The following is a 227,361-nucleotide window of genomic DNA, read 5'->3' as shown; positions in this document are numbered from 1 at the left end:
CCACGGCGACCTGCCCCGCTGGCAAAGCGCACTGGATCTGTTACCCGAGGTGCCCGGTGTTGCCGCTGACCTGAACTGTTCCGCCATTACCCTGTCGGCTCCCGACCCACTGACCCAGGCGCAGAGTGAAAGTCTAGAACAGGGCCTGCGGGGCCTGATGCCCTGGCGGAAAGGACCGTTTGACTTCTTCGGCACCCATATAGATACCGAATGGCGCTCAGACTGGAAATGGGATCGGGTTGCCCCTCATCTGTCAGACCTCAAGGACAGAACCATCCTCGATGTTGGCTGTGGCTCCGGTTACCACTGCTGGCGCATGGCCGGAGCTGGCGCCGGCCGCGTTGTCGGCATCGACCCCGGTCTGCTGTTCATGTTCCAGTTTCTGGCGGTCAAGGGTTACCTGGGTGAGGTTCCGGTAGACCTGCTACCGGTGCGAATGGAGGACTTACCGGACAACCTGCAGATGTTCGACACCACCTTTTCCATGGGCGTTCTGTACCATCGTCGCTCGCCCCTGGACCATCTCCTTGAGCTCAAGGGTACCCTCCGCCAGGGTGGCGAATTGGTGCTGGAAACCCTCGTGGTGGATGGCCCGGAGGGCTTCAGCCTGATGCCGGAAGACCGTTACGGCCAGATGCGCAATGTCTGGTTCCTGCCCAGTTGCCCCACCCTCTTACGCTGGCTGGACAGGACCGGGTTTCGCAATGCGCGGGTGGCGGATGTCAGCGACACCACCACCGAGGAACAACGGCAGACTGACTGGATGCGTTTCAACTCTCTGGCGGATTTTCTCGACCCGAACGATTCGAGCAAAACCATCGAAGGCTATCCGGGACCCAAGCGCGCAACCATCATCGCCGAGAAGCCCTGACGTAATACCCGAACATAAAAAAACCGCCTGAGGCGTGACAGCCAAAGGCGGTTTTTTTTGTTCTTCGAGCTTACTCTCCGAACGGATGGCGCAGCGTAATGGTTTCCACCCGGTCAGGGCCCGTGGAGATGATATCGATCGGCGCTTCAATCTGCTCCTCCAGGAAGCGGATGTAAGCCTTGGCATTCTCTGGCAGCTGGTCAACGGTGGTCAGACCAACCGTGCTCTCGCTCCAGCCCGGCAGCTCCTCATACACCGGCTCAATATCCTTGTAGCTATCGCACCCAATGGGCGGACGGGTAATCTCGCCATTCGGAGTCTTGTAGCCAACGCACACTTTCACGGTTTCCAGGCCGTCCAGCACGTCCAGTTTGGTCAGGCAAATGCCAGACACGCTGTTGATCTGGATGGCGTGACGCAGGGCCACCGCATCAAACCAGCCACAGCGGCGGGAGCGGCCCGTGGTGGTGCCAACTTCGTTACCTTTTACCGCCAGGTGCTGGCCCATGTCGTCAAACAGTTCGGTCGGGAAAGGACCGGAACCCACACGGGTGGTGTAGGCCTTGGTAATGCCCAGCACGTAGTCCAGGAACATCGGGCCAAAACCGGAGCCCGTGGCGGTGCCGCCAGCGGTGGTGTTGGACGAGGTAACGTACGGGTAGGTACCCAGATCGATATCCAGCAGAGAGCCCTGAGCACCTTCGAACAGGATGTTCTCGCCGCGCTTACGGTAGTCGTGCAGAATATCGGTGACATCTGCAGACATGGGCAGGATTTCCTCACCCATCTGCTTCAATTCGGCCAGGGCCGCATCGATGTCTTCCGCCTCTTCCTTGAAATACTCGGTCAGCACGAAGTTGTGGTAAGACATGATTTCCCGCAGCTTTACTTCAAAGTCTGCCAGATTGCACAGATCGCCCAGACGCACGCCACGGCGTGATACCTTGTCTTCGTATGCGGGACCAATACCACGGCCAGTGGTGCCAATCTTTTCGTTACCCTTGGCGCGCTCGCGGGCCTGATCAATACGCACGTGGGTACGCAGGATGATCGGGCAGGCCAGGCTGATCTTCAGGCGATCGCGCACGGCCACACCGTTGGCTTCCAGTTCACGGACTTCTTTCAGCAGGGCCTCCGGTGACAACACCACGCCATTGCCAATCAGGCACTGGACATTCTTCCTGAGAATACCGGAAGGGATCAGGTGCAGCGCTGTTTTCTTGCCCTCGATCACCAGTGTGTGTCCGGCATTATGGCCACCCTGAAAGCGCACCACCGCAGCTACTTTGTCTGTCAGCAGGTCAACAATCTTGCCCTTGCCTTCATCACCCCATTGGGTGCCCAGCACAACAACGTTTTTACCCATGATTCTCTCTCAATTCAGACGAGCCGGAGGCTCAAGTCCTGCACATTAATCCAGTGAAACCGACACCTGGCGACTCAGGCCAGTGCCTCGACAACCCACTTACCATCCTTTTTGACCAACTGACGATCACAGCCACGCTCGGCTGGATTGGTGTCAGTGTCATCGGGCAAGGCCCGTACCACCGTTTCCGTCATTCTCAGGCCGGAGATCACACCTTCAAGGGCTGAATCCGTCTCCGCAGGTGCCCAGATGGCACCAGACCTTTTGGACGGACGTTCCCCCAGTGACACCAGGGCCCGGATATCGAGACTGAATCCTGTGGCAGGGCGAGCCCGGCCAAAATCACTGCCGATGGCATCGTAACGGCCGCCTTTGCCCACCGCATCACCATGGCCGGGCACATAGGCCGCGAACACCAGCCCGGTGTGGTAGTTGTAGCCACGCAGTTCGCAGAAATCGAAGCCAAGACTGACCTCTGGATAATCCCTGGCCAGCATCTCTGCCACCCGCCCCAACTGATCCAGGGCCGCATCCAGGGCGGTCGAGGCGCCGCTGAGAATCGAGCGAGCCTCGTCAAGTGCTTCCACGCCCCCGCTGACCCGGGCAAGCTCACGCAGGCGTGCACCGCCCGAACCGGCAGGGCAATCGCCCAGGAGCGCATCCAGCTCAGGCACCGATTTGCGTGCCATGGCATCGAAGACGGCCGCTTCGGTGTCCCGATCAAAGCCTGCCTCGGTGATCAGGCTCTCGTAAATCGATACATGGGCCAGATCCATATGCACACGGCGCAGGCCCGCAACCCGGAGCGCTTCCAGCATCAGACTGATCACTTCAAGATCGGCGGCTTCCGAGGCACTGCCAAACAACTCGCAACCGGCCTGGATCGGCGTTCGGCCGGTCAGCATATGGCGCGGACGGGTGTGCAAGACATGGCCGGCATAACAAAGCCGGGTGATGCCTTCGTGCCCCAGGGTATGGGCATCGATGCGCGCCGCCTGTGGCGTCATGTCGGCGCGCACGCCCATCATGCGACCGGTCAACTGGTCGGTGAGCTTGAAGGTTTGAAGCTCCAGGTCGTGGCCCGTACCGGTAAAGAGGGATTCAAGGTATTCAATGAGCGGCGGGATAACCAGCTGGTAACCCCAGCGCTGGCAGGTATCCATTACATCCCGTCGCAGGGATTCGATCTGTCCGGCCAGCGGCGGCAAAATGTCTTCCACCCCGTCAGGCAGTAACCAGCGATCAGATACAGTCATGAGATTCTGTTGTCCGTTTTTCCCGCGCCGGCAAAACACTCCGGGGGAATGACTCAGGATTTAGGATGCCAGGGGCTGAAAACCCAAAGCAAAACCGGCGAAATTCTACACCGTTGGCAGACACAAAAAAACCGGAATACCGAGGTATTCCGGTTTTTTGATCTTCAGAGCCGATCAGTTGGCGCCCATCGGGTCCTTCAGGAAGCGCATGAATGCGCTGTCGGAATCGATCACCATGATGTCATCCTTGCCCGAGAAGGTATTGCGATAGGCCTGCAGGCTGCGATAGAAGCTGTAGAATTCCTCGTTGGAACCGTAAGCATCTGCGTAGATCTGCGCAGCTTCACGATCACCGGCACCGCGGGTCTGCTCGGCTTCAGCAAACGCTGTGGCCAGAATAACCGTCTGCTGGCGATCTGCATCAGCCCGGATACCCTCGGCCAGCTCCTGGCCCCGGGAACGGAATTCCTGGGCCAGCTTCTGGCGCTCAGCAGCCATCCGGCGGAAGACGTTCTCACTGACCTGCCCCGGCAGCTCAATCGCTTTTACCCGGATATCCAGGACTTCGATACCGAACTCTCCAACCACGTTGGAATTCACCCGGTCACGAAGCGTGTTCATAAGCTGATCCCGCTGGCCGGATACCACTTCGTGCATGGTGCGAACACCGAACTCATCCCGCAGGCCATTATCGACCCGAGACAGAATCAGAGACCGAGCCCTGAATTCATCCCCGCCCGTGGAGCGGTAGAACTGATCCACGTTACGGATGCGCCACGCCACGTAGGAGTTTACGTCCAAAGGCTTCTTTTCCACCGTCAGGTACTGGCGAGACGGCAGGTCCATGGTCAATACCCGGATATCGAACTCGCGGATCTGGTCAATCACCGGCACCTTGAAGTGCAGGCCAGCCGGAATGTCGGTCTGGACCAATTCACCGAACCGCAGTTTAACGCCCCGGTGGGTTTCCGGGATGATGTATACACTTGACAGCACAAGCAGGACAACAATCAGAGCGCCTGCAAGGCCCACAACAGCTTTGGGTCCCATAACTTATCTGCTCCTCCGAATGTTGGTGTCCTGACGCGAGCGCAGCTCTTGCAGCACTTGGTCCGTCAGCATGCCGATATCGGCCTGGTTGCTGCCGCCAGATGAGCGGGAGCTGCTTGATGAACCACCAGTGCCTTGCATCAGACGATCCAGAGGCAGGTACATCATGTTGCCGCTGCTCTCGGTATCGATGAAGATCTTGCTGCTGTTCGCCAGCACCTGTTCCACCGCCTGAATGTACATGCGTTCGCGGGTAACCGCCGGCGCAATTTCATACACTTCCAGCAGCTGAGTGAAACGAGAGCTCTCACCTCGGGCACGCTCAACCACTTCTTCCAGATAGGCGTTGGCCTCCTCGATCAGGCGCTGGGCCTGGCCGCGAGCCTCCGGCACGATCCGGTTGCGGTAGGTTTCCGCCTCTTCCTTCAGCCGCTGCTCGTCTTCCCGGGCACGCTGCACTTCACGGAAGGCATCCTGCACCGCAGAGGGTGGCTGGGTGCTTTCAACGTTGACCCGGACAACTTCAAGACCGGCGCCATATTCACGAAGGAAGCTCTGCAGGCGCTGCTCGACACGAATAGCGAGTTCAGCACGCCCTTCAGTCAGCACCTCATCCAGAGTGGAGCTACCCACTTCGTGACGCAGGGCGCTGTCAGTGGCAAACGACAGGGCTTCGTTAGAATCCCTGACGTTGAGAACGTAGTCACGGGCATTGCCTACCCGATACTGAACCTGCAGATCAACCGTTACCAGGTTTTCATCCATGGTCAGCATCTGGCCACTGGACTGGGCGGTACGAACGTTGGTTACCCCAACCTTGTACACCCGATCAATCAACGGCACCTTGAACCTCAAACCCGGGTTCTCAGTGGTGCTGTACTCACCAAACCGGAGAACAACAGCCCGTTCCTGTTCGTCTACGGTATAGAACGACTGAAACACCACATAGCCAAGCGCCAGGATAGCTGCCAGCGCAATGACGGCACCAAACCCGCCAGCACTGCCACCGGAGCTGCTACCGCCGGAATTGCCTGAGTTGCCACCTTTGCCACCCAGCATCCTGTTCAGTTTTTCAAGGCCTTTTTTCAGCGCCTCATCCAGGTCCGGTGGCCCCTGATCATTGCCGCGACGACCACCCCCGGTTCCCCAGGGATCGTTGTCGTTACGGTTTCCACCCGGTTCATTCCAGGCCATAGTTCTCTCCGTTCATGTATTATCGAATGGCTGCAAATACTAGGGATTTATCAACGCCCCGGCAATAGCTTACGGCTTTCGGACTCATCGAATCTCCAGCCTGAGCGCTTCTTCCCTGACACCCGCCCGGCTCAGCAACTGCATCCAGTCCCGGTTTTGCAACCTCACCTCCAGCACTGTATCACCGGTCTCCCGGTGTTCTTCACTCAACACAGACCCAGCCTCGTGCAGAAGGGCACGAAGCTTGCCATCGGCCGGCCCAAGCAACACAAAGTGATGCACAACGTCCTCCGCCAGCCGTTCAACCAGCGCATCGAACAGAAGCTCAAGCCCCTGCCCGGTCACCGCAGACACCCAGGCCCGAACAGGCACACCATCCTCGTTCCGGTCTATCCTGGGCTCAAATCCATCCAACAGGTCAATCTTGTTGAACACCTGAAGGACCGGTATTTCGTCCGCACCGATCTCCGCCAGCACGCTCTCCACCTGTTCCATGTTGTCATCGCGACGCTCGTCGTGACAATCAATCACGTGCAGCAGTAACGTTGCCTGAGTGGTTTCTTCCAGTGTTGCGCGAAAAGCCTCTACCAGCTTGTGGGGCAAATGCCGGATGAAGCCGACCGTATCCGCCACTACGACCGGACCAATATCCGGAAGTTCCAGACGACGCAAGGTTGGGTCCAACGTCGCAAACAACTGATCAGCAGCATATACGCTGGCTGTGGTGATTCGGTTGAATAATGTGGATTTCCCAGCGTTGGTGTAGCCCACCAGGGACAAGGTCGGAATATCGGCCCGTTTGCGGGCACGGCGGCCCTGGTCACGCTGTTTGCGGACTTTCTCAAGCCGCTTGTGAATAGACTTGATGCGTTCCCGCAGCAATCGACGGTCGGTTTCAAGCTGGGTTTCACCGGGCCCCCGCAGACCGATACCGCCTTTCTGGCGCTCAAGGTGGGTCCACCCTCGAACCAGCCTCGTTGACATATGCTCCAGCTGAGCCAGTTCCACCTGGAGCTTGCCCTCGTGGGTACGGGCACGCTGGGCGAAAATGTCCAGGATAACGCCGGTACGGTCCAGCACCCGACACTTGAGCTCCCGCTCGATGTTGCGCTCCTGACTGGGCCTGAGGGCATGGTTGAAAAGCACCACGTCCGCCTCGCTGGCGGCAACGGCATCGCGGATTTCGTCAAGCTTACCTTCGCCAACAAAAAGCCGGGGGTTGGGCTGCTTGCGGGAGCCTGTCACCATCATCACCGGCTCAACGCCGGCGGAGGTCACCAGTTCCCGAAACTCACCGGGGTCTTCAGTATCATCGTGGGCGGTGAATTCTATGTGAACGAGAACCGCCCGTTCTCCAACGTCAGGACGCTCAAACAAGATAGGTTAAACTCCATAAAAACAAACACCCGCGGCCATTCGAGCTCTCGGGCTGTCCTGGAACGCGGGTGTAGAAACCGGAAACTCCGGAAAGATCAGTCTTCAGACTCACCTTCACCTGCCGGGTTCTGCGGCGGAAGGCGCACATTGCGAGCAGGGACCACAGTGGAAATCGCATGCTTGTAGACCATCTGGCTGACGGTGTTCTTCAGCAGAATAACAAACTGGTCAAAGGATTCGATCTGGCCCTGCAGCTTGATGCCGTTGACCAGAAAGATAGAAACCGGAATGCGTTCCTTGCGCAATGCATTGAGGTAAGGGTCTTGTAAAGAATGCCCTTTTGACATGTGAGTTCTCCTGTTTATAAGTAAGTGCAGATCGTCATTTTTCTGATTTAAATGTGGTGCCAAGGCCGCTTTTTTTCAAGGCATTAACCACCACTTGCGGATCACCGGCGTTCAGCCAGTGAACATTCGGCCATTTTCGCAACCAGGTCAGCTGCCGCTTTGCCAGTTGTCGGGTGGCGGCCACGCCCTTGTCGACGAAAGTCTGGTAATCACAGCTACCCGTCAGGTAATCCCACGCCTGCCGATAGCCAACGCAACGCATCGAAGGCATGTCAGGACTGAGATCACCCCGCTTCATCAGTGCACGGACTTCGTCCAGAAACCCTGCATTAAGCATAGCCTGAAAACGAAGCCCTATACGCCGATGAAGCTCAGAACGCTCGGCTGGAGCCAAGGCAAACTGGAAAACAGTATACGGCAGGCTCGGGGTTTCGTCTGCCTGCCAACGGGTAAAATACGTGTAATCCTCAATACCTGACACCGCCTCCTGTTCAGAAGTTCCCGATTGCGCCTGCCAGATTTCAGAAATGGGTCTGCCCGTCAGGCGAATAACTTCCAGTGCCCGCATCAGCCGCTGGCGGTTATTTGGGTGGATTAGCCCGGCGGCAACGGGATCAAGGCTTGTCAGTTCCCGGTGCAGGTGCTCCCAACCGTGCTCTGCCGCCTCCTGCTCGATGCGCGCCCGCAACTCCGGGTTAGCGGAGGGCAAGTCGGACATACCGTGCAACAATGCCTTGAAATACATCATGGTTCCGCCAACCAACAACGGGATGCGGCCGCGGCGGGTGATATCTGCCATCTCGGCAAGCGCATCACGACGAAAATCCGCAGCGGAATAGCTGTCGGCAGAATCACAGATGTCGATCAGGCGATGAGGTGCTCTGGCCAGTTCTTCGGCATCAGGTTTTGCGGTACCAATATCCATACCCCGGTAAATCATCGCGGAATCGACACTGATGATGTCACATGGGAGCATGTCACAGAGGGCGATGGCCATATCGGTTTTGCCGGAAGCCGTCGGCCCCATCAGAAAGATAGCCGGCGGCAGCGCATGCCCCGGTTGGCGCTCAGTGTCCGACATGGAGTGACTAACGCCCCCTCAGGAACAGTTTGTCGAGTTCTGACAGCGTGACCAGAGTCCAGGTGGGGCGGCCGTGATTGCATTGGCCGCTTCGCTCGGTGGCTTCCATGTCACGTAACAGCGAGTTCATTTCCGGAATGGTGAGTTGCCGGTTTGCCCGAACAGAACCATGGCAGGCCATAGTGCCCAGCAATTCGTGAGTGACGGCTTCTACCCGGTCGCTCTGCCCGTGCTCAATCAGATCCGCCAGCACGTCCCGGACCAGTTGTTCGGTGTCGGCGCCCCGCAGCAGCGCAGGGATTTGCCGCACAGCCAGGGTCTCCGGGCCGATTCGTTCAATTTGCAACCCCAGGTGCTGCAACTCCTCACCGTGAGTTTCCGCCAGCGCCGCCTCTTTCTGGCTTACCGCCAGTGACAACGGCACCAGCAGGGGCTGGCTTTTCAGATCTTGCTCGGCCAGGGCGTGCTTCATACGCTCATAGGTGATGCGCTCATGGGCAGCATGCATATCAACAACGATCAGGCCAGCCCGGCTCTGGGCAAGGATGTAGATGCCATGTAGCTGGGCGATGGCATAACCCAGGGGCGGCTCTTCATCGGTGTCTCGTGGAGGCGTGACCGCAACCGGCTGGCTGGCATGGTCAGGCCGGGAAGCAACCCCCCCGCCCTCATTCAGGGATTGATAGAACGCCATCTGGTCACTGGCCTTCCATTCCTGCTGCGGCTGGGAAGCCGACCCAACACCAAAGCCGCCTCCGTTGGCATAACCACCAGCTAAAGGCGGCGCCCGATCGGGGAGCGATGCCCCCATCCCAGCTGGATGACCGGCGGGGTTGGCAACAACTGCCTCTGGCTCGCGCCCGAAAGACTGAGCGACCGCACCGCGCAAATGATCATCCGGGCGAACATCAGCCAGAGCCCGGTGCAGGGTGCGGAAGATAAAATCATGGACCAACCGACCATCCCGGAACCGGACCTCGTGCTTGGTGGGGTGCACGTTGACATCGACGGTGGCGGGATCCACTTCCAGATAGAGCACAAAGGCGGGGTGGCGGTTGTTGTAAAGCACATCCCGGTAGGCCTGTCGCACCGCATGGGCGACCAGCTTATCCCGAATGACCCGGCCATTCACGAAGAAGTACTGCAGGTCCGCCTGGCTGCGCGAGAAGGTGGGCAATGCCACCCAGCCCCAGAGCCGCAGGCCGGTCGCTTCCGCGTCAATAATAACGGCGTTGTCTATAAACTGCTGTCCGCACAGCGAACCAATCCGTCGCTCCTTGTCGACCTCCGACTCTGCTGGCCGCAGGCTCTGCACCACACGCTGGTTGTGGCGCAGGGTAAAGCCAGCATCAAATCGGCTCAGGGCCTGCCGGCGAATACACTCTTCCACATGATTGAATTCGGTTTTTTCCGTTCGCAGGAACTTGCGCCGGGCTGGCGTGTTGAAGAACAGGTCACGGACTTCCACGGTGGTTCCCACCGGGTGCGCGGCCGGAGAAAGACGGGCATCCATATCCCGGCCTTCCACCTCCACTCGGGCAGCGGCTTCCTGGGCTTCGGTGCGGGACGTGAGTGCCAGGCGCGAAACGGAACTGATACTGGCCAGGGCTTCACCACGAAAGCCTAATGTACCGACAGCTTCCAGGTCATCGAGGGTCAGGATTTTACTGGTGGCATGGCGGCTGAGGGCCAGCGGCAGGTCGGCTTCGTCAATACCCGAGCCATCATCACGCACCCGGATCAGCTTGACGCCACCCTGCTCCACTTCAATATCAACCCGGCGTGCACCTGCATCCAGCGCGTTTTCCACTAACTCTTTGACGACGGATGCAGGCCGCTCCACCACCTCGCCCGCAGCAATCTGGTTGGCGAGCCGGGGCGATAGCAACTGAATGTGGGGCATATCCGGGAACTACCTCTTGATCAGGATGAGGGGATGCGAATGGTTTGCCCTACCATAACACGATCATCGGTCATCCCGTTAAAGCGCATTAACTCGCTGACGGTGGTCTGGTTCTGCCGGGCCACACCAGACAAGGTGTCACCCCGCTGGATACGGTACCGGCTAACCTGCCCGCCACCTTTCTGATTTTCCTTCTGCCAGGCCAATAGCGTGCCCGGTGGAGGCGTTCGCTGAAAATACTCGTGAATACCGTCCATGATGGCGTTGGCCAGTCGATTGCGATACCACTCGGTGGCCAGGTTCTGCTCTTCTTTCGGGTTCGAGATAAACCCGGCTTCCACCAGTATTGACGGTATATCCGGAGACTTCAGAACCGCGAAGGCCGCCTGCTCAACACCGGGCTTGTGCAACTTGGCAACACCGCCCAACTGCCCCAGCACAGAGCTCCCCACCCCGAGACTGGCATTGATGCTGGCGGTCATGGAGAGATCCAGCAGAACACCCGCCAGCATATCGTCGCGACCGTCCAAAGACACCCCACCAGCACCGCCAATCAGATCAGAGCGATTCTCGCTTTGGGCCAGCCAGCGCGCGGTTTCACTGGTCGCTCCCCGCTGGGACAGGGCAAATACCGATGCGCCACTGGGTTGAGGTGTTCTGAAGGCATCTGCATGCACCGAGACGAACAGATCCGCGTTGTACTTGCGCGCCAGCAAGGTGCGATTGCGCAACCCGATGTAATAGTCCCCGGTGCGGGTAAGTTTGGCGGTAAAGCCCGGCTGCTTGTTGATCAGATCCGCCAGGGTTTTGGACATTCTGAGCACAACATCTTTTTCCCGGGTACCTCTGGGGCCGATAGCGCCTGGGTCTTCACCGCCGTGGCCCGGGTCGATCACGATGATGATATCCCGCTTGCCGGCTGAATCCTGAGTCACCGTGGGGCTGGCAGCCCGTTCGAGACGGCTGCCCTTCTCGTCAATCAGGTCGACCACCAGCCGGTGCCCGTATTGCTGATTGGGCTCCAACACGAAACTGCGGGGCTTGATGTCGCTTTTCAGATCCAGTACCACCCTGAGGTCGCTGCCATTGCGCGGTGCGCTGCGGATCCGCTCAATCGGACTGCCACTGAGGTCCACTTTGCTGAAATCCGCTTTCAGGGAGGTATTTTTCAAGTCGATTACCAACCTCGAGGGCCCGGATAGCGCAAACACGTTGTGCTCCACACTACCGGCAGTATCAAGGACGAGGCGCGTGTGGTCAGGCGCGGGCCAGAGCCGCACGCCTTCAATCTGGGTAGCAGCCTGAGCGAGGTTAGCCGCCAGAGCCACCATCAAACACAGAAAAAGTCTCATGAATCAGGCCCTATCAGCTCTATTTGATTCAACAGGGAGGCGCCGAACTCCGATCGGGCACGCAGTACTACCGACCGGCCTTCTCCCTGCCGTTCCAGGTGGATTTCAAGATCTGGCTCTGGCAGAACACCCTCTCCCCGCTCCGGCCATTCAATCAGACAGAAACTGCCGCCCGAAAAGTAATCGCGGATTCCCATGTACTCAAGCTCCTCGGGATCGCCCAGACGGTAAAGGTCGAAATGGTATACCGGCGGGTCCAGGTCTTCATAGGGCTCCACAAGGGTATACGTTGGGCTTTTAACCGCTCCCACATGCCCGAGCCCTCTCATTACACCGCGGCTCAGAGTGGTTTTCCCCATGCCCAGATCGCCATCCAGGAACACCATAATGCCCTGATCGGATGCCTTCACCAGCCCGGCAAGCTCACCGCCCAGGCGCTCTGTTTCCGCTTCACTCTCCAGAAACAACCGGCGTTCATTGCCGAAAATGCTCATAACGCCTCCTGGTCGTCACGGCTGTTCACCTTTTCTGCTTCCCACAGCACCTTTGGCAAGGCGCTGATTACATCCGTGGGCGTCAGCCCCATATAGCCATAAGTCTGCACCGCCTGGTCCGCCGCGGCCAGATGCAGAGCCGCAGCCATTGTCGTGGCCTGCTGGGGGTCCTTCAGCTGTGCCAGCAACGCGCCGGCGATGCCGGACAAAACATCGCCCATGCCCCCGGTCGCCAGGCCCGGATTACCACCAGGAACAATCACCGGAAGTGCCGAGCCACTGGCGATAACGGTACCCGCGCCTTTCAGCAACACCACCCCGCCCAGCATGGTTTGCAGCCGGCGGGCTGCAGACACCCGGTCCGCCTCAACGCCTGCGACATCACAACCCAACAACCGCGCCGCCTCGCCGGGGTGTGGCGTCAGTATATGGCTATCAGACACCACGGGCACTCGCCCGGCCATCAGATTGAGCGCGTCGGCATCCAACACCCGCGGCAGCCCGCTTTGTTCAACCTGTTGCAGCATCTGCTGCCCCCAGGCCAGCCTGCCCATGCCAGGACCACACACCACCACATCGGCCCTGGCCAATAATGGCGGCAATTCTGAGCCATGGATCAACCCGTGCACCATCAAGGACGGGCAGCGGGCAAGCGCAGCCGTAACATGTTCCGGGCGGGTAGCCAGGGAAACCAGCCCAGCTCCGGCCCGGGACGCCGCTTCGGCCGCCATGATACCGGCACCACCAAAACCCCGGTCACCGGCAACCACCAACACGTGGCCAAAGCGCCCCTTGTGGGCATCAAGCGGACGGACAAGCAGCTGCTCCTTGCACTGGGCCCAGGACTGCAACCGGGCAAGTGGTCGCTGGCCACTGCCAGAGATATCATGCCCGGTGTCAAGAGCCTCGAACACTACCTCACCACAAACACCAGCGCCGACCCCCGTGTACAAACCCGCCTTGGCGCCAATGAAGGTCACCGTTACCTTGGCCTGAATCACATCACCAGCGGCAGAGCCAGTTGTGGCATTCAGGCCGGACGGCAAATCCAACGCCAATACTGGCAAACCCGATTCATTAACCCGCCGAATCACACCTGCAAAGGGCTCCCGGGGCGTACCCGTCACTCCTGTACCCAGCATCGCATCCACCACCAGGGTTGCAGACGCCAGATGTTTTTCCAATCCGTCTTCGCCCAGTTCGCCGATATCTTCAACACTGACACCTTCCGCACGGGCCCGGTTCAGCGCGTTAAGTGCGTCCCCGGCCAACTTACCCGTCGGTGCTACCGCAATGCACCGGGCGGCGATGCCATGCCTGTGAGCATTCGCAGCCACCAAGTAGCCATCGCCGCCGTTGTTACCAGCACCGCAAAGCACCAGAATCGACCCGGGGACAGGCCAGTGACGCAACAACTGGCGAAAGGCCGCCCGGGCAGCGGCCTGCATCAACTCAAAGCCATCAACGCCTTGCTGATCAATCAGGTAGCGGTCAATTGCTCGCACCGAGTCGGCGGAGTAGAGCGCTTCTGGTAGACTGCTTGCATTGCGTATTGGCATTCGCCAAAGCTCCAGCTAAAGAAACCGGTTTAAGAAAACTGGCCAGATACCTGTAAAGAATAGCAAAACAGGGAAAAAGGTCATAACTTAATCAAATTAAATCTTCGCAGGTTACACAGCCGACTTCTCCCATGACGTCAAACCCAGAGCTCCGCTCCGAGCGGCCCGAACATGAGGCACTGCATGCCCTGCCCGACCAGATCCGGGCCTGGGCCAGCGAGCTCGGCTTTGCCGACGCCGGTATCACCTGCGCTGATACCGGGCCCCACGCCGAACGCCTGCAACAGTGGCTGAAAGCCGGCTACCATGGCGACATGGCGTATATGGCAGACCACGGCGACAAACGCTACACCCCCGACTCACTGGTGCCCGGTACCACCCGCGTTATCTCAGTACGGATGGATTACCTGCCCGCTCCGGACAATCCGAAGCAGGTACTGACTAACCGCGAAACCGCCTACGTGACTCGTTACGCCCTGGGCCGGGATTACCACAAACTGATGCGCAAACGGCTGGCCACCCTGGCGGCAAAGATTGATTCCGCGGTCAGCGGCTACGACTACCGAGCCTTCGTAGACAGCGCACCGGTTCTGGAACGCGGGCTCGCCCAGCGGGCTGGGCTGGGCTGGATTGGCAAGAACAACATGCTGATTCACCCCAAAGCCGGTTCATTCTTCTTTCTGGGTGAAATCTTTACCAGCGCTCCGCTGCCGGTGGACGAAGCCTTTGACAGCCAGCATTGTGGCTCCTGCTCCGCCTGCCTGGAGGTATGCCCTACCGACGCCTTCGTTGGCGCTCACTTACTGGATGCCCGCCGCTGCATCAGCTATCTCACCATTGAACTCAAGGGGCCCATTCCGGAAGAGCTGCGGTCAAAGATGGGCAATCGGGTATTCGGCTGCGACGACTGCCAGCTGGTTTGCCCGTGGAACAAATTCAACAAACCTACCCGGGAAAACGACTTTCAGCCCCGGCATGGCCTCGACAATAGCAGCCTGGCCGAGCTTTTTCTGTGGACGGAGGACGAGTTCCTGAAGCGCACCGAAGGCTCGGCCATCCGCCGAACCGGTTATGAAAACTGGCTACGCAACCTGGCGGTCGGGCTGGGCAATGCCCCGAGCACCATTCCGGTGATCGAGGCACTGAAACAGCGGGCCGACCACCCTTCCGCGCTGGTGCGGGAGCATGTGGCCTGGGCGCTGCAGCAACACGGCATCACAGCTTGAAGAAGGTCTCCCGGTAATGGCGAAGTTCGTCGATGGAATCGCGAATGTCGTCCAGGGCCAGGTGGCTGCCTTTCTTTTTCACGCCATCAAGTACATCCGGGCGCCAGCGGCGGGCGAGTTCCTTGATGGTGGAGACATCCAGGTTACGATAATGGAAGAAGGCTTCCAGCTCGGGCATATACTTCACCAGGAAGCGGCGATCCTGGCCGATGCTGTTACCACACAGCGGTGATTCGCCGGCGGACAGGTACTGTTTCAGGAAGGCCAGGGTTTCTTGCTCCGCTTCGGCTTCGGAGGTTTTGCTATCTTTCACCCGCTGGGTCAGGCCGCTGGCGCCATGGGTGTTGGTGCACCATTCGTCCATGGCATCCAGCAGGCTGTCTGGCTGGTGAATGGCAATGACGGGGCCTTCAGCCACCAGGTTCAATTCTGAATCGGTAATTATCGTGGCCATTTCGATGATCCGCTCTTTCTCCGGATCCAGGCCGGTCATTTCCAGGTCTATCCACACTAAACGGTTGTGGTTGGGCATTGTTTATTCCTATGCGGTTTAGTTTGGGTGCTGGTGGAGGTGCGGTGTGGCTTTTCGGAAACCGCTACGAGCACATCCATGTGCGCTTCTCTCAGGCCATCCATGGCCTTCGAAATTTCCGAAAAGCCACACCACACCTCCACATCCATGCTTATTGCTGGCCGCATGTCGAATTGAAACCCACTTTGTAGATCGGGGTGCTGGCCGGGGACACCTTTCCGGGAGTGTCTGAAGCCATGGATGGCTTCAGTCAAGCGCACAGGGATGTGCTCGTAGCGTCTCCCGGAAAGGTGTCCCCGGCCGGCACCTGCACCCAAGTCGGGATCCAGACGGCCATGTGCAAAAGTTTAGAAACTCTGCCCATTGTCCATGATTCACGTATCATGTGTCACACCACTTCCCCGGAACATTTGAGAGCCGATGGCCAAAAGAAAACTGAACAAACGCCAACAGTGGCGCATCGAGAAAATCCAGAAGGAACGCACCGAACGGCTGAACCGAAAGGAAAAAGCCGTGGAAGCGCAGGCCGAAGCCGGCGAACTGGGGCCTGAACAGGAAGGCCTGGTGATTGCCCACTATGGCCAGCAACTGGATATCGAAGCGCTGGAAGGTGACGACACCGGGCGTGTGTTCCGGTGCTTTGTTCGAGCCAACATCGACAACCTGGTGACCGGTGACCGGGTGGTGTGGCGGCCCGGAAAAAGCGAGACCGGGGTGATCGTAGCGCGCTGTGAGCGCAACAACCTGCTGCAGCGGCCGGATAACTTCGGCGCCTTGAAGCCAGTGGCGGCGAATATCGATCATATTATCCTGGTGATTGCACCGGAACCGGAGCCTCACGACAACCTTATCGACCGCTACCTGGTGGCCTCGGAAAGCTCCGACATTCCGGCGGTTATCCTGCTGAACAAGACCGATCTTATTACCGACCAGAACCGGGCCCAGATTGATGCGCTGCTGGGTCGCTATGAAGCGCTTGGGTACCAGGTGGAGCGTACCTCTGCCACTGCCTGCGCCGGGCAGCCTGCGCCAGAGGTGGAGTCACTGGTCCGGGACAAAACCAGCGTTTTCGTGGGCCAGTCGGGGGTGGGCAAGTCATCCATCATCCAGACCTTGCTGCCGGATGAACTGCTCCGAGTGGGCGCGGTATCCGAAAGTACCGGCAAAGGCGTACACACCACAACCACGGCGAAGCTGTTTCACCTGCCGGGCGGCGGCGACCTGATTGATTCTCCGGGGATTCGGGAGTTCGGTTTGTGGCACATGACCCCACAGGAAGTGGAGTATGGTTTCCGGGAAATTCGGCCGCTGATCGGGCTTTGCAAGTTTCGCAACTGCCGCCACATGGGAGACCCCGGCTGCGCGCTTGATGCGGCAGCAGAGGCCGGAACGGTGTCGAGGGAACGGCTGAAGAGTTTTCACCGGATTCTGCAAGATATGGCAGAACAACAGTCCCGGGGGCTGAGAATCACCTGAGGCAACAGCCCCGCGCACGGCGCCAGCGGAACGTTACCAGTTCAACTCTCCGGGCGCCGGTTCCGGCCGCTCCTCGAACCAGTCTCCCCGCTCCAGTTGCTCTCTCGCTTCCTGCTGCTGTTCTTCCGTCGGCTGGGTGAGGTCAATCAACGGCTGATCTGACCTGCCCGCGCCGGTTTCAATACTGTCAGCGGCTTTTTTGTTGAGCACGATGATCGAGATCCTGCGGTTCACCGGGGCTGTCGGGTTTTCCTTGTCAAACAATACAGAATCACTCAGCCCCACCACCCGGGCAATCTGCTGAAGACGCACGCCGCCGGCAACCAGGGCTCGCCGGGCCGTGTTGGCACGGTCTGCCGACAGCTCCCAGTTAGTATAACCGGGCCGGCCAACAAATGGCGTGGCGTCGGTGTGTCCGGTAATGCTGAGTTTGTTATTGACCGAACCGAGAGTTCGGGCCAGCTCAAACAGAATGTCCTGGGAATAGTATTTGAGTTCAGCACGCCCACTGTCGAACATCGGGCGGCCAGAGCGATCAACAATCTGGATTCTCAGCCCCTCATCGGTGATGTCGATCAGCAATTGATCCTTGAATTCCTGCAAGGTCTCGCTTTGCTCAATCCGCTCCTGGAGCTCCTGGAACAGCTGTTCCATGCGACGCTGTTCGAGCGTGTCAGCCAGTTGGTCAACCACTTCGTCCTGGATCTGGACAGGGCTTGATTCGATGTCCTGGGTCGCTTCGTTGATAACCGATGCACTACCCCCCAGGTCCACCGGGCTGCGAGCACCGCCTTCCATGAAACCGACAGGGTCTTTGAAATACCCCTCAACCGCCAGTTTCTGTTCGGGAGACGCTGTGGCCGTAAGCCAGAGAACCAGAAAGAACGCCATCATGGCGGTGGCAAAGTCTGCAAAGGCCACCTTCCAGGAGCCACCGTGATGGCCCCCGACCACTTTTTTCTTGCGTTTGATGATGATCGGCTGTTCTTCCACAACTCAACTCCGGGCGATTGGGACGCAGCTCGTCACTTCGAACGAACGTGGTCGTTGAGTTCCTGGAAACCAGGTCGTTTATCCGTGGGTAACGACTTGCGGCCGAATTCAATGGCCATCTGGGGCGCCTGACCAGACACCGTCGCAACGATAGCCGATTTCACACATTCATAAGCCTTCAGCTCGTACTTGGCTGAGTGTTCCATGGAAATCGACATGGGGCCGACAAAGCCATAACCCATCCAGATACCCAAGAACGTACCGACCAGAGCCGCTGCCACACTCAGGCCGATTTTCTCGGGCCCCTCGGTGAGAAAGTTCATGGTGATGACAATACCCAGTACCGCCGCCACGATACCAAGGCCCGGCAAGGCGTCGGCAATCTTGTTGACCGCGTGAGCGGGCTCTTCCAGCTCATGCTGACGACTATCGATCTCGTTTTCCATCATGCCTTCCAGCTCATGGGGCGCCATGTTGCCGGAACTGATAATGCGAAGGTAGTCGGTGATGAAATCCAGAAGATCGCGGGATTTCATGATGGCCGGGTAACGGGTGAAGATCTGGCTGTTTTCCGGGTTGTCGATGTCCTCCTCAATGGCCATGACCCCCTGCTTGCGAGATTTGTCGAACACTTCATAAAGCAGGCTGAGCAAATCCATATAGTAGGATTTGTTGAACGGCGAGCCGGTCAGCAACCGCATGAAGCCCTGCCCTACCTCCTTCACCGTGTGCATGGGGTTGGCAATGATGAATGACCCAACCGCCGCGCCGCCGATGATCAAGATCTCGGTCGGCTGCCACAGCACCATCAAATGACCACCGTGCAGCACGTATCCGCCCAGCACACTCGCAACAACTATCACCGCACCAATAATCAGCAGCATGAAAAGATATACGCCTTTTGTTATCTCGTTAACGACCGAGGTCAGTCACGGGTTCTCCACCCCGACCGGGGCGAGCTGTGCCCTGATAATAGCAAGGCTCTGAACGAACAGCGAAGGCGTGAAACAATTTCTATACACGGGGCCGCTTTTGTTACACTGCCGCCTCTGTTCTTACCGAGACTTATTGATGTTTGACAAACTGTTCGTACTGAGCCAATACATTACGCCCCAACGCGCTGTCTCTCGCCTGGCAGGTCGCCTGGCAGACAGCACGAGCGCCCCGGCCCTGAAAAACCGCGTTGTTAACTGGTTTATCGGCCGCTACGGCGTAAACATGAGCGAAGCAGCTGAGTCAGACCCTACCGTCTATCCATCGTTCAATGCGTTTTTTACCCGCGCCCTCAAACCCGGCGTGCGCACTGTGGCGGAAGGCAGCGATGTATTTGTCAGTCCGGTCGACGGTACCATCAGCCAACTCGGACAGATCAGTAACGACAGAGTTTTCCAGGCCAAGGGCCAGTCCTTCGGCCTGACGGAAATCCTCGGCGGTGACGACAGCCGGGCTGAGCCGTTCCGCCACGGGGAGTTCAGTACCATTTACCTGTCGCCCAAAGACTATCACCGCATTCATATGCCCATGGCCGGCACACTGCGGGAGATGGTCTATGTTCCGGGCAAGTTCTTTTCGGTGAACCCGGTTACCGCAGCGCATGTTCCCAACCTGTTCGCCAGAAATGAACGTGTTGTCTGCATTTTCGATACCGAGGCAGGTCCCATGGCCCTGGTTCTGGTGGGTGCGATGATCGTAGGCAGCATGGAAACCACCTGGGCCGGCGTAATTGCGCCGGAACCTGCACAGATAACCCGCTGGGTTTATCGGGGCGAAGATGCGATCAGTTTTGAGAAAGGTGAGGAAATGGGCCGGTTCCGCCTGGGCTCCACGGTTGTCCTGGCAATGCCCAAGGGCGCGGTAACCTGGGATGCCAATCAGGTTCCTGGCAAAAGCGTGCGCATGGGCGAAGCGTTTGGCAGGGTAGGCAGCAACAACACCTGAGACCTGGCTCAGGCCCGCTCGACCGGAAACGCCAGCACGTCTTCTATCCGCTCAGCCCCGGTTTTCAGCATCAGCAAGCGGTCCAACCCCAGGGCCACACCGGAACACTCGGGCAGCCCGGCGTCCAGGGCTGCCAGAAAACTCTGATCAACCGCCATTTCCGGCTTGCCCGCGGCTTTTCTTCGCCGGTTGTCCTGTTCGAACCGGGCTCGCTGCTCAACCGGATCGGTCAGCTCCCAGTAACCGTTGCATAACTCAAGCCCGTCGATGTAGAGCTCGAATCGATGCGCTACCGGGTAGCCATCGTCGTCTGAGACAACCCTGGCCAATGCTGCCTGGCTAGCCGGATACCGGGTAATGAACACCGGCCGGCCCCGCCCCAACAACGGCTCAACCTTGAAGCTCATCACCAGGTCCAGGCAATCATCACGCCCCATGCCGGCCAACTGCTCCGGCTCCAGCCATTGCTGACAGTACTGGTACAGGTCGTGATCCGTGATGGCCATCGGATCGATGCCGGCTAGCGTTTGCTGGGCCTCACGGTAGGTCAGCACATCCGGGCGATCACATCCCAGCCAGCCACACACCAGGTCAGCCACTTCGGCCATCATCGCCGTGTCGTCCAGGCCCACCCGGTACCATTCCAGCAACGAAAATTCGGGGTTATGGCGGCTACCACGCTCGCCATTACGAAACACCCGGGCAATCTGATAGATACATCCCGAGCCCGCCGCCAGCAGGCGTTTCATGTGATATTCAGGGGAGGTCTGCAACCAGCCGCCAGAAACTCCGGCAGCGTTGACGGCCGCCGCGATACCGTCGAGGTTGATATCGGTGACGCCATGCCGTCCGAGCACCGGCGTTTCGACCTCCAAAACACCCCGCTCTGCAAAAAAGCCGCGCACCCAGGCTAGCTGTTGTGCACGGCTTTTCAGATGCTCCCGCGAGGCAGAAGGCTGCCAGACAGGCTGATCGGTCATTGTCGGATCAGCTGCTCTTGACGCGGTTAACGTACTCGCCAGAGCGGGTGTCTACTTTCAACACCTCACCAATGGTGATGAACAAAGGCACGTTCACCACGGCACCGGTCGACAGTGTCGCCGGCTTGGAGCCGCCCTGGGCGGTATCTCCCTTCATGCCCGGGTCGGTATCCACCACTTCCAGCTCAACAAAGTTTGGCGGTGTGACCGTCAGCGGCGCGCCGTTGTACAGGGTCACGGTGTAAACATCCTGCTCTTTCAGCCACTTGACAGTGTCGCCCACGGCCTTGGCATCGGCAGCGTACTGTTCGAACGAGCCGTCGGTCAGCATGAAATGCCAGAACTCACCGTCGGTGTACAGGTATTCCATGTCCTGGTCCATCACGTCCGCGGCTTCCAGGCTCTCGCCGGATTTGAACGTACGCTCCCAGACCCGGTTGGTCATCAGGTTACGCAGTTTAACGCGGTTGAACGCCTGCCCCTTACCGGGCTTGACGAACTCGTTCTCCAGCATGATACAGGGGTCGCCATCCAGCAAAACTTTGAGACCGCTGCGAAATTCGTTGGTAGAATATGAAGCCATGAAATGTCCACCTGACAGACTGTCGTTAAAATTTCAAAGGTCGCTATGATACAGCGAACCCCTGCCCGTATAGAAGCCCGTAACGAAGAGCCATCATTGATCGCTACCGAACCGCGTCGACAGCCCCACAATTGTGCTAAAGGCTGGCAACAGATTCTGGCAGAATCCGTTACCTGCCCGGAGCAGCTGCTTGGGCGTCTGAAGCTGCCGGCAGAGCCCTGGCTCACGGGTGCCAGCGCGGGCCACCACCTGTTTCCCGTGCGGGTGCCCGAGCCGTTCCTACGGCGAATGACTCCGGGTGACCCCAATGATCCCCTGTTGCGACAGGTACTGCCGCTGGCGGAAGAATCGCGACAACAAGCAGGGTATGTGCGCGATCCGCTGCAAGAGAACAACGCCATCCAGACCACAGGGCTGATCCGCAAGTACCAGAGCCGGGCACTGCTGATGGTAACGGGCCAGTGTGCAATCAACTGTCGCTACTGCTTTCGCCGCCACTTCCCCTATGAATCCCAGCGGCTCGGTCCGGACGACCGCCAGCAGGTTCTGGCGACCCTGAATGCCGCCCCCGAAATTAACGAAGTGATCTTCAGCGGTGGTGATCCACTGGCAGTGAATGATCGGCTACTGGCGCAATGGGCCGAAGCCCTGGCAGGCATACCGCATATCAAGCGCCTGCGAATACACAGCCGGCTACCGGTCGTTATTCCGCAACGGGTGTGCGACGCCCTGCTGGGCTGGCTTGGCAATTCGCCACTTCAGAAAATCCTCGTGGTGCATGTGAATCACCCGGCAGAGCTAGACTCAGACACACGAAAAGCCTTTGCGCGCCTTCGCGAAGTGGGGGTGACCCTGCTCAACCAGAGCGTGATCCTGAAAGGGGTCAATGACTCAGCCAGCATCCTGGCCCGGCTGAGTGAAGACCTGTTTGATTCGGGCGTTATGCCCTACTACCTGCACGCGTTTGATCCCGTTGCCGGCGCCCATCACTTTGATGTCAGCGACCAGGCGGCGGCAGCGCTGGTTCGGGCGCTTATGACGCGGCTGCCGGGCTTTCTGGTTCCAAGGCTGGTCAGGGAACTGCCCGGGGAAACCAGTAAAACCCCTATTTTCACAGGCGATAATCAGGCCAACATCAGCGTAACGTGAGACATGTCGCAAAAGCGGTCCCACTTACACTTGTCAAAGATTGTCAACTCATGATCTTCTCGCTTTTTGTTATTGGTTTGCTATCTTAAAGTTCTATAGGTAAAGACAATAAAAGCATGTATTTTCGACACTTTCGGTCGATACATACTCAAAGCGACTCAAACACTGGCGTGAGATCATGGAAGGCAATATTCTGAAACCTGAACTGAAGGTTCCTGAACAGAAAACCGCAAGCCTGTCGTTTTGCGATACGACACCCAAGGCCTTTCGTCTGTGGATTGACCAGCTACCGATGGCCAACATCGGTGAGGCATCCCGCCAGCTTTACCATGCGATTATTGAACTGAACCACCTGTTTCTGGCGCCGCAGCAACGAATGCAGTTCCTTGAGCTGGTTCGCGAGAAAATTCATTTTGTCTGCAACGAGTTGTCACGCCACTTTCTGGGCCTGGCCATCGCCCTGCCCGAGAAGCAGCGCAAGATTGCCAACCTGGCCCAGGCCCTCCAGTTGCACCTGGCCAGCGGCTATAAACTGTGTGTGCTGGAATATCTGGATAACGGCGGTCTGGAAAAAAATCGCCGCCACGTTGCCGCCGCCGCTCACCGCGCCATATCCGAGCTGGGCGCCACGATTGTCCGTTCGCATCAGCTCTACTGCCCAAGCCCGGCCCTGAGCTGGCTGGAGTGCCACCGTCTGTACCGGTTTGCGCATCGGAACAAACTGGCCGCACTGGAAATCGATGACGACACCCTGACCCATCGCCGCGCCAGTACTGTGGCCGACAGCTACAAACGCATTCTCCTGCTGGGCTGCGCCCGCCCCAATCAACTGCGTCAGGCCGAGTTGACTCAGGTTTACGAGCTGTTCGAGTCCTGGACCGAGTTCTGCCAGTGCGGCCCGGACATTGGAACTGACAGCCTGTTCGTGATCAACATGGAGCTGGACAACCCGCCAGTCTACCGGAGCTTGCTGGAAAACAAACCGGGGGACGAAAGCTTCGGTTTTGACACCAAAGATCTTTCCACGCAGCTGGCCGAGGTGCTGCACGCCAGGCGCAGCCACGAGCAAGATGCTACGCGGCTACAGGTATCGCCCAAAATCAGCGACACCCTGCTGACACATCTCAGCCAGGCGCTGGGTATTCTGGCCAAGCGGAATTTCAACCGCATTTCCAGCCAGGGCACGCTGGAGGTCTGCGTCGGCCTGACGGCCACCCACTATTTCGTAGCTGGTGAAAAGACCTTTGCCGAGTTCCTGAACGGTAACGAAACCATTGATCCCGAGCAGGAAAACCGGTTTATCCGCAATGCCAACCGGAACACGGACGCCTGGGCCGGAGCCCACGACGCGGGCCCAAGTGAAGACAGGCTGCACGCGGCCGACGCACCGATCAACTTCAAGTCGGGTACCGGGGCCGCCATACCCACGGGACAGGAGAAGAGCCGCCCCCGCTCCCATCATGCCCTGCTGATCAACACCAGCCCGGGTGGCTACTGTGTTGCCTGGGAAACCAATGTACCATCCTCGCTGCAGGCGGGTGAGATTCTTGGGGTACGTGAACAGAAATCCCACCCCTGGAGCATCGCCGTGGTGCGCTGGCTGCGTCAGGTCCGGAATCAGGGCACCCAGATCGGCATTGAGCTGCTGGCCCCAAGCGCCGCACCGTGCGGGGTAAGGCTGATCCAGAAGGTGGGCAACAGCAGCGAATACCTCCGGGGGCTGCTACTGCCGGAGATCAGTGTGGTTAATCAGGCCGCTACCCTCATAACCCCGAGACTGCCCTTCCAGAGTGGCAGTCGCATCTCATTGCTGCACGATGGCCGGGAAGATCAGGGGCAGTTGCTCAAGAAGGTCTCTGCCACCGGCAGCATCAGCCAGTTTGAACTGAAACTGCAGAATCCGGCGGCCCTGGCCAGTCCGAATGGCGCCCCGCCATCAACGCCCGGCGCCACGGAAGACGAATTCGACTCCCTGTGGCCATCACTGTAACGCCAAAGGTCGGAAAGACTGTGAACCACGGCTACTGCCAGGGTTGTTATTGATCGCCAACCCCTGCATCATTCAGCGGAAGTGACCGTATCCATGAGAAGTCTTACGAATGCAGAAAAAAAACGCGACCGTACACCTGCTGATTCTTGATCCATCTCAAAATGATGCTGAATCCATGGTCAGCCTGCTCCGCAACTCGGGCAAGGCCACCCGGGCACACCGTATAACCTCGGAAGAAGATCTGGAAGAAGCCCTGAAAACCAGTAACTGGGACCTACTGTTGGCCCGGGACCTGGAGCAGGAGTTCGGGCCGGATGACGCCCTGGCCATGGTCAAGCGCATGGACAAGGACATCCCCTTCGTTCTCCTGACCGAGGAAGTCAGCCGGGAAAGAACGGTGAACATTATCCGGGCCGGCGGACAGGATGCTGTGCCGTTCGAGTACAAGGATCTGCTCGTGCTGGTGGTGAAACGCGAATTGGCCGCCCTGGAAGAGCGCCGCCGTCGTCGGGTTCTGGAATCCCACCTGCGTGAGGCCGAACAGCGCTGCCAGCTGCTTCTGGAAAGCTCCAAGGACGCCATCGCCTACATCAACGATGGCATGCACATCTATGCCAACCAGTCCTACATGGAGTTCCTGGGCTACGACGACATTGATGACCTTATCTGCATTCCGGTTCTCGATACCCTGACCCCGGAAAGCCAGGACAAGTACAAAGACTTCATGAAGGCCTTTGCCGATGATGGCAAGGACGGCATGACCCTGAACTGCACCGCACGCCGCAGCGACGATCAGGAATTGAACGTAACCATGTCTGTCTCTGCCGCCACTTATGATGGCGAAGCCTGCACGCAGATCGTATTGCAGCCGGAACACAGCGATGCCGAGCTGGAAGAAAAGCTCAAACAGATCAGCAGCCAGGATCTGCTCACGGGCCTGTATAACCGTCAATACCTGATGGACGCTCTGGCCCAGGCCATTGCCAATGCCGGCAAGAACAACCAGACCGGCGCCCTGGCCTACATCGCCCTGGACAACTTCATAAGTATGAAGGGCCAGGTCGGTATCGCCGGTGCCGATCTGTTGCTTGGTGATCTGGCCTCGCTGCTAAAAGAACAGGCCGGCGAGGAAGTGACGCTGGCCAGGCTGAGCGATGATGCCTTCTGCCTGATGTGCCTGCCCTGCGATGAGAAACATATGGAAGGCATTGCTGAGCGGGTCCGCAAAGCGGTTGAAGATCATCTGTTCGACATCAACGGCAAGACAGTACCGCTGACAGTGTCCATCGGCATAGCCGCGATCACGGAGAATTCGCCCAAGGCAGAGGAACTGATGGGGCGTGCCCATACCGCCTCCGCCGAGGTGAAGAAGCTCGAGGGCCATGAACGTGGTAACGGGATCGTGGTCTATAATCCCGCCCAGTACGAAAGCCTGGATGAAAGCAACTCGGTTGAGGCTATCCTCAAGGCCCTGGACGACAACCGCTTCCGGCTGCTGTTCCAGCCTATCATCAACCTGCGGGGTGAGGGCGAAGAGCATTACGAGGCCTTCGTTCGCATGCTCGACAAAGACAACGAGGAAGTCTCTCCCTACGACTTCCTGCCCCCCATGGGGCCGAGCGATACGGCCATCAAGATTGACCGCTGGGTGATCCTGCAAACCATCAAACAGCTGGCAAGCCACCGGTCACGGGGTCATGACACCAGGCTGTTCCTGAACATCACCGCCGAGACACTGCAGGACAAAACCTTTACGCCCTGGCTCAGCGTTGCCCTCAAGGCGGCTCGCCTGCCGGGAGACTCACTGATTTTCCAGATCCGCGAAGGCGATGCCAACAACTACATGAAGCAGGCCAAGGAGTTCACCAAAGCGGTACACGAACTTCACAGTAAGGTATCCATTGCCCAGTTTGGCTGCGCCCTGAATCCGTTCAACACGCTCAAGCACATTGACGCCGACTACGTGAAGATTGACGGCTCCTTCACGGAAGAAATCCAGAAGAGCGATGAAGCCAAGGAGCAGGTCAAGGAAATGGTCAAGAGCCTGCAGAATGCCGGCAAGCTCACCATCATACCGCTGGTAGAGAACGCCAGTGTACTGGCAACGCTGTGGCAGGCCGGGGTGAACTATATCCAGGGTTATTACCTGCAGGCACCAGTACCGGAGATGAACTACGACTTCGGGGACCACTGACCGGACGCCAATTCCGGATAGAGGAAAAAGGGGCGAGGTGTCAGAACCTCGCCCTTTTTGCATTCACAGGCTGCTGTTCTGGAGGGTCTGATTGGTATCACTTTCGCGAAAACCGATCAGGTACAGAATGGCGTCCAGGCCCAGGGTGGAAATGGAGTGCCGGGCCGATTCCTTGACCAGCGGCTTGGCACGGAAGGCCACGCCCAGGCCCGCCTGGCTCAGCATCGGCAAGTCGTTGGCACCATCACCCACGGCGATGACCTGCTCCCTTGAGATATGCTCTTTTTCGGCAATCTCGAGCAGCAGCTCGGCTTTGCGCTTGCCATCCACAATCTGGCCTTTGACCTGGCCGGTCACCTTGCCGTCGACAATGTCCAGTTCGTTGGCATACACGTAGTCAATGCCCAGTTTCTGCTGCAGGTGGCGGGCAAAGTAGGTAAAGCCGCCAGAGAGAATCGCAGTGCGGTAGCCCAGCGCTTTCAGGCTTCGGATCAGGTGCTCAGCCCCCTCTGTCATACGCAGCCGACCGGCAATACTTTCAAGCACCGACTCATCCAGGCCTTTGAGCAGCGCCAGCCGCTCGGCGAAGCTCTGGCTGAAGTCCAGCTCACCTTGCATGGCCCGCTCGGTTATTTCCGCAACCTGCTCGCCCACGCCGGCCTCATGGGCCAGCTCATCGATCACCTCGGCCTCAATCAGCGTGGAATCCATATCAAACACCACCAACCGGCGGTTTCGCCGGAAAATGGAGTCTTCCTGGAAGGCGATGTCCACGTTCATCTCACCGGCAATATGCAGGAAGTCCGCCCGAAGTTGTTCCAGGTCTGACGGCGTCCCCCGCACCGAAAACTCGACACAGGCAATGCGGTTCTCCCCCTGATTGAGCGACGGGCGTGCAGAAAGGCGGGTAATGTTGTCAATGTTCAGCCCATGCCGGGCCGTAATGGCCGATACCCGGGCAATCTGTTCGGCCTTGATGTCACGGGATAGCAGGGTAACGATGTAGCAGGCCCGGTTACGCCCTTCGGCCCATGCCTGGTATTCCTCCACCGTGATGGGGGCAAAGCGCACCTGAAGGTCCAGGGCATGCAGTCGAAAAAGAACGTCACGGATCACCGGGGACGATTTCGACTCATCCGGGATCTCGATCAGTATGCCCCAGGTCAGGTGGTCGTGAATCACCGCCTGGCCAATATCCAGAATCCGGACATCGTACTGCCCCATGATCCCGGTGATCTCCGAGGTCAATCCGGGCTTATCTCGCCCGGACACATTTACCAGAACCAGCTCACTCACTGTCGGCGCCCTCCACGTCCTGAGCTTCTTCCTGGGCACGGGCCGCAGACGGAATCACATCAATGCCGTCTACCCGCTGGAGCCCTCTGGGCAATTTGTGACCACGCCGGCCACGCTCACCAAGATAATGCTCCAGATCTGCAAAACGCAGACCCAGTTTGCGTTTGCCGGCCTTCACCTCCAGTTGGTCTTCTTCACCGAAGACGGCGGCAGCCACCACATACTCCTCACGATTCTGAACGCGGGCAGAGGGAATGCTGATGATCTTGTTACCCTTACCCTTGGCCAGTTCCGGCAATTCGCTGAGCGGGAACACCAGCATCCGCCCCTCGTTGGATATAGCCGCCAGGTAAAGGGTTGTTGCTGTCTCTGGGATCAGCACAGGGGGCATGATTCGGGCCCCTTTGGGCACAGACACCACCGCCTTGCCAGCTCGATTCTTGCTGATCATGTCGTTCAACGAGGTCACGAAACCATAGCCGCCGTCGGTGACCAGCAGCGCTTTACGCTCCGGATTTCCCATCAGCAGGCCAGAGAAGGTCGCCCCGGACGGTGGGTTGATCCGGCCGGTAAGAGGTTCGCCCTGCCCTCGGGCAGACGGCAGACTGTGAGCCATGAGCGCATAGGCACGCCCAGTGCTGTCGAGGAAGATGGCCTGCTGATTGTTTCTGCCCCTGGCAGCCAGCGCAAAGCGGTCGCCAGACTTGTAACTGAGCCCGGACGGATCAATGTCGTGCCCCTTGGCAGCCCGCACCCAGCCTTTCTCCGACAGCACCACAGTGACCGGGTCGTTGGACACCAGGTCAATCTCACTGAAGGCCTTGGCTTCTTCACGGGCGACGATCGGAGAACGGCGGTCATCACCGTAGGTTTCGGCATCCTGCTGCAGTTCGGTCTTGATCAGCTCGCGCAGGCGGTCTTCCGAGCCCAGAATGGCCTGCAGCTCATCCCTTTCCGCGGCCAGCTCGTCCTGCTCACCACGGATTTTCATTTCCTCGAGTTTTGCCAGGTGGCGCAGTTTCAGCTCAAGAATGGCTTCCGCCTGGTCGGCCGACAGGCCAAACCGGGACATCAGTACGGCCTTGGGCTTGTCTTCGGTACGAATGATCTCAATCACTTCATCGATGTTGAGATAGGCAATCAACAAGCCTTCAAGGAGGTGTAACCGGGCCAGAACCTTGTCCAGGCGATGTTGCAGACGGCGAGTAACCGTGGTTTTACGGAACGCCAGCCACTCGGTCAGAATCTGGCGAAGCCCCTTCACACCCGGGCGGCCGTCATTACCAATAACGTTGATGTTAACCCGGTAGGTTTTCTCCAGATCGGTACTGGCAAACAGGTGCGCCATCAAGCCATCCAGGTCGACCCGGTTAGAGCGGGGCACAATCACCAGGCGGGTAGGGTTCTCATGGTCGGATTCATCACGCAGGTCCGCCACCATGGGCAGTTTCTTGCCCTGCATCTGCTGGGCAATCTGCTCCAGCACCCGGTTACCGGATACCTGATGTGGCAGATCGGTAATCACGATCTCGCCACTTTCACGAACCCAGCGCGCTCTCATACGCAGAGAGCCGCGGCCGGTTTCATAGATCTGCATCAGATCCTTGCGGGGGGTAATAATTTCCGCATAGGTGGGAAAATCCGGCCCCTTGATGTGTTCACAGAGCTGGTCAACGGTGGCTTCCGGGTCATCCAGCAAGCGAATGCAGGCGGCGGTGACCTCTCGCACGTTGTGCGGCGGAATATCGGTGGCCATGCCCACGGCAATGCCGGTGGTGCCGTTCAGCAGGACATGAGGCAACCGGGCTGGCAGAACGGACGGCTCCTCCATGGTGCCATCAAAGTTCGGCGCCCAGTCCACGGTTCCCTGCCCCAACTCACCCAGAAGAACATCGGCAAAGGCAGCCAAGCGGGATTCGGTGTAACGCATGGCGGCGAACGATTTCGGGTCGTCCGGCGAGCCCCAGTTACCTTGACCATCCACCAACGGGTAGCGATAGGAGAACGGCTGCGCCATCAGCACCATGGCTTCATAGCAGGCGCTGTCACCATGGGGGTGGAACTTACCCAGCACATCACCAACGGTACGGGCAGATTTCTTGTACTTGGAGGTGGATTTCAGCCCCAGCTCCGACATGGCATAAACAATCCGACGCTGCACCGGCTTGAGCCCATCCCCTACGTTGGGCAATGCACGGTCCAGGATCACATACATGGAGTAGTCGAGGTAGGCCTTCTCGGTATAATCCCGTAGCGATACCCTTTCGAAACCTTCATCCGTTGTCTGAAACTCTGGCATAGATGCCTCTTTGCCTTAACTGCCTGTTTTGAAATGCGGCTTTGATGCAGCCCCGATAACCCGGCACAAACACCGGGCAATGTGGCGCACATTATATGGACGCAAGCAACGATACACCAATTTCCAATAGCGGAATTCCCGCATGGAGAGTCTGTAAGGTGCACCGTATTCTCGCCACAGTGAATAGAAAGCCGTTTTATCCCCTGACAAGCGGAAACCTATGAAACCCAATCTCAAAGCCTGCGGGCACGCCCTGGTGACAGCCTTGGTGAACGCCACCCTGGCCGTCGCGCTGATGCTGCTGGTGGAATTCGCCATCAGTGGATCATTCCAGATGCCGGAGCCTTACCTTTGGGCCGGTCTGGTCATTGGCGTTGTCATCTTTATCGCCCAGTTCTGGCGCCAACGGCATCTGTGCCGAACCAGTGAACAATCCGGCAACGTGCAACAACCCTGATTCGTCATCAAATCCTGAGCTAAATCAAGATTCCACCCTCATGTTCAGGGTGACAACGCCCCACCCCCTGCTACGCTTAGCCTCTAGAGCAACAACAATAATCTGGAGGCTGAATGAACGTTTTAAACAATCTGGGGTTGCGCACCAAGATCGCCCTGCCCTTTTTCATCACCGCTCTGGCATTGGTTGTCGCCGGTGGATTCGGCATGCTGACAGCCAAAAACCTGGTGGAAAGCACTGAAGATATTGCCGTTACCTTCCTGCCGTCGGTTGCCGAAATCCTCAACGGTGACCGCGACCTGTATCAGGCTTTAGTTGCTCAGATGATGGTGGTCGACCAGACCCTGAATGGTGAAGACACAACAGACGCCATCGCAGATTTCGAGGAGAACGTGGAGCAGGCACGCCGGCGTTTTACCGACAGCGTAGCGCGGCTACGGGGCACAGGGATCAGCTCTGTGACCGGGGGCTTTGACCAGGCCTTTGACCAATGGGAGCGCTCTGCGCGCCAGGTTCTGGCACTGGCAGAGCGGGGGGACGGAACACAAGCCAGAAACCTTGCCGCCACTGAAACCATCGGGCTGTTCCAGCGGCTACGGGCATTCTACGACAGGGCCGAAGGCCATGCGGATGAACAGGCCCAGATTCGCTATGCCGAAGCCCGCGCCGAAGGCACTTCCAGCACCGTAACCATTACCGTTATCACGGTCGCGGCCATCGTTATCAGTATTGCCCTGTTCCTGATTTTCCTCAGACTGATCATCCGATCCATTCAAGCCCTGCGCAGCCAGCTCGATAATATTGCCCAGGGTGAAGGCGACCTGACCCAACGAATACCGGTGGCCGTGGAGGACGATCTGGGGCAACTGGCCAGGAGTTTCAATCAGGTACTGGAGAACCTTCAGGGCATGATCGGCTCAATACAGACCCTGAGCCGGGATCTGGGCCAGGGCGCCACTGAACTGGCGTCTGCTGCGCGGGACAACAACGAGGGCGTTACCCGACAGACCGATTCGATATCCATGGTGGCAACGGCCATCAATGAGATGCAAAGCGCGATCGAAGAAGTTGCCGGGAATGCCTCAAGGGCGGCCGAGATCACCCGGGAAGCAGACCTCAAGGGGCAGAACAGTGCCGAAATCATCCGGAATTCATCCAGGCAGGTGCACCGGCTGGCGGCCCAGATCTCCAAGGCGGTTGGTGTGATCCGCAAGCTGTCTGATGATTCTGACAACATCACCTCGGTTCTGGATGTGATTCGCGGTATCGCCGAACAAACCAACCTGCTGGCCCTGAACGCTGCCATTGAAGCCGCAAGAGCCGGTGAGCAAGGCCGGGGCTTTGCGGTGGTGGCGGATGAGGTGCGAACGCTCGCCCAACGCACACAACAGTCCACCGAGGATATTCAGACCATGATCACAGCACTGCAGACTGGTGTTTCGGATGTGGTCAATGTGATGGAAACCGGCAGTAAAGAAGCAGCTGAGACAGAAAAACTGGCCACCGAAGCGGAGCAGGAACTGCAAGCCATTCTGGAGGCGATCTCCAATATCACCGATGTAAACACCAGCGTGGCATCGGCCACCGAAGAACAAACCCAGGTTGTGGACGAGATCAATCGCAGCATTACCGAAATTAACGACTTGGCCGCGGCCAGCGCTGAGCGCTCTCGTGCCATCGATGGGATCAGCGAGTCACTTAAGGACTATGCTTCAGAACTGGAGCAACAGACAGGCAGGTTCCGGGTTTAACCCCGGAACCTGAGACAGAGGTTTCAATCAGGATTACTGACGAATGCCTTCGATGGAGATCTTGATTTCAACGGTTTCAGAGGCTTCACCCAGATCCATCGGAATACCGAAATCCTTCAGACGAAATTCGGTCTCGGCCTCAAAGCCCATACGGTAGCCGCCCCAGGGGTCTTCACCGTGGCCAAGCATTTCGGCTTCCAGGGTGATCTCACGGGTCACGCCGCGCAGGGTGAAGTCGCCGATGATATCAGCCTCGCCGTCGTCATCCACAACCACCCGCTTGCTTTTGAAGGTGGCCTGCGGGAACTCACTCACGTGCAGAAAGTCCTTGCTGCGCAAATGCTTGTCGCGCTCGGCGTGGTTGGAGTCCACACTGGCCGTGTCGATTGTAACGGTGACCGTGCTGTTCTCCGGGTTCTCGGCGTCGTAGACAAATTCGCCGTCGAAGTCGTTGAACCGGCCATACAGCCAGCTGTAGCCAAGATGGGAAATCTTGAAGGTGATGAACTGGTGGGCGCCCTCTTTATCAAAGGCATAGGTGCCGCTGTGTTCGCTGGCATTGGCAGTGCCAATCAGTGCCACTGAAACGGCGGATGCGAGCAAGAGTTTTTTCATGGTCTTCTCCCTGAGTGAGTCATGGTTATCGTTTCGGTCTTCGGATCTGCGTCAACCGCGGCCAAGCATGCGCCTGAGCGTGGCATCCCGATCAATAAAATGGTGTTTCAAGGCCGCCAGGGCATGCAGCCCGGCCAACCCGACCAGTGCCCAGGTGCTCCAGTAATGGACCGCACCCGCGGTGTCCTCCATCCCCCTGATCCGGCCGGTGACTGAAGGCACCTCAAACCAGCCAAATACGCTGATGGACGAGCCATCGGCCGTGGTAATCAGGTATCCACTGATCATGGCTACGAACAGAAGCAGATAGAGCAACCCATGGGCCCCATGGGCGGCAATCACTTCCCACCGCTGGTGCTCAGGCAGCGGCCTGGGAGGCGGAGTCACAACTCGCCACAACAGCCGGGCCACCACCACTATGAACAACAGGATGCCAATGCTCCGGTGAATGTGTGGGCCCTGTCGGTACCAGGGGTCATAGTAGGACAGTTCCACCATCCACCAGCCGAGCCCGAACAGGCCAATGACCGCCAGCGCCACCAGCCAGTGCAAACTGACAGCGATCAGACCGTAGGCGGTGTTGGTATTTCGTAATTTCATGATTTGGGAAATCCTCCATCCCTGGACTTAGCCACCCTGTGCGACTGATACGTTTAGGTCAGTCTAGGCCCCGAACTGCCGGGTGAAAATCAAAATATTCTGCCGGGATGCATCAAATTATCTGATCAAGTCTCTGGCGGACACCGGGGTTGGCACTGGCCACTTTGGTCGAATACGGGTTCTACGGATTGCGCAAATTCACAGCAACGCTAAACTTCTCACATACTTTAATTCGCCCCGTCGGGGGCCTCAGTGACCGAGAGGAAACGACATGGAACTGGAATTCGACGAATCCGTAGTAGTACCCAGCAACAATTAATATGCTCCATTCTGAACCCCCGGCCTGCCGGGGGTTCTGCTCTCCAAAGCCCCGCCCCGAATTCCCCATACCAACACAAAGTCACAAACTGTTTCGAGTTTTACCGGTTAAACAGTGGTAATGATTCCTGTTTTTTGGCAATCTGCGCTTTAGCTAAACAGTTAACGCCTTGAAATACAGGCAAACGTGCCAGGGATGTGGGCACTCTGGCTAACAGTTCAGTGGTCAGCACCACAACTGCTGCTCCTGATGCGTTCGTTAAACGGTTCAGACTCGCCTATGTCCCACAGCCTTACCGATATCCTGCCAGCGCCAGAACTGGACCTGCTCTCGCCCATGCTCACTCAGCAAGGAGAGACCTGGACAGCCGATTTCAGAGGGCTAAAGCTCAGAACCGCCCTGCAACCGATTTACAGCATCTCCCACAAACGGACCGTTGGTTATGAGGCCCTGATCCGGGCGTTCGACAACGACAACGCGGCTGTACTTCCCAACCACCTGTTTGAACTTCCGGACACCGACGCTGAAAACCTGCTGCTGGACCGGCTGTGTCGGTACCTGCATATCCGTAACTACAGCGGCATAAAAGATCAGCTGAACTGGCTGTTCCTGAACGTATCCCCCCGGGTGGTGACCAGTGGCAGCCAGTCGGATTCGTTCTTTGGGGCGCTTCTGAAGAAAACCGGGCTACCACCCCATCGAATTGTGATGGAGATTGTTGAGCAGCCCACAGACGATGCTGAGAGACTGAAAGATACCGTCGCCTACTACCGGAAACTTGGCTGCCTCACCGCGATCGATGATTTTGGCGCTGGCCACTCGAATTTCGAGCGAATCTGGAACCTGTCGCCCGATATCGTCAAACTGGATCGTACGCTGCTGACCCGCGCCACTGACGATCAGCGGGCACGGCAGATTCTGAATGGCATGGTGTCACTGCTTCACCAGTCGGGATGCCTGGTACTACTGGAAGGCGTGGAAACCCGTGATCAGGCCATGATAGCCATCGATGCTGGCGTGGACTTTGTACAGGGATTCTATTTCCGGCGCCCTTGCCTTGAACTCGGGGAACTGCCCCACACGCCCGCAGACCTCGAAGAATTACTTCAGGAATACAAGAAGCGCAAACAGATCACCCAGGACCCCACACAGCAACTGGTCAACTATTTCAACGGGCCGTTCCGGCGGGCCATTGAACGACTGCAGGACGGCAGCCTGATGTCACAGGCCTGCTTTGAACTGCTGAACCACCCCGCCGTATCCCGCTGCTATCTCGCGGATGACAAGGGCATCCAGATTGAAGACACCCTGGTCTCCGACTCCGCCATTGAGAAGCGGGACCCCCGTTTCCGGCCGCTGGAGAACACCACCAGCGCCGACTGGTTCCGCCAGCAATACCTGCGCCAGGCCCTGGCTCAGCCTGAGAACCTGCACGTTACAACACCCTATCTGTGCGTAACCGGCGCCTATATGTGCGTCACCCTGTCACTGGCCTACCAGCATAAGGGGCGTTTGCAGGTTTTGTGCTGCGATATCCTCGCCAACCCCCATCAAACACCGTAAACCACAGAAATAACTCCAACCGTCACCAGGCCGATAAAGACATTCATCGGCAAACCAACCCGGATAAAATCGCTGAAACGGTAGCCTCCCGGCCCGAACACCATCATGTTGGTCTGATAACCCAGTGGTGTGGCAAAGCTTGCCGAAGCGGCCATCATCACCGCAATGATAAACGGCTCGGAATCCACGCCCATCGCAGAGGTGAGCGACAGCACCACCGGCACAATCAGGACGGCGGCTGCGTTATTGGTGATGACTTCCGTCAGCACTGACACCACCAGGTAAACCAGCAATAACGCCAGCAGGGTATGGCCATCGCTCAGGCTGAACACCGCACCGGCCAGATAACTCGCCGCTCCGGTCTGTTCCAGTGCTCCGCCCATGGCAAAGGAAGCGGCGATCGTGAGAATCACCGGAACGTCTACCGCTTTCTGAGCCTGGCCAACCGTACAACAGCCGGAAAGGATCATCACGAATGCTCCTACCAGGGCAGCGTTGAGCATCGTCATGATGCCGCAGGCGGCAAGCCCGACCAGCACCAACAAAATGCCCCAGGACAACCAGGCCCGGTCGTGGCGCGGCGCTTCTGTCTCAAGGTCGTTGATCAGCAGGAAATCCTTGTTGTATCGCTGCCGGCTGACGAACGCAGGGCGCGCTTCCAGCAACAACACATCACCAGGTTTCAGGCGAATGTTGCCAAGGTTACCCGGCACCCGCTCACCTCCGCGTGCAACCGCCAGTACCACGGCACCGTACCGGTCCCGAAACCGGGCATCCCTGATGGTCTGGCCAAGCACATCTGACTGGGGCGACAACACCGCCTCCACCAAACGTCGTTCGGCGCGGTCCTTGCTGAGAGACGGCTCATCATCATGCACCGAAGGCACGATGCCGTTGATCCGCAACAGATCAGAAATTGCCTGGGTATCGCCGGCAAACACCAGGCGGTCACCGCCCCGAAGACGCTCTTCCGATGGCACCGCCGTCACCACGCTGCCATCCCGCTCAATTTCAACCAGGTAGAGTCGATCCAGCTCCCGCAGCCCGGCCTCACCTACGCTTTTGCCGACCAGCGGCCCCTCGAACGCGACCGCCACTTCCAGCGTAAACTCTTTGACCGAGCCGAACTTCTGCTGGTCTTTACGGTCTGGCAACATCCGCGGCAGTACCAGCAACATCACAGCAACCCCGATGATCGCAACCGGCAGCCCAACCTGGGTAATGGCGAAAATTGAAAAGCCTTCTTCACCGGTCAGCTGCTGGTACTGACCATTGACCACCAGGTTGGTACTGGTACCGATCAGGGTGAGCGTTCCGCCGAAAATGGCGGCATAGCTGAGGGGAATCATCAGCTTGGAAGGGGCAATTCCAATCTTGCGGGACCAGGCATGAACGGCCGGAATCATGGTGGCAACCACCGGCGTATTATTCAGGAAGCCACTGAGCAACGTGACTGGTAAGGCAATGCGGGCCTGGGCCCCGCGAACGGTTTTCGGGCTGCCGAGAATGTAGTGCACCAGGAGGTCAACACCCCCGGAATGGTGAACACCGGAGGCCACCACAAACAGGGCAACCACTGTGATCAGCCCCGGATTACTGAAGCCGGCAAGGGCCTGTTCCGGGCCGATGATACCGCTGGCACTCAGCACCACCAATGCCGCCATCATCACCAGATGCGGCGCAAAGCGGCCAGAGCTCATCAGTAACAGGGCGGCACCCGCCAACCCAAGGGAAAACCATCCGTGCCAGTCCATAACTCGGTTATTCCGGTTAGAAAACTGGCAGGATAGCGGCCCTCATCAATTCTGAGAAAGAATAAGTAATGATTTTTATAGCACTGCAGGGAATATCAAACCGCAATATCCGCCATATTGCCGTAGGCTTCCAGCCAAACCCGGCGGTCTGAAGCCCGCTTCTTGCCCAGCAACATGTCCATTCGCTCATCGGTGTCATCACCCTCTTCCAGGGTGAGCATCACCAGGCGGCGAGTGTCTGGCGCCATGGTGGTTTCGCGCAATTGCAGGGGATTCATCTCACCCAGGCCCTTGAAACGGGTCACCTGAACCTTGCCCTTCCGCTTCTCGGCTGCCAGGCGGTCGATAATACCCTGCTTTTCGTGCTCATCGAGGGCATAGAAGGTTTCCTTGCCCAGATCCACCCGGTACAGCGGCGGCATGGCGACAAATACATGGCCGGCAGAAACCAGTGGACGGAAGTGCTTTACGAACAGCGCGCACAGCAAGGTGGCGATATGCAGGCCGTCAGAGTCGGCATCCGCCAGGATACAGATCTTGTTGTAGCGCAAACCGGTAAAATCCTCTGAGCCAGGATCAACACCGATGGCCACGGCAATATCGTGAACTTCCTGGGAAGCCAGGATTTCACCGGAATCCACTTCCCAGGTATTCAAAATCTTGCCCCGCAGCGGCATCACCGCCTGAAATTCCCGGTCCCGGGCCTGCTTGGCGGAACCGCCAGCCGAATCACCTTCCACCAGGAACAGTTCTGAACGGGTGGTATCGGCACCGGAGCAATCAGCCAGTTTGCCGGGCAACGCCGGGCCGGAGGTCACCTTTTTGCGGGCCACCTTCTTGCTGGCCCGCAGCCGGCGCTGGGCATTGCTGATAAACAGCTCAGCCAGGGCTTCAGCAATATCGGTGTGCTGGTTCAGCCACAGGCTGAAGGCGTCTTTCACCACGCCGGAGACAAACGCCGCCGCCTCACGGGACGACAGCCGCTCTTTAGTCTGGCCGGAGAACTGAGGCTCCTGCATCTTGAACGACAGCACATAGGCCACCCGCTCCCAGATATCCTCGGGCGACAGCTTGACCCCCCGGGGTAGCAGACTACGGAACTCACAGAATTCCCGCATGGCTTCCAGCAAGCCCGTGCGTAAGCCATTCACATGGGTACCGCCCTGGGCGGTGGGAATCAGGTTGACGTAGCTTTCCATGACGGCATCGCCGCCCTCCGGCAGCCACTGGATCGCCCAATCCACCGCTTCCTTATTACCGGAGAAACTGCCGGTGAAGGGCTCAAGCGGCACGGCTTCGATGTCTGCCAGGGCAGTACGCAGGTAGTCCCGCAAGCCGTCCTCATAGAACCACTCGTCTTTCTCGCCGGTTTTTTCCTGCAGGAATGTCACCACCAGGCCCGGGCACAGCACCGCCTTGGCCCGCAGGTTATGCCGCAGACGGCTGACGGAGAAATTGGGACTGTCGAAGTATTTCGGATCGGGGGTGAACTTCAGGCGGGTACCGGTATTGCGCTTGCCAACGGTATCGATCACTTCCAGCTCGGATGCCTTGTCGCCGTTAGCGAAGGTCATCCGGTGAACCTGTCCATCCCTACGGATGGTCACTTCCAGATCGGTAGACAGGGCATTCACCACAGACACACCCACACCGTGCAAGCCGCCGGAGAAGTTGTAGTTGCCCTCGGAAAACTTACCACCGGCGTGCAGGCGGGAGAGGATCAGCTCAACCCCCGGAACGCCCTCTTCCTTGTGGATATCGACGGGCATACCGCGGCCATCGTCTTCCACACTCAGCGAGTTGTCACTGTGCAGGATGACATCAATCCGGCGGGCATGGCCGGCCAGCGCCTCGTCCACACTGTTGTCGATGACTTCCTGAGCCAGGTGGTTCGGCCTTGAGGTGTCCGTGTACATGCCTGGGCGTTTTCGCACCGGGTCAAGACCGCTCAGAACTTCAATGGCATCGGCGTTGTATTGTTGCTGGCTCATAGTAACGGCATGGCTCCGCAAGTGGTCGTTAAAGCTGAGCCATAGCTTAGGGATTCGGGCTGAAAGATCAATGTTTGTTTTGTGGCTACGCCAAGTGGTTTCAGTTTCCGAGCTCTTTCAACAACGGCGTTCCAGACAACCCGGATACTTCCAGGCGCTGCCACTGGCTGTCCGCTACCGCAAGCACCGCGCAGGGCGAGGTAATCACCTGCGCCACCATCATGTCCGGCGCGGGCGAATTTACCTTCATGGCCAGTTTCAGGGTTTTCCTGTCCGCCGTGGCAGACTCAAGCCCAACGCTATAACCGGCGGTTGGCTTCTGGCCCAGGGTGACAATCACCAGTGACTCTTTCTCAAGATTAACCTGGCGAATAATACCGGTTGCCATATTCTGCCCGCCAATATCCAGCAATGCCTCCAGTTCCGAACCGGTCCGCACGTGCGCGACGCCTGGTCCGGTCAGGCCACAATGGGCAGACTGGGTTACCTGGCGCACCTGGGGCTGCATGCCGGCGTTTTCACCGCCGGTGGCACTGCAAGCCGTTATCAGGGCCGCTGCCAGCGGCAAGGCAAACAGCCGGGGAATGCGATCTGTCATTGTGTCGTCCTGGGTCGGTTATCACTGTTATTGCGAGCGCTGTCGCGCTCTGGCGTGATCAAACGGTAACCCTGAAAACCCGGCCTGGGCAGGATGTCCGGGGTTTCCGCAGAAATTGTAGGGCGGGTAAAGCTGGTGGTCATCCGGAGATCGGAAAGGCTTTGGCCTTCCTCAATGGTGATCACCTCCCGCAAACCGGAAATCGGGTATTCCGCGCAGGCCTCACCGGGCTGACAGATGATGCCGTCGCCATCAATATCCGTGCCCGCCACCAGAAAGTAGTCGCCCGGACTGACTTCATTGAGCCGGCGTGGCTCCTCTCCATCCCAGGATTCAAAGCGGAAACCGTAGCTGCCATTTGAGGCCTCCACAGCAACCTGGGCCTCGGCCCAATAGAAACCGTCATCATCCGGAGTGGTATCCACCAGCAGGACGAAGTGGGTGCCGGCGTTGCGGGCCTGTTCGTCGCTGATGAGCTGGGCGATGACAGGAATGCGCAAGCTGCGTTGAGTTCCATCATCGTCATAGGTCACACGGATATCACCCCGGTAAGCCGTATCTGGCTCAATCTCCGACTCCACCAAGGATACGTTGAATACATACCGTCCGTTCTCAAGGGTCGGTTGGTTTGAGCTCAGCCAATCAAGGTTTTCGGTGAGGACAACGTTGGAAATTGAGCCATCACCAATCTGGTTCAGGGTCACCGTGGCACTTGTCACCCCCTCATTGCTGAGCGAGACCTGGGACGGCGATGGCGACAGAATCGTTACGCTGCCTTCCAGATTTGCCTGAAGCGCCCTCGCGGCATCGAGAACGCCATAACCCAACTGGTCGTTTCGGCTTCCCGGATAATCGGTGAGTTCGCCGCTTTCCAGCAGGGCTCGAACCTCGCTGTAGTTGAGGGTGTCTTTCTGGGCTTTCAGCAGTGCCATGACGCCCGACACATGAGGCGTGGCCATAGACGTACCCTGCAAGCCCGCATAACTGGCAACGAATTGACCGGCCTGCCCCACCGCACTGGTACTCCAGATCAGATCGGCGCGGCCATCGTTATTGCCATCCCGGCTGGCATCTCCGCCGGGTGCTGCGAGATCAATCCAGCTTCCGAAGTTTGAGTAGGACGACAGTCGACCTGCGGCATCCACGGCACTGACCGCCAACACGTTGGGCGACGCCGCCGGGAACGATTGCGTTGAGGTTGCTGAGTTTCCGGCTGCACCAACGAAAATCATGCCTCGCCCTACGCCGAAAGCAATGGCGTCTTCCAGCGCCTGAATCCTGGGCAAACCACCCAGACTCAGATTGACGATTTCGGCCCGGGGCAAGTTCTGCCTGGGAGAATCCCCGGTCACCCAGCGAATGGCATCAATGAGATCTGTGGAGGAGCCGGTGCCACCCTCTCCCAAAACCCTGACTGGAACGATCCTGGATCCGAACGCGACCCCTCCGATGCCTTCACCGTTAACCACCGCAGCTACCGTTCCGGCAACGTGAGTACCGTGAAACACACTGGCGCCAACGCTGCTACCAGGATCCTCAGGATAGAAATCGTTATCCACAAAATCCCTGCCACCATCCACATTGGCGTCAAGATCGGGATGCCAGGCAGTCGTTCCGTTGGGGCTAAACAAACCGCTGTCCAGAACAGCGACGCTGGCGCCCTCGCCACCGTCAGGAGCCAACTGCCAGGCTCCGGGCCCGTTGATCAGATCGTAATGCCACTGCAAACCGTACAGAGGCTCATCCACCGGCGAGCTCTGCATGCTCGACATCTGATAGTTCGGCACCGCGTCTTTGACACCCGGCATCTGCCGAAGCTGGGTAACCCAGGACAGGGTCTCCGCCTGCCTCTGAGTCGCACTGACACCACGGGAAGACGCCTGAGCCGGCATCCGCATCAACCAGTCCGAACCACCCAGATGCCGCTCAGCGCTGGCCATGCCGGTCGCCAGCGACGACATGGTTCCAGAGTCGGTTGCATCCAACGTAACAATGGCCTGGCCGGGGAGGAACGGATGGTCCGGCCAATCAAGACTGACGCTATCGAGCTGGCCATCAGCGGCTTTGACCAGAACATAGCGAGTGGGGCCACCTCCGCTGGCCACACTGACCTCAACAGAGTAATTCCTTTCCGGGGCGCCGCTATCCAGAGTCACGCTGACTGAAGGCTTGTCCGCCGCGGTCTCATCTGCCCCGTAGAGAATCCCTCCGGCGGTAACACGCAACTCAAGTTCCGCATCTCCGTCACGGCCGCCAAAATTTCTCAGAATTACCGTTTCACCGGGCCCCATGGGCACGGTGAAGTTATCCACCGGGTCAGCGGCGTAACTGAACAATTGGCCGTTCAGCAACGGATAGGAACCATTTCGCGAACTGACAAACCCGGCAAGAACAAAACTGGCCGGCAGGGTTTGGGCACCCGAAGCAGGGCTGGCATCGGTAAACCGCAACTGATCCATCGTGTCCTGATCAATCCGGCTGCCGGATTCGATACTGATCACACCAGATAAAGGGCCAAGATCAATGGCCGGGGGCTGGGATTCAGAACTTCCGGAACCACCACCGCATCCTGCGAACAACACCACTCCCGAAAGCACAAGATACTGCGGCAATGTTCTTCTCACGGTTACCCTCTTTGCCTGTTTTTTATGAACGTCCTTATCCATACGCAGACTATAGAACAAAAGTTCCAAAATCGTTTAATCCCGGCTCGGGTAAAATGAGCGCGAGGATGGAGGAGCAGGTTGGAGGGGCTTTCTGAAACCCTGCGGAGCCATGGATGGCGGAGCGGAGCGTACATGGACGTATTCACAGCGTGTTTCAGAAAGCCCCTCCAACCTGCTCCGTTTGCCGAAGTTAAGCCCAAAACAAGAAAACCCGTGAAGCAGAACTCCACGGGCTTTCGGTCTTCACGCCAACTACAAGGCGTAGAACAGCATCGGCACAAAGGCCACCAGCAGCAAGCTGGGTATCATCACCGCCAGCGGCAACAGCAGGCGCTGGTAACGGTGCCAGAAAGTACCCGTGCGCTCTGCCGCCAGCACTTCAGTCTCACCAACCACCTGCCGCGTTAACAGATGGTTCAGGGCCACAGGCGGGCTCAAGTAACCCAGCTCGAAGGCTACCAGGCACACAATCCAGAAGTGCAGCGGGTCTACGCCAATCTGTATTGCTGGCTGGGCGATGGTGGCCGATACCAGAATCACCGCACCGAACGGGTCCATCACCATGCCGATCAGCGTCAGCATCACTACGATGACCATCATGGCAATCCAGGGGCTGGTCAGGGTCTCCGGGAAAATCGCATGGACAATGTCGGAGCGCTCCAGAATACCGCCCAGGCAGATGGAGAAGCCAATCAGGGCCAGCAGCGCGCCGATGTGAACGGCTGAATCACTGGCAGCATTGCTGCTGCGTTCAAAGAACGTTTGCATCCGGGAAACAGAAAGTTCCTTACTCTCCTTTCCAGAGTCCAACACCACCAGGGCGAGCATCACCAAAGGCAGAATCATCGGCGCACTGTACTCATTGAACTTCAGGCCCAGGACCACCCAGATTGCAAAGATCACAGCGGCGGCAGTCAGTGCATAAGGTACCAGTGGCAACAGTTGTTTCAGCGCAAGACGCAAAGCACCCGGTGCCGGCCTGGGCTTCCAGTTACCTTCGGTCTTGCACACGATGAACGAGAACAGGCTGGCAGACAGAATGAACACCCAGAAGCCCCAGCCGTACATTTCAGAGGTGGTCACTTCTTTGTTCAGTGCTGCGATTACCACAATCAGCAGGCACGGGTTGAGCACCACCCCGAGACTGCCTGACATCGCGGTGGTCGCCAGGGACAACTGCCGCCCGGCACCCGCTTTTCTCAGTTCGTCATACACCACACCACCCACGGCAAGAATAAAAATACCGGAGGCACCCGTGAACGCCGTCGGGAAGGCGGTGGCAAAGATAATCACTGAGGCCAGCATAGGCGCCGGCAGATTGAACGGCTTGACGATGTTCAGCAGCAATTCCGGCACGCGGGTCTGCTTGAGCATCATGCCCACCAGCACATAAAGGCCGATGTTGATGAACATGGAAGACAGGTTCGCCATCATGCCGAAGTAGATCGCCAGGCCCGAAGTGTAGCCGTCCACAAAGAAGAAGTAGGACATGGCTATCAAACCCATCATGCAATACAACGGGATGACCAGGCTCGATGACAAGCTCAGGCTGCCGGGCTTCATGCGCTCGGGTATGTGGAAGAAGCGAATGGCGTTGATCACCATGAACATTCCGAATACACCGGCCCAGGCGTATTGCAAAATCATAGTGTTTTCCGTGCCCGGCGATGTCGATAATCGCCCGAGATAGGCGTTCAGGGACAGCACCATCAAACCGTTGACGATGAACTGCACGCCCTGGCTCAAGCGCCACTCTGACCGGTTGCGGGACAGCCGCAGGGCAATGTGGTCCGCGTCCAGCGCCGAGATCGCAGCAGCCATGGCAAACATGGCGATGAACAGGTACTTGGTCAGTTCAATGTTGTCCAGCAGAAAGCCAGCCAGTCCCTGTTCAAAACTCTTGTAGGCACCCAGTGCCCATGTGGCGTGCTTCTGGTTCTCGGCATACATCAGGTGGCGCTGCTCACACAGGGCCACGTTGCTCTGCAGAGACTGCCTCAGCGCATCCGCATCTGGTGGGGAGCTGAACAAATCGTCCGGATCAGGCTTGTAAGCCTGAATCCTGCGCTCAACCTCAGCATCCACATCCACGAACATATTACAGGTGGGTTCGGTCGCATCCGGGTTCAGCAGATAATAGTTCGGCCAGACCTGCTCACCAATCCACAACATTCTGGAGTGCAGGGAATTCCCCATGCCCAGCAGCAGAGTTGACAGGAGCAAAAGCAGTAGAATAACCCCATGTATCCTGTGTACGGGGTAGAGCGTCCTTGCACCAGAGGCAGTCATCGCGCGCCAGTTCATGTGTTTTCTCTCCGATTATTCCCGGTTGTCAGCCGTGCACTCAGACGCGCCCGGGTTACTGGCGCAGCGAATTTTGCTCAATAGACTCATCATGCGTGGGTCGTACACACTCGGTGCACCGTTCACGCCATCACGCATTTCCAGACGGTTTTCACGGAACATCTCCTGGTAGCCAGTAATGTCCTGGTCCGGAATTCGAATCCATTGTTTTTCAGGGATCGCTTTCTCCTGGCTCTCGATCAGGTTCATCGCCTGCGGGAACATATCCCAGGCCACTTCACGGGATTTCTGCGCGGTGTCATCATCCAGAACGCCTTCGCGGGCAATGATCTGGATAGTCAACTGGGCCAGTGGGTAGTCAACAATACCGCCTTTATCACCGATACCCTTGTATAACTCGAGGGCTTCATAGGCGAACGCTGGCGCATAGGCGGTATCAACGGAGCCGTTATTGAACTTTCCAGCGAAGTTGGTGATATCCGATGGAACCACCGTTGCCTTAACGTGATTCACCATATGAATGGCATCACGTTGATAATCGAGAGTGGCCATTCGCTTCCCGGCCAGTTTGCTTGCGGTGTTGATGCTTCGGTCGTTGACGAACAAATACCCCGCACCGGCCGGCACAATCGCCAGCACTTCATAGCCGCCGGACTTCATCAGAGATGCCGCCCTGGGCTGGGCCAGTGTCGCCAACAAGGTTTCCAGATCATCATAGGTCGGAATGGCGCCAACCGCACTGACACTGCCCGTAAACTTGTTGAACGGCCGAGTCCGGATATCGGTTGCGGCAACGGCGTCACACTGGCCGGCGTTAAAATCACCAACGGCCACACCTTCGTCGGTATAGGGGCGAAGATTGAAGTCCACTCCATGGGCTTTCATTTCCAGGGCGTAGTCTTTGACCAGATTGTATACGTCGCCGTTGGCGCCAATAACGTCAAACACACACATGGAAACTGTCTGGGCTGATGCCAACGGAGCAGCAACGGCCAACGACAGAGCGGCAAGGGATTTACGGATCATGACGACCTCCGGGTCATTCTTGTGTTTATCGTTGAAACTGGGTCAGGGCCTGGCGGCCTGCTCTCAGAGCAGGTCGTCCAGGTCCATGGTTTCGGTATTGGTTCTGGCGCGTTCCGGGCTCATCTTGCCGAAGAAATTGCGCGGCGTGCGGTGACCATATTCGGCAGTCCAGTGCTTGTCTGAGGAAAACTGAACGATGGTTCGAGCCACTTCATCCACCAATCGGTAATCGTCCCATACGTCGATTCGGTCGTCGGCGTCGGCAAAGTGCGCAATGGCATCAGCGAGCACATCAGGGCGTCCAAAGGTTTCAGCAGCTACGATCTGAACCGCGTGGGATGCCCGAATACCCGCATTCACGCCCATTTCGGAGCTGTTCTCAAGCACCTGCCAAGGGTCAGGCGACAGCTCGGGACGGGTATCGGGCAACAGCAACCAGACCAGCGCGCGAACAGCATTGGGCAAACCGCCCCATTTTTCGTTGTCAACACATTGCGCGGCACGCTCTGCCCTCGGCGCTATATTACGAGGCACGCCTGCAAGCGCACCAGAGTTGGAGTCGTTCACGATGGCCTGCATACCGGTCAGAAGCCCCAACAGAAACGTCAGTTCGTCCTGATCGGTAAACAGGAAAGGGCACTCGATGGGCTCGGCAGCCGGATCAAAATCGTAGGCTGCCATGGCCCGAAGATAGGCATTGTATCGGCGCGAGGCCGTAGTGGCGTACAAACGCTTGGCGCGCTCACGGGCGTCTTTTGCAGCAGGCACATCGCCATTGTACTGGGCACGGAGATAGTCCAGTTCTGCGTTCCAGGCACGGTATTCCATGCAATTGCCGGCCAGCAGCATAAGCAGTGACCCGGTGCTGTCAGGCGCGGAGGTTACGCGAGAAAAGGAGTAGACGAGAGGATCAGTACCCTCACCCAGCGCGCACGCCATTTCAGTGTCCGACATCTGCAGCACATAAGGTGTTGCCTCAGACTCTGCGTAGCTGGAGAGCACCATACCCGTCGTCGTATATATGGGGTTGGCGGAGCAGCCGGCCAGGACCATCGCCAGTCCTGCAAGTGCGAACTGTTTGAGCAGGGCCGAACTACGGCCCACTAGGGAAACCTCTGGGTAGAACATAATTTGCCCTGTCTTGCTTTGTTTTTGTCAGTAAGGGATGACGAGTGTTTTTTATCACATATTCGCGTCGTCAAACCGTGAACCAGAACCTTCACAGCCAACATCCGGGCTGTTCCCCGAGGAACTGGTCTCTACGACGCGAAGAATGCTTTGATTTTTGTCAGACAAGAATGGCTGGAATGCCGAAAATTATATGCCGATCGGGCCAATGGCCTCTAAGGAAAGCACAAAAATTTAAGCTAATTGATATAAAACAATAAGTTCCAAAGGTAACCTGTTGTTACAGTCCGAGCATCGCCATGACTTGATCGGTCAACCCGTCCAGCGTCAGTCCACCGCGCTCGGGCTTGTACCAGGTCACCGTCCAGCTCAGCGCTCCGGTCAACATCCGCCTTACGATAAAGGGATCCGCCTTGAGCTGGCCAAGCTCGTTAAGCTCCTCCAAAACAGATAGCCACAGCCCTTCGTATATCTCCCGCAATTCCAGCACCTGAACCTGAGAACTTTCAGAGAGACTACGCCACTCATAAACCAGCACCGCCATGGCTTCGCCAGTCTGGCCATTAATGGATTCCAGCTCACTTCGCACCAACGCCCGAAGCTTGCCCCGGGGGGACTCCTCGCTGTCGGCTGCCGCCTGCATCAAAGCGGTATTGAGACGGATGGTCTCAACCATAACCGCCTTCAGAATTTCCTCTTTGGTTCGGAAGTGATGGAACAGACTACCGGACTGGATGCCGACGGCTGCGGCCAGATCACGCACAGTGGTGCGCTCATAGCCTTTGTCCCGGAATAACCTGGCGGCTTCCTTTAACAAGCGCCCGCGGGCACTGGCAGGGTCGGAAACGAGCTGTTCGGCAATCAAGGACTGAAGAATCTGGTTCTGGTTCACAAAGGCCATCCGGTTGTCTTGGTGGGACTTTTTATTCTACCCGAGATTTGCCTGTTTACAAACCAAGCGCTTGCTTGGTATTGTCATTATCAACGTTGGATAACTTCCCGCCGACGCGGGCTTCACAACAAGGCCAAGAACATGTCACACGCCAACAAAACCATCCGCATCGGTTGCTCCGCCGCTTTCTGGGGTGATACCGAAACGGCAGCCGCCCAGCTGGTGCACCGGGGCAACATCGATTATCTGGTGGCCGATTATCTGGCCGAGATCACCATGTCCATCATGGCTGGCCAGAAGATGAAGGACCCCACCCAGGGCTATGCCCGGGATTTTGTGGAAACCGTTATGGCGCCTTTGCTGGGCGACATTAAAGAAAAAGGCATCCGGGTGCTGGCCAACGCCGGCGGCGTGAACCCGGTGGCTTGCCGGGATGCGTTGCAGGCGTTGTGCGAAAAAGCGGGGGTCGATCTGAAAATCGCCCTGGTGCTGGGCGACGACCTGCTGATGAAGAAAAAGAAGCTCGCCGATGCCGGCGTCACCGAGATGACCACCGGCCAGCCCTTCCCCGCCATGATGGTGAGCCTGAATGCCTACCTGGGCGCACCAGGCCTGGTGGCTGCCCTGGAACAGGGTGCCGACATCATTATTACCGGCCGGGTAGCGGACAGCGCGCTGGTGCTGGCGCCGCTGGTGCATGAATTCGGCTGGCGCTGGAACGATTACGACAAACTTGCCCAGGGCAGCCTGGCCGGGCACTTGCTGGAATGTGGCGCCCAGTCTACCGGTGGCAACTTTACCGACTGGGAAGATGTGGCCGACGGCTACGCCAATATGGGCTTCCCCATTGCTGAGGTGAGCGCCTCCGGCGACTTTGTAATGACCAAGCCCGAAGGCACCGGCGGTCTGGTCAGCCGGGGCACGGTAAGCGAGCAGTTGGTGTATGAGATTGGTGATCCAAGGGCCTATCTGCTGCCCGACGTTACCTGCGATTTCACCCAGGTTGCACTTGAGGAAATCAGTAAGGATCAGGTTCGCGTTTCCGGTGCCAAAGGTCTGCCACCTACCGACAGTTACAAGGTGTCCGGCACCTGGCCGGATGGTTTCAAGTGCACGGTCACCTTTTTGCTGGCTGGCATAAACGCGCCCGCCAAGGCTCAGAAGGTCGCAGAGGCGATTCTTGGCAAAACCTCGGCGATGTTTGTGGAGCGCGGCCTGCCGGATTATTCCGAAACCAGCATCGAGTTGCTGGGTACCGAGACCACTTACGGCGCCCATGGCAAGGGCGATCAATGCCGGGAAGTGGTGGTGAAGATTGCCACCGCCCACCCGAAGAAAGAGGCACTGGTGCTTTTTTCACGGGAAATCGCCCAGGCTGCCACCGGGATGGCACCGGGTATCACCGGCATTGTCGGCGGCCGGCCAACCGTTTGGCCGAAGATTCGTTTGTTCTCTTGCCTGGTACCAAAATCAGAAGTGGCGGTTTCGGTGGATCTGGCAGGCGAGAAGTCTGAGGTGGTGGTGGCTACCGAGGGTGGTTTCGATCCGGGTGCTCTGGCGGCTGAGCCGGAGTCACGGATGGAGGTGGCGGCGGATACCACGGTGCCGCTGATCAAGCTGGCTTGGGCGCGGTCCGGGGATAAGGGTGATCACAGCAATATTGGGGTGATTGCGCGGGATCCGGAGTATGTTCCTTATATTGAGGCGGCGTTGACGGAACAGGCGGTGGCAGATTGGATGGCGCATACGTTGAATCCGGAGTCTGGCAAGGTGACGCGTTGGTCTATGCCAGGGTTGCATGCGTTCAATTTCTTGCTGGAGCACAGTCTTGGGGGTGGTGGTGTGGCCAGTTTGCGGATTGATCCGCAGGGTAAGGCGTTTGCGCAGCAGCTATTGGAGTTTCCTGTGCCGGTGCCTTCTAGCTTGGTGCCGCAATGAACTTAGTCATCAGGTTGCGGAGTAAGCACCCCGCTGGGGGAGGGCCTTACAAAAAACGCTCCTTCGGCACATCCCTGTGGCGCTTGGGCTCCGCCATCCTTGGCTCCGCACATTTTTGTAAGGCCCTCCCCCAGCGGGGTGCCCGAATCGTTTACGTGGATTCAGTTAATTCAGATAAGGAATTTTTATGAGTTATCAATCTGTTCTTCGGCCGGGGTTGTTTGAAGGCCAGGTATTTATTGTGACCGGCGGTGGCTCCGGTATTGGCCGCTGCACGGCCCACGAACTGGCGGCGCTCGGTGCTCGGGTGGCGCTGGTGGGTCGTAAGCAGGAAAAGGTAGACGCGGTTAAGGCCGAGATTGAGGAAGACGGCGGTATTGCCAGTGCTCATGCCTGCGATATCCGTGAGGAGGAGTCAGTCAAGGCGACGGTGAAGGCGATTATTGAGACCCACGGTGGGCTGAACGGGGTGGTGAACAACGCCGGCGGGCAGTTTGCGTCTCCGTTGACGGGGATTAACCAGAAGGGTTGGGAAACCGTGGTGCGCACGAATCTGACCGGTGGTTTTCTGATTTCCCGGGAGGCCTATACCCAGGCTTTGAGTAAGACCGGGGGTTCGATTGTGAACATTGTGGCGGATATGTGGGGCGGTATGCCTGGCATGGGTCACTCTGGCGCGGCCCGCGCCGGGATGGTGAATTTTACCCAGACGGCGGCGGTTGAGTGGGCGCCGTCCGGGGTTCGGGTGAATGCGGTGGCGCCGGGGTGGATTGCTTCCAGCGGGATGGATAATTACCCGGCTCATATGAAGTCGTGGATTCGCAGCCTGGCGGATGCGGTGCCGATCAAGCGGATGGGCACGGAATCGGAGGTGAGTTCGGCGATCTGTTTCCTGCTTAGCCCGGGGGCGGCGTTTATCAGTGGCGATTGTCTGCGGATTGACGGTGCGGCATCCCAGGGCGGGCGTGTGTGGCCGATGCCGAAGGCAAAGAATAACGAGCCCTACAACGGTTTCCATCGGGCGGTAACGCCGAAAGTTTTGAGTGACGACTGAGGATTTCCCATGCAGGTACTGGAAACAACAATAAGCCCCCAGTCCGACGAGTTCCGGGCCAATGTCGAGGCCATGGAAGCCCATATCACCACTTTCCGGGACGTGGAGCAGAAGGTGCTGGACCTGGCGGAATCGGCCCGGGAGAAGTTTACCAAGCGGGGCAAATTGCTGCCGCGGGATCGCATCAATCGGTTGCTGGATCGGGGCAGTGAGTTTCTGGAGCTGTGCTCCCTGGCCGGTTACAAGATGCACGATGACAAAGACGGCTCCATGGCCGGTGGCGGGATTATTGCCGGTATTGGCAGGGTAGCCGGGGTGCGCTGTCTGGTGGTCGCCAGCAACAGCGCCATCAAGGGCGGAACCATTACCCCCGCCGGTCTGGACAAGACCCTGCGCCTTCAGCAGATTGCTATGGAGAACAAGCTGCCGGTGGTGTCGCTGTCAGAATCTGGCGGCGCCAACCTGAACTACGCCACGGATATTTTTGTGCTTGGCGCCCGGGGATTTGCCAACCAGGCGCGGATGTCCGCAGCCGGAATTCCGCAAGTAACCGTGGTGCATGGCAACGCCACCGCCGGTGGTGCTTATCAGCCGGGTCTGTCGGATTATGTGATCACCGTGCGCGAGCAGGCCAAGATGTTCCTGGCCGGCCCGCCGCTGCTGAAAGCGGCCACGGGCGAGGTCGCCACCGATGAAGAACTGGGCGGTGCAGAAATGCACGCCACCGTGGCCGGCACCGCTGAATACCTGGCCGAAGACGACGCCGATGGCATCCGCCAGGCCCGGGAAATTCTCGGTGCCCTGCCCTGGAATGAAAACCTGCCACTGCGCCAAGAACCCCAGTGGGATGAGCCGCTGTATCCGGCTGACGAGCTGCTGGGGGTGATTCCTTCGGACGCCAAGAAACCCTACGACGTTCGTGAAATCCTCGCCCGCATCGCCGACGGCTCCCGTTTCCTGGATTTCAAGAACGACTACGACAACCAGACCGTGTGCGGCACCATCCGCATTCAGGGCCACAGCGTGGGCATCATCGGTAACAATGGCCCGATCACACCGGCCGGCTCTACCAAGGCTGCGCAGTTTATCCAGCTGTGCGACCAGGCCGGTACGCCAATCCTGTTTCTGCACAACACCACCGGTTTTATGGTGGGCACGCATTCCGAGCAGAACGGCATCATCAAACACGGGTCCAAGATGATTCAGGCCGTAGCCAATTGTCGGGTTCCGAAACTCGCCTTGGTGATAGGCGGTTCCTACGGCGCCGGCAACTACGCCATGTGCGGCCGGGGGCTCGACCCCAGATTCATCTTCGCCTGGCCCAACAGCCGCACCGCCGTCATGGGCCCGGCCCAGGCTGGTAAGGTCATGCGCATTGTGGCGGAAGACAAGCAACGCAAAAGCGGCATCGAGCCGGACGAAAAAACCCTGTCGTTCCTGGAGCAGGCCACCGCCAAGAAACTCGAAGACGGCTCCACCGCCCTGTTCGGTACCGCACGGCTATGGGACGACGGTTTGATCGATCCACGGGATACCCGCCGGGTACTGGCCATGGTGTTGTCGGTTTGCCGCGAAGCCGAACAAAGACAACTACGACCCAACGTTTACGGCGTCGCCCGTTTCTGATTTCCACACTGATTGACTGGGAGAACAACAATGAAATTCACAGCCGAACACGAAGCCCTCAGAAAAACCGTCCGCGATTTCGTGGAAAAGGAAATCAACCCGCACTGCGACGAATGGGAAGAAGCCGGCGAGTTTCCGATTCACGACCTGTTCAAAAAACTCGGCAACCTGGGCCTGCTGGGCATCCAGAAGCCGGAGGAATACGGCGGCATGGGTCTGGACTACAGCTACAACCTGGTCGCGGCCGAGGAACTGGGCATGGCCAAATGTGGCGGTGTACCGCTGGCCGTGGGCGTGCAGACCGACATGTGTACCCCGGCCATTGCCCGCTTCGGGTCTGACGAACTCAAGCGCGACTTCCTCGCGCCAGCCATTTCAGGCGACATGGTGGGCTGCATTGGTGTCAGTGAAGTGGGTGCCGGCTCAGACGTTGCCGGCCTGAAAACCACTGCCAAGAAAGACGGCGATGACTACGTCATCAACGGCTCCAAGATGTGGATCACCAACTCGCCGAAGGCGGACTTCATGTGTCTGCTGGCCAACACCAGCGACGACAAACCCCACAAGAACAAGACCCTGATGATCGTGCCCATGAACACCCCGGGCATCAGCTTCAGCCCACACCTGAATAAGCTGGGTATGCGTTCGTCTGAAACGGCGCAGGTGTTCTTCGACGACGTGCGGGTTCCCCAGCGCAATCGCATCGGTGCCGAGGGCACGGGTTTTATGATGCAGATGCTTCAGTTCCAGGAGGAGCGTTTGTGGGGCGCGGCCAATGTCATCAAGGCTCTGGAAAACTGCGTTACCCAGACCATCGAGTACTGCCGGGAGCGCAAGACGTTTGGTCAGCCACTGATCGATAACCAGTACATCCACTTTCGCCTGGCGGAGTTGCAGACCGAAATCGAAGCGCTGCGGGCGCTTACTTACCAGGCCTGTGAGCTGCACGTTGAAGGCAAAGATGTCACCAAGCTGGCGTCTATGGCCAAGCTGAAAGCGGGTCGTTTAGGCCGCGAAGTGACGGACGCTTGCCTGCAGTTCTGGGGTGGCAACGGCTACATGTGGGACAACCCCCTGTCACGGGCTTACCGAGATGTGCGGCTGGTCTCCATCGGCGGCGGCGCCGACGAAATCATGCTGGGCATTATCTGCAAGCTGATGGGCACCTTGCCTGGCAAGAAACGCGACTAACGTTTGGAGTCAGGCCTCATGGTCAGGTAAGGCTTGGCGGAGGGCCATGAGGCGGGGATCCCTTTTCGGGACACGCCTACAAGCACGTCCATGTGGGCTCGTTTCGGGCCGTCCGTGGCCCTCAACGGTCCCGAAAAGGGATCCCCGCCTCACAGCCCCGAACATTTTACGTGGAGTCCTTTTATGGAACAGCAATTACCACAATGCGAAACCCTGATACTTGAAAAACAGGGCCCGACGCTGCTCATTACGATTAACAGACCCGACGTCCGCAACGCCATGAGCCTCCACATGGTCGCGGAACTGTCCACCGTGTTCAGCGAAGTCGAACATGACGACAGCATCCGCGCCGTCGTCATCCGCGGCGCCGGTGGACACTTCTGCGCCGGCGGCGATATCAAAGACATGGCCGGCGCCCGGGGCCAGAAAGCCGGCGAAGGCCGCGACGACCCGTTCTACAAACTCAACCGCGCCTTCGGCCAGATGATCCAGCAGGTCAACGAATCCGCCAAAGTCGTCATCGCCATCACCGAAGGCGCCGTCATGGGCGGCGGCTTCGGCCTGGCCTGCGTCTCCGACCTCGCCATCGCCGGCCCGACTGCCAAATTCGGCATGCCGGAAACCACCCTCGGCGTCATCCCGGCCCAGATCGCCCCGTTCGTCGTTGAACGAATCGGCCTGACCCAGGCTCGGAGACTGGCTCTTCTTGGTTTAAGAATCGACGCAGCGGAAGCCTGCACTCTCGGCATCGTTCACCAGGTTGCAGAATCCGAAGAACAACTGAACGACATGCTGAACCAGGCACTGGAACGCGTTCGCCTGTGCGCCCCGAATGCCACGGCAGAGACCAAAGCCCTGCTGCACCGGGTCGGCCATGAAGCCATGGCCGGTCTTCTGGACGATGCCGCTGAAAAATTTGCGGCCGCTATCCGGGGACCAGAGGGCATGGAAGGCACCATGGCGTTCATGCAAAAGCGTGAGCCAAAGTGGGCAAATAACTAGTCGGTCCACTTAATTAGGGCGGCGTGGGCCATGAAACATGAAGGCTTGCGTCTGAGTTAGCGGGAGCGTTGGTGGTGTGAGGGGCTCTCCAGAAAATCTCGGAGGCCATGGATGGCCGGAGCGAAGCGCACATGGATGTGCTCGTAGCGTTTTTCTGGAGAGCCCCTCACACCACCGACGCGGACGAGCACCAATACAAGAGATTTCGACAATGCTAAAAAAACTACTCATCGCTAACCGTGGCGAAATCGCCGTCCGGGTCATCCAGACAGCCAAGGCGTTGGGCTACCGAACCGTTGCCGTCTACTCCGAAGCCGACGCCAACGCCCTGCACGTTGAACAAGCCGACGAAGCCGTCTGCATAGGCCCGGCACAGGTTGCCGCCTCCTACCTGAACGCCGACGCCATCCTCGATGCCGCCGCCAAAACCGGCGCCGACTGCATCCACCCCGGCTACGGCTTCCTATCGGAAAACGCCAGCTTCGCCAAAGCCATCAAACAGGCCGGCCTAACCTTCGTAGGCCCGCCCGAAAACGCCATCGAACTAATGGGCAGCAAACGCCGCTCAAAAATCGCCATGCAGGAAGCCGGCGTACCGGTGGTTCCTGGATATGAAGGCCCTGGCAAAGGTAACGGGGCCAGCGACGACGAGCTCATCACCGCTGCCAAAGACATTGGCTACCCCCTCATGCTCAAAGCTTCCGCAGGCGGCGGTGGCCGGGGCATGCGCCTGGTGGAAAGCGAAAACGAGCTGGCCGACAACATCAAGCGGGCCCGCTCAGAAGCAAAGCAAGCCTTCGGCGACGACGAACTGATCATCGAGAAAGCCGTTATCGAACCCCGCCACGTGGAAATCCAGGTCTTTGCCGATCGCCATGGCAACGCCGTGTACCTGGGCGAACGGGACTGCTCCGTGCAGCGCCGGCACCAGAAAGTGGTTGAAGAAGCGCCCTCACCCTTTGTTACCCCTGAGTTGCGCAAAGCCATGGGCGAAGCGGCCGTCAAAGCCGCCCTGGCCTGCGGTTACGAAGGCGCCGGCACCGTGGAATTCCTGGTCGACAAAGACCGCAACTTCTACTTCTTGGAAATGAACACCCGCCTGCAGGTGGAACACCCGGTCACCGAACTGATCACTGGTCAGGACCTGGTCGCCTGGCAGCTGATGGTCGCCGAAGGCCGCCCGCTGCCGCTAGCGCAGGACGAGATTGAACTCAACGGCCATGCCATCGAGGTGCGCCTGTACGCCGAAGACCCGGCCAACGGCTTTACTCCACAAACCGGCACCCTGCATCAATTTACCCCGGCCGAAGGGAAAGGATTGCGCTACGACACCGGCGTGCGCTCCGGCGATGTGGTCAGCCCCCACTACGACCCCATGCTGGCGAAAGTCATTGCCTGGGGCCAGAACCGGGACGAAGCTCGCCGCCGGCTGATCCGGGCCCTGGAAGATACCGCCGTATTTGGTGTGACCACCAACCGGCACTTCCTCAGTCGCATTATTGCTGACGACACCTTCGGTGCCGGTGAAGCCACCACCGCGTTCCTGCAACAGGCGTTCAAGGATGATCCATCCCTGGCGCCCCAGCCGCTCACCATCCGTGAACTGGCCCTGAGCGCCTGCGTTCTCAGCTTAAGCGGCACAGGTCAGGAGGACTGGAGCAACGCCCCGGCTACGGTCATGCCCATGAAGCTGGAAACTCAGGATGACAGCCTGGAACTGCTGGTCCGCCACAGCGGCCACACACTGCAAGTATCCCACGGCGAAGAACATTACGAGCTGCAGCTGCAAAGCCATGAACCTGGCCTGCTATGCATTATCGACAACGGGGTTCGTCAGCGGTGCCAATACTACCGGAGCGGAGATTCCCTATATTTGCAGGCATTCGGGCGCTCCTGGTCAGTTCGGGACATCACCCACCAGCCGGCACAGGGTGCCCAAGGCGCCGGCAGTGGCAAGGTACAGGCCAGCATGGACGGCGGCATCATTGATGTGTTGGTGGCCGAAGGGGATCAGGTTGAACAGGGCCAGACTCTGGTAATCCTGGAAGCCATGAAAATGGAGCACCCGGTGAAAGCCGATCGCAGCGGCACCATCGGCCAATTGCTCGCCCGGCAGGGTGATCAGGTTAAACGGGGCCAACTGCTGGTTCAGGTAGAAGCTAACGAGGAGGCCGACGCATGAGCCGACTCCATCAACGCACCGTGTTCATCACCGGCGGCAGCCGGGGCATCGGCCGCGCCATCGCTCTGGCCTGCGCCCGGGAAGGCGCCAATGTGGTGATTGGCGCCAAGACCGATACACCGCATGCGAAACTACCGGGCACCATCCACACCGTGGCGGAGGAAATCCGCAACGCTGGCGGCCAGGCGCTGCCGCTGGTGTTGGACGTGCGGGATGAACGGCAGGTAAGGCAACGGATGGAAGAAGCCGCCGATCATTTCGGCGGCATCGACGCACTGGTGAACAACGCCGGCGCCATCCGCCTGACCGGTGTGGAAAACCTGAAGGTAAGCCGCTACGACCTGATGCACCAGGTCAATGCCCGGGCGGTGTTCACTTGCAGCCAGGCTGCCCTGCCCTGGCTGAAGGAATCCGGTGGCCACATTCTGAGCCTGTCGCCACCACTGAACCTGAACACCCGGTGGTTTGCCCAGTACGGGCCTTACACCACCACAAAATATGGGATGACCATGCTCAGCATGGGTATGGCTGAGGAGTTCCGCCGCTACGGCATTGCCGTGAACTGCCTGTGGCCAAAAACGCTGATCGCCACGGCGGCCATCGAGTACGAAGTGGGCGGGCCGCAACTCATGGCCCAGGGCCGCAAACCGGAGATCATGGCGGATGCGGCGGTCAGCATTCTCTCCCGCACCGCAGATGAACTGACGGGGCAGGCGCTGATTGATGAAGAGGTGCTTCGTCAGGATGGCATAGAGGATTTTGAACACTACCGGTACGCCCAGGGCGACAAACCGCTACTGCCGGATCTGTTCCTGGATTAGCCGCGGGGCTCTGAGTGTTGCTCCGTGGTTCAAAACTCATAAAGACAATGACGACTGAAACGGAAGCAACATGAGCCAAGACATCGTAACCGCGCGCGACATCCTACGCAGCCTGCCAACGGTACTGAAAAAATTCCCCTATGTGGCCAAGGGGCTCTATTACTACCGGTTGAAGGACGACAACAAAGACCTGACGCTGGGCCGACTGGTTGAACGCAACGCCGACAAATACCCGAATCGCCCGGCCATTCTGTTCGATGATCGCACCATCACCTGGTCAGAGCTCGACGCCTGGAGCAACCGGGTTGCCCATTACCTGAAGGACCAGGGGCTGGTGAAGGGCGACGCCATTGCTGTTCTGCTGGATAACCGCCCGGAACTGCTGGCCACCGTGGTTGGCGCCGCCAAGGTCGGCGTGGCTTGCGCCATGCTGAATACCTCACAGAAGGGCAAGGTCCTGGCCCACAGCATCAACCTGATCCAGCCTCGTATGCTGGTGGTGGGCGCTGAGCTGGTTGACCACGCCGAGGGTGTGCGCGACGACATCCAGCTACGCCATACCAAGCCCCTGCAGTACCTGGCCGATGCCAATACCCTCAATACATTTGGCGAAGCACCGCAGGGCTACACCAATATGGCACTCGAAGTCAGCCAGCGATCATCCACCCGCCCCATGCTCACGAACAACGTCACCATGGGCGACACCGCCGTTTATCTGTACACCTCCGGCACCACTGGCTTGCCGAAGGCCGCCCCTGGATCACACCGCAAGTTTATCCGGGCCTATGGCGGCTTTGGCATGCTGTCCCTCGCCATGGAACCGGAAGACGTTCTCTACTGCACCCTGCCCCTGTATCACGGCACCGCGCTGCTGGTGTGCTGGGGCTCGGTACTGGCCGGCGGCTCCGCCATCGCCCTGCGCCGAAAGTTCTCCGCCAGCGCGTTCTGGGACGACGTCCGGAAATACAACGCCACCACCTTCGGCTACGTCGGCGAACTCTGCCGCTACCTGCTGAATCAGCCCCCCAGCGCACAGGACCGCAACCACGGCCTGACCAAGATGATCGGCAACGGCCTGCGCCCGTCGATCTGGACCGAGTTCAAGGAGCGTTTCGGCATCGACAAAGTGGCGGAGCTTTACGCCTCGTCTGAGGGCAACATCGGCTTCAGCAACTTCTTCAACATGGACAACACCGTGGGCTTCTCCACAGCCCCTTACAAGCTGGTGAAGTACCACGAGGGCACCCGCGACCCGATCCGAAATAGCAAAGGTCGCCTGGAAGAAGTAAAAAAAGGCCAGCCGGGTTTGTTGATCGGAGAGATCAACAAGAAGTGGGCGTTCGAGGGCTATACACAGAAAGACGCCACGGAAAAATCGATCCTTCGCGATGCCTTCAAAAAAGGCGATGCCTGGTTCAACACCGGCGATGTGCTGAAGGAAATCGGCTGCCGACACCTGCAGTTTGTCGACCGCATGGGCGATACCTTCCGCTGGAAAGGGGAGAACGTTTCCACCACCGAAGTGGAAAACATCATCGACGGCTCCGGCATGGTTCAGGAGGCGATTGTCTACGGCGTGGAGATTCCGAACACCAATGGCAAAGCCGGCATGGTGACGCTGGTGCCGCAGAATCCGGAGGCGTCTTTTGATGCGGACAGGCTGTTCGCCTATCTTCAGGACAATTTGCCACCGTATGCGATACCGGTTTTCGTGCGGGTAACCCACGCCATCGAGAAGACGGGCACGTTCAAGTACCGGAAGGTGGATATTCAGAAGCTTGGCTACTCTCTGTCCAGCCCCCATGAGGAAGTTTATGCGTGGCTGCCGGGCGCATCCGGGTATACGCAGCTTACGCCGGAGTTGGTGGCCGATATCGATGCTGGCGGAGTTCGGTTCTGACTTTTGGTGGTGGGGTCTAGTTCGGCCCTAGCCTGCCGGGTTTCGGGGGTGGTGAGAGTGGGGACTCCCTCCCAAAAAACGCTACGAGCACATCCATGTGCGCTTCGCTCCGGCCATCCATGGCCTCCGAGATTTTTGGGAGGGAGTCCCCACTCTCACCCTCGAATTTCGGGACAATAGTCAGCAAAAACAGGACTCACCAGCGTCATTATTCAGATGACTATTCCTCGATGCTCGAACGCCGGGTTGGGGACGTCTTCCAAAAAATCTTGAGGGCCAGGGATGGCCCGAACGAAGCGCACATGGATGTGCTCGTAGCGTTTTTTTGGAAGACGTCCCCAACCCGGCGCACACCTGAACCAGAAGGCTAGGAAACCAGCTCAGACCAAGGTTCAGGAACCAACCCGAAGAACAATCTTACCCGTGGCACGGCGACCGGTCAGGGCACCCAGAGCCTCGGCGTACTGGTCGAATTCGAATACCTCGCTGACCTTCGGGTCGATTTTGCCCTCGCTGTACAACTGCAACAGCTCCATCATGTTCTTCGCACTGGCCTCCGGCTCTCGCTGGGTGAAGCTGCCCCAGAACACCCCGACCACCGAACAACCCTTCAGCAACGTCAGGTTTGCCGGCACCTTCGGAATATCGCCTGCGGCAAAGCCGATGATCAAGTGGCGGCCGTTCCAGGCCATAGAACGCAGGGCCTGTTCGGTGAAGTCGCCGCCGACCGGGTCGTAGATCACGTCCACACCCTTGCCTTTGGTGAGCTTCTTCACCGCTTCTTTCAGGGATTCTTCAGAGTAGTTGATCAGCTCATCAGCGCCGGCGGCCTTGGCCACCTCCAGCTTTTCGGCTGTGCTGGCCGCCGCGATTACCTTTGCGCCCATGGCCTTGCCTAGCTCAACGGTTGCCAGACCAACGCCACCGCTGGCGCCGAGCACCAGCAAGGTCTCGCCAGGCTGAATGTTAGCCCGCTGTTTCAGCGCGTAATAGGAGGTGCCATACACCATCATGAAACCGGCCGCCTGCTCGTAAGGCATGCCATCTGGAAGGGGCAACAGGTTGGATTCGGGGGCAACGACCTCCTCAGCAAACGCACCCCAACCTGTGAGGGCGGCCACCCGGTCGCCTGGCTTGAAACGGGTCGCTTTCTCGCCCACTTCGATCACTTCACCCGCCAGCTCGCCGCCCGGTGAGAATGGCATGGGTGGCTGCAACTGGTACTTGCCCTCAATGATCAGGGTATCCGGGAAGTTGAGGCCCGCGGCCTTCACCCGGATTTTCACGCCCCGGCCCTTGGCCTCCGGGCTTGGGATGTCTTCAATAACCAGGTTTTCGGCAGGTCCGTATTCTTTGCACAGAATGGCTTTCATGATCTCTCCTGATGCCTTGGGGCCGATCAGCGTAACTGCAGTGTTCGGGCTCAAGCGGCGTCTTGTTCAGCTTTTTTATTGAATCGCACCAAGCTAAACGCAGTTGCATCATGAAGCAAATCAAGATCGCTTATCGTTTCGTATAAACCACGCTGATTCAGCCCTACAACATAGTCGCGCTGACCGCCAGCGCCACGACCAGGCCCACCGCAGCAACAACCAGCCCGGCTTTAAGGCCTGGTGACAGCGTTTGTGGGGCGGGTGACGTACTGCGGACCGGCTCGTCGTAGTTGACCAGCTTCTGGTCCTGACTGGAGCGGCGGATCAGGTCGATCATTTCTTCACACTGGGTGCTGTCAAAAGCGGATGGATTGAACTCTGGCAAGTGGTGCTTCTGAAGAAATGCCTGAACATCTGCAGAGGCCGGCACGTACTTCATCGACCAGTTTGTGAACGACCGCTCGGCCACCGGCTCCTCGATCAACGTCCGGACATTACGATGCCTTGGGTCCTGAAGAATTCTCTGGTAAGTGTCCCGAACGGCCTCCTCTTCACCCTCCAGATATTGGAAAAAGCGGTTGTCACCGTAATACAGCCCGCCTACAAGCCCTACTTTTCCGTTGTTCCGACGAGACACAAGCAGAATACGGGCAACGTGGGGCTCAACCCCTTTCTCCAGAGGTTTGGCTTCAAAGGTTGCTTCACTGGCGTAGGCAAGGCGAATCAGCGGCATTTATGGTGTACTCCGGATCAATGAAAACAGGGGTCGTTGAACATACGCCATGTCAGGGGCTGGCAGATCACTCTTCAGGTAATTCTGTATCCTGTCTCCGTTCTTCATCATTTCTCGGCACAGGTGGGGTGCCGTCAGGTGAATCCAAGCCCGTTTTCGGCTATCCTTCGCACTCCCGTTTGATCACCCTTGCTTACGTACACTTTCTGCCCCAGAGCCGGCCATGTTCGACATCATCTATACACTTGAAATGATTGGGGTTGTGGCATTTGCCATTTCCGGCATGATTGTCGCTCGTTCGAAGAACATGGACCCCGTGGGCATTTTTGCCATCGGTTTTATTACTGCGCTGGGTGGCGGCACGTTGCGGGATCTGATCATGGATAACCACCCGCTGTACTGGATCAAGCACCAGGAGCAGCCTATCCTGATTCTGGCCATGGCGATTGTATTCAGTTACTGGAGCCGGGCGCACAGCCTCAAGGAATCCCGTATTGTTTTCCCGGATGCCATTGGCCTCGGCATTTTCTCGATTCTCGGCGCCCAGTTGGCGCTGGACCTGGGCCATTCCTGGTTTATCGCGTCCATGCTCGGCGTAATGACGGGCTGCTTCGGCGGCGCACTGCGCGACACTCTGTGCAACGAAGTGCCCTTCATCTTTCGTAAGGATCAGATCTACGCCTCCATCGCATTCGCCGGATGCTGGCTGTACTTTGTGTGCCAGTGGTTCCTGGAAAGCGAGTCTATCGCCCTGACCATCGGCCTGTTGTTCATAGTAACCGTACGCATGCTGGCCGTCCGTTTCGATATCCGGCTACAGCGAGATCACAGCACGGGCTGAACGGTCAATCATTCCCTGGCCTTGGCCTGAGACCCGTGAGCCGGTAAGATTGCCGTTTTTTCACCCAGTTCACGATTTCCGCACGTAAACAGAGTTTCAAACCCCAACCCAGGCATCCCGAGAGGCAGACCCCCGTCATGCTTGAACGACTGTTCCAACTCCAGGCCCACGGCACCAATGTTCGTAAAGAAGTGGTAGCGGGCATTACCACCTTCCTGACCATGGCGTACATCATCGTGGTCAACCCCAGCCTACTGTCCTCCACCGGCATGGATTTCGGTGCGGTGTTTGTTGCGACCTGCCTGGCGGCAGTGATCGGCACCCTGATTATGGGCTTGTGGGCCAACTACCCCATCGCACTGGCCCCGGGCATGGGCCTGAACGCGTTCTTCTCGTTCACCGTGGTAGGCAGCATGGGATACACCTGGCAGGTGGCCCTGGGCGCGGTATTTCTCTCCGGCTTCCTGTTCTTCCTGCTGAGCATCTTCAAGGTGCGGGAGTGGATCATCAATTCCATTCCCATGTCGCTGCGGTTTGGCATTTCTGCCGGCATTGGCTTCTTCCTGGCCCTGATTGCCCTGAAAAACGCCGGCATTGTGGTTGATCACCCCGCTACGCTGGTCAGTCTGGGTGACGTCATGGTTCCCGAGGCACTGCTTTTCTTCGGTGGTTTTGTGCTGATCTGTGCGCTGTCTTTCCGTCAGATCACCGGTTCTGTGATGATCGGCATTATCGCCATTACCGTGATCGCGATGATGCTGGGCATGGTGGAGTATCAGGGGCTTGTGTCGGCCCCACCAAGCATTGCCCCCACCTTTATGCAGCTGGACCTGGCTGGCGCCCTGAACGTAGGCATGATCAGCGTGGTGTTTGCCTTCCTGTTTGTGGACCTGTTCGATACTTCCGGCACCCTGGTGGGCGCTGCCCAAAAAGGCGGCCTGCTGGATAAAGACGGCAAGCTGCCGCGCCTGGGCCGGGCCCTGATGTCAGATTCGGTAGCAACCATGGCGGGCTCTGCACTGGGTACATCCACCACCACCAGCTATGTGGAATCCACCGCCGGTATCGCGGCAGGTGGCCGCACCGGCCTGACCGCCGTCGTGGTCGCCCTGCTGTTCCTGGCCTGCCTGCTGTTCTCACCCATTGCCAGCGTTATCCCGCCTTACGCAACGGCCCCGGCGTTGCTTTACGTTGCCTGTCTGATGGCCAGCGGTCTGAAACTGGTGGACTGGGACGACATCACCGACATCGCACCGGCCATCGTCACCGCCTTGATGATGCCGCTGACGTTTTCTATCGCCCATGGTATTGCCCTCGGCTTTATCACCTACGTGGCAGTCAAGGCCCTGGCCGGCAAATGGTCTGATCTGAACTGGAGCGTCACCACCATCGCCGTTGTCTTCGTTCTGAAATTCATGTTTCTGGATCTGGCGTAAGCCGGGTCCACACAGGTGAGTTATGGATTATTTTTCCGAGAGTATAAAGAAAGCCATCCGCACCGTGCCGGACTGGCCAAAGCCCGGGGTTTCCTTCCGGGATATCACCACGGTTCTGCAAGACAAGACCGCGTTCCGCAAGCTGATTGACGCCTTTGTGCACCGCTACCATGGCCAGCAAATCGATGCCGTGGCCGCGGTGGATGCCCGCGGTTTTATCATCGGCTCGGCCCTGGCCTATGAGCTCAACGCCTCACTGGTACTGGTGCGCAAGAAGGGTAAACTGCCTTTTGATACCCTGGTGGAAGACTACGAGTTGGAATACGGCACGGCGTCGGTGGAGCTGCACAAGGACGCCTTCAAGCCCGGCGATAAAGTGATACTGGTAGACGACCTGATTGCCACCGGCGGCACCATGCTGGCCGCAACCCGACTGATTCGGCGCATTGGCGCGGAAATCGTGGAAGTAGCCGCCATGATCGACCTGCCGGACCTGGGCGGTTCGCGCAAGCTGCAGGAAGACGGCCTGCAGGTTTATACTGTGTGTTCGTTCGAGGGAGAATAACCACCGTTAAAGGAGGCGACCATGCCCGATTATCAACATCACTGGAAAGATGGCACACCGGTTCATCTACCCCTGGGCAAAATCGTGTGCATTGGTCGCAACTACGCCGAGCACGCGCGGGAACTGAATAACCCGGTGCCCGACGAGCCGTTGCTGTTCATCAAACCGTCAACGGCAGCGGTACATATTACCCGCCCTCTGGATTTTCCCCGCAACCAGGGCGAAGTCCACTTTGAAACCGAACTGGCCGTGCTCATCGGCCGGCCGCTCACCAACGCTTCTGCCAGCGAAGCCGAGGGTGCCATTCTGGGCTACGGCCTGGCGCTGGACCTGACGCTGCGAGATGTACAAAGCAAGCTCAAGGAGAAAAGCCAGCCCTGGGAGCGGGCCAAGGCCTTTGACGGCGCCTGCCCGCTCTCCCCGTTTGTGGCTGCCGACAAGCTTCCCAAAGGCAATATCCGTTTCACTCTGGACATAAACGGACTACGCCAACAGACCGGCGACACCCGTGATATGCTGAACCCCATTGTGCCGCTGATCGCCCACATGAGCAGCCAGTTCACCCTGCAGCCCGGAGACGTGGTGCTGACCGGAACTCCCAAAGGCGTCGGGCCACTGGTCTCCGGCCAGACCCTGTCGCTGGAACTGGAAGATGTGCTGTTTGTGGAGACAACAGTGGTCTGATTTGCCCGCCTGAACGCATATTCAGGCGAACCACGCGTTTCAGGGAAACAGACAGGACCATGGCGAAGAAACCGGTTACGTCCCGTACAGGACGCTTCTTCAAACTCGCAGGCATGACAGCCTCCGTGGCGGGCCAGTACGCGGGCCAAAGGGCCCGGCGCATGTTCCGCACGGTCGACGACGAAGGCGCTCGTAGCGAAAGTTACACCCGTATGGCCGGCGAGATTGCCGACACCTTGGGTGAACTCAAGGGTGCAGTGATGAAGGTGGGGCAAATTGCGTCCCAGACCCAGGACTTCCTGCCCAAAGAGTTTTCCCAGGCTCTGGAAAAGCTCCAGAAAGAAGCCCCACCCATGCCTTTCGATGTCATTCTTGCGCAGGTGGAGAGCGAGCTGGGCAAACCGGTGGGTGAACTGTTCGAGTACCTGCAGGAAACCCCTTACGCGTCCGCCTCCATCGGCCAGGTACATCGTGCTCGGCTGCACGACGGCACCAATGTGATCGTCAAGGTGCAGTACCCCGGCGTTGACGAATCCTGTGACTCCGACCTGAAACAGCTACGCCTCGCCCTGAAGCTGGGCGGCCTGCTGAAAATGCCCAAGGAGACCGTAGACCAGCTGTTCGGCGAAATCCGCCTGCGCCTGAAAGAAGAACTGGACTACGAAAACGAAGCCCGCAATCTCAAACTCTTTCACGAATTCCACAAAGACCAGCCCTGGGTGGTTATTCCGGAGGTGGTCGACAGCCACTCCACCCGGCGGGTACTGACCCTGGAACTAGTGGAAGGCGACCATGTCAGCCAGGTGACCCCGGAACGCTACAGCCAGGAAACCCTCAACGACATCGGCCACCGCATCTTCACCATCATGGCCGACCAACTGTTCCGCTTCCAGTGCATCCACGGCGACCCACACGCCGGCAACTTCGCCTACCGGCCGGACGGCACCATCATCATGTACGACTTCGGGTGCGTGAAGAAGCTGAAGCCGGAGATTGTCGAGGCTTACCGTAAGGCCTTGATTGCAGCGTTGGATGAAGACTATCAGGCCCTGGACCAATACTTGATCGATCTTGGCGCCAGGGTTGATAACCAGCCAGCAGTAGACGAAGCCTACTACGCCATGTGGCGAGACATCCTGATCATTCCGTTCCTGAATGATGAGCCTTACGACTTTGCCGAGGCCGACATCCACAAGCACGTAGCGGCAAAAACCAGCACCGTGTTCAAATACTTGGATTACTTCAAGCCGCCCGTGGAGAGCATCTTTATAGACCGGATGATTGCCGGGCATTACTGGATGTTGAAACGACTGGGTGTACAGGCAGCTTTCAGATCAGAATTGGAAAAATACCTGAGAGGTTGAGGAACGGGCCCTGTCGGGGAGTGCCAAATATGTAGCACAGCAGCACTCCAAACATGGGTGCTAGGCCAACGTCGTGACCCACTCACTCAAGCCATCACTCGCACCTTTACGAATGACCCTTGCCCTGGAAACCGAGGCCGGCTCGCCGGGATCAATCACGGTGATGGGCACATCGATGTCGACCTCGTAAACCAGTCCGGCAGCCGGGTAGACCTGTAGGGATGTCCCGACAATAAGCAGACGGTCAGCAGTACGAACCACCTCAGCGGCCGCATCCAGCATCGGCACTTCCTCACCGAACCAGACAATATGCGGCCGCAGCTGGGTGCCGCGTTCGCATACATCGCCGGGGTGAATTTCCTTGTAGCCGATGTCGTAAATCAGCTCAGGAAAACCAGAGCTGCGGGCCTTGGTGAGTTCGCCGTGCAGGTGTAGCACGTTGGTGGAGCCGCCCCGCTCGTGCAGGTCATCCACGTTCTGGGTAACCACCGTGACTCGGTAGCGGCTTTCCAGCTCGGCCAACAGGCGGTGAGCAGGATTGGGCTGTACCGATTCCAGCTGGTGCCGGCGTTCATTGTAGAACCGCAGCACCAGCTCCTGATTGCGGGCAAAGGCCTCCGGCGTGGCCACATCGTAGACGCTGTGTTGCTCCCACAGGCCTCCGCTGTCGCGGAAGGTGGAGAGACCGCTTTCGGCGCTGATGCCAGCGCCGGTGAGCACGACAATGTGTTCCTGCACTCGCCGAAAACCTCGCCTTCAACGAACCCGGATCAATCGAAAATCTTGCCCGGGTTCATGATGCCATTGGGATCGAACACCTGCTTGATGCCTCGCAAATAAGCAATTTCGGCTTCGCTGCGGGTGTACTGCAAGTATGGCTTCTTGGTCATGCCCACGCCATGTTCGGCGGACACACTGCCCTGATAGCGTTCGACGATCTCAAACACCCACTTGTTCACCTGCTGGCATTTCTCGAAGAAATCCTCGTTAGCCATACCTTCAGGCTTGAGAATGTTCAGATGCAGGTTGCCGTCACCAATATGACCGAACCAGATGATCTCGAAGTCCGGGTAGTGATCGGTCACCACGCTTTCGATTTCCTGCAGGAAACCCGGCACTTTTGACACCACCACGGAAATGTCATTCTTGTAGGGGGTACGCGGGGCAATCGACTCGGAAATCCGCTCCCGCAGCTGCCACAGGTTCTGGGCCTGGGTCTCGCTCTGGCTGATCACGCCATCCAGTACCCAGCCTTCCTCTACGCAGTGCTCGAACAGCGCCATGGCGTCGTCCATCACCTGGTCAGATACCGCCTCGAACTCCAGCAGTGCGTAATAAGGCGCTTCTGTTTCAAACGGAGCCTGCACCTGGCCGTGAGCCAGAACGTGGCCCATGGCCTGATGGGAGAAGAACTCGTAGGCGGTCAGGTCCAGCTTGCTCTGGAACTTCTGCAGCACATCCATGGTGTTGGTCAGGTCGCCCAGCCCCAGCACCAGCACCGTCAGGTTGTCTGGCTGGCGGGTGAGCTTCATGGTGGCTTCGGTAATAAAGCCCAGGGTACCCTCGGCACCGATAAACAGATGGCGCAGGTCGTAGCCGGTGTTGTTCTTTTCCAGGTCCTTGTTCAGGTCCAGGATATCGCCCTTTCCGGTGACCACTTTCAGGCCGGCCACCCAGTCGCGGCTCATGCCGTAGCGGATCACCTTGATGCCACCGGCATTGGTGGACAGGTTGCCGCCGAGCTGGCTGGAACCCGCTGAGGCAAAATCCACCGGGTAGTACAGGCCGTTTTCTTCGGCAAAATTTTGCAACTGTTCAGTGACCACCCCAGCCTGGCAACGCACAATGCGGTCGCTGGCGTTGAAATCCAGAATCTGGTTCATGTTGTCGAACGCGACGACCACCTCACCGTTCGCCGCCACCGCACCGGCACTCAAACCCGTGCGTCCGCCTGAGGGCACCAGCGCTATCTGGTTATCATTGGCAAACTTCACCAACGCCTGCACCTGCTCAGTGGTCTTGGGCAGAACAATTGCTAATGGTTTGGGGGGATAGATCTTGGTCCAGTCCTTGCCGTAGGTGTCCAGGTCGGCCGGGTCCGTCAGCACTTTTCCCGGTGCGTCACCGGCGGCCACCAGCTCTTTCAGGGAAGCAATGATCTGTTCGGAATTCATGGATGCGTCAGTCTCGTCAGGTTTGGGCCGGGCCTGTGGTTCGGCGATTCGCAAGGAATTGATTCAGGCAAACCGGCGCGCTGTGAAAAGTTCCTTTTATGGTATCATACCGCCCCTGTTCTGTGAGCCGGGTTGACGATCCCCGGCCGCGGTCATTTCACGTGACGAAAGGTTCGGAAGCAAGCCCATGTCAAATACGTCTCTCGAAAAGAGCAAAATCCGGATCCTGCTGCTGGAAGGCGTGCATCAATCCGCCATTGATACCCTGAACGCTGCGGGTTACACCAACATTGAGTACCTGTCCCATTCCCTGGGCGAGGAAGAGCTGATCGAGAAGATTGCCGATGCGCACTTCGTCGGTATTCGCTCCCGCACCCAATTGACCGAGAAGGTATTTGACGCCGCCAAAAAGCTGGTGGCCGTGGGCTGTTTCTGTATTGGCACCAACCAGGTCGACCTGCAAGCCGCCACCCGCCGTGGTGTTGCGGTATTCAACGCACCGTTTTCCAACACTCGCTCCGTCGCCGAGCTGGTATTGGCCCAGGCCATCCTGCTGCTGCGCGGCGTGCCTGAGAAGAGCGCCAAGGCGCACCGGGGCGAATGGCTGAAATCCGCCAAGAACAGCTACGAAATCCGTGGCAAGAAGCTTGGCATCATCGGCTACGGCAATATCGGTACCCAGTTCAGTGTTCTGGCCGAAGGCTTGGGCATGGATGTGTACTTCTACGATGTGGTCTCCAAGCTGTCGATTGGTAATGCCACCCAGGTAGGCACCCTGCAGGAACTGCTGAACATCGCAGACGTGGTTTCCCTGCACGTACCGGAAACGCCGGCCACCAAGTACATGTTCAAGGCCGAGCAGTTCGCCCAGATGAAGCCTGGCTCCATCCTGATGAACGCATCCCGGGGCACCGTGGTCGACATTGACGCCCTGGCCGACGCCCTCCGCTCCGGCAAGCTGCTGGGGGCTGCGGTAGACGTGTTCCCGGTTGAGCCGAAGTCCAACGATGAAGAGTTCATCTCTCCGCTGCGGGAATTCGACAACTGCATCCTGACCCCGCACGTGGGCGGTTCTACCATCGAGGCTCAGGAAAACATCGGTCGCGAAGTGGCCGAGAAGCTGGCCATGTACAGCGACAACGGCACCTCCGTCTCCTCTGTGAACTTCCCGGAAGTGGCCCTGCCTTCGCACCCGAACCAGCACCGCCTGCTGCACATCCACGAGAACGTGCCGGGCGTGATGTCCGAGATCAACCAGGTATTCTCCGAGAACGGCATCAACGTGTGTGGCCAGTACCTGCAAACCAAGGAAGACATCGGCTATGTGGTTATTGATGTCGACAAGGCCTACGGCGAACTGGCGCTGGAAAAACTTCGCCAGGTGAAAGGCACTATCCGTTGTCGGGTACTGTTCTGAGCGCAGTGCTTACGCTAAAAAACCGGGGCCTGGCTCCGGTTTTTTTATGCCATTTCGGGCCACAATACCCCGAATCAACGTGACTTCAACAAAACTTAATCCTGATGCCCTTGAGTTTCCAGCACCCGAGGCCATGCTGGTAGGTACCACTCATTGAAACGGTCGTGGTAAATGCCCGGCCCGACAGGAGAGTTAGCTATGTCATTGAAGGATTCTTTGCAGCGAAAACTGGAAACCCAGACAGAGCACTGGAGCAAACAGATCGAAAGTCTGAGAGCCGAGGCCAATGAGAAAATTGCCAAAGCAAAGGACGAAGAAGCTGAGGCCAAGATTCAGAGGGACTTCTCAGAACGCATCCAGGCCATGGAAGACCAGATTGAAACGGCCCGAACCAAGCTGGGCGAGCTGAAAGAGTCTGGCGAGAACCAGCTGGATGAACTCAAAAAACGCATTGATGAGTGGCTGCCCAGTAACACCAACTGATGCCACACCTGCCAACACGGCAAACAAAAAGCCCCGGTCTTTGCAGCCGGGGCTTTTTCGTTGGGCGATGGCAAAACCCGGCCGGGCTTTACTGCATCGGCACCAGGGTCAACTCAACACGACGGTTCTGCTCACGGCCAGAAGCGGTGTCGTTGGAGGCGATCGGGTAACGCTGGCCATAGCCCACAGCGCGGGTCCGGCGCGGCTCAATACCCTGATTCAGCAGGAAGTCACGAACGGATGACGCGCGGCGCTCTGACAACAGCTGGTTGTAGTTTTCAGACCCTGTGCTGTCGGTGTGGCCTTCGATCTGGATAATCGTCTTGTCGAATTCCTTGAGCACCAGAGCCACGGATTCCAGGGTGTCGTTGAAGCCAGGGCGGATGGTGGACTGGTTGGTATCGAAAGTGATGTTGCCAGGCATGATCAATTCAATCTGGTCACCGTTACGAACCACCCGAACGCCAGTGCCTTCCAGCTTATGACGCAGCTCGGCTTCCTGACGATCCATGTAGTAGCCGATACCGCCGCCGATGGCCGCCCCACCGGCCGCACCGATCAACGCGCCCTTGCCGCGGTCACTTTTGCTGGAGGTTGCCGCACCCACAGCAGCACCACCGATAGCACCAATAATACTGCCCTTGGTGGCACTGGAGGTCTTCTCCTCACCAGTGTAAGGGTCGTAAGTCATACAGCCACTGAGGCCAACGGTTGCCACTGCAAAGGCAAGAATGGTCTTTTTCACTGCTATCTCCTGCTTCAGTTCCTGACTGGCGGCCACCAAGTGGCGCAAACCAATGTGTTATTCCGCGAACGTATCAATAATGGTGTTAAACACCGTCGCCTGCAAATCCTGCGCTTCGTTTACCAGATGATGACGCCCATCCGGGATTCTTTGTTCCCTTACTGAGGCAAATTTATTCCGGATAATCCGCAAATTGTGCTGCCAGTCCACGGTCAGATCCTTTTCCCCCTGGACCACCGTCACCGGAAAATCCACCGGCCGTGCCGATTCTATATGTGGCACCCATTTACGCAGGGCCGTCACCCAATCCACATGCACGGCCCTGGCCTGGAGGGGATCATGCTCCCGCAGAAAGTCCAGAAAGCGCGCGTTGCCACTGTTGGCTCCGAACACCCTCCGCCAGCGGGTCAGGAACGGCTTGACCAGACTGTGCAGAATCTTGGCGCCCAACCACCCCATGGGACGAACCAGTGGCGCCAGCAACACCACCCTGCGGAAATCCGAGGTTTCCCGGTTATGGTGATTCGATAACAGGTAGTCGATCAGAATCGCCCCACCCGTACTCTGTCCTACCGCAAACCAGGGGCCGCGGATTTTATCCCGCACATGGGCCATCACCTCCGACAACACCGCCTGGTACTCCAGAAAGCTACCTATGGCTGCCGGCGTACCGCTGGACAACCCGTGCCCGGGCTGATCGTAGGCCAAGACATCAAAACCGGCCCCAAGGCAGCGGTCAATCAGCTGCGTGTACAGCCCCACATGATCAAAGTAACCATGCAGAATGAACACCGTGCCTTTGGGGGCAGACGACTCCGGCAGCCGGAAGTAATGAACCATCACCTCATGCCGTTCAGCCTTGATGTAACCCTGATGGTAAGTAACCTCCGGGTGCTCTACCCATAAGTCCAGGCCATAAAAACGGCAGTAGGCCTCCATCTCGACACTGAGTTCACGGTTGATGGCCGGATCAAAGGGTTCCAGACGATCCAGCAAAGAATGTCTGTCCCAGTTCGGAATTTCTATGGTATCTGTTTTCCAGTACACGTAGAGTTAAACGCCTGTCATGAATCGAGAATTGTTCGACATCCTAACGCATTCACGAGGGAGAACACAGATGTTCCAGCCGCTTCTTGAAGCCGGGCTGCGCCAGACAATGCAGCGCTTGGTCCGCCCGATGCTCTCGAATGCTGTACCCCTGAAACTGCAACGCCAGCTGATTCGCCAGGCCTACCGGTCGTCCGTACCGCCACGCAGCGCCCGGTTTGTCCGGGACGACCTGGGCGATGTTCCCGTGGTGCGAACCACGGCAACAGCAACGCCATCCGGAACGATCCTCTACCTCCACGGCGGCGGCTACATCATTGGCTCTGCCAGCACCCATCGGGGTATCACCGGGCATCTGGCCAAACTGTCCGGGTGCGAAGTGATTACCCCCGATTACCGCCTGGCTCCGGAACATCCGTTCCCGGCAGCGCTGGATGATGCCGAATCCGTTTACCTGGCGCTGATCAGCCAGGGGCTGTCGGCCAATAGCCTTGCCTTGGCCGGTGATTCGGCCGGCGGCGGGTTATCCATCGCTCTGGCGATGAAATTGCGTGACCACAAACACCCGCTGCCCTCCTCAATCACCTGTTTCTCGCCTTGGGTTGATCTCAGCCAGGGCGCGCTCTATCAGCCGGAACGCGAGCCGGTGTTACAGGAAAGCTGGACCGCCAACGCCGCCCGAATGTACGCCGGCGACACACCGCTGACCACGCCACTGGTATCGCCGGTGTATGGCCAGTTGGATAACTTGCCGCCGTTACTGATCCAGGTTGGCAGCGAGGAAATCCTGCTGAACGATGCTACCCGGCTGGCAGATATCGCCAAGCGAGATGGCGTAGCAACCCGGCTGGAGATCTACAATAACCTGTGGCACGTGTTTCAGGTCCATTGCGGCCAACTGGACCGCGCCACTGAGGCCGTGCAGGTTGCCGCCGACCATGTCAGGACCCATCTGGCAAGCTGAGAGCACCTCTGATAAGCGCTTCCTTACGGGCTTTGGACCAGCGTTTGACCTGCCATTCCAGTTGCGAGGCCCGGCTACGGTTGCCGACCGATGCCTGGAATGCCAGAGTCAAAGGCCCTTTGCCCCGCAGGCTGCGGGCCCCTTTGGGGGCCCCGGCCTGATGCTCTGAGAGGCGGCGTTCCACGTCTGTGGTAATGCCGGTATACAGGCTGCCGGTTCTGGTGCGAACCAGATAGAGGTACCAGCCCTCATCCATGGTCAAGCCCCCGCTGCCTAACCCGAACCTTCTGCTGCTGCAACCACAACCCGGCCATGATCAGCGTCAGCCCGACGTAGGTAGACGGCATGATGGTTTCGCCGAGGATGAAGTAGATAAATACCAATGACAGAAACGGTGAGATGAAGATCAGGTTGCTGACCTTCGCCGTGTTCTCAGCCTTTTTCATAGCCTGGGACCAGAGCACAAAGGCAATTCCCATCTCGAATACACCAACATAGACCGCCGCTGTCAGGGACCCGCCCAGTGGCAAGTCGAGCCCCACCGTGTACCAGCACGCCAGGGTTATGAACGGCAAGCCGAACAGGAAATTCAGGAACAGGCCAACCACCGGATCACGGGTGTCGCGAGTGGCAATAATCCAGTAGCTGGCCCACACCAGGGTGCTACCCAACGCGAAGGCGACGCCCAGCGGGTCTGAAAAGCTGAGGCTGGTGACCGCGCCCCGGGTAGCAATGACCACCACGCCGGCATAACAAACCAGACCAGCAAGGATGTCGATGCGGCGCAGTTTTTGGCCCAGAAAGGGCACCGAAAGATAAGCAAGCACCAGCGCCCAGGTGTAGTTGAGCGGCTGCGCCTCCTGGGCGGGCAGGCGGTCAAAGGCGCCGAACAGGAGGAAATAGTACAGGCACGGATTGATCAACCCCATCCCGATGGACTGAAGGTACTGCCGGCGGGATAGCCCAAACACCAGACGCCAACGGCCCTGGGCCATCAGGATTCCACCCATGACCAATACTGAAGCGGCGCAAGCCACCAGCAACATCTGCACCGGAGCCAGCTCGGCCAGAGCCAGTTTGAAGGCGGTTGCCACAGTTGACCAAAGCAGCACTGTCGCCAGACCATAGAGCATGGCCTGTTTCTGATTAGTCATTGGCCGACCCTGTTTCCGTCTCCAGCCAACGGTAGAGTGTGCGGCGGTTGATACCGAGAATCTGTGCCGCCCGGCGTTTATTGCCATCCACCGCCGCCATCACCCGGCGCACATAGTCCTGCTGTAAGGCCTCCAGCGTTGGCCACTCTGACAGATTGACCGAACCCGGTGCCGCCAAAGGCTGGGGAGAGGCCCCCTGACGCTTTCGGATGCGCTCCGGCAAATGCTCCGGTTGAATGGTATCGCCCTCGCAGAAGGTAACCGCCCGCTCAACGGCACTGGACAACTCCCGAACGTTACCAGGGAACGGATAGTCCCGAAGCACTCGAAGGGACACATCACTGAGTTTGATAAACCCCCGGTTGTGGCGGCGGCAGGCTTCCTTGAGGAAATGCATGGCCAGCAATTCAACATCCTCACCCCGTTCCCGAAGTGGCGGAATACCGAGAGACAGGGTTTCCAGGCGATAGTACAGATCCTCCCGGAACTCCCCCTGCTCCACCGCCTTCATAAGATCAACGTGGGTGGCGGCGAGAATCCGCACATCCACGGTTTCCTCATGATCAGAGCCGACCGGCTTGATGGAGCCTTCCTGAAGCACCCGTAGCAGCTTGGCCTGCAGAGCCAGGGGCATCTCACCAATCTCGTCCAGCAACAAGGTGCCACCACTGGCTTCCGCAAACAGCCCCTTGCGCCCCTGTCTGGCGCCGGTAAAGGCGCCGGCTTCATGGCCAAAGAATTCACTTTCCATCAGGTCCGGCGGAATGCCCGCACAGTTAACGGCCAGAAAGGCCTGCCCGGCCCGATCACTCTGCTGGTGCACTGCCCGGGCCACCAGCTCCTTGCCGGTCCCGCTTTCACCGTTGATCAGAACCGCTGCCTGGCTACGGGCCACCTGCCGGATTTCGGTGCGCAAGCGCGCCATGGCCGGACTGTCGCCCACCAGGCCCAGGTTATTTCCACCATTCTGACTGGCCTGAATCTCCGCCAACTGCCGGTTGATGTCCGCCTGGGCCAACAGCCGCTTTATCTTGAGCCTCAGGTGGTCCGTCGAAAGTGGCTTGGTCAGAAAATCATCGGCACCGGCTTTCAGTGCATCCACCGCCTGATCGACCGTGCCAAAGGCGGTAATCACGATAAAGGGAATGCCCGGATGCTCTGCCTGCTGAAACGACAGCACCTGCAGGCCGTCGCCATCCGGCAGTCGCAGGTCCGAGACGATCAGGCTTGGCCGTTGTTCCCGCAGCTGCTGCCGGGCCTCATCAACGGTCCCGGCCCGGAGCATGGTGTAACCGTCCATCTCCAGCTCTTCGGCCAGCAACTGGCCCAGGCTCTGGTCATCCTCAACCAGTAATATGGTTGCTACCGAATCACTCATACGCCGGTCTCCCTGGGAAAATACAGACTCATTCGACACCCGCCCAGGCTACTCTCCTCCGCACCCACACGACCTCCATGTTCCTTTATGACGCTGTTCACAACGGCCAGCCCCAGGCCGGTGCCCTCGCCAGCAGGGCGGGTACTGTAGAAGGGCTCGAAGATCTTGTCCCTATCCTCAGGCGCAATACCCGGCCCGTCATCCTCTATCCGGATTTCCCAGCAATCATCGGACTGATGGGCCGTTACCCTTAGCCGGCTGCGGGCAGACTGGCAGCCATTACGGATAACATTCAGGCAGGCGAGGCCAACCCGTAGCGGCTCAGCCCGGGTGGGCATGGACTGATCAATGCCTTGGGTCTCAAGCTGACAACGACTGCACCGTTCGTCTTCGGATGCGCGGGCCAGAACGTCTCGCAGAACATCAGACAGGTCCAGTGGTCGCCTGGAGTCTGGCACGTGCCGGAAACAGTCCAGTAATTGCTGAATGATGGTGGTCATCCGCTGCACCTGGTGCTCAATATCCTTAAGGTGCCGCTGTTGATCGTCCGGCAGCCCCGCCCTGGCGAGTATCCGGGCACGGCCCTGAATCACATTCAGCGGCGCCCCCAACTCATGGGCAACCCCGCCGGCGACGCGGCCGATCATGGCCACCTTCTCCTGGTACTCCAGTTGTTCGGCCAGCGCTCTTTCCCGGGCAATCCGGTCTTCGATCTCGGCCTCGGCATCGCCCATGCGCCGGCCCATATCCCGAATACCCCGATGAATCTGTCGCAACTCCCGAGGGCCGGCCGCAGGGGTCGCCAGAAGCCAACGGCCAGGCGCCAGTTTATCCATGTTCTCCATCAATCCATTCACGTGGCGCCCCACAGTACGGTAATGCCCCAGCACCACCACCAGGATGATGGTCATAGCCAGCACAGACCAGATCCCCACCGCCCACCAGCGGCTGGAGGCCACCAGGTCGTGGAAGTCACTGCGCTGCCTGGTCACCTGTAGCAGCCCCTGAATGCGGCCGTCTTCGCCGACCAGTGGCGTGAACTGCGAAAACACCGATTCGCCATCAACCCGCCGGAAAGCACCACCCAGCTCGCCACTGGCGATGACCCGCTCGGCACTCACGCTGTTGGTGACGTCAGAATCCGCCACCCCAAGGCTCGCCACCCGGTTACCTTCTTCATCAAACACGGACGCCCCGGAAATGCGGCCAATCTGGAAGATGGATTTGAGGGATTCCCCAAGCACCAGTTCGTCTTTCTCCACAAGGGCATTGGACAGGGGGCCGCTGACCGCCCTGGCAACCAGCTCAAGGTCTTCGCGAAGGCGCTCATTCAATGCTTTTTCGACCGCGCCCAGGCCGATATATATCGCAATACCACTGAACATCAGCAGCGGAACCACGATGCTCAGAACCAGCGTCAACTGCAGCGAACGAAACAGGTCACCAATTCGGCGGCCAAGGGAAGCCATGAGCGATTCCTATGTAGAAGTGTCACAGCATTTGTGCCACATGTGGCATTTCGCCACAACCAGGATTACCCGAACGTAATGCTGAAATCAACTCAAGATGCTGTTTTTATTGACTTTATATTTATTTTCGAAAGTTGGCACAGCACTTGTTAAGTCTATTGTGTGTTTCACAAACCGGCAGAACTTCTCAAATTTCTGCCAAACCTCAAGGAGCTTGTTTATGAATAAACTGCTGATTTCCATTACCGCTTCCCTGGCCATGCTCGCGGCTGCACCTGCCATTGCCCAGCAAGATGCTCAGCAAGGCGCTGAATACGCAGACCCAGCGGCCCAGAATGCTCAGGATGCCAACTACAGCGATTCCGAGCTGCAGCAGTTCGTGGAAGCGCAATCCGGCGTAATGGAAGTTCGTGAGGACTACATTGCCAAGATTGAAGCGGCCGATTCCCAGCAAGAGGCCCAGGAACTGCAAATGGAAGCCAACGACAAGATGGTGGGCGTGATCGAGGAAGTCGGCATGGATATTCCGACCTATAACGCCATCGCAACGGCTTACAGCAGCAACCCGGAAGTACGTAACCGCGTTGACTCAATGATGTAAACGAACCCTGCAAACCGGTTCGTCCTTCAGCCCCGCCCCAGGCGGGGCTTTTTATTTCCTGCCCGGTGATATTGCCCCCCTCCGGATCTGCCTCCTGAGCTATCTTGTGGTACCTTTTCCGTCAGGAGAAACCGACAGCTTTTCATCTTTTCGGACCGGAGTCCGCCCGCTATGATCAAAAACCACGTCCGCCACTGGCTGGCACTGGCCGCCTGCACCGCGATGCTTTCCGGATGTTCCGACGACCCGTCACCCGGCGACCAAAGCAGCCAGCAAACCATCTCGGAGAAATATCCGATTACCTGGCGTTTTGCCCTGGAGGAAATCGAGGGGAGCGTGCAGCATCAGTACGCGGAGACGTTCCGGGCTCACATTGAGGAACTTTCCGACGGCCGCATTGAAGTGGATGTTTTTCCCTATGGTTCTCTGGGAACATCCACCCAGCTCACCGAGCTGGCCCGCAATGGCTCGGTGAACCTGGCCTTTGCCTCACCCGGCCACCTGGCCGACACGGTTCCGGAATCTGGCATTTTCAACCTGCACTTTCTTATGCCCGAGCAACCGGAAGCCGCACGGCAGTTGCTGGAAGATCCGGAGTTGATCTCACAGTTCCAGCAGCCCTACCAGCAAACCGGCCTGCAATTACTGGGCTTTATTTCGGAAGGCTGGATGACCTGGACCGCCAATCAGCCCCTGCGCTCGCCAGACGACTTCCAGGGCCTGCGCATCCGTACGATGACGTCAAACATGGCTGCCGAGGCTTACCGTGCGTACGGGGCGGAGCCGGTTCAGACGCCCTATTCCCAAGTCTACAGTGACCTTCAGCTACGCAAGATCGACGGCCAGACCAACCCGGTGTTTGCCATTGAGGAAATGGACTTCCACGAGGTGCAGACCACCCTCACCATGGCAAAGGCATCCTATTTTGTCGCCTCGATCGTGTCTAATCAGCAGTGGTACAACAACCTGCCCGAACAGGAACGCACCTGGCTGAACGAGGCGGTGCGGGATCTGGCGGAGTTCGCCTGGGACAGCCAGGAAGCCCTTAATCAGCAGCGACTGGAGCGCATGGTGGAAACCGGCGGAATTCAGGTAATCCGGCTTAACCAGGAGGAGCGGGAACGATTCCGGCAAGCCAGCCTGCCGGTACGGGACAAATACCTTGAACAGACCGGTGAAACCGGCCGGGCCCTGCTGGAATTTGTGGACGAATGGACGCAGCCCTAGGCTGCGTCTGTCACCCGCTTTGATACCATCCGAACGCCTTCCCGGGCACAGACATCGGCCGCCCTTGCGGTCAGGTCCGAGATAAACCGGCTCTGCTCCCTGGGCTCCAATGGGTAGGCCTTGAGGCGATAGCGCATGGCGTCGTCAGTGGCGGAAACGGTCACAATCACCGGCTGATAGGTTTTGGTCAACGGGCAGGTAAACACCACGTCCCGAAACAGCTGCTGCATCCGCGCCACGTTGTGGTTTGGGTCCAGGTGCAGCTCGGCCACACACATCAGGTTGTCGGTGCCGTCATTGCCGTTCGCCAGTAGGGTATTCCACAACAGGCTGTGGGGAATCACGATCACGGTGTCATCCAGGGTGACAATCTCCGCTGCCCGAGTACCGATCGACCTCACCTCACCGTACCGACCGTTCACCTCAATCCAGTCCCCCGGGCGATAAGGCATCTCATAGAGGGTCACAATGCCCGCGATCAGACTGTTGGCGTAATCCTTGAAGGCAAACCCCAGCGCCAGGCCCAGGGCCCCGAAAATTGCCACCATGTTCTCAAAAGACGGCTCCACCAGGATGGGCACCACCGTCACAATGGTCAGCACAATAATCAGTAACCGCAGAAGCGGTACTGACGCCAGCAGGTAAAGCCTGAGTTTGCCCCCGAGCTTGCCGGCGAGAGCCGGAAGCAGCTTCTGCACCAGCATGATCACTAAAGATGCCAGTATCACCACCATCAATGCATTCAGCAACGCGTCAGTAGTGATCGAAGCAAATGTCTCCTTGAAACCGAAATCGCCCATCCAGATCTCCTAGAAACCATCCACGGGATAGCCCCGGGCCTGAAGGTTCTTGCGAACGGCGGAGTACCCCAGTGGGGTGACCCGATACACATCCGATTCAGGTGCTCGGCCAACCAGCTCGGACCGGATTAGCCGGTCCAGAGTCAAGGCAATATCCTGTTTCTGTAGCCCGGTCACCAATGCCACCTGCTCGGTATCAAGGCCGTCGTGCAACAACAAGGCATGCAGAATGTGGCTCGGCTGTCGCCCGGCACTCGCAGGCACCGAGGGCAGGCTGATCTGATCCAGCGGAGCAACCCAGCACCGACGCCCGGCCAGCCGGACAACTTCCTTGCCCGAGTCTTCATCGTCTTTCTCAGGCCGGGCCCGCAAGGTACGTTGCCAGATGGCGAGCGCAACGCCCCGGTTGCCCCGAGCAAGGGTTGCCAGGTCTTGGTTAAAGCTGCTGTATTTCAGGGCAGAGTCCTGCCCGGGTGCCGGCAGAACATACAACCCATCGCGGGTCATTCTGGCAGTAACCTGCTGCTCTCCCTGGCCGGACGCCAGGTAATCCAGCCACCGGGTCAATTGCTCACCAGTCAGCGGCGCCAGGGTGTAAGGTGCCAGGCTGAGCTCCGGTGAATACTGGCGCCAGAACTGCCAGCACCAGCTGGAACAGCCAACCATGCCATTACCGGCATGGTCCAGCGCGATGCGAGCGAAGAGTTCCCGAAGCAGATTCAGCCCGCCCGGATGCCTGAGCCAGAAATCCGCAAGTTCCGGAATCACCCAGTCGCCGCCGGACAGTTGTTCATCCCACCAGGCGCCAGCGTCCTGCTCTGTCATCAACAGGTTATCCGGAGGTGTCAGCACTCTCCGGGACAGGCAGCGCAGGGCTTCCTTCACCCCGGAAAACGGAGGCGCCACCACAAAGTTCACCTCACGATGGCAGGCTCCGTCACGGTGTAGCAGATCGAACTGGTCCACCAATACCTGCGCCAGCAATGCGGCATCCGGTTCCGGTGCAAATTCCTTCAGCCGATCCCCAGACAGCATCGGCAGATCATCCAGGCTCTGGAATGCCTGCTCCTCCGGACTGATACCGGCTCTCAACTGGTCAAGAATGTCCCGAAAGGCGCCGCGGATGGTTTTCTGAACCGAAGTCTCAGGGGTTTTCCATTGGTCCAGCGCAATCAGTCCGCCAGGCAGATACGGGTGGTCTTCTACAACGTCATTCGCCAATGCGATACTCCCGCCAGATTATTCCGGAACCAGCCAGCTCAGGGACTGAGATAAGCCAAGCCCTGCGTCGCCCTGCACATCATCCATCATAGCCATGAAGCGTTGTTCAAAGCCCCAGGGCGGATTCACCACCAACAAACCTGAACCGACCATGCCGCGCTCCGGCGGTTGATCCAGCCGCACCTCATGGCGCAGGATCTTGCGCACGTCGCCTTTTTCCAGCTCGCTGATCAGGCGCTGCTCCAATCCGCTGGTCAGGATGGGATACCAGATAAGATAGACCCCGTGACGGCATTTTTTCCATGCCTTGTGCAAAGTATCCGAAACCTGCTGGTAATCGTCTTTGATCTCATAGGAGGGATCGATCAGGGTCAGCAGTCTTGGCTGGGGCGGCGGCAACTGTCGGACCAGTCCTGCCAGTCCATCCTGCTGCAGCACCCGGACACCGGCATCACGGGCCCAGATTTCCAGGGCTCGCCCCTCGGACGGGTGCAGTTCAAAGGCCGTCACGGAATCACCAGGGCGGGCAAATTCCGCAAACCAGGCGGGAGAACCGGGATAATGGGCCAGGGTTTCACCAGCACCATTATGACGTGCCAACACCTCCAGCATCGGGCGCCAGTCCATTGACGCCAGCCTCTGGCGCATGGCCCACAATCGCTGGATTCCGCTGTCGGCCTCCGCCGTTTTCCTGGCCCGGTCGCTGGCCAGATCGTACATCGCACTGCCGGCGTGGGTATCAAAACAGGCAATCGGGGTCTTTTTCGCCTGCATCATGGCCAGCGCCAGCGTGAGGGCAGCGTGTTTTTGCACATCGGCAAAGTTGCCAGCGTGAAAGGCGTGAAGGTAACTCAGCATATCGGGCTCCTGATCTCAGGCGCCCATTAAGCATCACCTGCCGGGCCCAGGCAACCCTGCTGGAAGCCCGCAGCGTGGCACTTGCACCCTCCAAGCCGGTGATCAGGCACCCGGCAACCTGCTATGCTTGCGCTCTTGTGAAATAAGGAGAACAACCTTGCCTGGCCAGAGTAACGCCCCCGTTGACCAGCTGTATGCCCTCATCGCCAACGAAGAGGACGCCAGGGTCTGCAAAGACATTCCCGAAGAAGCTTGCCGGGAGGTGCCCAGAAATTTCTTTCTGATTCTTGCAGCCAATGTTCTGACCAAGCTCGGCGACCTTCTGATCAGCCCGAAAACCGTTCTGGCGTGGATGATGAGCGCCGTCGGTGCCCCTGCCCTGGTGGCCTGGCTGGTGCCGATACGGGAATCCGGTTCCATGGTGCCACAAATGGTGATTGCCGCATGGGTTCGGCGCAAGGCGGTGCGCAAGTGGTTCTGGACACTGGGCAGCTTCGGGCAATCGGTCAGCGTGGTTGGTATGGCCGCCAGCGTCTGGTTTCTGGAAGGTTATGCCGCCGGCATGGGCATCATTGCAGGGTTGGTGGTGTTCTCCCTGGCCCGGGGCTTTTGCTCAGTGGCGATGAAAGACGTTCAGGGCAAGTGCATCCCGAAAACCCGTCGGGGCCGGTTGTCTGGCCTGGCCACCACCATTGGCGGCTCCCTGACGGTCGCCATGACCGCTCTGCTGTTCTGGGATCGTGGCGATCCAACCCTCGGGTTCTACAGCCTGCTTCTGCTGCTCGCAGCCGCGCTGTGGATCATCGCCGGTGTTCTGTTCGCCAGTGTCGAAGAATTCCCCGGTGAAACCGGCGGCGGCAACAATGCCATGACCGAAGCCATTCAGAGTTTGTCGCTGCTGAGAGACGATGCGCCCTTTCGCCACTTCGTGGTAACCCGTGCCCTGCTGCTATGCTCGGCCTTGGCGTCGCCCTATTTCGTAGTGCTGGCGCAGAAGCAATCGGATGTCGGCTGGATGCTTGGGGTGTTTCTGTTGGCCAGTAGCCTGGCCAGCTCGGTCAGTGCCAGTTTCTGGGGCTGGGCGGCAGATACCTCAAGCCGGCGGGTCATCATACGGGGCGCAGCCATGGCCAGCGCCGTCTGCCTGTTGGTGGGCTTCAGTGCCTTGATCTTCGGACCGGGTGTAGGTGGTGCCTGGTTCTACCCCGCCGCGTTCTTTGTTCTGAGTATCGCCCATGCCGGCGTGCGCCTGGGGCGTAAAACCTACCTGGTGGATATGGCCGGAGGCAACAAACGCACAGATTATACCGCCGTCAGCAATACGGTGATCGGGGTTCTGCTGCTGGTAACCGGGGGGCTGACCGCCGCGCTGTCGCTGATTTCAGACATCGCGGTGATTATCGTGCTGGGGCTGATGGGCTTTACCGGAATGGTCAGCGCCCTGCGCCTGAAAGAGGTCACCGAAGACTGAGCGTCCCGTTACTCAGGTGCCTTGCCGTCGTTCAGCGCCAGGGCGCCTTTAACAATGCGATAAATCACCCAGATGGCCATCCCCAGAAGGATAAACCAGCCAATAATCACCATCAGGGTAAGGGTGCCGATGACCAGCCACAGCAGGCCAATCCAGAACGTGCGGATCTGCCAGCGGAAATGGGGCTCAATCCAGGTGCCACGCACCTCATCCATCTTGACGTAGTTGATGATCACCCCGACCAGCGCAGTGATCCCGCCAAGAAAGAATGCCAGTCCCTGCAGAATATAGACAATGATCGCCAGGTTGCGGGCGGAATCCGCCCCCTGCGGTTTGTTCTGATCCGATTCAGCGGGAATAAACTCAGGCTCAGCCACGGGCAACTCCTTTCAACCAAACCCGCAGCATAGCAGCGAACCTCAGTGCCCGGAAGGCCGGTAACCTATCCGGAAACCACCCCAGTGCTTGCCGTTGACATAGATGGGCACCGACAGGTCATGCATGATCTCACCGGTATCGCGCCGGTAGGTTTGCAACAGCATGTCCTGAGTGTGACTGCCGCAACGAATACCGGTGCGATCATTGAACAGTCGCTTGCTCCGGCTTTTCACCAGATCCACTTCGGGGTTACCGGTGGGCGGGTGGGCAAAATCCCGATTGTGGGTTGGCACGTAGCCATCCGGGGCGCAGGCAATGGAGAAGACGATGGCATCGTGGGAATTCTTGATGCTCTCCTGCACCGCTGGCAGCACCTGGTCAGTGAAACGGTCGAAGGCGCTGCTGTATTGCTGGGGGTTGGTGTTCGGGATCGGCTCTCGCTTCTTCTCGAATAGGGCCGATTCGCTCAGTTTGCCCTGCTGAATGGCCTGCTCAAAAAGCTCACCGATCTGGGCGGCTCCCGCACGCGCCTGATCAAAGAACGATCGGTGGTAACTTTGACTACTGTTCAACGCGAACGCGGCATTGGCGTTTTCCGCCAGTTCCATCAGGGTGGCCGCCTGGCCCGCCAGAGAAGCCACACTGCTGTCACTTTCAGCAATATGATCTCGCACCGATTCAATGACAGAGAACACCTGTTCCAGACTCTGCTCATTGGCCTGGTCAATCTCTGCAATACGGGCAACCTGCTGCTGCACCCGGTCGGATTGGTCGCGAATCAGATCCAGCTGCGCGCCAACGCTTTCAACGGATGTCAGCCCCTGCTCCACGGAGCGGGCCAGGTCCTCAATGCGGGCAACGATCAGGGAAGTATCGCCCTGGATTTCTTCCAGGGTTTCCGCCACTTCGCTGGTCGCTTGTGCAGTGCGCCCCGCCAGCTGTCGAACCTCATCCGCCACCACGGCAAAGCCCCGGCCCTGATCACCGGCCCGCGCTGCTTCGATAGCGGCGTTCAGGGCCAGCAGGTTGGTCTGCTCAGCAATGCCCTGGATGGTAGAGGTAACGCCCTGGATCTTGGTGGACTTTTCGTTCAGAGCCTGAATCAGGCTGAGATTCTCGCCCGACTGCTGATGCACAATCCGGACACTTTCAATAGCGGAAACCAACGCCTGGCGCCCCTCAACGCTGACTTCCCGGTTCTGCAACGCCATGGTGGCGGCGTTGGTGGCCTGTTCGGACGACTCACGAACAGACTCGGTTATCTTGCCAGCGTAATCGGCCATCTGGGCGGTTTCTTCCACCTGCCGGTCGAGGCGTTTTTTCACCTGATCCGCCGCGTAGGACACTTCGGCAGCGGAAATGGCGTTCTTGTCGGCACTGTCAGACAAGGTTTCCACCAGCGCCTTGCCGGCACGGGCGTCCTCCAGCAACTGCTGGCATTGGGCTCTCAGGGGGTGATCTTCCGCAAGCGAGCCATCGTTCAGGCCGGCAATGCCTTTCTCGATCGGCTCCAGTACCCGCACAATCAGATAACCGGCGGCCACCGCCAGACCAAGCACCAGCCCGATCAACATCGAGGCCGCATCCAGTCCTAACAACGGTGCCACCCACAGACAGACAATGCCGAGCGCAACAGCAATGCCCACCCCCCAAATAATTGCAGCGCGATCGAGTAAGCCCATGGTGCCCTCTTCTTTATCATTGCGTACGCAAACATTTTGTTATTTAAGGCCAGCGTTGAGAGTAAAGAAATGATTCAGGTTAATAACTGCTACTTTAGTGGATTCTGGATGCCACTATTGGCTCCCTGATCAATTTATCGGCACTTTCATAGAAATCTGTAACAAAAAAACCGCGCCACAAGGGCGCGGGTTTCAGGGCGGAACGTGACGGAGCGTTAGCTGCCGATCTTGCCACCGTCATCCTTTGTGATCACCACCGTGGCAGAACGCGGAATACTGTTTCCGCCGTCTGGCCAGTGGCTGATCAGGTTGCCGTTCTCAAAATCATCACGGCTTGTTGTTGCGCCAGGGTGCTGCACGTTGATAAACATTGTGCGCTGGTCCGGGGTGGTGACAACGCCGGTGATTTCCTGGCCAATAGGGCCTGTCAGGAATCGGCGCAAAACGCCATTGACCGGGTCTGCAGCCAGCATCTGGTTATTACCGAACTGGGCAAAATCGCCACTGTTCTGGACGCTCTCACTGATGTCGGTCTGGATCCACAGACGGGAATCTGCGTCGAACCAAAGGCCATCGGGGTTAACAAATTTCTGATCATCATCCAGACCGGCATTCTGAAACTCCGAATCGTCCTCAGGACCAGCCAGCAGGAAGATATCCCAGTTGAATACCATGGCAGTGCCAGAGTCATTTCCTTCCTGCCAGCGAATGATATGTCCCCAGGGATTGGCAGCACGCGGGTTAGCTTCATCACTCTCTTCCCGGCGGGAGTTGTTGGTCAGTGTGAAGTACACCTCGCGGGTGTTTGGATCTACTGCCCCCCACTCAGGACGGTCCATTTTTGTAGCACCGACCGCATCGGCAGCAGAGCGTGTGCGTACCAACACATCCGCCTGGCTGCTGAAGCCATTCTCAGCAGTCAACTCACCCAAGCCAAAGACCAGGGGAATCCACTCGCCGGTGCCGTCTTCGTTAAACTTGGCGACGTATAAGGTACCAGAATCCAAAAGGTGTCCACCGGCCGTAGCGGCATGATAGGGCTGGGCGCTAACGAACTTGTAGATGTACTCAAAGCGCGCGTCATCACCGGAGTAACAGACAACCGGCTGACCCTCGATTGCAGGAGCAAAGACGACCCCTTCGTGGGCAAAGCGACCCAACGCCGTGCGTTTGACCGGTTTGGAGGCCGAATCGAACGGATCGAACTCCACCATCCAGCCAAAGCAATGGGGTTCATTACGGAAGTCATCCGTTGCGGACGCGCCGGATGGAGTGGCGTTAAATCGGGTGTACTGCTCTTCGCCGCTCTGAGCCAGTTCCCACGCATAGCGGGACGAACCTGAGGAACGAACACCGTAGCGACTCTGGGAATCCGGCTGTTCAGCGGTATTGAGGAAGTAACCCGCCCAATTCTCCTCAGACATCATGTAAGTGTTCCAGGGTGTTACGCCATGGGCACAGTTGTTCAGGGTTCCACGGGTTTCGGTACCGGCCGGGCTGAACTGGGTTTTGACAAAATCAGAACCCCGGACGGGCCCGGAAATTTCCATCGCGGTCAGGGCGGTGATCCGACGATTGAACGAATCTCCTTGCACAGGCGCCCACACACCGCTGGCATCACGCTGCACCCGGTACACGGATACACCGTGCGCATTCATTTCACGAAGCACCTGATCGGTATCCCGGGTTGACTCATCAATCATCGGGAAAGAGCCGCTGCCGAAGTTCTGACCTTGAGCAGCTTGATGCATGAAGCGGGGTTCGATGTATTCGTGGTTCAGGACAAGCAAACCATCTTCCGAGCTCCCCTCAATCGGGAAGTAATGCATGCCGTCGTGGTGGGAGCCGATCTGGGCCGCCTGATCGGCACCGGAATTATCCAGTGAAAACTCAGGGAAAACGCCCTCGTTAGACAAGATCGGGTCGCCCCAGGCGCCAATCACACGAGCAGAATATCCTTCAGGCACGACAATGGAGTCTGCCTCACTCACGGGAACAGCCTTAAAGCCTACAAGGTCAGGCGCCGTTGTCGAACCGCCCGTACCGCCAGAGGAGCTTGAACCTCCGCATCCAGTCAGAGCTGCCCCGCCAAAAACGCCTGCAACGGCAGCTGCAAGACCGCCTTTCAAAACGCCACGACGGGCGAGACGGGCCTCAAGAATAGAGCCGAAGGTGCGATTGCCGGAGTTATTACACTCAGGCTCGTAACCTGGGTCTTGATGAACGGGGTTGAGATTACGCTTATCCATGGTTTCTCTCTCTTTTCGAGTTATGTTTCGGAAACCTGATGGTCGCTATTAATCATTGCGTTTGGTTGACGATGTGATTGCAAGTACTGGTCATATTTATGACAGCGGCTGCAAAGCTTTTGTCACGTATAAACAGGACAATAGGCGAGTAGATAACAAAATCGCGACTCAGGGAGTTTCAATGAAGTTACGCGCTGGTGAGCCATTTCCAGATTTTGTATTGCCGGCGGTGGGTGGAGCAAACAGGCTTTTCTACGAACAATATTGCGGGAAGCCTGCCCTGCTCATCATCAGTGCCTCTCCACATAGGTTTGAATCACTGGAGAGGATGGAAAATGCCAACCTCACAATCTTAGTGTTCGGCAAGTCCCGCTTAGGTCCAAGTGGTGGCCCAGTCATTAATTTACCTGAACGCCTTTGTGAAAAGCTGGATGCAAACGCCTCCACGGCGACGAAAGCTGTGTTACTGACTTCAAGATTGAGGATAGAAAAGATCTTCGATACCCCCTCGCCTGAGTTACTGGAAGAGGTGGCAATGCAGGTTGCGCCATTAAGAGAGGTGGGGCGCATCGTCACGGGAGCGGCACCGGTTCTATTCGCAGACTCGATCATCGAGCCAGACCTATCCCTGGCACTGATTGAAATGCATCAATCGGATAACTTCGAGAGCAGAATGAATCGAGGTATCGGCAGCGAGCAGAAGCTAAAAGTCGATCCCCGTGTCAAGTCTCGCTGGGATCATCCGCTGATCGATCAGGGCCTGATACAGCAGCTTACTGCCGAAATAGCACGAGGATTGATACCAGCGATTACACGATCATTCCACTTCAAGCCCACTCGGTTTGAGGGCTACAAAGTTGTGGCCTACAAATCGACCGACAACGGCTGTTTCGGTTTGCATCGGGATAACGTCGCGGAGGAGGTGAGGCATCGGCGCTTGGCTTTGTCAATTAACCTGAACACTGACTTTGAAGGTGGCGAGCTGTATTTCCCAGAGCACTCAACGGATCTTTACCGTCCTGGGGCAGGCAGTGCGCTTGTCTTTTCCGGGAGCTTACTACATGGAGTAAAGCCTGTTACATCGGGCGTGAGGTATGCACTGATCACTTTCCTCTGGTAATACGTTCACGCAAATCAACATCCAGTAAAGCGGCAAGGCACATAAGTGCGCCTTGCCGACCCAGCAACTTCGAGATTACTGCACCATCTCGTCATAACCCTCTTCCATGGCATCACCGGCTTCATCGGCTGCTTCGCCCATTTCTTCACCGGCTTCTTCGGCGCCTTCCTTCATCTCGCCCCAGGCACTTTCATCCTGACCCGTGGCGTTTTCCCAAGATTCCTCGGCAGCGTCGGTGGCATCATCCATCATCTCGCCGGCGTTCTCGCCCGCTCGCTCAAAATCCGCACCTTCGTCGCTTTCAGAACTGCAGGCTGCCAGACCAAAAGTTGCAACCAAAGCCAGTGCGCTCAGTGTGAGCTTGTTCATAACATATCCCTCTGTTGATACATGTTTACGACACCAACAGAGTAGGGCCGATGCCCTTTAGATAGCAATTACCTGCCGATTACTCTTTGGTTAACCGCTGGCCGTCCACCATGATGACATGCTCCACGCCGACCACTTTACCTTTCCCCAATACCAGAAAGTCATGACCGGCGCGGCTCAGGAGGTCGCGGATAACTTCATGCACCACGCATATCTGCCCTGCCGGGTCCCGATACACGATCTCGGCCAGTTGCCGTGACCGCACGTATTCGCGAAGCCTTTCCTGAACGCTCCAGGAGATGATCGCAGGAGAGGGATTTGAGGCGCTCATAGTTTCTTCCCTGTTGTTCTTGTTTTGAGAAAGTCTGGACCAGAAGCGCAAGTCTTGCCACTTCCAATGAAAGACCACCTGAGCCATCCGAGGCTCCGCCCGGTGTTGACCCCTCAAGCATTGTCATTCGGGGCCAAGGTCTCCATCGACCACAAACGACTGTTGAATTGCAAGATTGTCCGACATAAATTGATAAAACAATAACCCAAGAACACCCACGGAGAGTCAGACATGAACGCCAAAGTGAAAGGTGCCCCGGATTCCCAACCAGTCGAAACCACCTGGAAGGACCCGAAACGATACATGTGGCTGCTCGGGCCCGCGCTTCCCGGCATCGGCCTGGCGGCGTTAACTGGCTATGCCCTGGCCCCGAAAAAACTCAAGGCCCTGGCCTGGACTGGTCCGGCCCTGGTGCATGGCATCATTCCCGCACTGGATCGCGCCATTGGTGAGGACAAGAGCAACCCGCCTGAATCAGCAGTGAAGTCCCTGGAGCAGGACAAGTACTACGACCGCATTGTGAAGGCGTTTATACCCACCCAGTACGCCATGACCTTTATGGGCGCCTGGCTTGCCAGCCGCAAGAAAACGCCCCTTGAAGACAAGATCGGCCTGACCCTGACCGTGGGTGCCATTAACGGTGTAGGCATCAATACCGCCCACGAACTGGGCCACAAGTCCAACAAGCTGAATAAACTGATGGCCATGGCGGCACTGGCGCCCACCGGCTACACCCATTTCGTGGTTGAGCACAATTTCGGGCACCACAAGCGAGTAGCCACCCCGGAAGACCCGGCCAGCAGCCGGATGGGCGAGAGTTTCTGGAAATTCCTGCCGCGCACGGTGTTTGGCGGCATGAAGTCAGCCGTCAAGATCGAGAAGGCGCGGCTTCAGCGGAAGGGCAAAAGCTTCTGGAGCCTGGACAATGAGTTGCTGCAGGGCTGGGCCATGAGTGCCGGGTTCTTTGGTGCGACTACGCTGATCTGTGGCCCGAGGGCGGTGCCCTTCCTGGCGGCGCAGGCGGTGTACGGTGCGAGCCTGCTGGAGAGTGTGAATTACATTGAACACTATGGCCTGCTGCGCCAGAAAGACGAAAACGGCAAGTACCAGCGGACTCAGCCGGAACATAGCTGGAACAGTAACCATGTGGTGACCAACCTGTTCCTGTATCAGCTGCAGCGGCATTCAGACCATCACGCGCACCCGACCCGGAGTTATCAGGCGTTGAGGCATTTTGAGAAGGCGCCGCAGTTGCCGGGTGGCTATGCATCAATGTTGTTGCCGGCTTACCTGCCCCAGTGGTGGTACGAGACCATGGATAAGCGGGTGATTGACCACTACGAGGGGGATCTGACGAAGATCAACTGGGATCCGGATCGTAAGGAGGAGTTGATGGCCAAGTATGCGGATTATGCTGCGGAAGTGGCGGCGGAGGCTGCGGCTCGGCGGGCTGACTCTGCTTCTGAGTCTGAGGCTGCCTGATTTCGTGGTTTGATTGCCCGTCCCAGCCTGTTGGTTGGGTGCCGGCTGCGGGTTGGGGCCACCCTTCCGGGAGACGCCGTGAACCCATCCATGGGGGCTTGAGCGCAGCATCCCTGCTGCGCACACTCCCGGAAGGGTGGCCCCAACCCGCCGCTTGCGCTTCCGTGGGATAGTCGCTGATCCGACGGTTCACTACGGACGTGATCTGGAATAACCTGACAATTCCGCTACTTGCCTTTGAACACCGCTTCCCTTCTTTCCAGGAATGACTGGATTCCTTCTTTGACATCTTCACTGGCCATGACCGGGCGCAGCTCCGGGAACAAGCGCTCCTTGGCCACTTCCTGGCCTTCGGACACGGCAATCTTGGACGATTTCAGGCTGCCCTGAACGCCCAAAGGTGCGGCCTTGGCGATCTTTTCGGCGATTTCCATGGCTTTATCGAACTGTTCACCGGGTTCGACCAGTTCCTGGATCAGGCCCCACTGGTAAGCTTGTTCCGCGGTCCATTCGTCGCCGGTGAGCAGGTAACGCTGGGCGTTGCCCCAGCCAATTTCACGCTGCAGGCGAATGGTGGCGCCGCCGCAGGCGAAGATGCCGCGTTTGACTTCCAGCTGGGCGAAGCGAGTGCCTTTGGCGGCGACGCGGATGTCGGTGTTGAGCATCATTTCGACGCCGCAGGTGAAGCAGATGCCTTGGGCGGCGAAGACGACGGGTTTGGTGAGCCCTTCTCCGGTGATGTGGAACGGGTCGAGTTCGCCTTCACCGGGTTCGATGCCTTTGCCGTTGGCGAACACGCCGGCCCAGTCGTCCAGTTGCAGGCCGCTGGTGAAGTGGTCGCCGTTGGCGTACATGACGGCAACACGGAGTTCCGGGTCATTCTGGAGCTGGTGATAGGCTGCTGCGATTTCGTGGTACATGGCCCGGTTCATGGCGTTCATTTTTTCCGGGCGGTTCAGGCCTATTTTCAGGATGTGGCCTTGTTTTTCTATGTTTACGAGTGACATTGGCGTTTTCCTCTGCTTTGGGCGCCTAGCCTGTTTGTTTGGGTGCTCGCACGATCAACGGGTAGAGCTTTCCGGGACACGCTGTGAATACGTCCCTGTACGCTTGACTGCAGCATCCCTGCTGCAGACAGTCCCGGAAAGCTCTACCCGTCGCTCGTGCCTCAAACTTGGCAGTAATGCTTAAATATTAAGTGCTGCTTTCGGTCAGTTTTTGATGACTTAATTCCTACGTCTGCAGAGCCTGCGAAATGCACCAGTGCTCGGGCGCGTTCGGCCGGTGGGCCTTTCCGGGACCGTTGAGGGCCATGGACGGCCCGAAACGAGCCTACAGGGACGTACTCGTGGGCGTGTCCCGGAAAGGCCCACCGGCCGAACGTGCTTACCACCAAAACAGGCAGGCTACGAACAGGACCAAGACTCCAGAACTAGAACCAGTCGGCCTTCATATTCAGACACGTATCATCCTGATTGCGCAGCAACACCAGGTCCTGGGCCACAGTGGGCAATTCCCAGTGGAAGAAGTACTGGGCGGCCTGGAGTTTGCCCTGGTAGAAGTTGCGTTCGCTGTCGCTGTTGGCAGACGCCAGAGCGTTGGCAGCCGCATTGGCCTGACGCAACCACATCCAGGCGACGATGATGTGACCGAACAGGTGCAGGTAGCAGCTGGCGTTGGCCAGGGTTTTGTCTACCTCACCACCCATCAGGGATTTGCCCAGACTCTGGGTGACTTTAACCGCCTGCTGCAACGTCTCACTCAAAGACAAAGCCCACTGCTGGCAACGATCGGTGGTGGCCGCTTGCAGGTCGGTCTGCATTTCCTGCATCAGCAGTTGCAGGCCGTGACTCTGGTCTTGCCAGATCTTGCGGCCCAGCAGGTCCAGGGCCTGGATGCCGTTGGTGCCTTCGTGGATCGGGTTCAGGCGGTTGTCGCGCCAGCATTGTTCCACCGGGTATTCACGGGTGTAGCCGGCGCCGCCGTATACCTGGATCGCCAGGTCGTTGGCCTTCGGGCCGTACTCAGAAGGCCAGGCTTTGATCACCGGGGTGAGCAGGTCCAGCAGCTTGCCGGCTTCCATTCGTTTCTGCTCATCCGGGTGGGTGTGCTGGTCGTCCATCAGGCGAGCACCATACAGGCACAGCGCCAGGCCGCCTTCGCTGTAGGCTTTCTGGGCCAGCAGCATGCGGCGTACGTCGGCGTGGTCGATGATGGGCACCTGCGGGCTTTCGGGGTTCTTTTCGCTGGCTTTGCGGCCCTGTAGGCGATCTTTGGCGTATTCCAGGCTGTGCATGTAACCCCGGTAGCCGATCACGGCAGCGCCAAAGCCAACGCCAATGCGGGCTTCGTTCATCATCTGGAACATGTATTTCAGGCCCTGATGGGGTTCGCCCACCAGATAACCGTGGCAAGGGGCGTCGTCGCCGAAGCTGAGAGCGGTGCTGGTGGTGCCGCGATAACCCAGCTTGTGAATCAGGCCGGCGAGGCTGACACCGTTGCGTTCGCCCGGGTTGCCGTTTTCGTCGACGCGGAATTTCGGGACGATGAACAGGGAGATGCCTTTCACACCGGCCGGGGCGCCTTTGATTTTCGCCAGCACCATGTGAACGATGTTTTCGGTGATGCTCTGTTCACCGCCGGAGATGTAGATCTTGGCGCCTTTAATCAGGTAGTGGCCATCGTCGGTGGGTGTGGCGGAGGTGCGGATGTCCGCCAGGCTGGAGCCGGCGTGGGGCTCGGTCAGGGCCATGGTGCCGCTGTAGCGGCCGCTGAGCATGTTGGGCAGGAATTTTTCCTTCTGCTCGTCGTTGCCAAATACGCGGATGAGGTTGGCGGCGGCTGTGGTCAGGAACGGGTAGCCGGCGGTACCTGGGTTGGCAGAAGTGAAGAAGCCGTTGCAGGCGGCCATGACGGATTCCGGCAGTTGCATGCCGCCAAGGTCGTAGTCGTAGCGGCCGGCGAGGAAGCCGGCTTCGGCGTAGGCGTCGAAGGCCTGTTTGACGTCTGGCAGCATCTCCACCTGGCCGTTGACGAATCTGGGTTCGTCTTTGTCGGCGGCGCTGTTGTGATTGGCGAATTTTTCTTTCGCCATTTTGTCGGCGGTTTCGATGACGGCATCGAAGGTGTCTTTGCTGTGTTCGCTGAAGCGCTCGCGTTCGGTGAGGGCTCCGGTGTTCATCACTTCGTAGAGCTGGAATGCCAGGTCTCGGCGGTCGATCAGGGTGTCGGTCATTCTGGGTCTCCTGTTTATTGCCTCTAGCGTCTCACAGTCTCTGCGGTTGTTGGAATTGTCATTTCTGACTTATTCTTGGTTAAAACCGCCAACCTTTGCTGGTGATTGACGCCCGACAGGAGATGGCGAGACGGCCTCTGGCATGGGTACCCCCTTCCGGGAGACGCCGTGAACCCGTCCGTGGGGGCTTGAGCGCAGCTTCCCTGCTGCGCACACTCCCGGAAGGGGGTACCCATGCCAGTGGCCTGACTGGGAGGCTGCCGTCATGCCCGTCTGTACGATTCCACTACTCACCGAATAGGGAATGTCCCATTGAAAACCGTCACTATCATCGGCTTCAACGGGGCGCTTGCAAGCGCCATCACCGGGATCATCGATTTGTTCCGTCTTGCCGGGGTTACCTGGGCGCGGATTCACGGAGAGCAACCCCACGCGCTCTTTAACACCCGGTTGCTGACGGAGAGCGGGGAGCCCTGTCGGTGTATTAATGGAGTGACGTTGCTGGCGGATGGCTCCTGGCAGGAGGTGGACGATTTTGGGGTTGATGATTTGCTCATTATTCCGACCATCGGTGCACCAATTGATGAAATTCTGGCGGGCAATCAGGCGCTGGTTCAGTGGTTAACGCAGTTTCGGGCGGTGCCAGAAGGTCAGGTTCGGGTGGCGAGTAATTGTACCGGGGCGTTTTTGTTGGCTGCCGCAGGCTTGCTGAATGGTCGGGAGGCGACGACCCATTGGGGGTTCGGGGATCAGTTCCGGCGGCGGTTTCCGGAGGTGAAGTTGCACCCGGAGAAGCTGGTGACGGTGGACGGGCCTGTCGCCTGTGCCGGGGGCGGTATGGCCTGGTGGGATTTGGGGGTGTATCTGGTGGAACGTCTGGCGGGAGCGCAGGTAGCTCGGGAGTTGGCGAAGGCGTTTGTGATTGATGCCGGGCGTACCAGCCAGGCGCCTTACAGTGTGTTGCAGGCCAAGCGGTATCATTCTGATTTGGCAGTGCTTCGGGTACAGGATTGGCTGGAGGCGCATTTTCGGGAGCCGGTGTCTTTGGCGGCTCTGGCCGATGCCGAGGGAATGTCGGAGCGGTCGCTGTTACGGCGCTTTCAGCAGGCGACGGGGGATGCTCCCTCGACCTATCTGCAACTGCTCAGGGTGGAGGAGGCTCGTCGACAGTTGGAGTCTTCACGTCTCGGACTGGAGGCGATTACCCGGGCCGTGGGGTATGAGGATGTCAGTTCGTTCAGCCGGCTATTTCGCAAGCATACAGGGCTTGCTCCGGGGGCCTATCGGGCAAAATTCAGCCGTTAGTCGGAGCATTCCGGGTTGGATTGCGTCTTTGGTAGTATTCGGCTGGCCCGGGTTATGCATCAGAATAAGTGAGTAGGCGGTTTTTTGCCGTTTTACGTAAATAATTCTGACATAGCCAACCCCTGCGGGGAGGTCGTTCACATGAACACGTCACTGAAGCAAAGCCAGGCCGATATTCTCAGCCGTCTCTACGACATGAAGCGCAAGCAGGTAGAGCACGCCCTGCAGCAGGGTAACAGCCTTCGCTGCCAGGTACTGCAAGCCGAGGCAGAGGCCATCTCCAACGCCCTGAAATCCATTCGGTAGCCCTCTTTACTCCAGACGACTACCGAATGCCATTTATGGTCACCTGCTGACGCTTCCTGTCAGCCTGACTAAAGAGAGGCAGCCACTTCGGTACCCTGCCGGATGGCGCGCTTGGCATCCAGTTCTTCCGCCAGATCAGCCCCGCCGATCAGGTGCGCTTTGACTCCCCCCTGCGTAAGCTGATCAAACAGCTCCCGATAGGACTCCTGGCCCGCGCAGATGATCACGTTATCCACCGGCAACACTTTGCTCTCTCCGGATTTGCCATCCTTGTCTGTCAGGGTGATGTGCAGCCCCTGGTCATCAATGCGGTCGTAACGGCATCCTCTGAGCATCTCCACGTCCCGGTGCTTCAGGCTGCTGCGGTGCACCCAACCTGAGGTTTTACCCAAGCCGGCGCCTACTTTTCCTGTTTTGCGTTGCATCAGGTAAATCTTGCGGGGAGACGCGGTTGCCTCCCGCTCCGCCAGGCCGCCGGGGCCCTCAAACGCAGGGTTCACACCCCACTCGGCCTGCCAGTCGGCCACACTCACCTGCTCGCCCTCGGGCTGTTTGCCAAAGTCGTGAGTCAGGAACTCGCTGACATCAAAGCCGATGCCACCAGCTCCGATCACTGCAACGGTCTTGCCCACCGGTTTGTTATGGCGAAGCACGTCGAGATAACCCAGCACTTTCGGATGGTCGATGCCGTCAATCTTTGGTGTCCGGGGTTTTACGCCGGTGGCAACGACGACATCGTCAAAGCCCTGCTCAACAAGGTCTGAAGCCTCCACACGGGTTTCAAGCTTAAGGTCAATCTCCAGCAACTCTATCTGGCGCTGGAAGTAGCGCAGGGTCTCGTAAAACTCTTCCTTGCCGGGTATGCGCTTGGCGTAATTAAACTGGCCACCAATTTTGTTGTCGGCTTCGAACAGGGTCACCTTGTGGCCGCGTTTGGCGGCGGTGGTTGCCGCTGCCAGGCCCGCCGGCCCGGCACCGACCACGGCCACCCGCCTCACCACCGGGGCAACGGTAAGCACCAGTTCAGTTTCGTAACAGGCCCGGGGATTAACAAGGCATGAAGCGCGCTTGGCCTGGAACACATGGTCCAGGCAGGCCTGGTTGCAGGCGATACAGGTGTTGATTTCATCGCTACGCCCCTGCTCTGCCTTGCGGACAAACTCGCTGTCGGCCAGTAACGGGCGAGCCATGGACACCATGTCGGCCTTGCCGGCGGCAAGGATCTCTTCGCCTTTCTCCGGCGTGTTGATGCGGTTGGTGGTGCACACCGGAATGTCCACCTCGCCGTAGAACTTGGCCGTAACATCGGCAAAGCCACCGCGGGGCACCGAAGTGACAATGGTGGGAACCCGGGCCTCGTGCCAGCCAATGCCGGTATTGATGATGGTGGCACCGGCCTGTTCGATGGCTTTGCCCAGCGTCACGATCTGGTCCCAGGTCTGGCCGCCCTCCACCAGGTCCAGCATGGACAACCGGTAGATGATGATGAACTCCGGCCCTACGGCCTCACGCATGCGGCGCACGATCTCCACCGGCAGGCGCATGCGATTCTCGTAGGGCCCGCCCCACTTGTCAGTTCGCTTGTTGGTACGTTCGCACAGGAACTGGTTGATGAAGTAGCCTTCGGAGCCCATCACTTCAACGCCGTCATAGCCGGCGAATTTGGCCAGCTTGGCGGCGTTGACGAAATCGTTGATCTGCCGCTCAACGCCCTTGGTCGACAGGGCCCGAGCCTTGAACGGGCTGATCGGCGCCTTGGTTGCCGAGGCAGACACAATCAGCGGCTGGTAACCATACCGGCCAGCGTGCAGTAGCTGGAGGCAGATCTTCCCGCCCGCCTCGTGCACTGCACCGGTCACATGGCGATGCAACAAGGCTGTTACCCGGTTATTCATCGTTGATGCCAACGGCGCCAGCTGGCCAACCAGGTTGGGCGAAAAGCCTCCCGTTACCATAAGGCCAACGCCACCCTCGGCGCGTTCAGCAAAATACCGGGCAAACTTGTGAATATTCCAGAAACGGTCTTCCAACCCGGTGTGCATGGAACCCATAAGCACACGATTCTTCAGCTCGGTGAAGCCAAGGTCGAGCGGTTTCAGCAAGTTAGGGTAATTCGCAGTCATGATACAGGTCGCCAGAGTGTGATGAATGAACGCTGACTGAGATTAGCACACCCTCTACGACCAAGGTATTACCCGGCGGGAACCTTCTGCTTTATTTACCGTCAGACGGCACCGGTTGCGGAGCACGGTTTACCTTGCCTTTGATCAATCTGTCAGATAGTCTTTCTGGCACCTATAAAGGGCTAAACCATAGATATTCCCTATCAATGAATATCCTGCACCCCGGTGTCGGCATATCGCCGCGGTGCCCAAATGGAGCTTTGACGCACATGCTGTTAGCTGTGTTATCCGGCTTTTTGCTGGCAATTGCCGCCCCTTTCCTACACCGGGTTGCGGGCAAATACATTGGGTGGGTGCTGGCACTTTTGCCGGCAAGCCTTGCGGTTTACTTCAGCACCTTTCTTTCTCAGGTTCAGGATGGGCCGGTGCTGCTGGAGTATCAGTGGCTGCCAGGCCTCGATATCTCCCTGAACTTTCTTGTTGATGGCCTCTCGCTGACGTTTGCCTTACTGATCAGCGGTATCGGTACGTTTATTCTGATCTATGCCGGTTCTTACCTTGCCGGCCACAAGTATCTGGCCCGCTTCTATGTGATCATGCTGTCGTTCATGGCATCGATGCTCGGGCTTGTGCTCTCGGACAACCTGATTACCTTGTTTGTGTTCTGGGAGCTGACCAGCATCACGTCTTACATGCTGATTGGCTTCAACCACGAAGATCTGGATGCCCGAAAGTGTGCATTGCAGGGTCTGTTTGTGACAGTGGCCGGCGGCCTGGCGCTGATGGCCGGGCTGATCATGCTGGCCATAATGACTGGCAGCTACTCCCTCGCGGAAATCCTGGCATCCAGTGAGCCACTGCATCAGCATGTTTTCTACACGGGTGCCGTGCTTTGCATACTCGCGGGCACCTTTACCAAGTCGGCGCAGGTGCCCTTCCATTTCTGGCTGCCAAACGCCATGGCGGCGCCGACTCCGGTCTCCGCTTTCCTGCACTCCGCCACCATGGTCAAGGCCGGCGTTTATTTGATGGCCCGGCTGAACCCCTCACTGGGTGAAGGTGAGCTGTGGAGCCTGATGCTGATGGGCTTCGGCGCTGCCACCATGTTTACCGGTGCCTGGCTCGCGTTTGGCAGTACCGGCATCAAGAAGATTCTGGCCTATTCAACCGTGATGGCCCTTGGCACCCTGACCATGCTGATCGGTGTTGGCACAGAACTGGCCATGACCGCCTTTATCTGTTTCCTGGTGGCCCACTCCCTATATAAAGGCGCGCTGTTCATGCTCGCCGGTGCCCTGGATCATGAAACCGGCACCAAAGACATCACGCTGATGGGTGGCTTGCGCAAATCCATGCCCGCGACAGCGACTATTGCCGCCTTCGCAGCCCTGTCCCTCGCAGGCCTGCCTCCACTGTTCGGCTTTATTGCCAAAGAGTTGATGCTCGAAGCGCTGATTGACGCGCCGGTCTGGAGTGGTGTGCTGCTCTTCGTGACGGTTGCCTCTGCCATGCTGATCGTTGGCGTAGCGGGTCTGGTTGCTATCAAACCCTTCTTTGGCGCCAAGGGAGATACGCCGAAAACGCCTCACGAGGCACCGTTTGGCATGCTCATCGGCCCAGCGGTGCTGACCATTATCGCACTGGTTTTCGGCCTGCTGCCCTTCATCCCGGAGAATGCCCTGCTGACCGCTGCGGTTGCCTCGGTATATGGCAGCCCGGTGGATTTCTACCTGGCCCTCTGGCATGGCATTAACGCACCGCTGATGCTCTCTGCAGCCAGCCTGGTCGTTGGCCTGTTGCTGTTCAAGGCCTGGCCGCGCATTCAGCCAACACTATACGCCATTAACTACGCAGGCGGTCGTGTCGGCCCGGAGGCGGGCTACTTCAAGTTCATGGAATGGATTACCGTAGTGGCAAGTTGGCAGACCCGGATGCTGCAGAACGGTGTACTGGGCATCTACATGCTGGTTATGGTTGCCGTTACCTTTGGTCTGGCGGGCTACACCATGCTGGACCAGTATGGCGTGCATTTCACACTTAACCTGGCCGACAGCCACTTTTATGAATGGGGCATTGCGCTCTTGCTGGTCGCGTCTGCGGCGTTTGCCAGCGGCACCCATTCCCGCCTGGGCTCCGTGGCGTCCATGGGGGTTCTGGGCTTTGGCGTAGCACTCACGTTCATCCTGTTCAGCGCACCGGACCTGGGCATCACCCAGCTACTGGTGGAAACCCTGACAGTGATCCTGCTGGTTCTGGTTCTGTTCAAGCTTCCGGAGTTCGTCAACCTGTCTACACCTTTCCAGCGTTATCGGGATCTGGCGGTGGCAATCTTCGGTGGCGTTGTTATCACCCTGATGATTCTGGCGGTGCTGGACATTCAGTACTTCGAATCCATCTCCTCCTATTACGTTGAGAACAGTGCCCCCCTGGCCTACGGCCGGAATATTGTGAACGTAATTCTGGTGGACTTCCGGGCACTGGACACCTTGGGTGAGATCTTCGTGCTGGCACTGGCTGCCCTGGGCGTGTTCTCCATGCTGAAACTGAAAGCGGAGGATCAGCACAAGCCATGAAATCCAACACCATGATTCTGCATACCGCGGCCTTGCTAATCATGCCGCTGCAACTGATGTTCTCGATTTTCCTGCTTTTCCGTGGTCACGATGAGCCCGGTGGCGGGTTCATTGGTGGGCTGGTTGCCTCTGGCGCGTTTGTGCTCTATGCCTTTGCCTTTGGCGCGGAAGCCACCCGTCGGCTTCTTCGGGTTGGCCCGAGAGACCTGCTGGCCGCCGGCCTGCTGATGGGGCTGGCATCCACACTACCAGCATTTTTCTCCGGCCAACCCATGCTGACAGCCCACTGGTGGGACTTACCGCTGCCCGGTGAAGCCTACCTGAAGCTGTCCACACCGCTGATTTTTGACATTGGCGTCTATCTTGCCGTTCTTGGCACCATCATGACCTTTGTGGTTGGCCTGATGGAGTCCGAAGAATGATCTTTTTCCCAGAGCAGAATTCCGGAGGATCTCTATGGAGAGCCTGATGGCGTACGTAGTGGGCATCATGTTCACTGCGGCCTTTTACATGATGCTCAGGCGGTCCATCGTCAAACTGGTTATCGGTTTGATGATACTCAGTAATGCCGCCAACCTGCTGATCTTTGTTGTGTCCGGCATGACCCGTGGCGCGCCGCCGCTGATTGCGGAAGGCGCCAGCGCCCCGGCAGGCATGATTGCAGACCCGTTGCCCCAGGCCCTGATCCTGACTGCAATCGTGATTGCCTTTGGTGTGTTGGCCTTCGCCGTGGTTCTTATCCGCCGAGCATACGAAGTGGTTGGAACCGATGACCTGGACCAGATGAAGGATACGGACACTTGAGCCCGGAAATCATTCTTCCTGTATTTATTCCCCTGACGGCTGGCGCTCTGTCGCTGGCACTGTGGCGGTCGATTCGCTATCAGCGCATTCTGGGTGTGCTGGCCAACATCCTGTTGCTGTGGAGTGGCATCTGGCTTCTGATGTCCACCACCGATCAGGGCTTTGTCACGATGGAAATGGGCAACTGGCCGGCGCCGTTCAGCATTGTGTTTGTGGCCGATGTTCTGGCTGCCATCATGATCGTACTGACCGGGATTATCGGCCTCGCCATCGCCATCTACTCGCTGGCGTCAACGCCCAGGGGCCATGAAAAGTTCGGCTACTACCCGCTGATGCATCTGTTGCTGGCCGGGGTGGCTGGCTCTTTCCTGACCGGCGACATCTTTAACCTGTTTGTCTGGTTTGAGGTCATGCTGCTGGCCTCCTTCGCCCTGCTGACCCTTGGCGGTGAGCGAGCGCAAATGGAAGGGGCCATCAAGTACGTCACCCTCAACCTGTTCTCGTCTGCGATTTTCCTGTCTGCGGTCGGCCTGCTCTACGGCATGGTGGGTACCTTGAACATGGCGGACATCGCGCAGAAAATCGGACAGGTGGAAGACACCGGCATGCTAACGGTGGTTGCCATGATGTTCATGGTGTCGTTTGGCGTAAAAGCGGCGGCGTTCCCGCTGTTTTTCTGGCTGCCAGCGTCTTACCACACACCCCAGGTAGCGGTTTCAGCGCTGTTTGCCGGCCTGCTCACCAAGGTGGGCGTGTATGCCCTGTTCAGGATGTTCACTCTGGTATTCACCCAGGACGTCGATTACACCCACAACATCCTGCTTTGGGCCGCCACCCTGACCATGCTGACCGGTGTTCTGGGCGCGGCAGCACAGTTCGAATTCCGACGCATCCTGTCGTTCCACATCGTCAGCCAGATTGGCTACATGATGCTTGGCCTGGCCTTGTTCACCCCGCTGGCCATCATCGGCGGTGTGTTCTACATCATGCACCACATCATCGTGAAGACGAACCTGTTCCTGGTCAGCGGCTTTACCTATCGCCTGCTGGGCAGCTATGAACTGAAAGACCTGGGCGGTGTTTACAAGTACCGCCCGCTGCTAGCGGTGCTGTTCCTGATCCCGGCCCTCTCTCTGGCGGGCATTCCACCGCTGTCAGGTTTCTTTGCCAAGTTTGTGGTGATTCGCGCCGCACTGGAGGCAGAAGCCTACCTGGTCACCTTTGTGGCCCTGCTGGTTGGCCTGTTGACGCTCTACTCAATGATCAAGATCTGGGCGGAGGTGTTCTGGAAGAAGGTACCAGACCACGTCAGGAATACCGAAGAGCTCAAGGGCAATCTGAACGAAAAACACGCTTGGGCCTACTATCTGCCAATGGTTGGCCTGGCCATCTGCACCCTGATTATCGGCCTGTATGGCCAGCCAATCTATGAGCTGGCAGAGATGTCTGCCGAGCAGCTGATGAACCCGCAGCTCTACATCGAAGCGGTGTTGGGAGGTGATCAGCCATGATCGGATTTTTCTGGAACGTTTGCCTGGCACTGGCCTGGGTAGCCCTGAGCGGTTCGTTCACCGCCTGGAATCTGTTTGCGGGCCTGTTCTTCGGTTACCTGGCGTTAATGGTGCTGCAGAAGCATGTACCCGCGCTGAAGGGTTATTCCCGGCGACTACCGAGACTGATTTCCTTTTCCCTGTTTTTCATCAAGGAGCTGGTCAAGGCCAACTTCCGGGTGGCGTACGACGTAGCCACCCCCGTCTGGTACATGAAGCCCGGCGTTATTGCCTTTGAGATGGAAGCACACACCGACGCGGAAATCATGTTCCTGAGCAGTTTTATCTCGCTGACCCCCGGCACCCTGAGCCTGGACGTCTCCGATGATCGGCGAGTGCTCTATATTCACGCCATGTTCCTGCAGGATGAGGAGCAGTTGCGCAAGGATCTCAAGGAACTTGAGTTCCGGATTCTCAAGATCATGCGCTGAGGAGCCCAAACGTGCTGGATGTTGTTATCAATATTGTCTATTTCATGCTGTCGGTGGCCCTTCTGTTCGGGTTTATCCGGTTGATTAAAGGGCCATCATTGCCCGACAGGGTGGTTTCTCTGGAACTGATCGCCTCTATCGTGGTCGGTTACGTAGGGGTGCACGCCATCGATACCGGCGTGCCCAGCCTTCTGGATGTTGCCATTGTTATTGCCCTGACAGCGTTCCTGACGGCCGTTGGTTTTGCCCGGTTCCTGGAGCGAGGAGGACCCAAAAGTGAGTGAACTGATAGTTGCCATATTGCTCCTGACGGGTGCCAGCTTCATGATTCTGGCTTCTGTGGGCATCCTCCGGCTTCCGGACCTGCCCACCCGAATGCACGCGTCGACAAAGGCCGGTGCCATGGGTGCCATGATGACCATGGCCGGTGTGGCGGTGTATTTCGCGGATGTGGTGGTGTTTACACGGGCGTTCGCGATTGTGATTTTTATCCTGATCACCGCGCCGATTGCCGCCCATGTGATTGGCCGGGCAGGCTACTTCCTGGGCACACCACTTTGGGAAGGCACAGTGAAGGATGAACTCAAAGATAACTACGACGACAAAACCCACAAGCTGTACAGCGGCTTTGAACCCGCTCCGGAAAGCGTGATCCCGCCCAAGCACGAAAAGCGCAGCGAGGATGACGAAGACTGAACAAACAAGAACAACCATCCAACAAGACGTCGAAGAGGTGTAGACCATGGCACAAACCCGCATTCTCCCCGCGGCCGACAACGCTTATCAGTACCCCCTTCTGATCAAACGGCTTCTGCTGTCTGGCCCCCGCTATAACCCGGACCAGGAAATCGTTTACGCCAACCGCAGCAAATACACCTATACCAACCTGGTAGAGCGCATCCACAAACTCGCCAACGCCCTGACAGACGCGGGCGTAAAGCCCGGCGACACCGTTGCCGTCATGGACTGGGATACCCCACGGTACCTGGAATGTTTCTTCGCGATTCCGATGATCGGTGCCATTCTGCACACGGTTAATGTGCGCCTGTCACCGGAACAGATTGTTTACACCATGAACCACGCGGAAGACGATGTGGTGCTGGTACATGACGACTTTATGCCGATCATCGAAGGCGTCAAAGACGAAATCAAAACCGTCAAAACCTGGATTCAACTGACCGACAGTGACGGTGCCAAAGCAACGTCTGTCGATACCCACGGCGAATACGAGGCCTTGCTGGCCAAAGCCGACAATCAGTTCGATTTCCCGGACTTTGACGAAAACAGCGTGGCCACCACGTTCTACACCACGGGCACCACCGGCAACCCCAAAGGCGTGTATTTCAGCCACCGGCAGTTGGTACTGCACACACTGGCCATGACCGGCACCATCGCTCACTTCGATGAAATGCCGCTGCTGCGTTCATCCTCCGTGTATATGCCGGTCACCCCCATGTTCCATGTTCACGCCTGGGGTGTGCCCTACGCAGCCACGATGATGGGCATCAAGCAGGTTTACCCGGGCCGCTACGAGCCAGAACTGTTGGTTGACCTGCTGAAAACGCACAAAGTGTCTTTCTCGCACTGCGTGCCCACCATTATGCAGATGATGATGGCCACCGAGTCCATCAAAACGGCCGACCTCAGCAACTGGCATGTACTCATTGGCGGCAGCGCCCTGACCAAAGGCCTGTGTGACGCTGGCGCCAAACTGGGCATCAAGATGTTCACCGGCTACGGCATGTCGGAAACCTGCCCGCTGCTGAGCGCCACCCACATGAAGCCGGAAGATCTGGAGCTACCGCTTGAGCAGCAAACGGCTATCCGGGTGAAAACCGGCATTGCCGTACCGTTGGTTGACCTGGATATTGTCGACCCGGATGGCAACCCGGTTGCCCACGATGGCGAAGCCAAGGGCGAAGTGGTTGCCCGGGCACCGTGGCTGACCCAGAGCTATTTCAAGCAGGCTGACAAGGGCGAGGAACTCTGGGAAGGCGGCTGGTTGCACACCGGTGACGTGGCGAGTATGGAGCCAGACAACACGCTGACCATCAAGGATCGCATCAAGGATGTCATCAAGACCGGTGGCGAGTGGCTTTCCTCTCTGGACCTTGAGAACCTGATCAGCCAGCACCCGGCCGTTGCGGGTGCCGCTGTGGTTGGCGTGCCCGATGAGAAATGGGGCGAGCGGCCGCATGCCCTGGTGACACTCAAACCCGGTGAGCAGGCCGGCGTCGAGGACATCCAGAGCCACCTGAAACAGTTCGTGGAGAGCGGCGAGATCAACAAATGGGCAATCCCGGAGCAAATTGATTTCGTGGAGGATATCCCCAAGACCAGTGTTGGCAAAATCAACAAGAAGTTGATTCGAGACCAGCTCAAGGACTGACCACCTCCGATCTAAAAAAGCCGGCCACTGCCATGCAGTCGCCGGCTCTTTTGTGCCCGGAGATCAGAGCCCGGAGAACGTGAAGTCAACCTCGGGTTTACGCCCTGCCACAACGTCTGCCAATGCCGCTGCGGAACCACAGGAGTGAGTCCAGCCCAGGGTGCCATGGCCCGTGTTCAGGTACAGGTTGGCAAAATGGCTTTTCCCGATATAGGGCACGTTCGAAGGCGTTGCTGGCCGCAGGCCAGTCCAGAACTCGGACTTGTCCCAGTATGCGGCTTCCGGCATCAGTTCCGCTGATCTTCGCACGATAGCCCGGCACCGAGTGTAGTTCAGATCCCGGGTATAGCCATTGAGTTCAGCCGTACCAGCCACCCGTATCCTGTCCCCCAGTCGCGAATAGACCAGTTTGTACTCGTCATCGGTCAAACTGACATTGAACGCCGCGTCCGGGTTCTTGACCGGCACGGTGATTGAGTAGCCCTTGGCGGGGTAGATGTTCAGGAATAGCCCCAGTTTGCGGGCCAGGATGGCGCTGAAGCTGCCGAGACTCAGCACATAGCTGTCCGCGCGAAGGATCTGGTGTTTGCCTTCGTTAACGACCTGCACGCCCAGAATACGGTCACCGGCGCGATCAAAATCCAACACCTCGGTCCCGTACACAAACGTTACGCCGGCCTCCTCACAACGCTTTGCCAACGCCTGGGTGAAGGCCCGGGCATCACCACTTTCATCATCGGCAGTGTATGTGGCTCCGGCAATTCGATGGCGCACTGGCTGTAATGCTGGTTCAATCTGCACCGCCTGCTCCGCATCGATCACCTGTCGGTCACAGCCAAGCTCACGCATGATCCGGGCTGGCTCCATGGCCGCATCAAACTCTGCAGGGTTGGTGTAGAAATGAAGGATACCTTTCTCGAGGTGGTCGTATTCGATACCCACATCTCTGCGCAGTGCCTGCAGGCAGTCCCGGCTATAGGTGCCCAAATTAACCATCTGGCGAATGTTATGGGCTGCCTTGGCTGAGGTGCACTGGGTCAGGAAAGACAAGGCCCAGCGCCATTGGTAGGGATCCAGTCGGGGGCGGAATAACAGAGGCGCATCCGGCTGAAACAGCCACTTCAGTACCTTGACAGGCGCCGAGGGATTGGCCCAGGGTTCGGCATGAGACACAGAAATCTGGCCACCGTTGGCATAACTGGTTTCCAGGCCTGACTGGCTCTGGCGGTCGACTACCGTTACCTGATGGCCCTGCTGGTGCAGATACCAGGCCGAGGTAACTCCTACGACACCGGCCCCTAGAACCAGTACATGCATGCGCGCCTCCTCTGAATCGTTGTCTGTAGTGAAACCTCAGCCTCCGGATTTTTTTACCGTCCATCCTTTCTGCTGAAGCAAGGGCACGAGAATATCCCGTTGGTCTCCCTGAATTTCCACCACACCGTCCTTCACTGTACCACCTGTGCCGCATTTGGCTTTTAGCACTTTGGCGTAGGCCTTCAGGTCTTTGTCATCCATCGGGATACCAGTGATCAGGGTGACCCCCTTACCTTTTCGCCCTTTGGTTTCCCGGCTGACCCGAACAACGCCGTCACCCGACGGCCGTTCCGGCTGCCCGCAGGTACAATCAGCGACCGGGTTCCGACACTCCGGGCACATGCGCCCCTGCTCTGTGGAGAAAACCAGGCCGCCTTCCAGCTTTTTCATTCCCATACACCAGCCTCTGCCTGTTGATCAGTTCAGGCCGGGAGGGTATTTGGAAAACATTTCCGAGACAACCTCGTCAATCAACTTGCGCCGGGTTTCCGGTGACTGGTTTTCGTTCAGGTAACGGCGGCTCGCAGCACGCCAAACCACCTCTGAGGAACGTCTATCAGCCAGTTCGACAACCAGCTTGCCCTCGGTGATTTCCCGAACCGGTGGCGGAGCCGATACGCCCCAGCCAAAGTTGCCTCTTCCGAAACCGAAGCCAAGCCCTACACCCACTTGCTCCAGGCGCTCTTCCGGAACGATCTGCCAGGTAACCAGCAGGTCAGCCTCCGTATCAGGAACCCGCTTCATTGCTTTGCGGGTCATTTCGCGCTCTATCGCGGCACGAACCCGACTGTCATCCAGCGACGTGAAGCCGGAATCCTGTTGTCCCGGTGCGTATGCCCAACTGGTGAAGTTTCCGAACACTGTCGCCGAGTTGTAGTCGGTAACCACGTTGCTGGCGCAGCCGGTGATAAATGCGGCCATCACCGCTATGATAAACATTCGCATGGTCTTCTCCTGCGTTAAACACTCATATGGTCCAGTATACGCCCGACCGGGCACTTTCAGTTTGCCACCCGGTTCAGGTTTCCAAACGGTAATCCAGCTTTTGCGCATCGCAGAACGCAGCGAACTCTGTCGCACGGGCTTCAGGTACCGACACCAGCGCATTGACCCGGTTACTGTACTGAATCGATTCAATGTGGCCTTCATGGCCTTCACACCAGTGCCGAAGTGGCTGTTCGTCTGCAAAACCCAGAACCACCTCTGCCTGCACCCGGATCTGCTGTATGGTCCGGCCCACCTCCGATAACACGCTCTCTGCCGCGCCGGCGTAGGCGCGAACCAAACCGCCCGCACCCAGCTTGATGCCCCCGAAGTAGCGGACAACGATCACCAGTACGTCCCCCATGTCCTTGTGCTGGACCACGTTCAGGATGGGCTTGCCGGCAGTACCAGAGGGTTCGCCATCGTCATTCATGGCGGCTTCGGCCGCCGAACCGGGCCGGCCAATCTGGTAGGCCCAGCACACATGACGGGCGTCCGGGTAGTCCCGGTGGGCACGGGCAACGTGTTCCCTGACCTCATCACGGGAGCTTACCGGATACACCCGGGCGATGAAGCGGCTCTTCTTCACTTCCGTTTCTCGCTCAAGGTATCCTGAGGGTACAGGGTAATCTTTACTCATGGAGCAACCTATGACCTCCGAAGATAACGATCAAAACAGTCCTGGCACCGCTGCCCCGGCAAAAATACGCAAGGCGGCCTGCGGCATTCGCTTTGATGAGGACGAGCTGCTAGAAGGCATCGACTTCTCAGCCGCTGAACGCCTTAAACCCGAAGGTGAGCCAAAACCTGCCAAAAGGCAGTCAACCACCGATAAAAACGGGTAGCCGGATGGTCACCTGCAGGCCGCCCTCGGAACGGTTCCGGGCCGAGATTGCGCCATCGTGAGCGTTGACAATGTCCCGGGCAATGGCCAGCCCCAATCCCCACCCCTTACCGCCCCGGGATTTATCAGCCCGGAAAAACGGCTCGAACAACTGTTGCAATAACTCGTCTGGTGCGCCGGGGCCATCATCGGCAATATCCAGCTGTATGCTGCCATCCACCAACGCTAATGATGCGTGCACGGATTTCCCCGGTGGCGTGTGGTCCAGCGCATTCTGTAATACGTTATCCAAAGCTCGCTGCAATAACCCCGAATCCCCAAGCACCGACACCGCTCTGGTGTCGTCAGCTGCGGTGAGTTTACAGTCCACCCCACGGTGTTCGGCGTAATCGGCCGCATCCCGCAGCACCCGGTTCATCAGCGCCAGAGGTTTCACCGGCTCACGTTCCATCGAGCCACCGTTCTCGGACACCCGGTAAAGGGTCAGAATTTGTCCGGTCATGGTTTCCAGCCGCTCGTTCTGGCGCAGGATGCTGTCCATGAGTGCGGGGTCGGCACCGCCGTCACTGGCAAGTTCAATGGCAACCCTCTGTCGCGCCAGCGGCGTTCTCAGGTCATGGGAAATATCACGCAGCAGGTGGTTCTGGCGTTCCAGTAACTGACACAGCCGATCGGTCATGGCGTTAAAAGCACTGGCCAGCTGACCGACTTCGTCCCGGCGGCGGGCAATCCGGTTTGGAACCCGCAACTGGGTGTCGCCATCCGCGATTGCCTTTGCCGTCGACTCCATGTGGCGCAAAGGCCTGGAAACGAATCGGGCAATCCACCAACAAGCCAGAGAGATCAGCACAAAAGCCAGTCCAAGCTCGACAAAGCGGAAGAATTTAGGGTCTAGCCAGCCATCACTGCCCATACGCGGCCAGGCAACCAGTTGATAGCCTTCTTCCAGAGTGATGACCGCAGGCTTGTTGGGATACCAGCCCGACTGGATGCGTTCCCGAATCTGGCGTGGCAACCGGTGATGTCCCTCTTCTTTTTCGATCAGCATCAGGTGCAGGTCAAGGCGTTCGCCTTCGGCTCTCAGAAAACGCCACATCGCCCCGCGATCTTCTCCCAAGCGCAGGGCCAGGGCTTCCCGGGCCAGCTCATGCAATCCTACCTGGCGCTCAATGGCCTGGCGTTCCCGGTCCAGCAGATACCGGGTTGCGAGATTGCTGGCCACAACAGTGACCGCCATGGCGAGCCAGATTGACAGGAAAATTCGCCAGAACAGGGGGAACATAAAACGCTTCATACAGCAGGCACCCGGTAGCTGTAACCCAGGCCTCGTACGGTTTCGATTCGAGGAGGATCATCATTGCCGAGCTTCTTGCGCAGGTTGCTGATGTGCATGTCCAGAGTACGATCGTAGGCTTCCAGCCTGCGGCCAAGGGCCCACTGCATCAGGTCGGTTTTGCGCACCACACTGCCGGCGTGGGCCAGCAACACCTGAAGCACCTCGTATTCGGTCGCTGTCAGTTCCAGGGGCGCATCATCCTGATATATTCGCCGTTGGCCGGGCTCCACCCGCAGGTCCCCGTAGGTGCGGTTGGCGTCCACGTCGGATTTCTGGTCCCAGGCGATGCGGCGAAGCAGCGCCTGCAGGCGGGCAACCAGCTCGCGGGGATTGCAGGGTTTCGGGATGTAATCATCGGCGCCCACCTCAAAACCGACAATACGGTCGGTCTCGTCGCCCCGGGCGGTCAGCAGAATCACCGGCAGGTGGGTTTGCCCACGAAGTTCGCGCAGCACATCCAGGCCATTGATGTCTGGCAACATGATATCCAGAACCACAATATCGCAATCCTGCCCCAACGCCAGGGCCAGGCCATCCCGGCCATTGGACGCTTCCCGTACCGTGAATCCCTGATTGGTCAGGTATCTGGCCAGCAGTTCTCTCAGCTCGTCATCGTCTTCGATCAACAATACCCGGTTCTGCATGCTGCTCTCTCGTCTGTTACACGGCCACAGTCTAGCACGGCCGCCAGAGGGTTCTGATCTACCACGTTTTTTCTTTACCGAACCTTTACAACACCCTGACACCATCTGACTTAACACGGCGTACCATGGCAATCATCCGATAACGCCTGACAGGCAAAACCCCAGAGATAATCGTTATGAACGCAAAATCATCTTTGCTCACTGCCGGTGTGCTGATGGCCGCACTGTTTGCCGCCAGCCCGGCTGCCATGGCGGACCATCATGGCAACAAGCACAAAGCCGGAAAGTGGGACAAACAGGAAATGTGTGAAAACTTCCGCGAGGGCAAAGGCCCATTCAGTGAAGAAATGCGGGAGAAGTACCAGGAAAAGCGAGAAATGCGCCAGCAAAAGATGCAGGAGCACCGAGCAGACATGGCCGACCGCCTGAAACTGAACGAAGAACAGCGTCAGATCTGGGACGAAATCCACCAGGAACGCCAGGAAAAGCATCAGAATCGCCGTGGTAACTGGCAGGAAAAAATGGAAAAGCACTGCGCCAACACAGGGGAGTGATCACCAGCCGGGTTCTGTCGTATGGTATAAGGTCACCGAACCAGGCTTGATCCGACCCCATGACCGAACCCGCTGTTCCTGAAATCACACTAAGCACCTGCGCCAGCATTGCCGATATCCCGGAGCGGGACTGGCAACGGCTGGCCGGGTGCGACAACCCCTTCCTGCGCCATGAATTCTTTCAGGCACTGGAACGCTCAGGCTGCACCCGCACCGAAACCGGCTGGACACCCAGCCATCTGGTATTTCGCGTTGACGGTAAAATTTGTGGCCTCGCCCCGGCCTACCTGAAAAGCCACTCCATGGGCGAATATGTTTTCGACTTCAGTTGGGCGGAAGCCTATCAACGCTATAACCTGCCCTATTATCCCAAACTCCTGATCGCTGTGCCGTTCACCCCCTCGCAAGGCCGCAGGTTTTTGTTGGATGACGGCTTCCGCGAACAGCTCACACCGGCACTGCTTGACTCGCTTCTGACCGACCTGACCAAACAGATTGGGGCGCACTCCTGGCATCTGCTGTTCCCGAACACTGCCGACCAGGCGCTGCTTCAGCATGAGGGCGAACTGCACCGCATCGGTTGCCAGTTTCACTGGCACAACCACGGCTATGAAGGATTTGACGATTTCCTGGCGGCGCTCACCTCCCGCAAGCGCAAATCCATTCGCAAGGAACGCCGGCAAGTGGCCGAACAGGGCATCCACTTCCAGCATTTTCAGGGGCGGGATATCTCAGATCAGGTACTGTCGTCCTTCTACGTGTTCTACCAGGCCACCTACCTCAAGCGCGGCCGCCCACCCTACCTGAACAAGCTGTTCTTCGAGCAATTGCGGGAGACCATGCCAGAGCAACTGCACCTGATCATGGCGGTTCGCGAAGGCCGGCTGATTGCCGGCGCCCTGTTCCTGGCCAGCAACACCACCCTGTATGGTCGTTACTGGGGCTGCCTGGAAGAATACAACCACCTGCATTTCGAAACCTGCTACTACCAGGGCATTGAACTGGCCCTGAAACTCGGGCTCCAGCACTTTGACGCGGGCGCACAGGGGGAACACAAACTGGTACGGGGCTTTGAACCCACCGTCACCCATTCCTGGCACGGTATCTTGCACCCGGGGTTTCGGGAGGCTATCCAAAGCTTCACACACGAAGAAGCAGAGCATGTGATAAGTTACTTTAACGACGCGCAATCCGCCCTGCCATTCCGACAGCAGGAGCCGGATTAGCCTCTATACTGTAACCTCAGTACGGGAATTCGACGGAGGTCGAACGCCATGGACACTGGCCAACTGGGCACTTTTCTCTCATCAGATCATCTGCCGTTACTGCTCTCGGCTGCAGCCATGCTGCTTGCCTTGGGCTCCATCCTGTTTACCGCCAGCGCCCGGCGTCGGCACCGGGAGGAGTTAACAACCCTGCGTGAGCGGGCCGACACCCTCTGGCGGGAGGTCGACGAGTTTCGGGTAGCGCAGTTCAACCGCACGGGCGAGTCCGGTTCATCACCACACATGTCCTCTTTGTTTGACGAAGCCCGGTACCGCACTGAAAAAGAAGCCTATGACAAACTCTGGCCACAGGTGTGGCACCTGTACGAGCGCCTGGGCATGTTCCTCAGGGCCGTTGAAGCCGGTGAGGCATCGGGGGAATTGAGACTGGAAGCCCGCCATGCGGCCCTCGAAGCCCGGAATCTTCTGAACAGAAATCGCCCATTCTGCAGCGACGTGGTCGACGGGCTCGCCACCCGACTGATTGATACCGAAATCAAGGCACACCTGGCAGCCTGCCAGCATCTTGACCTGCTGAAAGATGTCTCCAACACCTCGTCCAGCCATGACCGACGGGTGTTGCAGGACAAATGCCACAGCCTGCACGAAGGCGATGCTCGGGACCTGATCAACCAGCTCGCATCAACCATCCGCGAAAGAAGTATCCGTAACTCATAGAGTGCGACCCGGGTTATATTGCTTTGACCAAGGGTGATCCGGAACTTATTTGCCCGGGTACAGTCTGTGAAACCTCCCCAAGACGGACACGCCAATGACACGACTATTGAAGTACTCTGGCTGGTTTCTGGGCGCACTGCTGTTGCTGTTTTCCGGCCCCCTCCTGCTGGCAGCCACCGGCACCCAGCCAGAACGAAATGCCTGGCAAACCGCCAGCCGTGACAGCGCTGGTATAGCACCGGCGGCGGTAGACACTCACGAAGCCATCGTTCAGGTATACGGCGCCCGGGCCTGGAGCTGGCGCGGCTATTTCGCGGTACACACCTGGGTGGCCACCAAAGAGGAAGGCGCCGATCACTACAAGGTGCACGAGGTCATTGGCTGGCGCCAGCACGTAGTCAGCTCCCGCCCGGACGATCCAGATCGCCACTGGTTCGGCGCCCGGCCAGAGTTGTATGCCGATATCCGGGGCGATGAGGCCAAGGCACTGATTCCCGACATCTACGAGGCGGTGCAGTCATACCCGTACATTAACGAATACGAGGCCTGGCCCGGCCCCAACAGCAACACCTTCGTGGCCTGGGTGATCCGGGAAACACCGGGGCTGAACGTGGCGTTACCCAACCACGCCATCGGCAAGGATTACCTTGGTAGTCGTGTGGGGGCAGCAACGCCCGGCGGTGCCGGTTATCAGCTCTCGCTGGGAGGCTATGTTGGTGTCCTGGCGGGTGCTCGGGAAGGCGTGGAGCTGAATATTCTGGGATTGTCGCTGGGTGTTAATCCCTTGGCGCTGGGGATCAAGTTACCTGGGATTGGTGAGCTGGCTCTGCGTAATACCAACCCCATGCCAGACTCAACTCACTGAGTTTGAACACGGCCGGGGAGCGGGTAAGCCTCCCAAAACACGCTCCTTCGGCACATCCATGTGGCGCTTGGGCTCCGCCATCCCTGGCTCCGCACAGTTTTGTGAGGCTTACCCGCTCCCCGACCTCCATCGGTGTTGGACCTAGAGTTTTGCGAACTCCAAATACCGACTGGCCGCCTGTTTTTTCTCATCCTGAGAATTCAACAATTCCAGGCGTAGCCGGTCGATCAACTTCAGATAGTCATCCAGCGGTGATTTCTTTTTGCCCTGATCCTTGGAAGCCTCGATAAAGTCCTGCTGCTTCTTGCGAATTTCATTTAGCTTTTCCAGAGCGTTCTGGATGGCTTCAATGCGGGCATTTACCGGACCATTACCGTTAGAGTTCCCGTTTCCGTTTCCGTTGGCGGCTTCATTACCACCGCGCACACCAAGGAAGGTGCTCTCCGCCGGCGCGGACTCAGTGTTCTGCTCCGCCATATCCAGCTCCTCCAGGGTACGCACCTCACCATCTGTGGTCAGGTAAATGCCGGAAGCCTTGATCTGGCCCAGGGGAACGCCCTGCGGGTTGGTCAAGGTAAACTGATCCTCTACGCTGCCAACGTAAAGAGCCTGGACGCCCACCTCCTCCAGTGACCGCAAGGCACCGCCGCCGTCGGCGGTTTGTACCCAGACCGACAGGGATTTGAACACTTCGTCGTTAGCATCGATCCAGCGGTTGCCGTCGTCGTCATATTTGGCCAGCTCGCCGAAACCGGAGCCGGTTTGGGGGCCGAACAGTTCGGAGCCGTCGTCCACTTTGCCATTACCGTTGCGGTCGAACACCAGGTAGCCACTGCCCGCACCCAGGCTGGCGAACTGGCTGGTCTGGCCGTCACCATTCATGTCGAATTCGAACAGGGTATCGGTCAGCCGCGCGGTGGAGGCACCGAAGTTGATCACCAGTGGGTCAGTCAGCGGGCGTTCCTGGATCTGGATCAGTTCGGAGTATTCGTAGGTGCGTGACTGTGACTGGCGCAGCGACAGCGTGAAGTCGATGGTTTCGCCATTCTGCAGGGTAATGCTGCCGGTGGAGGCAAAGCTGCGACTCTCGCTTTCCGAATAGAACATGTAGCGGCCAGCGGTCACAGACAGGCTGCCCTGGGATTCACCCACAGCCTCGCCACCCAGCGCAGCCCGGCTCACGGTCAGGGCCTGCTGGCCGAGCAGGAACAGGTCGGCGGATTTTTCAATCCGCTCGGCACTGGTGAACGAGGCTGTGCGATTGTCCCCATTGACCTGGCTGGCACTGCTGAACGCAAGCTGTTCCTGGCTGCTATAGCGGTAGGCCGCCTGCCGGAACAAAGACAACTCGGTAGCGCCGGCCTGCAATCCCTGTTGAGGCAAACCCGCGTTCTGCTGGGTAATGCGCAACTGGCTACTGTCCATAGCCTGCACCTGGCGGGTGCTGTTCTGAAACAGGGAAATCTGACTGGATGAAATCATGGTGTTCGTACCTCAACTGACCTGTCAGGGTATCGGCACCACACCAAAAAACTTGAGCAGTTTTTAACCAGACAAAATCAGAGACTTAGTTGAGATACCGCACCAACGCGGCGGCCAGAAGGCCCAGGGTAATGGCCGGCAGAGGTTTGCGGATGGCCAGCATGGCAACGCCGGTGGTCACTAGCGCAGCCAGGGCACCCAGATCGCCAGCCACCGCCATGGGCACAATAATGGCAATCAGCACCGAGCTCGCCATGGTGTTGATGAAACTCTCAACCCGCGGGCTGATGCGCAGGAACGACATGATGAACACCCCGCCGAAGCGGGTTACGAGGGTCACCACTGCCATGATGGCGATCAACGCCAGAACACCCAGGGTTGTGGTTTCAATCGCCATGCCGGACCTCCAGGTTATCTTCCCGGCTCTGGGCTCCGGGTTCCAGCCAGAACAGTCCGATCACACCACCAGCCAGTGCACCCACCACAACGTGCATATTGGGCGGCAGCCATTTCCACGCCGCCAGCGAAGCAGCACCTGCCACCAGCCAAGCCACGAGAATACGCGGCGATTTCTTGCCACCGAGGGCCATGGCCAACAGAAAGCAGCCCAGTACCATATCCAGGCCCAGTGCTCTGGGGTTCTGTAACAGGCCACCGAAGTACACACCCAACCCGGTACCGATCATCCAGGCCAGCCAAAGCACCAGCCCACCACCCAGGATCACCTCAAGATTGCGCCGACCACTCTGATACTCCTGCGCCGAGACCGCCCAGTTGGCGTCTGTCAGCAACAGCAATAGTCCGTAGCGCTTGCCCGGCGAGACGTCTCTGAGCATGGGGTACAAAGAAGCGCCCATCAGCAGGTGCCGGGAGTTGATGGCAAACACCACGGCAATCATTGGCAGCACCGAGACTTCGGTGCCCCACATGTCCACCGCGGCGAACTGGGACGCACCGGCGAACACGGTGGTGCTCATCAGGATGCATTCAAGCGGCGACAAGCCCTTCTGGATGGCCGCCAGGCCAAAGGCAGCACCAAACGCCACCACGAACAATGAGATGGGAAGTAAACGAAAAAACTCAGCTCGCACCCTGTGCGGCTGAAATTGGTAAGGATATAAACTGGCAGACATTACGAGAAACTAAGCCGGAACCGCCAAAACGCGAATAGGTAATAACCGCTAGCCCGGAATTATTTTTCCTATTTTGCTCAATCAGTTATATGAACAAATCACACTTTTGCGAACTCGGTCGCCCCGCCCTTGTTGACGTGAACGTAAACTTATTCTAGTTTGTTTTTCGTCCAGCCCCAAAAGGGCAACCCGGCCAATCCACCGGGCAGGACTGATGAAATCGAACATCCGGCCAAAAGCCGGGATTACAAAAACAAGACAAACCTACCGCCGCGATCCGGCCAGGTGGGAGAGGATTTCAACATGTCTGATCTTTTACGCTCCCCAAAGGGGCTGCGTCCCGTCAGCCTTGACGATGTCTGGGAAAAAGATGCCGGTTCGGTCTACATGAACGGCAGCCAGGCCCTGGCGAGACTTCCCCTGCTCCAAGCCCAACTCGACCGCAAGAACAACCTGAACACCGCAGGCTTTATCTCTGGCTATCGCGGATCTCCCCTCGGCGGTTTTGACAAGGTTCTGTGGAAAGCCCGGGACCATCTCAAAGAAAATAATATCCATTTTCTACCCGGCGTGAATGAAGACCTTGGCGCCACCGCTGTCTGGGGCAGCCAGCAGGTCAACATCTTTGAAGGTGCCCGTTACGACGGCGTGTTTGCACTCTGGTATGGCAAAGGCCCGGGCGTGGACCGCACCGGTGATGTGTTCAAGCACGCTAACGCGGCGGGCACTTCGCGGTTTGGTGGCGTATTGGCGGTTGCGGGCGACGACCACGCCTGCAAGTCCTCCACCCTGCCCCATCAAAGTGATTATGCATTCCTGGATGCGGGTATGCCCGTGCTCAACCCCGCCGGCATTCAGGACATCCTGGACCTGGGTCTATACGGCTGGGCCATGTCGCGGTTTAGTGGCTGCTGGATTGGCTTCAAAGCCCTGGCCGAAAACATGGATTCGTCCATTTCGGCCAACCTGGATCTCAGCCGAATCAACATCCGCATTCCTACACAGTTTCCCATGCCGGAAGGTGGCCTGAACTCCCGCTGGCCAGACAAACCTATGGCGCAGGAGGAGCGCCTGCACCGGCACAAGCTGGAAGCCGCCAAGGCCTTTTGCCGGGCCAACCGCCTGGACCGCACGGTGCTTTCGGTTAAACAGCCCCGGCTGGGTATCGTCACCACCGGCAAAGCCTACCTGGATGTGATCCAGGCGCTGGCAGACCTCGGCTTGGGCGATGAGGAGCGTGAAGCCATCGGGCTGGCGGTTTACAAGGTCGCCATGCCCTGGCCTCTGGAACCCGAGGGCATGTTTGAGTTTGCCTCGGGGCTGGAGGAAATTCTGGTGGTCGAGGAAAAACGGGGACTGATTGAAGAACAGATCAAGACCCAGCTTTACACCTGGCAGGATGGCCGACGCCCCAATGTCATCGGCAAGCGGGACGACCAGGGTAACGACCTGCTACCAACCATCGCCGAACTGACACCGGCCATGGTGGCACGGGCCATCGCCTCTCGCCTGGATGGCCGTTATTGCAACGATAAACTGCAACAGCGTCTCGGTTTCCTGACCGAAAAAGAAAACAGTCTGGCGCAACCCCGGGAGCGACTGGAGCGGACTCCGCACTTCTGCTCTGGCTGCCCCCACAACACCTCCACCCAGGTACCGGAAGGAAGCCGCGCCCTCGGCGGCATTGGCTGTCACTACATGGCGACCTGGATGGAACGGGGTACCGACACCTTCACGCAGATGGGTGGTGAAGGCGTCACCTGGCTTGGCCAGGCACCGTTTACCAACCAGAAACACGTGTTCCAGAATCTGGGCGACGGCACCTACTTTCACTCAGGCGTACTGGCCATTCGCGCGGCCATCGCTTCCGGTGCCAACATCACCTACAAGATTCTCTACAACGACGCCGTGGCCATGACCGGCGGCCAGCCGGTGGATGGCACCCTGACGGTGCAGCAGATCAGCCATCAGCTGTATGGTGAGGGCGTGCGACGTATCGCGGTGGTCAGCGACGATATCGACAAATACCCGTCGCGGGCCGATTTCGCGGACCGCACCACCTTCCATCACCGGGACGACCTGGACGCCCTGCAACGGGAAATGCGTGAGATCGAAGGCTGTTCGGTGATCATCTATGACCAGACCTGCGCGGCCGAAAAGCGCCGACGCCGCAAGCGCGGCACCATGGAAGACCCAAACCAGCGCGTGATGATTCACTCGGACGTGTGCGAAGGCTGCGGTGATTGCGGTATCCAGTCCAACTGCCTGTCGATTCTGCCTAAAGACACAGACGCCGGGCGCAAACGCACCATTGACCAGTCCTCCTGCAACAAGGACTTCTCCTGCGTGCGCGGTTTCTGCCCGAGCTTTGTCACCGTCAAAGGCGGCAAACTGAAGAAGCCAGCCGGCGTCAGCTCAGACGTGGACTTCCCTGAGCTTCCGGAACCCACGCCGGTCACCGGCAATAATCCTTACGGTATTCTGCTGACCGGCGTCGGCGGCACCGGCGTGGTGACCGTCAGTGCCCTGCTGGGCATGGCAGCCCACCTTGAGGGCAAAGGCGTCTCAGTGCTGGACCAGGCTGGCCTGGCCCAGAAGTTCGGCGCTGTCGTCAGCCATATCCGCATCAGTGACCGGCAAGATAACATCCATGCCGTGCGGATTCCCGCCGGCGAGGCCGACCTGATGATTGCCTTTGATCTGATGGTCGCCGCCACCGACGATGCCCTGGCCAAACTGGATAATCGTTTCTCACGGGCGGTGGTCAATACCGAGCAGGCCATGCCCGCCGCCTTTACCCGAGACCCGGACATCCAGTTCCCCGGTGAATCCATGGAGCAGACCGTCAAGGAAGCCTGCCGGCCCGATGGCAGCTGGTTCCTCAATGCCGGCGACCTTGCCAAAGCTCTAATGGGTGACGGCATGGCGGTCAACCTGTTCACCGTCGGCTTCGCCTGGCAACAGGGGTTGCTGCCGCTCAGTGCCGCAGCCATAGAGCGGGCCATTGAGCTTAACAACGTGGCGGTCGACAAAAACAAAAAGGCCTTTCTGTGGGGCCGCCGGGCTGCCCATGATCTGGAGCGGGTGATGGCCCTGGCGTTCCCGAAACCCAAAGGCACACCTGTGCAGGTGATGGAAACCACGGATCAACTGATCAAACGCAACATGGAACACCTGAGCGAGTACCAGAACACTGCCCTGGCCAAGCGTTATGAAAGGCTGGTGCGCCAGGCGGAACACACCATCTCCCAGAAACTTGGCCGGGACCCACTGCTGTTCCGGGCCATCGCCGACAACTACGCCAAGGTACTGGCCTACAAAGACGAGTACGAAGTGGCGCGACTGTTCAGCAATGGCAGCCTGCGCAAGCAGCTGGAGGAGCAGTTCGAGGGCGACATTGAGCTGGAATTCAATCTGGCACCGCCCCTGCTCAGCCGGAGCAAAAATGGCGAACGCCCGAAGAAACACACCTTTGGTCCCTGGATGGAAACCGTGTTCGCCTGGCTGGCGAAAGCCCGAAGCCTGCGAGGCACGCCCCTGGACCCTTTCGGATACACCGCGGACCGCCGCCTGGAGCGCAAGATCATCCGGGAATATGAGGCCGATGTGGCGTTCCTGCTCAAACACCTGAGCAAAGACCACGCCGATGCCGCGCGAAACCTGGCCAGCCTGCCCGCGAAGGTCCGCGGTTACGGCCCGGTCAAAGAAGCGGCCTATCATGCCTCCCGAAAAGAACGGGCGCAGTACCGGGCTGAACTGAACCCCGGTGAACGGGCACACCAACAAATCGCCAACGCGGCGGTCTAAAACAAAAACAGCCGGCGCAGGCCCCACAAGGGTAGCGGCCGGCCACGGAACAGAGGTGAAACGCCATGAACGTATTCAGCCATCCGGAGTTCGATCACCACGAACACCTGTCTTTTGTCTGCGACGCCGAAACCGGCCTGAAGGGCATCGTTGCCATCCACAATACGTCACGGGGTGCAGCACTCGGCGGTTGCCGAATGTTCCCCTACGCAAGCGATGAGGAAGCGTTGCGGGACGTGTTGCGACTGTCCCGGGGGATGACCTATAAATCGGCCCTGGCCAATCTCGACCTGGGCGGCGGCAAGTCGGTCATCATCGGCGACCCGCGAAAGCACAAGACCGAAGCCCTGCTCGAAGCCATGGGCAGGCACCTGGAAAGCCTCGGCGGCCAGTACATCGCCGCGGAAGACTCCGGCACCAGCGTGCCAGACCTGAAAGTGATGGGCCGCCATACCCGGCACGTGGCCGGCGTAACCACCCGCACCGGGTTTGACGGCCAGCCCAGCACGGGCGACCCTTCGCCGGTAACCGCCTACGGCACCTTTATTGGCCTTAAAGCAGCCGTAAAGCACAAGCTCGGCACGGATAATCTGACCGGCCTGAAGGTGGCCATCCAGGGCATTGGCAATGTTGGCTTCCGCCTGGCCCGCTACCTGAAAGAGGCCGGTGCAGAACTGTGGGTCACCGACATTCACGCCGATAACCTCAAGCGCGCAGTGGACGAGTTTGGTGCAACGCCCGTTGGCTCCGATGACATCCTGAGCCTGCCGGTGGATGTTGTAGCCCCCTGCGCCATGGGTGCAGTGCTGAACGACCAGAGCATTCCGGCCATCCGGGCGGCCATCGTTGCCGGCGCCGCGAACAATCTCCTGGACCGCCCCGAACATGATGCGGCCCTCAAACACCGGGGCATCCTCTACGCTCCGGATTTCGCCATCAACGCCGGCGGGATCATCGATGTATTCTACGAACGCACCGGAGGCTCACCCGAGCAAATCCGCGCCCACGTAGACACCATCGGTGACACCCTGTCGGAAATATTCCAGCGCTCTGATCGCACCGGGCTCCCCACCGGTGAGATCGCCAATGAACTGGCAGAAGAGCGCTTCCGAAAGCACGCCGCGGGTGCTGGGCTGGCGCCCAGGCGGCTGGCTTGCGCCGGGTGACCTGACACCGGTGCTTCCCCTTGGGGGCCGCAGGGTTCTGCGGCTCCCCTTTTAACCCCTGAAACAAAAACAACACCTTCGGGAGATCACTATGTCTGTCACTTCATCCGGCTCCGCCTCCTATTCGGATGCCCTTGAGGGCTCCAATGCAAAACGAGGGCTATGGTCCTCACGGTTCGCCTTTATTCTGGCTGCCACCGGCTCCGCCGTCGGGCTTGGCAATATCTGGAAATTCCCCTACGTTACCGGCGAAAATGGTGGCGGCGCCTTTGTACTGGTGTACCTGCTGTGCATCGCCGTTGTCGGCATTCCCATCATGATGGCCGAAGTCATGATCGGCCGCCGGGGTGGTCGCAGCCCGGTCAACAGCATCCGACTGATTACCGAACGGGACAGACTTAAACCAGCCTGGAAACTGGTAGGCGCCATCGGCGTTCTTGCTGGCTTTTTAATACTGTCGTTCTACTCGGTGATTGGTGGTTGGGCAATATCCTACGTGGGCACAACCGCCAGCGGGCAGCTGGCCGGGCAATCCGCCGAAGCTGTGGGAGCCATTTTCTCCGGCTTGCTAAGCAATCCGTCCACCCTGCTGCTTTGGCACACGGTGTTTATGGCCCTGGTCATGGTGGTCGTCGCCCGGGGTGTCCGCTCCGGCCTTGAGCGGGCCGTCAGTATCCTGATGCCAGCGCTGTTCGTATTGTTGCTGCTGGTGGTCGGCTACGCGATGACCACCGGCCACTTCGGCCAGGCCGCAGCGTTCCTGTTCCAGCCCGACTTTTCCAAACTCACCACCTCAGGCGTCCTGGTCGCCCTTGGCCATGCCTTCTTTACCCTGAGTTTGGGCATGGCGGTGATGATGGCCTATGGCTCTTATCTGCCGAAGAAAATCTCCATCGCCAAGACCTCCATCACGGTGTCAGTCATCGACACCGGCGTAGCACTGCTGGCAGGGCTGGCGATCTTTCCCATTGTCTTTGCCAACGGCCTCGAACCCGGTGCCGGCCCCGGCCTGATTTTCCAGACACTGCCCCTCGCGTTCGGCCAGATGCCCATGGGTACACTGTTCGGCACCCTGTTCTTCGTGTTGCTGATCTTCGCCGCCTGGACCTCCGGCATCTCCCTGCTGGAGCCCATCGTGGAATGGCTGGAAGAGCAGAAAGGCATGAACCGGACCATCAGCACCATCGCCGCAGGTGGCGTGTGCTGGGCCCTGGGCATTGCCTCCGTGCTGTCACTGAACCTGTGGGCGGACGTTGCCCCGCTGGGCTTCATTCCCATGCTGGAGGGCAAAACCATCTTCGACCTGCTCGACTTCTTCACCGCCAACATCCTGTTACCGCTGGGTGGCCTGCTGGTCGCACTGTTTGCCGGCTGGGTGATGTCCCGCCAGGCCATGGAGAACGAACTGTCGTTGTCACCGACCATGTTCAACCTGTGGTTTATCACCGTGCGGTTTGTTACCCCGGTGGCCGTTGCCATCGTGTTTATCTACAACCTGATGTAACCCCTATTGCCCGGGCAATAGACTGCCCGGGCTCTCCCATCCCGCCTGTTCCGGGCAGCAACGTACCAATTGATAAGCATCTGTCCCTTTCTGACCGGACTTTTACGGCTCTTGGCGCGTAATGTGTGATTGTCAGACAAACACAATCGAGGCAGTCGCTATGTCAGCAGTCACAGCATCTTTTCCGGTACGCCGTCAGGACTTTGGTTTTGAGGATGTACCGCGCCACTGGGTCGACAGTGACCCGTTTTTGACCCACCTGTTCAACGCCCTCTCCGCACTTTTCCCAGACGGTGAGCGCTTCTTCGTGGACAGTGTTCGGGCAGTACGTGACCAGATCAACGACCCTCAGTTGCAGAAGGACATCAGCGCCTTTATCGGGCAGGAGGCCATGCACGCGAAGGAGCATGGCCACTTCAACGAGGGTGCCATCAATCAGGGTTTCGATATCAAGAAACTGGAAGGCTGGACCCGAGGCTTCCTGTCCGCGAAAGACCTGCCGCTGCTCAACAACAAGCGGGTGCATCTGGCTGCTACCGTTGCCCTGGAGCACTTCACCGGCATCCTCTCAGCGCAGCTGCTGAAGCGCGAAGACCTGGTGAATGCCATCGACCCGTCCATGCGAACCCTGTGGGCCTGGCACTGTGTCGAAGAGAACGAACACAAAGCGGTGGCCTTCGACACCTATGAACAACTCTACGATAAGACCGTAGTGGACTACGCCATCCGCATGGGTGTCATGGCGTTGATCACAACGCTGATCATGGTAGCCATCCACTCGTTCATTTTTGAGCTGATGCGCGAAGACAAGCAGTTACTGAATCTGAAGTCCTGGGCCAAAGGTCTGAACCGTGTGTGGGGCCGCAAGGGCATGTTCACCGCGATCATTCCGGAGTACCTGGATTACTTCAAACCAGACTTCCACCCCTGGCAGCACGACACCGAGTTCCTGCTGCACAAATGGCGCAAGCAGCTGAACTTCGCCTGATGCCCGCGCCTGCTCGCCGGACTCAGTCCGGTTTTCGGGCAGGCAAGGCTTCCCCCTTCACAGACGTCGGTCTGGATATCCACCTGCAAAGAACTCAGCTGTCGGCAATGCGAAAGCCGACTTTCATCACAACCTGATAGTGGCCAACCTTGCCGTCAACGATGTGGCCGCGGGTTTCGGTCACTTCAAACCACTCCATGTTGCGGACGCTTTTTCCGCACTCCTGAAGCGCATTATCTATGGCGTCTTCAATGCCTTTCTTTGAAGAACCGACAATTTCCACCTTTTTATATACGTGGTGATCAGACATGAAAACCTCCTGAAAGCTGCTCCTTTTACTTGAGCCTAGAAGACCAGGGGGCTGTCAGCAAACCGGGGATCGTGGTTACCAGGGGTAGTGATTACCCCAACCTTGCACTGGCTGGGGCCTTGGAAAAAGCCGCTTAAGGTTTTCAGCCTGGTTTGCGGGCCACGTAGACGGTGTTGAATGATTCGCGGTTCTGGAAGGGGTTGTAGAAGCTGACAACGTGGCAGGCCAAGTCGGTAAACACTTCCCCCAGAGTCGCCATGAATTCATCGTCCTCACCTTCGTTGGACCACATGGCAAACACGCCACGGGGTTTGAGTTGCCGGGCCATGAGGCGGAGGTTGTTGGCGGTGTAGAAGCTGGCACTGGAATCGTGCAGCAGCGCTCTGGGAGAGTGGTCGATGTCTAGCAGAACGGCGTCGAACTGTTTGCCCGGTGCTTCCGGGTCGAAGCCGCCGGTTTCGGGGTCAGCGATGGCGAGGTCGAAGAAGCTGCCGTGTATGTAGCGGTTGCGGGGGTCGGCGTTGAGGTCTTTGCCGAGGGGCACTTTTTCTTGCTGGTGCCAGCCGATGACGGGTTTCAGGTATTCCACCACAAGCAGTTCGCTGACGCGCTCATGTTTGAGAGCTGCGACAGCGGTATAGCCAAGGCCGAGTCCGCCCACAACAACACTGAGCTTGTCGCCTTCGGTTTCGCCCAGGCCGATGTCTGAGAGGGCCACTTCGGCGTCGACAAACATGCTGGACATGAGGAATTCTTCGCCCAGTTTCACTTCGTAGATATCCCGGTCACCCAGTGCCGGAATCCTGCGGCGGCGCAGCGTGATTTCCCCGATCACCGAGGGCTGGCTGTCAATTTGTTCGAAAAGCAGTCCCATAGTCTTTGACTCTTATTCTGGAATTTCACGAGCGCGCACCTTCGGAGTTACGATCACCCAGCCTGATAGGCCGTGCTGTCGCAGTTGGGGTAAGGCTTTCAAAACACGCTCAAGCACATCCATGTGGCGCTTGGGCTCCGCCATCCCTGGCTCCGCACAGTTTTGAAAGCCTTACCCCAACCGCTCCTGTCGTCTACTCCCCTGCCCGCTCTTGGACAGAGACGTTCAGACAATTTGCGAGAATACTCCGCATCTTCTCCGCACCCAGCTCATTCATTAGCGCGATATTCCGATCAGGAATCCCGTCCACATCCGGATGGCTATCAATCGCCGCCTCCAGACTCGCTTCCCGCAACAGGTGCAACATGGGGTACGGAGACCGGTTGGTGTAATTCTCAGCAGCCCCCGGCTCGGTTTCGGCGAACTGGTAATCCGGGTGGAAACTGGCGATCTGATAAACACCCTCCAACTCCAGGTAGGCCAGCAACGCATCGGCAGCGTCCAGAAACTCGTTGTAGGCGTAGAAATCCTGCAGAACACCCGGGTGTATCAACAACGTGGTTTCGATCTCCGGTTCGTCTTCCAGACGCTGCAATTCTGCATGCAGAGCCTGCAGGAGGTCGTCGTCGTTCTTCGCCTCTGTCACCGTAAACCGAATCCGGTTCTTGACCAGTTCCCGTTTGGCGAAGGGGCAGAGGTTGTAGCCAACGACTACGTCTTCGACCCATTTTCGGGTTGCGATCACAACCGGAGACTCACTCATCAGTTTGTCCTTTATTCTCTGGATGACCACTCAATAGTGCGAGCGGACGGTTGGGTAGGCCTGTCCAAAAATGTGCGGAGCCATGGATGGCGGAGCCCAAGCGCCACAGGGATGTGCCGTAAGGAGCGTTTTTTGGACAGGCCTACCCAACCGTCCGCAAACTCCCAAGGTCAGACGATCGAGGATCAGACGTAACCCTGGCTCCGGAGATAGTCATCATAAGTACCGCTGAAATCGGTAATGCCATCCGCCTTCAACTCAATAATCCGAGTCGCCAGCGACGAAACAAACTCCCGGTCGTGGCTGACGAAAATCAGCGTACCCGGATAATTCTCCAGCGCCAGGTTCAACGCCTCAATAGACTCCATATCCAGGTGATTAGTCGGCTCATCCATCAGCATCACATTCGGCTTCTGCAGAATCAGCTTACCAAACAGCATCCGCCCCTGCTCACCACCGGAAATCACCTTCACCGACTTGCCGATGTCATCCCCGGAGAACAACATCCGTCCCAACGTACCGCGCACCAGTTGCTCACCACCGGTAGTCCATTGGGCCATCCAATCGGTCAGGGTGTCGTCCCGGGCAAAGTCGGCGGTGTGGTCCTGGGCGAAGTAACCGACCTCGGCACTGTCGGTCCATTTCACCTCGCCGGCATCCGGCTCATAGGCGCCGGCCAGGCACTGCAGCAGCGTGGTTTTACCAATTCCGTTCGGGCCGATGATAGCCACCCGCTCTCCCGCCTCAATCTGCAGATCCAGGTTTTTGAACAGGGGGCCTTCGTCGAAGCCCTTGGTCAGGCCTTTCAGGGTGACCGCCTGACGGTGCAGTTTCTTGCCCTGCTCGAAGCGGATGAACGGGCTCACCCGGCTGGACGGCTTCACTTCCTCCAACTGGATCTTATCGATCTGCCTGGCGCGGGAGGTGGCCTGCTTGGCTTTCGAGGCGTTGGCCGAGAAGCGGCTGACGAACTGCTGCAGTTCGGCAATCTGGGCCTTTTTCTTGGCGTTGTCTGACAACATGCGCTCGCGGGCCTGGGTGGCGGCGGTCATGTATTCGTCGTAGTTGCCCGGGAACAGGCGCAGTTCACCGTAATCCAGATCCGCCATGTGGGTGCACACACTGTTCAGGAAGTGGCGGTCGTGAGAAATGATAATCATGGTGCTGTTGCGGGCCACCAGGATGTTTTCCAGCCAGCGGATGGTGTTGATATCCAGGTGGTTGGTGGGCTCGTCCAGCAGCAGCACGTCCGGGTCGGAGAACAGGGCCTGGGCGAGCAGCACGCGCAGTTTCCAACCTGGGGCCAGGGCGCTCATGGGGCCGTTGTGCTGTTCCAGCGGAATGTCCAGGCCCAGCAGGAGTTCGCCGGCGCGGGATTCGGCGGTGTAGCCGTCCATTTCGGCGAATTCCACTTCCAGGTCCGCCACCGCCATGCCGTCTTCTTCGCTCATTTCCGGCAGGGAGTAGATACGGTCCCGCTCTTTCTTCACCCGCCACAGTTCCTCATGGCCCATGATCACGGTGTCCATCACCGTGCAGTCCTCGTAGGCGAACTGATCCTGGCGGAGTTTACCGAGGCGGATGTTGGGCTCCAGCATCACCTGGCCGGCGGACGGCTCCAGGTCGCCACCGAGGATTTTCATCAGGGTGGACTTGCCGCAGCCATTGGCACCGATCAAACCGTAACGGTTGCCGATGCCGAACTTGGCGGATACGTTTTCAAACAGGGGCTTGGCCCCGAACTGCATGGTGAGATTGGCGGTGGAGATCAAGAAAAGAACCTGTCAGCGTGAGGGCCGGCAGCAAGCCGGCAAATAAAAGCCGGCATTGTACAGGTTTGGGCGCAAGACTGTGAGGCCGCAGAAACACGGATAAAAAGGGCTTGCCAGCGGCGAGCTGTGCGGGCAGCATTCACGTCAGACGTTTCCGTCCATTCCTCCATCCGACAACAGGAACTTGACCATGGCACAAGCAACTGCACGCCACATTCTGGTAGACAGCGAAGCAAAATGTGAAGAACTGAAGAAGGCTATTGAAGGTGGCCAGGATTTCGCCGAAGTGGCGAAACAGCATTCCTCCTGCCCGTCCGGCCGTAACGGTGGCGACCTGGGTTCCTTCGGCCCTGGCCAGATGGTTCCCGAGTTTGACAAGGCCGTGTTCAGCAGCGACCTGAACACCGTGATCGGGCCGATCAAGACCCAATTCGGCTATCACCTCCTGGAAGTAACTTCCCGCAGCTAAGCCAGTGCAACTGCTGTCTGCGCTTGACTGCGCAGACAGCAGGCGTCTGTTATCGGGAGTCGCCTGTCCCGAAATTCCTGAACCGCGCCAATTGGCTACCGATGGTTTCAATAGGGTCCGTAATCGACGCCTGAATGCTCTCTGTGACCACCTCGGTAAAGCGTTTACCCGATTCACTCTCCAGAAAGTCCAGATACAGACCCAGTTCCTGAACACTGATATCCCGATAGGTGTACAAATAGCTGTCGTAAACCTGTTGCCCAACCATGCCCTGCAACATCCCACGCTGGTTCTCCAAACGCTGACGTAACCGCTCGTAATGCACCGAGTCACTGCTCAAGGCCGCCATGGCGGTTGCCAAACCCAACTGCACGGCAATGGTGGTATCCACGGTGGTTTCCGTTGCGCGGGAAGCCCGGTCAAAACGGTCGAACAGCCTTTCCCGGGCAGTGCCCTTGTAGGCTTCGTTCAGCTCCCCGGCTCTGTTACGCACCTCCGACCAGGCTGACGGGGCAGATACCGCAATCTCCGCACGAGATATCTTCTGTGCGACAGGGGTCTGGTACCAGGCATATACCTCCTCAAGCTGTTTGCTCGTCAGCGACTCGTCCAGGCTGGCCACCAGCTTGCGCTCGATGTCCTCGGCCCTGTAACTGCTGCTGACCACATAACCAATAGTATCGGCCACCATCGGCGGCACCTGGCCGCTCTGTTTGAGACCATCCCGAATACCCTGACTCATCATGGCCGGATACTGGCCCACGATGTCATCAATGGGCGATGCTGCCAGAACGTCACGGGCATCCGTTGATGCATGGGCCATTCCTGACGATATAAGCCCGGCAACTAAAAGAGGTTTAACTAGGGTGATCAGTCTCATTTCTCTATTATCCTGTTACTGCAATGGCCCTGTTTATGACACGCCTGAAGCCATTACGGCAAGTGCCCCAAGGCCTTTGGAGATGACAGTTTGGTAGGGATGTGGCGCAGAAGAACCCGAAAATCTCGAAATATCCGCAACAAGCGGTTTAATGTATGGCGCTCCCGCATCAGCTGGTACGGCCTGCCTTTGCTGGGGTTGGTTATCGGCACCTGGGCCACCCTACGATTCAGTCTGCTCGCCCCGGAACCTCCGGCCAACCCGGAAAACATCTGTGAGATATTCAGGGAACATACGGTGTGGTACGACTATGCCCGGGCCTCCGAGGAGAAATGGGGCACCCCCATCGCCACACAGCTGGCTTTTGTCTATTACGAATCGTCTTTCCGGAGCCATGCCCGGCCGCCCCGCACCCGGCTTTGGGGACTGATTCCCTGGAAGCGCCCCACCACCGCTTACGGTTATGCCCAGGCCCTTGACCCCGCCTGGGGCGAATACCTGGTGGCGAACGACGCATCCTGGCGAACCGTGCGCACCGACATGCAATACGCGCTGGATTTTGTCGGCTGGTACAACCACCTCAGCAACCGCGAGCTGGGCATTCCATTCAGCGCACCCCGGCAGCTTTACCTGGCCTATCATGAAGGCCGGGGCGGCTACGCACGCCGCTCGTTCGAACAGAAACCGGCCATACAGTCCCTGGCCCGAAGGGTTCAGAACCGCGCCTTCCGGTACGACAACCAGTTAAAGCAGTGCGAAGCGGAGTTCCAATGTTGGCGCTGGTACCAGTTCTGGCCGTTCTGCAAGACCGACGCTTAGGTTCAGAGCGACGCGCTTATCTCAATGGCAGATTCCAGCGCTTTCAGGCGATCAACCAGGAACTCCATAACGATGCGCACCCTGGCCATCTGCTGGGTATCCTGGTTTACATGCAGCCACAAATCCACGCTCTCGCCCTCCAGCGGGTCTGATAGCCTGCGCAGCTCTTTCGCGGCCTCGCCCAGATAACAAGGCAACACCGCCAACCCCGCTCCAGACCTGGCCAGGATTGCCATGGATTGCAGGCTGTTGCAGCGAATCACCGAGGAGACGTTCTTCAGGTGCTTCCGGTACCAACGCCCGGTCGCCAGATGGCTGAAACTCTCATCCGGCAGTATCCAGGTGCAGTCTTCCGGGTGGTTCTCGATATCCATATTGCGGTGTCGACGGCAGTATCGGGCGGCCCCGTAGACAGCGGAATCCACCGCGGCAATGCGCTCGCCCTCCAGGGTCGCCTGGGGTTTATTCTCCGGCCGCAAGGTCAGGTCTGCCTCCCGGTGGCTGAGGTTCGCCACATCGTTATCGGTCAGCACCTCCAGTTCGATATCCGGATAGGCGTGAACCAGCTCCGCCAGGATCGGTCCGAGCAGTTCATTCATCATGGCATCTTCGGCCGCCACCCGGACCTTACCCACCGGCGCGGCATCGTCACCTACCAGTTTGCGCTCCAGGTTTTCCACATCGGTAGCCAGCCGCTGGGCCTCCCGAAACGCCATTTCGCCAACCGGAGTGAGCTGCAAACCATCCCGGTTGCGCTCGAAGAACTGCACCCCCAACGACTCTTCCATATGATCAAGTCGTCTTAAAACAGTGGTTTGGTGTACACCCAGCAATTCACCGGCTTTCGCCAGCGTTCCACCTATTGCCAGAGCCCGTATATATCGAAGATAATCCCAGTCCATAGTTACTGCATATTCGCAACGTGAGTACGGATTTTAACGTATTCAAACTGCAAATAAGAACTCCTAGAATAGTCGTTAAATTAAAGATAGATCGCTAATTAATCCACCAGACAAAGGAGGAAGGCGCTATGACCAAGAGCCATATCGCAACCGTAAACCCGCTGCCGTCAAGTATCCTCCACAACAGTACCGAGGTCAGGCGCCAGTATACCCGCGCTGCTGCACAGCAGGCGATGCAGTTTTTCAGCCGTAAGGTGCGGATTTTCAACCGCAAAGCGGCTGCGGTTGCCCCAGACATGCCCCAGGTACAGGGCGGTCACTGAGATTACCGGAACCCGGTAACCGAAGCACAAATAAAAACGCCGGCATGTTTCCATGCCGGCGTTTTTATTTGGTGAGTGTTTAACGCCCTGATCAGAACTCCCAGATCACCTTACTCTTCTTACCAAACCACTCGTCCATCTTCTGATTGTAGAAGTCCTCGATCACATTGCGCTTGATCTTCATGGTCGGCGTTAACATGCCGTTTTCCATGGTCCAGGGCTCCTTGACCACTACTACGAAAGCCACTTTCTCATGGGCTTCGCTCTGGGCGTTAACGGCATCAAGCTCCCGGGCCAGTTCCTGTTCCAGCTCCGCCCGGTCACCACCACGATCCAGTTCATCCCGGGCCTCTTCTGACAACAACACCATCAGGCACGGCTGAGGCTGGTTGGCGCCGGCCACACACACCACTTCGGCTTTCGGATGATTGAACCGGTTCTCAATTGGCACGGGCACCACGTATTTGCCCTTGGAGGTTTTGAACAGATCCTTCACCCGGCCAGTGATACGCAGGCAACCATCCTGGTCGATTTCACCCATATCGCCGGTTTTGAGAAAGCCGTCATCGGTCAGGTCCTCTTTGGTCTTCTCTTCGTTCTTGTAGTAGCCGAGCATCTGACCGGGGCTCTTGACCTGAACCTCGCCACCTTCGCCAATGCGGTGAGTAACACCAGGGTTTGCCATGCCGACCGTACCCACCTTGGCCTGGCCGGGGCGGTTGGCGTGGGAGTAACCGAAGTTCTCCGACATGCCATACACTTCCAGCAGTTCCAGACCAAGGCCCCGATACCAGCCGATAATCTCTCCAGACAACGGTGCCGCGCCCGTCAGGGCGGCCCGACAATGGTCCAGGCCCAGCTGTTTGAGCACCTTCTTTTTAACCAGCGAGTTCAGGATCGGAATATTGAACAGGATTTTCTGCTTCTTGGGCGGCAACTTGGCATTCACGCCCAGGTAGAACTTCATCCACAGGCGCGGTACCGAGAAGAACAACGTGGGCCGGGCCCGCTGCAAGTCTTCCTGGAAGGTATCCAGGGAGTTGGCAAAGTACAGGTGGAAACCGTAGTAAAGGGACTGGGTTTCAACCGCTGCCCGCTCCGCCACGTGGGCCAGCGGGAGGTAAGACAACATGCGTTCGTTGGATGACACTGGGAACAGTTGCTGCAGGCCATCTGCCACCGAAATCATGGTGCGGAAGCTGTGCATCACGCCCTTGGGCCGGCCGGTACTGCCAGAGGTGTACACGATGGTGGCCAGCGCATCCGGATCAGGCAGTTTCGGCTCAGCCGGTGATTGCTCTTTGATGATCTCCTGCCATTTGGGAGTGTCATCGCGCGGCGACAAAGGCAGAGACACGATGGGCAGGTCAGCAGGAATATGATGCTTGATGTCGTTCCAGCCGTCGGCCGTACCGTCCAGCTTACCCAGGAACAACAGTTTAGCCTCGCTGTGTTCAAGAATGTAAGCGGCTGTTTCACCATTCAGAGTCGGGTAAAGCGGCACGCTGACATGACCGGCTGCCCAAATGGCCAGATCCGACAGTATCCAATGCGCGCTATTCTTGCCCAGGATTCCGATATTGCTGTGCTCCGGTAGACCAAGGCTGTTCAGGTAGGCGGCCATCCGGGACACCTGGTCAGCGGCCTGCGCCCAAGTAATGTCTTCCACCCGGCCATCCGGGAACGGCTGGGTAAGGTAAACGTTATCGGGAGTGTGCTGGGCCCAGTAGTACAGGCAGTGCAAAGACGTCTGCTTTTGTGGGTCTATAGCCATGGTGGCTCCTTGTTGTTGTTATCTTCGGTTGTCTGGAATCGCTTTTTATTGTTGCATTCATACTAGCCAACTTTCCCGCGTGCTCAATAGCAATAAACATCCCGGGCGTTGACCATTTAGCTCGAAGCTGAGACGCACCTCCCAAAATATTACGTGACATCCATCAAGTCTGGTCTAGATTGAGAAGTACCGCGTATTGATAACCAATACCACAAGAGACTGTCGCTCTATGAGAACCTCGACTCGCTCTGCTTTGATTTTCCCCGCCTGGGCCGTAATTCTCATCGGATCTGGCGCCTTTCTCTACACCGCCTACGCGGGTTTTCTTGGTTCCTGAGAGCCGACTAGCGCCTGAAACGGGTCTCAAGCACGACCGCCGAGTTAGTCCGCTCAACTCCTTTTAGGTTCCCGATGTCATCCAATACACGGCTCAACTCCTCCAGCGATTGGGCCTGGACGATGGCAATCAAGTCGTACTCACCACTGACCGAAAACAACTGGCAGACCTGAGTAATTTGCTCCAGTTCGGCGTTGGTGCGAGCGGTAAGTTTCTGGTGCACCTTGACCGACACATGGGCCTCCACCTGGTTGGCAGCGTACTCACCGCCCAGCTGTAAGGTATAGCCGCGAATGATTCCCTGCGCCTCCAGTTTCGCCAGTCTGTTTTGTACGGTGGAACGGGAAACATGCAACCCCTTGGCCAGGTCAGTCACACTGGCGCGAGCATTCTGCCGGAGCAGTCCCAACAATTTCTGGTCTTGCATACTAATCATTTTGATTACCTGATTCGTCAATATGGCTAAATTCTAGACCATATCGACCAATTTGAATCTACAGATCGGCATAACCAGCCGCCATACTGGACCTAAACAACGTTCAGGATGTCGGCCATGTTGATCCGCCCTATCACGCTTCGGGATCTTGATCCCCTTTATCAGATTGCCGTTGAATCCGGACCGGGATTCACATCCCTGATGCCAGACCGGGACGCGCTGGCACAGAAGATCGAGCATTCCATGAAGAGCTTTGAGCGGCGCGTAGACAATCCCACAAACGAGCAGTATCTGTTTGTACTTGAGGATGAGCACAGCCATGAGATCATGGGCACAACTGGCATCCAGGCCAGTGTTGGGCTCGACCGGCCGTTGCACCACTTCAAACGCGACAGAACGATCGGGCCAGCAGGCCTCGCGAGGGAAACCCTGACCCGTTGCGAGCACTACGCGGGCTGCACCGAAATCTGTTCGCTGTACCTTCGCCCGGACTATCGCCAGGCCAATGCCGGCAAACTCCTGTCAAAAGTCCGGTTTCTGTTTATGGCACTGCACCCCGAGCGTTTTGCAAACACCGTGATAGCAGAGATGCGGGGGGTGTCTGACACTCATGGCCACTCGCCTTTCTGGAACTGGCTGAGACATCAGGTGGTCGATCTGGATTTTTCCACGGTAACGCAACTCTCCGCCCAGAGTGATGCTCGTTTTCTGGAACAACTTGTTCCCCCTGGTCCGTTCGACATTGCAGACATGACCATTGAAGCTCAGGCAGTCATCGGCCAGGTTCACCCGGACACCCGCCCGGCGCTACACTTGCTGAAACAGGAGGGATTCCGGCATCGTGGACTGGTGGATCTTTTCGATGCCGGGCCGACCATTGAATGCGCACAGGATGCCATTACCAGTGTTCGCAACAGCGGGCTATACCGGGGTTTATATGGCGGCACCCGGATTACCGCCCACACCGGGTTCCCCTTGATTGTGGCCAACGGCCAGTGTTCCGGATTCCGTGCGACGATCATCGATTCTCTGTCAGGGGGAGACGAGCCGGAGCAAGTTCCCCTACCGACTGGCATTCAGCGGAAGCTGGGCTTGAATGGTGGAGACCCGGTGTGCGCACTACCCCTGGTCAAAAACCGCCCCACACTGAACACAAGTGAGATGAGTGCTCACCAGGAGTTCCGTCATGCACAATGATCTGAACGCGCTTTTTTCCCGGCTCTGGCAATCCTATCGACGGGTGACGCCCTCGGCTGAGCGTATTCATCAGTTGCTGGGCGAACGCGAAAGCCACCCCATCGTGAATGATCACATTGCACTGCGCACTTTTAACCTGGCCCCGGTACGCCTGGACAAACTGGCCGGCCACTTTCTCAAGCTGGGCTATCAGCCGGGTGGCGAATATCATTTTGAAGCCAAAAAGCTCTACGCACGACATTACGAGCACCCTGACCCGGATGTTCCCAAGGTGTTCATCTCTGAGCTACTGGTGGATCAATGTTCAGTGCAACTGCAGGCCATCGTTTCTGGCCTTGTGGCCCAAACGAATCCGGGCGCGGTAGATGCCGATGATTTTCTGACTTCCGGCCGCCACTGGAAACTGGATTACGGCACTTACCGTTCACTTCTGGAGGAAAGCGAATACGCTGCATGGACCGCAGCCTGGGGTTATCGAGCCAACCATTTTACGGTCAGTATCAATCATCTTGAGAGCATCAAAACCGTTGCGCAGATCAACCAACTGCTCAAAGACCACGGCTTCGCCATAAACACCTCCGGGGGTGAAGTAAAGGGGTCACCTCAGGAACTGCTCGAGCAATCCTCCACCCTGGCAGACCGGGTCGCCCTGGAGTTCACTGATCAGGTGGCCACGGTACCCAGCTGTTTCTATGAATTCGCCCTGCGCTATCCGAAACCGGATGGCAACCTGTACTCCGGCTTTGTGGCGGCGTCTGCAGACAAGATCTTCGAGAGTACCCATGCGTCAAACTGACTTCGGCGCCTCCTGGCACTGACGTCAGGACCATCCCTGCTCACCCAACAGGGGCACGAACCGGACATCACCGAAGTCTTCGCGCTCGAAGTCAGCATCCGTCCGGCGGGTAATACACACCAGCCGCTGCACGGAATGCTCCGACCCCACAGGAATAATCAACCGGCCACCGACGGCAAGCTGCTGTTTAAGGGTCTCAGGTACGGCGGGAGCACCTGCAGCAACGCAGATGCCATCAAAGGGCGCAGCCTCCGGCCAACCAAGGGTTCCGTCGCCGCAGCGAACATGCACCTGGCTGAACCCCGCCCGCTCCAGGTTCCTCCTGGCCTGCTCTGCCAACTCAGGAATCCGCTCGATACTGAAGACCTCCAGGGCGAGGCTGGCCAAAACGGCTGCGGCATAACCCGATCCAGTCCCAATATCCAACACCCGTTCCCGCCCCTCCAGCTGAAGCGCCTGCGCCATCAGCGCCACGATATAGGGCTGGGAAATTGTCTGCCCCCAACCAATCGGCAAGGGGTAATCTTCATAGGCTTCGCCCGCCAGATGCTCGGGAATAAAGCGTTCTCGGGGCACCCTGTCCATGGCTTCCAGCACTCTTGAATCGAATATCCCCCTGCCGGCAAGCTGATACCGAACCATGTCTGCGCGCAGGTTGTTGAAATCCGGAACCCGTTCATTCATCACCGGGCCCTCCCTGATTACCCGTCGTTACAAAGCCATAACGCTTTTACAACAGCGCAAACTTTAACCACTGTCTACTTTTTACCCACAGGTTACTCCTCTGCACGGATGAGGAGAACCAAAAACAAAAATAACGGCGAGGGTTTAACCCTCACGCTCAGGGAGATAATCATGTCTACATCTGTCGACCACCTGATGGAACGCACCCAGGATGCCAGCGATCTGCTCGCCGATATCGTGCCATCAGCCATTACCCTGGCAACCATGCTCCGACATCGCCAGATGGCTGCCTGGCTAAGGGCCGAGTTTGACGGATACCCCGATATAGACAAAGCCCCCCCTTATCGGCTCGACCTGCCCGGACATATCGTTGCCAAATCCCCCCAGTATGGCTGGATTCCGGCGCCGGTGAATGACTCCCAAACCAAAGAGTTCGGGCACCTGAACCTGATGGAAGGGGTAAAAGAGCTCGAACATACCTGTTTAAGCTGTAAAAAAGGCAATGGCAATCGGGTGTTACTGGATAAAGAAGCCATGTCAGACCTGCAAAAGCAGATTAATCTCAGTGCCGAACTGGCCATCAACCTCAGCCGGGAAGTTTATTGCCGGCTACTCCGAACCCTTCGGGCAGCGCTTTATCTGTGGGCCGAGCAACTGATGGACGCCGGTATCTCCGGAGATCACAACCACTATAGCCCGGAGGAACGAAAGCTGGTCTCGCATCTTGATACCCCAGAGGCTTTCTGGCGCAAAGCCATGCAGGAACTGGACACAGTACCGGTGGCAGATGTTCGGGAGCTTGGCTTTCTGGAACGCATGTTTGGCCGGGCCGGCTAAGTCAGGAAAGCCACGCAAAAACCAAAACGCTATACTGGAGGACACGCGAACCGATTGAATCGTCTATAAAGGAGCCAGGAGCGCCATTATGAGAGACGCACGATGGAATTATCTAAGATCACGCGGCCTGGCTCTGATTCTTCTACTGGCATGCCCCCCCGCCTTCAGTGACGATAGCATTATCAATCGCATAGAAGCCCTGCAAGCCGGGCATCCTGTCACAGTGCTCGACACACCGATACTTGCAAAGGAGGCCCTGACCCGTTTCTATGAGCGCAGGGAGTTTGAACTGGCCTGGAACTCCTACAATGCCCGGCGTCAACTGGCCCAGGCCATCAGTGAAGTGGCTGATCAGGGCTTGAACCCGCTGGATTATCACCACGAAACGATTGCCGCCCTGGCCCTGCAACCGACGGATCAGGTCGAGGAAGAAGTGCGGGCCGATCTGGACCTGGTACTGTCAGACGCATTCCTGTTGCTTTCCTCCCATTTGCAGGCGGGGAAAGTCAACCCGAGGACCATTCACGCTGAATGGACCGCCAATCGCCAGGATCTGGAAACCCACACCGTGCTTGCACAAGCACTGGACACCAATTCCGTTTACCAGACCCTGCAACAGCTAAAACCTTCAGCGCCAGCCTACCAGAAACTGGTCACGGCGCGCCGCACCCTGACCGCATTGCTGGGGCAGCCCTGGCACGAACTCGCCGCCACTCCCACACTCCGACCGGGAGACAACGACCCGCGCATCCCCGAGATACGTCGTCGGCTTGCCCTTCTTGGCGATATCCCGAGTGCCGACCATGATCGCCCGGATGCCTACGATGCGTCGGTCGAAAGTGATAGCTACGACGACGAGCTGTTGATCGCCCTTCCCGCGTTCCAGGCCCGGCATGGCCTTGAACCGGATGGAATCATCGGGCGCCAGACTTTTGCTGCCCTGAATAGATTACCTGTCGAGCGCATCCGCCAACTGGATGCCAGCCTGGAGCGTTGGCGTTGGTTGCCGGACGATCTTGGTGATACCTACGTACTGGTCAACATCGCCGGCTTCGAGATGACCATGGTACGCTCCAGTGAGGAAATCCTCCGCCAGCGGGTGATCGTCGGGCGCCCTTACCGCCAAACCCCGGTATTCAGTGACCGCATTCGCTACCTGGTATTCAACCCTACCTGGACCGTCCCACGGAAGCTGATGATCCAGGACCAGCTACCAATTATCCGCAGCGATCCCGGCTACCTTGAGCGCATGAATTTTAAGGTCTATCGGGGATGGGGCGCTGATCGCGTGGAAGTGGACCCGGCTACTATCGACTGGCACACTCTGTCTGCCAACAACTTCCCGTACCAGCTGGTTCAGGAACCCGGGCCGATGAATGCGTTGGGACAGATAAAATTCATGTTCCCCAACCAGTATGATATTTACCTGCACGACACCCCGGGGCAGGCCCTGTTTGGCCGAGCTGAACGAACGTTCAGTTCCGGCTGTATCAGGGTTGAGCGGCCCTTTGAATTAGCGGAGCATCTGCTGGAAGGTAACAGCAACTGGTCGCGGGCGAATATAGACCGGGCCATTGAACTCAGAGACCCAGTCAATGCGATGCTGAGAACGCCGATACCGGTTCATCTGCAATACTGGACGGTGTGGGTTGATCAATCAGGAGTGATACAGTTCCGGAACGACATCTATGGACGAGATCAGCGGCTGATCGACGCGCTCCGTTCAGATCCCCAAGGCGCGCTGATGCCAACACCACGGAGGCCTTGATGACGAGAGTAGCTTTACTGACTGCCCTTATGCTGATCCTGACAGCCTGCCAGAATCTGCCAGATCGCCAGGAGGGTCTGGACAGCGACGTAGCGTTTCTCAAAGCTCACCACTGCCTTGAGGAATCCGTGGACGACGTCAACCGCATTCACTTCGGCCCTTGCCTGAAAGTTATTGAAATCAACGGTCAGGCACCGGTAGTCAGGGACGACGACTTTATCGAGCTCCCCCTTCAACAGCCTCTCACCATAGGCACAAGTTGCGTTTATCGACACGCCGATGGCACGCCGATACCCGCCACCGTTGAAACTGCCGACTTTCAGGTGCGTGCGGACACCTTCACCCGTGGCGGCCAGAGGTGGTACCTGCATGCCCACAAGCAGGCCCGCAGGGTGATTGGCTGCGAGCCCACGCTATCTCGCTCAGTTCACCCCACCCGGAGCACAGACTGAACTGCCCACCGGCCTGCCCCAACCAGGGATCATTCGTACCGGGCAACAATGGCGTCCAGCTCACCCTCGCTGCGGGCGCTGTCCAGCGCTTTCTGAAGATCCGCCACAATGCCCGGACTGGTTTCCAGACTGATGGCCAGATACATCGGGGTTTCCCGGAAAACCAACACAGGCTTAAGGCCGGTAATGCCATGTTCGTCTTCAGCAACCAATGGCCCCACAAGGCCATCCGTTACCCACAGGTCGGCCTGGCCCAGCGCCAGACGGCGGGGATTCACATCGCCCGATGTATTCATGATCACGTTAAATCCCTGATCCACCAGGTACTGCGACATGACATCGCCCCGGTAGCCGGCAATTCTCAGGTCTTTGGCATCATCCAGAGTGGATAGTGTTATATCGGAGTCTGGAGCCGCAAACAGGGTCCATTCGATGGATGCCAACGGGCCCACCCACTGGAACAGCTGCTCTCGTTCATCGGTGCGCGCCGTACAGAACAGACCATGGTTTTCACGACCCTGCACCCAGTCGTAGGCGTAGCTCCACGCACGCATTTTCATCTGCACATCGTAATCTACCCTTGCCAGCATGGCTTTCACCATATCGGTGCAGATACCGGTGATCTGGTCCTCGTTGTGGGCAAAGCCCTCACCTGAAACAGAGGCGTTATAAGGAGGATAATGTTCGGTAAAGATATACAGCCGCTCAGAAGCCTGAACCGTGGCACTTGAGGCCGCTAGCGTTAATCCGACGAACAATGCCCCCGTAACGTTTCGCAGGGCGTTTCTGGCTGATGCGATGACAACGTGCATGTTTTTTTCCTTTTGGCTGGCAATCGTTGGTATGACGCAAAAATAGGCAGAGTTGGAAGTTTGTGCCAATCGATATGGCAGTTTATGACAGCATAACTCCGTAGTCCGTATCCGGCATTGAAAGTTCCGTGTCAATACGTAACTAGCCCGACCTGGCTTTTCGTGGCCCTGGAGCAACAACCAGGGCCACGCCAGCCACCGCAACAACCCCGCCGGCCATGGCCATTGGCCCCAAGCGCTCATCAAACAGGATAAACGCCTCCAGGGCCGTGACCGGTGGCACCAGGTAGAACAAACTCGCCACCTGAGAGGCTGCGCCGCGTCGAATCAACCACATCAAAAGCAAAATGGCACTGACCGACAGGCCAAACACCAGCCAGCCAAGGGCCAGCTTGAACTGCAGCGACCATTCCACACTTCGGGACTCCAGTACCATCGCACCAACACCAAACAAGAGGGCCGCTGCGGTGTACTGAATCATGGTGCCGGATACCAGATCAACCGACGTGCCAAACCGTTTCTGGTAAACGGTGCCAAGGGAGATTCCGATCAGCGCCAGCCCTGCCCAGACCAGCGTCAGCCCGGGTAACCCTGTATCGCCGGTGCTGGTTCCTCCAAACTTTTCTACGATTACCAGCGAAACACCCACAAGCCCCAAGACCAATCCCGCCCACTGCTTTCGCGAAACCGCCTCACGCAGAAACACCACAGCAGCCAGCGCTGTTACCAACGGCTGCAAGCCCACAATGAGCGACACCAACCCTGATGACATACCCTGATCAATGGCGTAGAACACCCCTCCCAGGTAGCAGCCGTGCACCAGAATACCGGTGACTGCCACATGACCAGCGCTGCGCCAGCCCGGCCATCGGGCACGCATGACGATGGCCAAGACTGCCAAAGGTAATAGCGTGAACAACATGCGGATAAACAACAGCGTAAAAGGCTCTGCATACGGCAGGCCGTACTTGGCACCAATGAAACCGGTGCTCCAGAGCCAGACAAACAGGGCAGGAACAAAAAAGGAAAAGAAAACCGGGGGCATCGCTCAAAGCTCGGCTGATAGGAAACCTGGCAGGAGACTATACCCTGCCAGAACCCGGCCAGACAGACACAGAACTCCGCTAACCAACCATTACAGTCAGGCGCTCGTCAACATCGACTGCAATTTCTGGGTAAACTCAACGGCCTCGCAGCCCAAAGGGGTCAGATAACCCCCGTCTTTCTGGCTGATCAGACCTTTTGCAAACAGTGACTCTGCCGCTCGAACCGTTTCAGGCGCCGCCGTATGGGCATGCACCTTGATACCCTCCTGAGTAGAAATCGAGGGAAATTGCAGCAACAGGTTCAGCTCAGCAAGATGGTTCGGAGAGAACGGCATAAAAGCTCCTTATCGTTCGAATTATCTGCAGTTTAGCTTAAATACCGGAGCGCCATGGCGGAATTAAGAAGAAATTGATCCAGGTGCATATTTTCCCTGAATATCCTATTGTTACGTTCACCACTTCATTATTTTAATTGCACAAAGCTGGCACTGGCTGATCGCAACACGGACATGTTGACCATGGATAACACGAACGGCCAGCAGGCCGACTACTACCCCCGCCCCCTGCGTCACCTGAGCGTCTACCTGGCCACACTGGTTAAAGGCAGGCTCTGGCTCAAGGTGCTGATTGGCATGGGGCTGGGCCTTGTGGTGGGCACCCTGCTCGGCCCCTCTGTTGGACTGGTCGAGCCGGAAACCGGCACGCTGATCGGCAACTGGCTGGCCTTTCCCGGGCAACTGTTCCTCGCCACCATCCAGATGATTGTGATACCGCTAGTGATAGCCTCGGTGGTAAGAGGCCTGGCCGCCAGCGACAACCTGGAACAACTGCGCAAGATGGGCGTCCGGGTTACCCTGTTCTTTGTCATCACGACAGCGATTGCAGCGACCATTGGCCTCTGGGTGGGCGGCCTTGTTAACCCGGGCGATCTGATGACCGGCCTGACGGCACCGCCTGTCGATGCTGTGCCGGTTGCCGCCGACATCCCCGGTCTGGATGCAATCCCCCAGACTCTCATTGGCCTGCTGCCCGGCAACCCGCTCGATGCCATGGTGGAAGGGCAGATGCTGCAGGTGGTTATTTTCTCTATCATCATCGGCGTTGCACTGGTCAGTATGTCGGGGGACAAGGCCAAGCCGATGCTGGACCTGCTCGACTCCCTGCAACAAATCTGCATGACGGTGGTTCGCTGGGCGATGCGCCTGGCGCCCTATGCAGTCTTCGGATTGATGGCACAACTGACCACCACGCTCGGGTTCCGTGCGATGCTGGGCATGGCCTCCTACGTTGCCACGGTACTGCTTGGCCTGGCCATTTTGATGGTTTTCTACCTCGCCCTTCTCAAGCTCCTCGCAGGGGTGCGGCCACTTCAATTCCTGAAAGACACCCGCGATGTGTTGCTGCTGGCCTTTTCAACCTCCAGCTCCGCCGCCGTCATGCCACTGTCTATTCGCACCGCGGAAGACAAACTGGGTGTGCGGCCTTCCGTTTCCCAGTTTGTCATTCCCCTGGGTGCCACCATCAACATGAACGGTACGGCGCTCTACCAGGCCGTGGCCACAGTGTTTCTGGCCCAGGTTTATGGCATTGATCTGAGCGTTGGCAGCATGGCGCTGGTGGTAGCCATGGCCGTAGGTGCATCCATCGGTTCGCCCGCTACACCGGGGGTCGGTATTGTCATACTCGCCATGGTGCTTCAATCAGTGGGCGTGCCGCCCGCAGGTATTGCCTTGATTATGGGCGTGGACCGGATACTGGATATGTGCCGCACCGCCATCAACGTGACCGGTGATCTGGTCGCTTGCCGGCTGATGGAAAACTGGTCGGGCAAACGATTACCAGACCAACCCGAACCGGTGCCCGATGAGGCCTGAGGCCCACAGTAAGTTTGTGACCCCATGAACAATCGGTATCATCAAGGCACGAAACTCCTACACTTACAGGGGCATCTACCGCGATAATATCGGCAGATTGACATGCAGAATAAACGTACCGGGTCTTTGATGAATTTAAGCGGTATCTCCCTACTGGCCAGAATAACGGTCGCCCTTCTCACCGGATTCGTTCTGGCGACCGGCATCGCCCATGCCGACAGCATCCAGCGCATTGTCCATCCGGATGGCCGGGTAGAATTCACCAACGTGAAAAGCCCGAGCCAGCCCCGGGCTTCAACCCGCAACGAAACCGTGTACCGCTACACCGATGAGCACGGTGTGGTCGCGTACAGCAGCCAACGGCCCAGCACAGAAGACGTCGAGGTTATCCGGTTTCACTGCTACGCCTGCGACCCGGGTTCCAAAGTGGACTGGCACAAAACCCCTCTGTTCGTGAGTCCGTTCCGGGATGAAATCCTGACAGCCGCTCAAGAGTTCGATGTCGACCCGGCTCTGGTTCGGGCGGTCATTCATGCCGAATCTGCGTTCAACCCGAAGGCCGTGTCGCCGGTCGGCGCCCAGGGCCTGATGCAGTTGATGCCCGGCACCGCAGATGAACTGGGCGTGAGAGACCCATTTGCCATTGAAGACAATATACGTGGTGGGGTCGATTACCTTGCCCGCATGCTCAAACGCTTCAATGGCGATGTCCGGCTGGCAACCGCCGCTTACAACGCCGGCCCTGGCGCCGTCGGGCGCTTCAATGGCATCCCACCCTACGCGGAAACCAAGGCCTACGTCGAACGGGTCGGCATTCTGCACCAACGCTACGCCAGCAACTGATGGGCACGATTATCAAGCGCCCTGAAATCAAGGGCGATATCGTGCATGTGGCAAGCGACCCCCATGGCAACATCCTGGTGATCGATGACCGCAAGCACCGGATTCTGAGCTTTGATTCGGTGTTTGAGCAAAGCAAGATCTTGCGCGCATCCCCCAACGTGCCAGTGCATGAATACAACCGCGCCATGCTGCTGCCAATCGCTTTTGCCTCACCCAGCAGGGTAACGGTGCTGGGCCTGGGTGGTGGCGTACTGGCCCATGGTCTGTTCACGCTGCTTCCGGACAGCATCATTGATGTGTATGAACTTCGGCGAAAGGTTGCGGAAATCGCAAAGGACTGGTTTGCACTACCCGAATCAGAACGGCTAAGGGTGCATATTGCCGACGCCCGCCTGGCCGTCGACCAGCTACCCGAAGCCAGCACCGATATGATCCTGACGGACCTGTACAGTGCTGACCGTATGAGCCCGGCGCAAAGCCAGCGGCAGTTTATCAAAGCCTGCAGCCGGGCATTATCCTCTACCGGCTGGCTGGTTCTTAACTACCACCGAATGCCGGAACCAGATGGCAATCTGCTGCGGGAACTCAAGCGCCAGTTCCCGTTACTTCTGGTGTTCAAGAGCAGGACCAACAATTGGGTGATCTACGGGCGCAAACAGGACTTTGACCCCTGGTCCATCGACAAATCCCGGCTGAACGCCCTGGAAGAGCGCCTGCCCATTGGCTGGCGGAAACTGATCAAGAAGCTGAGCCGGCTGGTGCCGGCCGTTACGCCAAGCGAGCCATGAAGCTCTCCCGTATTATCAGCAACCAGAACGGTGTCAGTCGTCGCCATGCAAGACAGCTTCTGGCTTCTGGCCGGGTGAGCGTGGACGGCCAGAGGTGTCAGGACGGCGCAGAGGAGGTTTCCCGGTTTCAGGAAGTCAGAATTGACCAGAACATCATCCAGCAAGCCGAACCCGCTTATTACCTGATGCTCCACAAACCCGCCGGCTACCTAAGCGCCACTCAGGATGACCAACACCCGACCGTCATGGAACTGATTGCGCCGGAAATACGGGAGCACTTGCACATCGGCGGCCGCCTGGACCGGGCCAGCACCGGGCTTCTTATTCTGAGCAGTGACGGGCTATGGTCCCGCCGGCTCACCGAGCCTGCCATCAAACTACCGAAAACCTACCGGGTCACAACCGCGTCACCCATCAGCCCTGAAACGGCCACGCGCTTTGCCGAGGGCATCTGGTTTGAATACGAACAGCTGACAACGTCCCCTGCCCGGTTGGAGCAACTGAATGACCGCGAGGCTCGGGTAACCATCTTTGAGGGGCGGTATCACCAGGTAAAGCGCATGTTCCACGCGGTCGGCAATCGGATCACATCACTGCACAGGGAAAGCATGGGCAGCCTGGTACTGGACCCGGACCTTCCAGTTGGTGGGTATCGTCACCTCAGCGGCGACGAAATCAGCTCCGTCGGCTGACGGAGCTGATCAAAACATCAGGCGCGGCTGAGGAACTTACGCTCTTCCACGTTCACCTTGATGCGATCACCGGTAGAGATGTGCTCAGGCACCTGAACCACCAGGCCGGTGGTCAGGCGGGCTGGCTTGGTGCGAGCCGTTGCCGAACCGCCCTTGATAGACGGGTCGGTTTCTTCAATGGTGAGCTCAACGGTCGGCGGCAGATCAATGGCCACCGGCGTTTCACTGACCAGAATCGCCATCACGCCCTGGGTATCCTCGGTGATGAACAACAGCTCGTCTTCAATGGCGCTTTTATTCAGCATGTACTGGGTGAAGTCTTCGTTATCCATGAACACGTACTCGTCGCCATCGGCGTAGGAGAACATGACCGGACGACGCACCAAATCCGCCAGATTCAGCATGTCAGAGTCTTTAAAGGTCTCATCCAGCTTCTGGTTAGTCACTACATCGTACATGCGCATGCGGTACAAGCTGCCGCCAGCACGGCCCTGAGGTACCGAGCGCTCGATATCCTTCACAAAATAGACGCGTCCGTCGTATTCAACGGCCTGGTTCTTCTTGATCTCACTCGCTTTAGGCATAACATCCGATTCCGATAAAAAGGGTTTTCTGTGGCGCTGATATACCATGACTGGAATCAATAAGCGATAGTCTCTCAGCCATTTGCTTTTGAAAGCGCGTCTCGCGTTCTCAGCCGCCCTTCCCGGCGAATTTCGGCTTTCTCGTAACGACGAATCTGGTCTTTCGTTTCCGGAATCACCGGTGGCACCTCAACAGGCCGATCGTTCTTGTCCAGGGCCACAAAGGTGAAAAATGCGGAAAGGATGTGGCGGGTCTCACCGGTATAGCTGTTCTCGGCCTCTACACGGGCACCAATCTCCATCGACGAGCCCCAGCTGCGGTTCAGAGACAGATTGAATAGCAGTGTGTCATTCCCCTTGGCAGGGGCCCGGAAGTGGATGGAATCCACCGCAGCAGTCACGCAAACATGGGCCGAATGGCGCTCTGCCACCACCAGAGCCAGGCGATCACACTTGGCCATGATCATGCCGCCAAACACTGTGTTGTGTGAGTTCATATCGTTGGGGAAAACCTTGTACACATGCTTGTCGATGGCGGATGCCGCCACCGGCTTACCCGGCTTTTCAGACATTTCACTCGCCCCCTCTCGTGTTTACCCACAAACTCTGCGAAACCTCTTCTGGTCTGGCTGTTCAGAATCAAACCTGCCAGCCAGTTCCAGAAAGAGGTGGGCTCGGGTTAACCCATCAGATCAAAGTGAGCAGCGTCCTGTTCGATGCAACGGTCCAGCAGCGCCAGGTAATCGCCTTTCACCTTCAGCTTGGTTTGCTTATGCGCATTCAGGTTGAGCTGCTTCATCTGAGTTGCAACCGCTACCGCTCGCTCCATCAGCTGCTCCGGAGCCACCACCTCATCCAGGAAACCCGCCGCAACGGCGCCTTCCGGGTTAAAGATCTCGGCATTCACCACCGAACGGTAGAAATACGGCGCCGGCATACGGTGGCGGGCGATCTCGATACCAGCGTGGTGCATGGTCATACCGATAGCCACTTCGTTCAGGCCCAGCTTGAAACCGCCCTCTACGCCAATGCGGTAATCCACAGACAACAGGATAAACGCACCCTTGGCGATGGCATGGCCACTGCAAGCACCAATCACCGGGAGCGGGAACGCCGCCAGGCGACGGGTCAGGGTTGAGCCCACCTTCACCAGCGCCATTGCTTCTTTCGGGCCTTTCTGCATTTCTTTAAGGTCGTAGCCGCCGGAGAACATACCCGGCTGGCCAGTCAGAATCACAATGGCCTTGTCTTGCTCGGCCTGGTCCAGAGCGGCATTCAGCCCGGCAAACACGTCGTGGCTCAAGGCATTGGCTTTGCCGTTGTTCAGGCTGATGGTGGCAATGCCGTCGTTCAGTTCGTAGCTTACGAGTTCAGTCACCTGTGCATCCTCATCTACTGCGTTTTATTAAAGTGAGTGTTTGTTAACATCAGAATCCCAAGATTGTGGGCGATCTGGGGCATCAGGTAAAGCCCTGATCATCGCCATGCCACCGCCGCGCACCAACGGTCATGGCCGAACAATACCGCCCTGGGGCACCAGGCAATTCATCATCGAGATAGAGACATCCCGGAACATCGCCTCGGAGGTCACCCGGTCCGGGAAGTTGTCGTACACAGCCCGGCGGCAGGTGGACGTTCGGGATTGCGCACGCTTCTCGCAATCGTTAACTGCGTCACTGCCGGCAGGCTGCCCTATCGCCTGCGCGCAAACCTCCGGAATCTGGGTAATTGCCCAGTCCACCACGTCACTGCTTTTGGCAGGGTTAGCCTGAAGATTGGCAAAGCGGGCGGGATCGGTCGGATCAGAGGATTCCTGAGTCTGGCCCCAGAACACGTAGACGAGGGCAACAGACACCATGGCAACCGTAACAATGGGGAACTTCATTAACGCTTTCCGTTTATGCGGCGACAACGCCGGGTGATAGACATGCAGGCAGCCTACCCCAAGCGGCTTCGTCATGCATCACCCAAGGTTACGCACAGAATCTGTGGATAACTTTGTGCGTAGCGCAAGGATAGCCGGCCTGAGCCCAATAGAACCGGGGGTTCAAGCAATATGGCCGCAAAATGACCGGGTCATAATTTATCCACCGAAGAGTAGCTTCCCTCCAGACGCCAATGCCCTATACTGCGACGTATCCCATACTCTCAAATCCATCCACCGAAGACTCCACCCCGAGTAGCCAAGCCTGGAGGTACGGTCGTGAAAAACAAACCTGAAGAACTGGCCGCCGACAGCTCGGTCTACAAAACCCTGCTGGAGTCTACCAGGGCCATTCCCTGGAAGATCGACTGGAAAACCATGAAGTTTGCCTATATCGGTCCCCAGATCGAGGCTCTGCTGGGCTGGACACCGCAAAGCTGGCAGAGCGTAGAAGATTGGGCCACCCGCATGCACCCGGACGACCAGGGCTGGGTCGTGGATTTCTGTGTCGCTCAATCCAAGTCAGGCATTGATCACGAAGCTGACTATCGGGCACTGCACAAAGATGGTCACTACGTCTGGATTCGGGATGTGGTGCATGTTTCCCGCGATGAGAATGGAGAGGTCGAAGCGTTGATCGGTTTCATGTTCGACATCAGCGAGCGCAAGAAAACCGAAGAAAAAGTCGTGGCCTTGCAAAAAAAGCTCGAGGAATATTCATTCCAGGACGGCCTCACCGGCGTAGCGAATCGCCGAATGTTTGATTCATTCATGGACGAGGCCTGGCATAGTGCCCTGAGAAATCATCAACCTCTCTCGGTGCTGCTTTTGGATATCGATAACTTCAAGCAATACAACGATCTTCATGGTCACTTGCAAGGGGATGAGTGCCTTAAACGTATAGCCAAAGTGCTCATGGGTGCTGCAACGCGTTCTAAGGACTTTGTTGCCCGTTTTGGTGGCGAGGAGTTTGTCATCGTTCTGCCGGAAACCAATCCTGCGGCAGCACTGAAAGTTGCCGAGCGGTGCCACCAACATCTCCTGCGAGAACAGATTGCCCATGGGAACAATAGCGCAAGCCAGCTGGTCACGCTAAGCATCGGCGTCGGCACAATCACACCGGCCCGAAATGATTCACTCAATGACTTTCTGGAGCTTGTGGATCAGCGCCTGTACGAGGCGAAACACCAAGGCAGGAACCGCATCGTGGCAGCCTGAAGCCACCACTCCACCGAAAAGTCATGTAGGCCATGACGACACAACGTATTTTCCGACAGGGAATCGTTACAAAAAAATCCCGGTTCAACGTTTACAAATTCCAAGTCCAACACAACACTTGCCACTGAAGTCGTCAACCAGCAGCTGTAATCTGGTTGTTTTTTTGTACGGAAAGCCATGCATCCACGGTCACCTTGCTTCGATATCTGGCCGTATGCTGAGGAACTGAACGACAAGGTTGTCTTGCCGCAGGGAAACGTCCAGCGGCACCGGTTGTATTGTCTGCATCGCCCGCCCGGCAAGGGGCCCACCCACCAGGATGCACAATCAACCGAAAGGACACATCATGCCCAATCAACTGTGGTTAAGGATTGAACCCGAAAAGGCCATCAACAGCGCAGACGCTGAATCTCTACAGGTCCGTGTCAGCTACGAGATCTCGATCCAGACCGAAGACAAGCAGAATGATAGTCATCCTGCCAGCGACATTATCAGACTCGATCGCCATGCCAGTGCAGAAAGCAAACTCGAACCCGTCCTCCTGAGCAAGCCCATCCACGCGCGACTGGAAAGCCGACAGGGCCCGGAGCTGGCAGACCTGGGCGAGATTGATACCGGGCCCGGCAAGAAGGGGGAGCCCGTCACCCTCGTCATTCCTGCAGAGTCCCTGAAGCATGCCCTTGAGCGCAACAACCCGGAGCAGCAACCGGTGCTGGAACGATCCGGCCGTTTTGTCACGCTTGGCCAGGTCGACCGCAGGTTCGATGACTATTCACTGAGTGTCGATCTGATCGATACCGAGGCAAAATATCAGGCGATTTCCAGTCTGCTGGCACAAAACGCTGACAACGGCACCAACGCCCGTTCAGCCGAAGTGGCTCTGGATACCCACACGGCTGGCCATCTCGGGGCATTGTCACTGACAGGCGCAGATCTCAAATTCGATGGCAGTTTTCATATAAAGCGTCCCTTCAACGTCGGCACCGAAGCCAATGGCTGGATCTGGGTGTTGAACGGGCCAAAGTTGATTGTCGGTTACCAGTCCGACGGCTCCGTTTATACCCCTTTGCGGGACCTCCGCATTATGCTGCCCTGGCAAGATCCGGTGAGCGATGGCCAGGAGCACGGTAAGGGTTCGTGCTGCAATAATGGTCATCCGCCCCTGAACATGGACGAAGACAGCCTGCTGAACGATCCGGACCTGTTCAGCGACGACCCCGGCTCATTTTGTCGGCCTTTCAGCAACCCGGCCCGCATTCTGGGCGAACGCCGTTTCCAGACCGTCTTCCGGGTGGAGCAGCCTGAGATCGAATCCACCTCCAACACAAAACCGGATTACCGGGGATTGATCGCACCCAGGGATGCCAATGAGTTCCGAATGATGTCCACCGCCATGGTGGCCAGCGAACAACCGGACAGTGAGGCCGCCGGCGTTAGCCGGGCCAGGTTCGCCATTGACACTGCCAGCCTGCAGCGTTTCCTGCCCAAAAACCCCGGCGTATTCATGCCGCCCATTAAAGCCATTGATTTCCTGCCACTGCCCAAACTCCCCTGGCTGAACAAGCGGCAACCTGTGAGCGCCCGAAACCCCATCGACTGGGACGGCGACACCACCAAATATCAGGCTCTTTCCGTGGCGGGTGGCCACATCATGGAATGGCGAGTGCAGTGGCGATCCAACGGCTATTCCCTGGGCGATGTGGCGCATACCCTTACCCTGGCACCACGGCAAACCCGCCGGATTGTGAAACTGGATTGGCGACGCCGCGAAGCGAGCATCCGGCGCGAGACCAGCCAGTTTGCGGAAGAGGTTTCCCAAAGCACGTTCAGCGACCGGGATTACCACAACGCCGTTCGATCCAACCTGAACGAATGGAGCAAGGGCGGCAGCAGTTCCAAAACCACCGGTGTGGCAGGTGGCATCGGGTTTGCGCTCGGCCCGGTGGTGATTGGTGGTGGTGCCGCCCACGGCCGGGCCAGCTCCAGCAGCTGGCAACGGGGTGGCCGCAGCGTGTCGGCGGCAGAGGAACAAAGCCTGAGAGACGCCATCCGCCAGTTCGGTGATTCCTTGCGCCAATACGAATCCACAGTGGTGAACGAAGTCAGTCAGGACGAATCGATTGAAGGCGTTTCGGAGGTGGTCCGCAACCCCAACTACTGCCACTCCCTGACCGTCATTTACCATGAGATTCTCCGACATATCCGCGTAGACACTGTACTCGCCGGCGTGCGCGAATGCCTGTTTGTACCCTTCGCGATTCGGCCGTTTACCTTTTCCCGTGTGATTCGCTGGCGCGATGTGTTCGAGCGCTACCTGCAAAAGCGCGACCTGCGTTGGGCCTTGAAATACACCGAAGACATTCAGAACCACTGGCAGGGCTCCGATGTTCCAGCCGGCCCCCGCAAGGCCCAACCCCTGGAAAGCCTGACCGGAACCATTTACATCAAACTGGGCATTGAGCGCCCGCGAGACGAGGTGGTATCGGATCAGATCGACGACCAGCTAAGCGAGGAAGGCGCTGTCGGCGAGAAAATCACCACCCGTGTCTGGCAGGCCTACGCCAATATCCTCCCCATACCGGTGGGCCAGATTGTGGCCCGTATCCGTGGCTTCTCTGCCTCCCAGCGGGATGCCTATTTTCAGCGGGAAATCGCACCGGCGATGGCACGGCGATGGGTTGACCGACTGCGCCTGGACAGCCAGAACGGCGAACTCGAAGGCACCGATTTTACCCTAGTGGGCGAATACCGGTTCAACCGCACGGTGCGAGTTGATTTCAACGTGCCATCGGAGGCCCTGGCCGGGAACAAACGGGAGGACATCGCCAAGCTGATTCTGTCCGCCACCGAGCACCTACCCAAAGGTTCCGTGGCAAACGTGACCAGTGCGAACATTCATTTTCACACCAGCCATTACGAGCGGCGTGTCAGCTCACCACGGGGTACGGATGACCTGATCTCCCCTCCCGCCTGGGATGACAACGAAACCGATCGCCCGGCCCCGAGCGAGAGCGCCACGCTGTCTTTCCGGCCGTCTAACTGGGAAGAGCAGAATATGCGGCTGGAAGCCGAGAAAGCAAACCGCAAGTTACTGGAGCACATTAACGACAACCTGCACTACTACCATAAGGTGATCTGGTGGACCATGGACAGGGACGAGCTGTACATGCTCCTGGACGGCTTCGCCATATCCCCCAGCGATGGTCGCTCGATCGCCTCCGTGGTTGAACGTGAACCCATTGCCATCATGGGCAACACACTGGTGTTCAAGGTGGCTGCTGGCGCGTTCCTGGGCATCAACGGCCATGAAAGCTATGAAGATGCCTTCCGCTACTACAAGGGCGAAGGCGCGCCGGCGATGCCCATGCGAATCAGCCTGCCTACCGATGGCCTGTACGCGCAGGCCATCATGGACGAGTGCAACGCCTGTGAAGAGCATGAAGGCTCAACCGACTGGGTGCTGAAAGATGAAGACCCGGCCCTGGCCGACTTCCCGGGCAACTTCTTTGATTCTCGCCGCAGCCAACCGCAAGACATGACCCCCACCAACATGCCGGATTCCATCATTAACCTGCAGAATGCGCCTGCCGCACCAGCCCCTCAGGGATTTGGCGACATTCTTGGAGCCGTGGCAAACAGCAACGCCTTCCGCGACATGGCTGGCCTTGAGGGCACCCAGAAGAACGCTTTGGGTGCGCTGAATTCGGCGGCCAACCTGGCCGGTCAGTTCGGCGGCTTTGCATTACAGACCCGACTGGCGGAACTGCAGGCAGAAAAGGACGCAGGCGCAAACTTTGACAAGAAACGCGCCGCCATAGACCGCGCCGTTGAAAAGGGTTCCATGTCAAAACAGGATGGCGAAGCGGCTTTGCGCAAACAGGCAGAGCAAATGGGGCAAAAAGCCGCCGATGGCGTCTCTGACCGCGCCAAATCCATTGTTGAGCAATTCGGTAAAGATCGGGATGTGTCGGTCACCGAGCAAGACGCTGGGGGCATTCGCACAGTGAGTGTGGGCAAGGGTTTGCAGCTCGCATCGTTCCGGCCAGATGCTGACGTTGAAGCCCTCGAACGGTCTCTGGCGAATCAAAAGATTATTGAGCGCTATAACCGCGGCACCGCCTGGAAACGGGACATTGTTGCCAACGCGGAAGCGGAGGAAACTGCCTGGACCAACGACGACGGGACCAAGAAGCAAGAAGGTACTGAATTGGCGAAGCTCCAGGATTACTTCGGAGCTATTAGCCAGTGGGCCGTGGATCAGTTCGCGGAGGACTCGCGAGACAATGAAGCCGCCTGGAGTGCCGCGTTTATTTCCTACGTCGTCAAGAACGCCGGCGTAAAGCCCAGCCATGGGTTCAGTCCCAGCATCCGGCACATGACCTACATTGTAGAGGCACTGGTGAACCGAAAGAACCGGGATCTGGACAGGCCGTTCTGGCTTTACAAAGCAGAAGACCTGTCACCTCAGGTCGGCGACATCCTCTGCAAGCCCTGGAACGAGACCCCTTGCGCCAATCTCACATTGGCCGGGCTGGAGAGCCAGTTCATCGAAAAGAAAGCCAGCGGCGAATACGCCATCAAAGGAACGCCAACCGGGCATTCCCACACCGATGTGGTCGTCCGGCGTTTCTCCGATGACGGGACCGATTACATCGAAACCCTTGGTGGCAACACCCGTGATCTGTCTGGCGTAGCTCACACCGTTGGCCGCCGACGTTGGCGCCTCAGTGCGAATGGCCGGGTAGACGCGTGTGTCGATCGCAATAACGAGGTAATCGAAGACTGCCCGCCATTTGCGTTCATCCGGATTGTACACCCGACAACGCAGCAACTGCTCGACGCAGCCGCCGATGAGGAGGGAGGAGTCAGTGTCTAATTCCGTGTAACACCGGGATACGCCTTCCTCGCCTCTGGCCGCCGGAGGCTTGCGAAGGCGTCAATTTCCCACGGCCGCATGGCCATCAGCAAGCTGACTCCGAAACGCTGTTCTAATGGCAGAGCCAGGTCTTCCTCATGGCAATGACGAAACTCAAGGGCCAGGCGTTTCAGTTTCTGTTGCACGGATTCGTTCGATTGGGGCGACAGCATACCGCTTACAAAAAGCCGCATCTCACCCGGCTGGTGGAATCGACATTTCAGGAAATCCTGCTGAACTTCCGTTTCAAAAAACCGCTGGATTGGCCCCCGGGGTTGCCAGGCGAAGTCGTGGCTGACCAGTAATTTGATTCGGTTACCGGGCAACAACTCCACCAGTCCCATGCGATCAAGCCGGGCCAGATAGCGGATTAACTCCGGCTCCTCTATCTGATAGTTCTGGAGTATCTCGCCAAACTGCCAGCGGTTCATGGCACACACCGCCACCAGCAACAGGCGCAGGTCAGACACCAGCTCCCGTTCCTGTTCTTCGCTCAGCTGTTCAACCCGGGGCTCGGGGGCCAGCTTGCGGACCAGATCGGTGATCTCCATCCCCATCAGTCCACATACCTGGTCCAGGCGCTTCAAGGAGAACTGACGATCTGAAAACAACCGTTTCACACTCGCCTCTGACAACGCCAGCGCCTGTGCCACATCCTGGTAGGTCAGCCCGTGTGCCCTGAGTTGGCGTTTCAATTCACTGACAATTGCGCTGGTTTGCGCCATAACCGTCCCCTTTCTTACCAGCCACTCAGCCAAACGTATCAATATACAATACCCAATGTATAGGGCAGTACTACCTTTATAGAAAACCTCGCCCGCCCTCCCTGGTTCACGCACAGTGGAGCCGTTCCAACAACAACGTCATCAGGAGTTAATCATGGACAGCGAACTCAAAAGCAATTCCGCCGGGTGGGTATTCTTTGTGAAGGTTTCCTTTGCTATCGCGCTTTTTGCGGCCGCCGCCGGCGTGGTGTTGGCACCGGTGGATCTGGTGCTCAAAGGCTACATGGCCATCAGCGCCCTGTTTCTTGTCAGCACCACCATCACGCTTTCAAAAACCATCCGCGACGAACACGAGCACCAGCGCATCGTCAACCGCATCTCCGAGGCACGCACCCATCAACTGCTGAAAGAATACGGGGAGTAACACCATGAGCATCTGGCGCAAACTGGACACCCTGTTCCGGGCATCGGCCCAGGAGCCGGTAGCAAAACTGGTGGATGCCAATGGTATCCGGATATTCGAACAGGAGCTGCGCGATGCAGAACAGGCCATCGCCCGCTCCAAGCGGGAACTCGCCTGCCTGATGGCGGAAAAAACCCGGCTGGCCAGGGACAACGAACACCTGAGGGCCACCATCGATAAACGGGAGCATCAGGTAACCGAAGCGCTGGAGAAGAACGAGGAAGAGCTGGCGCTGGAGCTGGCCAACCTGATCGCCGAAGATGAACCACTTCTTGAGCGCCAGCAACAGCAGCACGACAAACTGCAGCAGCAGGAAAACCGGTTGCGCAAACAGCTGCGGGACTCTGGCCGGGCGCTCAAGCATTTCCACAGTGAACTCCGGCTGGCCAGGGCCAACCGCCACGCAGAGCAGGTTAACCGCCAACTCCGCGGACACGCACGGGGGCTGAGCAGTCACATGGAAGACCTCAATCAATCCGTTTCCCGCATTCAGGCAAGACAGGCCGAAGCGGAAGATATCGAGGCGGCGTTGACAGAGCTGGACCGGGAACAGGAGGACGAAACCCTGGACTCGAAACTGAAAGCCGCCGGCATCAGCAATGGAAAGAGCAGTGGCGAACAGGTTCTCGCGAGGATTCGTTCGCGGTCCTCTGCAAACGCCAAAGGATGACCTCACCTCGTCACCGACAAGAACCCTATAAGCAGAAGCTCATCACTTCTGCTTATAGCTAACCTTCAATAAAATTCATTTGCCTCATCATTGCCCGCTTCCTAGGATGGAGACATCCAAAAACCAGAACAAGAACCTGTCTCCGGGATGAAGCGCCATGACGTTCAGATCTGTCCTAATCGCTAACCGCGGTGAAATCGCCATTCGCATTGCCCGCGCCTGCGGCGAGCTGAACATACGAACCGTCAGCGTGTTTGCTGAGGACGATTCAAACGGCCTGCATACCCGCCAGTCAGACGAATCCGTGCCCCTGAAAGGCCGTGGTGTGAAAGCCTATCTGGACATGGAACAACTGATTACCGTGGCCAAGGCCCACGAGTGCGACGCCATTCACCCCGGTTACGGATTTCTGGCGGAAAACGCCGAGTTCGCTCGCCAATGTGAGCAGGCAGGGTTGATGTTCATCGGACCGGCGCCGGATGTGCTGGAATTGTTCGGTAATAAATCCTCTGCCAGGGCCCTGGCAGAGCGCTGTCAGGTGCCCTTGGTCAACGGTATCAGCAGCCCGGTTAGCCAGGAGGCGGCAGAAGCCTTTCTGGCCCAGCATGGCGCCCTGATGCTCAAGGCGGTTGCCGGTGGCGGCGGGCGCGGCATTCGCGCGGTGACCAGCAAGGGCGAGTTGGAACAAGCCTTCAGCCGCTGCCGATCTGAAGCACAAGCTGCCTTTGGCAATGGTGATCTGTATGTTGAACAACTGATTGCCCGCGCCCGCCATATTGAAATCCAGATTCTTGGGGATGGCACCGGCGCCGTCTCCCACCTGTGGGAACGGGACTGCAGCATCCAGCGGCGCAACCAGAAACTCATCGAACTGGCCCCGAGTCCGGGCCTCGACCCGGTGCTCCGGGACGAAATGATCAACTGTGCCCTGGTCATGGCAAAAGCGGTCAACTACCGAGGGCTCGGCACCTTCGAGTTTCTGGTGGACGAAGATCAACCCGGTCGGTTCTACTTCATGGAAGCCAACCCGAGGGTTCAGGTAGAGCATACCGTCACCGAGGAAGTCACCGGCATTGACCTGGTCCAGACCCAGCTGAAGCTTCTATCTGGCCAAACCTTATCTGAACTGGCCCTGGGCACCCCGCCGGCCGTGCGCGGCGTGGCCATTCAGGCCCGGATCAACGCCGAAACCCTTCGTTCCGATGGCACCACCATGCCCGCAGCGGGCACGCTCACGGCCTATGAGCCGCCAACAGGGCCCGGCTTGCGGGTGGATGGTTCAGGTTATACGGGCTACGCCATCAATCCCGCCTATGACTCCCTGCTCGCGAAGCTGATCGCCCACGGCCCGGACTACCCATCGGCTCTTCGACGGCTTTATCGTGCTCTGTGTGAATTCCGACTGGACGGAGTGGCCAACAACATCGGACTGCTACAAAACCTGCTGCACCACCCGGCCGTCAAAGCCTGGCAAGTCAACACTCGATTCGTGGAAAACCAGCTTTCAGAGCTTGCCCCCTCAACGTCTGAAGGCAAGCACCCGAGGCATCACTTCGACAGAACAGAAGCGACGCACGACACAAAACTGAACACACCGTCATTACCTGCCGGTGCCATCAGCATCGCAGCGCCCAGTGCAGGCACGCTCGCGAGTGTTGAGGTCCGGGAAGGCGACACCATTGCAGCGGGCCAAACCGTTGCCGTTCTCGAAGCGATGAAGATGGAATTCATCGTGCAAGCCGGGCAATCCGGTATCGTTCAAACCCTCCTCGCGGTGTCAGGCTCAACGGTAACTGAGGGTGAAGCTTTGCTGATCCTGGAACCCTCAGAGGTCAGCGATGACACCATTCAAACCGAGCAGACCATCGACCTCGATTACATCCGGGCTGATCTGGCGGAGGTCTTCCAGCGCCACGATGCGTTAACCGATGAGCATCGTCCCGATGCGGTCGCAAAGCGCCGCCGTACCAGTCAGCGAACGGCCCGGGAGAACGTCGAGGATCTGCTCGACCCAGACAGCTACAACGAATATGGGGCACTGGCGCTGGCTGCCCAACGGCGTCGCCGGTCGGTGGATACACTGATTGAACTAAGCCCCGCGGACGGGCTGATCACCGCCATCGGCACCGTCAACGCCGAGCGCTTCGGCGCCGCAGCCGCCGGTTGCGCCACAATGGCTTACGATTACACCGTGTTTGCCGGCACCCAGGGACTGGCAAACCACCGGAAAACGGACCGGCTACTTGCCCTGGCAGAGCAGTGGCGAATTCCGCTGGTGCTGTTTGCCGAGGGTGGCGGCGGCCGCCCATCCGATACCGACACTAACGGCGTGTCACACCTGGATTGTCAGAGCTTTGTCAGCATGGCTCGGCTCTCGGGCAAGGTGCCAACCGTCGGGATTGTTTCCGGCCGTTGCTTTGCCGGCAACGCGGCCCTGCTGGGTTGTTGCGACACCATTATCGCTACCCGGAATGCCAACCTGGGTATGGCCGGCCCGGCAATGATAGAAGGCGGCGGCCTGGGCCGATATGCCCCCGAGGAGATCGGGCCGGTCTCCGTGATGGGCCCCAATGGCGTGATTGATGTGGTGGTCGAAGACGAGGCCGAAGCTGTCGCCGTGGCCAAGCAGTATCTGTCCTATTTTCAGGGCTCCCTCGCGGAATGGACCTGCGCAGATCAGCGCAGACTTCGCCATCTGATTCCCGAGAACCGCATGCGCGTTTACGACATCCGGGAAGTCATCCAAACGCTCGCTGATGACGACAGCGTTCTGGAGCTCCGCCGCCAATTCGCGCCCGGGTTAATTACCGCGTTCATTCGAATTGAGGGCCGCCCCATGGGCCTGATAGCCAACAACCCTATGCATCTGGGAGGCGCCGTCGATGCCGCAGCGGGCGATAAGGCAAGCCGTTTTATGGAACTCTGTAACGCTCGTAACCTGCCTATTCTGTCGTTGTGTGATACCCCGGGGTTTATGGTTGGGCCAGAGGCGGAAACACAGGCCACCGTGCGTCGCGTCTCCAACATGTTCCTGGCCGCAGCCAAACTATCGGTGCCCCTCTACACCGTGGTTCTGCGCAAGGCTTACGGACTTGGCGCACAAGCCATGGCCGCCGGCAGCCTGCTGACGCCCTTTTTCACGGCCGCGTGGCCAAGCGGAGAGTTCGGCCCCATGGGGCTTGAAGGGGCGGTGCGCCTGGGGTTTGCCAAGGAGCTGGCAGCCCAACCAGATGACGCAGCTCGCAAGAAGATGTTCGATGGCCTGGTCGCCAAGGCTTACGAACAGGGCAAAGCCATCAACGTCGCCAGTTATCTGGAAATCGATGCGGTCATAGATCCCAAGGACACCCGCGCATGGCTGGCAAGAGGGATCTTAGCGGCCGGACATTGAAACTGGGAAACCCCGGAAAAGGCTGCTATTTTCTAAGTTAATCGCCTGCTTCCCGGCCCACGGTTATTCGCGGGCCGCTCCCGGAGCCTAGAAATGAAACGATACCTGACCATGCTGCTGGTATCGCTGTTTACATGGATTGAGACAGTCACCGCAGATGATACACAACACCTGAGCATAGCGGTTGGTGACTGGCCGCCGTATTTTGATCAGGAGGCACCCGATCAGGGGATTGTCGCCCAATTGCTGCGAGATGTGTTTGCCGAGGAAGGCTTTACGGTCTCCTACCACTTCCTCCCCTGGAAGCGAGCTTACTATGAAGCCGCAATGGGCAAACACGATGCCACGGCGGTATGGATGCATGCGGAGGAACGTGAGCAGGACTTCACCTTCAGCGACCCGGTCCTCAAAGAGCGGTTCGTGGTTTTTCACCTGAAAGACCAGCCGGTCAGTTGGTCCAGCGTCGAAGACCTGTCTGACCTCAGACTCGGCGGCAGTATTGGTTACAGTTACGGTTCGGCTTTCGATCAAGCCGTAGAGGATGATCTGCTTAGTATTGAATGGGTCGCCAGTACCGTGCTGAATTTCCGCAGGCTCCTGTTCGACCGCATCGATGCGTTCCCCGAAGAGATCAACGTGGGCTATCACATTCTGCGTCGTGAACTTGACCCGGAGGAAGCCAGCCGCATTACCCACCACCCCCGCCCTCTTCTTGAGAACGAAAGTTTCGTGTTGTTTCCCAATACACGACCAGACACCGCACAACTGACAGACCGCTTCAATGAACGACTGCAGGCGTTCCGTGATAGTGGCCGTTATAACCACTACTTCGAATCCCACAGCCAGGCTTCTGCTGGGTCAAACTGAAAATGTAAAGCCGGGGATTCCACAGTACCCGACTGGCTACACCTGCCATAACCTACCGCGCTCCAGAATTTCTCCCCCATAAGATGGAGCGTGTTCATGAAAGGGAAAATCGGGCTGATTGTTGCCCTCATGCTGACCTCAGGCTGCGCAACGGCCAACGAAGAACTCCGGATCTACACAGAACAATACCCCCCTTACAACATGACCACGAATGGTCAACCGTTTGCACACTCGGAACGGGATATCACAGGACTATGCACTGATGTCCTCAAGGCGGTACTCGAACAAAGCAGCCTGAAATACAGCATCAAGCTGAGGGACCTGAGCTACGGAATCAACCGGAGCGAACAACACCCCAATCACGGCATCTATTGCGTCTCCAAAACCGCTGACCGGGAGCCTGCGTTTGACTGGGTTGGACCATTAGCCAGTATCAAATGGACGCTCTTCGCGAAAGCCGGCACCACTATCCGACTGAGCAAACTGGAAGACGCCAAGAACTATCGCATTGGCGGTTATCGCGGCGATGTCATGACCACGTATCTTGAAGAGAAGGGCTTTAATGTGTCCGCCATCAGCACCAACGGCCTGAATGCCCGGCGCCTTGAGCAGGACCAGATCGACTTGTGGGTAGCCGATGGCCTGGCTGGCCCCTACCTTGCCGCAGATGCCTCAGATGTGACAGATCTGGAGCAGGTTCTGGTGTTCCGGGAAACCCCGATGTACCTGGCCGTGAACAAGAGCACAGACCCAGACATCCTCAAAGCCCTGAACCAGAGCTTCCAGGCACTGGTCAACTCAGGTGAAATCGAGACCATCTCCCGCGCTTACGGTTTTTGATTCTGCATCTCCCGGTGGCCCGTCTGCCACCGGGAGAGCCACCGTCAACCAGAATCAGAACCGGCTCCTCCCCCGCAGCAACACCTGTAAAGCATCAATGCTGTCGTCTCCATCCAGGGGAAACGCCAGATCAAAGTGCAACATTCTCTGTACTTCAACTCTGCTGGATGCCAACCTCAAGCCAACCCCAACATCCCTCAACACACCACCGTCCGGCCCGTTACTCTGACCGTCAGCAAACCAGGCGCGGCCAGCATCAACGAACACCACCCCGCCCATCCGAAACAACTTGAAAGGATGCCAGTCGGGGAAGTACCGGCGCTCGAGTGTCCACAAAACCCTTCGGTCCCCTTGCTGGTATTCACTGGGATAGCCACGAAGCCCGTTTTCACCTCCAATCAACAGTTGTTGGTCGGCGGTCAGGTTACGAGCAGCGGTAAACGCAAGACTCGTGTACCAGCCGGTCCAACGAACGGACCCACCGTGAAAGTACTCCAGGCTGAGGGTGCCCAGGAGATTCTCCACGCGGTCTTGATCGAGCCGATAGGTGCCGCTCTGATTCAGGCCGTAGCTGGCGTAGTTGGTTTCCGTCGCCAGCAACGAGTCCTGAAAACTCATGTTCAGGACAACCCGATCTTCCGTTGCCCCCAACCCTGAGCCTGAATAACCCAATTCCGTGCGCCACAAGAAACCATCCCGAACGTCTTCAACCCGCTGTAAACGGGTCAGGTTGGTCATCTCGCGAAAACGGTTCTGGCGGTAATCAAAACCAATCCATGGATAGCTCAGGGTTCGATCATCCGGCAACACATCCAGGGCAGGCTGATCAGGTAACGACTGAAATCCGAACGCCTCGTAGCGATACCCCGCCAGCAGTCGGAGCTGCCGCTCGTTGCGCTCAGCCAGGCGCCATCCGCCATCAACACTGAAATACTCCCGGCTACGGCGGTAATCGGCAATGGCTTCTGCCCCCACGTAGCGGGATTCCTCCCGGACATCATCCACTCCAGCCAAGCCAAAGCGCCAGTTGGTGCGCTCGCTGAAAAATGGCCGTTCCAGATAGGCGCTCCGCCCCCTCCCATCACTGCGGTCATCGTAGGAAAAACCCGCCTGCCAGTGAGAGCCTGCGACATTGGGATCGTCCACAAACAAACTGGTTTCGGAGCGGTCCGGGTCCTTGGTGTAGGAAATTCCCAGGCTCTTACCGGAACCCAGGAAGTTCGGATCGGAGATGCCCGCATTGGTGGTATTCTCGCCACCGGATCTGGTCAAACCCAGGGTTGGCAGTAGTGTCCAGGTATCCCGCGCCAGAACACTCACCTCCACCTCATCCCCACAAAGGCGGGTAACCCCCACCCAGGCCGCTGTCAGATATTCCCGCTGCCGCAAGACCCGCTCAGACTCTTCCAGCAACCCGGGGCTGTAGATGTCTCCCTCAACAAACACCAACTGGGAACGAAGGGCCGACTCCCAGGTCGGTGTGTTGAGTGTATTGAGGGCGCGGTAAAGGAAGTTATCCTGCTTTGGGTCGCTGGTATCAAAAATGGGGCGCTGAATGATTCGAATGCTGCCAATTTTCGCACCCGGGGGAATCACGAGATTGCTCTGGCGCGCCAGCTGATCCCGTGGTTTGTCCAGATCAATCATTTCCGGCTGGATGTCACTGACAGTACACGCCTCGTCTGACGACTCGGCCCCAAGTGCAGGACCGGCCAGAATCAGACTGGTCGCCAACAGCCCCCTCCGGCACACGATCACTGCTTTGCTGACTGCCCGTAATGTCATATCCCGCCAATGAAACCGCCAACCTGGCGCAAATTAATAAAAGGATTCATCCGAAGCTATGACAGGATAGAACAACAATCACAAAAAGAGGCCAGACCATGATTGGTTTTCCCATCGCCCTGATCTTTGCCAACGGCTTCGAATGGTACGCCCACAAGTACATCCTACATGGCACACCCAGGCCTGGGCAGCCGCGCTACAGCCCAATCCCCAAATCCATGAAGAGCCACTGGCAGCACCACAAAATCGTGCGCACCACCGATTACAAGGATGATGGTTACGCGGAAGGCCTGAGCAACTGGCGCACCCGGGATGAAGTCACGTCTCTGCTCAAGCTCACAGCTATCACATCCCTGGCCATGCCGGTAGCGCCGTTTTTCACCCTGGGCACCTACTATGCTGCTGCTCGTTATTTTTACGTGCACCGGCGCTCACACCTGGAGCCTGAGTGGGGTAAAAAAGCGATTCCCTGGCACTACGACCATCACATGAACACCAACCAGGATGCCAACTGGTGCGTAACACGCCCCTGGTTCGACTACATCATGGGCACCCGAGTAATCGCCAACAAGGCCATGGCCGAGTCTAACCCGCTGGGCATTCGTTTACCCGAGATCGTTGAAAAGCCACTGAACCAAGCCTGCCGAAGGCTCTTTCCAAAGAGCTTCGAAAGGCTGAATCAAGGGCAGCTCGTTTAACTCTTTTTGGCCAATCTCCGGATATCGTCGTACTCCCGAACCTTAATTGCGGTTCGGGAGTTTTCGGCCCCGGTAGACGCGATCAACTCATTCACCATCGCCTCGGCAACTGTCTCCGCCTCGATGGCCCGATACTTATGCAGTGGTCCAATCAATGCGCGGTTGGCCAGCGGCATTACGGCCATCCCCAACGCTTCACCGGTACGGTGTTCCTTCCTGTCGCCCAGCAACAGGCTCGGGTGGTAAATAGACAGGTAGTCAAACCCCAGCTCACGGACCGCATCCTCCAATTCACCTTTTACACGGCTGTAGAAAACCGTCGAGCGAGACGAGGCACCGATCGCCGACATCAGAATCATTGTGCTGGCACCAGCTTGCCGGGCCAGCCGGGCACCCTTCAACGCATACTCGTAGTCCACCTTACGGAACGCTTCCTGGGACCCGGCTTTCTTGATGGTCGTCCCAAGGCAACAAACCAGAACATCCACTTCAAAGATTCTCGAGTGGGATTCCAGCGCGTCAAAGTCGACCAGGTGCTCCGCCAGCTTCGGGCTCTTCAGGCCCAGTGAGTGGCGCACTGGAACCACGACGGACGTTACTTCAGATCGCGTTAACAGCTGCTCGACCACCAGGTGGCCTGTCAGGCCGGTGGCTCCCAATACCAGAACATTCATGATGCACCCCCAATGTGCAGCTGCACTATGAGCTGACACAAAACGGCGCCCACAGCACATATCTAGAACCTTAATTTACATGCCAGCCTGTATATTTAAAGCCTTTTCGGACTTGTGGCACAACGGTTGCAATACCCAGGAAAGCGTCTTTTCACTTTTCCGGATTATGAAGGAGTTGCCCGTGCACTTAAAACGCTTCAAGACTCTGTGGGGCCACGAAGGCCCTCTCAGCCAAGCTATCGAGCAAGTATACGAGGCCGGTTTTGATGGCATTGAGGCCCCCGTGCCTGATAGCGACACCGAGGCAGCGCTATTCGGCGAAACACTTCATGAAAACAACCTGTTATGGATTCAGGAAATCTGCACTACAGGCAGCTATGTACCACGCCGTGATGCCAGCGTGGACGAACACTTGCTGGATTTCGAAGCCAAGTTGCGCAGTGCAAAGATAACCGGACTGAAACCAGAGTTTGTCAATGTGATGGGTGGCTGCGATGCCTGGCCGATTGAAGACTCGGTCCGTTTTTTCTCAGAGGCACAGAACGTTGCTGACAAGTTCAGCATCCCCGTGAGTTTTGAAACCCACCGTGGCCGAAGCTTTTTCAGCCCTTGGAATACCGTCGCCATTCTGGACAAAGTACCTGAGATAGACGTCACCTGCGACTTCAGTCACTGGGCTGTTGTCTGCGAACGCCTGCCCCACATTGAATGGGACTGCATCGAGCGCACGGCGCAGCAAGCACGGCATATCCACTCCCGCGTTGGATACGACCAGGGTCCACAGGTACCACACCCAGCCGCTCCGGAGTATGCCGAAGCTCTGGCCTCGCACCAGGCATGTTGGGAAGCTGTCTGGCAATCACAGCTCCAACGCGGACTGAGCTACACCTCGATGACTCCCGAGTTCGGTACCGACGGCTACCTACACCTTTTACCGTATACCAAGGCACCCATTGCAGATCTTTGGTCACTCAATCGCTGGATCGGCGAGGAGGAAAAGGCGCACTTTGAACGCTGGCAATCCTCGGCAACCAGAACATCCAGAATCGCCTAGTCGGCCCTAATCCAAGGAGGTCTCAGAATCATGCGATACATTGCTCAGCATTTTCGGCATTCCGATGGTGTTTGGCCGCTCACGCTTGTGCTGGCCTACATTCTTACCACCTACATTGGCGGCTGGCTGCTGATGGCCCAGCCGGGCTTCTTACTGCCGCTGTTAGGCATAATCGCCTGTGGTCATGGCATGGTCATCGCCGCCTATCTGGTGCATGACTGCGCGCACAATGCCATCTTCAAGAAAACCGAACACAATACCAATCTGGGAAAACTACTCAACTGGATAACCGGCGGCAGCTACGGCACCTATGAGGATTTGCGTTACAAACACATGCGCCACCATGTGGATAACGCTGACCCAATTTCATTTGATTACCGTGGTTGGCTCAAGTCCCACCCCAGATTAGAGAGGCTGGTCTTTGCACTGGAGTGGCTCTACTTCCCGGCTGTCGACATTCTGATGCACGCGTTACTGATGATCGCGCCATTCACCAGCATTGGTGACGCCAAACAGCGCAAACGCCTAGCCGCGGTACTAATGACGCGATCAATTCTACTGGTGGCACTGGCACTTTGGAGCCTCAAGGCCGTTCTGCTCTATACCCTCGCTTATCTGCTGATGCTGACCGTCCTGCGCTTTTTCGACGCCTACCAGCACAACTATGAAATTGTCGTGAACCTGAATGACCCAGATGCAGAGCTGCCTCACAAAGGAAACAAGGACTACGAGCAGAACAACACCTACAGCAACCTGATTTCACGCCGCTGGCCGATGCTTAACCTTTTGGTACTCAATTTCTGTTATCACAATGCGCACCATGCAAAACCCACCATGCCCTGGTACAAGCTGCCAGCATTGCACAACGAACTCTTTGGTGACGCCTACACTCGCACGGTCGGCCTGAAAGGCCAGCTCAGAAGCTATCACCGTAACCGCATTGCCGGAATCTATGCAGAAACCTACGGCCAGGTAGAGGTACCAGTGGCCCTGCGCGATGGCAAGGCTGTCCCGGTGTACGGGCTCAGCTTCCTGACCGCCTTCTGAGGCTATCGAGATGACCGCAAAACTTTCTGATAAAGCGACGGGACAACGACTGGTTAAAGCCGGAATTTCCGAGGCAGCGAACCATAAGGGCCCGGAATACTGGTTCGACTTTAATCAGGCGATACCCGGTAGCCAACGGCTGCTTCTCGGCGCGGCGGGCTGGATTACATTTGTCTTGGTGTGGCACATCACATCGCAGATGGACCTGGCGCCGGAAAGGCTGTACCCCGGTCCTGTCGCCGTATTTGGCGCGCTCCAGGAGCTGTTCATTGAGCAGAGCTTCCTTAGTGATGTGATGGCCAGCCTTACCCGGATTCTGGTCAGCTTTTCCATTGCGCTGGCGATTGCACTGCCTCTGGGTATCCTGATGGGCTCCTTTGCACGGGTGGATGCTGCGCTTAATCCCCTGATGGGGGCTTGGCGCTACCTTCCGGCACCCGCCTTTATTCCCCTGTTACTTATGTGGCTCGGCACTGGCGACACCCAGAAAATCGCCCTGTTGTTAATGGGGGTCGTGTTTTTCCTGATCATCATGCTCGCCGATGTAACCCGGCAAACGCCAAAGGTACTGATTGAGACCGCCAAAACCCTGGGAGGCGGGCGCCGCATCATTCTCTGGACCGTATTATTCAGGCACTCCCTGCCCGGCTACGTCGATACCTGTCGGCAGATGCTGGCTGTTAGCTGGACCTATCTGGTCATTGCTGAAATTGTCGCGGCCACCGATGGCATTGGTGCGATGATGATGCGCGCCCGGCGTTTCGTGCATGTTGACGACATCATGGCCGGCATTGTCACCATCGGCGTGCTTGGCTTGCTCCTGGATACCGTGTTCAGACTGATCTATCGAAAATCCTTTCCCTACCTTGGCCGAGGACATTCCTGACGCCACATTTCAACGCGCTTCAAAACCCAAGAGGTAACACCCATGCACTGGCTAAAACGCAGTCTCTCAGTACTCATGCTTGCGCTGCTTTCAGGCAACGCGCTCTCAGCGGAAACCGTGCGGTTATCGCTTTTCTCGTGGCCTGGTTATGGCTTCTGGTTCATCGCCCAGGAGAAGAACCTGGCACCTGACCTGAACCTTGAAATCACGATCATCGAAGATCCCTATGAAAGCTTCAGCCTGATGACCGCCGGTGTGCTTGATGTCACGTCCAGCACCGCAGAATATGGCCCCATCGCTGCTGATAAAGGCGTGCCGATAAAAATGGCGACGTACACCAATCCATCTTACGGTACAGACAAAATTGTGCTTGCCCCCGGCATTGAAAGCGCAGCAGATCTCGAAGGCAAATCGGTTGCCGTACTCGAAGGCGGGTTGACCCAGATCTTCATGGGCATCTGGCTCGAATCCAATGGCGTCAGCATTAACGATGTTACCTTCACCAATCTGATCATGGACGATGCCGTAGGCGCCTTGGTCGGCGGCAATGTCAGCGCTGCCGAATTCTGGGAACCGTTTGGCTCCCAGGCCCTTGCCGCTTTGCCCGGCGCCACTGTTGCGGCTTCCTCAGATGAGCCTGGCTGGATCGAAACAGCCCTTCTTGGGGATGCCATGTACATGAGTGATGCCTTCCTCGAGAACAAACCAGAAACCGCCGCCAAAGTGATGCAAGCGTACTTCGATGCCGTCGACTACTGGAAAGCCAACCCGGCCGAAGCCAACGAAATCATCGCCAAAGCACTCAGGTTTCCCGTGTCAGACGTCGAGAAAGTGATCGGCTCTACCGGTGAGATTCACAAGGGCGGCATCTGGATCTTCGACAAAACCCAGGCCGCAAAGTACATGGGTCTGCTGCCCGGCGAATTGCCATTGGGCTTACCTAACGGACAAGTTTCGGAGAACTGGGAAACAGTCACTGATTGGTGGCTGAAGTTCAAACTTGTGGGTGAACGCCACCCGATGAGCGCTGGAGTCGATATGACACCGCTGGCCGCCATCATCGATTCTGATCAGTAACAGGAGCGAACTTTATGTCTGTCCACCAAGGTCTCTCCGTCACTGGCGTCAGTAAAACCTTTCAATCTGGCGGGCGCGCCGTGCAAGCCCTGGAGAATATCTCTCTAGGCTTGCCCGCGGGCAAGGTCGGTGTACTGCTTGGCCCCTCCGGGTGCGGTAAGTCCACGCTGTTGCGCATGATCGCCGGCCTGGAGAAACCTTCTGACGGAACCATTACTCTGAACGGCCGGGCGGTAAACCGCCCCGGCCGAGACCGAGGCATGGTGTTTCAGGACTATTCTTCGTTTCCCTGGCTGTCCGTTCGAGACAACGTAGCCTATGGTTTGAAAATCAACGGTGACCGCAACGCCCTTAACGAAGGCACTGTAGATCATTTCATTCGGGCCGTCGGCCTGGAGAAATTTGCTGACGTATTCCCACACCAGCTTTCAGGGGGCATGCGCCAGAGGGTCGCCATTGCCCGTACGCTGGCCAACTACCCTGAGCTATTGCTGATGGATGAGCCCTTTGGCGCTCTGGATCCGGAAACACGCTGGCAAATGCAGGACCTGCTCCTGAACGTGGTTCGTAAAGAGCGCAGCACTGTCATGGTTGTATCCCACGACATCGAAGAAGCACTTTATTTGGGTGACGTCGTGTTCTTCCTGTCCCGTCACCCGGGGCGGCTCAGAGAAACCATCTTCACCGATTTCAAAAGCTCTTTGCCGCAAAATGACCGTGAGGCCTTCCTGCAATCCGATGACTATAGGCGCCTGGAGCTTCATATCCGTCGACTGATGCGTGACGAGGGCCTTGACGCCGCATAGTGGGCCCGTCGTACCATCCTAAATACAATGTGATGGCAAATAACGGACTCCCATGCTGAAAATCTCCAACGCCGTTGAACTGGCGGACTGGGAAATTGAGATCACCCAGATACGCGCGCAAGGCGCTGGCGGGCAAAACGTCAACAAGGTGGCATCCGCCGTTCACCTCCGCTTCGACATCCTCAACTCCAGCTTGCCGCCTTTCTACAAGGAACGGCTGATGGCATTATCAGATCAGCGCATCAGTAAAGACGGCATCATCGTGATCAAAGCCCAGTCTTTCCGAACTCTTGAACTGAACAAGGAGGATGCGCTGGAGCGACTGAAAGAGCTCATTCAGGAAGCGGTAAAACAAAAGAAGGCCCGGCGCCCAACCAAGCCTACCAAGGGGTCACAACGGCGGCGAGTGGACAGTAAAACGAAAAAGGGCAAAACCAAGGCGCTCCGGGGAAAAGTTCAGCTTTGACGGTCTGTTTTACCCACAACATCTGTGGATAACTTTGTTAGGAACGAAAGGATAGGCAGTGCAAACCCTTTAACCACAAGGGCTGGTGGAATGCGTAGGTTATTTGATCAACCGGTTCATCCGCCCGCCTTAAGTGATCAATTTATCCACAGCACAGCAACGGAAGAGCGATGGCATTGCCCTACTTTATTGGCTGCCCTCAATGGCAAGACCCGAACTGGAACAGCCAACTGCCACCCGCCGGCACGCCTCTGGCACGATATGCCCGGGTATTCAACACCGTTGAGGGCAACACCACCTTTTACGCCAGCCCCAGCCGCGAACAGTGCCAGCTATGGCGGCAGCAGGTTCCGGACAACTTCCGATTCCTGTTCAAACTGCCTAAAGCCATCACCCACGAACGCTTCCTGAGCGGCGCTGACGATGAACTCGAGGCCTTTCTGTCGCTGATTGAACCGCTAAATGATGTGCTTGGCCCCATGTTGCTGCAACTACCAGCAGGCTTCGGCCCGGAGCGGCTGGATCAACTCTGGCGCTTTCTGGATACCGCACCGGAATTTCTGGACTGGACCGTAGAAGTTCGGCACCCGGCGTTCTTTGCCAAGGGTGAGGAGGAGCGTGCCCTGAATCAAGGCTTGCGGGCCCGCAAGCTCGCCCGGGTTGTACTGGATAGCCGGGCGCTGTTCTCGGCAACGCCCGACTGCGAATCAACCGTCGATGCCCAGCGCAAGAAGCCCCGAGTTCCGGTGCACATCCTCCCCAGCGATGCATCGCCGGTGATTCGCTACATAGGGCATCCCGACCTGGAGACCAACCGGGCATTTCTCGCACCCTGGGTGCAGCGAGTGGCAGCCTGGGTAGCGGCTGGCACTCAGCCCTATGTCTTCATGCATATGCCCGACAACGGCCACGCAGTGGCACTGGCCTCGCTCTGGACGGAGCTTCTGCGGGAAAAGCTTCCGGAGCTGGAGCCTCTGCCAGTGAACGTTTCAACGCCGCAAATCGGGCTGTTCTGACCAAACGCCGACTATGCAGCTACCGCAGTGTCCAGAGCCGGCTCACCAAGGGGTGGCTCGTCCGCCAGCAGCACATCCCGGAACGAGAGGTAATAAGCACCGGTAAGCACTGCCCCCCAAACTATGGCCGCAAGAATCATCGCCACTACCCAGAAACTCATTGATGCCGTTGACGCACTGATCGTGAACAGGGGGAAGAAAAAGAGCTGGCTCAGCGCCATCACATTCACGGCGAAGAAAATCAGCACGAACAGGTTCTTGAAACTCGCCCGAAAACTGTGACCAATCGCCGCAAAGACGCCTTCACGAGCAATCACGATCAACGGAACGACATAGCAGAAGAGCGCAGCGAACAGGGTCACAGCCGCCACCACCGAGAGGAATACGAACAGGGCACGCAACATGAAGTTTTGGGTTCCCAAGCCGAAACTCATGGCGTCACCGTAGTAGCCGGTGCCGAAAAGCGCACGCTCAAGATCTGCTGTACCCACAATCCAGTAACCCACCAATGCCATAGCCAAGGCGACCAAAGCCATCATCAGCAACATAAGCACAAGGTGAACGATACTGTGCCCCCCAAACGCAGCAAACAAACTGGTGAATCGAGGACGCCCTTCAGCTGCAGAGTGAAAAACGGCGATCATCCCGGCGTTCAGTACCAGTGTCAGAACCGCGATCGCAGAAACGATCAGAACCATCGTAAAAAGACTGCCTCGAAACATCAGCTCGAACGAAACCAGCTGAATCAGCACTGGCGCAACAATCACCAGCAGGTATGCCGGCAGAATCACGCCCCAGTTGTCACGGAGCAGTTTTATAGACCCTGAAATCCAGTTCAGTGGCGGCCCCGCTTTTACTTTGCGCGGTGAAACAGAAACGGGTCGGTCGGAATTACTTTCATGGTGAGTTTGCACAGCAGGAAGTCCTTAATTTGCTTTCCAGAAATGATGACCAGCAAGCTGATCTGTCCAAGGCTCGGCACCCTAACAGATCATGTCCTTGATCTGTGTCCAATATCGCCCCGTGCACGCGTGAGACATTGTCCATTCCCGCCGTCTGCATGTATGGGTAGTTAAATATTCCGGGTTGACGTGCTGCAGCCAACAACAGGACACTGAAGTCCGCTCATATAACTGATTACAAACGCGATGAACCAAAGCAGCTCCAATTGGAGCCGCCTCACTCTGGAGGATACTGATGACTGACGAAGACACCCTGACAGCACTGAAAACCGCGTTCACCTTCATGCCCCAGCCGGTCGAGATCAACCGCTACGAATACGGCGACGACGCCGACCGCATTCTGGCGCAGGTGAACTTCGTCCGGGAGGTACTGGTCAGTCACGGCATTGACCCGGAGGAAGTCGCCGGCGAGATTAATCCGGACACTTCCCCCAACTCCTGTTACTGAACGCCTTATGCCAAGGCTGTTTTTCGGGCTTGAGATTCCCGAGGCCATCAAGACGAGCCTCCTGCAAATCAAAACACAAGTGGCGGGAGCCCGTTGGCAAAGCCGCGGGCAACTGCACCTGACCCTGGCGTTCCTTGGCCAGGTAGAAGATCAGCAGGTGGCCGTGGCCCGTGATCTGGCGAGGGGAGTTACCCAATCGGCCTTTGAGCTTAATGTGCAGGGGCTGGGGTGTTTCGGTTCTCCGGAAAAACCCAAGATCCTCTGGGCGGGCGTATCTCCGGAGAATGAACTCAGAGAGCTCCAGAAAAATCTGGCAACCGCGTTGACCGACAACGGGTTCACACTCGAAAACCCGAGCTTCAAACCGCATATCACGCTTAGCCGTTTTCGACATCCGGCGGGTTCGGTGGCCTCGCTGCTTGAAAGCCACCAAGGCACCCTGTTTGGATTGATGCCGGTTCAAGACTTCGTACTTTATAAGAGCAAACCTGGGCCGGGAGGCTCCGTTTATACCGTTACTGAGCGGTTTACCTTGCACCCCTGATACTGCTTTCAGCGTCGGGGCTTTACCAGAAACCAGCTTGCCACAACCAACGTCCCAAACAGGGTATAGACCAGAATAAAAACCCAGTCCGGCGCGTTGTAGTACAGAATGGTTTCCAGCCAGTGCTGAATGAACGAGCCCTCATAACCACCCTGCCCGGCCTTTGCACGCAATTCCATTTCCCAGATCGTCAGCGGGCACAGCACGCCAAGCCAGGCCTGAAGCACGACAATACCAATAACCACAAGATGGCTCAGCCGGAACCAGAGATTTAGAACCCAATTCCACTGGCGAAAGTAACCGACCAGGGTAGCCACCAGACCAAAGATGACGAACACAACCAACAAGGTGTGAAACACCAGTAACAAGTCTGCAAATACCAGATACCACTTCGTATCCATAGGCGCCTCAATCTGAGCGGAATACCGCAAATAAAGTGGCTTGTCACCATTGCTCCCAGTGTCCTGCTAATCAGACACCTTGTCCGGAAGTTCGGTCAACACCCGTCACTGAAAATCTGAATTTCATATCAAAATCAGCTGGTTAAAATGTGGCATGATATTTCCTTGAGATTCTGCGCCAAAAACAAATCCAATAAGGAGCAGTCAGTTATGCCATTATCCTTCAACTTACGGAGGGCCGGCTCGGTATTCCCTGCCATTGTCGCCTCTGCCGCACTTCTTATTCAAAGCGTTCCTGTTGCAGCAGGTCAGACCCACTCCTACACTCTGCCCCAACAGGGATACAGCCAATCCCGGGCCCGGGATTACAAGGTTTACGTACCCGATAACCTCGCCACTCCTGCGCCAATGGTGATGGCCCTGCATGGCTGCAGGCAGACCAATAACGACGTTTTGAACGACTGGGGACTGACCGAAGCCGCCGATGAGTACGGATTTGTCCTGGTGGCACCGTTCATCACCAGTTATGACGGCCTCCGGAACGAAAACTGCTGGGGATTCTGGTTCGAGCACCATCGCCACGAGGGCGCAGGCGAGGTGGAAGACCTGCACCAGATTGCCAAGGCGGTGGAAGCCAGTTTCAGCATCGACCCTAACCGACGCTTCATCACCGGCCTATCCTCAGGTGGCGCAATGACGACGGTGGCCGCCGTTACCCATAATGAATACTGGGCAGCTGCCGCGCCGGCAGCGGGATTACCTTACGGCGAGGATGCTGCCTCTGTCTCGTTATCCGGACAGTGTCCGGGCAGCGCGACATTTCACAGTGTCTCACGGGTTGTTTCAGACATGCAGAGCGAACTGGATGATACCTATCCGATTCCACTGCTTGTGCTACAGAATGAGAACGATTGTACGGTACTGAAAACAGCAGCCGATAATACCCGCGATGCCCACCTGCAGGTTTTTGGCACCTCAGGCCTTGATACACCAGCCACCACCCAAGCGTCTGCAACGGCTTGCTCGCCCTATTTCCAGAACAACTACGACTGCGTCCATACCCGCCATACACAGGATGGCACCCTCGGTTCAAGATCGATTGTAGAAACCGTCTACCTGGATGGCCCGCTGTCTACTCCGAACCTGCAAGACACCGATCACGGTCACTATTGGGTTGGAGGGGCGAACGGTAATAACGGGAAATGGTCGGTGCGGGTTGGCCCGAGCTATCCCGACATCATCTGGGACTTTTTCAACCGCCATAGCCGAGACGGTTCGGAACCTGAGGGCTCTCCCATTATTACCCTGATTGGCGACGACCCTATGGTTGTGGACATCCACACACCATTTACAGATCCGGGCGCTACCGCCGACGATGCTGAAGACGGTTCGCTGGTGGTCAACGCCGACTGTTCCGACGTGAATACCGCAGTTGCTGGCCAGTACGAATGCGTTTACACCGCGACCGACAGTGACAATAACACCACCACGAAAAAACGGGGCGTAACGGTTGTAGACCCGAACGTTCCGTCTGAAACCTGCGCACAGGCAACCACCTCACCCAGTGCCCATATTACGGCAGGCAGGGCTTATGCCGGGGGAACATCCGACTTGAGAGCGCTGACCACGGGTGACAATGCCGATATTGGCGGCTCCTTTGATACCTGGAGCAGCGTCACCCTCCATGAGGGTGACCCCGGCCTCTGGTTTGCGACAGAGCCCGCAGCCTGCAGCGAAACCGGTGGCGGTGATGACGAAGGCGGTGGTGAGTTCACCTGCCAGAACTGGAACGATACCAACCTGAATCATGACCTTGCTGGGAGAGCTTATTACGCCAGTGGATACTATACCGTTGGTGGCGATGAGTCTCTGGGCGCCGTCTCCGGGGTATACACCTGGGTAAGAGAGACCTCTGATGGCTTCTTCCAGGCGGGCTCCTGCGACTGATGCCGCGCTCACTGGCAAACTGCGTCGGGACGCCCCGGCGCAGTTTGCATCCACATCACCTTATCACTCTGTCAACCCGTCTCCACAAACCGCGACAACCGGCAGAAGATTTCTCTAGAATAACCTTCTAAATACCATGACATGAGAACCCCATGCCGCTGGACGCTTTTGACCGTGTTTTACCCGGTGCCCGCAAAGCCAACAAACGCCATATACTTCGCTGCGCGCTGACCTGCTTTCTTGAGCACGGCCTTGAATCCACCACCATTGATATCATCCGCCAGCGTTCCGGGGCCAGTGTTGGCACCCTGTACCACCATTTTCACAACAAAGAGGGCCTGGCCGCAGCGCTGTTTTTCACGGCCCTGGACGATCACAGGGCAAACGTATGGCCAGAGATAGAAGCCGCAGGTACCACTCGACAGGTTATTGAAGCGCTGGTTACCCGTTATATGGACTGGGTTACCAACGAACCGGAGCTTGCTCGCTTCATGTTTCTGGCGCGGGCCAGTGTGGCAGCAGGCCCCTACCGAGAGGAACTGACGCAAAGGAACCGTGAGCAATACAGTGTGATTCACCGTTGGCTGGCCGAGGGCCAAAGCCAGGGCGACATTCGATCCCTGCCACGGGAAACCTATGCCTCCCTACTTCTTGGGCAGGCTGAGAACTACTGTCGGGCCTGGCTGGCGGGGCGCGTACCAACGCCGCCGTCGGAACACGCCATGCTCTTTGCAGAGGCCGCCTGGAGAGTTCTTTCAAAAAGCTAGAATATTATTCTAGAAATAAATTCCAAATATTGGCACTATCTCCTGACCGCCCTTTTCTAGCGCAGGAGAATGCATTATGAATGTTGTCAGCCTCTACAACCGGCTTAGCCGTCTGCCCATGGGCAAAACCCTGTTCAGTCGTGCGGTCTGCCAGACCGCGCCGTACTTCTCCAGTATCTCTCCAACGGTAGAGACTCTTGCCCCGGGCCGCTGCGTGGTCACCATGAAAAAACGCCGAAAGGTCACCAATCACCTGAAAACCGTTCATGCGATTGCCATGTGCAACATGGCGGAACTGGCCGGCGGGTTGCTCACGGACGCCTCGATTCCCAAGGGGGCACGCTGGATTCCCTCTGGCATGACCGTCAAATATCTCAAGAAGGCCAAAACAGACCTCACCGCTACCGCTGATGGCTCCAGCCTCGACTGGTCTGGGGAGGGGACAGTCAGGGTGCCTGTCTCTGTAACGGATACCTCTGGCCAGGAGGTGTTTCATGCCCTGATCGATATGAACATCAAACATACCCGCTAACCGGTACACAGCACAGGAGGAACCCGCCATGGGCGAGCTTTTCGAATTTGGCAAACAAATCCTGGCACAACAACCGTTCAGCGTACTATTGGGCACTGAGTTGAAAGCATTTGAGCCGGGCAAAGCGGAACTGAGCCTGATTGTGAAAGAAGAGCTCAAGCAACAGCACGGTTTTGTCCACGGCGGAGTGGTCAGCTACCTCGCTGATAATGCGCTGACCTATGCCGGAGGTTCGGTTTTGGGAGATTCAGTCACATCCGAATACAAGATCAACTACCTTCGCCCTGCCATTGGGGAACGATTAATCGCCAAGGCTCGGGTACTCTCCTCTGGCAAGCGCCAGGCTGTGTGCCAGTGCGAGATCGTCGCAACGGACAGCGGCGAAGAGAGGATGATCGCCGTGGCTCAAGGTACCATTACCAAGGTGGCGAGCTGACGCCAAAGGTTTATCAACTCGTAGTTCGTGCATAGGTGACTATACTATCCAGGTCTGTCGGGAATAAGACGCTTCACAGAGAGCGGGTGAAGCGTTCGTAAGGCTAAGGAGAGGAGAGCCTATGACAACCTTGATACTGGGACTGGTCCTGTTTCTGGGCGTTCACTCATTGTCTATCGTGAATGAACCGCTGCGAGACCGACTGCATGCGTCTCTGGGGGAGGCGGCATTCAAGGGGCTCTACTCCCTCGCCTCTCTCGCCGGCCTGCTGCTGATCATATGGGGTTACGGCGCTGCCCGGCTTGATCCCAGCGTCCTTTACGTGCCGCCCACCTGGCTAAGGCACGTGTCGCTGCTGCTCCTGATCCCCGTTTTCCCACTACTTCTCGCAACTTACTTTCCCGGCCGGATCAAGGCGAAGATCGGCCACCCGATGCTCGTTGCGGTCAAACTCTGGGCACTGGCCCACCTTCTGGCCAACGGCATGCTGCATGATGTTCTTCTGTTCGGCTCGTTCCTTGCCTGGGCGATTGCGGACCGAATCTCCATGAAACGCAGAACACAGCGGCCTATCGCAACCCTTCCTGCCACCAAAGCAAACGACGCTATAGCCGTGGTCGGTGGTCTTGCCGCGTATGTTGTGATGGTGCTTTGGGTGCATCAATGGGCCTTCGGCGTCGCACCGGTATAGTGGCACAAGACACCTACACGCGGCCGAGACGACACTCCGTCGTTACGAACAATTCAAGAGAATCACAGCGAGGAAACTGCCATGGGAAGCTCAAAACTGATCGGTGTCGTGTTACTGGTGGTAGGCGTTGTCCTGCTCTACTTTGGCTACCAGTCCAGCCAGGCTGTTGGCAATCAGGTTACTGAAGCGCTGACCGGTCGCTTCACGGATGAAACCATGTGGTATCTGATTGGTGGTGCTGCGGCAACCGCAGCGGGAGCCTTTCTGACGTTTATGAAGAAATAGTAGATGCCTCAGCCAGGAATACCCTTCCGACTCCCCTAATGGATTGGCCAGCGCTGTCGACAGCAGTGCCGCACAACCTAGTGTGTATTACCTAATTCCCTCCAATAGACTTCTCAAGCCTGCTTACCAAGCCAATCCAAGAACAACATCGCTTCCGTGAGCGCAGTAACCCATGGACATCTATTGATACAACGGAGTGTTGTTCTATGCGCACTATTGCAAGAAAGAAAACCCTTACCCTTCTGTTCTCCCTCGTTCTGATCGCCGCCTGTACCGCAACCATCAAGCCCGAGTGGACCGCCCTGTATAACCACAAAGCCAACGTGGAACCCGATCGCCTGACCTGGCTGGAGGATCTTTCGGTCAACAGTTTTGGCGATGTGATGGTTGCTGGCACAACCATTCGCACCGGTCTCGCCAATCGAGTGCAGGATATTCTGCTTGTCCGTTACTCCGATAACGGCCAACGGCTCTGGGCGGTCGATTTCGATCTGGCCACCGGTGATTACCGCAGTGACGACAGCGCTCTTGCCATGGTTATTGATGGCCAGGACAACGTGTACATCCTCGCCAATCAGTTCAAGGTTCTCGATGAAAATACGTCGTCCGCCGGCGCCTGGCTGATCAGTGCTGATGCCAATGGCAACGAACGCTGGCGCTATAAGCTCAGTGACAGCAGCGAAATGCGCGCGTTGGCTCTTAACAATGACAAGCTTTACGTAACCGGGCCCAACACTCAGGTATTCAACCTGGAAGGCACGCCGCTTCTGGGCGTCGAGCATCCGGAGCATACCGCGCACTCGGTAACCGCCAGTGCCAACGGTAATTTCGTCATTGCCAGCGGCCAGGCTGTCAGCCTGTTCAACGCAAACGGAGAGAAACTTTGGCAGCAAACCGGTGTAACTGGTGAGTACCCGGCCGGCGAAGTCATCTTCACCATGAATGGCGACATCGTGGCCACCAATCTGTTGGCAGACAACGGCGGTGCTCGCATCACCCGCTACACGCCGGCAGGCGACAAGCTATGGACCAGAATCTTCGGCGCGGCTTACAAGAGTTACGGCTTGCCCGGACCAGCCCTGGTGTTTGAGGACTATCGTGGCGACCTGCTGCTGACGTCTTCCAACTCTGATGGTCACCGTATCGTTAAACTCGACAGTGCCGGCCGGACCGTCTGGAATAAAACATCGCGCAACGGGATCATTAAAGATGCGGCCTTGAAAGGATCGGACCTGTTTATCGTCGGTGGTGGCTTCAATGCCAAGTACGAAAGCGATGGCAGCCGCGTGGCGGAATCAAAAGTAGATCGCAACGTACAGATTACCACCGGCAGCGTTGCCATTGATGGTAACAAGCTTTACGCCGGCTACAGTGCAGAGAGCAACGGTAGCTTTGCACTCCACCTGTCACAGTACCTGGACCGGTAAAAATTGCAGGGACTGATTAGCCGACTGCGATGCAGCCGGCTATTACAGCCCCTCAAGATACCGCAGCCCGGAAAGCTGGGCCATTTGCCGTTGAATCCAGTCGACCCTTTCCTGCACATAGGCCGACGGAGAGTTCACACTCAGAACCTTCGGGTTTGGTAAAACAGCGGCCAGGCGTGCAGCCTGGGCCTGGGAAAGATAACGTGCCGGCTTGCCGAAGTAGGCCTGGCTGGCCGCCTCCACACCGTAGATACCCGGGCCGAATTCCGCGATATTCAGATACACCTCAAGCACTCGCTGCTTGGGCCAGAGGCCATCGATGGTCACGGCCAGGCCCGCCTCAATGACCTTGCGAGCAAAGCTGCGCCCGTTCCAGAGAAACAGGTTCTTGGCGGTTTGCTGGGTGATTGTGCTGGCGCCCCGCAGCCCCTCCCCCGCCTTGTACTCCGACACAGCCTTACGGATAGCATCCACATCCACGCCACGATGATAGGGGAACCGTTGATCTTCACTGGCCACCACCGCCAGCGGCATCCACGGAGAAATATCCGACAGCGGCACCCACTCATGCCGTAACGGCCGGGGCGGGTTATCGAATTGATACGCCAGCATAAACGCCGACGTGGGAGGGTTCACAAAGCGGAACAGCAGAATAGCCAGCAACAGCAGTGCGATAACGACACCGAGCGCCATCGCCACCATACGCAAAGATGTGCGAACAAAAGACCTCTTGGCCATAACCAGAACCTACCCACCGCCATTGGCTGAACACGAACAAACAGGCTGTACATGTTAGCCGACACGACAGGCTTTGGCGGTTACCATCTGGAAAGCCTGGGAGAGAAGCGCTGAATATCGACGCAGTTAATGTTATGTTATAACATATACATTAACGAGAACCGAAACGCCGACCCTTTCAGGAGAAAACCAATGCCGCTCACAGAAAAACGACTTCCGGTTACTGTTCTATCGGGCTTTCTCGGTGCCGGGAAAACCACGGTACTGAACCACATCCTGAACAATCGCGACGGCAAGAGAGTGGCGGTCATCGTCAACGACATGAGTGAAGTCAACATTGACGCCGCCCAGGTACAACAGGAAGTCACGCTGAACCGCTCGGAAGAGAAGCTGGTTGAGATGAGTAATGGCTGCATTTGCTGCACACTGCGTGAAGACCTGTTAATCGAAGTGCGCAAGCTGGCCGCAGAAGGTCGCTTTGACTGCCTGGTAATCGAGTCCACAGGAATTTCAGAGCCGCTGCCCGTGGCCGAAACCTTCACCTTCGCCGACGAAGACGGCGTCAGCCTGTCGGATATCGCGCGGCTCGACACCATGGTGACTGTGGTGGATGCGGTTAATTTTCTGAAAGACTATGACGAAGCACAATCGTTACAGGAAACCGGAGAAAGTCTTGGCGAAGAAGATGAACGCAGCGTGGCGGACCTGCTGGTAGACCAGGTGGAGTTCAGCGACATTCTGCTGATCAGCAAAACCGATCTGATCTCCCCTGACGATCTGGCCAGGCTAACAGGCGTGCTGCGCAGCCTGAATTCTGAGGCAGAGATCCTTCCCATCAAACAAGGCGCCGTGCCGCTGGATAAAGTGCTTAATACCAATCGCTTCAGCTTTGAACGCGCCCAGCAGGCGCCCGGCTGGCTGAAAGAAATGCGCGGTGAGCATATTCCGGAAACCGAGGAATACGGCATTTCCAGCTTCGTTTACCGGGCCCGCCGCCCGTTCCACCCGGCAAAGTTCTATGATTTCCTGCACCAGGGCGTATCCAGTGGAAAACTGATTCGCTCAAAAGGTTATTTCTGGCTCGCCACCCGCCCGGAGTTTGCCGGCAACTGGAGCCAGGCGGGCGGCGTTGCCCGGCATGGGTTTGCCGGAATGTTCTGGAAAGCAGTACCGGAAAAAAACTGGCCCGAAGACCCGGAGTATCGCCAGGCAATTATGGAAAGCTGGGTAGAGCCATTCGGTGATATGCGCCAGGAGCTGGTTTTTATTGGCCAGAATCTCGACCAGGACAGCATCACCCGCCAACTGGACGATTGCCTGCTGGATGAAGAGCAGCTGCTGGCCGGAAAGTCTTTCTGGAAAACGCTGAACGATCCGTTTCCGGCCTGGGACTAACATCAGATGACACTGACAAAAGATGAGTTGTTAAAGGCGCCCGCCGACGAGTACATGAACGAGGCGCAGCTGGCGTTCTTCCGACAGTTGCTCGAAGACCTGCGCCAGGAAACCATGGACAACATTGAAGCGGCAAAGCAACAGCTGGCCAGCCCTCCGGAAATGAACGATGAAGCAGACCGGGCCTCATATGAGGAGGAATCCCGGCTGGCCCTACGCATAGTCGACCGGGAGCGCCGCCTGTTGCCGAAAATAGATGCGGCGATGAAGCGCATTGCCAACGGTGACTATGGGTACTGCCTGGAATCTGGCGAGCCCATCGGGATACTCAGGTTACTGGCGCGGCCCACCGCGGAATTATGTGCCGAGGTGAAAGCCCTGAACGAGCGAAAGGAGCTTAACTTTCGGCACTGAACACCGGCACCGTATCGTCAATAATTAATCAAGCTCGCTCGAATACCAGGAGTCGGGATACGGGATAACGTGCCGATAAAACCAGTTCAACTCGCCGCAATAAATCTTCCGTACCCCATCTCCCGCCCCAATGCGGGAGCAAGCTGTTCGTCATCCACCGCCAGTTTGCCGTTGATCAGCACGGTTTTCACGATTCCGGGGTTTCGGTTAACCAGGCGTTGAAGGTCGAAATTCTCCATGTCGCCCCAGTGCACCTGCTCCAGGTTCTGGTCAAACCCTGATGGATCCAGCACCACCACATCCGCCCGGTCACCCTCGCGGATTTTGCCCGCGTCAATGCCAAACCAGTCGGCCTGGTCTCCGGTCAGGCGATGAACGGCCTGCTCCATGGTCATGATCGGGTCGCCTTCCTCAACGGATTCATGCACCAGTTTCAACATGCGTAGCGGCAGGTTGTAGAACGCCATATTGCGGATATGAGCGCCGGCGTCGCTGAAGGTAATGAGCGAGCGGGGGTCTTTGACGATCCGCTTGAGTACCTGTTTCCGGTGGTTACCCACGGTGGTATACCAGCGAATTTTCTTGCCGAACTCCACGACCAGGTCCAGGAACAGGTCCACCACGTGGACGCCCCGGGCCTTGGCCACTTCCTCGAAGTTCTTGCCGATCAGAGATTGATCCGGGCAGTCGATGATCATGGCGTCACCAAAGTCTCGCTGCCACACCCTTGGGCTCAGTTTTTCGCCATAGAACTTACGGAACTTACGCCGGTACGCTTCGTCTTTCAGGAGTTCGTTGCGCTCAACCGCGTCTTTCAGGTCCAGGGCCATTTCGCCGGCGCCAAACTCTTCAAAAAACACCACATCGATTCCGTCGGCATACACGGTGAACGGTGTGGGCAACACCTGCCAGCGGAAATCCCCTCGCAACGCATTGGTAAACAACGAGGTCAGGCGGGTCAGGTTGGTGAGGTAGGCACTGCCTTTAAGATCCATCTGGCTGATCAACGTGGTCTTCAGGGGCCGGCGCAACCAACCCAGGCATTCGCGCACGTACTGCAGAATCTGTAGCGGCGTGGCGGCATTCGGCGCCCCCTGATGCACCCGGTTGTACTGGCGCACCAGCTTATTCAGGCGCGCCACCTCTTTCCATTTGGCGTAGGTGCTGGGCAAACTCTTGGACCACTCCCGGTCGCCGTCCACCTTGTCCCATTTCAGGCACATGGTGGAGAGCCCCAGGAAGCCTTCATCCAGGGCCTCTTTGAGTAACCGTTCCATGGTTTGCATTTCTTCTTCGGTGGGCTGAATCGCCAGGTCGGTAGCCCGGCTCAGGCCCATGACACCCACCCGCAGGTCACTGTGCCCCAGAAAACTGATCACGTTTGGCCCCAACGGCACCTGTTTGACATGCTCCACCCATTGTTTGGGGGTAGACCAGGTTTTGTGTTCCTTCAGAATCGGCAACACCCGCTCCCGGGGCACGGTTTCCACCCGGGTGAAAATGTCGGAAGCGTCCTCATACTCACTGCAGATCATGCTCAGGGAACAACTGCCCACCAGCACTGTGGTTACACCATGGCGCACGGATTCCGACAGGCTGGGGCTAACCAGCAGCTCAGCATCGTAATGGGTGTGAGTATCCAGAAACCCCGGCGTCACCCATTTGCCCGAGGCATCAATCACACGGTCAGCCTCAGCATGATCGATGGCCTCATCAGTGACCTTGGCAACTCGGCCATCCTTGATCGCCAGAGTGCGGATGGAAGCCGGAGCGCCGGTGCCATCGAAATAGCGGCCACCTTCAATAATGAAGTCGTAGTGAGCCATAGCGGTGTTCCCTTTCACTGGTCTTGTTATTGTCAGGGCATTGGCCAGAATCAAATGCGATGCAGTGTCTGGCCTGAGACTAATCAGGATAGCTCAAGAGCGGACGATTATCGCCGCAAAACAGGTCTCAGAGTATCAACGTTAATCCGCCGGTAAACAGCGCGAGCAGAATCGACAACCCTATCAGCGTCTTCCAGGGGAATGGCGGTGGTGTTGGCTCAACAGCCAACTGTTGCTCCAGGTACGTTCTGAGCAATCCAGTGTTGCGGGTATTGGCTTTGTAGATGGCATCAAAGGCGTCGCCAACCACGGGTAACAGGCCGCCCAAAAAATCGATAATCATATTGCGCCGCATGCGTCGCTTCACGGCTTTGCTTGCGCCAACCCGATGCGCTTCGATCAGGACATAACTCGACAACACCAAGCCTACGAAGTCTCCCACCACCGGCACCAGCCCAATAATGGCTTCGACGCCAAACTTGAAGCGGGTAAAGGGAATGCCAATGCTGCTGTCCATCAAACGGCTGAACTTATCCAGCCGCTTCAACGTAGCCCGCTGCTGGGCTTCAGTGGGTTGCTTCGCCATGCTCGCTCCAAACGCCGTTCTGCGGATAACGCCCCATTACTTCGCCATCAATCCAACATAGGCTGCGGTGAAGGCGGTTTCCTGGAAGGCTTTCAAACCGGTCGCTTCAAAATGAATGGGCAGCGGGTTGGCGGCCAGCGTAGACTTGATCAACGCAGGAGGGAGCAATCTAACGTCCAGATCCGGGTCGGCAATCAGCTGTATCGTCGCCTCCAGTTTGAAGCTGATGGCTCCGCCAGCAAACTTGCCTTTGGGCATGCGTTCCTTGATCGCGACACGGGTTACCTCGTGCTCTGCCATCAGTTCCGCGAACGCCGCCTGGAACTGTTTCAGGTCTTCGCGGGTGTGGTTTTTAACCAGAGATAGCTTGCGCACCTTGCATTCCGGCAAGCTGATCAGCCCCCGATCCAGTTTCAGCAAGCACAGCACTGCGTCGCTCGCGGTAAGTTCAACGCCACAAATAATCATAATGTTGCTCTCTTTGTTCGCCACACCTTCAGCCACAGCACTTTTTGAACTTCAAGCCACTACCGCAACTGCACGGGTCGTTACGAGACGGCGTTTTCGTGGTGACGACCGTCGCAACCTTGTTCAGAAGTACCGTCAGCTCGGCTATGGATTCAACCGTACCCTCGCGGCTGTCTACGGTAATGTTGGCGTGCAGCCCGACCTCGGCCACCTGGGCTTCGATCTCTTGCTTGCGTGCCTCACTGGTGACCACCAGCGTTAGCGGAAATTTCTTGCTGCCGCTTTTCTGACTGGCCTTGGTTTTGAACCCGCCGTAATCGGTGTGGTGCTGGCGAGCATCTTGCCGGCCTTTATAAAAGAACTTGTCTGACATGCTGACATCCTGATGAACGGAAGAGAGCCCGGAAGCCTGGAGAACGCCTGCAGCCGCTGGGCGGAGACGTTTTAGCATGCTTGTGGCGCCGAATATATAGGCAGAAGCGGAAGTCACGCCGTTAAAGCAGCAAATCCAAAGAGGAACACCCGCAAGCCATCTGTGAACACGTCAACCCAAGAGCCGTTCTTTCGCTTCGTTGATTCGTGCCGCCAGATAGTTACTACCGCCACGGTCCGGATGCATTTTCTGCATCATCCGGCGATGGGCCTGAACAATCTCTTCTTCGCTGGCGCCGGGTTCCAGGCCAAGGATATCCAGCGCTTCGGCCTCGGTAAGCGGGCCGCCCGCCCGTGACTGCTGGCCGGATTCGCTGCCAGCGGTATCGCCCTGATCATCCGCGCGCCAGGAATCACCAAAACGGCGGTCCAGATAGGTTTCCAGCAAGCGGGCAGAGTCTTCGTCTTCCATACGACAGTACTGCAGAAGCTCCAGAAATTCGCTCTCGCTCAGATCCGACAACGCTCGCCCGGCCATTGGGCCTTTAAGAACCTTGCCGCTCATGGTTCCGGAATCGTGGTCCAGGCTCATTTCCAGGATATCGCTGGCGACCCGGGATTGATTACCCGTTTTCGCCTGGCCACCGCCCGGTAGGTTCCCAGTCAGTATTGACGGCAACACCCTGCGCAACAGCGGGTAAAGAAACGCCAATAACGCGAACAGAAAATGCAGCCGGCCGGTAACAGCCATAACCAACACCAACCCGATCCCAACAATCAACGTCAGCTTGATAATCGCCGGTTTGCGTTGACTGGCCGGCTGGCTGCGCAGCCAGACCCACGCAACAACCGTTAACACAATAACCAACAGCGTTAGTGGCACTCAGATACTCCGGGTTCTCTCAGTCTACTCAGCAAATGCTAGCGGATTTGCTGAGTAAGACGTTTCACTTCCGCAGAGCTGCGGCTGGAAAAATCCTCCAGGGCTTTTGCTCCCCCGGAAGCATAGACCGCGACAGCCGCCATAATATCCTTCAGTACCTGCGGGCTGTTTCGGTCAAAGGGTACGTAAGCGCCGCCAGACAACTTGCTCACCTGCTGGAACACCGCCTTGGCGTGGGGATCATGCCCCTCGTGGAACATGAACACCGGCGTTCGCAACAGGCCCAGTTCGCCCGCGGAGTGGCAAAGCTCATCCACCGGCTCCTCGCAACAATCGCCGATAAACACCACGGCTTTTACCGCTTTTGCCCGGGTTTCCTTCACCGCATGGGCCAACACCCGGCTAATCTGGGTGCGGCCACCCAGGCAAGACACGCCGTTCATCAGGTTCAGCAGCTGGCCGGTCTCATTCACAAACCCGGTCGCCTTGAACTCACCAAAGCCACGGTAATAACACAACTGAATGGCCAGGCCTCCCAAATCTTTGGTAGCCATGAACAGCTCGCTCTGAAGATGGCAGGCCTGGTCCCAGGTTGCTTCCCGGCTGGCGGTGGCATCCAGGGCGAAGATCAGGCGCCCCTCGCCACCCCCCTTCGCGGGCAGCGTGCGAACCTGGTGGATAAACTGGTCGATGGCCTGTTTATCGGATTTGGTACGTAGCTCTTTATCAGCCATAAGCCTCCGCCACCTCCCATGTAAGACTAGAACGAGCTCGACATCACCTCTTGCAGATCACGCTTGAGTTCTTCCGCCGGGGTTATCCATAATTCACCCTCACCACCGGGGAAGACACCCACTTCCAAGCCGTCCCGGGTTAAACCTGGCACCCACTTCTTGAAGAAGTCAGGCAAAGAGACCGCCTTCGGTGAGAGGTCGCCGGAATCCTTGGCGTAATCCGCCGCGAACTCAGCACCCGGCCAAACTGGCAAATACCCAACACCGTCCTCTTCCGAAACAATTTTCAGAAACTGATTGTCGGCATTGATCAAAATCCAGATTTCGCGCTCCTCGGCGACGGCATCCAGAAAGTAGTCGTACCGTTCCTCGCCATCCATCTCAAGAATCTGGGCCAAGGGGTTATCGCTCATGAGAACTCCATTATAGGGAACCAATACCGGTTTCACCGCCCGAAGCGGTCATGCGTAAACTGAAGCCTATCAGGAAAGACAACAAGTTGCCTGAACAGGCGCTATGGTTAGATTACACCCCGAACAATGGCAGGCCCTATGGTGTTCCGCGACTCCAGTGCCCAAAGCAGACATCGGCCCACAGCAACACAAGCAGCTGCAACGGCCATACTGTTAATCTCACTTGCGCAACCTGGCCCGGTTAACGCTGCAGGCACTTTCTACCTGCAGTATCGTCATTGGCAACCGTATAGCTGGCCCGGCAAAGAGCCCACCGCCAAAGACGTCAGCCGCTCCCAGCGGGAGCTGGGCTGGCGCTATCAGGGCGCAACCTCCACCGTTGGCCTGGACTACGATTACCAGCCGCTTCGCATACGCACGGGCACTCCGGCCCACAACGGCCACCTGCACCGGCTGACATTCGGGGGCGAGTGGCAACACAACCTTTATCACCTGGAGACTCAAGTGGGCGTCGCAGGCACCTCCAATATGTTCAAACATCAGGACTTCCACCGCCAGGTACTCAATGGCCGCCTCGCTGTATTCAGAGCCTGGCACGAGGGCTCAGACTTGAGCGTGGGTGTTGGTGGTGATCATCGCTTCGGTTCGTTCCGCTGGCTGCCGCGGTTGAGATGGGCGCAGTCCACGGATAACGGCCACTGGTTGATGGATTTACCCGTTTTGCTGCAATGGCAACACGCCGATCATCGCTGGACGATCCGGATGGAGCGCGCGGGCGACCGTTGGGCCACACTCGACAAGTCCCGCGAGGTTGAAAGCGCGCTGTATCTTCGGGAATGGCGGGCGGAACTGAGCTACCGGCTCGGCTTTGGCCATGATTCGTGGCCTGCGGTTGTGCTGGGGTTTGGCGCCAGTGTCGATACCCGCGTGCGATACCAGGATCTGGACGCGGGTACCCGGGATATTCGCCTCGGCGATCGTATCTTCGGCCGAGTGATGCTCAGCTGGTAGGCATTAAAGCTTTGCCAGGGCATCAACCACCGGCGTGTCGCCTGAAACCACATCGAACACCCGGTTGTCCGTGTTATCCGAGTCCAGCACGGCCAGCAGCACCCGAGCCACGTCCTGCCGGGGAATCTCCGCGAAAGAGGCCAGCCGTTCACTCACCGCCACCTTGCCGGTACCGTCATCATTGGTCAGCCGCCCCGGCCGCACAATGGTGTAATTCAAGCCGCTGTTCTTCAGGTGTTCATCGGCATTTCGCTTGGCCCGAAGATAGTGCTGAAGTTTTTCGGGGCCCTTCTCCGGCTCCTCGGCGCGCATACTGCTCACCATGATGAACCGCTTTATACCCATGGCCCTGGCAGTGTCTACCAGGCGGATAGCACCGTCCTGATCCACATCAATGGTTTTATCCGGGCCAGTATGAGGGCCAGAGCCCGCGGTAAAGATGACGGCATCACAGCCGCGCATGGCCTCGCTACAATCGTGTTCCAAGTCACCCAATACGGTTTCGGTGGCACCCAGCTTCTGCAATTCCGGCCCCTGATCCGGGTGACGGACCAACGCTCGGGCCTCATGATTGCTGTTTGCCATCTCCTGCAACAGATGTTGCCCGATCTGCCCGTTGGCGCCTGCTATAAACACGTGCATGTAGACCTCCTGCTTCGCTGTTCAGCGTATGTATCTTTTATAGTTGAGTGCCCGCTGAACGCAATTCAAGCCACAAAAGCGGTTTATTCAGAAGCATCATTAAAAATGAATTACATCAAAGGTGAACCAAAAGGCCGCTGACACACTATTCTACTACCCGAACACTCTTTTTAACGGGAACGGAGCTTCCGCATGATTACAGTCCACCATCTCAACAACTCCCGCTCACAACGGGTTCTCTGGATGCTCGAAGAACTGGGCGTGCCCTACGAAATTCAACGTTACGAGCGCGACGCTGAAACCATGCTGGCCCCCGCCAGCCTGAAAAAAGTGCACCCGCTGGGGAAATCACCGGTGATTACCGACGGTGATCTGGTGGTGGCAGAATCCGGCGCCATCATTGAATACCTGGCCCACACCTACGGCAAAGACACCATGCTGCCCGAAAACGGCGGCCAGCAATGGTTGGACTACACCTACTGGATGCATTACGCCGAGGGTTCACTGATGCCGCCGCTGGTCATGCGCCTGGTGTTTGAAAAAGTGAAAACCAGTCCGATGCCATTTTTCATCCGGCCGGTGGCGAAAGGCATCGCCGACAAGACAAACCAGATATTCATCGGCCCTATGATCAAAACCCATCTGGACTTTGTGGAAGCGCACCTGGCGAAGAACACCTGGTTCCTGGGGGACGAACTGAGCGCAGCCGATATCCAGATGAGCTTCCCGCTGGAAGCCTCGGTGGCACGCGGTATTGTGGGTGCAAGCCGCCCCCACATCTCTGCCTGGGTGGCGCGAGTACATGCCCGGCCGGCTTACCAGCAGGCCCTTGAGAAAGGCGGCGAGTACGACTTCGCCTGAGGATAGCGGCGAGGGCCAGTGCCCTCGCCTTCAAAACAAAAGGGGGCGGTGCTCAGCCCGCCAGTGCGGCCCGCACCTTCTTGCTCAACTGCCCCATATCCACCCGGCCCGTCACTTTCGGGCGCAGCTCGTTCATCACATTCCCCATATCCTGCATACCTTGGGCACCGGTTGAGCTGATCGCCTCAGCAATCAAGCCGTCCAGTTCTTCCTCGGATAACGCCGCCGGCATGAACTCCTCAATAATCGCCATTTCCGCCCGTTCCTTTTCCGCCAGCTCACCCCGGCCGGCGTCATCGTATTGGCTGGCGGCATCCCGGCGCTGTTTTAGCATCTTGTCCAACACCTTCAGCACATCGTCGTCACTCAGCTCGCGGCGCTCATCAATTTCAATCTGCTTGATGGCAGACTGGGCCATACGCAGAGTAACCAGCCGGTCCTTGTCTTTGCTGCGCATTGCGTCTTTCACCGCATTGCCGAGCTGTTCCTTGAGAGATGCTTGTGCCATGGTTGGGCTCCTGTTTGAAGGAAAAAGAGTGTGGGCATAATATCAAAGAACCAGCCCCAGGCCCTCAAAACCAACTCGACAACCACCGCCATGGAGTTTCAATGCCCTATCAGTTCGAAGATCTCAAAAACGCGTTTCCCACCGAGTGGCAAAACTATATCGAACACAGTTTTGTGCAACAGCTGGGTAACGGCTCGCTGGCCCCGGAAGCTTTCCAGCATTACCTGAAACAGGACTACCTGTTCCTGATCCAGTTTGCCCGGGCCTATGCCCTGGCGGCTTACAAAAGCCCAACCCTGGCTGACCTGTTGCAAGCCAAAGACGGGCTGATGGCCATTCTGGATACCGAGCTGGGGTTACACATCAGCTATTGCAAAAAGTGGGGAATCTCAGAGCAGGAACTTAACAACCTGCCCGAAGCCCGCGCCACCCTCGCCTACACCCGCTACGTGCTGGATACAGGCAATCGCGGCGACCTGCTGGACCTGCACGTGGCTCTATCGCCCTGCATGGTCGGCTACGGCGAGATCGCCAACTGGCTGAACCAGCGCGCAGAAACCCTGCGGGGCGAGGGCAACCCCTACGATGCCTGGATCACCATGTACGAAAGTGACGAATTCCAGGGCGCCATGCAGGCGGAAATCCGCTGGCTGGATGACCGCCTGGCCGACGTCACCCCTAGCCGGTTTGAACAACTGTCCCATATCTTCCGGGATGCCACCCGCCTGGAAATCGACTTCTGGGATATGGGACTGAATTTGAGCGACTAGGCCTTCGCCCACTACTCCACCGTGACGGTGATTTTCTCAGACATCACCGGCGGCTCATGGGGAATATGCAGGTGATCACCCACCAAAAGCTGGAGCGTGTATTCGCCCGGCTCTAACTCCAGAGTGGTCTGGGTTTGGCCCCCCCCAAAATGAATATGCCGTTCATCCGCAGGGATCGGTTTGTCCATCGGGGGCAGGTCATCCACATTAATCAGCAGATGGTGGTGCCCGGTTTTCTCGCGCTCCACGCCCGCGGGCGCAACGCCCAGGCCCTCCAGGCCAAACCTTACCGTCACCGGAGAGCTCACTGTTTGCCCGTCGAGCGGTGTCACAAAATACACCGCCGCCCCCTCAGGCGCAGGCGTTGCTCCATGGGCACCGGCGACCATCGAAGCGGCAAGGATCAAACCAAACGTGACACGCTGTGTCCTGATCATGGTGTTCATAACCTATTCCTTCAGTGAGTGAACCACTCCCTAATAGTAGGTTAACTTTCCCGGTTATGAAAAACTCAACCACCCTCACCTTTAATCCAGCTGTATACCCGCATGGGGGGAATGTTCAGCAGTTCCAGCGTACAGCTGGTATGAGCCCCCATGACCGGATCGGTAAACCGGGCGACATCTCTCCGGAATTGGTAGGCGATAAACCGCCCGCCCTCTACCAGGTTGTCATTCACCGCCTGTACGACACGATGAGCCACAGCTGCCGGCATCTTTGAGAAGGGAATCCCAGAGATGATCACATCTGGCTGTTGCATATCGTAAACAGCCAGAATCTCGGTGAGATCCTCGGCGCTGCCCAGGTGGTTGCAAAAGCGGGGGTCAACAATGTCGCCAAGCAACTCATGGAAGAAAGGGCTCAGCTCGATTGAGAGAAGCCGTGCGTCTTGCCCCAGGTGACGAAGAAACGCGCGCGTGGTGCCGCCCGTACCGGGGCCCAGCTCTACGACCTGTCGGGCGACAGATAGACCAGACGCCTCAACGATTCGCTGCTCCAGAAATCTTGAACTGGGGATAACAGAGCCCACCTGGCCCGGTTCCCGCAGGAATCCGCGAAAGAAGGCCGCCGGATTCGTCCTCCGGCTCGAATCGGCCTTCGGCTCGCCACTTCCTCCATCCATTTCGCTCGCCCCACTAACGAACTCAACTGTTCATCGAGTATAGCAGTGCGACCCATAACCCGACTTACCCAGCCGTAAGCAAAGGCTGCAGTGCGCTATCCACGTGGCGTGCCCAATCGTTTGGCGACATTTCCTGGTAACCGTCCTTGTCGGCAAATGCACTGGAAATGACCACATCTGGCTGCAACTCACGCAACATCCGTAAGCTGGCCACCAGAGTGTCACAGTCACTCCAACCCTTTATGAAGCCATTGCTCCATTGCTCTTTTCGGTTTCGATAAACCGTGTCGCCCGTGAAAAGGTAGGTTTTACCAGTCGCCGATCTCACCTGAAAACAAGTACTGCCAGGTGTGTGGCCAGGGGTTGGAATCACCTCGATGTTGCCAGCCAGAGTCTGTCTTCCAGTGAACAGAACATCCGGCTCCAGGATCTCCGCGAAGGATTCCCGCTCAAGTGCATGCCCGCCCAGCTTGGCTCCGTAGCGTTCACGCACCCGCAAGAGCGACTTACCCAATTCATCCTGATGACTCAACAATTGCCAATCAACGCCACCCAGGGTGGCCATGGCATCAATTTCATACTCGTGACCGGTGTTATAGAAGAGCACGTTGCCCTCTTCTCTCGTCAGCAGATAGGCGTGGGTGGTAAGTCCGGGGAATGGATTCTCGACGTCAGTTTGCCAAAGGTCTGGAAAAATCTGTTTCATGACATCCTCCTGAATAGTCACTGATTGAACAGTTAGTCACTGCACCGCCAGCCTAATACCTAAAGTTAAGTTGAGGTCAACGAACAGAATCATGGAAAATGGCTATCGGGAGAATAGCCAGACCAAGCACCTCAGAGGCAATCATGAAGACAGGAAACAACCAGGAGCTACGAGCCACGCTCAGTGTTGGGGAAGTTGCCAGACGCAGCGGCGTGGCGGTATCGGCCATCCACTTTTATGAACAAAAGGGGCTCATCAAGAGCTGGCGCAACGCGGGCAACCAGCGGCGCTTCCAGAGAGATGTGTTACGGCGAATCGCCGTGATCAAGGTGGCGCAGCGGCTTGGTATTCCATTGGCCGAGATCGGCGGTGCCCTGGCGGCACTGCCAACGGATCGCACGGTTACCGCTGACGACTGGAAACACCTTTCAGAGCTCTGGCGGGCAGACCTGGACCGCCGCATAGACATGCTCACCGGACTGAGGGACCAACTCAGCGACTGCATTGGCTGCGGCTGCCTGTCTATCGACGCCTGCCGGCTTAGGAACCCCTGGGATGAATTGGGCGAGCGAGGCCCCGGGGCTCGGCTCTTGGAGCCGGATGCCGAGTAACCGGGTTACCCCGAGATCATCAACTGCTTTTCAGGTTGATCTGCTTTGTGCCGGTGGAAGTCAGTTGCCCACTTTTACCTTTGCCCACCTGCTCAACACGACCGCCGGACTTTAAAAAGGCTGCAGTCTGCGCTTCAATTTCGGCAGATGTTAAGGTAGCTTTAACAGCTTTCTTACTCATATTGTTTTCCATATCAGGTCTTGGCTTAAGTGCCAGAATCAGCGCTCCCAGTCTATCTGAAACAAAAATATAATGCTGAACTGATTCCAATCGGCGAGCCTAACCCATGACCATCAACCGTGAACGCCTTGCTGCCCTTGCCGCAGAACCCCATTGCCATGGGGGAAGGTATCGAAACCTGGAGCCGGTGCCCCGCCACGGCCTGGGGGATTTCCTGCGCTGGCAATTGGCGCCAGGCCGCCGCTTCCCGCAGGGTAAACGCTTCACGCTGCTACGCCCGGATGGCCATTTGCTGGCAAAGCCACCCCAAAAGCCACAACTGGTCTGGCTGGGGCACTCCTCTTTCCTGTTCCAGCATCGGGGCCTGAACGTGCTGACCGACCCGGTATTGTCAGACCGTGCCAGCCCTTTCCAGTTGATCGGGCCAAAGCGGCACACACCGCCGGCCCTGACCGTGGCAGACATGCCGCCTATCCACCTGGTATTGATTTCACACAATCACTACGACCACCTGGACGAAGCAACCGTGCGCCAGTTGCACCGGCGCTTCGGGACACACCTGCGCTTTTGTATTCCCATGGGCTTGCGCCCCTGGTTTGAAAAACGCGGCATCCATAACCTGGTAGAACTGGGCTGGTGGCAGTCTGACCGTATAGCCGACGATCAGGAGGTGTTCTGCCTGCCAGCCCAGCACTTCAGCGGCCGCACCGCAACGGACACCAACACCACGCTCTGGTGTAGCTGGCTTCTGGAAATCGACGATTTCCGTCTCTATTTCGCCGGGGACACCGGCTACGGCGGAATATTCAGGCATATCGGCGAGCTGTTCTCACCCATTGATCTGGCGCTGCTACCGATCGGCGCTTACGACCCGCGCTGGTTCATGGCCCCGGTGCACGTGGCACCGGAAGAGGCGGTCAGGATTCATCAGGACATTGGCGCCCGCCAATCCGTCGCCATGCATTGGGGCACCTTCGTACTCACTGATGAGCCCATGGATGAGCCACCACGGCGACTGCGGCTGGCGCTGGAGAGACAAGGGTTGAGCGAATCGGAGTTTCGGGTAATGCAACATGGAGAAGTCTGGTCGCCAACGTAGCCTCCCTAAGAACCGTCGTCAGCTCTCTGCTGTTTCTGCTCTGCGTCAAGCAACGCTCGCTTTCTCTCCAAGCCCCAACGATACCCACCAAGCCCGCCATCACCCCGCAACACCCTGTGACAGGGAATCAGTACGCCTATCCGGTTTTTGCCGCAGGCAGAGGCCACGGCCCGCACCGCTTTGGGCTTGTCGATCTTCGCGGCCAATTCGCTATAGCTAAGGACATCACCTTCCCGGATGCTCAACAGGAATTGCCACACCTTCATCTGAAAAGCCGTCCCTCGCATATCCAGCGGCAGATCCGGCCTCGGGGCGCCTTGGCTGATGTGTTGATCCAAAGCCTCCACCCAGGCATCAAGCTCCGGGGCATTCCGGGCCGGTGACGCCCTCACTTCGGCCTTGGGGAATTCCGTTTTCAGACCACTCACCAACGAGGACTCACTGTCACCAAACTGGACAAAACAGACGCCCCTATCCGTTGCGGCCATGGCCATCAAGCCCAGAGAGGTGGGTCGACAAGCGTAGACGATGACCTCACCCTCCCCCCCGGCCCGATAGGCCCTGGGCGGCATTCCAATATTGCGGTGCGCTTCCCCATAAACCCGGCTGACGGAACCAAACCCAGAGGCAAAGATCGCATCCGTGACCTTATCGCCATTTTTCAGGGATTGCTTGAACCGGCGCATCCGCACCGCGTCCTGATAGGCTTTGGGAGAAACGCCAAACGCTTCCTTGAATTGCCTTTGTAACCGCGAGGAAGAAAGCCCAACAATAGCCGCCAAGCCTGCCAGTGTCAGCGGCTCGTCTGCGTGCGTTTCAATATAATGTGCGATTCTTACCAGTCGGGTCATTCGTGAATCCCCCTCCTGGCGGTCGTCCCCGGATTCCAGGACAGCCCGCATCTCCTGCTCCACTGGCAACGGCATGTCATTCCCCTATATTCGCCAAGCACGGGGTTATTACAACGGACATTGCCAGGCGTTTCCATCCGATTCTTGCCCTGTTACTCCTTGCCAAGCCAGCCGACGTTTACTGGCCAGTCCTCTCGCATCGGGAAACAACAAAAATCAGGCTCTTGGGATCGGCATTTCCTGCAGTTGGTGCCAGCATCCGGGAAACGCCTAAACCCGCCTCACTGAATAACCGGCTCCAGTCGTCCAGTGTCCGAACATAAAGAGGAGACGGTTCACCGAAATCGCCGGGCAAGTCGGCCCAGGTGCCTTCCCGCCAACCGCTCTTGGCCACCTCGTTTCCGCTGAACATCGCCGGGTGCAGTGTCTGGATGATCAACACGCCGCCTGGGGTCAGCATTTGAGGGACAGACATAACGCACTGGCGCACGGTTTCGTCGCCAAACAGTGAAAAGTTGCAGACGACCAGGTCAAATATTCCAAGCCCCAACTTGGCGAGATCAGACTGATCTCCAACCACATAATGCCCCTTGCGATGCTCTTGGGCGTATTCGATTAGCTCGCGGGATGCATCCACGCCGACGGCGCGAAAACCGGACCCGGTCAGTAAATCCACTAACCAGCCCTCTCCGCATCCCACATCCAGGACCCGAGAGTTCGGCTGAACATGGTCATTGATTGCGGCAAGCAAAGCGTCACGCGACGCCACGCCTGGCGCACGGATTCCGTGATCCCGAACGGCATCAATCCAGGCCCTCCCGTTCTCATCCCATGCCTGGATAATCAACTTTTCATAGAGATCTGGGGTCTTTTTGAGGGACATCAGGGGCTCCGCGGCGCTTCAAAATGCCCCATTGTAACCTGTAGCAACGACTCCAGCGGTACTGCAGTGACGAATGGCAAACAAGCCTCTCTAGCCCTGCCAGATGCCAAGCATCGCTCCTACTCCCAAAACCAGGCTACCACCCACTTCCCCAAGTATCAGCAGCACCATGAATACCCCAGTCATCCAGGGCGGTAGAAGTCGCTTTCCCAAGCGATGAGGGCGGCGCAGTTGGTTGTCGGTATCCTGAAGCAGGCCATGGAGGATATAGGTGCCGATGGCAAACGCGAAAAACGCTAAGGCCGAGACGGCCGCCACAACGTTAACCCAGTCCGCAAAAACACTGCGGGCGCTGAACGCAGCCAACAGCAGTGCCGCAAAGCTGTAGAGTAGTGAACTGCGGTGAGCGATGTCGACATAGGTCGGCGACGAAGCGTCCTCGCTTCGGGCCATGTGCCGGTATTTCCAGATGCCAGTGAGAAGCCCCGTCATGAAGAACAGGAACGCCGCTGAAAGACAGATCTTTTCGGCCAGAGACATACATTTACTCCTTGGTTATAGTTGTGAGGCTGAAGTATGCCGGACAAGCTCCGGTACAACTTGTACGTTTGGGCTATTCGATGACACAGGACAAACGCATCTGGCTGGCGCGTGACCGGGCTCTGTTCCTGGGTGAGCTCCCTCCGGCAAGAATGCACGCACATGCCGCGCCGGTGCTCTTGATTGGCCTGAGTGGCCCCATCACGCTGCATTTCCCGGATGGTCGCCGTGAGACCTGCCACAGCGCCCTGGTGAATGCCGATGTGAAGCACGGGCTGGATAGCGGAGGTGAGTACATAGCCTCCCTCTACCTGGAACCGGATGCGCTGGAGACCCGACTCCTGAAAGCAGGGTGGCTGAGTGATCGCCCGCTGGTGTTCGACCCAATCCCCTCTCCCGCGCGGCCGAGAAGTCTGGAGCGAAGGCTGCAATCCTTTGACATGTCCCAACTCCTCCCCGCGTCGGCGCTTGGGCACCGAGCCGAGCTGGACAACCGCATTGCCCGAAGCCTTGACTACTTGCGGGAAGCGGGAGACCAACCCTTCAACCGCGCCAATCTGGCCAAACAGGTGCACTTATCGGAATCGCGATTCAACCATCTTTTCCGGGAGGAAGTGGGCATCAGTTTCCGGCGTTACCGAAGCTGGTCGCGCCTGCGTTCCGTGTTCTATCACGTAGCGAAGAACCAGTCGCTCACCGAGGCAGCCCTTAGCGCGGGCCTGCACGACTCTGCACACCTCAGCCGGATGTTTCAGGATATGATTGGCATCGCGCCGTCACGGGTGCTTCGGGGCCTGCAAGGGTTGCAGGTTCTGCGTTAACGCCTTAATAGGAACCTGCATTCCTAGAAAATGGCAGAGCTTACCGGCCATCGGAGGGTTGGCATGCACCTCAGCGAACTCGTAGGCGACCATGCGCCCCTTTTACGGCATCACACCTCATTCGCTTTCCGATACTGCCCCCGATAATCAAATATCCGCTCCTGCACTCGCCAATAATGCTTCTGCTTACGGGCAATCACAAAATCCGGCGCCGGCAACAGAGCTTGCAACTCTAGTACCTCCTCCGCCTTACCGAAGGTTTTTGGAGCCTGGCCGTTAGCAAATCTGCGGCCGAACAGTTTGTTAAACACGTGGCGCTGTGCCGGCTTGCTGAAATCAAACGACTCGCCAAGCTCCTCCCCATCCTCACCGTGGTAGGTCATCTTCAGCTTGCTTCCGCCAAGGCCCAGGGTGATCCCCGCACAACGAATCACCACGGCATCCTTGAGCTTCAGGGCATCCCTTAGCTGATCGTCCGGATCGATAATCGCTTTGTGACAGTGCCCGCAGTTGCGGGCTGCAATATCATTCTCGCCACCACAGTGGGGGCACTCCTTGAAGCGGAAACGGTAGTCGCATTGTTGTGCGCGCGTGCCATCCCCCTCCACGGGCTCCAGCAGCCCCTGGCAACGGCGCCCGTAATGCTCAATCACCCGGCCGTCGCTGTCGGTTTTGCCCCAGAAGATGTTGGCAAAACCACAGCCCGGGCAGAACACCTGCACCGGTTCACTGTCTGGATTTGGTTTCGGCGCCCCAACCTCCGGGTGATGCAGATTCACGTGGTTGCCGGCGTAATCAATAACCAGGCAATCCTTTTTTCCCTCATCCAGGCGAAGACCTCGGCCCACCATCTGCTGATAAAGGCTCACCGACTGGGTGGGCCGAAGTATGGCGATCAGGTCCACATGGGGTGCATCGAAGCCCGTGGTGAGCACAGACACGTTTACCAGAAACTTTAGCTGCCGCTGTTTGAAGCGCCGAATCAGCAGGTCCCGATCTTTCTGATCGGTGGCGCCGGTCACCAGGGCGGTCTGGCTCTCCGGCATGTAGCCGGTGATCTCCCGTGCATGCTCCACCGTTGCGGCGAAAACCATCGCGCCCTGGCGGTCCGCGGCCAGTTCCACCACCTGTTCAATGATGGCACGTGTCACCCGCTTGTGTTTGCTCAGCAGCTGATTGACGTCTTTCTCCGCGTATTCGCCAAAGCGGTCCTGAGCCAGCGACGAGAAATCGTATTGCGCCACCGCTGCATTCACCAACTCAGGCCGGGTGAGATAGCCCCGATTGATCATATAGCTCAACGGCAGTTCGTAGATGCAGTGCTGGAAGGGCTTGTCGTCTTCGCTGCGAACAAAGCCCCGGTAGTGATAGCGATAGATCCAACCCAGGGCCAGGCGATAGGGCGTGGCGGTCAGCCCGAGTACTTTGAGGGAGTGGTTCTGCTGTTTCAGCAGGTCAATGATTTGTTGATACTGGCTGGTTTCCTCACCGCTGACCCGATGGCACTCGTCGATGATCACCAACGAGTACTCATCCCGGAACTGATCCAGGTTCGCCGCTACCGACTGTACACTGGCAAAGGTGACCTGATGCTGACTCTCTTTGCGTTTTAACCCAGCGGAGAAGATGCCACCGGCTAACCCATAGCTCTCGTATTTGGCGTGGTTCTGCTCCACCAGCTCTCTCACGTGCGTGAGTACGAGAATCTTGCGCCTGGCAAGGCGGGCCAGTTCGGCAATCACCAGGCTTTTGCCGGCGCCGGTTGGCAGCACGATGACGGCAGATTCGTCCGACTTGCGAAAATGATTCAGCGTGGCGTCGACAGCCTCCTGCTGGTAGGGGCGGAGCGTGAAAGGAGCTTTGTTTTTGATGGGCGTAGAGTCCTGTTTAACAGTTCACCGTGCACCATTATAGCCAGCACCGGCACTGACTACACTGGCCCTCGGGGGCGCCCTGCGCTCGTGTTCTGCGGAATATTGACTTATGACAAGGCAATATGGAAACTTGCAAGGATGTCGCCCAAACGTCGCTCTCTGATTATCATGCTCATCTTATGGCTGCCCGTCCAGGGGCTAGCGGCTGGGCTGTTACATTGCGACAGCCACTCGGCACAGACCGCTGCAGACGAACCATCTTCCCTGCATCAACACCATGCTCCGAATTCCCATGAAGCCGTCCACGAGCATCACCGCAGCGCGTCAAACGACACCGGCCACCACGCCAATCATAAACACCCGGACGCCCAGCACGCCGATCCTTGCCAGCAGTGTTGCCAAGTCTGCACAACGTTGATCCCCTCGTACGCTCCCGCAGCCAGTCCCGATCTGGCCACGCCGGTTATGCGGCACGCAGAAAGTGCCGACAGTATTATCTCCGACCCGCTATTCCACCCACCACAAAACCTCAGTTAACCAAAAACCTGAACCTGCCGTGGCATTGACCGCCACGGCATGACCCTTGGTGACTTTGAGGCAATACAACCATGAAAAACCTGATTGGCGGAGCTATGGCCGTCCTGTTTCTGCAGGGCTGTGCCACGATGGCGCCCCCTGATTATTCGCAACTGGAGGCCGATCTCGACCCGCTGTTGCAGTCTCCGGCACGGGGCCAGATTCATCAGACCCTGGAATTGTCCGAGCAAGAGCGATTTGAACAGGTCGACGACTTATTGTTTGAACCGCTGACACCCGGAACCGCGCAACACCTGGCGCTGGTCAACAGCCCACATATCCGCGCGCACTTACATCGGCTAGGCATCGTTGAAGCAGAACAGCTGCAGGCACAAATGCTGAGCAACCCGACCCTCGCCGTGTCAGCCATGCGCCCCGATGGCGGTGGTCGCTGGGAGCTGGGGCTGGGCCTGAGCCAAAGCCTGCTGGATTTGATGACCCACTCTTTACGAAAGACCCTGGCGGAGGAAGCGCTAACCAGCGCTCGGCTTGAACTGTTGGACACTCTGAACCAGGAGCTCTATCAGGTGCAGCAGGATTACTTCCATGCCGTGGGTGCCAGCCACCGTGAAGCTGTCGCCCGGCTTGCCCTGAACGCGGCGGAAACAGCCCTTTTACTGGCAGAACGCCTGCACGAGGCCGGCAACCTTAAAGAACTGAGCTTGCTGCAATACCGAGACCAGCAGTTACAGAGCCAGCGTGCCCTGCGCCGCGCCCAGGCCGACGCCCAGCAAGCGCAAACCACACTGGCGCTGCGACTGGGCCTTGAACACCCCGCCATGATGGAGTTGCCGGTCACGCTGCCACAACTGCCAAACGATGAACAGATAGACGTTGCCGCCTTAACAGACCACGCCCTGACACAGCGGCTGGACCTGCGCATCGCACGGCAAGTCCAGGCCGTTGCCGAGCATCGCCAGGCGTTCTACGCGCGCCAGGGCGGGATCACCCAATGGGACATCGGTATCGATGTCGAGCGGGAATCTGACGGCGGATACAGCGCTGGCCCGTCGATGTCGATTGGCCTCCCCCTGTTCGATCGCAACCAGGCACGACGGGCCGGGGCTGGCGCTCAGTTATTGCGAGCCGACGCGCTGGTGAATGCCAGAGAGCTCGAACTGCGCACGCAACTCCCGGATTTGGCTAACCGGTTAAGGCTGACTCGAACCAACGTTGAGCAACTGGAACAACAGGTCATCCCGCAATGGCAGCGGCAAGTGGACCTGAGCCTGCGTGAATACAACTTTATGTTGAGGGGCGCCTTTGAACTGCTCAACGCCAGGGCGCGGGAGTTCGACGCCTGGCGCGAACACGCTGAAACCCTTGAACAGTACTGGATTCAGCGCATACATCTGGCGATGATCAGCGCCACGCCCCTAGACGCCGCTCTGCCAGATGCCGTCCAACTGCCCTCCGTCCAAGCTGGCGGCCAGGGCCACGAACACCACAACCACTGAGGCAGCACCATGGTTAATCGTCGTCATTTTATACTGGGCAGTGCCGCTGGCCTGGTAGCCGGTGCCCTGCCAGCACAGGCTTTCGCCGCTGGCAACCGCCACGAAACAACACACACGCCCCTCACAGCCCCGGACCGGACCAGTCAGGGCTATCGCCCGGTCATCACGCCCAACGGGCGAACCCTGGGTTATCGCCTGCGCGATGGAGTAAAAGAGTTCCACCTGATTGCCGAAGAAATCGAACACGCCTTCGGCGACGGCACCACCATCAAAGCCTGGGGCTACAATGGCAGCACTCCGGGGCCCACCCTTGAGGCTGTCGAGGGTGACCGGGTGAGAATCTACGTGACGAATCGCCTGAAAGAACCCACCAGTGTGCACTGGCACGGCCTGATACTGCCCAACGGCATGGATGGCGTGGCCGGTCTGACCCAGCCCTCCATCCCGCCCGGCAAAACCTTTGTGTATGAGTTTCCGCTGGTGCAACACGGCACCCACATGTACCACCCTCACTCAGATGAGATGGTGCAGATGGCCATGGGCATGATGGGTATGTTCATCATTCATCCCCGCGAGCCAGAAGCCAACCCGGTAGATCGGGACTACGCCATCATGCTGCATAACTGGGCCATTCATCCGGGCACCTACCGCCCCGACCCATCCATCATGCAAGACTTTGATCTGTGGACCATGAACAGCAAGGTCTTTCCGTTTATCGATTCACTGGTGGCACAGACGGGGGAACGAGTGCGTATTCGCATGGGCAACCTGTCTATGTGGAACCACCCCATGCACGTTCACGGGGTCAAGTTCTGGGTCACCGGCGGGGACGGCGGGCGCTGGCCCCAGGCGCAATGGCGCACCGAAGCCACCGAAATTGTCGGCGTCGGCCAGGCCCGAGACATCGAGTTTATTGCCAAACCCGGCGACTGGGCTTTCCACTGCCATATGGCCCACCACACCATGAACGCGATGGGGCACGATATCCCCAACACCCTGGGTGTGAATCAGAACGAGGTCGAGCAGCGCATTCAGGCGCTGGTTCCTGGCTATATGGCGATGGGTGAACACGGCATGGGTGAACACCAGACTCATGTCGATGCCGGCCATATGCCCGGCCCGGAGAACACCCTCGCCATGATGATGGGCAAAGGTCAGTTCGGAAATATGGAAATGGGCGGTATGTTTACCGTCATCAAAGTTCGCGATCAACTCGACGGAGACCCTGGCTGGTATCAGCACCCAACAGGCACCGTTGCCCGCGAGACCGATCGTGTTCCCAATGATCTGCCAAAATAGATTCAATCACCGGAGAAAGAGCCATGACTAAACACCTGTTTCTGCCCCTGCTAATGATGTTTGTCACCCTCACCAGCACCAGCCTGGCCAAAGCCCACACGGATGTGGTTTATTCATCACCCGCAAGCGACGAGCATGTGCAAACGTCCCCGGAACACCTGGAACTCCGTTTCGGCGACACCGTAAGACTGATGCGCGTAAACCTGACCGACGGTGCCGGCGAGCGGGTACGAGTGGATTTCCGGCCCAGCCGCGAATCCAAAACCGATTACCGGATTGACCTGCCAACACTTCAAGAAGGGCACTACGAAGTGGAATGGCGCGCCATGGCCGACGACGGCCACACCATGACCGGCGGCTTCAGCTTTCACTTGGGAGAGAGCGCTGAGGCCCATGAGAGTCACCAAGACTCAGCCTCCGGCCAGGATGCACATGAGGGTCACCACTGACCGCCATGGACATCTGGACCCTTCTAACCATCGCCACCAAGGTGCTGATCTATCTCAGCACCGCAGGGGTGATTGGCGGCCTGTTCTGCCTGTGGTTGCTTAAACCTCACGGCATAGAGCGGCCGATGCATAGCTACATTCTTGCGGCAGGAGTGCTGGGGCTGTCAGCTACTGCCGCCAGTTTTCCGGTGCACACAGGGGCAGCATTTGGAGGCGGCATCGCCGGTGCCTTCGACCCGGACATCGCGAACATTATCTGGGAAACCAATGTAGGAGACACCACACGAGCACACCTGCTGGGATTTACGCTCACCCTGGCAGGCCTATGGGTGGCAGTCTGGGGAGGCCGGCGCCTCGGCTACGCTCTGGTAATTGCAGGCGCCGTCAGCCTACTGTTTGCCTTTACGCAAACCGGACATTTACATAACGACAGCCGTGGCGCCGCATTACTAGTCATTCACCTATCGGGGATCTCCCTGTGGCTAGGGTCACTCTATCCACTGTGGCGGGTTAGCAACGGTCATCAGGTCGCTCAACTGCAGGCCAGTATGCAGTGCTTTGGCCAGACGGCCCTGGCCTTTGTTGGCGCACTAGTAATCTGTGGGGGACTCATGATTCTGCTGCTGGTTCAGCCTCTTTCGGGGCTGGTCAACAGCGCTTACGGCTGGCTGTTGCTGGCCAAGCTTGCTTTGGTATCACTGTTATTGGCGCTCGGCGCCATCAACAAATTCTATCTGGTGCCCCGGCTGGCGCGGGTGGGTTATACGCGGCGGCTTCGCCTGTCCATAGTTACAGAAATGACCGTAGGTTTGGCAATTCTTGTTACAACAGCTTTTCTGACCACGGTGGTTGGGCCGGAATAACCCTGGGTCGCTCATACCGTGGGGTTAAAAATACCCCAATAGCCTCCCAAGAATCAGCGCACCAATCCATACAAACAATGACAACGCCGCCCCCACTCTCACAGAAAAAGGCAGTCTCGCCATCATGGGCAAGTTCTCCACATCCCGGCGCCTCAATACCTTACCCAGTACCAAAGCATTCGATACGCCCAACACCACCAGCGCGATCTTGGCCTGGAACAACGGCGAACCCGCGTAGTCCACGGCTGCCGTGGCGAATAGCAGCAACCCGCAAACAATCGCCAGCACCAGCCCCATCGCCGATGTTATTCGAAGTACATCTACGAACATTGTCACGGGGTACCTGCGCCAAAGCCCCAGCAAACGCAGATCCAGCGGCACAATACCGCCAACCAGCATTGCAACCCCGAGAATATGCCCAGCGTTTACCAACGGGTACATGAACGTGGAATTACGCAAGGCCGAGACCAAAGCCAACTCCTGGATGAGGCTCAACGCCGGTTCAATCATCCCCGGGCTCAGGAAGCACGGCCAGGGTAAAGATTGAAGTCCTGACCGTCGATCACAACCCGCTCGGCCTTCACCAACCGTTCACCCTCCCGGGCCGAACGGTGACCATGCACGGTAATCTCCCGCCCCTCGCTCAACATTTCCCTGGTCAGTCCAACCCGCTCATTACGCCAAGGCTGACCCACTTCCACCACCCAATCCTCGCCATCCACGCGTATCGTCACCTCGCCATGGGGATTCCCGAGGCGCACTGATCGGATAACACCGGTGATTTCGAATTCCTCATCTGTGGCCCAGGCCCAACCGTGATGCGCCTGAGCTGTCGAGATAGCCAGAAATACAGCAAACACTGCGGTACTCAGCAAAAAGATGAAACGAAGCTGAGGCATGATTTATCCTCCTGTCGCGATAGTGTCAGAGTAATCGCTCAAGTTTTGCACCAACCAGGTGGCGTTAATAGTAGGCTGTTACCCAATATTTCGTAACATAATGCCGGCTCGATTGTCAGATTCCCTACAACACCTGACTGCACGGAGACCCTGACATGAACAAACGCATCACACTGATTGCTGCCTTTTGGCTCCTGGCCAGCATGGCCTGGGCTGCTGAACCGCCCGTTTACACCGGCCTATTGAGCAATACTGGCGCCGGAGGGTACGACACCGTTAGCTATTTCACTCAGGGCAAACCGGTCAAAGGCTCCCCCCGTTACACTACAGAGTACCAGGGTGCGACCTGGCGTTTCGCCAATGCGGAAAATCTTGCACAGTTCAACGCTAACCCTGAAAAATTCGCACCGGCCTACGGCGGCTATTGTGCCTGGGCTGTCAGCCAGGGCTACCTCGCCAAAGGCGACCCACAGCACTGGAGCATAAGGGACGGACGGTTGTTTCTGAACTACAACCAATCGGTACAAACGTCTTGGCTGGCGAACACCGACCAACTCATTCGCGAGGCCGATGCGAACTGGCCAGCCGTTCTGAAATAGGAAAAACACATTGATGACCTCTCACCTGCCCTTTTCCCAAGCCTGCGAAAACAACAAAGGCCCCATACTGGAAAGACTGCGCGAGGTCTTCAATGCCCCGGGTACCGTGCTGGAAATAGGCACGGGCACCGGCCAGCACGCCGTGCATTTTGCAGCAGCCCTGCCCCACATACAGTGGCAGCCAACGGACCACCCCACGGCCGCGCACCTGGCTGTTTCCCGGCTGGAACAGGTTGCGCTGCCAAATATTCTCCCCATGCGAAAGCTGGACGTGGGCAACACCCCTTGGCCCGCACTCGATTTCCGATGGGCGTTCTCCGCCAACACCGCCCACATCATGGCCTGGACAGAAGTGGAACAAATGTTCCAGGGCATCGGTGCAAGCCTGCCTGATGACGGCGCGTTTTGCCTGTATGGGCCGTTCATGCACCAGGGTGAGTTCACCAGTGAAAGTAATCGGGCGTTTGACCGGTCACTAAGATCACAGGCGCAACACATGGGTATCCGCGATATCGAGGATTTGTCTGCGCTGGCCAAGGCGGTGGGGTTGGTACTGCGGGAAGATTACGCAATGCCGGCAAACAACGAGATGCTGGTGTTTATTCCATTGCATTCGACCGGTATAAAACCGACAGACTGAGGATTAGAGACTGTATCCGCGAATATGGGAACCTGGGTTGTCTCGCGCCTAGTGGCTTGCCTTACTCACGACTTTCGGTGTTGCCGATTTACCGCGCTTACCAGCAAGAATACGGTCTGCATCCAGCGAAGCGATTGGCACCCGGGTATCCCTCGGCACGTCACCACTCAATTGCAGCTCAAGGTAGCGCAGCGCGCAGACCCGGAGAAAGGATGTGAAATTGCCCAGATCATGGCCCGCATCAATGGACTCGTGATAAAGCCGGGTGATCATCTGCGGCAGATTCATGCCATCGCGCTCAGCCAGCTCCGACAGCACCAGCCAAAAGGCGTTTTCCATCCGCACACTGGTGACCATGCCGTCAATTCGCAGGGAGTGGGTGCGACTAACCCAAAGCTCCGAATCGGCGTTAATAAAGAGCTTGCACATAACGGCCTCCCCGAATGTGGTTGATGGCGCTTGAGGGTACTGAGGGGCCAGCGCCCTGGCCCCTGCTGCGTTACTGATCCAGCAACTTGAAGAACTGCGCAAGCCAGGCCGGATGGGCAGGCCACGCAGGTGCTGTTACCAGATTAGCATCAGTGACCGCCTGATCAACCTCGATAGCGGCGAAGGTACCACCTGCGAGCTCTACCTCTGGTTGGCAGGCCGGATAAGCCGAACATTTGCGCCCCTCCAGAACCCCTGCTGCCGCCAGCAACTGAGCACCGTGGCAGATCGCCGCCACCGGCTTATTGGTTTCGAAGAAATGGCGAACCAGACTCTGCACCTCCTTGTTGAGCCGCAGGTATTCCGGAGCACGGCCGCCGGGCACCACCAGCGCGTCGTAATCTGCCGGATTCAGTCCGTCAAAATCCGCATTCAGGGCAAACCGGTGGCCGGGCTTTTCAGTGTAGGTCTGGTCACCCTCGAAATCATGTATCGCCGTGGCGACCGTATCGCCCGCTTTCTTGTCCGGGCAGACGGCATGAACCGTATGGCCAACGGCCTGCAGTGCCTGGAACGGCACCATGGTTTCGTAGTCTTCGGTGAAATCACCGGTAATCATCAGAATCTTCTTCCCGCTCATGGCTGTCTCCTTGTGTTTGTATTGCCAGGTCAGGAAACATTAGCAGTGGTGGTGTCGGGGCGGGTATTAAGGGGTTACTACAGGTCTTAAAGAGGCAATCACAGCTGCAGCAGCAGGCTCCTGGTACCAAACGCTGACCGACCTTGCATGGACTAAGCAGGGCGCGCGTCAGAACTAACGAACATCAGGATAGCGCGGTTTCTTAACGGATTCGCATTCCTCAAAGGCATATCCCCTGGTACCGCCGCCCTTGATCTGGTACTTGCCGAAACACGCCATACTTTCCCTATACCGCTGCATCTCCGCTTCATAATTGGCCAGACGCTGCTCACGGGTCAGGCGCCCCTGACCCGACTTCACCTCCTCCGGCAGGGTAGACAATTTTTGCTGCACATATGTTTGTTCTGACTCCTCCAAGCGCTCTTTTTCCCGTCGCTGCTCACCCAACTCTCCTGCTACCCTTCGCAACGACTCAGCACGAGCTTCAGCCTGGCGCTGTTCTTCAGCAGAAGGTATGCGAACTGAAAGGTCGACAGACTCTCCTGACTGCTTGTGTTGTTCCGGAATGCGGTCTCCGAAGTGAACGTTGCCAGCATCATCAACCCATTTATAAACTTCAGCAGAGGCTGGTGGCAAAGGGGAGATAAAGAACACGCAAAGCGGTAACATCGTCCTGCGAAACCACATAACAAAGTTCCTTTTTTGGCTTCTTGATATCTTCACCATAGCAAAAGGGAGATCGTTTAGCGTAATGCCCGCCTACCAGATTAGCGACCGTAAAGACCTGGACAAATCAAAGCCCAATTGCTGCCGCAACCCCATCGCCTCCGGAGCCACAAGCAACCAGCCCAACGCGCCCAGATTGGCCAACACCGCCAACCAGAACACAAACTGATAACTGCCTTTCCGCGTTTTGTGGCGGAAAACCTGCTGCGCCATGAGTGCACCGGGCCAACCGCAGCAGAGCTCAAAGAGGTGCAGCGTTTTCTCAGCGGTGCGTTGGGCTCCTCGCTGGGCAGCCTTTTTGTCAATCCAGTACATGACAAACAGAACCAGACTCGCCCCGACGTAGGCGGCGGGGATCGAGACCGGCAGATAACCTTGATAGAACAGGCCAGCGAGCACACTGAAAAACGCCAGTACAACAGCGGCCGCCACCCAGACTCCCTGCGCAATGCTGGCACCCACCTTTGCTGCCCCAACATATTGGAACCGACCAGCCCTCAAACGGCCCTGGTCATCTTTCGTGGTGCTGAATGTCACCTTGCGATTAGCAACCGGCCGGCCCCGGCCTGCATAACTGCTGATGTGAGCAAACACACGCTCACCGCCACCCTCCGGCGAGATAAAACCAAAACCCTTGGCGTCATTCCAGGCAGTGAGCATTCCTTTCTGATTCAACGCGCTCACAAATACCGCCCGCCAGCCCCAATCGCGACCACAATCAGCCCAAGAATCAGGTTAGTCCCAACCAGCTTGCGAATCTGCCCCACCTGGCGCCCGCCCTCCTGAGGGTCCTGATTGGCCACTGCCTGTTTCAGCCGCCGGAAGGGGGCAAAGTAAACATGGGCGTAGATCAGGATCATCACAATACCCAGCGCCTGCATCACGTGGATATGCCAACCGGCACCGGCCATGCCACCGAACACGCTGAAAATCATCCAGTACCCGGTGACCAGCAACAGAATCACCGCCGCCCATACCCATTTAAAAAATCGTGACAAGGTGGCACACCAGAGCGCGCCACGCTGGGAGGCATCAATCACCTCAACTACCGCCGGGCGCATAGCCATGTAGGCGAAAAACATACCGCCAACCCAGACTACGGCAGATAGGACATGCAGTGCGATGGCCAGACCCATAAAGCCCCCCAAATGCGTTTTGACTAACCCTCTACTTCGCGATTAAATCCGAAAACACTCTGGCAAAGGCCCGAAAATCGCCGAGGTGCTTATTCTGAGGGATTCCAGCTTCTGTGCTACGAGTTGTTCATCCATGCGTTGCGCCGACCTTCGAGTATGCGTTTCTGGTAAGGGACAAAGTCTTCGTTCTCCATGATGTTTCGATAAATCAGATCACCCCATTGGTGTCGCGTGCCGACCACCTGTTTGCCAGTGCTGACAATTTGGTCCAGTAAAGGTTGGCCGGCTGTGCGCAGGTCCACCAGATCCACGGGGCGATTGAAGGCCAGAGCAATGGCTTCGGTTATGGCAATGCGCTCATCTGCACTCAGTTCTTTGTCAGCCTGAACCGCGACATCAATATCACTGTCTGGCCGGGCTGTTCCTCGGGCCATGGAGCCAAAGAGAGCGGCAACCCGGATTTGAGGAAACCTGGCCATTATCTCACTGAGCTTCTCGGTATCGGGATGTTTGACTGCATTAGGGACCATGATGTTCGCCTGAGTGGTTTACTTTTGAGTGTATCAGAAAGCATTCACACAGGTGGTATGGCAACACAATAGCGGGTCAACCAGTCGACCTATCTCTGCGGACGCCTTTCAGCTTCAAGCTCTGCCCGAATAGTCTGATAAAATTCAGAATTCCGGGATTCCAAAAACACCGCAAACTCAAAAGCGTTAAAGCCATGATAGTCCTTCCCCGGACTATCAATCGGCAGGCTTGGATCCGCCCCCAACTCCAGAAGGGCGCGGAGATAACCCACATCGGCGTAAAGCACGGCCTCATGCACCGGAGCAAGCCCGTTGTGGTAGCCGTTCAACGGCTCACCCCTTGCGGCAAAGTGTCGAAGTAACGCATAGCCACGGCGCGTCATGATGGAATCAGCATCGTGCCTATCCAACGAGGTGCCTACGAAATTGACCAAAGGTTGCGAACAGCCACCCATCGCCGTCATCGCTTTACCGCAGCGTTCATAGGGCCAGTCGAAATTGGTGAGAAGCCAGTAGGCCACTGCAGGCCGGATAGCCAGACTATTGAAATCCGAGGGGCTCCAGGGCACTTCTTCGGGGTCAAGAAGCGCTATAACTGTCAGCCCCCAGGCATCCGAACCGAAAGCCCAGGTGCGATAGAACATCGGGTATAGCGTCAGGGCAATCACCAGGCACCCGCCACATAGGGTGAGCGCCTTTTTGTGGCCCAGGAAATATTTGATAAGCACTTTGCTCCTCCTTGAGCTTTGTGTGTTCCAGGTGAAAAATCATCCACAGATTCCAAGACACCGTCTCCAGAGCGCGGTGACAAACGTCCAAATGAGAGATAACTCTATCATGCCAAATCTAAACCGCATCTATCTAGCCGGCCCGGAAGTCTTCTTCCCGACAGAGCAACACAAGGCCATCATGGCCGAGAAAAAACGCCTGCTCCGGGACGCAGGATTCGAGGGCGTCGACCCGCTAGACACAGCGCTGACATTTTCAGACAAAGAGGCAAAACCGGAGCGCGGCCACCGGATATACCGGGCCAACCGAGAACTGATGGACAGCTGCGACGCCATCATTGCCAACCTCACACCGTTTCGCGGTATTAGCGCCGATCCGGGTACTGTGTTCGAGGTGGGTTACATGATCGGCCAGGGCAAGCCCGCGTTCGGGTTCACCCTCGACAGCCGGCTTTATCAGCAACGGGCAGGTGCAATCTTCCAGGACGAACTGGGCCATACCATTGAGGATTTCGAGATGAGTGATAACCTGATGATTGAGGGGGGAATCCGCGAATCCGGTGGCCAGCTGTTCGTGGCACAGCAATCCGGCGAGCACCGATTTTTCTCGGCGGAGGTGTTTAGCCGCTGCGTAAGAGCACTCGCCCATGCCTGAACCGACTCTGGCAAGCCCAAGCCCTGGCGGGCTGTTAACGGCGCGCCACTGCGGGCCCTCCACAACAACTACTCTTCAAGATCCTCAAAGGCCGAGCGATGAAACTCCGCCGCTTGCTCCGCCTCTCTTACACCCACTTCCCGTATTTCGGGAGCATCGCCGCCTGCCAAGGTCTCCAGCACCGCATGAACGCCTTTGGAGAGCGAGGTCAGGTTGTAGCCGCCTTCCAGAACCATGGCCAGCCGACCGTCACAATGTTTGTCGGCAATATCCTGAACAATACGGGTGATCGCCCTGAACCCGTCGTAGGTCAGGTTCAGCGCCATATCGTTACGGTGGGGGTCAAACCCGGCAGAGACCAGAACAAGGTCTGGCCCGAAGTAATCAGCCGCCGGGATCAATATCTCGCGAAAAACCTTCTCAAAGGCAACGTCACCCGCGGATTCCGGCAGCGGAACGTTGATGGTATAGCCTTCACCCAACCCCTCGCCTACCTCCTCAAGATGACCAGAGCCAGGATAGAACGGCGCCGCACAATGGGTATCGAAGAAAAGCACATCCGGATCAGCCCAGAAGATATCCTGGGTGCCATTACCATGATGGGCATCCCAGTCGATGATCAAAATCCGTTCACAGCCCAGTTTGGCCTGGGCGTGGGCTGCCGCAATCGCAACATTGTTCAGCAGGCAGAAGCCACGAGCCCGCACCGGCTCTGCATGGTGGCCCGGCGGCCGCACCAGTGCAAAAGCACTTTGACACTCCCCCTTCACAACACTGGTTACAGCGGCGATGGCATTCCCAGACGCCGCCGTGGCAGCGCTGATGCTATCCGGCGACACCGCCGTTGTATCCTTGTCCAGCCAGGCCCGTTTACCCGCCATGGAAAAAAGATGGTCCAAGTACGAAGTGGTATGCACTCGCGCCAACTGTTCGTAGGTGGCAGGGGCCGCCCCACTAACAAACCGCACACCGTTTATCGGATTCTCATCCAGGTATGCTTTGATAGCAGACAGGCGGCCCGGATGTTCCGGATAACTCCACTTGAAATTGAGCCCCTGGAGAATCGACCTCACGCGCTTTTCCACCCGGCTGGGCATGAAAGGCAGATCCACCTCCGGGTTGTGCCCGAGCATCACTTCGTCATAAAACACCTTTACGCTGCGATCGCCGATCATGCCCTTTCGTTCTCCTTTAAAACAGGCTCCCTCCGGAACGCATCTGCTCTACTCACTCAACAAAGCGTAGTCGCTTAAGGCGCCCGGCACCCCCTTAAAGTCGCTCAACGTGAATCTGAAACCTGGCGACGGCGTGAATGCTTGCGCCGCAAGCCTGACGAATCAGGCGACGCGGGTAAGCGTTACGTCAATGTTGCCACGAGTGGCGTTCGAATACGGGCACACCTTATGAGCTTCATCAATCAGCTTTCGTGCTTGGGCGTCGTCCATGCCCGGCAGCGAGATTTTCAGCTCCACTTCAATGCCGAAGCCGGCCGGGATCTGGCCGATGCCCACTTCGCCCTCGATGGAAGCATCTTCCGGCAAAGGCAACTTGTCGCGACCGGCAACAAACTTCATTGCACCAATAAAACAGGCCGAATAGCCAGCAGCGAACAGCTGTTCAGGATTAGTGCCCTTGCCGCCTGCGCCACCCAGTTCTTTCGGGGTTGTCAGTTCAACGTCCAACACCCCGTCTGAGGAAATGGCCCGGCCATCACGGCCGCCAGTGGCTTCAGCAGAGGCACGATAAAGCACTTGTTCAATGGACATAAGCAATACTCCGTCTCGGTTTAAAATGAACTCAACAACAATTTATCGCACAAATGTTTTGCGCGCAAGTTATATTGATGCAACTACGTAGTGCAGGATTTGCGAGCTTAAAGTGACGGTTTCAGGTGGCTGCGCAATTTGATTAACTGCCGTTTGAGTTCCATCAAATCAGGCAGGGGCTGACCGCTGGCCTCTACAATACAACCGGGAATGGCCCGGGCCTTATCCTTAAGCGCTCGACCCTGTGGGGTGAGATGGAGTTCAACCACCCGCTCATCATCGGTGCGGCGCTTGCGCGTTAGCAGCTTATCCGCTTCGAGCCTTTTTAGCAGCGGCGTCATTGACCCGGGATCTGTCAGCATCCGCTTGCTGATATGGCTGACGGTAATGCCATCCTCTTCCCATAGCACAAGCATGGCCAGATACTGTGGATAGGTCAGGTTCAGTGCCTTTAGCAGCGGTTTGTAGGTTTTGGTCATCATCAGCGACGTGGAATACAGAGCAAAGCACAGCTGGTTATCCAGCAACAGCTCTGAACAGGAATCGTCGTTCGCCATCGGATGCTCCGGTAGTGAGGTAACAAGGTGGCCGCGCGTTTAATCAGCGCACAAATTAAGTGTACACAAGTTTATAACCAACCTGCATCGAAAAACCGTAGGGGTTATTTTGTTCGCGGAGTTCTCGGTGCCCGCGAGCAAAGATGGACCGCGATGTGGGCCCGGCAACAGCGCTGCAGGCGTCCAGAAAACGGCTAAGGCGTGGCCAACACCTGGGTTGCCTCGAAATCCAGATAGTTGGGATTGCGCTTGTCACCCATCCCGAAGCGCCCCGACATCCGGATGCGGGCGACTGTCATTACATCCTCAATAAGCCCGAGCAGTCCAAACTGTCCAAGCGCAGCATTTTCTCATCGCTGCGTGCGAGCGCTCTCCCAACACTGAACCTACAAGGCGAAGCCTTCCAGATCAGTCATAGTTAAACCGCTCCGACAGAATCCGACGAGCAGGCGTGCCGCGCTTGATCAGGTGGTTCTCAACTACATCCATCATGACGTTCGGCCCGCACATCACAAAGGCCCAATCCCTGAACTCGCCCACAGAAAAAACGCGGTCTATCAATGGTCCATCGATGACGCCGATCTCTCCCTGCCAGCCCTCAGGCGGTTCAGACAGCACATACACGGTGTTCTCCGCTCCCAGCGTCTCGTCTAGCTCCTTACGATAGGCGACCTGATCAACAATCCGGTTTCCGTAGATCAACTTCACCCTGCGGGGGTCACCGGTCAGGCGCAATTGCCTGAGTATGCTCAACAGGGGTGAGAGGCCAACCCCACCAGCGATAAGCGCAATACCGGGCTCCTGCCGGCCATCGACAGTGAGATTGCCATAAGGGCCGTCCAGATAGGCGACGGTGCCAGGCTCTATTTCGCCAATGGTTTGCGTGAAATCGCCGAGCTCCTTGATCATGAAAGAAACCTCCGGACCGGCCGCCGGCGCTGAGGCAATGGAAAACGGGTTTTCCTTCATCGAGAAAGGGCTGTGACCCACATTCAGCCAAACGAATTGCCCTGCCTGGTATTCGAGGCCATCGTGGCCGTCGGGCAACACCGTCACTTGCCACTGTTTAGGCGTTAACCGAACAACCTCCGTCACCCGCCAGGGGCGCGCTTTCTGCCGCCAGGGAACCACCAGGTACACCATCAGCAGCGAGCCAACCGCCACCCCCGTCATAACCAGCCACACCCAGGTCATCACCGGATGCGACCCGTAACGCCCGCCATATACCGTATGGTGCAGCAGCAAAACCGCAATCAGGAGCGCGCCCAGCCCATGCAAAAGGCGCCATGTCTCGTATCGGTAACCCAACTGGGCACGCCCTATCGCCATAACCACAAGACCTGTCAGCAGCAACCAGGCAACAATGCCTGGCACTAGCGCGAAGAAATCGGTCGTGAGGGTCAACTGGCGCGTTGGGTCCCATGGGCGCTGACCACCGGCCAGCGTTCCCTGGTAAAGAAACGGGTGCACCAACGCCAAGACCAGCGCGATGCGCGCCATGGTCTGGTGGAACCGCATGGTCACATCCATGCCCACGCCATTTGAAATGGCCTTGAAGCGGCCGGAGAGAATGAACTCCACGAGGATCATCGAAAAAGCGAGAATGCCAAGGGCTGAGGCCAGTTCCTGGTGGAACTGGCGCGGCGGCCCGCCGAGCCATACCGACAGAACTAACGGCAGGGTAACGGCAGCAAAGTAAGCAACGATCAGAACGAGCGGCTTCATCCCATCAGTCTTGTCCACATCCTCTGGCTACGCAATCTGCGCCTGCCGCAAGGCCCGGATCAGACCCGCCGCTCAATGGCCTTGAGCAACGAACTGAAAGATTTAAAGAAATGGGTTTTATCGAGAACTACCTTATGGACTACCAGCACGCATTTGTAAAAGTTGAAGGCGAACTTGCAATCCTGCTCTGCAACAGCTGCGGCATCAAGCTCGCAGAGGGCAGCAAACACGAGGACCGTGAGCACTACTGCACGATGTGCATGAGCGGCAACTGCAAAGCAAAATTCAAAAAAGAAAACTGAGAACGTAACTCAAAGTAAGGGGCATCCCAGTGCAAACCAATGCCAGCTGCGCAAGCCGGGTAAGAAATAGCCTGAAAACCCAGTTCATCGCCGATGCCCTGGCTATGCCCGTGCATTGGTTCTACAACCCGATGGATATCGAAAAAGCCTTTCCCGGGGGTATTCAGTGGTTTGATCAGCTGGTGAATCAGGAGGACATTGACCGGGAAATTACCGCGCTGATCGATTCAGCAAATGCTTAGAAAAACTCAACAACGCTCACATCGGCCACAAAGAACGGAAAATACTGGTCCGTATCAAAATGATTGCCAGCTTCCACATGTGTCGGCAAACGAAACCCGCCGAACAACCGGAACTCAGAGAGATACCCACCAAACGGCTGTAACCGGTGCTTGTTCTCGGGATTGGCGTTACTCCACCGCTGAAAACTGACCTCAACGGGCTGGCCCTCTGCCGACACTTTGAGATCCACCGACTGAGACAGGCCGTGATACTCCACGGTAACCCGCACCTTGTCAGTACCCAGGCCCTCCCAGGTAACACCGGGGCCCGGCAACAGCGCTGCAGGCGTCCAGAAAACGGCTTCGGCAACATAGCGGCCAAACGCCGAGCGGGTGTGATCCGGGTCGCCGCCAAAGCGGGCAACAGGTAGCAACCCCATCAACCAGAACCGCGTCCACCGCTGGCTGTCAGAACCGGACAGCCGCATCAGGCCCCGCCGCGCACGCATTTTCCAGACAAATCCAGAAGGCATGGCCAACACCTGGGATGCCTCAAAATCCAGATAATTGGGATTGCTCCTGTCACCCATGCCGAAACGCCCCTTCATCCGGATACGGGCGACCGTCGCAAGCGGCGTACCGGGTTCAATGGTATACAGAAAATAGCGCCGTGCCGGCTCGGGAAGATCGGCAACCATCCCGGCGGTAAAGACCGGGGACTGTGCGGGCTGCGCGCCCACCAGCTCGCGCATGGCTTTGCGGTCCGCCCGGTGGTCCAGCAGCCGCCAAGCCGACAGCACCAGCCCGGCCAGAATCAGTACCCCCAGTAAAATCACCGGATAACATCCTCAACCGGTCGCCGGAGAGAGCGCGGCATCTGCGGGCCGTGGCCAATCCGCACGATAAAGTCCGGGCGCCGGCCACCAATGCCAATGGCGCGGGCAAACTCCGGGCGCAGTGTCGCCACCTCCACCGGCTGGTTAATAAACGCCGTACGCAGTCCGAGGGCCGCAGCCTGCAGGGCCAGGCGCTGGTAACACCGGCCTGCCTCAATCCAGTGGGGAATGTCATCGGCCTCTGAATAGATGACGGCAATGGCGGAAGAACTGTCAATGTGCCGTCGATCCTTCTTGTTCTGATTGTTTGCAGAAAACGAGCCCTTCATCGCCAACAACCCAAGCCAGCGGGGCACGGCCGGATTGCCCATAACAGGCCCGTACAACCCATCGCCGGAAAGCACCGCCTCCTTGCCGTTAAACCGAATCCAGGCTTTAAGTTCCCGAGCCCATTCAGGGTCTGCAAATTGGGCATCGTTGCCCTTGGCGACATAATCTGCGACCAGCGCCTTTTGATCGGCATCGGTCATCAGAAGCACCGACACGCCATCACCCTGCCCCGCTGCCTGAAGCTGCGCCAGCACTTCAGCCGCAAGTGGCACACCGTCGTACTCTGAACGGCTGCACTGGCGCAGGGTAATCGCCTCGAAAAGTGCAGACCGCACGGCCGTAGCCTCTTCAAAATCAATCACCACCCCGGATGTCGATACATCAAACTGGCAATGCCCCTTTAATCCGACAGCTTGCGCTGCCAACAGCAAATTCTCAGCTGCACACCCCAGGCTGGCGTAAAGGTGGTGATCGTCTGGGTCCACCGCCGGGCAACGCCTGGACAGATCAGGCAACACCCGTATGCGGTTGGGTTCCAACTCGAATATCCAGGGCTGGGTATTGTGACTGGAGGCCGCCAAGGTGGCGTACCGCACCAACTCCCGATAGTCCTGAGGTGAGGCGCCAGGCGCACTGTGGCACCAGGTTTTGTTGACCCTATCTGAGTAGTTCATAGCGCCTCCAGCTCGAGTTCTCACAGCCCACCAACAGACATCCAAAACAAAAAGAAACCACCTACGAGAAGCACCACAGCACCATGAACCACCAGGTTCCTCCGGGTAGTTGGAGCAGGCTTTGGCGGGAAGCTGAAGTAATCCTCACCAAACAACCCAACGCCGCAGCTCTCACAGTAATTCTTCGAGTAAGAAACACGCAACGCAGATGGCTCAAACTTTTTTCGGCAGCTGTAACAACTGGGTTTAAACATGTCGGGTCCAGGTACGTTTAAGATTTAATCAGGCCAACTCGTTCATTGACCTGCCAATCATTGTCGGTGATGGCTACACCACCCTTGGCAGTGACCTGTACTGTGTCACTGAGGCCAATCCCCCACTCCCCAGGCAGGCGAAGACACAGGGGGAGGTGGAAAACCATGTTTTCCTCAAAGCGGCGGGTGAGACCGCGGGCGATGTAGCCGGTGCCTTCAACCCAGCTGGGAGGGAACTGCGCTCCTACTGAGTAGCCAAATACGCCAGAGAAAAATACTCGATCCGCATAGGGTGCCAGGGCCGCCTCGGCAGCCTGTGCTGCATCATCAAAGGTATTACCCGGGCACATAGTTTCTTTCAGGGCGGTATAGAGGCTTTGGCAAACCTCCGCGATCTGGTGCATCTCAGCCGTGGCTCTGCCCGCTACAGCGGTGCGCATCATCGGCGCTGTATAGCGCTGATACGCTGAACCAAATTCAAGGAAAACCGGATCCCCTGCCTCAATAACGGTGCGTTTATGATTGACGTGTATCACGCTGCTGCGCTGACCGCAGGTCACGATCGGCTGCAGGCTCATGAACTCGCTGCCCGCCGCCAGCAGGGCACGTGCACCCTCGGCAGCCACCTCATTGTCGGTAATGCCGGGCTCAATGATAGCTTCGGCAGCTCGTAGACCGATTGCGGTGATGCGTGCGCTCTCGCGCAGGCAGTTCAGCTCGGCTTCGCTCTTGACCAGACGCTGACTATCCAGCAATGCGCCGCCATCATGGTGAAAGCGTGCCTTGCCCAGACGGTTTAACAGGGGTTGAACGATGGCGTAGCGCAAACCGGCAGAATACACATCCAGGCCTATGTGCTGGCAGGGTGACAGCAAGGCCAGCAAAGGCTCGATGACTTCACTGATATCTTCCCAGCGGTAACCAATGATTTCGTCCACCCTTGCGGTAACAACAGCCGGCCCGGTCTCAATCGACGGTACCTGCAGGACGATGCGTTCCGCCGTGACCAGCAACGCGGTATGCACGGAGACCTCAAAGGTGTGATAGCCGGTCAGATAGAAAATGTCGGCAGGATCGGTCAACAGCAGGGCATCACGTCCGGCTTCAGTCATCAGAGCCCGGGTACGCGCCAAACGGAGACTTAATTCATCTGCCGGAAAAGGTAGCTCGCTGCCTTCCAGGGTGTCGGCTAAAGCCTGGCGGTATACGTGGAAATCCATAGTAGTCTCCAGAATCAATAAGGGACTACCTGAGTGTAGGCATAAAACGCCCTGCCCCTAAAGCAGGATAATCATTGAAAGGGCTTGAGGCCTCCCGAGGACTGCCAATTACACCATAAGCCTACCGAATCCCCTTTGACTGCAGCCACTGGCTGATCTGCGCCTGATTCATGGCACCGCTCTGACGGGCCACTTCCCGGCCATTCTGGAACAGGATCATTGTGGGAATGCTGCGAATACCAAACTGCCCGGCCGGTCCCGGTGACTGTTCGGTGTTCAGCTTTGCAAAGCGCACTTTACCCCGCCAGGCTTTCGCCGCCTGCTCGAACTGCGGCGCCATCGCCTTACAAGGCCCGCACCAACTGGCCCAGAAATCCACCACTACCGGCACATCGCTGCGCCCGGTGTGTGCCGCAAACGTCTGCTCCGTAAGATCCAGCACCTGGTCTGGCCAGAGCGGTTGCTTGCACGCGCCACAGTTGCCCCCGGCCGAAAGCTTCTCGGCCGGTACGCGGTTGGTTTTGTGGCAATGGGGGCATACGAGGTGTCGGATGTCAGTCATGATTGGTCGGCCTCTGATGTGTCAGATATTGGAAACAATCGGGTCATATGGCCGGAAATCAAGCGGCGAGCCGAGCCCCTCTACTCCATTGGCGCTAACGGATGAGTTAGATGCATTATGGAGGATTATTGATCGGACCTGCAGTGACAGCCACTGGGTACGCTCCACCCTGACCCAATTTTCCGCGTCTCCAAATCACTTCTCGAAACCATAGTTATCGTATATGATAACCAAAAGACAAAGGAGCCCCCATGGACTGGGAAATAGAATTCTACGGGAAAGTAGAGGAAGAACTGGCAAAGCTGCCGCCCAAGATTCAGGCCAGAATGATTCGACTGATGGAATTGATGGAGAAACATGGGGCGAACCTTGGGGAGCCTCACACAAAGCCGCTGGGTGACGAGCTTTTCGAAATTCGCGCAAAAGCCAAGGAAGGAATAGGTAGAGGCATCTTCTGCTACATGCAAGGCAAGCGAATTATAGTTCTGCATGTTTTTGTGAAGAAAGATCAGAAAATACCAAAGAAAGACCTGGAGCTCGCCAATGAGCGATTGAAGGAGGTCAAAAAATCATGAATTTCAAACAGTTTAAGCAAAAGGCACTGGAAAATCCTGAGATACGCCGGGAATACGATTCACTTCAAGACGAATTCAGCCTGATCGATCAGCTGATTACGATGAGAACCAAAGCGGGCCTCACCCAGGAGGACGTTGCGAAGAAACTCGGAACGAACAAAAGCAACATATCCAGACTAGAACGCGGCCGAAGCAATCCGAGTTGGGGAACACTAAGCAAATACGCCGAGGCCTGCGGATTTCGGGTGAAGCTGGAAGCTGTTGAAGATGACAGAGCGTCGGCATGATGGGTGAACCAATGCAGGCGCTCGACCGCGTGGTCAAGGTAGTATTGGAACAACCTGCCCATGCCCCACAACAAGGAACAGGATGAGCAAACCCGGCATCATTAAACCCGAAATTCGATACCTCCTGTACTTCGCAGTGTTCTGGGTTGTATTGCTCGCCGCTGTCACGCATTTTTTCGGCAGCTGGGACTCCCAACAAAACAACCCCAACCAGCAGCTGGTCAGTCACACCCGCGGCAGCGTTACAGAGATTGAACTGCAAGCCAACCGCCAAGGCCACTATTTGGCAAACGGCACCATCAACAACCAGCGTGTCACCTTCATTCTGGATACCGGTGCCACAACCGTGGCCGTCTCAGAATCCCTCGCCCAAAAAGCAGGCCTTAGAAAGGGCCAATCCGGCCGTGCACATACCGCCGCTGGTACAGTCAATGTGTGGAGCACGACCATTCAGGAACTCCGCCTGGGCGATATGACATTCTACAATGTACCCGGCACCATCAACCCGGCCATGGATCCCGACATGGTGTTGTTGGGGATGAGCGTGCTTGGGCAGCTGAACTTCTCCCAGCAATCGGGCGTTTTAACCCTGAGCCAGGATAATCGTTGATAGGGGGTTAAGGCCCCCGGAAGACGTCTTCATATCGCTTTTCTCCTTCGGTCAGTCACTCGCGCACCCCTCATTTCCGCTACTATCAAAGTAAGCCAGCGCTAGAGACACAACCGCTATGGGACTGTCGATAAAACAATCGGAATTTACGCCGGAAGAATTTGACCGTTTTGCCGCCAAGGTGCGAACGGATCTGACCGCACTCACCCGCCTTCTGGATCGGCCCGGCTTTGGTGAGGGGGAATCTTCCATTGGTGCCGAGGTCGAGTTCTATATCGTAAACCCGGACCTGCGCGTTCAGCCGATCAACACAGACATAGCCGCCTGCGTTCAGGACCCACAACTGACGGTTGAGCTCAACCGCTTCAATCTCGAATACAACCTCAGCCCCCAGGCCTTCAAGGGTGCCCCCTTTGCCAGAACCGAGCAGCAACTGCTCGAGGCCATGCAGCGAATCAACCGGCACGCCGCCCCATTGAATGGCGAACTGGTCCCCATCGGCATTCTACCCACATTGCGGCAGTCCGATATGGGCGCGAAGGTGATGACAGACGAACCCCGCTACCATGCGCTTTCCAACGCCTTGATCCAGCAACGGGGCGAGCCCTTCAGCATCCATATCGGCGGCAACGACGTCATCGACCTGCAAGCAGATGACGTCACCATGGAAGGGGCGACCACCTCGTTCCAATTGCACTGGCGGGTGCCTGCCCACCGCTTTGCTGACTACTTCAACGCCGTGCAGCTGGTGACACCCATTGCGCTGGCTCTGGCCAGCAATTCGCCCAGCCTGTTCGGCCACCACCTCTGGGACGAAACCCGTATCGCCCTGTTCAAACAATCCGTCGACAGCCGGTCGCCCAACCACAGAACCTGGAAACATCCGCCACGGGTCTATTACGGCAACGGCTGGGCACGCAGCGCCTGGGAGCTGTTTGCAGCCTCGGCCTCCCTGTATCCCCCCATCCTGCCATTGATGTCAGAAGAAGATCCGATGGCGGTGATTGATCGGGGAGAGGTACCGGAACTGGCCGAACTGCGACTGCACCACGGCACTACGTGGCCCTGGAACCGGGCCATATTTGATCACAACGACGGCGGCCATCTGCGCATCGAGATTCGTTCCATGCCGGCCGGGCCAACGGCCGTGGATATGTGCGCGAACGGGCTGTTTGTGATCGGAGCGGCGTTGGCGGTACTCGAGGATATCCGTCACCTGACGTCGATACTTCCCTTTCATTACACCGAACACAATTTCTATCGTGCCGCCAAATACGGCATCGGTGCCGACATCATCTGGCCCCACAAAGACCAGGTACAGTTACAGGATACACCCCTGCTGAACGTTGCCCGTGACCTGCTACCGCGCGCCCGGGAAGCCTTGCAACGAACCGCCGTGGACGAGGCGGAGATCCACCGCCTGCTGGGAGTCATCGAAGGCCGCATTCAAACCCGAATGACCGGCGCGCGATGGCAGCGACAGGTCACCGAGTCTTTCTTCAGGTCCCAGACTACCGACGAGGCGTTCAAGAGTATGCTGTCCCGTTACATGAGCCATCAGAAGACAAACACACCCGTGCACGAATGGACCCTGTCACCATGAGCCGCTCGAACACCCTGGATTATCTCAACAACCCCTCACCCCAGACCCTGGGCCGCTCGCCCCTGGAGTGGCTGGACCAGCTGCAACGGCCCACGGTGGTTCGCGTTGCTGGCCGCGACCCTTCCAGGACCCGGGCCATGGCAACCCTGCTTCACGGCAACGAACCCTCAGGGCTGTTCGCGATTCACCGATGGCTACTGGAGCAGCACACCCCGGAGGTCAACCTGCTGTTCCTTCTGGGCGGCGTCCGGCCCGCAAAAATCCCGCCGACATTGACGATGCGCCAAGTGCCAGGCGGACGTGACCTGAACCGGTGCTTCAAAGAACCGTTTGAAGGAGAGGAAGGCGACATTGCCCAGGCCATGCTGGCCGAGCTTCAGACAGCCAACCCCGAGTGCCTGCTGGACGTGCACAACACCTCTGGCACCGGCCCTGCCTTCGCCGTGACCATCGCCAACGACGCTGCCCACCAAGCGCTGGCGTCGCTGTTTACCGACCGGCTGATCATGACGGACCTTCGCCTGGGGGCACTGATGGAATATTCCGAGCAGGAGGTCCCCACCGTGACCATCGAGTGTGGCGGGGCCCAGGATGATCACGCGCACCAACGGGCGTACGAAGGGCTTGTTCGGTATGCCTCACAACCAGACGTGCTCTCGCTGGAAAAAGCGGAATGGAACGTTGCGGTACTGCGCAACCCGATTCGGGTGGAGTTGGCACCCGATGCCACAATCGAGTACCGGTTAACGCCCAGTGGGCAGGCGGACCTCACCTTTCCGCCCGACATCGAACACCGCAACTTCGGGATTGTGTCGCCGGATGAGCCCCTTGGATGGGTTGGGCAAAAAGGCCTGGACGTGCTCACGGCGATCAGCCACAACCGCACCGAGAACATGGAACAGGTGCTTCAAATCAAGGATGGGCGAATCTACCCCGCCCAAGCCCTCAAGACCTTCATGATCACCACCAACCCGGTGATTGCGAAGAGCGATTGCCTGTTCTATGCCGTTAAAGCAACGGGCGATCCTATTTTTTAAACCATAGTGGACGGAAGCTGCCTATGAATCGTCATCTTGCTGGTGGCCCGCCGGAACCCGTTGATGCTGACCGGACCCGGTAACCACGTCTCCGCGGGGCCGTAAATGCCGGGGAGTCGTGTCAAACCAGCTCTTAAAGGCCTTATAAAACGCACTTGGCTCGCTGTAGCCAAGCAGCCTACTCAGCTCCTCCAGGTTGCCGTGCTTCTTTTCCAGGTAATATCGGGCCTTCGCCTGGCGAACACGAGACATCAGCACAGTGAAATTCACCCCCTCCGCCGACAGCTTGCGGTGCAGTGTCTGGCGGCTCATCTCGAGCTGTGAAGCTACAAAGGCAGAGGTCACTCCGCCACGATGCAGGTTGTCTTCGATCACCGTTTGCACGGCCTGTGAGACGCTCCCATTCCGGCTCAGGGTTTCCCGGATGCTCGCCGCTTTTTCCAGGAGTATGTTCTTCACCAGTTGATTGGATGAGAGCACAGGCCGCGCCAGATCCTCGTTGGACACCACCAGATAATCCGCCCCGGCACCAAACTCGCAGTCCTCACCGAATATAGCGCGGTACGGCTCGGGGCTGGCCACCTCTCGCTGGCGAAAGCCCGCCTTAACGGGGCGCACGGCCAAACCAGTCAGGTAGCTTGCCCAGGTGATCCCGGCACTCATGCTGCGGCCAATGGCGGCCTCGTGGTTGTGAGCCGCGTCCCGAAAGCCATAGACCAGTTTCAGGCCGCGGGGATCATTTTGCGCCTCGATGGTCTCGATCTCGCTCATCACCGGTAGGTACTCCAGGAATAACAAAATCGCCTCACGCAGGGTCGCTGCGGTCAGGGCCAGATTGGAAAGCACACCCTTGGCCCCCTCATGCAGGCGACCACCGATCAGCAAGCCGATGTGGGCAGGCGCGCCGCGTTGATGGGCCAGCTGCCACAGCGCCTCGACAACCGTCGCCGGCGGCCGGTGGTCAACATCGAGCAAGGCCTCACGTGTGGTGCCCATGGCTTCAAGGTCCGATGCAAACGCAAAGCCCTGCTCGACCAGACCGTCGTAAAGGTCCAGTACCAGCGCCGAAGACACCGTGGGGCGTGACTGAATTCCCATTTCCAAGTCCATAATCCCATGTGAGACAAATTGCCAGTCATTAGTGACATTAAACCATTACCGCAACGCCCTCCAGCCCCTATCATTTGATGCTGATCGTTCAATGAAAAACAACAGTAAAACGGAGTGCCAGTCATGAGCGGACAGGACGTTATCAGCTTTCCCCAATTCGCAGCCAAAATCCCCCAACTGGTTTCCGGCGTGACCGGTTTGATCAAAGGCCTCAAGGTGGGCGACACCACCGACAAAACGAAACCGGTGGGGCTCGGTAAGTGCCTGCAGGACTGTGCGCGCGCAAACCCGCAGGGTACCGCCATCGCCTTTGAGGACCGCGAAATCAGCTACCGCGAGTTTGACGAATGGACCAATCGCATTGCCCACTGCCTGCAGTCTGCCGGTATCCGCAAAGGCGACGCTGTTGCCGTGATGATTGAGAACCGCCCCGAACTCCTCGCGGTGATCACCGGGTGTGCCAAGATCGGCGCCATCAGTGCACTGGTCAACACCTCACAACGGGGCAAGGTTCTGTGCCACAGCATCAACCTGGTGGAACCGAAAATGGCGATCATTGGGGAGGAATTGATCGAGGCGTACCAGGATGTGGAATCGACGCTCTCACTGACTGCCGATGACCGCTATTTCGTCGCCGACAGCGACGGCCTGAAACACCCTGCAAGCGCACCGGAAGGCTGGCACAACCTGATGCAGCTGGCCGGACGTGCGTCCGATGCATCCCCGGCAACCGTCGACACCATCTTCCCGGACGACCCCTGTTTCTACATTTACACATCGGGCACCACCGGCATGCCCAAGGCGGTGGTGTTCAATCACGGCCGATTCATGAAGGCCTACGGCTCCTTCGGTTTTGCCGCCGTCCGGCTGAACAGCGAAGACCGCATGTACGTCTGCATGCCTTTCTACCACGCCACGGCCCTGGCGGTGTGCTGGGGTTCGGTTCTGGCGGGCAACGCGGGCCTGGTCATCGCCCGGCGCTTCAGCGCGAGCCGGTTCTGGCAGGACATCCGTGACCACCGCGCCACGGCATTCGGCTATGTGGGAGAGCTATGCCGCTACCTGATAGATCAGCCGTCCTCCCCTCGTGACGCCGACAATCAGGTCCGGGTGATCGTTGGTAATGGTCTGCGCCCCACCATCTGGAAATCCTTCAAGCAACGCTTCGGGATTCCCCGGGTTATGGAGTTCTATGCCTCCAGCGAGGGAAACATCGGCTTTACCAACCTGCTCAATTTCGACAACACGGTGGGGATGTGCCCTTTTCCTTACGCCATCGTCCAGTACGATCAGGAAAACGAGACTCCCGTTCGCGACCGCAAGGGCCGCATGGTTCGTGTACGCAAAGGCGAGGCCGGCCTGCTCATCGGCGAGATCACCGACAAGACCCCCTTCCACGGATATACCGACGCGGAGAAAACCCGCAAGAGCATCCTGACCGATGTGTTCGAGAAGGGCGATGCCTGGTTCAACACCGGCGACCTGATGCGGGACATCGGATTCAAACATGCCCAGTTCGTGGACCGGCTGGGCGACACCTTTCGCTGGAAAGGCGAGAACGTATCCACGACCGAGGTGGAACGGATTGTGGACGGCTGTGACCACGTTAGCGAAACGGTGGCCTACGGCGTAGAGATTCCCCACACCAACGGCCGCGCCGGCATGGCGTCCGTGCGCCTGAACTGCGACATCGCCGCCTTCGACTTCCAGGCCCTGCTCGCCGAACTGCGCCGCGACTTGCCGGCCTATGCCATTCCCGTCTTCCTGCGCATCAGCGACGACGTTGAGAAAACCGGCACCTTCAAACACAAAAAGGCGCCGCTAAAACAGGCGGGCTTCGATATCCACCAGGTGACCGATCCCATTTATGTCTGGCTCCCCGGAGCCGACACCTACGTGCCATTAACCAGGGAAATCCACGAGGCGATTCTGGCCGGACACTATCGGTTCTAGGTGGCCTGTCATCACCGGCTCCTGGT

General features: G+C 57.7%; 224 protein-coding genes (1 of these 224 running past the window's edge). 109 read left to right on the top strand and 115 right to left on the bottom strand.

The window, feature by feature from the left end:
• On the top strand, positions 1 to 871 hold the 3' portion of the coding sequence (gene cmoB / locus C7H10_RS11635; protein ID WP_106694988.1) for a tRNA 5-methoxyuridine(34)/uridine 5-oxyacetic acid(34) synthase CmoB. It extends 122 nt beyond the left edge of the window; the window shows 871 of its 993 coding nt (coding positions 123-993); its start codon lies off the left edge, out of view; the stop codon is at positions 869 to 871.
• A gap of 70 nt (positions 872 to 941) precedes the next feature.
• On the opposite strand, the gene C7H10_RS11630 is transcribed toward cmoB, so the two are convergent.
• From C7H10_RS11630 to C7H10_RS11580, 11 genes are all read right to left on the bottom strand, one after another.
• Positions 942 to 2,237: an adenylosuccinate synthase gene (locus tag C7H10_RS11630; protein WP_061331573.1), complete on the bottom strand. Its 1,296-nt coding sequence runs from the start codon at positions 2,235 to 2,237 to the stop codon at positions 942 to 944.
• Positions 2,238 to 2,311: 74 nt separating this feature from the next.
• The gene (locus C7H10_RS11625) at positions 2,312 to 3,493 is read right to left on the bottom strand and encodes an ATP phosphoribosyltransferase regulatory subunit (RefSeq protein ID WP_106694987.1); all 1,182 of its coding nucleotides are present in this window, start codon (positions 3,491 to 3,493) and stop codon (positions 2,312 to 2,314) included.
• A gap of 174 nt (positions 3,494 to 3,667) precedes the next feature.
• Positions 3,668 to 4,543 (bottom strand): protease modulator HflC, encoded by an 876-nt coding sequence (gene hflC / locus C7H10_RS11620; protein WP_061331575.1) that lies wholly within the window; start codon positions 4,541 to 4,543, stop codon positions 3,668 to 3,670.
• A gap of 3 nt (positions 4,544 to 4,546) precedes the next feature.
• Complete coding sequence (gene hflK / locus C7H10_RS11615) at positions 4,547 to 5,737, bottom strand: FtsH protease activity modulator HflK (RefSeq protein WP_106694986.1); 1,191 nt, start codon at positions 5,735 to 5,737, stop codon at positions 4,547 to 4,549.
• Between the two features lie 84 nt (positions 5,738 to 5,821).
• The gene (gene hflX, locus C7H10_RS11610) at positions 5,822 to 7,117 is read right to left on the bottom strand and encodes a ribosome rescue GTPase HflX (RefSeq protein ID WP_227510115.1); all 1,296 of its coding nucleotides are present in this window, start codon (positions 7,115 to 7,117) and stop codon (positions 5,822 to 5,824) included.
• Positions 7,118 to 7,209: 92 nt separating this feature from the next.
• The gene (gene hfq, locus C7H10_RS11605; RefSeq protein WP_058092070.1) at positions 7,210 to 7,461 is read right to left on the bottom strand and encodes an RNA chaperone Hfq; all 252 of its coding nucleotides are present in this window, start codon (positions 7,459 to 7,461) and stop codon (positions 7,210 to 7,212) included.
• A gap of 34 nt (positions 7,462 to 7,495) precedes the next feature.
• Positions 7,496 to 8,542, bottom strand: coding sequence for a tRNA (adenosine(37)-N6)-dimethylallyltransferase MiaA (gene miaA, locus C7H10_RS11600; RefSeq protein WP_106694985.1), 1,047 nt, complete (start codon positions 8,540 to 8,542; stop codon positions 7,496 to 7,498).
• 7 nt (positions 8,543 to 8,549) lie between these two features.
• A complete protein-coding gene (gene mutL, locus C7H10_RS11595; RefSeq protein ID WP_106694984.1) occupies positions 8,550 to 10,445 on the bottom strand; it encodes a DNA mismatch repair endonuclease MutL in 1,896 nt (631 codons plus the stop codon).
• Between the two features lie 20 nt (positions 10,446 to 10,465).
• Complete coding sequence (locus C7H10_RS11590; protein ID WP_061331580.1) at positions 10,466 to 11,797, bottom strand: N-acetylmuramoyl-L-alanine amidase; 1,332 nt, start codon at positions 11,795 to 11,797, stop codon at positions 10,466 to 10,468.
• Positions 11,794 to 12,291 (bottom strand): tRNA (adenosine(37)-N6)-threonylcarbamoyltransferase complex ATPase subunit type 1 TsaE, encoded by a 498-nt coding sequence (gene tsaE / locus C7H10_RS11585; RefSeq protein ID WP_106694983.1) that lies wholly within the window; start codon positions 12,289 to 12,291, stop codon positions 11,794 to 11,796. Before tsaE ends, C7H10_RS11590 begins: the two co-directional genes overlap by 4 nt.
• On the bottom strand, positions 12,288 to 13,850 hold the full coding sequence (locus tag C7H10_RS11580; protein WP_106694982.1) for an NAD(P)H-hydrate dehydratase: 1,563 nt from the start codon (positions 13,848 to 13,850) through the stop codon (positions 12,288 to 12,290). The genes tsaE and C7H10_RS11580 overlap by 4 nt, the downstream gene beginning before the upstream one ends.
• Positions 13,851 to 13,981: 131 nt before the next feature.
• Between C7H10_RS11580 and queG the strand changes: the two genes are divergently transcribed.
• Complete coding sequence (gene queG / locus C7H10_RS11575; protein ID WP_106694981.1) at positions 13,982 to 15,076, top strand: tRNA epoxyqueuosine(34) reductase QueG; 1,095 nt, start codon at positions 13,982 to 13,984, stop codon at positions 15,074 to 15,076.
• Here the strand turns inward: queG and orn are convergent.
• Positions 15,066 to 15,608: an oligoribonuclease gene (gene orn, locus C7H10_RS11570; protein WP_058092077.1), complete on the bottom strand. Its 543-nt coding sequence runs from the start codon at positions 15,606 to 15,608 to the stop codon at positions 15,066 to 15,068. The genes queG and orn overlap by 11 nt on opposite strands.
• A gap of 420 nt (positions 15,609 to 16,028) precedes the next feature.
• On the opposite strand from orn, the gene rsgA reads away from it, so the two are divergent.
• Positions 16,029 to 17,084 (top strand): small ribosomal subunit biogenesis GTPase RsgA, encoded by a 1,056-nt coding sequence (gene rsgA / locus C7H10_RS11565; RefSeq protein ID WP_061331584.1) that lies wholly within the window; start codon positions 16,029 to 16,031, stop codon positions 17,082 to 17,084.
• 33 nt (positions 17,085 to 17,117) lie between these two features.
• Here the strand turns inward: rsgA and motB are convergent, their stop codons facing one another.
• The gene (gene motB / locus C7H10_RS11560) at positions 17,118 to 18,077 is read right to left on the bottom strand and encodes a flagellar motor protein MotB (RefSeq protein WP_061331585.1); all 960 of its coding nucleotides are present in this window, start codon (positions 18,075 to 18,077) and stop codon (positions 17,118 to 17,120) included.
• A gap of 32 nt (positions 18,078 to 18,109) precedes the next feature.
• On the bottom strand, positions 18,110 to 18,961 hold the full coding sequence (gene motA, locus C7H10_RS11555; RefSeq protein WP_061331586.1) for a flagellar motor stator protein MotA: 852 nt from the start codon (positions 18,959 to 18,961) through the stop codon (positions 18,110 to 18,112).
• A 187-nt stretch (positions 18,962 to 19,148) separates the two neighbouring features.
• Here motA and asd point away from each other — a divergent pair, with 187 nt between their 5' ends.
• The gene (gene asd / locus C7H10_RS11550) at positions 19,149 to 20,015 is read left to right on the top strand and encodes an archaetidylserine decarboxylase (protein ID WP_061331587.1); all 867 of its coding nucleotides are present in this window, start codon (positions 19,149 to 19,151) and stop codon (positions 20,013 to 20,015) included.
• An 8-nt stretch (positions 20,016 to 20,023) separates the two neighbouring features.
• On the opposite strand, the gene epmA is transcribed toward asd, so the two are convergent.
• Positions 20,024 to 20,995 carry an EF-P lysine aminoacylase EpmA gene (gene epmA / locus C7H10_RS11545; RefSeq protein ID WP_106694980.1) on the bottom strand — a complete coding sequence of 324 codons (972 nt, stop codon included), beginning with the start codon at positions 20,993 to 20,995 and terminating at the stop codon, positions 20,024 to 20,026.
• Between the two features lie 7 nt (positions 20,996 to 21,002).
• Positions 21,003 to 21,578 (bottom strand): elongation factor P, encoded by a 576-nt coding sequence (gene efp / locus C7H10_RS11540; protein ID WP_058092083.1) that lies wholly within the window; start codon positions 21,576 to 21,578, stop codon positions 21,003 to 21,005.
• A gap of 45 nt (positions 21,579 to 21,623) precedes the next feature.
• Between efp and epmB the strand changes: the two genes are divergently transcribed.
• From epmB to C7H10_RS11525, 3 genes are all read left to right on the top strand, one after another.
• On the top strand, positions 21,624 to 22,727 hold the full coding sequence (gene epmB / locus C7H10_RS11535; RefSeq protein WP_061331589.1) for an EF-P beta-lysylation protein EpmB: 1,104 nt from the start codon (positions 21,624 to 21,626) through the stop codon (positions 22,725 to 22,727).
• Between the two features lie 178 nt (positions 22,728 to 22,905).
• Positions 22,906 to 24,717: a GTPase gene (locus C7H10_RS11530; protein WP_106694979.1), complete on the top strand. Its 1,812-nt coding sequence runs from the start codon at positions 22,906 to 22,908 to the stop codon at positions 24,715 to 24,717.
• A gap of 109 nt (positions 24,718 to 24,826) precedes the next feature.
• The gene (locus tag C7H10_RS11525; RefSeq protein ID WP_061331590.1) at positions 24,827 to 26,911 is read left to right on the top strand and encodes an EAL domain-containing response regulator; all 2,085 of its coding nucleotides are present in this window, start codon (positions 24,827 to 24,829) and stop codon (positions 26,909 to 26,911) included.
• 63 nt (positions 26,912 to 26,974) lie between these two features.
• On the opposite strand, the gene serB is transcribed toward C7H10_RS11525, so the two are convergent.
• Both serB and parC read right to left on the bottom strand, forming a co-directional pair.
• A complete protein-coding gene (serB, locus tag C7H10_RS11520) occupies positions 26,975 to 28,207 on the bottom strand; it encodes a phosphoserine phosphatase SerB (RefSeq protein ID WP_061331591.1) in 1,233 nt (410 codons plus the stop codon).
• A complete protein-coding gene (gene parC / locus C7H10_RS11515) occupies positions 28,200 to 30,506 on the bottom strand; it encodes a DNA topoisomerase IV subunit A (RefSeq protein ID WP_106694978.1) in 2,307 nt (768 codons plus the stop codon). The genes serB and parC overlap by 8 nt, the downstream gene beginning before the upstream one ends.
• 220 nt (positions 30,507 to 30,726) lie before the next feature.
• On the opposite strand from parC, the gene C7H10_RS11510 reads away from it, so the two are divergent.
• Entirely contained in the window at positions 30,727 to 30,963 is a 237-nt protein-coding gene (locus tag C7H10_RS11510) for a hypothetical protein (RefSeq protein ID WP_061331593.1), read from the top strand.
• A 113-nt stretch (positions 30,964 to 31,076) separates the two neighbouring features.
• Entirely contained in the window at positions 31,077 to 32,714 is a 1,638-nt protein-coding gene (locus C7H10_RS11505) for a methyl-accepting chemotaxis protein (RefSeq protein WP_106694977.1), read from the top strand.
• Positions 32,715 to 32,747: 33 nt separating this feature from the next.
• Here C7H10_RS11505 and C7H10_RS11500 read toward each other — a convergent pair whose 3' ends face one another.
• Together C7H10_RS11500 and C7H10_RS11495 are read right to left on the bottom strand one after the other, a co-directional pair.
• Entirely contained in the window at positions 32,748 to 33,329 is a 582-nt protein-coding gene (locus tag C7H10_RS11500) for a YceI family protein (protein ID WP_106694976.1), read from the bottom strand.
• Between the two features lie 51 nt (positions 33,330 to 33,380).
• On the bottom strand, positions 33,381 to 33,929 hold the full coding sequence (locus C7H10_RS11495; protein WP_061331596.1) for a cytochrome b: 549 nt from the start codon (positions 33,927 to 33,929) through the stop codon (positions 33,381 to 33,383).
• Positions 33,930 to 34,527: 598 nt separating this feature from the next.
• On the opposite strand from C7H10_RS11495, the gene C7H10_RS11490 reads away from it, so the two are divergent.
• The gene (locus tag C7H10_RS11490) at positions 34,528 to 35,811 is read left to right on the top strand and encodes an EAL domain-containing protein (protein WP_061331597.1); all 1,284 of its coding nucleotides are present in this window, start codon (positions 34,528 to 34,530) and stop codon (positions 35,809 to 35,811) included.
• Here C7H10_RS11490 and C7H10_RS11485 read toward each other — a convergent pair.
• The 8 genes from C7H10_RS11485 to C7H10_RS11450 form a co-directional block, all read right to left on the bottom strand.
• Positions 35,799 to 37,565: an SLC13 family permease gene (locus C7H10_RS11485; RefSeq protein ID WP_061331598.1), complete on the bottom strand. Its 1,767-nt coding sequence runs from the start codon at positions 37,563 to 37,565 to the stop codon at positions 35,799 to 35,801. The two genes, C7H10_RS11490 and C7H10_RS11485, sit on opposite strands and share 13 nt — an antisense overlap.
• A gap of 95 nt (positions 37,566 to 37,660) precedes the next feature.
• The gene (gene parE, locus C7H10_RS11480; protein ID WP_106694975.1) at positions 37,661 to 39,556 is read right to left on the bottom strand and encodes a DNA topoisomerase IV subunit B; all 1,896 of its coding nucleotides are present in this window, start codon (positions 39,554 to 39,556) and stop codon (positions 37,661 to 37,663) included.
• A gap of 100 nt (positions 39,557 to 39,656) precedes the next feature.
• On the bottom strand, positions 39,657 to 40,154 hold the full coding sequence (locus C7H10_RS11475; protein WP_061331600.1) for a protease complex subunit PrcB family protein: 498 nt from the start codon (positions 40,152 to 40,154) through the stop codon (positions 39,657 to 39,659).
• Positions 40,151 to 42,778 carry a S8 family serine peptidase gene (locus C7H10_RS11470; RefSeq protein ID WP_244178264.1) on the bottom strand — a complete coding sequence of 876 codons (2,628 nt, stop codon included), beginning with the start codon at positions 42,776 to 42,778 and terminating at the stop codon, positions 40,151 to 40,153. The genes C7H10_RS11475 and C7H10_RS11470 overlap by 4 nt, the downstream gene beginning before the upstream one ends.
• A 294-nt stretch (positions 42,779 to 43,072) precedes the next feature.
• Positions 43,073 to 45,124 carry a TRAP transporter large permease subunit gene (locus C7H10_RS11465; RefSeq protein ID WP_106694974.1) on the bottom strand — a complete coding sequence of 684 codons (2,052 nt, stop codon included), beginning with the start codon at positions 45,122 to 45,124 and terminating at the stop codon, positions 43,073 to 43,075.
• 15 nt (positions 45,125 to 45,139) lie between these two features.
• Positions 45,140 to 46,150, bottom strand: a complete 1,011-nt coding sequence (locus C7H10_RS11460) for a putative solute-binding protein (RefSeq protein ID WP_106694973.1) — start codon at positions 46,148 to 46,150, stop codon at positions 45,140 to 45,142.
• A 63-nt stretch (positions 46,151 to 46,213) separates the two neighbouring features.
• Positions 46,214 to 47,278 carry a hypothetical protein gene (locus C7H10_RS11455; RefSeq protein WP_061331603.1) on the bottom strand — a complete coding sequence of 355 codons (1,065 nt, stop codon included), beginning with the start codon at positions 47,276 to 47,278 and terminating at the stop codon, positions 46,214 to 46,216.
• 280 nt (positions 47,279 to 47,558) lie between these two features.
• On the bottom strand, positions 47,559 to 48,179 hold the full coding sequence (locus tag C7H10_RS11450; RefSeq protein ID WP_058092101.1) for a TetR/AcrR family transcriptional regulator: 621 nt from the start codon (positions 48,177 to 48,179) through the stop codon (positions 47,559 to 47,561).
• 132 nt (positions 48,180 to 48,311) lie between these two features.
• Here C7H10_RS11450 and C7H10_RS11445 point away from each other — a divergent pair, with 132 nt between their 5' ends.
• From C7H10_RS11445 to C7H10_RS11410, 8 genes are all read left to right on the top strand, one after another.
• A complete protein-coding gene (locus C7H10_RS11445; RefSeq protein WP_106694972.1) occupies positions 48,312 to 50,108 on the top strand; it encodes an acyclic terpene utilization AtuA family protein in 1,797 nt (598 codons plus the stop codon).
• Between the two features lie 187 nt (positions 50,109 to 50,295).
• Positions 50,296 to 51,162: an SDR family oxidoreductase gene (locus C7H10_RS11440; RefSeq protein ID WP_011786247.1), complete on the top strand. Its 867-nt coding sequence runs from the start codon at positions 50,296 to 50,298 to the stop codon at positions 51,160 to 51,162.
• A gap of 9 nt (positions 51,163 to 51,171) precedes the next feature.
• Positions 51,172 to 52,788 carry an acyl-CoA carboxylase subunit beta gene (locus C7H10_RS11435; protein WP_106694971.1) on the top strand — a complete coding sequence of 539 codons (1,617 nt, stop codon included), beginning with the start codon at positions 51,172 to 51,174 and terminating at the stop codon, positions 52,786 to 52,788.
• 30 nt (positions 52,789 to 52,818) lie between these two features.
• A complete protein-coding gene (gene atuD, locus C7H10_RS11430; RefSeq protein ID WP_106694970.1) occupies positions 52,819 to 53,979 on the top strand; it encodes a citronellyl-CoA dehydrogenase in 1,161 nt (386 codons plus the stop codon).
• Between the two features lie 183 nt (positions 53,980 to 54,162).
• The gene (locus tag C7H10_RS11425) at positions 54,163 to 54,981 is read left to right on the top strand and encodes an enoyl-CoA hydratase-related protein (RefSeq protein WP_106694969.1); all 819 of its coding nucleotides are present in this window, start codon (positions 54,163 to 54,165) and stop codon (positions 54,979 to 54,981) included.
• 211 nt (positions 54,982 to 55,192) lie between these two features.
• Positions 55,193 to 57,163, top strand: coding sequence for an acetyl/propionyl/methylcrotonyl-CoA carboxylase subunit alpha (locus C7H10_RS11420; protein ID WP_106694968.1), 1,971 nt, complete (start codon positions 55,193 to 55,195; stop codon positions 57,161 to 57,163).
• Positions 57,160 to 57,984 carry an SDR family oxidoreductase gene (locus C7H10_RS11415; RefSeq protein WP_106694967.1) on the top strand — a complete coding sequence of 275 codons (825 nt, stop codon included), beginning with the start codon at positions 57,160 to 57,162 and terminating at the stop codon, positions 57,982 to 57,984. The genes C7H10_RS11420 and C7H10_RS11415 overlap by 4 nt, the downstream gene beginning before the upstream one ends.
• 70 nt (positions 57,985 to 58,054) lie before the next feature.
• Positions 58,055 to 59,884, top strand: coding sequence for a long-chain-acyl-CoA synthetase (locus C7H10_RS11410; RefSeq protein ID WP_106694966.1), 1,830 nt, complete (start codon positions 58,055 to 58,057; stop codon positions 59,882 to 59,884).
• Between the two features lie 392 nt (positions 59,885 to 60,276).
• On the opposite strand, the gene C7H10_RS11405 is transcribed toward C7H10_RS11410, so the two are convergent.
• Complete coding sequence (locus C7H10_RS11405; RefSeq protein WP_106694965.1) at positions 60,277 to 61,257, bottom strand: NADPH:quinone oxidoreductase family protein; 981 nt, start codon at positions 61,255 to 61,257, stop codon at positions 60,277 to 60,279.
• A gap of 163 nt (positions 61,258 to 61,420) precedes the next feature.
• Positions 61,421 to 61,990 carry a BLUF domain-containing protein gene (locus tag C7H10_RS11400; RefSeq protein ID WP_061331614.1) on the bottom strand — a complete coding sequence of 190 codons (570 nt, stop codon included), beginning with the start codon at positions 61,988 to 61,990 and terminating at the stop codon, positions 61,421 to 61,423.
• Positions 61,991 to 62,213: 223 nt separating this feature from the next.
• Between C7H10_RS11400 and C7H10_RS11395 the strand changes: the two genes are divergently transcribed.
• The 5 genes from C7H10_RS11395 to C7H10_RS11375 all read left to right on the top strand — a co-directional run bounded on the left by C7H10_RS11395 (position 62,214) and on the right by C7H10_RS11375 (position 66,880).
• On the top strand, positions 62,214 to 62,831 hold the full coding sequence (locus C7H10_RS11395) for a trimeric intracellular cation channel family protein (protein ID WP_058092112.1): 618 nt from the start codon (positions 62,214 to 62,216) through the stop codon (positions 62,829 to 62,831).
• A gap of 137 nt (positions 62,832 to 62,968) precedes the next feature.
• Positions 62,969 to 64,267: an NCS2 family permease gene (locus C7H10_RS11390; RefSeq protein WP_061331616.1), complete on the top strand. Its 1,299-nt coding sequence runs from the start codon at positions 62,969 to 62,971 to the stop codon at positions 64,265 to 64,267.
• A gap of 22 nt (positions 64,268 to 64,289) precedes the next feature.
• On the top strand, positions 64,290 to 64,832 hold the full coding sequence (locus tag C7H10_RS11385) for an adenine phosphoribosyltransferase (protein ID WP_106694964.1): 543 nt from the start codon (positions 64,290 to 64,292) through the stop codon (positions 64,830 to 64,832).
• A 21-nt stretch (positions 64,833 to 64,853) separates the two neighbouring features.
• The gene (locus tag C7H10_RS11380; protein WP_106694963.1) at positions 64,854 to 65,516 is read left to right on the top strand and encodes a fumarylacetoacetate hydrolase family protein; all 663 of its coding nucleotides are present in this window, start codon (positions 64,854 to 64,856) and stop codon (positions 65,514 to 65,516) included.
• Positions 65,517 to 65,575: 59 nt separating this feature from the next.
• Complete coding sequence (locus C7H10_RS11375; protein ID WP_106694962.1) at positions 65,576 to 66,880, top strand: ABC1 kinase family protein; 1,305 nt, start codon at positions 65,576 to 65,578, stop codon at positions 66,878 to 66,880.
• 60 nt (positions 66,881 to 66,940) lie between these two features.
• Here C7H10_RS11375 and C7H10_RS11370 read toward each other — a convergent pair whose 3' ends face one another.
• Positions 66,941 to 67,618 carry an SIR2 family NAD-dependent protein deacylase gene (locus C7H10_RS11370; RefSeq protein ID WP_106694961.1) on the bottom strand — a complete coding sequence of 226 codons (678 nt, stop codon included), beginning with the start codon at positions 67,616 to 67,618 and terminating at the stop codon, positions 66,941 to 66,943.
• Between the two features lie 32 nt (positions 67,619 to 67,650).
• The gene (locus C7H10_RS11365; protein ID WP_106694960.1) at positions 67,651 to 69,054 is read right to left on the bottom strand and encodes an FAD-binding oxidoreductase; all 1,404 of its coding nucleotides are present in this window, start codon (positions 69,052 to 69,054) and stop codon (positions 67,651 to 67,653) included.
• Between the two features lie 187 nt (positions 69,055 to 69,241).
• On the opposite strand from C7H10_RS11365, the gene serA reads away from it, so the two are divergent.
• Positions 69,242 to 70,471: a phosphoglycerate dehydrogenase gene (gene serA / locus C7H10_RS11360; RefSeq protein ID WP_061331620.1), complete on the top strand. Its 1,230-nt coding sequence runs from the start codon at positions 69,242 to 69,244 to the stop codon at positions 70,469 to 70,471.
• A 198-nt stretch (positions 70,472 to 70,669) separates the two neighbouring features.
• Positions 70,670 to 70,954 (top strand): hypothetical protein, encoded by a 285-nt coding sequence (locus C7H10_RS11355; protein ID WP_061331621.1) that lies wholly within the window; start codon positions 70,670 to 70,672, stop codon positions 70,952 to 70,954.
• Positions 70,955 to 71,042: 88 nt separating this feature from the next.
• Here the strand turns inward: C7H10_RS11355 and C7H10_RS11350 are convergent, their stop codons facing one another.
• On the bottom strand, positions 71,043 to 71,699 hold the full coding sequence (locus C7H10_RS11350) for a YiaD family glycine zipper/OmpA-like lipoprotein (protein ID WP_061331650.1): 657 nt from the start codon (positions 71,697 to 71,699) through the stop codon (positions 71,043 to 71,045).
• A gap of 57 nt (positions 71,700 to 71,756) precedes the next feature.
• Positions 71,757 to 72,746 carry an alpha/beta hydrolase gene (locus tag C7H10_RS11345; protein WP_061331622.1) on the bottom strand — a complete coding sequence of 330 codons (990 nt, stop codon included), beginning with the start codon at positions 72,744 to 72,746 and terminating at the stop codon, positions 71,757 to 71,759.
• A 70-nt stretch (positions 72,747 to 72,816) separates the two neighbouring features.
• Here C7H10_RS11345 and C7H10_RS11340 point away from each other — a divergent pair, with 70 nt between their 5' ends.
• The gene (locus C7H10_RS11340; protein WP_106694959.1) at positions 72,817 to 73,710 is read left to right on the top strand and encodes an alpha/beta hydrolase; all 894 of its coding nucleotides are present in this window, start codon (positions 72,817 to 72,819) and stop codon (positions 73,708 to 73,710) included.
• Here C7H10_RS11340 and C7H10_RS11335 read toward each other — a convergent pair.
• From C7H10_RS11335 to C7H10_RS11320, 4 genes are read right to left on the bottom strand one after another with little or no spacing between them, the layout of a single operon-like run.
• Positions 73,688 to 73,966 carry a GIY-YIG nuclease family protein gene (locus tag C7H10_RS11335; protein ID WP_106694958.1) on the bottom strand — a complete coding sequence of 93 codons (279 nt, stop codon included), beginning with the start codon at positions 73,964 to 73,966 and terminating at the stop codon, positions 73,688 to 73,690. The two genes, C7H10_RS11340 and C7H10_RS11335, sit on opposite strands and share 23 nt — an antisense overlap.
• Positions 73,959 to 74,864, bottom strand: coding sequence for a DMT family transporter (locus tag C7H10_RS11330; RefSeq protein ID WP_106694957.1), 906 nt, complete (start codon positions 74,862 to 74,864; stop codon positions 73,959 to 73,961). The genes C7H10_RS11335 and C7H10_RS11330 overlap by 8 nt, the downstream gene beginning before the upstream one ends.
• On the bottom strand, positions 74,857 to 76,242 hold the full coding sequence (locus tag C7H10_RS11325; protein ID WP_106694956.1) for a sigma-54-dependent transcriptional regulator: 1,386 nt from the start codon (positions 76,240 to 76,242) through the stop codon (positions 74,857 to 74,859). The genes C7H10_RS11330 and C7H10_RS11325 overlap by 8 nt, the downstream gene beginning before the upstream one ends.
• The gene (locus C7H10_RS11320; RefSeq protein ID WP_106694955.1) at positions 76,239 to 77,711 is read right to left on the bottom strand and encodes an ATP-binding protein; all 1,473 of its coding nucleotides are present in this window, start codon (positions 77,709 to 77,711) and stop codon (positions 76,239 to 76,241) included. The genes C7H10_RS11325 and C7H10_RS11320 overlap by 4 nt, the downstream gene beginning before the upstream one ends.
• Positions 77,712 to 77,931: 220 nt before the next feature.
• Here C7H10_RS11320 and C7H10_RS11315 point away from each other — a divergent pair, with 220 nt between their 5' ends.
• Complete coding sequence (locus C7H10_RS11315; protein WP_058092126.1) at positions 77,932 to 78,312, top strand: DUF4168 domain-containing protein; 381 nt, start codon at positions 77,932 to 77,934, stop codon at positions 78,310 to 78,312.
• Positions 78,313 to 78,483: 171 nt separating this feature from the next.
• Positions 78,484 to 79,539: a TRAP transporter substrate-binding protein DctP gene (gene dctP / locus C7H10_RS11310; RefSeq protein ID WP_106694954.1), complete on the top strand. Its 1,056-nt coding sequence runs from the start codon at positions 78,484 to 78,486 to the stop codon at positions 79,537 to 79,539.
• Here dctP and C7H10_RS11305 read toward each other — a convergent pair.
• From C7H10_RS11305 to C7H10_RS11295, 3 genes are read right to left on the bottom strand one after another with little or no spacing between them, the layout of a single operon-like run.
• Positions 79,536 to 80,339: a mechanosensitive ion channel family protein gene (locus tag C7H10_RS11305; RefSeq protein ID WP_106694953.1), complete on the bottom strand. Its 804-nt coding sequence runs from the start codon at positions 80,337 to 80,339 to the stop codon at positions 79,536 to 79,538. The genes dctP and C7H10_RS11305 overlap by 4 nt on opposite strands.
• A gap of 9 nt (positions 80,340 to 80,348) precedes the next feature.
• Positions 80,349 to 81,560 carry a hypothetical protein gene (locus C7H10_RS11300; RefSeq protein WP_106694952.1) on the bottom strand — a complete coding sequence of 404 codons (1,212 nt, stop codon included), beginning with the start codon at positions 81,558 to 81,560 and terminating at the stop codon, positions 80,349 to 80,351.
• Between the two features lie 18 nt (positions 81,561 to 81,578).
• Positions 81,579 to 82,418, bottom strand: coding sequence for a 23S rRNA (adenine(2030)-N(6))-methyltransferase RlmJ (locus C7H10_RS11295; RefSeq protein ID WP_106694951.1), 840 nt, complete (start codon positions 82,416 to 82,418; stop codon positions 81,579 to 81,581).
• Between the two features lie 157 nt (positions 82,419 to 82,575).
• Between C7H10_RS11295 and C7H10_RS11290 the strand changes: the two genes are divergently transcribed.
• Entirely contained in the window at positions 82,576 to 83,889 is a 1,314-nt protein-coding gene (locus C7H10_RS11290; RefSeq protein ID WP_106694950.1) for an MFS transporter, read from the top strand.
• An 8-nt stretch (positions 83,890 to 83,897) separates the two neighbouring features.
• Here C7H10_RS11290 and C7H10_RS11285 read toward each other — a convergent pair whose 3' ends face one another.
• The 3 genes from C7H10_RS11285 to C7H10_RS11275 form a co-directional block, all read right to left on the bottom strand.
• Entirely contained in the window at positions 83,898 to 84,266 is a 369-nt protein-coding gene (locus C7H10_RS11285) for a DUF4870 family protein (protein ID WP_106694949.1), read from the bottom strand.
• 42 nt (positions 84,267 to 84,308) lie between these two features.
• Positions 84,309 to 85,949 carry a methyl-accepting chemotaxis protein gene (locus C7H10_RS11280; RefSeq protein WP_106694948.1) on the bottom strand — a complete coding sequence of 547 codons (1,641 nt, stop codon included), beginning with the start codon at positions 85,947 to 85,949 and terminating at the stop codon, positions 84,309 to 84,311.
• 215 nt (positions 85,950 to 86,164) lie between these two features.
• Positions 86,165 to 88,198, bottom strand: coding sequence for a PhoX family protein (locus tag C7H10_RS11275; RefSeq protein WP_106694947.1), 2,034 nt, complete (start codon positions 88,196 to 88,198; stop codon positions 86,165 to 86,167).
• A gap of 181 nt (positions 88,199 to 88,379) precedes the next feature.
• Between C7H10_RS11275 and C7H10_RS11270 the strand changes: the two genes are divergently transcribed.
• A complete protein-coding gene (locus tag C7H10_RS11270) occupies positions 88,380 to 89,318 on the top strand; it encodes a 2OG-Fe(II) oxygenase family protein (protein ID WP_106694946.1) in 939 nt (312 codons plus the stop codon).
• Between the two features lie 75 nt (positions 89,319 to 89,393).
• Here the strand turns inward: C7H10_RS11270 and C7H10_RS11265 are convergent, their stop codons facing one another.
• A complete protein-coding gene (locus C7H10_RS11265; RefSeq protein WP_061333913.1) occupies positions 89,394 to 89,687 on the bottom strand; it encodes a hypothetical protein in 294 nt (97 codons plus the stop codon).
• Positions 89,688 to 89,766: 79 nt separating this feature from the next.
• The gene (locus tag C7H10_RS11260) at positions 89,767 to 90,018 is read right to left on the bottom strand and encodes a hypothetical protein (protein WP_058092140.1); all 252 of its coding nucleotides are present in this window, start codon (positions 90,016 to 90,018) and stop codon (positions 89,767 to 89,769) included.
• Positions 90,019 to 90,249: 231 nt separating this feature from the next.
• Here C7H10_RS11260 and C7H10_RS11255 point away from each other — a divergent pair, with 231 nt between their 5' ends.
• Complete coding sequence (locus C7H10_RS11255; protein ID WP_106694945.1) at positions 90,250 to 91,500, top strand: alkane 1-monooxygenase; 1,251 nt, start codon at positions 90,250 to 90,252, stop codon at positions 91,498 to 91,500.
• A gap of 227 nt (positions 91,501 to 91,727) precedes the next feature.
• Here the strand turns inward: C7H10_RS11255 and C7H10_RS11250 are convergent, their stop codons facing one another.
• Together C7H10_RS11250 and C7H10_RS11245 are read right to left on the bottom strand one after the other, a co-directional pair.
• Positions 91,728 to 92,507: a crotonase/enoyl-CoA hydratase family protein gene (locus C7H10_RS11250; RefSeq protein ID WP_106694944.1), complete on the bottom strand. Its 780-nt coding sequence runs from the start codon at positions 92,505 to 92,507 to the stop codon at positions 91,728 to 91,730.
• A 425-nt stretch (positions 92,508 to 92,932) separates the two neighbouring features.
• Positions 92,933 to 94,735: an acyl-CoA dehydrogenase gene (locus C7H10_RS11245; RefSeq protein ID WP_106694943.1), complete on the bottom strand. Its 1,803-nt coding sequence runs from the start codon at positions 94,733 to 94,735 to the stop codon at positions 92,933 to 92,935.
• Positions 94,736 to 95,047: 312 nt separating this feature from the next.
• Between C7H10_RS11245 and C7H10_RS11240 the strand changes: the two genes are divergently transcribed.
• Together C7H10_RS11240 and C7H10_RS19215 are read left to right on the top strand one after the other, a co-directional pair.
• A complete protein-coding gene (locus C7H10_RS11240) occupies positions 95,048 to 96,040 on the top strand; it encodes a GlxA family transcriptional regulator (RefSeq protein WP_106694942.1) in 993 nt (330 codons plus the stop codon).
• 141 nt (positions 96,041 to 96,181) lie between these two features.
• Entirely contained in the window at positions 96,182 to 96,346 is a 165-nt protein-coding gene (locus tag C7H10_RS19215; RefSeq protein WP_167392899.1) for a hypothetical protein, read from the top strand.
• A 68-nt stretch (positions 96,347 to 96,414) separates the two neighbouring features.
• Here C7H10_RS19215 and C7H10_RS11235 read toward each other — a convergent pair whose 3' ends face one another.
• On the bottom strand, positions 96,415 to 98,469 hold the full coding sequence (locus C7H10_RS11235) for an NADPH-dependent 2,4-dienoyl-CoA reductase (protein ID WP_106694941.1): 2,055 nt from the start codon (positions 98,467 to 98,469) through the stop codon (positions 96,415 to 96,417).
• Between the two features lie 269 nt (positions 98,470 to 98,738).
• Here C7H10_RS11235 and C7H10_RS11230 point away from each other — a divergent pair, with 269 nt between their 5' ends.
• From C7H10_RS11230 to C7H10_RS11195, 8 genes are read left to right on the top strand one after another with little or no spacing between them, the layout of a single operon-like run.
• On the top strand, positions 98,739 to 101,042 hold the full coding sequence (locus C7H10_RS11230) for a putative monovalent cation/H+ antiporter subunit A (protein WP_061333099.1): 2,304 nt from the start codon (positions 98,739 to 98,741) through the stop codon (positions 101,040 to 101,042).
• Positions 101,039 to 101,464, top strand: a complete 426-nt coding sequence (locus C7H10_RS11225; RefSeq protein ID WP_061333098.1) for a Na+/H+ antiporter subunit B — start codon at positions 101,039 to 101,041, stop codon at positions 101,462 to 101,464. The genes C7H10_RS11230 and C7H10_RS11225 overlap by 4 nt, the downstream gene beginning before the upstream one ends.
• Positions 101,465 to 101,498: 34 nt before the next feature.
• A complete protein-coding gene (locus C7H10_RS11220) occupies positions 101,499 to 101,846 on the top strand; it encodes a Na+/H+ antiporter subunit C (protein ID WP_058092148.1) in 348 nt (115 codons plus the stop codon).
• On the top strand, positions 101,843 to 103,357 hold the full coding sequence (locus tag C7H10_RS11215; protein ID WP_106694940.1) for a Na+/H+ antiporter subunit D: 1,515 nt from the start codon (positions 101,843 to 101,845) through the stop codon (positions 103,355 to 103,357). The genes C7H10_RS11220 and C7H10_RS11215 overlap by 4 nt, the downstream gene beginning before the upstream one ends.
• Positions 103,354 to 103,827 (top strand): Na+/H+ antiporter subunit E, encoded by a 474-nt coding sequence (locus tag C7H10_RS11210; RefSeq protein ID WP_061333096.1) that lies wholly within the window; start codon positions 103,354 to 103,356, stop codon positions 103,825 to 103,827. Before C7H10_RS11215 ends, C7H10_RS11210 begins: the two co-directional genes overlap by 4 nt.
• Before the next feature lie 11 nt (positions 103,828 to 103,838).
• The gene (locus tag C7H10_RS11205) at positions 103,839 to 104,111 is read left to right on the top strand and encodes an MrpF/PhaF family protein (protein WP_058092151.1); all 273 of its coding nucleotides are present in this window, start codon (positions 103,839 to 103,841) and stop codon (positions 104,109 to 104,111) included.
• Complete coding sequence (gene mnhG, locus C7H10_RS11200; protein WP_072676620.1) at positions 104,104 to 104,523, top strand: monovalent cation/H(+) antiporter subunit G; 420 nt, start codon at positions 104,104 to 104,106, stop codon at positions 104,521 to 104,523. Before C7H10_RS11205 ends, mnhG begins: the two co-directional genes overlap by 8 nt.
• Before the next feature lie 46 nt (positions 104,524 to 104,569).
• Positions 104,570 to 106,216: a fatty acid--CoA ligase gene (locus C7H10_RS11195; RefSeq protein ID WP_106694939.1), complete on the top strand. Its 1,647-nt coding sequence runs from the start codon at positions 104,570 to 104,572 to the stop codon at positions 106,214 to 106,216.
• Positions 106,217 to 106,279: 63 nt separating this feature from the next.
• Here the strand turns inward: C7H10_RS11195 and C7H10_RS11190 are convergent, their stop codons facing one another.
• From C7H10_RS11190 to C7H10_RS11175, 4 genes are all read right to left on the bottom strand, one after another.
• Positions 106,280 to 107,533, bottom strand: coding sequence for a D-amino acid dehydrogenase (locus C7H10_RS11190; RefSeq protein ID WP_106694938.1), 1,254 nt, complete (start codon positions 107,531 to 107,533; stop codon positions 106,280 to 106,282).
• Between the two features lie 36 nt (positions 107,534 to 107,569).
• On the bottom strand, positions 107,570 to 107,929 hold the full coding sequence (locus C7H10_RS11185) for a translation initiation factor Sui1 (RefSeq protein WP_106694937.1): 360 nt from the start codon (positions 107,927 to 107,929) through the stop codon (positions 107,570 to 107,572).
• Between the two features lie 21 nt (positions 107,930 to 107,950).
• Positions 107,951 to 108,478 (bottom strand): DUF4136 domain-containing protein, encoded by a 528-nt coding sequence (locus tag C7H10_RS11180; RefSeq protein ID WP_061333091.1) that lies wholly within the window; start codon positions 108,476 to 108,478, stop codon positions 107,951 to 107,953.
• A gap of 73 nt (positions 108,479 to 108,551) precedes the next feature.
• Positions 108,552 to 109,157 (bottom strand): YigZ family protein, encoded by a 606-nt coding sequence (locus C7H10_RS11175; protein ID WP_061333090.1) that lies wholly within the window; start codon positions 109,155 to 109,157, stop codon positions 108,552 to 108,554.
• 10 nt (positions 109,158 to 109,167) lie between these two features.
• Between C7H10_RS11175 and C7H10_RS11170 the strand changes: the two genes are divergently transcribed.
• The gene (locus C7H10_RS11170) at positions 109,168 to 109,362 is read left to right on the top strand and encodes a hypothetical protein (RefSeq protein WP_061333089.1); all 195 of its coding nucleotides are present in this window, start codon (positions 109,168 to 109,170) and stop codon (positions 109,360 to 109,362) included.
• Here C7H10_RS11170 and C7H10_RS11165 read toward each other — a convergent pair.
• Together C7H10_RS11165 and C7H10_RS11160 are read right to left on the bottom strand one after the other, a co-directional pair.
• Complete coding sequence (locus C7H10_RS11165; RefSeq protein ID WP_106694936.1) at positions 109,339 to 110,655, bottom strand: sensor histidine kinase; 1,317 nt, start codon at positions 110,653 to 110,655, stop codon at positions 109,339 to 109,341. The two genes, C7H10_RS11170 and C7H10_RS11165, sit on opposite strands and share 24 nt — an antisense overlap.
• On the bottom strand, positions 110,652 to 111,341 hold the full coding sequence (locus tag C7H10_RS11160; protein ID WP_106694935.1) for a response regulator transcription factor: 690 nt from the start codon (positions 111,339 to 111,341) through the stop codon (positions 110,652 to 110,654). The genes C7H10_RS11165 and C7H10_RS11160 overlap by 4 nt, the downstream gene beginning before the upstream one ends.
• Positions 111,342 to 111,517: 176 nt before the next feature.
• Between C7H10_RS11160 and C7H10_RS11155 the strand changes: the two genes are divergently transcribed.
• The 4 genes from C7H10_RS11155 (at position 111,518) to C7H10_RS11140 (ending at position 114,703) form a co-directional block, all read left to right on the top strand.
• Entirely contained in the window at positions 111,518 to 111,895 is a 378-nt protein-coding gene (locus C7H10_RS11155) for a hypothetical protein (protein WP_106694934.1), read from the top strand.
• A 59-nt stretch (positions 111,896 to 111,954) separates the two neighbouring features.
• A complete protein-coding gene (locus C7H10_RS11150) occupies positions 111,955 to 113,121 on the top strand; it encodes a GNAT family N-acetyltransferase (RefSeq protein WP_106694933.1) in 1,167 nt (388 codons plus the stop codon).
• 48 nt (positions 113,122 to 113,169) lie between these two features.
• Complete coding sequence (locus C7H10_RS11145) at positions 113,170 to 113,838, top strand: hypothetical protein (RefSeq protein WP_106694932.1); 669 nt, start codon at positions 113,170 to 113,172, stop codon at positions 113,836 to 113,838.
• Positions 113,839 to 113,932: 94 nt separating this feature from the next.
• Positions 113,933 to 114,703, top strand: coding sequence for a DUF3750 domain-containing protein (locus C7H10_RS11140; protein WP_106694931.1), 771 nt, complete (start codon positions 113,933 to 113,935; stop codon positions 114,701 to 114,703).
• Between the two features lie 141 nt (positions 114,704 to 114,844).
• On the opposite strand, the gene C7H10_RS11135 is transcribed toward C7H10_RS11140, so the two are convergent.
• From C7H10_RS11135 to C7H10_RS11125, 3 genes are all read right to left on the bottom strand, one after another.
• Entirely contained in the window at positions 114,845 to 116,185 is a 1,341-nt protein-coding gene (locus C7H10_RS11135) for a hypothetical protein (protein ID WP_106694930.1), read from the bottom strand.
• A gap of 85 nt (positions 116,186 to 116,270) precedes the next feature.
• On the bottom strand, positions 116,271 to 116,582 hold the full coding sequence (locus C7H10_RS11130) for an AzlD family protein (RefSeq protein ID WP_106694929.1): 312 nt from the start codon (positions 116,580 to 116,582) through the stop codon (positions 116,271 to 116,273).
• The gene (locus tag C7H10_RS11125) at positions 116,572 to 117,318 is read right to left on the bottom strand and encodes an AzlC family ABC transporter permease (RefSeq protein WP_106694928.1); all 747 of its coding nucleotides are present in this window, start codon (positions 117,316 to 117,318) and stop codon (positions 116,572 to 116,574) included. The genes C7H10_RS11130 and C7H10_RS11125 overlap by 11 nt, the downstream gene beginning before the upstream one ends.
• Before the next feature lie 303 nt (positions 117,319 to 117,621).
• Between C7H10_RS11125 and C7H10_RS11120 the strand changes: the two genes are divergently transcribed.
• The 4 genes from C7H10_RS11120 (at position 117,622) to C7H10_RS11105 (ending at position 124,783) form a co-directional block, all read left to right on the top strand.
• Positions 117,622 to 121,125, top strand: a complete 3,504-nt coding sequence (locus C7H10_RS11120) for an indolepyruvate ferredoxin oxidoreductase family protein (RefSeq protein WP_106695174.1) — start codon at positions 117,622 to 117,624, stop codon at positions 121,123 to 121,125.
• Positions 121,126 to 121,190: 65 nt separating this feature from the next.
• Positions 121,191 to 122,291 carry a Leu/Phe/Val dehydrogenase gene (locus tag C7H10_RS11115; RefSeq protein WP_106694927.1) on the top strand — a complete coding sequence of 367 codons (1,101 nt, stop codon included), beginning with the start codon at positions 121,191 to 121,193 and terminating at the stop codon, positions 122,289 to 122,291.
• 91 nt (positions 122,292 to 122,382) lie between these two features.
• The gene (locus C7H10_RS11110; RefSeq protein WP_106694926.1) at positions 122,383 to 123,795 is read left to right on the top strand and encodes a sodium-dependent transporter; all 1,413 of its coding nucleotides are present in this window, start codon (positions 122,383 to 122,385) and stop codon (positions 123,793 to 123,795) included.
• A 160-nt stretch (positions 123,796 to 123,955) separates the two neighbouring features.
• Positions 123,956 to 124,783: a metal-dependent hydrolase gene (locus C7H10_RS11105; RefSeq protein ID WP_106694925.1), complete on the top strand. Its 828-nt coding sequence runs from the start codon at positions 123,956 to 123,958 to the stop codon at positions 124,781 to 124,783.
• 94 nt (positions 124,784 to 124,877) lie between these two features.
• Here the strand turns inward: C7H10_RS11105 and C7H10_RS11100 are convergent, their stop codons facing one another.
• The 4 genes from C7H10_RS11100 to C7H10_RS11085 all read right to left on the bottom strand — a co-directional run bounded on the left by C7H10_RS11100 (position 124,878) and on the right by C7H10_RS11085 (position 128,502).
• On the bottom strand, positions 124,878 to 125,093 hold the full coding sequence (locus tag C7H10_RS11100; RefSeq protein ID WP_106694924.1) for a dodecin: 216 nt from the start codon (positions 125,091 to 125,093) through the stop codon (positions 124,878 to 124,880).
• Between the two features lie 142 nt (positions 125,094 to 125,235).
• Positions 125,236 to 125,967 carry a polyamine aminopropyltransferase gene (locus C7H10_RS11095; RefSeq protein ID WP_106694923.1) on the bottom strand — a complete coding sequence of 244 codons (732 nt, stop codon included), beginning with the start codon at positions 125,965 to 125,967 and terminating at the stop codon, positions 125,236 to 125,238.
• Positions 125,968 to 126,160: 193 nt separating this feature from the next.
• Entirely contained in the window at positions 126,161 to 126,730 is a 570-nt protein-coding gene (locus C7H10_RS11090) for a DUF1415 domain-containing protein (RefSeq protein ID WP_106694922.1), read from the bottom strand.
• Between the two features lie 185 nt (positions 126,731 to 126,915).
• Positions 126,916 to 128,502 carry an ABC-F family ATPase gene (locus C7H10_RS11085; RefSeq protein WP_106694921.1) on the bottom strand — a complete coding sequence of 529 codons (1,587 nt, stop codon included), beginning with the start codon at positions 128,500 to 128,502 and terminating at the stop codon, positions 126,916 to 126,918.
• A 190-nt stretch (positions 128,503 to 128,692) separates the two neighbouring features.
• Here C7H10_RS11085 and C7H10_RS11080 point away from each other — a divergent pair, with 190 nt between their 5' ends.
• Complete coding sequence (locus C7H10_RS11080) at positions 128,693 to 128,971, top strand: peptidylprolyl isomerase (protein WP_022987955.1); 279 nt, start codon at positions 128,693 to 128,695, stop codon at positions 128,969 to 128,971.
• Positions 128,972 to 129,020: 49 nt separating this feature from the next.
• On the opposite strand, the gene C7H10_RS11075 is transcribed toward C7H10_RS11080, so the two are convergent.
• Positions 129,021 to 129,794 (bottom strand): DUF2059 domain-containing protein, encoded by a 774-nt coding sequence (locus C7H10_RS11075; RefSeq protein WP_244178262.1) that lies wholly within the window; start codon positions 129,792 to 129,794, stop codon positions 129,021 to 129,023.
• Positions 129,795 to 129,950: 156 nt separating this feature from the next.
• Here C7H10_RS11075 and C7H10_RS11070 point away from each other — a divergent pair, with 156 nt between their 5' ends.
• Complete coding sequence (locus tag C7H10_RS11070; RefSeq protein ID WP_106694919.1) at positions 129,951 to 130,670, top strand: transglycosylase SLT domain-containing protein; 720 nt, start codon at positions 129,951 to 129,953, stop codon at positions 130,668 to 130,670.
• 2 nt (positions 130,671 to 130,672) lie between these two features.
• On the opposite strand, the gene C7H10_RS11065 is transcribed toward C7H10_RS11070, so the two are convergent.
• The gene (locus C7H10_RS11065) at positions 130,673 to 131,572 is read right to left on the bottom strand and encodes a LysR family transcriptional regulator (protein WP_106694918.1); all 900 of its coding nucleotides are present in this window, start codon (positions 131,570 to 131,572) and stop codon (positions 130,673 to 130,675) included.
• Between the two features lie 128 nt (positions 131,573 to 131,700).
• Between C7H10_RS11065 and C7H10_RS11060 the strand changes: the two genes are divergently transcribed.
• Positions 131,701 to 131,895, top strand: coding sequence for a hypothetical protein (locus tag C7H10_RS11060; RefSeq protein WP_061333071.1), 195 nt, complete (start codon positions 131,701 to 131,703; stop codon positions 131,893 to 131,895).
• A gap of 91 nt (positions 131,896 to 131,986) precedes the next feature.
• Here the strand turns inward: C7H10_RS11060 and C7H10_RS11055 are convergent, their stop codons facing one another.
• Complete coding sequence (locus C7H10_RS11055; RefSeq protein ID WP_106694917.1) at positions 131,987 to 133,669, bottom strand: AMP-binding protein; 1,683 nt, start codon at positions 133,667 to 133,669, stop codon at positions 131,987 to 131,989.
• Positions 133,670 to 134,013: 344 nt separating this feature from the next.
• Positions 134,014 to 134,442, bottom strand: a complete 429-nt coding sequence (locus tag C7H10_RS11050; RefSeq protein ID WP_106694916.1) for an Lrp/AsnC family transcriptional regulator — start codon at positions 134,440 to 134,442, stop codon at positions 134,014 to 134,016.
• A gap of 117 nt (positions 134,443 to 134,559) precedes the next feature.
• On the opposite strand from C7H10_RS11050, the gene C7H10_RS11045 reads away from it, so the two are divergent.
• Both C7H10_RS11045 and C7H10_RS11040 read left to right on the top strand, forming a co-directional pair.
• Entirely contained in the window at positions 134,560 to 135,639 is a 1,080-nt protein-coding gene (locus C7H10_RS11045) for an arginine N-succinyltransferase (protein WP_106694915.1), read from the top strand.
• Entirely contained in the window at positions 135,629 to 136,435 is an 807-nt protein-coding gene (locus tag C7H10_RS11040; RefSeq protein ID WP_106694914.1) for a DUF1338 domain-containing protein, read from the top strand. The genes C7H10_RS11045 and C7H10_RS11040 overlap by 11 nt, the downstream gene beginning before the upstream one ends.
• Before the next feature lie 24 nt (positions 136,436 to 136,459).
• Here the strand turns inward: C7H10_RS11040 and C7H10_RS11035 are convergent, their stop codons facing one another.
• Positions 136,460 to 137,119 carry a protein-L-isoaspartate(D-aspartate) O-methyltransferase gene (locus C7H10_RS11035; RefSeq protein ID WP_061333066.1) on the bottom strand — a complete coding sequence of 220 codons (660 nt, stop codon included), beginning with the start codon at positions 137,117 to 137,119 and terminating at the stop codon, positions 136,460 to 136,462.
• A 171-nt stretch (positions 137,120 to 137,290) separates the two neighbouring features.
• Between C7H10_RS11035 and C7H10_RS11030 the strand changes: the two genes are divergently transcribed.
• From C7H10_RS11030 to C7H10_RS11020, 3 genes are all read left to right on the top strand, one after another.
• Positions 137,291 to 137,956, top strand: coding sequence for an AbiTii domain-containing protein (locus tag C7H10_RS11030; protein ID WP_106694913.1), 666 nt, complete (start codon positions 137,291 to 137,293; stop codon positions 137,954 to 137,956).
• Positions 137,957 to 138,044: 88 nt separating this feature from the next.
• Positions 138,045 to 139,724, top strand: a complete 1,680-nt coding sequence (locus C7H10_RS11025) for a L,D-transpeptidase family protein (protein ID WP_106694912.1) — start codon at positions 138,045 to 138,047, stop codon at positions 139,722 to 139,724.
• Complete coding sequence (locus tag C7H10_RS11020) at positions 139,724 to 140,176, top strand: hypothetical protein (RefSeq protein WP_106694911.1); 453 nt, start codon at positions 139,724 to 139,726, stop codon at positions 140,174 to 140,176. The genes C7H10_RS11025 and C7H10_RS11020 overlap by 1 nt, the downstream gene beginning before the upstream one ends.
• 29 nt (positions 140,177 to 140,205) lie before the next feature.
• Here C7H10_RS11020 and C7H10_RS11015 read toward each other — a convergent pair whose 3' ends face one another.
• The 3 genes from C7H10_RS11015 to C7H10_RS11005 all read right to left on the bottom strand — a co-directional run bounded on the left by C7H10_RS11015 (position 140,206) and on the right by C7H10_RS11005 (position 142,369).
• Positions 140,206 to 140,988, bottom strand: a complete 783-nt coding sequence (locus C7H10_RS11015) for a substrate-binding periplasmic protein (RefSeq protein ID WP_106694910.1) — start codon at positions 140,986 to 140,988, stop codon at positions 140,206 to 140,208.
• A 142-nt stretch (positions 140,989 to 141,130) separates the two neighbouring features.
• Positions 141,131 to 142,033 carry a DMT family transporter gene (locus tag C7H10_RS11010; RefSeq protein ID WP_106694909.1) on the bottom strand — a complete coding sequence of 301 codons (903 nt, stop codon included), beginning with the start codon at positions 142,031 to 142,033 and terminating at the stop codon, positions 141,131 to 141,133.
• 96 nt (positions 142,034 to 142,129) lie between these two features.
• On the bottom strand, positions 142,130 to 142,369 hold the full coding sequence (locus C7H10_RS11005; protein ID WP_106694908.1) for a TIGR02647 family protein: 240 nt from the start codon (positions 142,367 to 142,369) through the stop codon (positions 142,130 to 142,132).
• 183 nt (positions 142,370 to 142,552) lie between these two features.
• On the opposite strand from C7H10_RS11005, the gene C7H10_RS11000 reads away from it, so the two are divergent.
• The 4 genes from C7H10_RS11000 (at position 142,553) to C7H10_RS10985 (ending at position 146,231) form a co-directional block, all read left to right on the top strand.
• The gene (locus C7H10_RS11000; protein ID WP_106694907.1) at positions 142,553 to 143,908 is read left to right on the top strand and encodes a dicarboxylate/amino acid:cation symporter; all 1,356 of its coding nucleotides are present in this window, start codon (positions 142,553 to 142,555) and stop codon (positions 143,906 to 143,908) included.
• A 129-nt stretch (positions 143,909 to 144,037) separates the two neighbouring features.
• On the top strand, positions 144,038 to 144,751 hold the full coding sequence (locus C7H10_RS10995; protein WP_106695173.1) for a lytic transglycosylase domain-containing protein: 714 nt from the start codon (positions 144,038 to 144,040) through the stop codon (positions 144,749 to 144,751).
• On the top strand, positions 144,751 to 145,539 hold the full coding sequence (locus C7H10_RS10990) for a spermidine synthase (RefSeq protein ID WP_106694906.1): 789 nt from the start codon (positions 144,751 to 144,753) through the stop codon (positions 145,537 to 145,539). The genes C7H10_RS10995 and C7H10_RS10990 overlap by 1 nt, the downstream gene beginning before the upstream one ends.
• Positions 145,536 to 146,231 (top strand): pseudouridine synthase, encoded by a 696-nt coding sequence (locus C7H10_RS10985; protein WP_106694905.1) that lies wholly within the window; start codon positions 145,536 to 145,538, stop codon positions 146,229 to 146,231. The genes C7H10_RS10990 and C7H10_RS10985 overlap by 4 nt, the downstream gene beginning before the upstream one ends.
• Before the next feature lie 17 nt (positions 146,232 to 146,248).
• Here the strand turns inward: C7H10_RS10985 and efpL are convergent, their stop codons facing one another.
• The 4 genes from efpL to C7H10_RS10965 form a co-directional block, all read right to left on the bottom strand.
• Positions 146,249 to 146,815 carry an elongation factor P-like protein EfpL gene (efpL, locus tag C7H10_RS10980; RefSeq protein ID WP_058092192.1) on the bottom strand — a complete coding sequence of 189 codons (567 nt, stop codon included), beginning with the start codon at positions 146,813 to 146,815 and terminating at the stop codon, positions 146,249 to 146,251.
• Between the two features lie 74 nt (positions 146,816 to 146,889).
• Entirely contained in the window at positions 146,890 to 147,387 is a 498-nt protein-coding gene (locus C7H10_RS10975; protein WP_072678156.1) for an acyl-CoA thioesterase, read from the bottom strand.
• 107 nt (positions 147,388 to 147,494) lie between these two features.
• On the bottom strand, positions 147,495 to 148,193 hold the full coding sequence (locus tag C7H10_RS10970) for a crotonase/enoyl-CoA hydratase family protein (protein WP_072676583.1): 699 nt from the start codon (positions 148,191 to 148,193) through the stop codon (positions 147,495 to 147,497).
• 129 nt (positions 148,194 to 148,322) lie between these two features.
• A complete protein-coding gene (locus C7H10_RS10965; RefSeq protein WP_106694904.1) occupies positions 148,323 to 148,700 on the bottom strand; it encodes a hypothetical protein in 378 nt (125 codons plus the stop codon).
• A 318-nt stretch (positions 148,701 to 149,018) separates the two neighbouring features.
• Between C7H10_RS10965 and C7H10_RS10960 the strand changes: the two genes are divergently transcribed.
• Together C7H10_RS10960 and C7H10_RS10955 are read left to right on the top strand one after the other, a co-directional pair.
• Positions 149,019 to 149,957, top strand: coding sequence for a sensor domain-containing diguanylate cyclase (locus C7H10_RS10960; RefSeq protein ID WP_106694903.1), 939 nt, complete (start codon positions 149,019 to 149,021; stop codon positions 149,955 to 149,957).
• Between the two features lie 346 nt (positions 149,958 to 150,303).
• The gene (locus tag C7H10_RS10955; RefSeq protein ID WP_167392897.1) at positions 150,304 to 154,833 is read left to right on the top strand and encodes a DUF2272 domain-containing protein; all 4,530 of its coding nucleotides are present in this window, start codon (positions 150,304 to 150,306) and stop codon (positions 154,831 to 154,833) included.
• Here the strand turns inward: C7H10_RS10955 and C7H10_RS10950 are convergent.
• Complete coding sequence (locus C7H10_RS10950; RefSeq protein WP_106694901.1) at positions 154,830 to 155,597, bottom strand: helix-turn-helix domain-containing protein; 768 nt, start codon at positions 155,595 to 155,597, stop codon at positions 154,830 to 154,832. The two genes, C7H10_RS10955 and C7H10_RS10950, sit on opposite strands and share 4 nt — an antisense overlap.
• A 154-nt stretch (positions 155,598 to 155,751) precedes the next feature.
• Between C7H10_RS10950 and C7H10_RS10945 the strand changes: the two genes are divergently transcribed.
• The 5 genes from C7H10_RS10945 to C7H10_RS10925 all read left to right on the top strand — a co-directional run bounded on the left by C7H10_RS10945 (position 155,752) and on the right by C7H10_RS10925 (position 161,828).
• The gene (locus C7H10_RS10945) at positions 155,752 to 156,021 is read left to right on the top strand and encodes a YiaA/YiaB family inner membrane protein (RefSeq protein WP_058092198.1); all 270 of its coding nucleotides are present in this window, start codon (positions 155,752 to 155,754) and stop codon (positions 156,019 to 156,021) included.
• Between the two features lie 4 nt (positions 156,022 to 156,025).
• Positions 156,026 to 156,730, top strand: a complete 705-nt coding sequence (locus tag C7H10_RS10940; protein ID WP_106694900.1) for a PspA/IM30 family protein — start codon at positions 156,026 to 156,028, stop codon at positions 156,728 to 156,730.
• Between the two features lie 157 nt (positions 156,731 to 156,887).
• Positions 156,888 to 160,121 carry a carboxyl transferase domain-containing protein gene (locus C7H10_RS10935; RefSeq protein ID WP_106694899.1) on the top strand — a complete coding sequence of 1,078 codons (3,234 nt, stop codon included), beginning with the start codon at positions 156,888 to 156,890 and terminating at the stop codon, positions 160,119 to 160,121.
• A 93-nt stretch (positions 160,122 to 160,214) separates the two neighbouring features.
• Positions 160,215 to 160,988 carry a substrate-binding periplasmic protein gene (locus tag C7H10_RS10930; RefSeq protein ID WP_106694898.1) on the top strand — a complete coding sequence of 258 codons (774 nt, stop codon included), beginning with the start codon at positions 160,215 to 160,217 and terminating at the stop codon, positions 160,986 to 160,988.
• A gap of 96 nt (positions 160,989 to 161,084) precedes the next feature.
• A complete protein-coding gene (locus tag C7H10_RS10925) occupies positions 161,085 to 161,828 on the top strand; it encodes a substrate-binding periplasmic protein (RefSeq protein WP_106694897.1) in 744 nt (247 codons plus the stop codon).
• A 54-nt stretch (positions 161,829 to 161,882) separates the two neighbouring features.
• Here C7H10_RS10925 and C7H10_RS10920 read toward each other — a convergent pair whose 3' ends face one another.
• On the bottom strand, positions 161,883 to 163,562 hold the full coding sequence (locus C7H10_RS10920) for a BamA/TamA family outer membrane protein (protein ID WP_244178261.1): 1,680 nt from the start codon (positions 163,560 to 163,562) through the stop codon (positions 161,883 to 161,885).
• Between the two features lie 149 nt (positions 163,563 to 163,711).
• Between C7H10_RS10920 and C7H10_RS10915 the strand changes: the two genes are divergently transcribed.
• On the top strand, positions 163,712 to 164,311 hold the full coding sequence (locus C7H10_RS10915) for a sterol desaturase family protein (RefSeq protein ID WP_106694896.1): 600 nt from the start codon (positions 163,712 to 163,714) through the stop codon (positions 164,309 to 164,311).
• On the opposite strand, the gene C7H10_RS10910 is transcribed toward C7H10_RS10915, so the two are convergent.
• On the bottom strand, positions 164,308 to 164,985 hold the full coding sequence (locus C7H10_RS10910) for an NAD(P)H-binding protein (RefSeq protein ID WP_106694895.1): 678 nt from the start codon (positions 164,983 to 164,985) through the stop codon (positions 164,308 to 164,310). The genes C7H10_RS10915 and C7H10_RS10910 overlap by 4 nt on opposite strands.
• 181 nt (positions 164,986 to 165,166) lie before the next feature.
• Here C7H10_RS10910 and C7H10_RS10905 point away from each other — a divergent pair, with 181 nt between their 5' ends.
• From C7H10_RS10905 to C7H10_RS10875, 7 genes are all read left to right on the top strand, one after another.
• Positions 165,167 to 166,039: a sugar phosphate isomerase/epimerase family protein gene (locus C7H10_RS10905; protein WP_106695171.1), complete on the top strand. Its 873-nt coding sequence runs from the start codon at positions 165,167 to 165,169 to the stop codon at positions 166,037 to 166,039.
• A 30-nt stretch (positions 166,040 to 166,069) separates the two neighbouring features.
• Positions 166,070 to 167,086 carry a fatty acid desaturase family protein gene (locus C7H10_RS10900; protein ID WP_106694894.1) on the top strand — a complete coding sequence of 339 codons (1,017 nt, stop codon included), beginning with the start codon at positions 166,070 to 166,072 and terminating at the stop codon, positions 167,084 to 167,086.
• A gap of 10 nt (positions 167,087 to 167,096) precedes the next feature.
• Positions 167,097 to 167,972, top strand: coding sequence for an ABC transporter permease (locus C7H10_RS10895; protein WP_244178260.1), 876 nt, complete (start codon positions 167,097 to 167,099; stop codon positions 167,970 to 167,972).
• 42 nt (positions 167,973 to 168,014) lie between these two features.
• Positions 168,015 to 169,049, top strand: coding sequence for an ABC transporter substrate-binding protein (locus tag C7H10_RS10890; protein WP_106694893.1), 1,035 nt, complete (start codon positions 168,015 to 168,017; stop codon positions 169,047 to 169,049).
• A gap of 14 nt (positions 169,050 to 169,063) precedes the next feature.
• Positions 169,064 to 169,855: an ABC transporter ATP-binding protein gene (locus C7H10_RS10885; protein ID WP_106694892.1), complete on the top strand. Its 792-nt coding sequence runs from the start codon at positions 169,064 to 169,066 to the stop codon at positions 169,853 to 169,855.
• A 52-nt stretch (positions 169,856 to 169,907) separates the two neighbouring features.
• On the top strand, positions 169,908 to 170,321 hold the full coding sequence (arfB, locus tag C7H10_RS10880) for an alternative ribosome rescue aminoacyl-tRNA hydrolase ArfB (RefSeq protein WP_106694891.1): 414 nt from the start codon (positions 169,908 to 169,910) through the stop codon (positions 170,319 to 170,321).
• Between the two features lie 170 nt (positions 170,322 to 170,491).
• Positions 170,492 to 171,337 carry a DUF72 domain-containing protein gene (locus tag C7H10_RS10875; protein WP_106694890.1) on the top strand — a complete coding sequence of 282 codons (846 nt, stop codon included), beginning with the start codon at positions 170,492 to 170,494 and terminating at the stop codon, positions 171,335 to 171,337.
• Between the two features lie 11 nt (positions 171,338 to 171,348).
• Here the strand turns inward: C7H10_RS10875 and C7H10_RS10870 are convergent, their stop codons facing one another.
• Positions 171,349 to 172,251, bottom strand: a complete 903-nt coding sequence (locus tag C7H10_RS10870) for a hypothetical protein (protein ID WP_106694889.1) — start codon at positions 172,249 to 172,251, stop codon at positions 171,349 to 171,351.
• Positions 172,252 to 172,534: 283 nt separating this feature from the next.
• Here C7H10_RS10870 and C7H10_RS10865 point away from each other — a divergent pair, with 283 nt between their 5' ends.
• Together C7H10_RS10865 and thpR are read left to right on the top strand one after the other, a co-directional pair.
• On the top strand, positions 172,535 to 172,747 hold the full coding sequence (locus C7H10_RS10865; protein WP_061333053.1) for a hypothetical protein: 213 nt from the start codon (positions 172,535 to 172,537) through the stop codon (positions 172,745 to 172,747).
• A 7-nt stretch (positions 172,748 to 172,754) separates the two neighbouring features.
• A complete protein-coding gene (gene thpR, locus C7H10_RS10860) occupies positions 172,755 to 173,291 on the top strand; it encodes an RNA 2',3'-cyclic phosphodiesterase (protein WP_106694888.1) in 537 nt (178 codons plus the stop codon).
• A gap of 8 nt (positions 173,292 to 173,299) precedes the next feature.
• Here the strand turns inward: thpR and C7H10_RS10855 are convergent, their stop codons facing one another.
• Entirely contained in the window at positions 173,300 to 173,692 is a 393-nt protein-coding gene (locus C7H10_RS10855) for a DUF2784 domain-containing protein (protein ID WP_106694887.1), read from the bottom strand.
• 210 nt (positions 173,693 to 173,902) lie between these two features.
• On the opposite strand from C7H10_RS10855, the gene C7H10_RS10850 reads away from it, so the two are divergent.
• The 7 genes from C7H10_RS10850 to C7H10_RS10820 all read left to right on the top strand — a co-directional run bounded on the left by C7H10_RS10850 (position 173,903) and on the right by C7H10_RS10820 (position 179,777).
• Complete coding sequence (locus tag C7H10_RS10850) at positions 173,903 to 175,639, top strand: extracellular catalytic domain type 1 short-chain-length polyhydroxyalkanoate depolymerase (RefSeq protein ID WP_106694886.1); 1,737 nt, start codon at positions 173,903 to 173,905, stop codon at positions 175,637 to 175,639.
• Between the two features lie 152 nt (positions 175,640 to 175,791).
• Complete coding sequence (locus C7H10_RS10845; protein ID WP_061333050.1) at positions 175,792 to 176,406, top strand: TetR/AcrR family transcriptional regulator; 615 nt, start codon at positions 175,792 to 175,794, stop codon at positions 176,404 to 176,406.
• Between the two features lie 76 nt (positions 176,407 to 176,482).
• Positions 176,483 to 176,938 carry a hotdog fold domain-containing protein gene (locus C7H10_RS10840; protein WP_208622827.1) on the top strand — a complete coding sequence of 152 codons (456 nt, stop codon included), beginning with the start codon at positions 176,483 to 176,485 and terminating at the stop codon, positions 176,936 to 176,938.
• 28 nt (positions 176,939 to 176,966) lie between these two features.
• A complete protein-coding gene (locus C7H10_RS10835; protein WP_106694885.1) occupies positions 176,967 to 177,374 on the top strand; it encodes a PaaI family thioesterase in 408 nt (135 codons plus the stop codon).
• Positions 177,375 to 177,495: 121 nt separating this feature from the next.
• A complete protein-coding gene (locus C7H10_RS10830) occupies positions 177,496 to 178,065 on the top strand; it encodes an NnrU family protein (protein WP_106694884.1) in 570 nt (189 codons plus the stop codon).
• Between the two features lie 81 nt (positions 178,066 to 178,146).
• On the top strand, positions 178,147 to 178,350 hold the full coding sequence (locus tag C7H10_RS10825; protein ID WP_044383955.1) for a DUF3185 family protein: 204 nt from the start codon (positions 178,147 to 178,149) through the stop codon (positions 178,348 to 178,350).
• A 206-nt stretch (positions 178,351 to 178,556) separates the two neighbouring features.
• Positions 178,557 to 179,777 (top strand): outer membrane protein assembly factor BamB family protein, encoded by a 1,221-nt coding sequence (locus C7H10_RS10820; RefSeq protein WP_106694883.1) that lies wholly within the window; start codon positions 178,557 to 178,559, stop codon positions 179,775 to 179,777.
• Between the two features lie 42 nt (positions 179,778 to 179,819).
• On the opposite strand, the gene mtgA is transcribed toward C7H10_RS10820, so the two are convergent.
• Positions 179,820 to 180,515 (bottom strand): monofunctional biosynthetic peptidoglycan transglycosylase, encoded by a 696-nt coding sequence (gene mtgA, locus C7H10_RS10815; RefSeq protein WP_106694882.1) that lies wholly within the window; start codon positions 180,513 to 180,515, stop codon positions 179,820 to 179,822.
• Between the two features lie 192 nt (positions 180,516 to 180,707).
• Here mtgA and zigA point away from each other — a divergent pair, with 192 nt between their 5' ends.
• Together zigA and dksA are read left to right on the top strand one after the other, a co-directional pair.
• Positions 180,708 to 181,910 (top strand): zinc metallochaperone GTPase ZigA, encoded by a 1,203-nt coding sequence (gene zigA, locus C7H10_RS10810; RefSeq protein ID WP_106694881.1) that lies wholly within the window; start codon positions 180,708 to 180,710, stop codon positions 181,908 to 181,910.
• A gap of 6 nt (positions 181,911 to 181,916) precedes the next feature.
• On the top strand, positions 181,917 to 182,324 hold the full coding sequence (gene dksA / locus C7H10_RS10805; RefSeq protein ID WP_106694880.1) for an RNA polymerase-binding protein DksA: 408 nt from the start codon (positions 181,917 to 181,919) through the stop codon (positions 182,322 to 182,324).
• A gap of 86 nt (positions 182,325 to 182,410) precedes the next feature.
• On the opposite strand, the gene C7H10_RS10800 is transcribed toward dksA, so the two are convergent.
• From C7H10_RS10800 to C7H10_RS10770, 7 genes are all read right to left on the bottom strand, one after another.
• A complete protein-coding gene (locus tag C7H10_RS10800) occupies positions 182,411 to 184,150 on the bottom strand; it encodes an N-acyl-D-amino-acid deacylase family protein (protein WP_106694879.1) in 1,740 nt (579 codons plus the stop codon).
• A gap of 127 nt (positions 184,151 to 184,277) precedes the next feature.
• A complete protein-coding gene (locus tag C7H10_RS10795) occupies positions 184,278 to 184,736 on the bottom strand; it encodes a DUF4112 domain-containing protein (protein ID WP_106694878.1) in 459 nt (152 codons plus the stop codon).
• 36 nt (positions 184,737 to 184,772) lie between these two features.
• A complete protein-coding gene (locus C7H10_RS10790; protein WP_058092217.1) occupies positions 184,773 to 185,204 on the bottom strand; it encodes a DUF3010 family protein in 432 nt (143 codons plus the stop codon).
• Between the two features lie 28 nt (positions 185,205 to 185,232).
• Positions 185,233 to 185,577: a PBPRA1643 family SWIM/SEC-C metal-binding motif protein gene (locus C7H10_RS10785; RefSeq protein WP_106694877.1), complete on the bottom strand. Its 345-nt coding sequence runs from the start codon at positions 185,575 to 185,577 to the stop codon at positions 185,233 to 185,235.
• A gap of 171 nt (positions 185,578 to 185,748) precedes the next feature.
• Positions 185,749 to 186,459 carry a DnaJ domain-containing protein gene (locus C7H10_RS10780; RefSeq protein WP_106694876.1) on the bottom strand — a complete coding sequence of 237 codons (711 nt, stop codon included), beginning with the start codon at positions 186,457 to 186,459 and terminating at the stop codon, positions 185,749 to 185,751.
• Between the two features lie 38 nt (positions 186,460 to 186,497).
• A complete protein-coding gene (locus tag C7H10_RS10775) occupies positions 186,498 to 187,193 on the bottom strand; it encodes a hypothetical protein (RefSeq protein ID WP_106694875.1) in 696 nt (231 codons plus the stop codon).
• Between the two features lie 26 nt (positions 187,194 to 187,219).
• Positions 187,220 to 187,606, bottom strand: a complete 387-nt coding sequence (locus C7H10_RS10770) for a DUF2750 domain-containing protein (protein ID WP_106694874.1) — start codon at positions 187,604 to 187,606, stop codon at positions 187,220 to 187,222.
• A 138-nt stretch (positions 187,607 to 187,744) separates the two neighbouring features.
• On the opposite strand from C7H10_RS10770, the gene C7H10_RS10765 reads away from it, so the two are divergent.
• Entirely contained in the window at positions 187,745 to 188,617 is an 873-nt protein-coding gene (locus C7H10_RS10765) for a hypothetical protein (protein WP_106694873.1), read from the top strand.
• 3 nt (positions 188,618 to 188,620) lie between these two features.
• Here C7H10_RS10765 and C7H10_RS10760 read toward each other — a convergent pair whose 3' ends face one another.
• The gene (locus C7H10_RS10760; protein WP_106694872.1) at positions 188,621 to 189,259 is read right to left on the bottom strand and encodes an SDR family oxidoreductase; all 639 of its coding nucleotides are present in this window, start codon (positions 189,257 to 189,259) and stop codon (positions 188,621 to 188,623) included.
• A 192-nt stretch (positions 189,260 to 189,451) separates the two neighbouring features.
• On the opposite strand from C7H10_RS10760, the gene C7H10_RS10755 reads away from it, so the two are divergent.
• Positions 189,452 to 190,120, top strand: a complete 669-nt coding sequence (locus C7H10_RS10755) for a glutathione S-transferase (protein ID WP_106694871.1) — start codon at positions 189,452 to 189,454, stop codon at positions 190,118 to 190,120.
• A 52-nt stretch (positions 190,121 to 190,172) separates the two neighbouring features.
• On the opposite strand, the gene C7H10_RS10750 is transcribed toward C7H10_RS10755, so the two are convergent.
• On the bottom strand, positions 190,173 to 190,628 hold the full coding sequence (locus tag C7H10_RS10750) for a GatB/YqeY domain-containing protein (RefSeq protein WP_106694870.1): 456 nt from the start codon (positions 190,626 to 190,628) through the stop codon (positions 190,173 to 190,175).
• A 101-nt stretch (positions 190,629 to 190,729) separates the two neighbouring features.
• Here C7H10_RS10750 and tenA point away from each other — a divergent pair, with 101 nt between their 5' ends.
• A complete protein-coding gene (tenA, locus tag C7H10_RS10745) occupies positions 190,730 to 191,398 on the top strand; it encodes a thiaminase II (protein WP_106694869.1) in 669 nt (222 codons plus the stop codon).
• A gap of 11 nt (positions 191,399 to 191,409) precedes the next feature.
• On the opposite strand, the gene C7H10_RS10740 is transcribed toward tenA, so the two are convergent.
• The 3 genes from C7H10_RS10740 to C7H10_RS10730 all read right to left on the bottom strand — a co-directional run bounded on the left by C7H10_RS10740 (position 191,410) and on the right by C7H10_RS10730 (position 193,227).
• Positions 191,410 to 191,844, bottom strand: a complete 435-nt coding sequence (locus C7H10_RS10740; RefSeq protein WP_106694868.1) for a DUF4399 domain-containing protein — start codon at positions 191,842 to 191,844, stop codon at positions 191,410 to 191,412.
• Positions 191,845 to 191,909: 65 nt separating this feature from the next.
• Positions 191,910 to 192,521 (bottom strand): class I SAM-dependent methyltransferase, encoded by a 612-nt coding sequence (locus tag C7H10_RS10735; protein ID WP_106694867.1) that lies wholly within the window; start codon positions 192,519 to 192,521, stop codon positions 191,910 to 191,912.
• Between the two features lie 64 nt (positions 192,522 to 192,585).
• Positions 192,586 to 193,227, bottom strand: coding sequence for an MBL fold metallo-hydrolase (locus C7H10_RS10730; RefSeq protein ID WP_106694866.1), 642 nt, complete (start codon positions 193,225 to 193,227; stop codon positions 192,586 to 192,588).
• 143 nt (positions 193,228 to 193,370) lie between these two features.
• Between C7H10_RS10730 and soxR the strand changes: the two genes are divergently transcribed.
• Positions 193,371 to 193,838: a redox-sensitive transcriptional activator SoxR gene (gene soxR / locus C7H10_RS10725; RefSeq protein WP_106694865.1), complete on the top strand. Its 468-nt coding sequence runs from the start codon at positions 193,371 to 193,373 to the stop codon at positions 193,836 to 193,838.
• Positions 193,839 to 193,857: 19 nt separating this feature from the next.
• Here soxR and C7H10_RS19210 read toward each other — a convergent pair whose 3' ends face one another.
• The gene (locus C7H10_RS19210) at positions 193,858 to 194,019 is read right to left on the bottom strand and encodes a hypothetical protein (protein WP_167392895.1); all 162 of its coding nucleotides are present in this window, start codon (positions 194,017 to 194,019) and stop codon (positions 193,858 to 193,860) included.
• A 106-nt stretch (positions 194,020 to 194,125) separates the two neighbouring features.
• Here C7H10_RS19210 and C7H10_RS10720 point away from each other — a divergent pair, with 106 nt between their 5' ends.
• Complete coding sequence (locus C7H10_RS10720; protein ID WP_106694864.1) at positions 194,126 to 195,118, top strand: MBL fold metallo-hydrolase; 993 nt, start codon at positions 194,126 to 194,128, stop codon at positions 195,116 to 195,118.
• Between the two features lie 5 nt (positions 195,119 to 195,123).
• Here C7H10_RS10720 and C7H10_RS10715 read toward each other — a convergent pair whose 3' ends face one another.
• From C7H10_RS10715 to C7H10_RS10705, 3 genes are all read right to left on the bottom strand, one after another.
• Positions 195,124 to 196,044, bottom strand: a complete 921-nt coding sequence (locus C7H10_RS10715; RefSeq protein WP_106694863.1) for a bifunctional transcriptional activator/DNA repair enzyme AdaA — start codon at positions 196,042 to 196,044, stop codon at positions 195,124 to 195,126.
• Positions 196,045 to 196,147: 103 nt separating this feature from the next.
• Positions 196,148 to 196,852 (bottom strand): class I SAM-dependent methyltransferase, encoded by a 705-nt coding sequence (locus C7H10_RS10710; RefSeq protein WP_106694862.1) that lies wholly within the window; start codon positions 196,850 to 196,852, stop codon positions 196,148 to 196,150.
• Positions 196,853 to 196,942: 90 nt separating this feature from the next.
• On the bottom strand, positions 196,943 to 197,392 hold the full coding sequence (locus C7H10_RS10705) for a hypothetical protein (protein ID WP_106694861.1): 450 nt from the start codon (positions 197,390 to 197,392) through the stop codon (positions 196,943 to 196,945).
• 80 nt (positions 197,393 to 197,472) lie between these two features.
• Between C7H10_RS10705 and C7H10_RS10700 the strand changes: the two genes are divergently transcribed.
• Positions 197,473 to 198,213, top strand: coding sequence for an AraC family transcriptional regulator (locus tag C7H10_RS10700; RefSeq protein WP_106694860.1), 741 nt, complete (start codon positions 197,473 to 197,475; stop codon positions 198,211 to 198,213).
• Positions 198,214 to 198,323: 110 nt separating this feature from the next.
• On the opposite strand, the gene radD is transcribed toward C7H10_RS10700, so the two are convergent.
• Positions 198,324 to 200,084, bottom strand: coding sequence for a DNA repair helicase RadD (gene radD / locus C7H10_RS10695; protein WP_106694859.1), 1,761 nt, complete (start codon positions 200,082 to 200,084; stop codon positions 198,324 to 198,326).
• Between the two features lie 611 nt (positions 200,085 to 200,695).
• Here radD and C7H10_RS10690 point away from each other — a divergent pair.
• From C7H10_RS10690 to C7H10_RS10675, 4 genes are read left to right on the top strand one after another with little or no spacing between them, the layout of a single operon-like run.
• The gene (locus C7H10_RS10690; protein ID WP_106694858.1) at positions 200,696 to 202,120 is read left to right on the top strand and encodes a TolC family protein; all 1,425 of its coding nucleotides are present in this window, start codon (positions 200,696 to 200,698) and stop codon (positions 202,118 to 202,120) included.
• 9 nt (positions 202,121 to 202,129) lie between these two features.
• A complete protein-coding gene (locus C7H10_RS10685; RefSeq protein ID WP_106694857.1) occupies positions 202,130 to 203,419 on the top strand; it encodes a multicopper oxidase family protein in 1,290 nt (429 codons plus the stop codon).
• A 23-nt stretch (positions 203,420 to 203,442) separates the two neighbouring features.
• Complete coding sequence (locus C7H10_RS10680; RefSeq protein ID WP_106694856.1) at positions 203,443 to 203,868, top strand: copper resistance CopC family protein; 426 nt, start codon at positions 203,443 to 203,445, stop codon at positions 203,866 to 203,868.
• A 5-nt stretch (positions 203,869 to 203,873) separates the two neighbouring features.
• Positions 203,874 to 204,731, top strand: coding sequence for a copper resistance D family protein (locus C7H10_RS10675; protein WP_106694855.1), 858 nt, complete (start codon positions 203,874 to 203,876; stop codon positions 204,729 to 204,731).
• 24 nt (positions 204,732 to 204,755) lie between these two features.
• On the opposite strand, the gene C7H10_RS10670 is transcribed toward C7H10_RS10675, so the two are convergent.
• Positions 204,756 to 205,241 carry a hypothetical protein gene (locus C7H10_RS10670; protein WP_106694854.1) on the bottom strand — a complete coding sequence of 162 codons (486 nt, stop codon included), beginning with the start codon at positions 205,239 to 205,241 and terminating at the stop codon, positions 204,756 to 204,758.
• 8 nt (positions 205,242 to 205,249) lie between these two features.
• Positions 205,250 to 205,630: a DUF6152 family protein gene (locus tag C7H10_RS10665; RefSeq protein WP_106694853.1), complete on the bottom strand. Its 381-nt coding sequence runs from the start codon at positions 205,628 to 205,630 to the stop codon at positions 205,250 to 205,252.
• A 155-nt stretch (positions 205,631 to 205,785) separates the two neighbouring features.
• Between C7H10_RS10665 and C7H10_RS10660 the strand changes: the two genes are divergently transcribed.
• Both C7H10_RS10660 and C7H10_RS10655 read left to right on the top strand, forming a co-directional pair.
• The gene (locus C7H10_RS10660; protein ID WP_106694852.1) at positions 205,786 to 206,229 is read left to right on the top strand and encodes a YHS domain-containing (seleno)protein; all 444 of its coding nucleotides are present in this window, start codon (positions 205,786 to 205,788) and stop codon (positions 206,227 to 206,229) included.
• A gap of 13 nt (positions 206,230 to 206,242) precedes the next feature.
• Positions 206,243 to 206,869 carry a DUF938 domain-containing protein gene (locus C7H10_RS10655; RefSeq protein WP_106694851.1) on the top strand — a complete coding sequence of 209 codons (627 nt, stop codon included), beginning with the start codon at positions 206,243 to 206,245 and terminating at the stop codon, positions 206,867 to 206,869.
• Positions 206,870 to 206,917: 48 nt separating this feature from the next.
• Here C7H10_RS10655 and C7H10_RS10650 read toward each other — a convergent pair whose 3' ends face one another.
• The 7 genes from C7H10_RS10650 to C7H10_RS10620 form a co-directional block, all read right to left on the bottom strand.
• Positions 206,918 to 207,298 carry a ribbon-helix-helix domain-containing protein gene (locus C7H10_RS10650; protein WP_106694850.1) on the bottom strand — a complete coding sequence of 127 codons (381 nt, stop codon included), beginning with the start codon at positions 207,296 to 207,298 and terminating at the stop codon, positions 206,918 to 206,920.
• A gap of 70 nt (positions 207,299 to 207,368) precedes the next feature.
• Positions 207,369 to 207,938, bottom strand: a complete 570-nt coding sequence (locus C7H10_RS10645; protein WP_106694849.1) for a DJ-1/PfpI family protein — start codon at positions 207,936 to 207,938, stop codon at positions 207,369 to 207,371.
• 174 nt (positions 207,939 to 208,112) lie between these two features.
• Complete coding sequence (locus C7H10_RS10640) at positions 208,113 to 208,625, bottom strand: DUF4124 domain-containing protein (protein ID WP_106694848.1); 513 nt, start codon at positions 208,623 to 208,625, stop codon at positions 208,113 to 208,115.
• Between the two features lie 72 nt (positions 208,626 to 208,697).
• The gene (locus C7H10_RS10635) at positions 208,698 to 209,348 is read right to left on the bottom strand and encodes a DUF1294 domain-containing protein (protein WP_244178259.1); all 651 of its coding nucleotides are present in this window, start codon (positions 209,346 to 209,348) and stop codon (positions 208,698 to 208,700) included.
• Positions 209,345 to 209,800, bottom strand: a complete 456-nt coding sequence (locus C7H10_RS10630; RefSeq protein WP_106694847.1) for a CopD family protein — start codon at positions 209,798 to 209,800, stop codon at positions 209,345 to 209,347. Before C7H10_RS10630 ends, C7H10_RS10635 begins: the two co-directional genes overlap by 4 nt.
• Before the next feature lie 116 nt (positions 209,801 to 209,916).
• Positions 209,917 to 210,330, bottom strand: a complete 414-nt coding sequence (gene mntA / locus C7H10_RS10625) for a type VII toxin-antitoxin system MntA family adenylyltransferase antitoxin (RefSeq protein ID WP_106694846.1) — start codon at positions 210,328 to 210,330, stop codon at positions 209,917 to 209,919.
• 89 nt (positions 210,331 to 210,419) lie between these two features.
• On the bottom strand, positions 210,420 to 211,058 hold the full coding sequence (locus C7H10_RS10620) for a hypothetical protein (protein ID WP_106694845.1): 639 nt from the start codon (positions 211,056 to 211,058) through the stop codon (positions 210,420 to 210,422).
• A 109-nt stretch (positions 211,059 to 211,167) separates the two neighbouring features.
• Here C7H10_RS10620 and C7H10_RS10615 point away from each other — a divergent pair, with 109 nt between their 5' ends.
• The gene (locus C7H10_RS10615) at positions 211,168 to 211,713 is read left to right on the top strand and encodes a nucleoside 2-deoxyribosyltransferase (RefSeq protein WP_106694844.1); all 546 of its coding nucleotides are present in this window, start codon (positions 211,168 to 211,170) and stop codon (positions 211,711 to 211,713) included.
• Between the two features lie 68 nt (positions 211,714 to 211,781).
• Here C7H10_RS10615 and C7H10_RS10610 read toward each other — a convergent pair whose 3' ends face one another.
• The 4 genes from C7H10_RS10610 to C7H10_RS10590 form a co-directional block, all read right to left on the bottom strand.
• A complete protein-coding gene (locus C7H10_RS10610; protein WP_106694843.1) occupies positions 211,782 to 212,888 on the bottom strand; it encodes a histone deacetylase family protein in 1,107 nt (368 codons plus the stop codon).
• A 162-nt stretch (positions 212,889 to 213,050) separates the two neighbouring features.
• Positions 213,051 to 213,479, bottom strand: coding sequence for an organic hydroperoxide resistance protein (locus C7H10_RS10605; RefSeq protein ID WP_106694842.1), 429 nt, complete (start codon positions 213,477 to 213,479; stop codon positions 213,051 to 213,053).
• 107 nt (positions 213,480 to 213,586) lie between these two features.
• Complete coding sequence (locus tag C7H10_RS10600; protein ID WP_106694841.1) at positions 213,587 to 214,036, bottom strand: MarR family winged helix-turn-helix transcriptional regulator; 450 nt, start codon at positions 214,034 to 214,036, stop codon at positions 213,587 to 213,589.
• A 408-nt stretch (positions 214,037 to 214,444) separates the two neighbouring features.
• On the bottom strand, positions 214,445 to 215,761 hold the full coding sequence (locus C7H10_RS10590) for a ferredoxin reductase family protein (RefSeq protein ID WP_106694839.1): 1,317 nt from the start codon (positions 215,759 to 215,761) through the stop codon (positions 214,445 to 214,447).
• A gap of 110 nt (positions 215,762 to 215,871) precedes the next feature.
• Between C7H10_RS10590 and C7H10_RS10585 the strand changes: the two genes are divergently transcribed.
• Both C7H10_RS10585 and C7H10_RS10580 read left to right on the top strand, forming a co-directional pair.
• Entirely contained in the window at positions 215,872 to 216,063 is a 192-nt protein-coding gene (locus tag C7H10_RS10585) for a hypothetical protein (RefSeq protein ID WP_106694838.1), read from the top strand.
• A 29-nt stretch (positions 216,064 to 216,092) separates the two neighbouring features.
• Complete coding sequence (locus C7H10_RS10580; RefSeq protein ID WP_244178258.1) at positions 216,093 to 216,305, top strand: hypothetical protein; 213 nt, start codon at positions 216,093 to 216,095, stop codon at positions 216,303 to 216,305.
• Here C7H10_RS10580 and C7H10_RS10575 read toward each other — a convergent pair.
• The 4 genes from C7H10_RS10575 to trxC form a co-directional block, all read right to left on the bottom strand.
• A complete protein-coding gene (locus C7H10_RS10575; protein WP_106694837.1) occupies positions 216,302 to 217,120 on the bottom strand; it encodes a DUF6544 family protein in 819 nt (272 codons plus the stop codon). The genes C7H10_RS10580 and C7H10_RS10575 overlap by 4 nt on opposite strands.
• Positions 217,117 to 218,124: an Acg family FMN-binding oxidoreductase gene (locus C7H10_RS10570; protein ID WP_106694836.1), complete on the bottom strand. Its 1,008-nt coding sequence runs from the start codon at positions 218,122 to 218,124 to the stop codon at positions 217,117 to 217,119. The genes C7H10_RS10575 and C7H10_RS10570 overlap by 4 nt, the downstream gene beginning before the upstream one ends.
• Before the next feature lie 271 nt (positions 218,125 to 218,395).
• Positions 218,396 to 219,598: a M24 family metallopeptidase gene (locus C7H10_RS10560; RefSeq protein ID WP_106694834.1), complete on the bottom strand. Its 1,203-nt coding sequence runs from the start codon at positions 219,596 to 219,598 to the stop codon at positions 218,396 to 218,398.
• 121 nt (positions 219,599 to 219,719) lie between these two features.
• Positions 219,720 to 220,160, bottom strand: coding sequence for a thioredoxin TrxC (gene trxC / locus C7H10_RS10555; protein ID WP_106694833.1), 441 nt, complete (start codon positions 220,158 to 220,160; stop codon positions 219,720 to 219,722).
• Positions 220,161 to 220,411: 251 nt separating this feature from the next.
• Here trxC and C7H10_RS10550 point away from each other — a divergent pair, with 251 nt between their 5' ends.
• The 5 genes from C7H10_RS10550 (at position 220,412) to C7H10_RS10530 (ending at position 224,272) form a co-directional block, all read left to right on the top strand.
• Complete coding sequence (locus tag C7H10_RS10550; RefSeq protein ID WP_106694832.1) at positions 220,412 to 220,735, top strand: type II toxin-antitoxin system RelE/ParE family toxin; 324 nt, start codon at positions 220,412 to 220,414, stop codon at positions 220,733 to 220,735.
• Positions 220,732 to 221,022, top strand: coding sequence for a helix-turn-helix domain-containing protein (locus C7H10_RS10545; RefSeq protein ID WP_058092290.1), 291 nt, complete (start codon positions 220,732 to 220,734; stop codon positions 221,020 to 221,022). The genes C7H10_RS10550 and C7H10_RS10545 overlap by 4 nt, the downstream gene beginning before the upstream one ends.
• A gap of 82 nt (positions 221,023 to 221,104) precedes the next feature.
• Positions 221,105 to 221,632, top strand: a complete 528-nt coding sequence (locus C7H10_RS10540) for a retropepsin-like aspartic protease family protein (RefSeq protein ID WP_106694831.1) — start codon at positions 221,105 to 221,107, stop codon at positions 221,630 to 221,632.
• Positions 221,633 to 221,750: 118 nt separating this feature from the next.
• Positions 221,751 to 223,235 (top strand): glutamate-cysteine ligase family protein, encoded by a 1,485-nt coding sequence (locus tag C7H10_RS10535; RefSeq protein ID WP_106694830.1) that lies wholly within the window; start codon positions 221,751 to 221,753, stop codon positions 223,233 to 223,235.
• Positions 223,232 to 224,272 (top strand): M14 family metallopeptidase, encoded by a 1,041-nt coding sequence (locus C7H10_RS10530; RefSeq protein ID WP_244178257.1) that lies wholly within the window; start codon positions 223,232 to 223,234, stop codon positions 224,270 to 224,272. The genes C7H10_RS10535 and C7H10_RS10530 overlap by 4 nt, the downstream gene beginning before the upstream one ends.
• Before the next feature lie 21 nt (positions 224,273 to 224,293).
• On the opposite strand, the gene C7H10_RS10525 is transcribed toward C7H10_RS10530, so the two are convergent.
• Positions 224,294 to 225,370, bottom strand: coding sequence for an AraC family transcriptional regulator (locus C7H10_RS10525; RefSeq protein WP_167392894.1), 1,077 nt, complete (start codon positions 225,368 to 225,370; stop codon positions 224,294 to 224,296).
• Between the two features lie 135 nt (positions 225,371 to 225,505).
• Between C7H10_RS10525 and C7H10_RS10520 the strand changes: the two genes are divergently transcribed.
• Positions 225,506 to 227,335: a long-chain-acyl-CoA synthetase gene (locus tag C7H10_RS10520; protein ID WP_106694827.1), complete on the top strand. Its 1,830-nt coding sequence runs from the start codon at positions 225,506 to 225,508 to the stop codon at positions 227,333 to 227,335.
• Positions 227,336 to 227,361: the final 26 nt, after the last annotated feature.

Source organism: Marinobacter shengliensis, from assembly GCF_003007715.1.
Lineage (GTDB): Bacteria > Pseudomonadota > Gammaproteobacteria > Pseudomonadales > Oleiphilaceae > Marinobacter > Marinobacter shengliensis.
This window is presented reverse-complemented; position numbering and strand designations above follow the sequence as displayed.

Bases quoted from the DNA above. Each gene is read 5' to 3' on its own strand.
- dctP (WP_106694954.1), top strand. From the start codon at position 78,484: ATGATCAAAAACCACGTCCGCCACTGGCTGGCACTGGCCGCCTGCACC.
- C7H10_RS10765 (WP_106694873.1), top strand. From the start codon at position 187,745: ATGGTGTTCCGCGACTCCAGTGCCCAAAGCAGACATCGGCCCACAGCA.
- C7H10_RS11095 (WP_106694923.1), bottom strand. From the start codon at position 125,967: ATGGGACTGCTTTTCGAACAAATTGACAGCCAGCCCTCGGTGATCGGG.
- C7H10_RS11255 (WP_106694945.1), top strand. From the start codon at position 90,250: ATGAACGCCAAAGTGAAAGGTGCCCCGGATTCCCAACCAGTCGAAACC.
- C7H10_RS10825 (WP_044383955.1), top strand. From the start codon at position 178,147: ATGGGAAGCTCAAAACTGATCGGTGTCGTGTTACTGGTGGTAGGCGTT.
- C7H10_RS19210 (WP_167392895.1), bottom strand. From the start codon at position 194,019: ATGAGTAAGAAAGCTGTTAAAGCTACCTTAACATCTGCCGAAATTGAA.
- C7H10_RS11280 (WP_106694948.1), bottom strand. From the start codon at position 85,949: ATGGGCTTACTCGATCGCGCTGCAATTATTTGGGGGGTGGGCATTGCT.
- C7H10_RS11455 (WP_061331603.1), bottom strand. From the start codon at position 47,278: ATGTTCTACCCAGAGGTTTCCCTAGTGGGCCGTAGTTCGGCCCTGCTC.
- C7H10_RS11015 (WP_106694910.1), bottom strand. From the start codon at position 140,988: ATGCACGTTGTCATCGCATCAGCCAGAAACGCCCTGCGAAACGTTACG.
- C7H10_RS11335 (WP_106694958.1), bottom strand. From the start codon at position 73,966: ATGGATGAGGGCTGGTACCTCTATCTGGTTCGCACCAGAACCGGCAGC.
- C7H10_RS11010 (WP_106694909.1), bottom strand. From the start codon at position 142,033: ATGCCCCCGGTTTTCTTTTCCTTTTTTGTTCCTGCCCTGTTTGTCTGG.
- mntA (WP_106694846.1), bottom strand. From the start codon at position 210,330: ATGGTCCCTAATGCAGTCAAACATCCCGATACCGAGAAGCTCAGTGAG.
- hflK (WP_106694986.1), bottom strand. From the start codon at position 5,737: ATGGCCTGGAATGAACCGGGTGGAAACCGTAACGACAACGATCCCTGG.
- C7H10_RS10820 (WP_106694883.1), top strand. From the start codon at position 178,557: ATGCGCACTATTGCAAGAAAGAAAACCCTTACCCTTCTGTTCTCCCTC.
- C7H10_RS10605 (WP_106694842.1), bottom strand. From the start codon at position 213,479: ATGTCCATTGAACAAGTGCTTTATCGTGCCTCTGCTGAAGCCACTGGC.
- mtgA (WP_106694882.1), bottom strand. From the start codon at position 180,515: ATGGCCAAGAGGTCTTTTGTTCGCACATCTTTGCGTATGGTGGCGATG.
- C7H10_RS11025 (WP_106694912.1), top strand. From the start codon at position 138,045: ATGAGAGACGCACGATGGAATTATCTAAGATCACGCGGCCTGGCTCTG.
- C7H10_RS11195 (WP_106694939.1), top strand. From the start codon at position 104,570: ATGGCACAAACCCGCATTCTCCCCGCGGCCGACAACGCTTATCAGTAC.
- C7H10_RS10715 (WP_106694863.1), bottom strand. From the start codon at position 196,044: ATGCCGTTGCCAGTGGAGCAGGAGATGCGGGCTGTCCTGGAATCCGGG.
- C7H10_RS11110 (WP_106694926.1), top strand. From the start codon at position 122,383: ATGTCTGTCACTTCATCCGGCTCCGCCTCCTATTCGGATGCCCTTGAG.
- C7H10_RS11180 (WP_061333091.1), bottom strand. From the start codon at position 108,478: ATGCGAATGTTTATCATAGCGGTGATGGCCGCATTTATCACCGGCTGC.
- C7H10_RS11365 (WP_106694960.1), bottom strand. From the start codon at position 69,054: ATGAATTCCGAACAGATCATTGCTTCCCTGAAAGAGCTGGTGGCCGCC.
- epmB (WP_061331589.1), top strand. From the start codon at position 21,624: ATGATACAGCGAACCCCTGCCCGTATAGAAGCCCGTAACGAAGAGCCA.
- C7H10_RS11415 (WP_106694967.1), top strand. From the start codon at position 57,160: ATGAGCCGACTCCATCAACGCACCGTGTTCATCACCGGCGGCAGCCGG.
- C7H10_RS10730 (WP_106694866.1), bottom strand. From the start codon at position 193,227: ATGAAACAGATTTTTCCAGACCTTTGGCAAACTGACGTCGAGAATCCA.
- C7H10_RS10885 (WP_106694892.1), top strand. From the start codon at position 169,064: ATGTCTGTCCACCAAGGTCTCTCCGTCACTGGCGTCAGTAAAACCTTT.
- C7H10_RS10895 (WP_244178260.1), top strand. From the start codon at position 167,097: ATGACCGCAAAACTTTCTGATAAAGCGACGGGACAACGACTGGTTAAA.
- C7H10_RS11325 (WP_106694956.1), bottom strand. From the start codon at position 76,242: ATGAGTGATTCGGTAGCAACCATATTACTGGTTGAGGATGACCAGAGC.
- C7H10_RS11145 (WP_106694932.1), top strand. From the start codon at position 113,170: ATGGACACTGGCCAACTGGGCACTTTTCTCTCATCAGATCATCTGCCG.
- miaA (WP_106694985.1), bottom strand. From the start codon at position 8,542: ATGTCGGACACTGAGCGCCAACCGGGGCATGCGCTGCCGCCGGCTATC.
- C7H10_RS11265 (WP_061333913.1), bottom strand. From the start codon at position 89,687: ATGAACAAGCTCACACTGAGCGCACTGGCTTTGGTTGCAACTTTTGGT.
- C7H10_RS10855 (WP_106694887.1), bottom strand. From the start codon at position 173,692: ATGGATACGAAGTGGTATCTGGTATTTGCAGACTTGTTACTGGTGTTT.
- C7H10_RS10720 (WP_106694864.1), top strand. From the start codon at position 194,126: ATGACCATCAACCGTGAACGCCTTGCTGCCCTTGCCGCAGAACCCCAT.
- C7H10_RS10790 (WP_058092217.1), bottom strand. From the start codon at position 185,204: ATGATTATTTGTGGCGTTGAACTTACCGCGAGCGACGCAGTGCTGTGC.
- C7H10_RS10550 (WP_106694832.1), top strand. From the start codon at position 220,412: ATGGACTGGGAAATAGAATTCTACGGGAAAGTAGAGGAAGAACTGGCA.
- epmA (WP_106694980.1), bottom strand. From the start codon at position 20,995: ATGACCGATCAGCCTGTCTGGCAGCCTTCTGCCTCGCGGGAGCATCTG.
- C7H10_RS11165 (WP_106694936.1), bottom strand. From the start codon at position 110,655: ATGAAGCGTTTTATGTTCCCCCTGTTCTGGCGAATTTTCCTGTCAATC.
- C7H10_RS11305 (WP_106694953.1), bottom strand. From the start codon at position 80,339: ATGGGCGATTTCGGTTTCAAGGAGACATTTGCTTCGATCACTACTGAC.
- C7H10_RS11080 (WP_022987955.1), top strand. From the start codon at position 128,693: ATGGCACAAGCAACTGCACGCCACATTCTGGTAGACAGCGAAGCAAAA.
- C7H10_RS11390 (WP_061331616.1), top strand. From the start codon at position 62,969: ATGCTTGAACGACTGTTCCAACTCCAGGCCCACGGCACCAATGTTCGT.
- C7H10_RS10975 (WP_072678156.1), bottom strand. From the start codon at position 147,387: ATGTCTGAAAAGCCGGGTAAGCCGGTGGCGGCATCCGCCATCGACAAG.
- C7H10_RS11330 (WP_106694957.1), bottom strand. From the start codon at position 74,864: ATGACTAATCAGAAACAGGCCATGCTCTATGGTCTGGCGACAGTGCTG.
- C7H10_RS10690 (WP_106694858.1), top strand. From the start codon at position 200,696: ATGAAAAACCTGATTGGCGGAGCTATGGCCGTCCTGTTTCTGCAGGGC.
- C7H10_RS11275 (WP_106694947.1), bottom strand. From the start codon at position 88,198: ATGGATAAGCGTAATCTCAACCCCGTTCATCAAGACCCAGGTTACGAG.
- C7H10_RS10900 (WP_106694894.1), top strand. From the start codon at position 166,070: ATGCGATACATTGCTCAGCATTTTCGGCATTCCGATGGTGTTTGGCCG.
- C7H10_RS11100 (WP_106694924.1), bottom strand. From the start codon at position 125,093: ATGTCTGATCACCACGTATATAAAAAGGTGGAAATTGTCGGTTCTTCA.
- C7H10_RS10600 (WP_106694841.1), bottom strand. From the start codon at position 214,036: ATGGCGAACGACGATTCCTGTTCAGAGCTGTTGCTGGATAACCAGCTG.
- C7H10_RS11270 (WP_106694946.1), top strand. From the start codon at position 88,380: ATGAAGTTACGCGCTGGTGAGCCATTTCCAGATTTTGTATTGCCGGCG.
- C7H10_RS11210 (WP_061333096.1), top strand. From the start codon at position 103,354: ATGATCGGATTTTTCTGGAACGTTTGCCTGGCACTGGCCTGGGTAGCC.
- C7H10_RS10540 (WP_106694831.1), top strand. From the start codon at position 221,105: ATGAGCAAACCCGGCATCATTAAACCCGAAATTCGATACCTCCTGTAC.
- C7H10_RS11525 (WP_061331590.1), top strand. From the start codon at position 24,827: ATGCAGAAAAAAAACGCGACCGTACACCTGCTGATTCTTGATCCATCT.
- C7H10_RS11380 (WP_106694963.1), top strand. From the start codon at position 64,854: ATGCCCGATTATCAACATCACTGGAAAGATGGCACACCGGTTCATCTA.
- C7H10_RS11115 (WP_106694927.1), top strand. From the start codon at position 121,191: ATGAACGTATTCAGCCATCCGGAGTTCGATCACCACGAACACCTGTCT.
- C7H10_RS10950 (WP_106694901.1), bottom strand. From the start codon at position 155,597: ATGGCGCAAACCAGCGCAATTGTCAGTGAATTGAAACGCCAACTCAGG.
- C7H10_RS11625 (WP_106694987.1), bottom strand. From the start codon at position 3,493: ATGACTGTATCTGATCGCTGGTTACTGCCTGACGGGGTGGAAGACATT.
- C7H10_RS10590 (WP_106694839.1), bottom strand. From the start codon at position 215,761: ATGAAGCCGCTCGTTCTGATCGTTGCTTACTTTGCTGCCGTTACCCTG.
- C7H10_RS10545 (WP_058092290.1), top strand. From the start codon at position 220,732: ATGAATTTCAAACAGTTTAAGCAAAAGGCACTGGAAAATCCTGAGATA.
- C7H10_RS10910 (WP_106694895.1), bottom strand. From the start codon at position 164,985: ATGAATGTTCTGGTATTGGGAGCCACCGGCCTGACAGGCCACCTGGTG.
- C7H10_RS11530 (WP_106694979.1), top strand. From the start codon at position 22,906: ATGGAAGGCAATATTCTGAAACCTGAACTGAAGGTTCCTGAACAGAAA.
- C7H10_RS10740 (WP_106694868.1), bottom strand. From the start codon at position 191,844: ATGAACACCATGATCAGGACACAGCGTGTCACGTTTGGTTTGATCCTT.
- C7H10_RS11590 (WP_061331580.1), bottom strand. From the start codon at position 11,797: ATGAGACTTTTTCTGTGTTTGATGGTGGCTCTGGCGGCTAACCTCGCT.
- C7H10_RS11475 (WP_061331600.1), bottom strand. From the start codon at position 40,154: ATGACAGATCGCATTCCCCGGCTGTTTGCCTTGCCGCTGGCAGCGGCC.
- C7H10_RS10995 (WP_106695173.1), top strand. From the start codon at position 144,038: ATGAATTTAAGCGGTATCTCCCTACTGGCCAGAATAACGGTCGCCCTT.
- C7H10_RS10650 (WP_106694850.1), bottom strand. From the start codon at position 207,298: ATGTGCAAGCTCTTTATTAACGCCGATTCGGAGCTTTGGGTTAGTCGC.
- C7H10_RS10525 (WP_167392894.1), bottom strand. From the start codon at position 225,370: ATGGGAATTCAGTCACGCCCCACGGTGTCTTCGGCGCTGGTACTGGAC.
- C7H10_RS10890 (WP_106694893.1), top strand. From the start codon at position 168,015: ATGCACTGGCTAAAACGCAGTCTCTCAGTACTCATGCTTGCGCTGCTT.
- C7H10_RS10520 (WP_106694827.1), top strand. From the start codon at position 225,506: ATGAGCGGACAGGACGTTATCAGCTTTCCCCAATTCGCAGCCAAAATC.
- C7H10_RS11395 (WP_058092112.1), top strand. From the start codon at position 62,214: ATGTTCGACATCATCTATACACTTGAAATGATTGGGGTTGTGGCATTT.
- C7H10_RS10835 (WP_106694885.1), top strand. From the start codon at position 176,967: ATGGGCGAGCTTTTCGAATTTGGCAAACAAATCCTGGCACAACAACCG.
- C7H10_RS11315 (WP_058092126.1), top strand. From the start codon at position 77,932: ATGAATAAACTGCTGATTTCCATTACCGCTTCCCTGGCCATGCTCGCG.
- C7H10_RS10665 (WP_106694853.1), bottom strand. From the start codon at position 205,630: ATGCCTCAGCTTCGTTTCATCTTTTTGCTGAGTACCGCAGTGTTTGCT.
- C7H10_RS10530 (WP_244178257.1), top strand. From the start codon at position 223,232: ATGAGCCGCTCGAACACCCTGGATTATCTCAACAACCCCTCACCCCAG.
- C7H10_RS10570 (WP_106694836.1), bottom strand. From the start codon at position 218,124: ATGAACTACTCAGATAGGGTCAACAAAACCTGGTGCCACAGTGCGCCT.
- tsaE (WP_106694983.1), bottom strand. From the start codon at position 12,291: ATGAGCATTTTCGGCAATGAACGCCGGTTGTTTCTGGAGAGTGAAGCG.
- C7H10_RS11000 (WP_106694907.1), top strand. From the start codon at position 142,553: ATGGATAACACGAACGGCCAGCAGGCCGACTACTACCCCCGCCCCCTG.
- C7H10_RS11175 (WP_061333090.1), bottom strand. From the start codon at position 109,157: ATGAGTAAAGATTACCCTGTACCCTCAGGATACCTTGAGCGAGAAACG.
- zigA (WP_106694881.1), top strand. From the start codon at position 180,708: ATGCCGCTCACAGAAAAACGACTTCCGGTTACTGTTCTATCGGGCTTT.
- C7H10_RS11320 (WP_106694955.1), bottom strand. From the start codon at position 77,711: ATGGCTTCCCTTGGCCGCCGAATTGGTGACCTGTTTCGTTCGCTGCAG.
- hflC (WP_061331575.1), bottom strand. From the start codon at position 4,543: ATGGGACCCAAAGCTGTTGTGGGCCTTGCAGGCGCTCTGATTGTTGTC.
- C7H10_RS10985 (WP_106694905.1), top strand. From the start codon at position 145,536: ATGAAGCTCTCCCGTATTATCAGCAACCAGAACGGTGTCAGTCGTCGC.
- C7H10_RS10655 (WP_106694851.1), top strand. From the start codon at position 206,243: ATGACCTCTCACCTGCCCTTTTCCCAAGCCTGCGAAAACAACAAAGGC.
- C7H10_RS11135 (WP_106694930.1), bottom strand. From the start codon at position 116,185: ATGATTTCATCCAGTCAGATTTCCCTGTTTCAGAACAGCACCCGCCAG.
- C7H10_RS10965 (WP_106694904.1), bottom strand. From the start codon at position 148,700: ATGAAGTTCCCCATTGTTACGGTTGCCATGGTGTCTGTTGCCCTCGTC.
- C7H10_RS11070 (WP_106694919.1), top strand. From the start codon at position 129,951: ATGTGGCGCAGAAGAACCCGAAAATCTCGAAATATCCGCAACAAGCGG.
- C7H10_RS10660 (WP_106694852.1), top strand. From the start codon at position 205,786: ATGAACAAACGCATCACACTGATTGCTGCCTTTTGGCTCCTGGCCAGC.
- C7H10_RS10585 (WP_106694838.1), top strand. From the start codon at position 215,872: ATGGGTTTTATCGAGAACTACCTTATGGACTACCAGCACGCATTTGTA.
- C7H10_RS11355 (WP_061331621.1), top strand. From the start codon at position 70,670: ATGTCATTGAAGGATTCTTTGCAGCGAAAACTGGAAACCCAGACAGAG.
- C7H10_RS11465 (WP_106694974.1), bottom strand. From the start codon at position 45,124: ATGAACTGGCGCGCGATGACTGCCTCTGGTGCAAGGACGCTCTACCCC.
- atuD (WP_106694970.1), top strand. From the start codon at position 52,819: ATGAAATTCACAGCCGAACACGAAGCCCTCAGAAAAACCGTCCGCGAT.
- C7H10_RS11450 (WP_058092101.1), bottom strand. From the start codon at position 48,179: ATGGCCTTTGTGAACCAGAACCAGATTCTTCAGTCCTTGATTGCCGAA.
- C7H10_RS10785 (WP_106694877.1), bottom strand. From the start codon at position 185,577: ATGTCAGACAAGTTCTTTTATAAAGGCCGGCAAGATGCTCGCCAGCAC.
- C7H10_RS11425 (WP_106694969.1), top strand. From the start codon at position 54,163: ATGGAACAGCAATTACCACAATGCGAAACCCTGATACTTGAAAAACAG.
- C7H10_RS10840 (WP_208622827.1), top strand. From the start codon at position 176,483: ATGAATGTTGTCAGCCTCTACAACCGGCTTAGCCGTCTGCCCATGGGC.
- C7H10_RS11140 (WP_106694931.1), top strand. From the start codon at position 113,933: ATGACACGACTATTGAAGTACTCTGGCTGGTTTCTGGGCGCACTGCTG.
- C7H10_RS11510 (WP_061331593.1), top strand. From the start codon at position 30,727: ATGAAACCCAATCTCAAAGCCTGCGGGCACGCCCTGGTGACAGCCTTG.
- efp (WP_058092083.1), bottom strand. From the start codon at position 21,578: ATGGCTTCATATTCTACCAACGAATTTCGCAGCGGTCTCAAAGTTTTG.
- C7H10_RS10700 (WP_106694860.1), top strand. From the start codon at position 197,473: ATGACACAGGACAAACGCATCTGGCTGGCGCGTGACCGGGCTCTGTTC.
- C7H10_RS10935 (WP_106694899.1), top strand. From the start codon at position 156,888: ATGACGTTCAGATCTGTCCTAATCGCTAACCGCGGTGAAATCGCCATT.
- serA (WP_061331620.1), top strand. From the start codon at position 69,242: ATGTCAAATACGTCTCTCGAAAAGAGCAAAATCCGGATCCTGCTGCTG.
- C7H10_RS10645 (WP_106694849.1), bottom strand. From the start codon at position 207,938: ATGAGCGGGAAGAAGATTCTGATGATTACCGGTGATTTCACCGAAGAC.
- C7H10_RS10940 (WP_106694900.1), top strand. From the start codon at position 156,026: ATGAGCATCTGGCGCAAACTGGACACCCTGTTCCGGGCATCGGCCCAG.
- C7H10_RS11155 (WP_106694934.1), top strand. From the start codon at position 111,518: ATGAACGCAAAATCATCTTTGCTCACTGCCGGTGTGCTGATGGCCGCA.
- C7H10_RS11105 (WP_106694925.1), top strand. From the start codon at position 123,956: ATGTCAGCAGTCACAGCATCTTTTCCGGTACGCCGTCAGGACTTTGGT.
- motA (WP_061331586.1), bottom strand. From the start codon at position 18,961: ATGCTGCTGATTATTGGTGCGGTGATAGTTGTTGCGAGTGTGCTGGGC.
- C7H10_RS10990 (WP_106694906.1), top strand. From the start codon at position 144,751: ATGGGCACGATTATCAAGCGCCCTGAAATCAAGGGCGATATCGTGCAT.
- C7H10_RS11055 (WP_106694917.1), bottom strand. From the start codon at position 133,669: ATGGCTATAGACCCACAAAAGCAGACGTCTTTGCACTGCCTGTACTAC.
- soxR (WP_106694865.1), top strand. From the start codon at position 193,371: ATGAAGACAGGAAACAACCAGGAGCTACGAGCCACGCTCAGTGTTGGG.
- mutL (WP_106694984.1), bottom strand. From the start codon at position 10,445: ATGCCCCACATTCAGTTGCTATCGCCCCGGCTCGCCAACCAGATTGCT.
- C7H10_RS11235 (WP_106694941.1), bottom strand. From the start codon at position 98,469: ATGACTGCGAATTACCCTAACTTGCTGAAACCGCTCGACCTTGGCTTC.
- C7H10_RS11385 (WP_106694964.1), top strand. From the start codon at position 64,290: ATGGATTATTTTTCCGAGAGTATAAAGAAAGCCATCCGCACCGTGCCG.
- parC (WP_106694978.1), bottom strand. From the start codon at position 30,506: ATGCCAGAGTTTCAGACAACGGATGAAGGTTTCGAAAGGGTATCGCTA.
- C7H10_RS11485 (WP_061331598.1), bottom strand. From the start codon at position 37,565: ATGGACTGGCACGGATGGTTTTCCCTTGGGTTGGCGGGTGCCGCCCTG.
- C7H10_RS10945 (WP_058092198.1), top strand. From the start codon at position 155,752: ATGGACAGCGAACTCAAAAGCAATTCCGCCGGGTGGGTATTCTTTGTG.
- C7H10_RS10930 (WP_106694898.1), top strand. From the start codon at position 160,215: ATGAAACGATACCTGACCATGCTGCTGGTATCGCTGTTTACATGGATT.
- C7H10_RS11490 (WP_061331597.1), top strand. From the start codon at position 34,528: ATGTCCCACAGCCTTACCGATATCCTGCCAGCGCCAGAACTGGACCTG.
- C7H10_RS10955 (WP_167392897.1), top strand. From the start codon at position 150,304: ATGCCCAATCAACTGTGGTTAAGGATTGAACCCGAAAAGGCCATCAAC.
- C7H10_RS11400 (WP_061331614.1), bottom strand. From the start codon at position 61,990: ATGCCGCTGATTCGCCTTGCCTACGCCAGTGAAGCAACCTTTGAAGCC.
- C7H10_RS11245 (WP_106694943.1), bottom strand. From the start codon at position 94,735: ATGACCGACACCCTGATCGACCGCCGAGACCTGGCATTCCAGCTCTAC.
- C7H10_RS11420 (WP_106694968.1), top strand. From the start codon at position 55,193: ATGCTAAAAAAACTACTCATCGCTAACCGTGGCGAAATCGCCGTCCGG.
- C7H10_RS10875 (WP_106694890.1), top strand. From the start codon at position 170,492: ATGGCATTGCCCTACTTTATTGGCTGCCCTCAATGGCAAGACCCGAAC.
- C7H10_RS10670 (WP_106694854.1), bottom strand. From the start codon at position 205,241: ATGATTGAACCGGCGTTGAGCCTCATCCAGGAGTTGGCTTTGGTCTCG.
- asd (WP_061331587.1), top strand. From the start codon at position 19,149: ATGTTTGACAAACTGTTCGTACTGAGCCAATACATTACGCCCCAACGC.
- C7H10_RS11260 (WP_058092140.1), bottom strand. From the start codon at position 90,018: ATGAGCGCCTCAAATCCCTCTCCTGCGATCATCTCCTGGAGCGTTCAG.
- C7H10_RS10850 (WP_106694886.1), top strand. From the start codon at position 173,903: ATGCCATTATCCTTCAACTTACGGAGGGCCGGCTCGGTATTCCCTGCC.
- C7H10_RS11090 (WP_106694922.1), bottom strand. From the start codon at position 126,730: ATGAGTGAGTCTCCGGTTGTGATCGCAACCCGAAAATGGGTCGAAGAC.
- C7H10_RS11375 (WP_106694962.1), top strand. From the start codon at position 65,576: ATGGCGAAGAAACCGGTTACGTCCCGTACAGGACGCTTCTTCAAACTC.
- C7H10_RS10705 (WP_106694861.1), bottom strand. From the start codon at position 197,392: ATGTCTCTGGCCGAAAAGATCTGTCTTTCAGCGGCGTTCCTGTTCTTC.
- C7H10_RS10760 (WP_106694872.1), bottom strand. From the start codon at position 189,259: ATGCACGTGTTTATAGCAGGCGCCAACGGGCAGATCGGGCAACATCTG.
- C7H10_RS11185 (WP_106694937.1), bottom strand. From the start codon at position 107,929: ATGGGAATGAAAAAGCTGGAAGGCGGCCTGGTTTTCTCCACAGAGCAG.
- C7H10_RS11120 (WP_106695174.1), top strand. From the start codon at position 117,622: ATGTCTGATCTTTTACGCTCCCCAAAGGGGCTGCGTCCCGTCAGCCTT.
- C7H10_RS11495 (WP_061331596.1), bottom strand. From the start codon at position 33,929: ATGAAATTACGAAATACCAACACCGCCTACGGTCTGATCGCTGTCAGT.
- C7H10_RS11440 (WP_011786247.1), top strand. From the start codon at position 50,296: ATGAGTTATCAATCTGTTCTTCGGCCGGGGTTGTTTGAAGGCCAGGTA.
- C7H10_RS11505 (WP_106694977.1), top strand. From the start codon at position 31,077: ATGAACGTTTTAAACAATCTGGGGTTGCGCACCAAGATCGCCCTGCCC.
- C7H10_RS11060 (WP_061333071.1), top strand. From the start codon at position 131,701: ATGACCAAGAGCCATATCGCAACCGTAAACCCGCTGCCGTCAAGTATC.
- orn (WP_058092077.1), bottom strand. From the start codon at position 15,608: ATGCCCAACCACAACCGTTTAGTGTGGATAGACCTGGAAATGACCGGC.
- C7H10_RS10640 (WP_106694848.1), bottom strand. From the start codon at position 208,625: ATGTGGTTTCGCAGGACGATGTTACCGCTTTGCGTGTTCTTTATCTCC.
- C7H10_RS10865 (WP_061333053.1), top strand. From the start codon at position 172,535: ATGACTGACGAAGACACCCTGACAGCACTGAAAACCGCGTTCACCTTC.
- C7H10_RS11500 (WP_106694976.1), bottom strand. From the start codon at position 33,329: ATGAAAAAACTCTTGCTCGCATCCGCCGTTTCAGTGGCACTGATTGGC.
- C7H10_RS10610 (WP_106694843.1), bottom strand. From the start codon at position 212,888: ATGATCGGCGATCGCAGCGTAAAGGTGTTTTATGACGAAGTGATGCTC.
- C7H10_RS11020 (WP_106694911.1), top strand. From the start codon at position 139,724: ATGACGAGAGTAGCTTTACTGACTGCCCTTATGCTGATCCTGACAGCC.
- arfB (WP_106694891.1), top strand. From the start codon at position 169,908: ATGCTGAAAATCTCCAACGCCGTTGAACTGGCGGACTGGGAAATTGAG.
- C7H10_RS11225 (WP_061333098.1), top strand. From the start codon at position 101,039: ATGAAATCCAACACCATGATTCTGCATACCGCGGCCTTGCTAATCATG.
- C7H10_RS10535 (WP_106694830.1), top strand. From the start codon at position 221,751: ATGGGACTGTCGATAAAACAATCGGAATTTACGCCGGAAGAATTTGAC.
- C7H10_RS11630 (WP_061331573.1), bottom strand. From the start codon at position 2,237: ATGGGTAAAAACGTTGTTGTGCTGGGCACCCAATGGGGTGATGAAGGC.
- C7H10_RS10770 (WP_106694874.1), bottom strand. From the start codon at position 187,606: ATGAGCGATAACCCCTTGGCCCAGATTCTTGAGATGGATGGCGAGGAA.
- C7H10_RS10830 (WP_106694884.1), top strand. From the start codon at position 177,496: ATGACAACCTTGATACTGGGACTGGTCCTGTTTCTGGGCGTTCACTCA.
- C7H10_RS11030 (WP_106694913.1), top strand. From the start codon at position 137,291: ATGTCTACATCTGTCGACCACCTGATGGAACGCACCCAGGATGCCAGC.
- C7H10_RS11160 (WP_106694935.1), bottom strand. From the start codon at position 111,341: ATGCAGAACCGGGTATTGTTGATCGAAGACGATGACGAGCTGAGAGAA.
- C7H10_RS10685 (WP_106694857.1), top strand. From the start codon at position 202,130: ATGGTTAATCGTCGTCATTTTATACTGGGCAGTGCCGCTGGCCTGGTA.
- C7H10_RS11170 (WP_061333089.1), top strand. From the start codon at position 109,168: ATGACCTCCGAAGATAACGATCAAAACAGTCCTGGCACCGCTGCCCCG.
- C7H10_RS11075 (WP_244178262.1), bottom strand. From the start codon at position 129,794: ATGGCCCATGCATCAACGGATGCCCGTGACGTTCTGGCAGCATCGCCC.
- C7H10_RS10755 (WP_106694871.1), top strand. From the start codon at position 189,452: ATGATTACAGTCCACCATCTCAACAACTCCCGCTCACAACGGGTTCTC.
- C7H10_RS11580 (WP_106694982.1), bottom strand. From the start codon at position 13,850: ATGCCAATACGCAATGCAAGCAGTCTACCAGAAGCGCTCTACTCCGCC.
- C7H10_RS11035 (WP_061333066.1), bottom strand. From the start codon at position 137,119: ATGAATGAACGGGTTCCGGATTTCAACAACCTGCGCGCAGACATGGTT.
- C7H10_RS11190 (WP_106694938.1), bottom strand. From the start codon at position 107,533: ATGCATGTACTGGTTCTAGGGGCCGGTGTCGTAGGAGTTACCTCGGCC.
- C7H10_RS11340 (WP_106694959.1), top strand. From the start codon at position 72,817: ATGTTCCAGCCGCTTCTTGAAGCCGGGCTGCGCCAGACAATGCAGCGC.
- C7H10_RS11295 (WP_106694951.1), bottom strand. From the start codon at position 82,418: ATGCTGAGTTACCTTCACGCCTTTCACGCTGGCAACTTTGCCGATGTG.
- C7H10_RS10800 (WP_106694879.1), bottom strand. From the start codon at position 184,150: ATGGCTCACTACGACTTCATTATTGAAGGTGGCCGCTATTTCGATGGC.
- C7H10_RS11445 (WP_106694972.1), top strand. From the start codon at position 48,312: ATGTCACACGCCAACAAAACCATCCGCATCGGTTGCTCCGCCGCTTTC.
- C7H10_RS11065 (WP_106694918.1), bottom strand. From the start codon at position 131,572: ATGGACTGGGATTATCTTCGATATATACGGGCTCTGGCAATAGGTGGA.
- dksA (WP_106694880.1), top strand. From the start codon at position 181,917: ATGACACTGACAAAAGATGAGTTGTTAAAGGCGCCCGCCGACGAGTAC.
- C7H10_RS10750 (WP_106694870.1), bottom strand. From the start codon at position 190,628: ATGGCACAAGCATCTCTCAAGGAACAGCTCGGCAATGCGGTGAAAGAC.
- C7H10_RS11405 (WP_106694965.1), bottom strand. From the start codon at position 61,257: ATGAAAGCCATTCTGTGCAAAGAATACGGACCTGCCGAAAACCTGGTT.
- C7H10_RS11050 (WP_106694916.1), bottom strand. From the start codon at position 134,442: ATGATTAGTATGCAAGACCAGAAATTGTTGGGACTGCTCCGGCAGAAT.
- C7H10_RS10615 (WP_106694844.1), top strand. From the start codon at position 211,168: ATGCCAAATCTAAACCGCATCTATCTAGCCGGCCCGGAAGTCTTCTTC.
- C7H10_RS11460 (WP_106694973.1), bottom strand. From the start codon at position 46,150: ATGATCCGTAAATCCCTTGCCGCTCTGTCGTTGGCCGTTGCTGCTCCG.
- queG (WP_106694981.1), top strand. From the start codon at position 13,982: ATGACGTCAAACCCAGAGCTCCGCTCCGAGCGGCCCGAACATGAGGCA.
- C7H10_RS10845 (WP_061333050.1), top strand. From the start codon at position 175,792: ATGCCGCTGGACGCTTTTGACCGTGTTTTACCCGGTGCCCGCAAAGCC.
- C7H10_RS10775 (WP_106694875.1), bottom strand. From the start codon at position 187,193: ATGGCTGATAAAGAGCTACGTACCAAATCCGATAAACAGGCCATCGAC.
- rsgA (WP_061331584.1), top strand. From the start codon at position 16,029: ATGGCCAAAAGAAAACTGAACAAACGCCAACAGTGGCGCATCGAGAAA.
- C7H10_RS10795 (WP_106694878.1), bottom strand. From the start codon at position 184,736: ATGGCGAAGCAACCCACTGAAGCCCAGCAGCGGGCTACGTTGAAGCGG.
- C7H10_RS10915 (WP_106694896.1), top strand. From the start codon at position 163,712: ATGATTGGTTTTCCCATCGCCCTGATCTTTGCCAACGGCTTCGAATGG.
- C7H10_RS11150 (WP_106694933.1), top strand. From the start codon at position 111,955: ATGACCGAACCCGCTGTTCCTGAAATCACACTAAGCACCTGCGCCAGC.
- C7H10_RS10710 (WP_106694862.1), bottom strand. From the start codon at position 196,852: ATGTCCCTCAAAAAGACCCCAGATCTCTATGAAAAGTTGATTATCCAG.
- C7H10_RS11220 (WP_058092148.1), top strand. From the start codon at position 101,499: ATGGAGAGCCTGATGGCGTACGTAGTGGGCATCATGTTCACTGCGGCC.
- parE (WP_106694975.1), bottom strand. From the start codon at position 39,556: ATGAGCCAGCAACAATACAACGCCGATGCCATTGAAGTTCTGAGCGGT.
- C7H10_RS11040 (WP_106694914.1), top strand. From the start codon at position 135,629: ATGCACAATGATCTGAACGCGCTTTTTTCCCGGCTCTGGCAATCCTAT.
- C7H10_RS11125 (WP_106694928.1), bottom strand. From the start codon at position 117,318: ATGTCTGCCAGTTTATATCCTTACCAATTTCAGCCGCACAGGGTGCGA.
- C7H10_RS10925 (WP_106694897.1), top strand. From the start codon at position 161,085: ATGAAAGGGAAAATCGGGCTGATTGTTGCCCTCATGCTGACCTCAGGC.
- thpR (WP_106694888.1), top strand. From the start codon at position 172,755: ATGCCAAGGCTGTTTTTCGGGCTTGAGATTCCCGAGGCCATCAAGACG.
- C7H10_RS11005 (WP_106694908.1), bottom strand. From the start codon at position 142,369: ATGCCGTTCTCTCCGAACCATCTTGCTGAGCTGAACCTGTTGCTGCAA.
- C7H10_RS11045 (WP_106694915.1), top strand. From the start codon at position 134,560: ATGTTGATCCGCCCTATCACGCTTCGGGATCTTGATCCCCTTTATCAG.
- C7H10_RS11250 (WP_106694944.1), bottom strand. From the start codon at position 92,507: ATGTCACTCGTAAACATAGAAAAACAAGGCCACATCCTGAAAATAGGC.
- C7H10_RS11435 (WP_106694971.1), top strand. From the start codon at position 51,172: ATGCAGGTACTGGAAACAACAATAAGCCCCCAGTCCGACGAGTTCCGG.
- C7H10_RS10680 (WP_106694856.1), top strand. From the start codon at position 203,443: ATGACTAAACACCTGTTTCTGCCCCTGCTAATGATGTTTGTCACCCTC.
- C7H10_RS11230 (WP_061333099.1), top strand. From the start codon at position 98,739: ATGCTGTTAGCTGTGTTATCCGGCTTTTTGCTGGCAATTGCCGCCCCT.
- tenA (WP_106694869.1), top strand. From the start codon at position 190,730: ATGCCCTATCAGTTCGAAGATCTCAAAAACGCGTTTCCCACCGAGTGG.
- C7H10_RS11130 (WP_106694929.1), bottom strand. From the start codon at position 116,582: ATGGCGATTGAAACCACAACCCTGGGTGTTCTGGCGTTGATCGCCATC.
- C7H10_RS10675 (WP_106694855.1), top strand. From the start codon at position 203,874: ATGGACATCTGGACCCTTCTAACCATCGCCACCAAGGTGCTGATCTAT.
- C7H10_RS10735 (WP_106694867.1), bottom strand. From the start codon at position 192,521: ATGGATGGAGGAAGTGGCGAGCCGAAGGCCGATTCGAGCCGGAGGACG.
- C7H10_RS10630 (WP_106694847.1), bottom strand. From the start codon at position 209,800: ATGGGTCTGGCCATCGCACTGCATGTCCTATCTGCCGTAGTCTGGGTT.
- C7H10_RS10560 (WP_106694834.1), bottom strand. From the start codon at position 219,598: ATGGATTTCCACGTATACCGCCAGGCTTTAGCCGACACCCTGGAAGGC.
- C7H10_RS19215 (WP_167392899.1), top strand. From the start codon at position 96,182: ATGAACACGTCACTGAAGCAAAGCCAGGCCGATATTCTCAGCCGTCTC.
- efpL (WP_058092192.1), bottom strand. From the start codon at position 146,815: ATGCCTAAAGCGAGTGAGATCAAGAAGAACCAGGCCGTTGAATACGAC.
- trxC (WP_106694833.1), bottom strand. From the start codon at position 220,160: ATGACTGACATCCGACACCTCGTATGCCCCCATTGCCACAAAACCAAC.
- hfq (WP_058092070.1), bottom strand. From the start codon at position 7,461: ATGTCAAAAGGGCATTCTTTACAAGACCCTTACCTCAATGCATTGCGC.
- C7H10_RS11410 (WP_106694966.1), top strand. From the start codon at position 58,055: ATGAGCCAAGACATCGTAACCGCGCGCGACATCCTACGCAGCCTGCCA.